This is a genomic window from Mesorhizobium sp. BHbdii (genome assembly GCF_053848045.1).
Map to the genome: position 1 here is coordinate 1 of NZ_JBSPKX010000001.1, position 229,217 is coordinate 229,217.

Annotated in this window: 198 protein-coding genes, 2 tRNA genes, 4 pseudogenes and 1 riboswitch (1 of these 205 running past the window's edge); of the genes and pseudogenes, 92 read left to right on the forward strand and 112 right to left on the reverse strand. The window is 62.5% G+C overall.

What is annotated here, in order from left to right; translation table 11 throughout:
* The first annotated feature begins 579 nt into the window (after positions 1–579).
* On the forward strand, positions 580–978 hold the full coding sequence (locus tag ACWTU8_RS00005; RefSeq protein ID WP_455846558.1) for a hypothetical protein: 399 nt from the start codon (positions 580–582) through the stop codon (positions 976–978).
* Between the two features lie 451 nt (positions 979–1,429).
* Positions 1,430–2,410: a hypothetical protein gene (locus ACWTU8_RS00010; protein ID WP_455846559.1), complete on the forward strand. Its 981-nt coding sequence runs from the start codon at positions 1,430–1,432 to the stop codon at positions 2,408–2,410.
* 380 nt (positions 2,411–2,790) lie between these two features.
* Here ACWTU8_RS00010 and ACWTU8_RS00015 read toward each other — a convergent pair whose 3' ends face one another.
* The 13 genes from ACWTU8_RS00015 to ACWTU8_RS00075 all read right to left on the reverse strand — a co-directional run bounded on the left by ACWTU8_RS00015 (position 2,791) and on the right by ACWTU8_RS00075 (position 18,132).
* A complete protein-coding gene (locus ACWTU8_RS00015) occupies positions 2,791–3,456 on the reverse strand; it encodes a hypothetical protein (RefSeq protein ID WP_455846560.1) in 666 nt (221 codons plus the stop codon).
* 274 nt (positions 3,457–3,730) lie between these two features.
* On the reverse strand, positions 3,731–5,704 hold the full coding sequence (locus ACWTU8_RS00020) for a UvrD-helicase domain-containing protein (RefSeq protein ID WP_455846561.1): 1,974 nt from the start codon (positions 5,702–5,704) through the stop codon (positions 3,731–3,733).
* The gene (locus tag ACWTU8_RS00025; RefSeq protein ID WP_455846562.1) at positions 5,704–7,758 is read right to left on the reverse strand and encodes an ATP-dependent nuclease; all 2,055 of its coding nucleotides are present in this window, start codon (positions 7,756–7,758) and stop codon (positions 5,704–5,706) included. Before ACWTU8_RS00025 ends, ACWTU8_RS00020 begins: the two co-directional genes overlap by 1 nt.
* 397 nt (positions 7,759–8,155) lie before the next feature.
* The gene (locus ACWTU8_RS00030; RefSeq protein WP_455846563.1) at positions 8,156–9,415 is read right to left on the reverse strand and encodes a TRAP transporter large permease; all 1,260 of its coding nucleotides are present in this window, start codon (positions 9,413–9,415) and stop codon (positions 8,156–8,158) included.
* Complete coding sequence (locus tag ACWTU8_RS00035; protein ID WP_455846564.1) at positions 9,412–9,951, reverse strand: TRAP transporter small permease; 540 nt, start codon at positions 9,949–9,951, stop codon at positions 9,412–9,414. The genes ACWTU8_RS00030 and ACWTU8_RS00035 overlap by 4 nt, the downstream gene beginning before the upstream one ends.
* Positions 9,952–9,958: 7 nt before the next feature.
* Positions 9,959–10,951, reverse strand: a complete 993-nt coding sequence (locus tag ACWTU8_RS00040) for a TRAP transporter substrate-binding protein (protein ID WP_036262271.1) — start codon at positions 10,949–10,951, stop codon at positions 9,959–9,961.
* 50 nt (positions 10,952–11,001) lie between these two features.
* Positions 11,002–12,024 (reverse strand): transketolase family protein, encoded by a 1,023-nt coding sequence (locus ACWTU8_RS00045; protein ID WP_455846565.1) that lies wholly within the window; start codon positions 12,022–12,024, stop codon positions 11,002–11,004.
* A complete protein-coding gene (locus tag ACWTU8_RS00050) occupies positions 12,021–12,860 on the reverse strand; it encodes a transketolase (RefSeq protein ID WP_455848340.1) in 840 nt (279 codons plus the stop codon). The genes ACWTU8_RS00045 and ACWTU8_RS00050 overlap by 4 nt, the downstream gene beginning before the upstream one ends.
* Positions 12,861–12,873: 13 nt before the next feature.
* Positions 12,874–13,623 carry an SDR family NAD(P)-dependent oxidoreductase gene (locus ACWTU8_RS00055; RefSeq protein ID WP_027153299.1) on the reverse strand — a complete coding sequence of 250 codons (750 nt, stop codon included), beginning with the start codon at positions 13,621–13,623 and terminating at the stop codon, positions 12,874–12,876.
* A 38-nt stretch (positions 13,624–13,661) separates the two neighbouring features.
* Positions 13,662–14,555: an amidohydrolase family protein gene (locus ACWTU8_RS00060; protein ID WP_455846566.1), complete on the reverse strand. Its 894-nt coding sequence runs from the start codon at positions 14,553–14,555 to the stop codon at positions 13,662–13,664.
* Positions 14,556–14,617: 62 nt separating this feature from the next.
* Positions 14,618–15,583 (reverse strand): substrate-binding domain-containing protein, encoded by a 966-nt coding sequence (locus tag ACWTU8_RS00065; protein ID WP_027153297.1) that lies wholly within the window; start codon positions 15,581–15,583, stop codon positions 14,618–14,620.
* Positions 15,584–15,607: 24 nt separating this feature from the next.
* A complete protein-coding gene (locus ACWTU8_RS00070; protein WP_455848341.1) occupies positions 15,608–16,591 on the reverse strand; it encodes an ABC transporter permease in 984 nt (327 codons plus the stop codon).
* A gap of 17 nt (positions 16,592–16,608) precedes the next feature.
* Complete coding sequence (locus ACWTU8_RS00075; RefSeq protein WP_455846567.1) at positions 16,609–18,132, reverse strand: ATP-binding cassette domain-containing protein; 1,524 nt, start codon at positions 18,130–18,132, stop codon at positions 16,609–16,611.
* 125 nt (positions 18,133–18,257) lie between these two features.
* On the opposite strand from ACWTU8_RS00075, the gene ACWTU8_RS00080 reads away from it, so the two are divergent.
* The 3 genes from ACWTU8_RS00080 (at position 18,258) to ACWTU8_RS00090 (ending at position 21,658) form a co-directional block, all read left to right on the forward strand.
* Positions 18,258–19,208 (forward strand): LysR substrate-binding domain-containing protein, encoded by a 951-nt coding sequence (locus ACWTU8_RS00080; RefSeq protein WP_455848342.1) that lies wholly within the window; start codon positions 18,258–18,260, stop codon positions 19,206–19,208.
* Positions 19,209–19,545: 337 nt separating this feature from the next.
* On the forward strand, positions 19,546–20,451 hold the full coding sequence (locus tag ACWTU8_RS00085; RefSeq protein ID WP_455846568.1) for a tyrosine-type recombinase/integrase: 906 nt from the start codon (positions 19,546–19,548) through the stop codon (positions 20,449–20,451).
* A 10-nt stretch (positions 20,452–20,461) separates the two neighbouring features.
* Positions 20,462–21,658 (forward strand): IS91 family transposase, encoded by a 1,197-nt coding sequence (locus ACWTU8_RS00090; RefSeq protein ID WP_027153292.1) that lies wholly within the window; start codon positions 20,462–20,464, stop codon positions 21,656–21,658.
* Positions 21,659–22,531: 873 nt separating this feature from the next.
* Here ACWTU8_RS00090 and ACWTU8_RS00095 read toward each other — a convergent pair.
* Positions 22,532–23,359 (reverse strand): MurR/RpiR family transcriptional regulator, encoded by an 828-nt coding sequence (locus ACWTU8_RS00095; protein WP_287115143.1) that lies wholly within the window; start codon positions 23,357–23,359, stop codon positions 22,532–22,534.
* Positions 23,360–23,507: 148 nt separating this feature from the next.
* Between ACWTU8_RS00095 and ACWTU8_RS00100 the strand changes: the two genes are divergently transcribed.
* The 9 genes from ACWTU8_RS00100 (at position 23,508) to ACWTU8_RS00140 (ending at position 34,195) form a co-directional block, all read left to right on the forward strand.
* Positions 23,508–24,329 carry an N-formylglutamate amidohydrolase gene (locus ACWTU8_RS00100; RefSeq protein ID WP_455846569.1) on the forward strand — a complete coding sequence of 274 codons (822 nt, stop codon included), beginning with the start codon at positions 23,508–23,510 and terminating at the stop codon, positions 24,327–24,329.
* A 21-nt stretch (positions 24,330–24,350) separates the two neighbouring features.
* Entirely contained in the window at positions 24,351–25,865 is a 1,515-nt protein-coding gene (locus ACWTU8_RS00105; protein ID WP_455846570.1) for an amino acid permease, read from the forward strand.
* A gap of 93 nt (positions 25,866–25,958) precedes the next feature.
* Positions 25,959–27,329, forward strand: a complete 1,371-nt coding sequence (locus ACWTU8_RS00110) for a glutamine synthetase family protein (protein ID WP_455846571.1) — start codon at positions 25,959–25,961, stop codon at positions 27,327–27,329.
* A gap of 88 nt (positions 27,330–27,417) precedes the next feature.
* Complete coding sequence (locus ACWTU8_RS00115) at positions 27,418–28,806, forward strand: aldehyde dehydrogenase family protein (RefSeq protein WP_455846572.1); 1,389 nt, start codon at positions 27,418–27,420, stop codon at positions 28,804–28,806.
* 16 nt (positions 28,807–28,822) lie between these two features.
* On the forward strand, positions 28,823–29,995 hold the full coding sequence (locus ACWTU8_RS00120; RefSeq protein ID WP_455846573.1) for an iron-containing alcohol dehydrogenase: 1,173 nt from the start codon (positions 28,823–28,825) through the stop codon (positions 29,993–29,995).
* Between the two features lie 243 nt (positions 29,996–30,238).
* Positions 30,239–31,345, forward strand: a complete 1,107-nt coding sequence (locus ACWTU8_RS00125; protein ID WP_455846574.1) for an ABC transporter substrate-binding protein — start codon at positions 30,239–30,241, stop codon at positions 31,343–31,345.
* A 72-nt stretch (positions 31,346–31,417) separates the two neighbouring features.
* Positions 31,418–32,311 (forward strand): ABC transporter permease, encoded by an 894-nt coding sequence (locus ACWTU8_RS00130; RefSeq protein WP_455846575.1) that lies wholly within the window; start codon positions 31,418–31,420, stop codon positions 32,309–32,311.
* Entirely contained in the window at positions 32,308–33,102 is a 795-nt protein-coding gene (locus ACWTU8_RS00135; protein WP_127209949.1) for an ABC transporter permease, read from the forward strand. Before ACWTU8_RS00130 ends, ACWTU8_RS00135 begins: the two co-directional genes overlap by 4 nt.
* A 28-nt stretch (positions 33,103–33,130) precedes the next feature.
* Complete coding sequence (locus ACWTU8_RS00140) at positions 33,131–34,195, forward strand: ABC transporter ATP-binding protein (RefSeq protein WP_287339518.1); 1,065 nt, start codon at positions 33,131–33,133, stop codon at positions 34,193–34,195.
* A gap of 31 nt (positions 34,196–34,226) precedes the next feature.
* Here ACWTU8_RS00140 and ACWTU8_RS00145 read toward each other — a convergent pair whose 3' ends face one another.
* A complete protein-coding gene (locus tag ACWTU8_RS00145; RefSeq protein WP_455846576.1) occupies positions 34,227–34,775 on the reverse strand; it encodes a hypothetical protein in 549 nt (182 codons plus the stop codon).
* Positions 34,776–34,857: 82 nt separating this feature from the next.
* Positions 34,858–35,484 (reverse strand): glutathione S-transferase family protein, encoded by a 627-nt coding sequence (locus tag ACWTU8_RS00150; RefSeq protein ID WP_455846577.1) that lies wholly within the window; start codon positions 35,482–35,484, stop codon positions 34,858–34,860.
* Between the two features lie 121 nt (positions 35,485–35,605).
* Between ACWTU8_RS00150 and ACWTU8_RS00155 the strand changes: the two genes are divergently transcribed.
* From ACWTU8_RS00155 to ACWTU8_RS00165, 3 genes are all read left to right on the forward strand, one after another.
* On the forward strand, positions 35,606–37,156 hold the full coding sequence (locus ACWTU8_RS00155) for a cation:proton antiporter (RefSeq protein ID WP_455846578.1): 1,551 nt from the start codon (positions 35,606–35,608) through the stop codon (positions 37,154–37,156).
* 94 nt (positions 37,157–37,250) lie between these two features.
* Positions 37,251–38,177, forward strand: coding sequence for an endonuclease/exonuclease/phosphatase family protein (locus tag ACWTU8_RS00160; protein WP_455846579.1), 927 nt, complete (start codon positions 37,251–37,253; stop codon positions 38,175–38,177).
* On the forward strand, positions 38,174–39,019 hold the full coding sequence (locus tag ACWTU8_RS00165) for an EamA family transporter (protein ID WP_455846580.1): 846 nt from the start codon (positions 38,174–38,176) through the stop codon (positions 39,017–39,019). The genes ACWTU8_RS00160 and ACWTU8_RS00165 overlap by 4 nt, the downstream gene beginning before the upstream one ends.
* A 9-nt stretch (positions 39,020–39,028) precedes the next feature.
* Here ACWTU8_RS00165 and ACWTU8_RS00170 read toward each other — a convergent pair.
* From ACWTU8_RS00170 to ACWTU8_RS00230, 13 genes and pseudogenes are all read right to left on the reverse strand, one after another.
* Positions 39,029–39,314: pseudogene (locus ACWTU8_RS00170) on the reverse strand (Dabb family protein); the annotation flags it as partial.
* 27 nt (positions 39,315–39,341) lie between these two features.
* Positions 39,342–40,970 (reverse strand): GMC family oxidoreductase, encoded by a 1,629-nt coding sequence (locus ACWTU8_RS00175; protein WP_455846581.1) that lies wholly within the window; start codon positions 40,968–40,970, stop codon positions 39,342–39,344.
* 12 nt (positions 40,971–40,982) lie between these two features.
* Positions 40,983–41,744, reverse strand: coding sequence for a 3-ketoacyl-ACP reductase (locus ACWTU8_RS00180; protein ID WP_455846582.1), 762 nt, complete (start codon positions 41,742–41,744; stop codon positions 40,983–40,985).
* A complete protein-coding gene (locus tag ACWTU8_RS00185; protein WP_455846583.1) occupies positions 41,741–43,243 on the reverse strand; it encodes a GMC oxidoreductase in 1,503 nt (500 codons plus the stop codon). The genes ACWTU8_RS00180 and ACWTU8_RS00185 overlap by 4 nt, the downstream gene beginning before the upstream one ends.
* Before the next feature lie 5 nt (positions 43,244–43,248).
* Positions 43,249–44,364 (reverse strand): ABC transporter ATP-binding protein, encoded by a 1,116-nt coding sequence (locus tag ACWTU8_RS00190; RefSeq protein ID WP_455846584.1) that lies wholly within the window; start codon positions 44,362–44,364, stop codon positions 43,249–43,251.
* A 4-nt stretch (positions 44,365–44,368) separates the two neighbouring features.
* Entirely contained in the window at positions 44,369–45,313 is a 945-nt protein-coding gene (locus ACWTU8_RS00195; protein ID WP_027153273.1) for a carbohydrate ABC transporter permease, read from the reverse strand.
* Positions 45,310–46,266 carry a carbohydrate ABC transporter permease gene (locus tag ACWTU8_RS00200; RefSeq protein WP_455846585.1) on the reverse strand — a complete coding sequence of 319 codons (957 nt, stop codon included), beginning with the start codon at positions 46,264–46,266 and terminating at the stop codon, positions 45,310–45,312. The genes ACWTU8_RS00195 and ACWTU8_RS00200 overlap by 4 nt, the downstream gene beginning before the upstream one ends.
* Positions 46,267–46,431: 165 nt before the next feature.
* Positions 46,432–47,685, reverse strand: coding sequence for an ABC transporter substrate-binding protein (locus ACWTU8_RS00205; RefSeq protein WP_036262246.1), 1,254 nt, complete (start codon positions 47,683–47,685; stop codon positions 46,432–46,434).
* Between the two features lie 59 nt (positions 47,686–47,744).
* Positions 47,745–49,256 carry an aldehyde dehydrogenase family protein gene (locus tag ACWTU8_RS00210; RefSeq protein WP_455846586.1) on the reverse strand — a complete coding sequence of 504 codons (1,512 nt, stop codon included), beginning with the start codon at positions 49,254–49,256 and terminating at the stop codon, positions 47,745–47,747.
* Between the two features lie 25 nt (positions 49,257–49,281).
* On the reverse strand, positions 49,282–50,058 hold the full coding sequence (locus ACWTU8_RS00215; RefSeq protein WP_455846587.1) for an enoyl-CoA hydratase/isomerase family protein: 777 nt from the start codon (positions 50,056–50,058) through the stop codon (positions 49,282–49,284).
* Positions 50,051–51,652, reverse strand: a complete 1,602-nt coding sequence (locus ACWTU8_RS00220) for an acyl CoA:acetate/3-ketoacid CoA transferase (RefSeq protein WP_455846588.1) — start codon at positions 51,650–51,652, stop codon at positions 50,051–50,053. Before ACWTU8_RS00220 ends, ACWTU8_RS00215 begins: the two co-directional genes overlap by 8 nt.
* The gene (locus ACWTU8_RS00225) at positions 51,649–52,665 is read right to left on the reverse strand and encodes a Gfo/Idh/MocA family protein (protein WP_455846589.1); all 1,017 of its coding nucleotides are present in this window, start codon (positions 52,663–52,665) and stop codon (positions 51,649–51,651) included. The genes ACWTU8_RS00220 and ACWTU8_RS00225 overlap by 4 nt, the downstream gene beginning before the upstream one ends.
* Positions 52,662–53,705, reverse strand: coding sequence for a LacI family DNA-binding transcriptional regulator (locus ACWTU8_RS00230; RefSeq protein WP_455846590.1), 1,044 nt, complete (start codon positions 53,703–53,705; stop codon positions 52,662–52,664). Before ACWTU8_RS00230 ends, ACWTU8_RS00225 begins: the two co-directional genes overlap by 4 nt.
* 237 nt (positions 53,706–53,942) lie before the next feature.
* Between ACWTU8_RS00230 and ACWTU8_RS00235 the strand changes: the two genes are divergently transcribed.
* Both ACWTU8_RS00235 and fcl read left to right on the forward strand, forming a co-directional pair.
* A complete protein-coding gene (locus ACWTU8_RS00235) occupies positions 53,943–55,097 on the forward strand; it encodes a dihydrodipicolinate synthase family protein (RefSeq protein WP_455846591.1) in 1,155 nt (384 codons plus the stop codon).
* A gap of 142 nt (positions 55,098–55,239) precedes the next feature.
* Complete coding sequence (gene fcl, locus ACWTU8_RS00240) at positions 55,240–56,202, forward strand: GDP-L-fucose synthase (protein ID WP_455846592.1); 963 nt, start codon at positions 55,240–55,242, stop codon at positions 56,200–56,202.
* A gap of 210 nt (positions 56,203–56,412) precedes the next feature.
* On the opposite strand, the gene ACWTU8_RS00245 is transcribed toward fcl, so the two are convergent.
* Positions 56,413–56,487, reverse strand: a tRNA-Val gene (locus ACWTU8_RS00245).
* Positions 56,488–56,605: 118 nt separating this feature from the next.
* Entirely contained in the window at positions 56,606–56,968 is a 363-nt protein-coding gene (cpdR, locus tag ACWTU8_RS00250) for a cell cycle two-component system response regulator CpdR (RefSeq protein WP_006199474.1), read from the reverse strand.
* Between the two features lie 146 nt (positions 56,969–57,114).
* Between cpdR and ACWTU8_RS00255 the strand changes: the two genes are divergently transcribed.
* From ACWTU8_RS00255 to ACWTU8_RS00270, 4 genes are all read left to right on the forward strand, one after another.
* Positions 57,115–58,071: an N-formylglutamate amidohydrolase gene (locus ACWTU8_RS00255; RefSeq protein ID WP_455846593.1), complete on the forward strand. Its 957-nt coding sequence runs from the start codon at positions 57,115–57,117 to the stop codon at positions 58,069–58,071.
* Positions 58,068–58,232 (forward strand): hypothetical protein, encoded by a 165-nt coding sequence (locus tag ACWTU8_RS00260; RefSeq protein ID WP_455840260.1) that lies wholly within the window; start codon positions 58,068–58,070, stop codon positions 58,230–58,232. The genes ACWTU8_RS00255 and ACWTU8_RS00260 overlap by 4 nt, the downstream gene beginning before the upstream one ends.
* 245 nt (positions 58,233–58,477) lie before the next feature.
* On the forward strand, positions 58,478–59,251 hold the full coding sequence (gene hisN, locus ACWTU8_RS00265; protein WP_455846594.1) for a histidinol-phosphatase: 774 nt from the start codon (positions 58,478–58,480) through the stop codon (positions 59,249–59,251).
* Between the two features lie 267 nt (positions 59,252–59,518).
* Entirely contained in the window at positions 59,519–59,872 is a 354-nt protein-coding gene (locus ACWTU8_RS00270) for a DUF1579 domain-containing protein (protein ID WP_455846595.1), read from the forward strand.
* A gap of 98 nt (positions 59,873–59,970) precedes the next feature.
* Here the strand turns inward: ACWTU8_RS00270 and ACWTU8_RS00275 are convergent, their stop codons facing one another.
* The gene (locus tag ACWTU8_RS00275; protein ID WP_455846596.1) at positions 59,971–60,945 is read right to left on the reverse strand and encodes an alpha/beta fold hydrolase; all 975 of its coding nucleotides are present in this window, start codon (positions 60,943–60,945) and stop codon (positions 59,971–59,973) included.
* A gap of 541 nt (positions 60,946–61,486) precedes the next feature.
* On the opposite strand from ACWTU8_RS00275, the gene ACWTU8_RS00280 reads away from it, so the two are divergent.
* A complete protein-coding gene (locus tag ACWTU8_RS00280) occupies positions 61,487–61,954 on the forward strand; it encodes an Hsp20 family protein (RefSeq protein WP_029349636.1) in 468 nt (155 codons plus the stop codon).
* A gap of 73 nt (positions 61,955–62,027) precedes the next feature.
* Here the strand turns inward: ACWTU8_RS00280 and ACWTU8_RS00285 are convergent, their stop codons facing one another.
* Positions 62,028–63,080 (reverse strand): threonine aldolase family protein, encoded by a 1,053-nt coding sequence (locus ACWTU8_RS00285; protein ID WP_455846597.1) that lies wholly within the window; start codon positions 63,078–63,080, stop codon positions 62,028–62,030.
* 468 nt (positions 63,081–63,548) lie between these two features.
* On the opposite strand from ACWTU8_RS00285, the gene gltB reads away from it, so the two are divergent.
* The gene (gene gltB, locus ACWTU8_RS00290; RefSeq protein ID WP_455846598.1) at positions 63,549–68,285 is read left to right on the forward strand and encodes a glutamate synthase large subunit; all 4,737 of its coding nucleotides are present in this window, start codon (positions 63,549–63,551) and stop codon (positions 68,283–68,285) included.
* A gap of 144 nt (positions 68,286–68,429) precedes the next feature.
* Positions 68,430–69,884: a glutamate synthase subunit beta gene (locus ACWTU8_RS00295; RefSeq protein WP_455846599.1), complete on the forward strand. Its 1,455-nt coding sequence runs from the start codon at positions 68,430–68,432 to the stop codon at positions 69,882–69,884.
* A 68-nt stretch (positions 69,885–69,952) separates the two neighbouring features.
* Here ACWTU8_RS00295 and ACWTU8_RS00300 read toward each other — a convergent pair whose 3' ends face one another.
* Both ACWTU8_RS00300 and ACWTU8_RS00305 read right to left on the reverse strand, forming a co-directional pair.
* Complete coding sequence (locus tag ACWTU8_RS00300) at positions 69,953–71,188, reverse strand: SGNH/GDSL hydrolase family protein (protein WP_455846600.1); 1,236 nt, start codon at positions 71,186–71,188, stop codon at positions 69,953–69,955.
* A 130-nt stretch (positions 71,189–71,318) separates the two neighbouring features.
* Positions 71,319–72,545 carry a lytic murein transglycosylase gene (locus tag ACWTU8_RS00305; protein WP_455840253.1) on the reverse strand — a complete coding sequence of 409 codons (1,227 nt, stop codon included), beginning with the start codon at positions 72,543–72,545 and terminating at the stop codon, positions 71,319–71,321.
* Positions 72,546–72,758: 213 nt separating this feature from the next.
* Here ACWTU8_RS00305 and galU point away from each other — a divergent pair, with 213 nt between their 5' ends.
* Positions 72,759–73,664, forward strand: a complete 906-nt coding sequence (gene galU / locus ACWTU8_RS00310) for a UTP--glucose-1-phosphate uridylyltransferase GalU (RefSeq protein ID WP_036267133.1) — start codon at positions 72,759–72,761, stop codon at positions 73,662–73,664.
* A 151-nt stretch (positions 73,665–73,815) separates the two neighbouring features.
* Here the strand turns inward: galU and ACWTU8_RS00315 are convergent, their stop codons facing one another.
* Positions 73,816–75,558: an outer membrane beta-barrel protein gene (locus ACWTU8_RS00315; RefSeq protein WP_455846601.1), complete on the reverse strand. Its 1,743-nt coding sequence runs from the start codon at positions 75,556–75,558 to the stop codon at positions 73,816–73,818.
* 151 nt (positions 75,559–75,709) lie between these two features.
* Between ACWTU8_RS00315 and ACWTU8_RS00320 the strand changes: the two genes are divergently transcribed.
* Positions 75,710–76,711, forward strand: a complete 1,002-nt coding sequence (locus ACWTU8_RS00320; protein WP_029349650.1) for a KpsF/GutQ family sugar-phosphate isomerase — start codon at positions 75,710–75,712, stop codon at positions 76,709–76,711.
* 51 nt (positions 76,712–76,762) lie between these two features.
* On the opposite strand, the gene ACWTU8_RS00325 is transcribed toward ACWTU8_RS00320, so the two are convergent.
* From ACWTU8_RS00325 to ACWTU8_RS00365, 9 genes are all read right to left on the reverse strand, one after another.
* Positions 76,763–77,227, reverse strand: a complete 465-nt coding sequence (locus ACWTU8_RS00325; protein WP_135934782.1) for an NfeD family protein — start codon at positions 77,225–77,227, stop codon at positions 76,763–76,765.
* 10 nt (positions 77,228–77,237) lie between these two features.
* Positions 77,238–78,188 carry an SPFH domain-containing protein gene (locus ACWTU8_RS00330; RefSeq protein ID WP_029349653.1) on the reverse strand — a complete coding sequence of 317 codons (951 nt, stop codon included), beginning with the start codon at positions 78,186–78,188 and terminating at the stop codon, positions 77,238–77,240.
* Positions 78,189–78,335: 147 nt separating this feature from the next.
* A complete protein-coding gene (gene hemH / locus ACWTU8_RS00335) occupies positions 78,336–79,400 on the reverse strand; it encodes a ferrochelatase (protein WP_455846602.1) in 1,065 nt (354 codons plus the stop codon).
* A gap of 144 nt (positions 79,401–79,544) precedes the next feature.
* Positions 79,545–81,635, reverse strand: a complete 2,091-nt coding sequence (locus ACWTU8_RS00340) for a 5'-nucleotidase C-terminal domain-containing protein (protein ID WP_455846603.1) — start codon at positions 81,633–81,635, stop codon at positions 79,545–79,547.
* 178 nt (positions 81,636–81,813) lie between these two features.
* Entirely contained in the window at positions 81,814–82,188 is a 375-nt protein-coding gene (locus tag ACWTU8_RS00345; RefSeq protein ID WP_455848343.1) for a hypothetical protein, read from the reverse strand.
* Between the two features lie 196 nt (positions 82,189–82,384).
* A complete protein-coding gene (locus ACWTU8_RS00350; protein WP_455846604.1) occupies positions 82,385–83,830 on the reverse strand; it encodes a homospermidine synthase in 1,446 nt (481 codons plus the stop codon).
* 345 nt (positions 83,831–84,175) lie between these two features.
* Positions 84,176–84,436, reverse strand: coding sequence for a nitrate reductase (locus ACWTU8_RS00355; RefSeq protein WP_455846605.1), 261 nt, complete (start codon positions 84,434–84,436; stop codon positions 84,176–84,178).
* 14 nt (positions 84,437–84,450) lie between these two features.
* The gene (locus ACWTU8_RS00360; RefSeq protein ID WP_455846606.1) at positions 84,451–85,455 is read right to left on the reverse strand and encodes a CobW family GTP-binding protein; all 1,005 of its coding nucleotides are present in this window, start codon (positions 85,453–85,455) and stop codon (positions 84,451–84,453) included.
* Positions 85,456–85,539: 84 nt separating this feature from the next.
* Positions 85,540–85,920 carry a Fur family transcriptional regulator gene (locus ACWTU8_RS00365; protein ID WP_455840247.1) on the reverse strand — a complete coding sequence of 127 codons (381 nt, stop codon included), beginning with the start codon at positions 85,918–85,920 and terminating at the stop codon, positions 85,540–85,542.
* 336 nt (positions 85,921–86,256) lie between these two features.
* Here ACWTU8_RS00365 and aztC point away from each other — a divergent pair, with 336 nt between their 5' ends.
* Positions 86,257–87,243 (forward strand): zinc ABC transporter substrate-binding protein AztC, encoded by a 987-nt coding sequence (aztC, locus tag ACWTU8_RS00370; protein WP_455846607.1) that lies wholly within the window; start codon positions 86,257–86,259, stop codon positions 87,241–87,243.
* A 68-nt stretch (positions 87,244–87,311) separates the two neighbouring features.
* Positions 87,312–88,523: a zinc metallochaperone AztD gene (aztD, locus tag ACWTU8_RS00375; RefSeq protein ID WP_455846608.1), complete on the forward strand. Its 1,212-nt coding sequence runs from the start codon at positions 87,312–87,314 to the stop codon at positions 88,521–88,523.
* Positions 88,524–88,656: 133 nt separating this feature from the next.
* Here the strand turns inward: aztD and ACWTU8_RS00380 are convergent, their stop codons facing one another.
* From ACWTU8_RS00380 to ACWTU8_RS00395, 4 genes are all read right to left on the reverse strand, one after another.
* Complete coding sequence (locus ACWTU8_RS00380) at positions 88,657–89,319, reverse strand: aminotransferase class IV family protein (protein ID WP_127211788.1); 663 nt, start codon at positions 89,317–89,319, stop codon at positions 88,657–88,659.
* A complete protein-coding gene (locus ACWTU8_RS00385) occupies positions 89,268–90,413 on the reverse strand; it encodes an aminodeoxychorismate synthase component I (RefSeq protein WP_455846609.1) in 1,146 nt (381 codons plus the stop codon). Before ACWTU8_RS00385 ends, ACWTU8_RS00380 begins: the two co-directional genes overlap by 52 nt.
* A gap of 173 nt (positions 90,414–90,586) precedes the next feature.
* A complete protein-coding gene (locus tag ACWTU8_RS00390) occupies positions 90,587–91,390 on the reverse strand; it encodes a proton-conducting membrane transporter (protein ID WP_455846610.1) in 804 nt (267 codons plus the stop codon).
* 377 nt (positions 91,391–91,767) lie between these two features.
* Positions 91,768–93,606 (reverse strand): M3 family oligoendopeptidase, encoded by a 1,839-nt coding sequence (locus tag ACWTU8_RS00395; RefSeq protein WP_455846611.1) that lies wholly within the window; start codon positions 93,604–93,606, stop codon positions 91,768–91,770.
* Positions 93,607–93,797: 191 nt separating this feature from the next.
* Here ACWTU8_RS00395 and ACWTU8_RS00400 point away from each other — a divergent pair, with 191 nt between their 5' ends.
* On the forward strand, positions 93,798–95,333 hold the full coding sequence (locus ACWTU8_RS00400) for a sigma-54-dependent transcriptional regulator (RefSeq protein WP_455846612.1): 1,536 nt from the start codon (positions 93,798–93,800) through the stop codon (positions 95,331–95,333).
* A 379-nt stretch (positions 95,334–95,712) separates the two neighbouring features.
* Positions 95,713–97,617, forward strand: a complete 1,905-nt coding sequence (locus ACWTU8_RS00405) for a DUF882 domain-containing protein (protein ID WP_455846613.1) — start codon at positions 95,713–95,715, stop codon at positions 97,615–97,617.
* Positions 97,618–97,724: 107 nt separating this feature from the next.
* On the opposite strand, the gene ACWTU8_RS00410 is transcribed toward ACWTU8_RS00405, so the two are convergent.
* Entirely contained in the window at positions 97,725–98,363 is a 639-nt protein-coding gene (locus tag ACWTU8_RS00410) for a 2-dehydro-3-deoxy-phosphogluconate aldolase (protein WP_455846614.1), read from the reverse strand.
* Between the two features lie 191 nt (positions 98,364–98,554).
* On the opposite strand from ACWTU8_RS00410, the gene trhO reads away from it, so the two are divergent.
* From trhO to ACWTU8_RS00425, 3 genes are all read left to right on the forward strand, one after another.
* Complete coding sequence (gene trhO, locus ACWTU8_RS00415) at positions 98,555–99,478, forward strand: oxygen-dependent tRNA uridine(34) hydroxylase TrhO (RefSeq protein WP_455846615.1); 924 nt, start codon at positions 98,555–98,557, stop codon at positions 99,476–99,478.
* A gap of 215 nt (positions 99,479–99,693) precedes the next feature.
* The gene (locus tag ACWTU8_RS00420) at positions 99,694–100,491 is read left to right on the forward strand and encodes a tellurite resistance TerB family protein (RefSeq protein WP_455846616.1); all 798 of its coding nucleotides are present in this window, start codon (positions 99,694–99,696) and stop codon (positions 100,489–100,491) included.
* Between the two features lie 281 nt (positions 100,492–100,772).
* Complete coding sequence (locus ACWTU8_RS00425; protein WP_455840234.1) at positions 100,773–101,528, forward strand: SDR family oxidoreductase; 756 nt, start codon at positions 100,773–100,775, stop codon at positions 101,526–101,528.
* Between the two features lie 24 nt (positions 101,529–101,552).
* Here the strand turns inward: ACWTU8_RS00425 and ACWTU8_RS00430 are convergent, their stop codons facing one another.
* Positions 101,553–101,933 carry a YciI family protein gene (locus tag ACWTU8_RS00430; RefSeq protein WP_455846617.1) on the reverse strand — a complete coding sequence of 127 codons (381 nt, stop codon included), beginning with the start codon at positions 101,931–101,933 and terminating at the stop codon, positions 101,553–101,555.
* Positions 101,934–102,058: 125 nt separating this feature from the next.
* Positions 102,059–103,243 (reverse strand): pyridoxal phosphate-dependent aminotransferase, encoded by a 1,185-nt coding sequence (locus tag ACWTU8_RS00435; RefSeq protein WP_287370723.1) that lies wholly within the window; start codon positions 103,241–103,243, stop codon positions 102,059–102,061.
* 83 nt (positions 103,244–103,326) lie between these two features.
* Here ACWTU8_RS00435 and ACWTU8_RS00440 point away from each other — a divergent pair, with 83 nt between their 5' ends.
* From ACWTU8_RS00440 to denD, 4 genes are all read left to right on the forward strand, one after another.
* A complete protein-coding gene (locus ACWTU8_RS00440; protein WP_095517269.1) occupies positions 103,327–104,013 on the forward strand; it encodes a GNAT family N-acetyltransferase in 687 nt (228 codons plus the stop codon).
* A 310-nt stretch (positions 104,014–104,323) separates the two neighbouring features.
* Positions 104,324–105,319 (forward strand): cation diffusion facilitator family transporter, encoded by a 996-nt coding sequence (locus tag ACWTU8_RS00445; protein ID WP_455846618.1) that lies wholly within the window; start codon positions 104,324–104,326, stop codon positions 105,317–105,319.
* A 63-nt stretch (positions 105,320–105,382) separates the two neighbouring features.
* Positions 105,383–105,589 carry a hypothetical protein gene (locus ACWTU8_RS00450; RefSeq protein WP_029349698.1) on the forward strand — a complete coding sequence of 69 codons (207 nt, stop codon included), beginning with the start codon at positions 105,383–105,385 and terminating at the stop codon, positions 105,587–105,589.
* Position 105,590: 1 nt separating this feature from the next.
* Positions 105,591–106,568: a D-erythronate dehydrogenase gene (gene denD, locus ACWTU8_RS00455; RefSeq protein WP_455846619.1), complete on the forward strand. Its 978-nt coding sequence runs from the start codon at positions 105,591–105,593 to the stop codon at positions 106,566–106,568.
* Between the two features lie 32 nt (positions 106,569–106,600).
* Here the strand turns inward: denD and ACWTU8_RS00460 are convergent, their stop codons facing one another.
* The 4 genes from ACWTU8_RS00460 to ACWTU8_RS00475 form a co-directional block, all read right to left on the reverse strand.
* A complete protein-coding gene (locus ACWTU8_RS00460) occupies positions 106,601–107,728 on the reverse strand; it encodes a nickel/cobalt transporter (protein ID WP_455846620.1) in 1,128 nt (375 codons plus the stop codon).
* A 4-nt stretch (positions 107,729–107,732) separates the two neighbouring features.
* Positions 107,733–108,401 carry a DUF1007 family protein gene (locus ACWTU8_RS00465; protein WP_029349704.1) on the reverse strand — a complete coding sequence of 223 codons (669 nt, stop codon included), beginning with the start codon at positions 108,399–108,401 and terminating at the stop codon, positions 107,733–107,735.
* Positions 108,402–108,487: 86 nt separating this feature from the next.
* Positions 108,488–109,387, reverse strand: a complete 900-nt coding sequence (locus tag ACWTU8_RS00470; RefSeq protein WP_455846621.1) for a LysR family transcriptional regulator — start codon at positions 109,385–109,387, stop codon at positions 108,488–108,490.
* A 1-nt stretch (position 109,388) separates the two neighbouring features.
* Positions 109,389–109,967 (reverse strand): amidase family protein, encoded by a 579-nt coding sequence (locus tag ACWTU8_RS00475; RefSeq protein ID WP_455846622.1) that lies wholly within the window; start codon positions 109,965–109,967, stop codon positions 109,389–109,391.
* 545 nt (positions 109,968–110,512) lie between these two features.
* On the opposite strand from ACWTU8_RS00475, the gene odc2 reads away from it, so the two are divergent.
* Both odc2 and ACWTU8_RS00485 read left to right on the forward strand, forming a co-directional pair.
* Entirely contained in the window at positions 110,513–111,646 is a 1,134-nt protein-coding gene (gene odc2 / locus ACWTU8_RS00480; RefSeq protein ID WP_455846623.1) for an ornithine/lysine decarboxylase, read from the forward strand.
* A 157-nt stretch (positions 111,647–111,803) separates the two neighbouring features.
* A complete protein-coding gene (locus ACWTU8_RS00485; RefSeq protein WP_455846624.1) occupies positions 111,804–112,475 on the forward strand; it encodes a GNAT family N-acetyltransferase in 672 nt (223 codons plus the stop codon).
* Between the two features lie 62 nt (positions 112,476–112,537).
* Here ACWTU8_RS00485 and ACWTU8_RS00490 read toward each other — a convergent pair whose 3' ends face one another.
* Entirely contained in the window at positions 112,538–112,822 is a 285-nt protein-coding gene (locus ACWTU8_RS00490; RefSeq protein ID WP_455846625.1) for an SCP2 sterol-binding domain-containing protein, read from the reverse strand.
* Between the two features lie 661 nt (positions 112,823–113,483).
* Here ACWTU8_RS00490 and ACWTU8_RS00495 point away from each other — a divergent pair.
* From ACWTU8_RS00495 to ACWTU8_RS00505, 3 genes are all read left to right on the forward strand, one after another.
* Complete coding sequence (locus ACWTU8_RS00495) at positions 113,484–113,831, forward strand: gamma-butyrobetaine hydroxylase-like domain-containing protein (RefSeq protein ID WP_455846626.1); 348 nt, start codon at positions 113,484–113,486, stop codon at positions 113,829–113,831.
* 71 nt (positions 113,832–113,902) lie between these two features.
* Positions 113,903–114,595, forward strand: a complete 693-nt coding sequence (locus ACWTU8_RS00500; protein WP_455848344.1) for a TauD/TfdA family dioxygenase — start codon at positions 113,903–113,905, stop codon at positions 114,593–114,595.
* Positions 114,596–114,930: 335 nt separating this feature from the next.
* Positions 114,931–116,352: a hypothetical protein gene (locus tag ACWTU8_RS00505; RefSeq protein ID WP_455846627.1), complete on the forward strand. Its 1,422-nt coding sequence runs from the start codon at positions 114,931–114,933 to the stop codon at positions 116,350–116,352.
* Positions 116,353–116,440: 88 nt separating this feature from the next.
* Here the strand turns inward: ACWTU8_RS00505 and ACWTU8_RS00510 are convergent, their stop codons facing one another.
* Entirely contained in the window at positions 116,441–118,084 is a 1,644-nt protein-coding gene (locus ACWTU8_RS00510; RefSeq protein ID WP_455846628.1) for an MFS transporter, read from the reverse strand.
* Positions 118,085–118,368: 284 nt separating this feature from the next.
* Complete coding sequence (locus ACWTU8_RS00515) at positions 118,369–119,400, reverse strand: histone deacetylase family protein (protein ID WP_455846629.1); 1,032 nt, start codon at positions 119,398–119,400, stop codon at positions 118,369–118,371.
* 169 nt (positions 119,401–119,569) lie between these two features.
* Between ACWTU8_RS00515 and ACWTU8_RS00520 the strand changes: the two genes are divergently transcribed.
* The 8 genes from ACWTU8_RS00520 (at position 119,570) to ACWTU8_RS00555 (ending at position 130,321) form a co-directional block, all read left to right on the forward strand.
* Positions 119,570–121,237 (forward strand): amidohydrolase, encoded by a 1,668-nt coding sequence (locus ACWTU8_RS00520; protein WP_455846630.1) that lies wholly within the window; start codon positions 119,570–119,572, stop codon positions 121,235–121,237.
* A 126-nt stretch (positions 121,238–121,363) separates the two neighbouring features.
* Entirely contained in the window at positions 121,364–122,458 is a 1,095-nt protein-coding gene (locus ACWTU8_RS00525; RefSeq protein WP_455846631.1) for an ABC transporter ATP-binding protein, read from the forward strand.
* Complete coding sequence (locus ACWTU8_RS00530; RefSeq protein ID WP_455846632.1) at positions 122,458–123,378, forward strand: ABC transporter permease; 921 nt, start codon at positions 122,458–122,460, stop codon at positions 123,376–123,378. Before ACWTU8_RS00525 ends, ACWTU8_RS00530 begins: the two co-directional genes overlap by 1 nt.
* On the forward strand, positions 123,371–124,174 hold the full coding sequence (locus ACWTU8_RS00535; protein ID WP_455846633.1) for an ABC transporter permease: 804 nt from the start codon (positions 123,371–123,373) through the stop codon (positions 124,172–124,174). Before ACWTU8_RS00530 ends, ACWTU8_RS00535 begins: the two co-directional genes overlap by 8 nt.
* 28 nt (positions 124,175–124,202) lie before the next feature.
* Positions 124,203–125,237, forward strand: a complete 1,035-nt coding sequence (locus tag ACWTU8_RS00540) for an ABC transporter substrate-binding protein (protein WP_455846634.1) — start codon at positions 124,203–124,205, stop codon at positions 125,235–125,237.
* A 237-nt stretch (positions 125,238–125,474) separates the two neighbouring features.
* Positions 125,475–126,671 (forward strand): serine hydrolase domain-containing protein, encoded by a 1,197-nt coding sequence (locus ACWTU8_RS00545; RefSeq protein WP_455846635.1) that lies wholly within the window; start codon positions 125,475–125,477, stop codon positions 126,669–126,671.
* A gap of 27 nt (positions 126,672–126,698) precedes the next feature.
* Positions 126,699–127,880 (forward strand): serine hydrolase domain-containing protein, encoded by a 1,182-nt coding sequence (locus tag ACWTU8_RS00550; protein ID WP_455846636.1) that lies wholly within the window; start codon positions 126,699–126,701, stop codon positions 127,878–127,880.
* Positions 127,881–128,008: 128 nt separating this feature from the next.
* Complete coding sequence (locus tag ACWTU8_RS00555) at positions 128,009–130,321, forward strand: Tex family protein (protein WP_455846637.1); 2,313 nt, start codon at positions 128,009–128,011, stop codon at positions 130,319–130,321.
* Here the strand turns inward: ACWTU8_RS00555 and ACWTU8_RS00560 are convergent, their stop codons facing one another.
* Positions 130,322–131,218, reverse strand: coding sequence for a LysR family transcriptional regulator (locus ACWTU8_RS00560; RefSeq protein ID WP_455846638.1), 897 nt, complete (start codon positions 131,216–131,218; stop codon positions 130,322–130,324). It abuts the gene before it with no gap.
* A gap of 102 nt (positions 131,219–131,320) precedes the next feature.
* Between ACWTU8_RS00560 and ACWTU8_RS00565 the strand changes: the two genes are divergently transcribed.
* The 9 genes and pseudogenes from ACWTU8_RS00565 (at position 131,321) to ACWTU8_RS00605 (ending at position 146,155) form a co-directional block, all read left to right on the forward strand.
* On the forward strand, positions 131,321–132,511 hold the full coding sequence (locus ACWTU8_RS00565; protein WP_455846639.1) for an acyl-CoA dehydrogenase: 1,191 nt from the start codon (positions 131,321–131,323) through the stop codon (positions 132,509–132,511).
* A gap of 363 nt (positions 132,512–132,874) precedes the next feature.
* On the forward strand, positions 132,875–136,270 hold the full coding sequence (locus ACWTU8_RS00570) for a transglutaminase family protein (RefSeq protein WP_455846640.1): 3,396 nt from the start codon (positions 132,875–132,877) through the stop codon (positions 136,268–136,270).
* Between the two features lie 6 nt (positions 136,271–136,276).
* A pseudogene (locus ACWTU8_RS00575) lies at positions 136,277–138,681 on the forward strand (circularly permuted type 2 ATP-grasp protein).
* 24 nt (positions 138,682–138,705) lie between these two features.
* Positions 138,706–139,590: a transglutaminase family protein gene (locus tag ACWTU8_RS00580; protein ID WP_455846641.1), complete on the forward strand. Its 885-nt coding sequence runs from the start codon at positions 138,706–138,708 to the stop codon at positions 139,588–139,590.
* 159 nt (positions 139,591–139,749) lie between these two features.
* Positions 139,750–140,856, forward strand: a complete 1,107-nt coding sequence (locus tag ACWTU8_RS00585) for a DNA topoisomerase IB (protein WP_455846642.1) — start codon at positions 139,750–139,752, stop codon at positions 140,854–140,856.
* 113 nt (positions 140,857–140,969) lie between these two features.
* The gene (locus ACWTU8_RS00590; RefSeq protein WP_029349747.1) at positions 140,970–141,344 is read left to right on the forward strand and encodes a YciI family protein; all 375 of its coding nucleotides are present in this window, start codon (positions 140,970–140,972) and stop codon (positions 141,342–141,344) included.
* Entirely contained in the window at positions 141,341–142,615 is a 1,275-nt protein-coding gene (locus tag ACWTU8_RS00595; protein WP_455846643.1) for an RNA polymerase sigma factor, read from the forward strand. The genes ACWTU8_RS00590 and ACWTU8_RS00595 overlap by 4 nt, the downstream gene beginning before the upstream one ends.
* A gap of 230 nt (positions 142,616–142,845) precedes the next feature.
* Positions 142,846–144,357 (forward strand): L-piperidine-6-carboxylate dehydrogenase, encoded by a 1,512-nt coding sequence (gene amaB / locus ACWTU8_RS00600; protein ID WP_455846644.1) that lies wholly within the window; start codon positions 142,846–142,848, stop codon positions 144,355–144,357.
* Positions 144,358–145,066: 709 nt separating this feature from the next.
* Positions 145,067–146,155, forward strand: a complete 1,089-nt coding sequence (locus tag ACWTU8_RS00605) for an AI-2E family transporter (protein ID WP_455846645.1) — start codon at positions 145,067–145,069, stop codon at positions 146,153–146,155.
* Positions 146,156–146,415: 260 nt separating this feature from the next.
* Here the strand turns inward: ACWTU8_RS00605 and ACWTU8_RS00610 are convergent, their stop codons facing one another.
* The 4 genes from ACWTU8_RS00610 to ACWTU8_RS00625 all read right to left on the reverse strand — a co-directional run bounded on the left by ACWTU8_RS00610 (position 146,416) and on the right by ACWTU8_RS00625 (position 149,196).
* Positions 146,416–147,429 (reverse strand): ABC transporter substrate-binding protein, encoded by a 1,014-nt coding sequence (locus tag ACWTU8_RS00610; RefSeq protein WP_455846646.1) that lies wholly within the window; start codon positions 147,427–147,429, stop codon positions 146,416–146,418.
* Complete coding sequence (locus ACWTU8_RS00615; protein ID WP_455846647.1) at positions 147,426–148,184, reverse strand: ABC transporter ATP-binding protein; 759 nt, start codon at positions 148,182–148,184, stop codon at positions 147,426–147,428. Before ACWTU8_RS00615 ends, ACWTU8_RS00610 begins: the two co-directional genes overlap by 4 nt.
* Positions 148,181–148,981, reverse strand: coding sequence for an ABC transporter permease (locus ACWTU8_RS00620; protein ID WP_455846648.1), 801 nt, complete (start codon positions 148,979–148,981; stop codon positions 148,181–148,183). Before ACWTU8_RS00620 ends, ACWTU8_RS00615 begins: the two co-directional genes overlap by 4 nt.
* A 23-nt stretch (positions 148,982–149,004) precedes the next feature.
* Positions 149,005–149,196: a hypothetical protein gene (locus ACWTU8_RS00625; protein ID WP_455846649.1), complete on the reverse strand. Its 192-nt coding sequence runs from the start codon at positions 149,194–149,196 to the stop codon at positions 149,005–149,007.
* A riboswitch (TPP riboswitch) is annotated at positions 149,187–149,299 on the reverse strand. Its footprint overlaps the gene before it by 10 nt.
* Before the next feature lie 265 nt (positions 149,300–149,564).
* Here ACWTU8_RS00625 and ACWTU8_RS00630 point away from each other — a divergent pair.
* The 5 genes and pseudogenes from ACWTU8_RS00630 (at position 149,565) to ACWTU8_RS00650 (ending at position 152,898) form a co-directional block, all read left to right on the forward strand.
* Positions 149,565–150,341 (forward strand): sulfite exporter TauE/SafE family protein, encoded by a 777-nt coding sequence (locus tag ACWTU8_RS00630; protein WP_455846650.1) that lies wholly within the window; start codon positions 149,565–149,567, stop codon positions 150,339–150,341.
* A gap of 132 nt (positions 150,342–150,473) precedes the next feature.
* Positions 150,474–150,983, forward strand: a complete 510-nt coding sequence (locus ACWTU8_RS00635) for a superoxide dismutase family protein (protein WP_455848345.1) — start codon at positions 150,474–150,476, stop codon at positions 150,981–150,983.
* Between the two features lie 232 nt (positions 150,984–151,215).
* A pseudogene (locus ACWTU8_RS00640) lies at positions 151,216–151,645 on the forward strand (ABC transporter ATP-binding protein); the annotation flags it as partial.
* A 9-nt stretch (positions 151,646–151,654) separates the two neighbouring features.
* Entirely contained in the window at positions 151,655–152,095 is a 441-nt protein-coding gene (locus ACWTU8_RS00645; protein ID WP_455848346.1) for an ATP-binding protein DrrA1-3 family domain-containing protein, read from the forward strand.
* A complete protein-coding gene (locus ACWTU8_RS00650; RefSeq protein WP_455846651.1) occupies positions 152,092–152,898 on the forward strand; it encodes an ABC transporter permease in 807 nt (268 codons plus the stop codon). The genes ACWTU8_RS00645 and ACWTU8_RS00650 overlap by 4 nt, the downstream gene beginning before the upstream one ends.
* A gap of 127 nt (positions 152,899–153,025) precedes the next feature.
* Here the strand turns inward: ACWTU8_RS00650 and ACWTU8_RS00655 are convergent, their stop codons facing one another.
* The gene (locus tag ACWTU8_RS00655) at positions 153,026–153,985 is read right to left on the reverse strand and encodes a DMT family transporter (RefSeq protein WP_455846652.1); all 960 of its coding nucleotides are present in this window, start codon (positions 153,983–153,985) and stop codon (positions 153,026–153,028) included.
* 394 nt (positions 153,986–154,379) lie between these two features.
* A tRNA-Met gene (locus ACWTU8_RS00660) sits at positions 154,380–154,456 on the reverse strand.
* Between the two features lie 347 nt (positions 154,457–154,803).
* On the opposite strand from ACWTU8_RS00660, the gene ACWTU8_RS00665 reads away from it, so the two are divergent.
* Positions 154,804–155,769, forward strand: a complete 966-nt coding sequence (locus tag ACWTU8_RS00665; RefSeq protein WP_455846653.1) for a Gfo/Idh/MocA family protein — start codon at positions 154,804–154,806, stop codon at positions 155,767–155,769.
* Positions 155,770–155,826: 57 nt separating this feature from the next.
* Here ACWTU8_RS00665 and mnmA read toward each other — a convergent pair whose 3' ends face one another.
* Positions 155,827–157,017, reverse strand: coding sequence for a tRNA 2-thiouridine(34) synthase MnmA (mnmA, locus tag ACWTU8_RS00670; protein WP_065012039.1), 1,191 nt, complete (start codon positions 157,015–157,017; stop codon positions 155,827–155,829).
* Positions 157,018–157,290: 273 nt separating this feature from the next.
* Between mnmA and sciP the strand changes: the two genes are divergently transcribed.
* A complete protein-coding gene (gene sciP / locus ACWTU8_RS00675; RefSeq protein ID WP_006203587.1) occupies positions 157,291–157,566 on the forward strand; it encodes a CtrA inhibitor SciP in 276 nt (91 codons plus the stop codon).
* On the forward strand, positions 157,517–157,831 hold the full coding sequence (locus ACWTU8_RS00680) for a hypothetical protein (RefSeq protein WP_455846654.1): 315 nt from the start codon (positions 157,517–157,519) through the stop codon (positions 157,829–157,831). The genes sciP and ACWTU8_RS00680 overlap by 50 nt, the downstream gene beginning before the upstream one ends.
* A 201-nt stretch (positions 157,832–158,032) precedes the next feature.
* Here ACWTU8_RS00680 and ACWTU8_RS00685 read toward each other — a convergent pair whose 3' ends face one another.
* Complete coding sequence (locus ACWTU8_RS00685; RefSeq protein WP_029349790.1) at positions 158,033–158,410, reverse strand: flagellar export protein FliJ; 378 nt, start codon at positions 158,408–158,410, stop codon at positions 158,033–158,035.
* Positions 158,411–158,860: 450 nt separating this feature from the next.
* Here ACWTU8_RS00685 and ctrA point away from each other — a divergent pair, with 450 nt between their 5' ends.
* On the forward strand, positions 158,861–159,556 hold the full coding sequence (ctrA, locus tag ACWTU8_RS00690; protein ID WP_006203583.1) for a response regulator transcription factor CtrA: 696 nt from the start codon (positions 158,861–158,863) through the stop codon (positions 159,554–159,556).
* A gap of 117 nt (positions 159,557–159,673) precedes the next feature.
* Here the strand turns inward: ctrA and ACWTU8_RS00695 are convergent, their stop codons facing one another.
* Entirely contained in the window at positions 159,674–160,042 is a 369-nt protein-coding gene (locus tag ACWTU8_RS00695) for a response regulator (RefSeq protein WP_455846655.1), read from the reverse strand.
* 244 nt (positions 160,043–160,286) lie between these two features.
* Positions 160,287–160,916 (reverse strand): histidine phosphotransferase ChpT, encoded by a 630-nt coding sequence (gene chpT, locus ACWTU8_RS00700; protein ID WP_127316798.1) that lies wholly within the window; start codon positions 160,914–160,916, stop codon positions 160,287–160,289.
* A gap of 357 nt (positions 160,917–161,273) precedes the next feature.
* Here chpT and ACWTU8_RS00705 point away from each other — a divergent pair, with 357 nt between their 5' ends.
* Together ACWTU8_RS00705 and ACWTU8_RS00710 are read left to right on the forward strand one after the other, a co-directional pair.
* Positions 161,274–161,858 (forward strand): DUF1134 domain-containing protein, encoded by a 585-nt coding sequence (locus ACWTU8_RS00705; protein WP_455846656.1) that lies wholly within the window; start codon positions 161,274–161,276, stop codon positions 161,856–161,858.
* Between the two features lie 138 nt (positions 161,859–161,996).
* On the forward strand, positions 161,997–163,166 hold the full coding sequence (locus ACWTU8_RS00710; RefSeq protein WP_455846657.1) for a hypothetical protein: 1,170 nt from the start codon (positions 161,997–161,999) through the stop codon (positions 163,164–163,166).
* Positions 163,167–163,195: 29 nt separating this feature from the next.
* On the opposite strand, the gene ACWTU8_RS00715 is transcribed toward ACWTU8_RS00710, so the two are convergent.
* From ACWTU8_RS00715 to ACWTU8_RS00740, 6 genes are all read right to left on the reverse strand, one after another.
* Positions 163,196–163,999: a TrmH family RNA methyltransferase gene (locus ACWTU8_RS00715; protein WP_455846658.1), complete on the reverse strand. Its 804-nt coding sequence runs from the start codon at positions 163,997–163,999 to the stop codon at positions 163,196–163,198.
* Positions 164,000–164,240: 241 nt separating this feature from the next.
* A complete protein-coding gene (locus tag ACWTU8_RS00720; protein WP_455846659.1) occupies positions 164,241–164,579 on the reverse strand; it encodes an ArsR/SmtB family transcription factor in 339 nt (112 codons plus the stop codon).
* A 173-nt stretch (positions 164,580–164,752) separates the two neighbouring features.
* The gene (locus ACWTU8_RS00725) at positions 164,753–165,514 is read right to left on the reverse strand and encodes a HugZ family pyridoxamine 5'-phosphate oxidase (RefSeq protein WP_455846660.1); all 762 of its coding nucleotides are present in this window, start codon (positions 165,512–165,514) and stop codon (positions 164,753–164,755) included.
* Between the two features lie 330 nt (positions 165,515–165,844).
* A complete protein-coding gene (locus ACWTU8_RS00730) occupies positions 165,845–166,672 on the reverse strand; it encodes a CaiB/BaiF CoA transferase family protein (RefSeq protein WP_455848347.1) in 828 nt (275 codons plus the stop codon).
* A 54-nt stretch (positions 166,673–166,726) separates the two neighbouring features.
* Complete coding sequence (locus ACWTU8_RS00735) at positions 166,727–167,488, reverse strand: 3-hydroxyacyl-CoA dehydrogenase (RefSeq protein WP_455846661.1); 762 nt, start codon at positions 167,486–167,488, stop codon at positions 166,727–166,729.
* Positions 167,489–167,678: 190 nt separating this feature from the next.
* Positions 167,679–168,215, reverse strand: a complete 537-nt coding sequence (locus ACWTU8_RS00740; RefSeq protein WP_065011894.1) for a GNAT family N-acetyltransferase — start codon at positions 168,213–168,215, stop codon at positions 167,679–167,681.
* A gap of 282 nt (positions 168,216–168,497) precedes the next feature.
* Between ACWTU8_RS00740 and ACWTU8_RS00745 the strand changes: the two genes are divergently transcribed.
* Entirely contained in the window at positions 168,498–169,487 is a 990-nt protein-coding gene (locus ACWTU8_RS00745; protein WP_455846662.1) for a glutathione S-transferase family protein, read from the forward strand.
* 1 nt (position 169,488) lies between these two features.
* Here ACWTU8_RS00745 and ACWTU8_RS00750 read toward each other — a convergent pair whose 3' ends face one another.
* Positions 169,489–169,989, reverse strand: a complete 501-nt coding sequence (locus ACWTU8_RS00750; protein WP_287092283.1) for an NUDIX domain-containing protein — start codon at positions 169,987–169,989, stop codon at positions 169,489–169,491.
* Positions 169,990–170,042: 53 nt separating this feature from the next.
* On the opposite strand from ACWTU8_RS00750, the gene ACWTU8_RS00755 reads away from it, so the two are divergent.
* Positions 170,043–170,957 carry a metallophosphoesterase family protein gene (locus ACWTU8_RS00755; RefSeq protein ID WP_029349821.1) on the forward strand — a complete coding sequence of 305 codons (915 nt, stop codon included), beginning with the start codon at positions 170,043–170,045 and terminating at the stop codon, positions 170,955–170,957.
* A gap of 109 nt (positions 170,958–171,066) precedes the next feature.
* Here ACWTU8_RS00755 and ACWTU8_RS00760 read toward each other — a convergent pair whose 3' ends face one another.
* From ACWTU8_RS00760 to ACWTU8_RS00795, 8 genes are all read right to left on the reverse strand, one after another.
* Positions 171,067–171,690 carry a hypothetical protein gene (locus tag ACWTU8_RS00760; protein WP_095519236.1) on the reverse strand — a complete coding sequence of 208 codons (624 nt, stop codon included), beginning with the start codon at positions 171,688–171,690 and terminating at the stop codon, positions 171,067–171,069.
* A 121-nt stretch (positions 171,691–171,811) separates the two neighbouring features.
* Positions 171,812–172,636: an alpha/beta fold hydrolase gene (locus tag ACWTU8_RS00765; RefSeq protein ID WP_455846663.1), complete on the reverse strand. Its 825-nt coding sequence runs from the start codon at positions 172,634–172,636 to the stop codon at positions 171,812–171,814.
* Between the two features lie 120 nt (positions 172,637–172,756).
* A complete protein-coding gene (locus ACWTU8_RS00770) occupies positions 172,757–174,535 on the reverse strand; it encodes a tetratricopeptide repeat protein (protein ID WP_455846664.1) in 1,779 nt (592 codons plus the stop codon).
* A 296-nt stretch (positions 174,536–174,831) separates the two neighbouring features.
* Entirely contained in the window at positions 174,832–176,571 is a 1,740-nt protein-coding gene (gene leuA, locus ACWTU8_RS00775; protein WP_455846665.1) for a 2-isopropylmalate synthase, read from the reverse strand.
* Between the two features lie 463 nt (positions 176,572–177,034).
* A complete protein-coding gene (locus tag ACWTU8_RS00780; RefSeq protein ID WP_065011902.1) occupies positions 177,035–178,123 on the reverse strand; it encodes an AbrB family transcriptional regulator in 1,089 nt (362 codons plus the stop codon).
* 57 nt (positions 178,124–178,180) lie between these two features.
* Entirely contained in the window at positions 178,181–178,489 is a 309-nt protein-coding gene (locus ACWTU8_RS00785; RefSeq protein WP_455846666.1) for a putative quinol monooxygenase, read from the reverse strand.
* Between the two features lie 46 nt (positions 178,490–178,535).
* Positions 178,536–179,336, reverse strand: a complete 801-nt coding sequence (locus tag ACWTU8_RS00790; RefSeq protein ID WP_455846667.1) for an SDR family NAD(P)-dependent oxidoreductase — start codon at positions 179,334–179,336, stop codon at positions 178,536–178,538.
* A gap of 66 nt (positions 179,337–179,402) precedes the next feature.
* Positions 179,403–179,840, reverse strand: coding sequence for a DsrE family protein (locus ACWTU8_RS00795; protein WP_455848348.1), 438 nt, complete (start codon positions 179,838–179,840; stop codon positions 179,403–179,405).
* 98 nt (positions 179,841–179,938) lie between these two features.
* Here ACWTU8_RS00795 and ACWTU8_RS00800 point away from each other — a divergent pair, with 98 nt between their 5' ends.
* Entirely contained in the window at positions 179,939–181,018 is a 1,080-nt protein-coding gene (locus ACWTU8_RS00800) for a hypothetical protein (RefSeq protein WP_455846668.1), read from the forward strand.
* 27 nt (positions 181,019–181,045) lie between these two features.
* Here the strand turns inward: ACWTU8_RS00800 and ACWTU8_RS00805 are convergent, their stop codons facing one another.
* The 5 genes from ACWTU8_RS00805 to ACWTU8_RS00825 form a co-directional block, all read right to left on the reverse strand.
* A complete protein-coding gene (locus ACWTU8_RS00805; protein ID WP_455846669.1) occupies positions 181,046–181,975 on the reverse strand; it encodes a cation diffusion facilitator family transporter in 930 nt (309 codons plus the stop codon).
* Between the two features lie 28 nt (positions 181,976–182,003).
* Positions 182,004–184,193 (reverse strand): anthranilate synthase, encoded by a 2,190-nt coding sequence (locus ACWTU8_RS00810; protein ID WP_455846670.1) that lies wholly within the window; start codon positions 184,191–184,193, stop codon positions 182,004–182,006.
* A 260-nt stretch (positions 184,194–184,453) separates the two neighbouring features.
* Positions 184,454–185,527, reverse strand: coding sequence for a peptidase M14 (locus ACWTU8_RS00815; RefSeq protein WP_455846671.1), 1,074 nt, complete (start codon positions 185,525–185,527; stop codon positions 184,454–184,456).
* Positions 185,528–185,676: 149 nt separating this feature from the next.
* Positions 185,677–187,053 carry an FAD-containing oxidoreductase gene (locus ACWTU8_RS00820; RefSeq protein ID WP_455846672.1) on the reverse strand — a complete coding sequence of 459 codons (1,377 nt, stop codon included), beginning with the start codon at positions 187,051–187,053 and terminating at the stop codon, positions 185,677–185,679.
* A complete protein-coding gene (locus tag ACWTU8_RS00825) occupies positions 187,050–187,511 on the reverse strand; it encodes a DUF4126 domain-containing protein (RefSeq protein WP_455846673.1) in 462 nt (153 codons plus the stop codon). The genes ACWTU8_RS00820 and ACWTU8_RS00825 overlap by 4 nt, the downstream gene beginning before the upstream one ends.
* A 164-nt stretch (positions 187,512–187,675) precedes the next feature.
* On the opposite strand from ACWTU8_RS00825, the gene ACWTU8_RS00830 reads away from it, so the two are divergent.
* On the forward strand, positions 187,676–188,233 hold the full coding sequence (locus ACWTU8_RS00830; protein WP_455846674.1) for a sugar O-acetyltransferase: 558 nt from the start codon (positions 187,676–187,678) through the stop codon (positions 188,231–188,233).
* A 9-nt stretch (positions 188,234–188,242) separates the two neighbouring features.
* Here the strand turns inward: ACWTU8_RS00830 and ACWTU8_RS00835 are convergent, their stop codons facing one another.
* Entirely contained in the window at positions 188,243–189,229 is a 987-nt protein-coding gene (locus ACWTU8_RS00835; RefSeq protein WP_455846675.1) for a helix-turn-helix domain-containing protein, read from the reverse strand.
* A gap of 128 nt (positions 189,230–189,357) precedes the next feature.
* Here ACWTU8_RS00835 and ACWTU8_RS00840 point away from each other — a divergent pair, with 128 nt between their 5' ends.
* On the forward strand, positions 189,358–190,005 hold the full coding sequence (locus ACWTU8_RS00840; RefSeq protein ID WP_455846676.1) for a cysteine hydrolase family protein: 648 nt from the start codon (positions 189,358–189,360) through the stop codon (positions 190,003–190,005).
* Positions 190,006–190,074: 69 nt separating this feature from the next.
* Here the strand turns inward: ACWTU8_RS00840 and ACWTU8_RS00845 are convergent, their stop codons facing one another.
* The 8 genes and pseudogenes from ACWTU8_RS00845 to ACWTU8_RS00880 all read right to left on the reverse strand — a co-directional run bounded on the left by ACWTU8_RS00845 (position 190,075) and on the right by ACWTU8_RS00880 (position 200,369).
* On the reverse strand, positions 190,075–191,754 hold the full coding sequence (locus tag ACWTU8_RS00845) for a formate--tetrahydrofolate ligase (RefSeq protein WP_455846677.1): 1,680 nt from the start codon (positions 191,752–191,754) through the stop codon (positions 190,075–190,077).
* A gap of 319 nt (positions 191,755–192,073) precedes the next feature.
* Positions 192,074–192,469, reverse strand: a complete 396-nt coding sequence (locus ACWTU8_RS00850) for an ester cyclase (protein WP_455846678.1) — start codon at positions 192,467–192,469, stop codon at positions 192,074–192,076.
* 159 nt (positions 192,470–192,628) lie between these two features.
* Positions 192,629–193,771 (reverse strand): DUF2333 family protein, encoded by a 1,143-nt coding sequence (locus ACWTU8_RS00855; protein ID WP_455837957.1) that lies wholly within the window; start codon positions 193,769–193,771, stop codon positions 192,629–192,631.
* A 34-nt stretch (positions 193,772–193,805) separates the two neighbouring features.
* Positions 193,806–195,110 carry a DUF6638 family protein gene (locus ACWTU8_RS00860; RefSeq protein WP_455846679.1) on the reverse strand — a complete coding sequence of 435 codons (1,305 nt, stop codon included), beginning with the start codon at positions 195,108–195,110 and terminating at the stop codon, positions 193,806–193,808.
* A gap of 141 nt (positions 195,111–195,251) precedes the next feature.
* The gene (locus ACWTU8_RS00865; protein ID WP_455846680.1) at positions 195,252–197,171 is read right to left on the reverse strand and encodes an ATP-binding protein; all 1,920 of its coding nucleotides are present in this window, start codon (positions 197,169–197,171) and stop codon (positions 195,252–195,254) included.
* A 24-nt stretch (positions 197,172–197,195) separates the two neighbouring features.
* Positions 197,196–198,341, reverse strand: coding sequence for a hypothetical protein (locus ACWTU8_RS00870; protein ID WP_029349869.1), 1,146 nt, complete (start codon positions 198,339–198,341; stop codon positions 197,196–197,198).
* A gap of 35 nt (positions 198,342–198,376) precedes the next feature.
* Positions 198,377–199,465, reverse strand: a complete 1,089-nt coding sequence (locus ACWTU8_RS00875; protein WP_065011917.1) for a hypothetical protein — start codon at positions 199,463–199,465, stop codon at positions 198,377–198,379.
* A gap of 295 nt (positions 199,466–199,760) precedes the next feature.
* Positions 199,761–200,369 (reverse strand): annotated as a pseudogene (locus tag ACWTU8_RS00880) (thymidine kinase).
* 216 nt (positions 200,370–200,585) lie between these two features.
* Between ACWTU8_RS00880 and ACWTU8_RS00885 the strand changes: the two are divergent.
* The 3 genes from ACWTU8_RS00885 to choV all read left to right on the forward strand — a co-directional run bounded on the left by ACWTU8_RS00885 (position 200,586) and on the right by choV (position 203,723).
* Complete coding sequence (locus ACWTU8_RS00885; protein WP_455846681.1) at positions 200,586–201,533, forward strand: choline ABC transporter substrate-binding protein; 948 nt, start codon at positions 200,586–200,588, stop codon at positions 201,531–201,533.
* A 157-nt stretch (positions 201,534–201,690) separates the two neighbouring features.
* Entirely contained in the window at positions 201,691–202,545 is an 855-nt protein-coding gene (gene choW, locus ACWTU8_RS00890) for a choline ABC transporter permease subunit (RefSeq protein WP_065011919.1), read from the forward strand.
* Positions 202,542–203,723, forward strand: a complete 1,182-nt coding sequence (gene choV, locus ACWTU8_RS00895) for a choline ABC transporter ATP-binding protein (protein ID WP_095519216.1) — start codon at positions 202,542–202,544, stop codon at positions 203,721–203,723. Before choW ends, choV begins: the two co-directional genes overlap by 4 nt.
* A 237-nt stretch (positions 203,724–203,960) precedes the next feature.
* On the opposite strand, the gene ACWTU8_RS00900 is transcribed toward choV, so the two are convergent.
* Positions 203,961–205,370: an ATP-binding protein gene (locus tag ACWTU8_RS00900; protein WP_455846682.1), complete on the reverse strand. Its 1,410-nt coding sequence runs from the start codon at positions 205,368–205,370 to the stop codon at positions 203,961–203,963.
* The gene (locus tag ACWTU8_RS00905; protein ID WP_455848349.1) at positions 205,367–206,083 is read right to left on the reverse strand and encodes a response regulator; all 717 of its coding nucleotides are present in this window, start codon (positions 206,081–206,083) and stop codon (positions 205,367–205,369) included. Before ACWTU8_RS00905 ends, ACWTU8_RS00900 begins: the two co-directional genes overlap by 4 nt.
* Before the next feature lie 237 nt (positions 206,084–206,320).
* On the opposite strand from ACWTU8_RS00905, the gene ACWTU8_RS00910 reads away from it, so the two are divergent.
* The 3 genes from ACWTU8_RS00910 to clpS all read left to right on the forward strand — a co-directional run bounded on the left by ACWTU8_RS00910 (position 206,321) and on the right by clpS (position 207,500).
* The gene (locus tag ACWTU8_RS00910) at positions 206,321–206,665 is read left to right on the forward strand and encodes a hypothetical protein (protein WP_455848350.1); all 345 of its coding nucleotides are present in this window, start codon (positions 206,321–206,323) and stop codon (positions 206,663–206,665) included.
* Positions 206,666–206,702: 37 nt separating this feature from the next.
* Complete coding sequence (locus ACWTU8_RS00915; RefSeq protein WP_455846683.1) at positions 206,703–206,921, forward strand: hypothetical protein; 219 nt, start codon at positions 206,703–206,705, stop codon at positions 206,919–206,921.
* Positions 206,922–207,194: 273 nt separating this feature from the next.
* Complete coding sequence (gene clpS / locus ACWTU8_RS00920) at positions 207,195–207,500, forward strand: ATP-dependent Clp protease adapter ClpS (RefSeq protein ID WP_455846684.1); 306 nt, start codon at positions 207,195–207,197, stop codon at positions 207,498–207,500.
* 180 nt (positions 207,501–207,680) lie between these two features.
* Here the strand turns inward: clpS and ACWTU8_RS00925 are convergent, their stop codons facing one another.
* From ACWTU8_RS00925 to ACWTU8_RS00940, 4 genes are read right to left on the reverse strand one after another with little or no spacing between them, the layout of a single operon-like run.
* Positions 207,681–209,768 (reverse strand): hypothetical protein, encoded by a 2,088-nt coding sequence (locus ACWTU8_RS00925; protein ID WP_455846685.1) that lies wholly within the window; start codon positions 209,766–209,768, stop codon positions 207,681–207,683.
* A gap of 3 nt (positions 209,769–209,771) precedes the next feature.
* A complete protein-coding gene (locus tag ACWTU8_RS00930) occupies positions 209,772–212,597 on the reverse strand; it encodes a DUF4159 domain-containing protein (protein ID WP_455846686.1) in 2,826 nt (941 codons plus the stop codon).
* Positions 212,594–213,508: a DUF58 domain-containing protein gene (locus tag ACWTU8_RS00935; RefSeq protein ID WP_455846687.1), complete on the reverse strand. Its 915-nt coding sequence runs from the start codon at positions 213,506–213,508 to the stop codon at positions 212,594–212,596. Before ACWTU8_RS00935 ends, ACWTU8_RS00930 begins: the two co-directional genes overlap by 4 nt.
* Positions 213,508–214,512, reverse strand: a complete 1,005-nt coding sequence (locus ACWTU8_RS00940) for an AAA family ATPase (protein WP_029349890.1) — start codon at positions 214,510–214,512, stop codon at positions 213,508–213,510. The genes ACWTU8_RS00935 and ACWTU8_RS00940 overlap by 1 nt, the downstream gene beginning before the upstream one ends.
* A gap of 146 nt (positions 214,513–214,658) precedes the next feature.
* On the opposite strand from ACWTU8_RS00940, the gene ACWTU8_RS00945 reads away from it, so the two are divergent.
* Genes ACWTU8_RS00945 through ACWTU8_RS00955 form a run of 3 tightly spaced genes read left to right on the forward strand, consistent with a single transcriptional unit; the run spans position 214,659 to position 217,215 of the window.
* Positions 214,659–215,288, forward strand: a complete 630-nt coding sequence (locus ACWTU8_RS00945) for a DUF1285 domain-containing protein (protein ID WP_455848351.1) — start codon at positions 214,659–214,661, stop codon at positions 215,286–215,288.
* Positions 215,289–215,317: 29 nt separating this feature from the next.
* Positions 215,318–215,950: a CoA pyrophosphatase gene (locus ACWTU8_RS00950; RefSeq protein ID WP_455848352.1), complete on the forward strand. Its 633-nt coding sequence runs from the start codon at positions 215,318–215,320 to the stop codon at positions 215,948–215,950.
* Positions 215,947–217,215, forward strand: a complete 1,269-nt coding sequence (locus ACWTU8_RS00955) for a CCA tRNA nucleotidyltransferase (RefSeq protein ID WP_455846688.1) — start codon at positions 215,947–215,949, stop codon at positions 217,213–217,215. Before ACWTU8_RS00950 ends, ACWTU8_RS00955 begins: the two co-directional genes overlap by 4 nt.
* 152 nt (positions 217,216–217,367) lie before the next feature.
* Here ACWTU8_RS00955 and ACWTU8_RS00960 read toward each other — a convergent pair whose 3' ends face one another.
* From ACWTU8_RS00960 to hemF, 3 genes are all read right to left on the reverse strand, one after another.
* Positions 217,368–217,553, reverse strand: coding sequence for a DUF1059 domain-containing protein (locus ACWTU8_RS00960; protein WP_029349897.1), 186 nt, complete (start codon positions 217,551–217,553; stop codon positions 217,368–217,370).
* 344 nt (positions 217,554–217,897) lie between these two features.
* Positions 217,898–218,158 carry a DUF1344 domain-containing protein gene (locus ACWTU8_RS00965; RefSeq protein ID WP_029349900.1) on the reverse strand — a complete coding sequence of 87 codons (261 nt, stop codon included), beginning with the start codon at positions 218,156–218,158 and terminating at the stop codon, positions 217,898–217,900.
* 247 nt (positions 218,159–218,405) lie between these two features.
* Entirely contained in the window at positions 218,406–219,320 is a 915-nt protein-coding gene (gene hemF, locus ACWTU8_RS00970; RefSeq protein WP_029349902.1) for an oxygen-dependent coproporphyrinogen oxidase, read from the reverse strand.
* A 107-nt stretch (positions 219,321–219,427) separates the two neighbouring features.
* On the opposite strand from hemF, the gene ACWTU8_RS00975 reads away from it, so the two are divergent.
* Positions 219,428–219,685 (forward strand): hypothetical protein, encoded by a 258-nt coding sequence (locus tag ACWTU8_RS00975; protein WP_006202578.1) that lies wholly within the window; start codon positions 219,428–219,430, stop codon positions 219,683–219,685.
* On the opposite strand, the gene soxR is transcribed toward ACWTU8_RS00975, so the two are convergent.
* Positions 219,682–220,125: a redox-sensitive transcriptional activator SoxR gene (gene soxR / locus ACWTU8_RS00980; protein ID WP_455846689.1), complete on the reverse strand. Its 444-nt coding sequence runs from the start codon at positions 220,123–220,125 to the stop codon at positions 219,682–219,684. The two genes, ACWTU8_RS00975 and soxR, sit on opposite strands and share 4 nt — an antisense overlap.
* Positions 220,126–220,294: 169 nt before the next feature.
* On the reverse strand, positions 220,295–220,753 hold the full coding sequence (locus ACWTU8_RS00985) for a tRNA (cytidine(34)-2'-O)-methyltransferase (protein WP_287336940.1): 459 nt from the start codon (positions 220,751–220,753) through the stop codon (positions 220,295–220,297).
* Positions 220,754–221,240: 487 nt separating this feature from the next.
* Here ACWTU8_RS00985 and ACWTU8_RS00990 point away from each other — a divergent pair, with 487 nt between their 5' ends.
* From ACWTU8_RS00990 to ACWTU8_RS01005, 4 genes are read left to right on the forward strand one after another with little or no spacing between them, the layout of a single operon-like run.
* On the forward strand, positions 221,241–221,642 hold the full coding sequence (locus tag ACWTU8_RS00990) for a hypothetical protein (protein ID WP_455846690.1): 402 nt from the start codon (positions 221,241–221,243) through the stop codon (positions 221,640–221,642).
* Positions 221,626–223,500: an ABC transporter ATP-binding protein gene (locus ACWTU8_RS00995; protein ID WP_455848353.1), complete on the forward strand. Its 1,875-nt coding sequence runs from the start codon at positions 221,626–221,628 to the stop codon at positions 223,498–223,500. Before ACWTU8_RS00990 ends, ACWTU8_RS00995 begins: the two co-directional genes overlap by 17 nt.
* Positions 223,501–223,538: 38 nt before the next feature.
* A complete protein-coding gene (locus ACWTU8_RS01000; RefSeq protein ID WP_455846691.1) occupies positions 223,539–225,422 on the forward strand; it encodes an ABC transporter ATP-binding protein in 1,884 nt (627 codons plus the stop codon).
* A 31-nt stretch (positions 225,423–225,453) separates the two neighbouring features.
* Positions 225,454–225,768 (forward strand): DUF6665 family protein, encoded by a 315-nt coding sequence (locus ACWTU8_RS01005; protein ID WP_455846692.1) that lies wholly within the window; start codon positions 225,454–225,456, stop codon positions 225,766–225,768.
* A gap of 229 nt (positions 225,769–225,997) precedes the next feature.
* Here ACWTU8_RS01005 and ACWTU8_RS01010 read toward each other — a convergent pair whose 3' ends face one another.
* Positions 225,998–227,674, reverse strand: a complete 1,677-nt coding sequence (locus ACWTU8_RS01010; RefSeq protein ID WP_455846693.1) for a winged helix-turn-helix domain-containing tetratricopeptide repeat protein — start codon at positions 227,672–227,674, stop codon at positions 225,998–226,000.
* Positions 227,675–227,763: 89 nt separating this feature from the next.
* Between ACWTU8_RS01010 and ACWTU8_RS01015 the strand changes: the two genes are divergently transcribed.
* Positions 227,764–228,117, forward strand: coding sequence for a hypothetical protein (locus ACWTU8_RS01015; protein ID WP_455846694.1), 354 nt, complete (start codon positions 227,764–227,766; stop codon positions 228,115–228,117).
* Between the two features lie 262 nt (positions 228,118–228,379).
* Here the strand turns inward: ACWTU8_RS01015 and ACWTU8_RS01020 are convergent, their stop codons facing one another.
* On the reverse strand, positions 228,380–229,217 hold the 3' portion of the coding sequence (locus tag ACWTU8_RS01020) for a winged helix-turn-helix domain-containing protein (RefSeq protein ID WP_455846695.1). The gene runs 794 nt beyond the window's last position; only the last 838 of its 1,632 coding nucleotides appear in the window; its start codon lies beyond the right edge, outside the window — the gene reads right to left on this strand; it ends in the stop codon at positions 228,380–228,382.

Sequence of the window (229,217 nt, forward strand, 5' to 3'; positions counted from 1 at the left end):
GAGGCCGTGCTCCTGCCTCCGGCCCTTCCATTTTCCCGATTTGCGCGCACAGCTCACTGGCAATAATCAAGAGCAGGAACGTGCCCTCAAATGCCGCCACAGCGTATCCGCCTTCTGCCATCGGCTTTAGAAGCCCGCCATTCCGGTTCCGGTCCCCTAAACGGCCTGTCAGCTTTGCGCCCTCATTTCAGCCGCTCGAACTGCCCAAGCCATTTCCTGAAAGCCGCCGTTCGGGGGAATCCGTCTGGATGTCGATGGCAAGGGTGGTAGACGGGCGGCTTCGCCACCAAGCAGGCCGCAACGGATTTCAGGATGTTATGGGTTAGGCGGTGACCCTCGGGCCACTCATGCAGCCATTCCTCGTGCTGTCGCGAATCATGTCGTTGACGGTGCAAGCATAGGCCGCCGAATTGCTCAGTCCGAGCGTGGCGAGCGCGCAACACTCGATCAGATATGGCAGTCGCTAGCACTATATGCATTTAGTGACAGCCCACCCGATTCGAGCGGACGAAGTCTTTACCAAGTGTTGTTTCTCGGCAAGGCTGATCGTTGAGGCGCTCACGCCGCGAGGATTGAAGAATGCTCAACCAGGCAGAAACACTCTACCCATCTCTGACCCCACTTGCGGTCCAGGTCCGCTGGAAGGTTCCAACCGAATTCCCGGCGTGCCCGGAGGAATTCACCGACGACGCCCTTCTTCTTTATGAATCGCGCCTCTCTTTCGGAAGTGTCTTCGCGCGCAACCATCTCTCCACGAGCCTCGTCGTCGACCGGAATCTCAAGGACGATGACCTGATCGTGCTCACTCGTTTTGCCGGCGACGCCATGAAGAGTTGGGCAGTGGCCCACATTTCAATTCATGACGGCCTTTTCCATCACCGAAGCGAATTCACCTTCTTCAGTCTCAAGGGCGCTCTGAAGCACTTCTGCGAACTAGCTGGGGAGGACCTTGGCGACTCGATCGATGACTATTGCTGATGACGTATCGGCTGATGTCGATGCAGAAATGGTGCTGCATATCGACGATCCCGGTTGAGCGTGGGTATCGGGCGTGCGCGATGACCTAGTGCTGCTGGTCAGGTTTGAAGTCATGGTGCCGAGCAGCATCAACAGGGATGTTGCCGGAGGGGGCCAAGATGAAACATGAGCACCTGCGAGTCGTCGGTGCTGGCTTCTCGCGTAACGCTGGGCTGCCCTGCAGGCAAGGTATAACCTCAGGGCTTGCCGTAATCGCCTCTGCAGCGCGACGCAGTTGGTCATTAGATAGTGGCATTGCGACTGCCAAAAAGCCGCCACCATTCAGGTTGGCGCTTTCGAAATGCGCACGCGCCAACCACGACGTTGTGAGATGCAGACCTGAATTACGTTGAGTTCCACGTAGACCTAAACTCGCTATAAGATGTCCATCATGCTTTGGAGTTCCACCTATATGCAGTTCAAGTCTCGTAATGTTCGTTCGCTGGCCGAGTGCGTCGTTGGCGATGCTGCCCACTTCCCGTACCGCTCAAGCAAATACATCACCGAATTCTTCGAAGATTGCGATCTGCCGTTCGTTCACGACGGCTCCACCCGCTGGGCTTGGACCACGGACCGCCTGACAGAACTCCTATCCGAACCATCGCCCCAGCCCCACGCGCTTCCTCCCCGTTTCGTCCATGTGTTCCGCACACTCATGGATAGGTCGGAAGCTGTCGACGATGACCTAGACCGATCAAAGGCATTAGAAATCCTCAACATCCCTCTGAAGAAAGAAGGCTACGAGGCGTACTTCGACGATGGGGGCTCGCTCCAGTTCCGGCACATTGCAACGAAGAAGGTGTCAGAGGCTTCGAACCCTCACCGGCCCTTGGCGCCTGAGGAAGTCAGGCGGCGGGAGCAACTCGCGACCTATCTCGACGCGTGCACCGAAGACGAACTAATCGAGGAAGTTCTCTTGCCAATGTTCCGTCAACTTGGCTTCCACCGCATCACCGCGGCGGGCCACTCCGACAAGCAGCTCGAATATGGCAAGGACATCTGGATGCGGTACACGCTCCCCACCATGCATGTCATCTACTTCGGCATCCAGGCCAAGAAGGGGAAGATCGATTCATCGGGCATGACTAAGCCCGGTAACGCCAACGTCGCCGAAATTCACAATCAGGTCGTCATGATGCTCGGCCACGAGATTTTTGATCCAGAGCTAAATCGTCGCGTGCTCGTAGATCACGCCTTCATCGTTGCCGGCGGCGAGATCACGAAGCAGGCTCGTAACTGGCTCGGTGGCAAGTTAGATCAGAGTAAGCGTGCCCAGGTCCTGTTTATGGACCGCGAGGATATCCTGAATCTCTTTGTCGTGACGAGTATCCCACTCCCTGCCGCGGCCGTTCGAGGGCGAGCAACTTGGGAATCCAATGACATTCCCTTTTAGGACGCCAGGCCGATCATATCGGGAGGGTAATGATTCGGGCTGTGCGCCACGTCGTGGCGGATGACTGCTTTCTAGCCATCGGTCCGAAACGCCGCCTGTCAGTTTGCGGCCCCCAGGCTGCCGGACCGCAATGCGCCCCCCTTTCGGTCTCTTAGGCAGCGTTTTCGATTTCTCAAAAGCCGCCATCGGCGGTAGTCCATATAAAACACGACATTAGGTTGGATAGCGGTCAGGCCGTTATTGGGACATGCGCTTTGGAACCGCACAGTTCCTCAGTGAGACAGATGACCGAAATTGCCACCTATCTTGTTTTTGCGTAGCTAAGCGATATAGGGGCGAGCTCATTCGATATACCTGCGGTCCAGCTACCGCGCTCCCGTTCATTCCAGCTTCAGGCGCTCCCATTCGCCAATCAGCGACCTGTACTTTGCAAGGAATATCGACTCTTCGTTGCCCTGCAGCGACGTCGTTTGCGGAGAGAAGAATGTCCGACGAAGGGGGTCGATAATACGCACGTCAGCTGGATCAGATTCTGTCAGGGCTTGCTGCATCACCCATAAGCCCAACCTTCCGCCCTCGTCTGGGAGCGCCGGTTCTTCGCTGAAGTACGGATACACCACGCGCGTGTATTCCCCCCTGACACGCGCGTGGAGCGCATCCCTTATACGAATTGTGCCACCTAGGTCTTCGACTCGCAGGTTGCCGTGCACGCTTAGAGGGACAATCTCGACCGGCTCATTTGACCAACGCAATTTTGCACTGAGCAGTTCGAGAACCCCGTCCTTCAGCAGTGGGTATAACCGCTTGAAATTTCTGTTTGACTTTATCCGATCATCGGTCATCTGCGTTAGGTCACCGTCTCCCGATATATGTTTTTTGACATCTGACCAGAGTGGTAGATAAAAATCGCCGCCTCGACTTCGAGTACCACCTGCTTCCTTTTTGCGGCCAAGCCGAATATCCTCTTTCAAAATGGACCGCCGTAGTGAATTGGGCGCATAGAACAATTGCAGCGCCTTTCGGAGAGGAATATCTAGAACAGACATATATGCCCCACTTCGTAGATGGAAGGACAAGCATCCCTTCAACTTTCAGTCGGCACAAGTAGAAAGTCGGTGTGTTCACTAAAAAAACGGACCGCGCCAAAAATTATTCATGGTCAGGCTATTGCGCTGAATTGGCCTCGTCGACCGAGCGCGCCATTGAGGCCGTTGCCGGGTGTTCCCAAGCTTCGTGAAAGCCGCCGTTTGATGAGGTCCGGGGACGGCCTACACGCTACGCCAAGATAGCAATGGGCGGTGCGAAATAGGTTTACGGCGATTACTGGCGAGACTTGACCCAATCTTCACTTGTCTGCGCCGGCACCTGTGCGTCATCGAGCAGTTTATAGATTTCCCCGATCTTTTTGGCTTGGTTTGCTCGGCAAAAAGCAAGGAACAATCTCTCCTTGGCGCGCGAGGCGGCCACAAAGAAATTTGAGTGACCTTCGGTTGGATTTCCGGCGAAGCTCCACCATTGCGTGTCGTCGAGACCGGGCAAGACTACCATCGTGTACTCAAGCCCCTTGCTTTTTGTGATCGTAAGAAGCGGAACCTGGTTCTCTCCCCGATACCACGCGAGCGCGCCCTTCCACGAACGGCTGCCATCGGCGCTCTCCAAAAGAAACGCCTTCGTCGCTCGCCTTATCTGTTGGAAATAGTCACCTTGTTGATAGTGCGGCGCCATGCTCGCGAGCCTGCCCAAACCGAAGAACGCCTCCGCCGTGTCGATCAGTTGCTCCATCTTCACTTTGTTCGCGACGGCCGACGCATCTCCAATGCCGTTGGCCTTCTTAAACTGATCAAGCGGGTCTAATACCCTCGCGACCTTTGCAGCGTCGTCCTCATCCAGCCCCTCTATCGTGAGGAGTTCATCCACGAGGCGAGCCCACACAACACCACCTCGCTTTAGGGTCAGGAATTCAACTGCATCGCTAATGGTCTGCGCATACGGTTCCGTCATCAGGTCTTGAATGCTGGCACCGCCTACATCCCGATCCTCGTTCCGAAGCCCAATTCCATTATTGGCAAACTGGGGTGCAAGGCGGCTCTCCCAATCGGTTGCCTTCTGGCGCACCAGCAATCCGATCTCACGTGGCGGCATACCTTGTTTGATTTCGTTCTCGACATAAGCCGCGATATCCCGATCCTCTGCTACCTGATCGGCTGAAACCACGATGCAGCATATTTGCTCGTTAGGGATAGCAGGCGCGGGACGCACGGCCTGAAAGTCCGGCTCGGCCGGAGCGAGTCTCGCCTTCAGAATGTTCAGGATTTCGACAATGCGCGCGTTGCTTCGGTAGTTGAATTTAAGTGTCTCGTGGGAACGTCCCAGCGCTGGGCCGCCCAATAGAAAATCGGCCGTGAATTCACCGAAACTGTCGTTTTGTGCGCCGGCCCATCCCATGATTTTCTGCTTGTCGTCTCCAACCGCCGTGACGATGGTATCGGAGCCGCCGAATATCGACCGCATGAGTTCATATTGAACGTATGTGGTATCCTGAAACTCATCCATGAAGAGGTGACTATAGGTGGCTCGTATTGCGTTCTTGATGGCCGGGTTATGATCGACGATGACTTGCATCAACCTACCAATCATCTGAAAGGTCAGCGGTATTGGGTTCTGATCCAACGCCCATAAAATTCGAACCAGCTGGACGAATGATGCTTCGCTGGTGACGCCGAATGGGCTCAGGCTGAGTGACTGTATGCCTTTGATGACGTCGTCATACGATAGTGCCATCACGGAATTGGGTTTGACGGGCGGCGCACCGGCGAGGGCGAGTGCCCTGCCTGTCGCCGAATTGGGGTTACCCAGATCCCCCGCCACAGTTCGCTGGAAGTTTGCGATCTCGTTTCGCGGCGGTGTAAAGGCGATCCTGTAAGGAACCTTTAGCGCGAAGGGCGGAGGAAGAGACCGCCAGAATCGGTCGAACAACTGCTTCGCGAATGCGTCAAATGTCATGGAATCGAGCCGTCTCGATAGTTCTTTCGAACAACGACGCTCAAATCGCTCGCGTAGATTGCGGGCCGCGTCCCGCTTGAAGCTGATCGCCAGTACGCGGCGTGGGTACGGGCACATGCCAGTCTGCATGAGGAACACGCCTCGCTGGCCAAGCAACTCGGTCTTTCCGGCCCCCGGTCCCGCAGTCACCAACGTGTTGTCTCGCGCTCTGACGGCTGCAAATGCACTATCTTCCAAACCATCAATGCCGACGGGCTTCCACGCCGACATAGGCACGAGGCCGCTACCCATTAGCCCTCCGACATTTCAAGCTGCTTTTGAACGCGCTCAAGCAGACGTTTGAGCACCGCAGGTGTTCCCTTGCTTAGGGCCGCGTCATCAAGCTGCGACAAGGCCGACAGGTGAATGGCGGGTTTGCCCCGGTTCCCCATGAACAGGTAGGAATACCAAGGAAACAGAGGCAGGATCGAATAATCGGAATAGGCATCGACGCCATACCCTCCCGATTTGAGCACTAAATTGGCCGCTTCAATCTGGCGTGCTGGATCGGTCGCGTTTTGAGGGCCCGTCGCTCCCGGGCGCAGGGCGGTGTACTCCTTGGTGAAAGCTTCCAGCATGACCATGTCCAAATCCAGTGGACTGGAAAAAAAGACATCCTGTGCTTCGAACCACGCGATCCAGCCGTCGATCAACACTCTGGTCCAACCGTCTGCTTTCCAGTCACTGACCCGTGCCATCGCGAGAGCGGCAGCAAGATTCTTTTGTAGCGTCGGGTCGGTCGGATTCTTAAAAGCAGAGATCGCCTCGGCAGCCGCCTTAAACTGCGCGAGATCGCCCGAGCTTCGACCCAGATCAAGGTCAAGCAAGGTCGTATGGGAAATTCCAAGCTGGGTTACCAAGCGCCAGAAGTGCTGCACATATCTGCCACCGATAGGAACTATGGCCACGAATGACCGATCTATGGGGAAGCCAAGCGCGCCCGCCATACGTGGCAGCACAATCTCTTCGGAAGCACCCTCGCCAAAAATCGCATGCCGAGCGAAGTAGATTTCCGGATGCGCTCGAACGGCCTCGCGCACAAACTTAGCCGCTTCGTCCGTGTCAGGTGGCAGAACCAACTTCGCCGCATGTGAAATGCCAGTCTTGCCGTTGCGTCGAAGGTGGCGCAATGCCTCTGGTTCCAAACGCCCAACAATCGCTGGCGAGTGGCTAGTGAGCAAACCTTGTACCCGCTGGGTCTTAGTTAGCTTTTGAAGCTCCGTGATCAGCTTCGAGAGAAAATACGGCGCGAGGTGATTTTCAGGTTCCTCGAATGCAAAGATCGTGAGCGCGGGAGCCTGCATGAAGCCGGCTGAAAATGGCGGCGTCTTGCCATCCGCCACCTCTTGTTCCAGGGACAACTTGATATCCAGCAACGCCTTGACGAGCGCGAAATGAAACAGGGATCGTTGTCCGTCGCTCAGTTGCTCAATGCTCATTGAGCGGCCCGTAGCGGACGGAGTCAAAACGATAGAAGCGGCCCGGACAACCTGCTGAAAATCGGGGGGCAAAACGTGTAGCTCTGCCTTCGTGGCCGTATCCGCCGCATTCAGTTCCGACCAACAACCTTCGATGAAACCGTTGACGCGCTTTAGTGCGTCTTCGCCGGTCAGCGCCTCACCCGCCTTCGCGATGAGCTCTCTAATCTCTTTCTCATGTTGCCACTGAACCGATTGCATCAGACTTCGTCCCAGGCTCCGTACCGTGAGCTTGGTAAGGCTAGTGATGTCCCGGCTCGCGGGAATGAATCGCACAGCGATCTGCCCGCGGTCCGCAGCCGACATTTTGCGTTTGATCGTCGGGTCGGGAACTTCGCCAAAGGGCACCGGGTCCGTTGTCAGCAGCCAATAGGCCGCTTCCTCAATGTCGCCATCTAGTGACCCGGTGCTTTGCCAATTGGCCTCCAGCCGAACGCGTGCAATGAGTTTCCCACCGGGGCCATCAACAACCATGTTCCTGAAGGCGGCTGGAACTGTCTTCTCCGCATCTTTTTGCACCGCATCCAGTTCGGGAAACCCAAACTCCGCTTCAATAAAGAATCTGCGCAGCGGAGAGCTATCCAACGTTTCGCCAGGTGGCACGAAAAAGTCCTCGGCCTGCACAGTGCGCTCTTCACGCGTCTCACCAAAAACGCGCACTAGTGCGGCGAGCAGCGCGGACTTTCCTGACCCGTTCCGGCCGATCATCGCAGTAACGCCGGGGTCCAGCGGAACAGAAAGGAAAGCAGGCGACGTGTCGCTGTCGGCCGCAGGGTCAGTCGGTCCGAAACATTGAAATCGCCAAACTCTCAGCTCGTTGATTTTCATCCGACGCCCCGCTCAAGTTCTCATGCATCCATGAACTGGACGACCCTATCAACGCGATTCTGCCTTGGAAATATGCAGCCTCCCGCAACGGCAGACAGTTTCCCGCTGATCGCATTCATGAATAGACACGTGGCGGGAACGACAACAGGAGCAACTGAACACTTTAGGCAGGAATGCCGCCCAAGCAAGCCATTCAACGCTTTGGATGTCGATTTCGAGAGCCGCCGTACTTCGGCTGATCGCGTTACAAGGGCATGGCCAGTTACATGTTTTGCGATATCGCCTTCCCCAAACCCGTAAGAAATGGAACGCGTCAGCAGCCCGACCAGATGTTCACTGGGGACTGGCAGCTATCTCAACTTCGGTGCATTAAATCTGCCGGTCTCCTTCCGGCCCCTCAGCGGACGGTCAGGGCGGGTATGTAGGCGAAACAGGCGAGGATGAGCAGCGCCATGAGGTAGAACGGCCAGAGCTGGGCAACCACTCGAACAATCGGCTGCTTGGCGATTGAAGCGGAAATGAAGAGCGTCGTGCCAACCGGCGGCGTGTAGAGACCGATCGCCAGTGAGAGAACCATGACCAGTCCCAATTGCACGAGGTCCAGCCCGATCTGGTTCGCCAAGGGGACGAAGATTGGCCCGAGCAGCAGGATCGCCGCGGGAAGGTCGATGAACATGCCGACGATGAGCATGATGATGATCATTGCGAGGATGATGAGCCAGGGCTCCTTGAAGGTCGCCACAGCCCAGACGGCAAAGCTCTGCGGGATCTGCGCATAAGTCAGCAGCCAGCCGATGACGGCGGAACCCATGATGACGATCATGACCACGCCGGTGGCGATGCCCGAGGAGATGACAGCGCGCTGGAGCTTTGCCAAATTCATGTCGCGATAGACAAAGCTGCTCACCAGCAGGGCATACAGCGTGGCGAGCACCGATACTTCCGTAGGCGTCGCAAGCCCGAAGCGCAGGAACAGGAGGATCATCAGCGGCATGGCTAGCGCCGGCGCGGCCTGCAGCGTGCTTTGGCCGATCTCGGTCCAGGCGGCGCGCTTCGGGTTGTAGGGGAAGCCCCTGAAGCGGGCTGAGAGATTGCAGACAAGAACGAACCCTGCGGTGATGACCAGGCCCGGTAGGACGCCGGCCAGGAAGAGCGCGCCAACGGAGACGCCCGAGACTAGGCCGTAGAGGATCATCGGGATCGAGGGAGGGATGAGCACGGCGATCATGGCCGATGCCGCGTTGTTGGCAGCGGCGAAGTCGAGCGGAAAACCCTCGCGCTTCTGCCAAGGAATGAGCATGGCACCGAGGGCGGTCGCGTCTGCGACGGCCGATCCGGAGACGCCACCGAAAGCCGCCGAGCCGACCACGGACGCCGAGAGAGGCCCGCCTCTGTAGCGCTGGACGAGCAGCGAGGCGAAGCGGATTAGATTGGCGCCGAGCCGGCCGCTCATCATCAAATTGCCAGCCAGGATGAAGAACGGCAGTGCCAGCATGGGAAAAGACTGCGTCTGGCCGAACATCTGCTGGACGATGATGTTGAGCGGCAGGAAATCGGTCATCAGGATGCCTGCGCCGGACGCAATCAGGATCACGTGCCCCACCGGGACGGCGAGAGCGAGCAGAAGGAAGAAGACTAACCCCAAGACCAGCATCATAGCGGGCTTTCCTCCGCCGAAAGACCCGCGACGGCACCGCGGCCGCCATGCGCGATGCGTAGAGCGACGACCAGGCTTGCGACGGTCACCCCGACCGACATGTAGACGAGAGCGTAGTAGCCCCAGCTTCGCGGTAGACGCAGCAGGGAAGACATCTCGATGGAAGCTATCTGCGCTACGCGCCACGCCACGACAGCCAGCACGACATAGGCCACCGCGATCAGAAGCTGGATCAGTACGGCCAGGATTCTGGCGGCCCGTTCCGAGATCACGTCCAACAGGATATCGACAGCGATGTGGGCGCCCTGGAGCGCGGCCAGCACGACTCCGGCCGCCACCATCCATGGGAACAAATGCTCCGGCAGCTCGCTCAACCAGGAGATGCCGCCCTGCTCGAATGCATAGCGCATCGCCACGTTTACTCCGAGCGCTGCGAGCAGGACCACCACCGTGATGACGACGATCGCCTCGCTCACGCGCCGCAATATACCGTCGACGGTGTCGACAACCGGAAGCATTCGTTCGATCAGTCGCATAGCCGCCTCAGTTGCCCGCGGCCTGGACCAGCGACGTCACGAAAGTGCCGAACTCCTTAGCCTTCCAGGCGTCGTAAACAGGGGCCGTGGCCGCGCGCAGCGCCTCGCGGTCGGGCTCATTCACGGTCACCTTCGAGTTCTTTTCGAATTCGGCACGCAGCTTCTGTTCTGCCTCGCCCATCATCCGCCGCTGCAGGTTCCCCGCTTCGACCGCCGCTTCTCTCAACGCCTTCAATTGCTCCGCTGACACCCGACCGGCAGCGATCTTCGACATCAGGAATGGCGTGCTCTCCCACTTGTGGGCAGACAGCGAAATGAATGGATTGACCTCGTAGAGCTTGCTCGAGGCGATGTTGGCGAGCGGGTTCTCCTGTCCGTCAACCACGCCCTGTTGAAGCGCAACATAGAGTTCGCTGAAGGAAATCTGCTCCGTCGCGGCGCCGAGCGCGCGGAAGATATCGACCGTCATCGGGTCGGCCGGCGTGCGAATCTTCAGTCCCTTGAGATCGTCGGGTTGGTTGATGGAGCGCTTGGCGTTGGTGATATGGCGGATACCGTTATCCCACCAGTCGAGCGTCACGATGCCGACGGCGTCGAACCTGGCCGACAGCTCCTCGCCGACAGGCCCCTTGAGGACATCGAACGCGTCCGCGGGATCGTCGAACAGGAAGGGCAGGCCGAGAGCGGCGAGTTCCGGCACAAGACCGGAAGCCGCGCCCTGGCTGTTGATCGTGAAATCCAGGCTCCCGGTGCGAAGACTGGTAAGCATGGCCACATCATTGCCCAGTTGCTCTGCGCCGGCGATCCTGATCGTGACTGTGCCTCCGGTCTTTTCCGCAACGAGCTCGGCGAATTTCTCCGCTGCAACGGAACGTGGGTTTCCCGGTGCGGCGCCGTGGCCGAGCGTGAGCACCGTCTGGGCCCAAGCTCCCGCGGGCAGGACAGTTGCCGCGGCAAGACACAAGAGCCCGGCCATATTTCTGCGTGTCAGTCTGAACATTCTTTCCTCCCTGTTGTCGGTGAAGTCTGCTTGCGAGGGCTCCCTCGCGTTCACGATACCCATTGCCGGATCGAGGCGGCGACCGCGTCGGACGAGATCCCGTAACGGTCGTGCAGCGTGGGCAGGGCGCCCGCGTCTAGGAATTCGTCGGGCAGCGCGATCTGTCGGAATGGCGGCGTCACGCCCTCGCGCAGCAGCAACGCCGCCACACCTTCGCCCAGGCCGCCGATGATCGTATGGTTCTCCGCCACGACGACGAGACGGCCGGGCACGCGGGCCGCGGCCAGGATCGCCTCCGTATCGAGCGGCTTGATGGTCGGCACGTGCAGGACGGCGCAGCCGATCCGGTCTGCCTCCAACGCCTTCGCCGCCTCCAGCGCGCGCATGGTCATCAGGCCGCTCGAGATGAAGAGCACGTCCGGGCCTTCGCGCAGCATGCGCGCCTTGCCGATCTCGAAACTGTAGTCGTATTCGTCGAGCACGACCGGCACCTTGCCGCGCAGGAGCCGCATGTAGACGGGGCCCTTGTGCTCCGCGATTGCCGCAGTCGCGAGTTCGGTATCGAGCGCGTCGCACGGATCGATGATCGTCAGGTTTGGCATCCCTCGAAAGATGGCGATGTCCTCGGTCGCCTGATGGCTCGGCCCATAACCAGTGGTGAGACCCGGCAGAGCGCAGACAATCTTGACGTTGAGGTTCTCCTCGGCGATCGCCATGCAGATGAAGTCGTAGGCACGGCGCGAAGCGAAGACCGCATAGGTGGTGGCGAACGGCGTGAAGCCCTCACGCGCGAGGCCAGCCGCCGCGCTCATCAAGAGCTGCTCGGCCATGCCCATCTGGTAGAACCTGTCGGGATGTTCCTGCGCGAAGACGTGTAGGTCCGTGTACTTCGCGAGGTCGGCGGTCAGCCCGACGATGTCGGTACGTTCGCGCGCGATCTGCGCCAGAGTATTGCCGAAGGGGGCGCTGCGCGTCGCCATGCCCTCGGGCGCCAGCGAGGCGATCATCGCCGAGGTGGTCTTGCGCTCTCCAGCCGACAGAGCGTGGCGCGGCTCGAACTTCGATTTCCTCATTGCGGGCGCCCCTCTTCCAGTGCCTCGAGGGCAAGCGCCCATTCGTGCGGTTCGACGCGGATGAAGTGTGTGATTTCGCGCTGTTCGAGGAAGGGCACGCCCTTGGCCATGCACGTGTCGCAGACGATCACGCGTGGCCGCGCGTCCTTGAGGTGGCGTGCGCGGTCGAACGCGTCCCTGACCGCGTCGATGTCGTTGCCGTCGACGCGCTGGGCGTGCCAGCCGAAAGCCTGGAACTTATCGGTGACCGGTTCGGAGGACAGCGTCCTGGTCGAGGGGCCATCCGCCTGCTGGTCGTTGAAGTCGACGATGGCAATCAAATTGTCGAGCCCGTGATGGGCGGCGGACATCGCCGCCTCCCAGGTCGAACCTTCGCCAAGCTCGCCGTCGGAAAGGAGATTGTATACGAAGCTGTCGCTCTTCTTGCGCTTCAGTCCCAGACACATGCCCACCGCAATGCCGAGGCCATGCCCGAGCGAGCCGCCGGTGATTTCCATGCCGGGCGTATAGGTCGCCATTCCCGACATCGGCATACGACTGTCGTCGGTGCCGTAGGTCTCTAGTTCCTCTTCAGGCAACACGCCCGCCTCGATCAGCGCGGCATAGAGCGCGATCGCGTAATGGCCGATGGAGAGCAAAAAGCGGTCACGGCCTTCCCAGAGGGTGTCCTCCGGCCGATAGCGCATTGCGTGGAAATAGGCGACCGCTAGCACGTCGGCGACGCCGAGGGCCTGTCCGACATAACCCTGCCCCTGTACCTCCCCCATGCGCAAGGCATGGCGGCGAATATGCCAGGCACGCACGGCGAGGCTGACATTGCTGCCGAAGCGGGGCATCTCCTTCGCTATCTCAGCCATGGATCAGCATCCCGCCATTTACATCGATCACAGCGCCAGTGATGTAGGCCGACAGGTCCGAGGCCAGGAACAGGTAGGCGCCTGCTACGTCCTTCGCCTCGCCGAGGCGCGAAAGCGGTATTCCTTTGATGATGTCGGTGCGCATCTGGTCTGTCAGCTTGCCCCCGGTGATATCGGTCTGGATCAGGCCGGGTGTCACGCAATTGACGCGGATGCCGTCGGGACCGAACTCGCGCGCCATCGCCTTGGCGAGGCCGAGCACGCCTGCCTTCGCAGCTGAGTAGTGCGGCCCGCCGAAAATGCCGCCGCCACGCTGTGCCGAGACGGAGGACATGCAGATGATCGAGCCGCCCCGCCCGCGCATGTGCGGGATGAAGGCCTGGCTGAGGTAGAGTACGCCGCGCAAATTGACGTCGAGGATGCGGTCCCAGTCCTTCGGACCAATCTCCAGCGTTTTCACCGGCTGGGTGATGCCGGCGTTGTTGCAGAGAATGTCGACTGTGCCGAACGCCTCGACCACTTGGGCGGCGGCAGAGCGGCATGCGTCGAGATCGGTCACGTCGCAGGCGATCCCGATGTGATCCGGCCCCAGCGAGGCGGCCGCCTCCGCCGCCTGGCCGGCGTCCAGATCCACGATCGCCACGCGCGCCCCGTGCTCGGCCATCAGCCCCGCCGTCGAGCGCCCGATTCCGCGCGGACTGGCGCCCCCGGAGATCACCACCGTCTTTCCTTCAAGCAACATGGAATTTCCTCGTATCTTCGTTCATTGCGTTGGTTTGCCTACAGCCGGTAGAAGCGCGCGGCGTTGTCGTGGAACAGCGCCAGCCGCTCGCTGTGGGAATATTCCCTCGTTATTTGCTTGAATGCGTTCAGGATGGCGTCGAAGCTCGAGAAGAGCTTGTCGACCGGGAAGTTGGTCGCAAACATCGATCGCTCGACGCCGAATGCGGCAATTGCTTCCTCGACATAGGGACGGATCGATTCCGTCGTCCACGTCCAGTCGCCCATGCCAAGGCCGGAGATCTTGCAGGCGACGTTAGGCGCCTGGGCGAGCAGGCGCATATTCTGCTTCCAGGCCTTGAAATGGTCGGGCCCGTCGACCTGCATGCCGGTGTGGTCGAGGATGATCTGCACGTCCGGGAAATCGCGGGCGAGATTGAGAAATTCCGGCATTTGCGGGTAATAAAGCTGCAGGTCGAAGCTGAGCCCGCGCTTCGCCAGTTCCTTGAAGCCCCCTCGCCATTCCGGCGTGCGGCTCACCTCCGGCCGCGACTGATAGGTCTTGGCCGGATCGGCATGAAAGTTCATGGATTGGCGGATGCCGCGGAAGTTCGGATACTGCATGTGCCGGTCGAGAAGCTCGCCGACGTCGGGCTTCGACAGGTCGGCATAGCCGACGATGCCATGCGGAAAGCCGCGTGTGTCCGCGATCTCCTGCAGCCACTTCGTTTCGCCAACCGGGTCCGTCGGGTCGAAGCCGACGTCGAGGTGCACGGATTTCACCAGGTTCTGGTTCCTGGCATCCTCAAGATAGTCGTCGAGCACGTAGCTCTTGCGGATGGCGCTGTAGTCGCCGAACGCAGCCGGCTTTACGCCGTCCGTCAGCCACGGATAGTAGTTGGTGTCGAGATCCCAGAGATGGTGATGCGGGTCGATGAAAGGCAGTTCGGCCACGATGCGCTCCTCATTGCTTGCCGCGCCCGCCGGAGCAGCCGGCGGGCGCATCTTGCGAGCGGTCAGTTGCTCGGGGGGAAGACGCGGGCGATGACCTTCTGCGCCTCGGGGCTGTCGACCTTGTCGGCGGTGACCAGCGGCATGACAAGCGCGAGGTTCTGGGTCACGGGCGCGCCGGTCAGCGCGTTGTAGACCTGCTGGGTGCCATCGATTCCCTGGCCGACCGCCTCCTGGAAGAAGATGCCCTGGATCGCGCCCTGCTTGAGGAGCCCGATGGTCGTCGGCGAACCGTCGGCGACGGTGACGCCGACCTTTCCGGTGAGGCCGCGGGTCTCCAGCACCTTGGCCGCGCCGGTGCCGGCCTCGTCATACATGCCGTAGATGGCCTTGATGTCGGGGTTGGCCGTCAGCAGGTCGTTGGCCTGCGTCACGGCCTCGTTGATGGTGAGGCCGCGCGTTTCCAGCATCTGTACGAGGTCGCAGCCTTCCGCTTCGAAGGCCTCCTTGGCGCCGGCCAGATATTTCTGCGCGTTCTCACGATCCTGCGGTAGCGAAAGCATGCCGACCTTGTTGCCGCCCCGCTCCTTGGCCAATTCGCAGGTGAACTTGGCCTGAGCCTTGCCGGTCTCGAAGTTGTTGGCCGTAACCGAGGAGGTGAAGTTGGTCAGCCCCGGCTGCGGGCCAATGCCGGCGAAGGCAATCGGAACACCTTCCTTCTCCAAGTAGTCGAGCAGTGGCGGGGTGGAGGTCGAGCTGACCGGCCCGATCACGATGGCGTCGACGCCCTTCGTCACCGCCGTGCGCGCATTGTCCATCTGCTTGGCGGGCGAATTCTCGGAGGTGAACTCGACATAGTCCATGCCGAGTTCCTCCGCCTTCTGCTTCACGCCATAGCCCACCCATTGCCAGTAGGAGATGTCGAGCGAGGGCGCGATATAGGCGACGGTCTTCTTGTCTTGCGCATATGCCGAGCCGGATATGGCGGCGGCCACAAGGGCTGCGAGTAGGACTGTGGTTCCGGTCTTCATCTTGGTTCCTCCCTTTGTGAAGATTTAGGTGCGCTTGCTATGGCTGAATCGGTCGATCAGCACCGCGAGCAGGATGGCCGTTCCAGTAACGGAGCCCTGCCAGAAGCTGTTGACGCCGATCAGGTTCACGCCGTTCTGGATGGCGGTGATCATCAGTGCGCCGAGCACGGCGCCGATGGCGCTGCCGGTTCCCCCGAAGAGGCTCGCGCCTCCGATCACGACGGCTGCGATTGCCTGGAGCATGAGGCTTGCGCCCGCCATCGCCTCGGCGTTGAGGATGTAGCTGACGGTGAGCAGCCCGGCGAAGGAGGCGAGCAGGCTGGACGCGACATAAGCTGCGAACTTGATGCGCAGGACCGGAATGCCCAGCAGCCGGGCGGCTGTCGCCGACGAGCCGACCGCATAAAACCAGCGGCCGACGACCACTTTGCGAAGCACATATTCCAGCGCGACCATCAGCACGATGCAGAAGAGCAGATGGTTGGGCACACCCGGGATGATTTCGCCCGAGTTCAGCAGCCAGAAATTCGGCGCGCCGATGGGCATCGAGCGCCCGTTGGTGACGATGAAGGCGAGGCTGCCGGCCACGGCATAGGTGATGAGGGTGACGACGAAGGGAGCGAGACCCACGATAGTCACCAAAAACCCGTTGATCGCGCCGAAGACGAGGCCGACCGAAAGCCCGGCGAGGCTCGCCGTAAAGGCATCGGCGCCGTTCGCCATGGCAAGCGCCGTAACCATTCCCGTCAGCGAGAACACGGAGCCGACCGATAGGTCGATGCCGCCGGTGACGACGACCAGAAAGACGCCAAGCGACATGATGATGAGCGGCGCCGCGGCCTGGATGATGTTGCGCATGTTGCCGGTGCTCAGCGCGGCGGGCACGTACATGCCGACCGCGAGCATCAGCACGACGATCGCGCCGGCGATGGCCAGTTCCGTGCGGTAGGATTTGACGATCCCTGGAGCCCGCATCCTCGGGCCGCGCCCCTCCTGAGTGGTTGCCATGTGATTTGTCGCTTCGGTCATGCAGCCATCCCCGTCAGTTCGGCGAGGCTTTCCTCGGTGAAACGGTCTTCGGGCAGGAATCCCCGCGGGCTCCCTTCGGTGTCGAAGGCAAAGATCGCGTCGCAAAGTTCGATGAGTTCGACGTTCTCGGTCGACCACCACACGATGATCGCGCCCGCGTCCGCCATCTGGCGGATCAGGGTGTAGATTTCACGTTTGGTGCCGACATCCACGCCGCGCGTCGGCTCCTCCAGCACCACCATGCGCAGCGGAAGGTTCAGCCAGCGCGCGACGAGCAGCTTTTGCTGGTTGCCGCCGGAGAGCGAGGACGGCATGTCCCAGATGGACCCGGCCTTCAGCTTGAGCGCCGACACCAGGTCCAGGCATTGCGGCCTCTCGGCCGCGCGCACCAGTTGGGTTCGTTGGCGGACCCGGCGTGCGGCCACCACATTGTCGATGATCGGCAGTTGCGAGAGTATCCCCTTGGTCGCCCGATCGCCCGAGATGAAGCCGACGCCGGCCCTGACCGCGTGGGCGGGCGACCGGAAGGCGCCCCGAAAGCCATCGCCGGAGATGCTCCAGCCGTCGCCGCTTCCCGCCCCGACGAGCGGCGCGATCAGCCCGGTAGGCCCCGCCGGTGCACCGGCAAGCCCTAGCACCGTGCCCGGCCGGACCTCGATGCGGGTGTCTTCCGGCCCCGCCAGCGTGAGTGCGCCGCCTGCCGCGGCGGCAGACGGCCTGCGCTCAGTCGCGGCGCGATGCGCTGGCTGCCCCATGTACTGCACGATTTCGCCGTCGCTCAATCCGGCGAGCGGGGCGGCGTTTAACACGCTTCTACCGTCCCTCAGGATGGTACACACGTCGCAGAGCTCGCGGATCTCCTTCATCCGGTGCGAGACGAAAACGATGCCGATGTCTTCTTCCTGCGCCAGCCGCTTGAGCACGCCGAAGAGCTTCGCCGACTCGGCCGCCGTGAGGTTGGCGGTCGGCTCGTCTAGCAGCAGCACCTCGGCACCGGTCGAGAGTGCACGTGTTATTTCCACAATCTGGCCCTCGTGCAGCGATAGTCTGCCCGCCGGCTCATCGACGATCTTTCCTGCCAGAGCCGGATCGATGAGGCCCAGCGCATCGAGCGCGAGTTGCCGCATCCGGCGCATGCTGCTTCGCGAGAAGCCGGATGCCGCGTGCACAATGCCGATGTTCTCGGCGACCGAGAGTTCGGGCAGCAGCGCAAGCTCCTGGTGGACGACCGCGATGATCGGGCTTTCACGCCCGCTGCGGCCGGAGGCGAAGCGGATCGTGCCTCCATCGCGCGATGCCAGCCCGGTGATGATGCGGATCAGCGTGCTTTTGCCGGCGCCGTTGCCACCCAGCAGTGCGTGGATTTCACCTGCCCTCACGCGGAAGGCCACACCACGCAGCACGCGGGTCGCGCCGTAGTTTTTCTCGATTTCTGCAGCATCGATCAGCGTGCGGGCCGGCAGTTCACTGCCAGCGATTCCTGCATCGCTGCCCGCCGCTTTGGCGGCATTCGCTCCCATCCGGCATCTCCTCCCGAGACGCGATCAAGATGAGACCAATTGACACTTCACTCAATTTTCGATTCTTAACGCTCTATGTAGCTGAGCTAAACTGACGACTGATGTCTGATCTCAATCTGAACTCGATGAGCCACTTCGAGGCGGTGGCGCGCCTGGGCGGCGTGGCCAAGGCCGCCGAGGAGCTAAAGGTCACCCCGTCGGCGGTCAGCCAGCAACTCAGGCTGCTTGAACATCAGCTCGGGGTACGACTTTTCCGCCGCGAGAAGCGTCACCTTTCGCTGACCATCGACGGCGAGCGGCTCTACCAGACGGCTACCCAGGCTTTCGAATCGCTGCGCGAAGTACGCAATGCGATCGTCAGGCAGCGGGAGAGCTTTCAACTCAGCATCCGCGTCAGCCCCTCATTTGGCGAGAAATGGCTGGCGCCGCGCCTGGCGGAATTCAGCGGCGAATATCCCACCTGGGAACTCAGGGTCGACGCGACGCCTAATTTTTCCGATTTCGAGACGGAGGTGATCGACCTCGACCTTCGTTACGGCGACGGCGGATGGGCCGGCCTCTACTCTGCCTGCGTGGTGAACGACCTCATCCTCCCGATGTGCTCGCCTTCATATCTGGCGCAACTGCGAGCGATCTCGTCCGATCCGCGCGAGCAGCTGCGCCACGCCCGGCTCATCGACAGCGTGAAGGCCTATTTCCGGTGGGACTACTGGCTGCCGCGCAACGGCATCCAGGGTGCGAACATGACCTATCCCTACCGCCTCGACCGATCATCGATGTCGATACAACTGGCCAAAGACGGAGTGGGCGTTGCGCTGGACAGCACGTCAATCGCATTCGACGATCTGGCGAGCGGCGCACTGGTTCCGCTGTCGGCCGAGTTCGACGTCATCGAATTCCCAGGCTATTGGCTGGTGTGCCCTTCAAGGCACATGAACAGACGGGCGGTCCGGTTGTTCTCCGAGTGGGTTTCCCGGATCGGCAATCGAGACACCACGCACGCACGAGGGTTTCTGACGGCCAGGGGATTCCAGATTACCTTCGAACACCGGCCTCATTTCCTGACACGCGACTGATCTGGGGCGGCAGCTCTGGACACTTCGTGCCTCTGGTGATGACGATCTCCGCTTCTCGGCCAAGATGTGCATCTCGATGAAGGCGGTGACCTTGGCCGGCCCGTGGCGGGCTGCGGGATAGACGGTAAATGGCGCCTGCCGGATTTCCGCTATCCAGCAAAAAAACGCTCAGGAAGGTCCGGAAGGGGTCATTGAACGAACCCGCTCGCGGGAGGGGCGCGGGGTTTGAGGCGTGCTTCGTTGGCAGCATCGGTGAGGCTTTAATCGATCAGGGGTGACGGACGGCCATCGGCCTCCGAGCATGAAGTGTCAACCTTCAGCTTGAGAGGAGCATCCGATGACCGTCCCTACGCATCCATCCGGCAGCGCACTTCGCGAGCGCATGATCGAAGACCTGTCCATGCGCGGCTTCACCGAGGATACACGCCGTGACTATATCCGTTGCGTGAAGGCGTTTGCAGCCTTCATCGGGCGGTCGCCTGATACCGCGACGGCTGAGGATCTGCGGCGTTTCCAACTGCACCAGACCGAGAGCGGCATGCGGCCGCCGGGGATCAACAGCTCGGTCTCGGCGCTTCGCTTCTTCTTCACCGTGACGCTCGACCGGCCCGATCTCTCGCGCCGTCTCACCATCATCCGCCAGCCGCGCAAGCTGCCGCTGGTGCTGAGCGTCGAGGAGGTGGCGCGGCTGCTCGAAGCCGCACCAGGTCCGAAGTACAAGGCCGCGCTCGGCACGGGCTACGGGGCGGGGTTGCGGGTGTCGGAGATCGTGGCGCTCAAGGTGAGTGACATCGACTCGACGCGCATGCTGATCCGCGTCGAGCAGGGCAAGGGGCGCAAGGACCGCCACGCCATGCTGTCGCCGCAACTGCTCGGGCTTCTGCGCGCCTGGTGGCGCCAGGGCAAACGCCGCGGCGTGATGCTGCCGCGGGGCTGGCTGTTCCCGGGCCGCAACCCGATCACGCCACTTTCCACGCGGCAGATGAACCGCGCCGTTCATACGGCGGCGGAGGCCGCCGAGATCAAGAAGCGGGTAACGCCGCACACCCTGAGGCATTCCTTCGCCACACATCTCCTGGAGCAGGACGTCGACATTCGCGTCATCCAGGTCCTGCTCGGCCATGCCCGGCTCAATACGACCGCGCTCTATGCCCATGTCGCCACCAAGACGATCCACACCGTGATGAGTCCGCTCGACCGGATCAGCCTGCTCACAGAGGGCGAGATACGACCGGACAGGTGACGCGGCGGCGGTGCGCCGCCCGTCCCTGGAGGTCGCCGACATCTTCCATCGCCATGGCGCCGCCTGGCGCGCGGCCCAGGCCGGCCATTTAAGCCTCGGCCAGCTAAAGGTGATGTCGGCGATCGAGACCTGCCGCACCGCGGCGCTTGGCGGTCACGTCGAGGCGTGCGAGGACTGCGGCCACCGTCGCATTGCCTATAACAGCTGCAAGAATAGACACTGTCCAAGGTGCCAAGGCGCGACGGCAAGGGAATGGCTCGCCGCACGCGAGGCCGATCTCTTGCCGGTCGGCTACTTCCACGTCGTCTTCACGCTGCCGGCCGAGATCGCCGGTATCGCCTATCCCAACAAGGCGGTGATCTACGACCTGTTGTTCCGCGCCGCCTCGGAAGCGATGCTTACCATCGCCGCCGATCCAAAACATCTCGGCGCCCGCATCGGCATCACCGCCGTGCTGCATAGCTGGGGCTCGGCGATGACCCATCATCCGCATGTCCACATGATCGTGCCCGGTGGCGGCATCTCGCTCGATGGTGAGCGTTGGGTGTCCTGCCGGCCCGGCTTCCTCCTGCCCGTGCGCGTGCTCTCAAAACTGTTCGGGCGGCTCTTGCTGGCGAAGCTTACTGATGCCCATGCCGCCGGCCGGCTGAGGTTCTTCGGCGACAATGCTGGCCTCGGCGACAAGCGCGCCTTTGCTGCCTTCCTGGCACCGCTCAAGAAGAAGAACTGGTTCGTCTACGCCAAGCCGCCCTTCGCCGGACCCGAGGCCGTGCTGGCCTACCTGTCGCGCTATACCCATCGCGTCGCCATCTCCAACAGCCGCCTGATCACGCTCGATGAGACCGGCGTGACGTTCCGCGTCAAGGACTACCGTCGCAACGGGAAGGAGCGCTTCCGGACCATGACGCTGGAAGCGGGCGAGTTCATCCGCCGCTTCCTGCTCCATGTCTTGCCCAAGGGCTTCCACCGCATCCGCCACTACGGACTGCTTGCCAGCGCCAACCGCAAGGCCAACATCGCGCGCGCTCGCGAACTTCTCGCCGCGCCGCAGCCCAAGGCCGAATGCAACGGAACGGGCGCCGATGCCGCCACGCCATCGGATTGGCGGCCGCCATGTCCATGCTGCGGCGGCAGGATGATCGTCATCGAGACCTTCGAACGCGGCGGCGACCGCGCCCGCGCGCCGCCATGGACGAGGGCGCCATGACCCCAAACCGCTCTTCATCGCTCTGCATGCCCGCCGAGGGCTCTGGTCGTCGGCGGACCGATGCGATCGGGCGTCTCCGGCCGGTCGCATGTCCTGCACCATCTGCAGCGCCGAAACCGCCCGCTCTTCAAGGGCCGCATCGCTATGCGCACCGCCATCGCCAGCCCGTCGAGCTACGCCTGCCCACCCACCAAGCCCGTCGGTGCGGTCACAACGGACCAAGCCGAACCGTCAAATCCCCATAGACTCGAAACCGAGATCTCCACCCCGCGGGTTCCTTCCCTGGAGGCTTCCGGACGCCGGCATCGGAGCCACGCCATCTCAGTAGAGGGCCGGCATCCGAAACCCATCACACGTCACGACGATACTCGTACCGACCTGAAGGTCCGCAAATTGGAGGTTTGAGGTCCAAAGCTGCCATTCCGCTTGCGGCCCCATTGCGGCCTTCGAGAACTGTAGACGAACGATTGCCTATGGCCGTTGGAAGCTTTCATCGAACAGCCAAAGCTGCCGTTAGAAGGCCTCGCTTTGGGAAGCTTCGCCATGCTTCCCTGCAGGGTAAGAATGGCTACAGAGTGGACCTCAAGGAGTAGGTCTCTATGTACCGCCTGAATAGCGTAACGATCCCAGCCCACGAAAAAGCCTCTCTCAATCAAGAGTTGAATACGTCCTCCGGGCCTCGAACCCTAGAGGGATTTTCGACTATCATCGATGCACAAGCCGTTGTCATATCGGCGTGGTTACCAAATGTCGGCATCGGTGGTTGCGTGTCCCCGCAACCAAATAACCAAAACGGCCCGCCTCAGTGCGGGCCGTTTTGCGTTTGCGGCCTGCCGCGCTCGGGTTTGGCATCTACGGCATCGACGGCGCCCGCTACCGCAGGCTTTCCAGCTCGCGGATTCGTTTGGCGCCGTCGGCCTCGAGCTGCCGGGTGACGGCACCGATCAGCGTTTCGGCAACGACGAAAAGGGCCGCCGAAGAGTCCCAAGCCGAGGGCACGGCGGTGCGCCCGGCGATGACATGGCGGGCGAAGCGAGCGATCGGCGACAGCCATTGGTCGGTGAACAGCACGATCTGCACGCCGCGCTGATGCGCCGTCTCGGCGAAACGGACCAAGCTGTCCTGGTAGCGCCTGATGTCGAAGATCACCAGCACGTCCCGCTTTCCCATGTCGATCAGCCGGTCGCGCCAGACGCTTTCCTGTCCGGCGAGGTGAAAGACATTGGGCTGGATGATGGCGAGGTGGGCGGCCATGTAGCGCGCCAGTGGATCGGTGAAGCGGCCACCGATCAGGAAGGTCTTGCCGCGCCGGTCGGCAAGCTTTGCGACGATGTCGGCAAGCTGTTTGTCGGACAGGTGCCTGAACGTCTCGCGCATGTTATCGAGCGTCGCCTCCAGCATCGGCGACACTGCGCCGCCGTTCGGCGATGGCGGGTTGAGCGTCCGGGACGCCGGCGACTGCAGTTGCGCCGCCAGCTCGTCCTGCAGCGCCGACTGAAATTCCGGGTAGTTCTGCAAGCCGAGCCGGGCGACGAAACGCAGGATGGTCGGCGAGGAAACGCCGGCGGCAGCTGAGAACTCGGCGACCGTCTTCAGGCCGATCAGCGGGTAATTGGCGATCAGCGTTTGCGCCGCGCGGCGCTCGCCCGCCGGCATCGTGCCGATGCGGTCCGAGATCAGTTCGGCAATGCTCGAAATCATCTTTTCCCACCCTGGCCGTTTTGCCGAAATCGCATTTGACCCGAAATCGCGTTTGACAAAGCCGGATAAACTGTATGAAATCATCCACAGGGACGCAATGAGACAAAATACGTAATATACGATACAGCGCTCCCCGGGGACTGAAAAAATGGAGACAGCACGGCCCGCCAGCCTTGCATCGCCTGAAACCGTGAGGGTGACGAACCTTGGCGGATCGAGCCCTTTCGTGCTGACCTGCGATCACGCCTCCAACTTCCTGCCGCCGGAATTCGGAACGCTCGGCCTTGCTGCCGGAGAGCTTTCCCGCCACATCGCCTGGGACCCCGGCGCGCTCCCGGTCGCCCGCCGCATGGCCGAGGCGCTTGACGCCACACTGGTCGAGACCCGCATTTCGCGCCTTGTCATCGACTGCAACCGGCCACTGGACGCGCCCGACCTGGTGCCGCCGGTCAGCGAGACCACGGCCATTCCGGGCAATACCGGCCTGTCGGAAAAGCAGCGCGCCGCGCGCATCGCTCTGTCCTGGCAACCCTTCCATGATGCGGTCGCGAGTATCATCGACAAAAGGCTGGCGCGCGGGTTCGAGACGCGGCTGGTTTCAATCCATTCCTTCACCCCGGTCTACAAAGGTATGAGCCGGCCCTGGCACATCGGCATCATCCATGACGAGGATCGCCGGCTGGCAGCGCCGCTTGTCGTCGCGCTGCAGCGGCTCGCCGGCGTCACGGTCGGCATCAACGAACCCTATTCGCCGGCCGATCGCGTCTATTTCACGCTGGAACGGCACGCGCGTCCGCGGGGGCTACCCTGCGCGATGATCGAAATCCGCAACGACGAAATATCCGACGAAGCCGGGCAGCGAAAATGGGCGGATCTGCTCACGGGGATTTTGTCCGATCTCGAGCCGTCATCCGGATCCCAGGGATCTGGCCGGCGCGGGCTCGGCCATCCGGTGGAACCGGTCAACTGACAAGAAGAAGGGGACTTTCAAATGGCAGGCGGTAATACGAAGCAAGTCGGCAGCGTCGCATACGCGAAGCGCGACAAATCTTATTTCGAGAACCGGCAACTGGTGCGTCACGCCAATGTCTGGCATCTGTGGGCGCTCGGCGTCGGTGCCGTCATATCGGGACATTTTTCGGGCTGGAATTTCGGATTCGGGACGGGCGGCTGGGGCGGCATGCTGGTGGCCGGCATCATCATCGCCATCATGTATATCGGCCTCGTCTTCTCGATCGCCGAGATGAGCCCGGCTTTGCCGCACACCGGCGCTGCATACTCCTTCGCCCGGACGGCGATGGGGCCATGGGGCGGCTTCATCACCGGACTTTGCGAAAACGTCGAGTATGTTGTGACGCCCGCCGTCATCGCCTTCTTCATTGGCTCCTACATGGGAGGTATCTGGTCGGTCGCCTTTCCCGACTCCAGCGTCTGGCCACCACTTTGGTGGCTGGTGACCTATGCCGTGTTCCTGGCGCTGAATATTTTCGGCGTCGCGCTGTCCTTCCGCGTCACCCTGGTCGTGACGCTGCTGTCGCTCGCCGTGCTGATCGTATTCTGGATCAGCGCCATTCCGAGCATGGACTTTTCGCGCTGGGCGCTGAACATCGGTGTCGGCCCGGACGGAGCGGCGGTGGAGCTTCCCGAAGGCAATGGCTCGATGTTCCCGTTCGGCTTCTCGGGCGTGCTGGCGACGCTGCCCTTCGCGGTGTGGTTGTTCCTAGCGATCGAGCAGCTTCCACTGGCGGCCGAAGAGTCGGTCGACCCCAAGCGCGATATGCCGCGCGGCATTATCGCCGGCATGCTGACGCTGATCGTCTCGGCCTTCATGATCGTGCTGCTCAACCCGTCGGTCGTCGGAGTCGGTTCCTTCAAACTCGCCACTTCCGGCGAGCCTTTGCTTGACGGGTTCCGGGCGATTTATGGCGACTCGGGCGCAGTGCTGCTTGGCCTCATCGCGCTGATTGGGTTGATCGCAAGCTTCCACACCATCATCTTCGCCATGGGCCGCCAGGTCTATTCGCTTAGCCGCGCGGGCTATTTCCCGTCGGCGCTGTCGGTGACCCACAAATCCTACAAGACTCCCTATGTGGCGATGTTTGCGGGCGCCATCGTCGGCTTTGGCATCATGCTGATCATGTGGTTCGCGCTTGGCGGCGATACTGCCGGTTCGCTCATCGGCTCGGTGTTGCTGAACATGGCGGTGTTCGGCGCCATGTTCTCTTACATCCTGCAGGCGGTGTCCTTCATCTTGCTGCGTCAGAACCAGCCGAACATGGAGCGTCCTTATCGCAGCCCGCTCGGCGTCCCGGGCGCCGTGCTGACGATCGTCATCGGCGTGGTCACCCTGCTCTACCAGATTCAGGACGCGAACTTCACCAAGGGCGTGGTGTGGGTGGCGCTGTGGTTCGCCATCGCGATCGTCTATTTCGGGCTGGTCGGCCGTCACAAGCTGATCCTGTCGCCGGAAGAAGAGTTCGCGCTGGAGCACGCGCAGAAAGCCTGACCTGTCTCGAACCCAAAAACACCCGGCCGCTTCTCGCGGCCGGGTCCAGATTTGAACTCTCGAAGCGCCACAAAGGCGGCGGAGCTTGCAAGAATGGCCGGAAATTTTTCGTTCGATCAGTTGAAGAAGGCGGTCTCCAGCGGGGAGGTCGACACGGTGCTCGCCTGCATCGTCGACATGCAGGGGCGGCTGGCGGGAAAGCGGTTCCTGGCCCAGTATTTCGTCGATTCCGCCCATGATGAGACGCATGGCTGCAACTATCTCTTGGCCGCCGACATCGATATGGAGCCGGTGCCCGGCTACAAGGCGGCGAGCTGGTCGAAGGGTTACGGCGACTTCGTCATGAAGCCCGATCTGTCGACGCTGCGGCGCATTCCATGGCTGGAAAAGACGGCGCTGGTGATCTGCGACGTGCTCGACCACCACACCCATGATGACCTGCCGCATTCGCCGCGCGCCATCCTGAAGAAGCAGGTCAAACGGCTGAGCGAGCGCGGCTATATCGGCTATTTCGCCTCCGAGCTCGAATTCTATCTGTTCAGCGAAACGTACGATTCCGCTCGCAAGAAGCACTGGCAAGGCCTCGACACAGCCTCGCCCTATATCGGCGACTACCAGATCGGCATCACCACCAAGGAAGAAGGCGTCATGCGCCGGCTGCGCAACGAGATGGAAGCGGCCGGCATACCGATCGAGAACTCCAAGGGCGAGTGGGGTCCGGGCCAGGAAGAAATCAACGTCCGCTATGCCGAGGCGCTGGACATGGCCGACCGCCACGTCATCCTGAAGAACGGCGCCAAGGAGATCGCCGAGTCTGAAGGCAAGGCGATTTCGTTCATGGCCAAGTACAATTACGGGCTGGCCGGCAATTCCAGCCACATCCATAATTCGCTGTGGAGCGCCGACGGCAAGACGCCGCTTTTTTATGACAAGAATGCCGAATGGACGCTGTCTACGCTCGGCCAGCAATGGGCGGCGGGCCAGCTCAAATACGCCAAGGAATTCACCTGGTTCCTGGCGCCCTACATCAACTCCTACAAGCGCTTCCAGGCCGGCACTTTCGCGCCGACCAAGATCATGTGGAGCGAGGACAACCGCACCGCCGGTTTCCGCCTGTGCGGCGAGGGCACCAAGGGCATCCGCATGGAATGCCGCATCGGCGGCGCCGATCTGAACCCCTATCTCGCCTTCGCCGCGCTGATCGCGGCCGGCCTTGCCGGCATCGACGAAAAGCTTGACCTGCAAAAACCCTTCGTCGGCGATGCCTATCAAGCCTCGCAGCTGCCGGAAATTCCGAAGACCCTGCGTGATGCCACCGAGACGCTGGCGAAATCGGAGATGCTGAAGCAGGCGCTCGGCGACGGCGTGCTCGAGCATTATGTCCATACGGCACACTGGGAGCAGTTCGAATACGACCGCCGCATTACCGATTGGGAACTGCACAGGGGGTTCGAGCGGTACTAAACTACGCCAGTGCTGTCCTTTCGGCCTTTGGTGCCGGACGGACGGGCGCCCAAACCGAGATTGTCATTAACCGTGAGGACTCAAAGGAATGACCGAAACGGTCAAGATAAAATCTCCCGTCGATGGTTCGATCTATGCCGAGCGGCCTGTGGCCACGGACCAAGCGATCAATGCGGCGGTCGAGCGTGCCAAGGCGGCGCAGGAGAAATGGGCTGAGACACCGATCGTCGAGCGCGGCAAATACATGCTTGCCATGTTGGAAGCGTTGGTCGCCATGACCGACGAGATCGTGCCGGAGATCGCCTGGCAGATGGGTCGTCCGGTGCGCTATGGCGGCGAGTTCGGCGGCGTAAGGGAACGTACCAGCTACATGGTCGAGATCGCCGAAGCGGCACTCAAGCCGGTCCTCGCCTCCAATCCGAAGGACGGGTTTCGCCGCTATGTGAAGAAGGTGCCGCTCGGCGTGGTCATGGTGATTGCGCCGTGGAACTATCCCTATCTCACCGCCGTCAACACCATCGTGCCGGCGCTGATGGCCGGCAGTGCCGTCATCCTTAAGCATGCGGCGCAGACGCTGCTGGTCGGCGAACGTTTTCAACAGGCGTTTGACAAAGCAGGCCTGCCCAAGGGTCTGTTCCAGAACCTTGTCATGAACCATGTGCAGACCGAAAAACTGCTCGGCTCGGGCAAGATCGACCATGTCAATTTCACCGGCTCGGTTGGCGGTGGCCGCGCCATCGAAAAGGCCGCGGCAGGCACCTTCATGACGCTCGGCCTCGAACTCGGCGGCAAGGACCCGGCCTATGTCCTGGCCGACGCCAAGATGGATCATGCCGTCGCCAACCTGGTGGACGGGGCCTTCTACAATTCCGGCCAGTGCTGCTGCGGCATCGAGCGCGTCTATGTCCATGAGAAGGTCTATGACGAATTCATCGAAGGCTTTATCGCCGAAACCAAGAACTACGTCGTTGGCAACCCACTCGACCAGGCGACGACGATGGGGCCGATGGCACAGGCGCGCTTCGCCGACCTGATCCGCGCGCAGAAGGCCGAGGCGCTGCGCAAGGGCGCCAAGGCCCACATCAACATGAAGGTTGCCAATGACGATCAAGGCTCGCCCTATCTGGCGCCGGAAGTGCTGACCGGGGTCGATCATCAGATGAGCGTCATGCGCGAGGAAAGTTTTGGGCCGATCGTCGGCATAATGAAGGTGCGCAACGACGAAGAGGCGATCGCGCTGATGAACGACAGCCCCTACGGGCTGACAGCCTCGATCTGGACGCCCGACACCGAGCATGCGGCGGCGATCGGCGATCGCATCGAGACCGGCACCGTGTTCATGAACCGCTGCGACTATCTCGATCCGGCGCTGGTCTGGACCGGTGTCAAGGACACCGGCAAGGGCGCCGCACTGTCGGCCATCGGCTACGACAATCTGACCAGGCCGAAATCATACCATCTACGTGAAGCCATCTGATTTTCGAAAGATCAAAATGACAAAATTGATTTCCAAATGGAACTATCCGACAACCGTGCGCTTCGGCGCGGGGCGCATCAAGGAATTGCCTGATGTGCTTGATGCCACCGGCATCAAGCGGCCGCTCTTCGTTACCGATCCGGGGCTAGCCAAGCTGCCGGTGGTCGCCTCGACGCTGAAGATCCTCGACGACGCCAAGGTACCCTATGGCGTGTTTTCCGAGGTCAAGCCGAACCCGGTCGACTCCAACCTGACCGCCGGCATTGCCGTGTTCCAGAAGGGCAAGCATGACGGCGTCATAGCCTTCGGCGGCGGCTCGGCGCTCGACCTCGGCAAGCTGATCGCCTTCCAGGCCGGCCAGGCGCGGCCGGTCTGGGATTTCGAAGATATCGGTGACTGGTGGACGCGCGCCAACTCCGATGCGATCGCACCGATCATCGCCGTGCCGACCACCGCCGGCACCGGCTCGGAGGTCGGCCGCGCCGGCGTCATCACCAATGAAGCGACCCACACCAAGAAGGTCATCTTCCATCCGAAACTTTTGCCGGCCATCGTCATCGCCGATCCGGAGTTGTCGGTCGGCATGCCGGGCTTCATCACCGCCGGCACAGGCATGGACGCGCTTGCTCACTGCCTCGAGGCCTATTGCGCGCCGGGCTATCATCCGATGGCCGACGGCATCGCTGTCGAAGGCGTGCGGCTCGTCTTCGAGAACCTGCCGAAGGCCTATGCCAATGGTAAGGATCTCGTCGCCCGCGCCCACATGATGAGTGCGGCCGCCATGGGCGCCGCCGCTTTCCAGAAGGGGCTGGGTGCCATCCACTCGCTGTCGCATCCGATCGGCGCGCTCTACGACACCCATCACGGCATGACCAACGCCGTGTTCATGCCTTATGTGCTGGCTTTCAACCGCGACGCCATCGAGGTGCGCATCGCCCGGCTCGCAGCTTATTGCGGCATCAAGGGCGGCTTCGACGGCTTCGCCAAGGCCGTCCTCAAGCTTCGCAAGGAATTGAAGGTGCCGCACGCGCTGCCGGGCCTGATCAAGGGGCTCGACATGGACAAGAAGCGCAAGGGCCTGATCGCCGACATGGCGGTGGTCGATCCGACCGCCGGCGGCAACCCGGTCAAGCTGACCAGGAAGGCGGCGCTGACGCTGCTCGACAATGCCATTGCCGGCACCGTCTGAGACGGTTTTGCGTGCCGAAAGTTGATCTGGGAAATTGAGGGCAAAGAAAGGGGAAAGATGAAAGGTAAGACAGAAATTCGTTAGCCGGAAAAATAATCGCGGAGTGATTGCTACAGCCGGTTAAAAAGAGTTTACTTTTTCGTACTGCAGGGCATCGCTTTCACAAAGCTTTCATCGGGCTGTCACACGAAAACGATACCGCATCGCAGGCGTCCAACGGCGTCAGTTCAACGGAGAGAACACATGTTCAAATTCACGGGAAAAGTGCTTTCCCTTACGGCCGTCGCCCTGATGGCGACCTCTGCCATCTCGTCGGCGCAGTCCATGGATGAACTGGTCGCCGCCGCCAAGGCGGAAGGCCAGCTTACCACCATCGCGCTGCCGCACAGCTGGTGCGGCTACGGCGACGTCATCGCCGGCTTCAAGGCGAAGTATCCGGAAATCACCATCAACGAGCTCAATCCCGATGCCGGCTCCGGCGATGAGATCGAGGCGATCAAGGCCAACAAGGACAATAAGGGCCCGCAGGCGCCTGATGTCATCGACGTCGGCCTGTCGTTTGGCCCGTCCGCCAAGGCAGACGGCCTGATCCAGCCCTACAAGGTGTCGACCTGGGATTCGATCCCTGAGAGCGCCAAGGACGCCGACGGCTACTGGTACGGCGACTACTACGGCGTGCTCGCCTTCGGCGTGAACAAGGCCGTCGTGCAGAACGCACCACAGGACTGGGCTGACCTGCTGAAGCCGGAATATGCCAACTCGGTGGCGCTCGCCGGTGACCCGCGCACCTCGAACAACGCCGTCATGTCGGTCTACGCTTCGGGCCTCGCGGCTGGCGGTACCGGCGGCCAGGACGCCGCCGCCAAGGGTCTGCAGTTCTTCAAGCAGCTCAACGATGCCGGCAACTTCGTGCCGGTCGACGGTGAAGCGGCAGCTGTCGCCCAGGGCACGACGCCGATCGTGATGAACTGGGACTACAACTTGCTCGCCATGCGCGACAAGATGGCCGGCAATCCGGAAATCGAAATCGTCGTGCCAAAGGGAGCAGTGGTCGCAGGCGTCTACGTACAGGCGATCAGCGCCTATGCGCCGCATCCGAATGCCGCCAAGCTGTGGATGGAGTATCTCTACTCGGACGAAGGCCAGCTGGGCTGGCTGAAGGGCTACTGCCACCCGATCCGCTTCAATGATCTCGCCAAGAAGGGCGTGATCCCGAAGGAGATGCTGGACAAGCTGCCGGCCGCCGAGAACTACGAAAAAGCGATCTTTCCAACCTTGGAGGAACAGAACGCCGCCAAGAAGGAAATCAGCACGAACTGGGATGCCATCGTTGGCGCCGTCGTGAAGTAATTCATAGGGCGCCGGCCGTTCGCCGGCCGGCGCCCTATGCCAGACTTCGGGAATTCCATGGCAGACTCCACAATGTCCCAGACAGCCCGCGTCAGTCCTGGCGCGCCGGAGATCAGCCGCCTTCGGCTGCCACTGCATTGGTTAGGCGTAACTCCGTTCTTCGTTTTCGCGCTGGTCTTTCTGATCCTGCCCACTGTAGGGCTGATCGCGGGCGCGTTCAAAAATGCAGCCGGTGACTATACGTTCGACAACATCATAGCGTTGTCGCAACCCAAGCTCGCCGCAGCCTATTGGGTATCCATTCAGATCAGCTTTGTCTCTGCGGTCCTTGGCGCCTTGATCGGCCTGGCCATGGCGGTGGCAGTGGTTCGCGGAGGCTTGCCGCCGTGGTTACGCTCGGGAACCTTGACCTTCTCGGGCGTCGCCTCGAATTTCGCGGGCGTACCGCTGGCATTCTCGTTCATTGCAACGCTAGGTCGGCTCGGAGTGGCGACGATCCTGTTGCGTGACGTTTTCGGCATCAACATCTATTCGCTCGGCTTCAGTATCTTTTCGTTTTGGGGCCTGATTCTCACCTATCTCTATTTCCAGATTCCATTGATGATCGTCATCATCACGCCGGCGGTCGATGGGTTGAAGAAGGAATGGGGCGAAGCTGCCGCCACGCTCGGGGCAACCAATTGGCAATATTGGCGCATGGTGGTCATACCGGTGTTATGGCCGAGCTTTCTCGGTACGACGGTCCTCCTCTTTGCCAATGCCTTCGGGGCGGTCGCAACGGCCTATGCACTGACGGGGCCGTCACTCAACATCGTGCCAATCCAGCTGTTCGCGCAGATTCGCGGCGACGTGCTGTACAATCCGAATCTAGGCTACGCGCTTGCGTTCGGCATGATCGTCATCACCGGCCTGGCCAACCTATTCTATATCTTGTTCCAACGGCGAGCCGAACGGTGGCTGAAATGAAGCAAGGCAGCCGCTTTTGGGCTTGGCTCGTTTTTGGCGTCGGAACCACTTATTTTGTCCTGCCGCTTTTGGCGACCTTTGAATTCTCTTTGCGTAAGCGGCGAGGGGAATACTCCTTTGACGCCTACCGCTCAGTCTTCGGAGATCCGAATTTCCAGACTACATTTACCTATTCCGTCGTTGTGGCGATCTTCACCATCCTTTTGGGCGTGCTGCTCGTTGTCCCGACGGCCTACTGGATACGGCTGCGGCTACCGAATCTGCGGCCGGTCGTAGAGTTCATAACCCTGCTGCCGCTGGTTATCCCCGCTATCGTCATCGTCTTCGGCTACATCAGAATGTTCGGTTCGAATTCAACGCTGCCTTTTTTGGCGACAGCGCGCGGCACCGATGCTCTGCTGGTCATCGGCTATGCAGTGCTGGCGCTGCCTTATATGTACCGGGCGGTCGATACCGGTCTCAGGACCATCGACGTCAGAACGCTCACCGAAGCCGCACAAATCCTCGGCGCCGGCTGGACCACCATCATCGCCCGCATCATCCTGCCGAATGTACTGATCGCTGTCTTATCCGGCGCGTTCCTGAGTTTTGCCATCGTCATCGGCGAGTTCACCATGGCCTCGCTGTTGAATCGCCCAGCCTTTGGCCCCTATCTGCAGAACATCGGCGCCAACAGTGCCTATGAGCCGTCGGCACTGGCGCTCATTTCGTTCGCCATCACCTGGGGCTGCATGTCGCTGATCCAGATCCTGTCGCGTTTTGCGCCGCGATCGGCGAACCGGCCAAACTGATCGAAAAGTACTGACCGAAAGAAAAGCCATGGCTGAGCCATTCCTCTCCATCCAGCAGGTGCGAAAAGCCTTCGGCGCCACCACCGTCGTGCAGGACTTCAATCTCGACGTCGAGCCGGGCGAATTTGTCTCCTTCCTCGGGCCATCGGGCTGCGGCAAGACGACGGTGCTGCGCATGGTCGCCGGCTTCGAGGAGCCGAGCGCCGGCAAGATCGTGGTGGCCGGCAAGGACATCACCCGGCTCAAGCCCAACCAGCGCAATGTTGGCATGGTGTTCCAAGCCTATGCGCTGTTTCCGAACCTGACGGTGGCGCAGAACATCGGCTTCGGGCTGAAGGTCGCGGGCATGCCAAAGGCCGATGCCGACAGGCGCGTTGCCGAGATGCTCGACCTCATCAAGCTGCCGCAGATGGGTGACCGCTATCCCTATCAGCTCTCCGGCGGCCAGCAGCAGCGTATCGCGCTGGCGCGGGCCATCGCGCCGAAGCCGAAGCTCCTGCTGCTCGACGAGCCGCTGTCGGCGCTCGACGCCAAGGTGCGCGTGTCGCTGCGCGAGGAAATCCGCTCGATCCAGAAGAAGCTCGGCATCACCACCGTCTTCGTCACCCACGACCAGGAAGAGGCGCTGTCGATCTCCGACCGCATCGCCGTCATGTATGGCGGCAAGGCCGAGCAGGTCGGCACGCCGTTCGAGATCTACAACCGGCCGGCGACCAAGTTCGTTGCCAATTTCGTCGGCACGCTGAACGTGCTCGAAGGCACCGTCACCGACGCGGCGTCGGGCAAGGTGCGCGTCAACGCGCAAGAGATCTCGCTGCAGGGGAAGCTCAACGGCTCCAAGTCCGGCGACACGCTGTCGCTGGCACTGCGGCCCGAGGCGATTTCGCTCGGTCGCCATCCCGGCCGTGACGCCAGTCTTTCGGGCGAGATCACCGAAGTGCATTTCCTCGGTTCGGTCATCCGGGTTCGCGTCGGCATCGGCGGCAGCACGGTATCGCTCGACACGTTCAATAGTCCGGCCACCCCGCCGCCCGCCGTCGGCGAAAAGGCCGAGATTTCCTTCTCGTCGGGCGACATGCTGGTGCTGCATTAGAAGCGGCAGACACCGGGATTGGATCGCCGATCTATTCGGCGGGGCAACGGCCCCAAATGAACGGCATTCCGAGGTCGAAATCGACCTCAAGCAGGGTATTGGGTGTCATCATCAGCAATGCACTCGTCCCATTGGCATTTCTCAGAATTTGTTTGCCGTTTCCCCCTAACGTCCCGAGGACTTCCATTTGCTGTTGGATGTTCCATCGGTAGTTGTAGGACATTCCCGTTTTGAAAATATACTCTTTGTGGATCGCCTGCTTCGCCCGAGGAACGATAGGCGCGATGATTTCGAAGGAATAATCGGTCAATTTGTTGAAAGACTCTCCATACTTAAGACAGTATTTCTTCATACTGTCTTCGCTGGTCAGATCGGAATATCCAAGATCAACCCATTTCCCTTCTATGATGGAGAGCAATCTCTCATTCGTCTGCTGCGCCCAGAGTCCCATCCCTGGGTCCGGTCTCGAAGTTCCCAAAAGTTTGATCTTTGCCGCCAGCAATTCGTCGTATAGCGCGGAAGCCTTGGCGGCAGGTGAACAGAGAATCAACGCGCACAATGCTATGAATAGTCTTGGCACTGGGAGCTCCTCGCGCGGCTAAAAACCGGGATAAAGATTTGAATTCGGTGTCTGGTAGTAAACGACTGGTGTCATCGACAGGTCAAGCCGGCGGGATGAAAGGCTGCGAGATCGCCTGAAAGACAGGCAGTGCTTCCATCCGTTCGGCATGGGCCCCGAGCGCCGGGAAGGCGGCGAGCGAAGCCAGTCCGGGATGCGCCTCGCCAAGGAAGCGCAGCACGGCGGCAACCGCGATGTCGGCGTGACCGATGCGATCGCCGAACCAGTAGGTTTCAGGCTTTGTGCTGCGATCGGCTTCCAGTACAGCCATCACGCCTTCTATTTGCTTGCGGCAGCGCTTGACCCAGAGGTCCGAGACCGGCTGGTGCAGTAGCTTCTCGTAGAACAGGCTGACCGCCTTGTCGCCCAGCCCTGTGGCCAGACCAGCGATCTTGAGCGCCTGGTGGCGCGCTGGCTCGCTGGTTGGAAACATCCTTCGCTCGGCTGCGACGAGGCCGTCCAGATAGTCCAGCATGAGGTGGCTCTCGATCAGCACCTCGCCATTGTCCAGCACTAGGGTCGGGACCCGCGTCAGCGGATTGTAGGGCCGGATCTTGTCCGCATCGCTGAAAGTCGACCAGGGGCGATGCTCATACGGCAGGCCGTACAGGGTGAGCGCGATGCCGACGCGACGAACGAAGGGCGAGTCATATTGGCCGATGAGGATCATAACCGGAGCTTATATGTCGAAACCGGATCCGGACATACTGCCGGCATCTGAGCGGCGCCAATTAACAGCATCTTGCTGCTTTGCCACTGCCAACAGCCGGACTTCGCCGCTACGATAAGGCATGGCGCTTTTCGAGCTGACCCTTATTCTTCTGCTGATCGCCGTCGCGCTGACGGCGCTGTCGCGGCGTCTCCAGGTTCCCTATCCTTCGTTGCTGGCGTTGGCGGGCGCCGGCATCGCATTCCTGCCGTTTGCGCCGACCATCGAGATTGATCCCGAACTGGCGCTCGCTTTGTTCATCGCGCCGGTGCTTCTCGATGCTGCCTACGACACGTCGCTGCGCGATCTCAATCGCTACAGACTGCCACTTGCCTTGCTGGCGCTTGGCGCCGTCGTTTTCACTACTGCTGCCGTGGCGCTTGTCGGATGGACAATGGCAGGCTTGCCGATCGCCGCGGCAATCGCCCTCGGCGCGATCGTGGCGCCGCCCGATGCCGTCGCAGCGTCGGCCGTGCTTGGACAGTTCAAGGTGCCGCATCGCGTCACCGCGATCCTGCAAGGAGAAAGCCTGCTCAACGACGCCACGGCACTCCTGATCTACCGCATGGCGATTTCCGCTGCTGCCGGCTCCATCCTGCTGAGCAGCGCGGTTCCGATGATCTTGCTGTCGACGGTCGGCAGCCTTGCCGCTGGTTATGTGCTCGGACGGCTGTCTCTCGTCACCCTCAGTCGCATCAGCGATCCGGCAAGTGGCACGGTGGTGCAATTTGCCGGGACTTTCGGCGTCTGGATCCTGGCCGACAAGATCGGGCTCTCCGCCATCATTACGATCGTCGTCTATGCCATGACCATCGCACGCACCGCGCCGCGCCGCATGCCGGCCAGAAATCGCGTCAGCTCCTACTCGGTTTGGGAGACGGCTGTCTTCGTGCTGAACGTTCTGGCCTTCGTCCTGATGGGACTTCAGGCACGATTGATCGTCGGCCGCCTGGCCGAGCAGGGGCAGGTCGAAGCGTTCGTCTTCGCCGCAGCCGTGCTGGCTGTCGTCATCGTCTCGCGCCTTGTTTGGGTTCTGGGATGCGGCGCGATCATCAGGTGGCTTGCCGCCTTCGGTGACGCGGAACGGCAGGCTGAAGCCCCGTCGTTCCGCGGCGGCGTGCTGATCGGCTGGTGTGGCATGCGTGGTCTGGTCACCCTTGCGGCAGCGTTTGCCTTGCCGACCGACTTTCCGGGGCGCGACCCGATCGTGCTCGCCGCCTTCTCGGTCGTTCTCGGCACATTGGTGCTGCAAGGCATGAGCCTGAAGCCGCTCCTGCGCTTGCTGCGGCTCGATCCGGACGAAACTGTCGACCGCGAGGTCGCGCAGGCACGCGTCGCCATCATGCAGGCAGCGCTGGACGTGTTGAGCGGCAAGACATCGAATGCCGCGGCCGTGGTCCGCGAGCAATTTACCGCGCAGCGCGTGATCGCCGAAAATCCTGACGACGCCCAGGCCGCGACCGAGTACGACAGGTTGCGCCTCTATGCCATCAAGAGCCAGCGTGACGCTCTGGAACAACTGCGTATCGACGGGACGATCGGCGACGAAGCATATCATCGCCTGGAGGAGGAAATCGACTGGTCGGAACTGGCCGCCTCTCCGCCGGGACGATTCCAGCCGCTGACGACTTAGAGCGCTGCGTGGCCCAAGCTCTGTCCATCCGGCTGCACATTGCAGCCGATCAGCCCAACGGCTACTGCTTTCAGGAAATTGAGCCGGATAAGCAATGAAGCTGGTCAGCTACAACATCCAGTACGGGTTCGGCGGCGACGACCGCTATGATCTCGCGCGGGCGGCGCGTGTCGTGGCGGGCGCCGACATCATCGCCTTGCAGGAGGTGGAGCGGCACTGGCTGCGCAGCAACGAAGATGACCAGCCGGAAATCCTTTCCCGGCTACTGCCGGAATACCATTGGGTTTATGGGCCGGCCTTCGACATGGACGCCAGCGAGCGACATGACGGTCGCATCGTCAACCGGCGGCGGCAATTCGGCACCATGATCTTGTCCAAGCTGCCGATCGTCTGGTCGCGCCTGCACACGTTGCCGCTGCGCCGCACGGTGCGTCCCCTCAACACCCGCAACGCGGCGCTTGAATGCATGATCCGCACCCCTGCCGGTCCGGTGCGGGTGCTGTCGCTGCATCTCGCGCATATCGCCGTCGAAGAGCGGCTGGAGCAGATCGACTACCTGCTCGCCGAGCATCGTCGTGCACCGTCCGACGGCGGCCCGTGGAGCGGCGCCGATGACGAACCCGAGCGCAATTGGAGCAATGGCGAGCCGGAGCCGGAAAACCCGCTGGCGGCGATCTGGATGGGCGATTTCAACATGGAGCCGGGCAGCGCCGAGTGCCGGCGCATAGTCGGCAGCACGCCGTACCATCGCGGTGCTGCCTATCTCGACGGTTTTGTCGATGCCGCCGCTGTCGCCAGCGAACCGACGGCGGATTTCCATACCCATGTGAAGACCATCGACGGCAGGCTGGCAAAGCGCCGGCTCGACCATTGCTTCGTCGGCGGGATGTTGGCGGGCCGCGTGCGCTCGGTCAGTGCCGATATCGACGAAATGGCCTCGGACCATTTTCCGCTGCGGGTCGACATCGACCTGGAAACGCCGTTCACAACGGGGGCTGGAGGCGGGATGACCCGCCGATGAGCTTGTTCGTCTTCTTCGCGGTGCTTGCCGCCGCCGCCATGCACGCGATCTGGAACGCGCTGGTCAAGGTCCATCTCGACCGCTTCCTGTCGATCACGCTGATGACGCTCGGCATGGGCGCCGTTGCGCTTCTGGCTCTGCCATTTGTCGAGGTGCCGAAGTCGGAAGTGTGGCCCTATATCATCGCCTCGGTGGTCTTCCACATGGGTTACAGAACGTTTCTGATCGGCGCCTACAAGGCCGGTGATTTCGCGCAGACCTATCCGCTGGCGCGCGGCACCGCACCGCTGCTTGCAGCACTTGGCGGCATGGTGGTTGTCGCTGAAGTTCCGACACCGCTGGCCATCGTCGGGATCGTTCTTTTGTCGGCCGGGACGCTGGTGCTGTCGTTTCGCGGCGGCGCGCATCTGGAAAGGCTGAACCCGCGTGCCGTCGGCTTTGCGCTGGGCACATCGATCTTCATCGCCAGCTATACGCTTTCAGACGGCAGCGGCGCGCGGCTGGCCGCAAGTGCATCGAGCTATGCGGCATGGCTGTTCGTCTGTGATGCGGCATGGGCGCTGGTGCTGTGCCTGATCTTTCGCGGACCAAAGGCGCTGCCAGTGCTGGCGCGCGACTGGAAGGCGGGCGTGTACACCGGCGTGCTCAGCGGCGCCGCCTATTGGATCGTGATGTGGGCGATGACCAAGGCGCCGATCGCCTCGGTCGCGGCGCTGCGCGAAACCTCGATCCTGTTCGCCATGATGATTTCGGTGTTTGCGCTCGGCGAGAAGATGACGGGATGGCGCGGTGCCGCCGTGCTCAGCATTGTTGCCGGGGTGGTCGCGCTGAGGCTCGGGTAAGCTAAGCGCTTAATCCAGATCGAACACCATCAGTCCATCCGTGCCGCCTTCAAGCGCCGCGACCAGCCGGGCGCCGGCTCGGCTGTGAGCCTCATGCATCAGATAGGCGTCGCGTGCTGCGGCATCGCGGAAGTCGATGGTGAAGCCGTGCGTGAAGCCGCGCGAACGGTTCTGGGCTGGTGTTGGCGCTGAATTCGACCTTGCCCATGCCGTCGATCAGCCGTCGCAATGCTTCGAGAGCGGCATTGATTGCCGCTCGCTCGTCGTCGGTGACGTCATTGCGGAATCGAGCGAAGACACAGTGCCTGTCATTCTTGGGATCTCATGCCGCTTGGTTGGTGGAAAACACGGCCGGCGGCAGCGGTTCGCGGCCAAGGATCAGATCGGCGCCTTTTTCGCCGACCATGATCGTCGGTGCATTGGTGTTGGAGGAGGGGATGCGCGGCATCACCGAGGCGTCGCAGACGCGCAGACCCTCGATGCCGCGCAGTCTGAGGTCGGGCGTTACCACGCTCATCGCGTCATAGCCCATGCGGCAGGTGCCGACAGGGTGGTGGTCGGTCTTGGAACTGCGGCAGGCATAGTCGAACAGCTCGTCGTCGCTGGTGAGTGTCCGTCCCGGCAGCACCTCGCGCAGCACGTAAGGGGCAAGCGCCTTCTGCCGCATGATCTCGCGCGCCAGCCTGAGCCCCTTGATCGACATGTCGCGATCGTGGGGATCAGCCCAGTAATTCGGATCGATCAGCGGGCGGTCGGCCGGGTCGGCACTGTTCAGCCGTACCGTGCCGCGTGAACGCGGGCGCAGGAAGGCCGAGTTCAGCGTCACGCCCGGATTTTTCAGTTTCTCGACGCCGGCCTCGATGCCGGAGCCGAGGCCGAGATGGAGCTGGATATCGGGCGAGGCGGCGGTCGGATCGGCGTACCAGAAGCCGCCGGTTTCGAACAGGCTGGAGGCAACCGGTCCCTTCTTGAGCAGCAGATACTGCAGGCCGGCCCACACCGTCCGGTGCAGCTTGGCGTAGTTGTCGTAGGTGTGGTCGCCAGTGCATTCGGCAATGACGAACAGGTCGAGATGGTCCTGCAGGTTGGAACCGACACCGGGCAGGTCGTGGGCCGGCGTCACGCCGACCGACTTCAGATGGTCGGCCGGGCCGATGCCCGACTGCATCAGCAGCTTCGGCGAGCCGATGGCGCCGGACGAGACGATCACTTCGCGCTCGGCGCGCAGGATCGTCGGCTGACCGCCCGGCCTGTCGATGATCTCGACCCCGACGGCGCGGCCTTTGTCGATGACGATGCGCGTCACCAGCACATTGGTCCTGACGGTCAGGTTCTTGCGCTCGCGGATCGGCCTGAGATAGGCAACCGAGGCGGAGGAGCGCCTCGCGTCCTTCTGCGTCAATTGATAGTAGCCGACGCCTTCTTGGGCTACCCCGTTGAAGTCCGGATTGAACGGAATGCCTATCTCCTGTCCGGCGCGGAAATAGGCTTCGCAGATCGGCAGCGGCGCAATCGGGTTCGAGACGCCGAGCGGGCCCTGATCGCCGTGAAAATCGTTGGCGTAGCGCTGGTTGTTCTCCGCCCGCTTGAAATAGGGCAGCACGTCGCGATAGCCCCAGCCGACAAGGCCTTCTTCCTTCTCCCAGGAGTCGTAATCGCGGGCATTGCCGCGCGTGTAGATCTGAGCGTTGATAGAGGAGCCGCCGCCGATCACTTTGGCCTGCGTATATCGAAAGACGCGGTTCTTCATGTGCCTCTGCGGCACGGTCGACCAGCCCCAGGCGGCAATGCCCTTGGTCATCTTGGCGAAGCCGGCCGGCATATGGATCAGCGGATGCCAGTCCTTGCCGCCGGCCTCGAGCAGCAGCACCTGATGCGAGGGATCTTCGCTCAGCCGATTGGCGAGGACGCAACCGGCCGGGCCGGCGCCGACGATGATGTAGTCGGTCATGGCGTCACCTGTTCACAGCCTCGGCACCGACAGTGCGCCGTCGACATTGATGATCGAGCCGGTCGAAAAGCCGAGCTTGCCGCCGGCGAGTGCCGCGACCGCGGCGCCGACATCGGCGGCTTCGCCCCAGCGCTTCGCCGGCACCAGCCCGCCGTCGATCAACGCGTCGTATTTGGCGGTTACGCCTAATGTCATGTCGGTGCGGATGATGCCCGGCCGCACCTCGAACACACCGATATTTTCGGCGGCGAGCCGCAGCGCGAGGGTCTTTACCCACATCGAAAGCCCAGCTTTGGAGATGCAGTAGTCGGCACGTTCGGGCGAGGCCATTTCGGCGCTGACCGAGGTGATGGTGATGATCGATCGGCGGTAATCACCCGGCGTTGCAAGCATCGCCCTCGCAACGGCCTGGCTGAGGAAGACGGTGCCGCGCAGATTGATCCCGAGGATCCGGTCGAAATTGTCCGGTTTCAAATCCAGAAGGTCGCCGCGTATGACGGCGCCGATGCCGGCATTGTTGACCAGGCAGTCGATGCGGCCGAAGGCGCTTGTCGCGGCATCGACCAGTGCTGCATGGCGGTCGAGATCGGCGATGTCGCCGCAATGGTAGGCGAATTTCGCGCCGTGGGCGGTGATGTCAGCGGCAAGTCCGTCGGCGACTTTTTCGGCAAGGTCCACGACAAAGAGGTCGAAGCCCGCATCGGCCAGCGCCGCGGCGCAAGCGAGGCCGATGCCGCGTGCGCCGCCGGTGACGATGGCTGCCGGGCGGGTCATGCGACAAGCTCCGTCTTGCGGATGTGGTCGGCGACGCGCAGTGCTTGTGCTGCGATCGACAGCGCCGGATTGACCGCCGCCGAGTTCGGCAGGAAGCTAGCGTCGACGACAAACAGGTTCCGGTGGTCGAACGATCGGCAGAACGGGTCGAGCGGCGAGGTCGCCGGATCATCGCCCATCTTGACCGTTCCGCACTGATGCGACGGCGTGCGCTTGTCGAAAGGCCGCGACAGGACGATCGGATAGCCGCAGGCACGGAAATTCTCGCGCATCACCTTGGTCAGCCCGTCGAGCGACTGCATGTTGGAGCGCCGCCACTGCATGACGATATCCTTGCCGTCGACCATGATGCGGCTTTCGGGATCGGGCAGGTCCTCGCACATCAGGTACCAGTCGACGGCGTGGCCGGCCATGAAGTCCAGCGCGAATTTGGGTGCAAGCCTGACGTTGGCCCTCAGGATATGGCCGTCGATCTTGCCGAGAAGCTGGACGTTGCCGAGCGGCTTGCCGCCTTTGCCGTCGGACAGATAGTAGTCGTTGAGCATCAGCGTCTTCTGGTAGACGGATGTGTTCCTGCGGCGCGGGTCGATCGCCAGCATAGCGCTCGAATTGTGGTTCATGAAGTTGCGGCCGACCTGGTCGGAACGGTTGGCGAGGCCCTTGCCGTCAGGAGAGGGCGAGCGCAGCAGGATGACCGCCGAATTGACCGCGCCGGCCGAGAGAATCACCAACTTCGGCGTCACTTTCTTCAGCGTGCCATTCTGGCGATAGTGAACGGCGGCGATCGTTCTGACATCCGATGACGCTTCGAGATATTCGACATGGGCACCGGTCTCGAGCTCGATGTTCCGATCGGCAAGTGCCGCCGCCAGCGGCCCCGTTTGGGCGTCGACCTTGCCGGCTCCGGTGTTGGGAAACGCGTCCCAGCCTGTCTTGCCGTCCTTTAGCCAGGCATCGATGTCGACACCGAGCGGCAGCGATGCCGGGTGCAGGCCGAGGCCCTTGAGTTCGGCTCGGGCGCGGGCGATGGGCGGCTCGTCCGGCACCGGCCCGAAGGCATAGGGGATGGAGTGGAACGGCTCGGTCGGGTCTTCGCCGAGTGCGCCGCGCACGCGAAAAAGCTGCTCGGCTTTGGAGTACCATGGCTCGAACTCCTCATAGGAGAACGGCCAGGCCGGCGAGATGCCGCCATAGTGCTCCATGGCGGAAAAGTCTTGCCTGCGGTAGCGGATCAGCACTGCGCCATAGAATTTCGAATTGCCGCCGACATAATAGTAGTTGCCGGGATTGAACGCAGCACCCCCGGCCTCGCGCCACATTTCCTTCGGCCGGTAGTGGCCGTCGACGAAGATGGCGCGCGTGTCGCGCGTGTGCGGCGTCGTCGGCAGCTTCTCGCCGCGCTCCAGCATCAGGATCGAGGCGCCGCTGCCGGCAAGGCCGGAAGCGATCGTGGCGCCGCCGATGCCGGAGCCGATGATGACGATGTCCGGGTTTGTCATGGCTGTCAGAGGATACGTTTCTCGGTCGCCGGATCGAAGAACACCGCCTTGGTCAGGTTGAAGGCGAGTGGCGTGCTGGTGCCCGGCTGGATGTTGGCGTCGGCGCGCAGACGCGCCACCACAGCCTTGCCTCCCAGGTTGGTGACGGCGAAAGTGTCGGAGCCGGCCGGTTCCACGACCTCGATGTGACAGTCGGCGGTGGCGATGTTCGATGCGTTGCGTTCGGCCCCTTCGGGATCGGTCAGCGCCTCTGGGCGAACGCCGAAGATGATCGGCCTGTCGTGGAATGCCGACAGACCCGTCGGCGCATCGGCCAGCGGCAGCGCGATCGGCTCGCGCGCCTCGCGCTGCAGCACCACGGAAAGCGCATTGCCATTGCCGCCGATCGTCGCCGGAATCAGGTTCATGGCCGGCGAGCCCATGAAGTCGGCAACGAACAGATTGGTCGGATTGTTGTAGATTTCGGCAGGCGTGCCGAACTGCTGCACCTCGCCGTCGCGCATCACCGCGATCTTGGTGGCCAGCGTCATCGCCTCGATCTGGTCGTGAGTGACGTAGACGATTGTCGTGCCGGTGGTTGCATGCAGGCGCTTGATTTCGATGCGCATATCGACGCGCAGCTTGGCGTCGAGATTGGAGAGCGGCTCGTCGAAGAGAAAGAGCTTGGGGTCGCGCACCAGCGCCCGGCCCATGGCTACGCGCTGGCGCTGGCCGCCGGAAAGCTGGCTCGGCTTGCGCTGCAAGAGGTGGCCGATCTGCAGCACTTTCGCCACCTTGTCGATCGCCTTCTGGCGCTCCTGAGCCGGAACGCCGCGCATTTCCATGCCGAAGGCAATGTTTCCCGCGACCGTCATGTTTGGATAGAGCGCGTAGCTCTGGAACACCATGGCGATGTCGCGCTTCGAGGGGTGGAGATTGTTGATCGTCCGCCCGTCGACACGGATTTCGCCTTCGGTGATGGTTTCCAGGCCGGCGATGGTGTTGAGCAAGGTCGACTTGCCGCAGCCGGACGGGCCGACCAGCACGAGGAAGCCGCCCTTTTCGAGATCGAGGTCGATGCCCTTCAGGATCTCGACCGATCCGAACCGCTTCCTCAGCCCATTAATTTCGAGAAAAGCCATTCGATTATCCTTTGACGGCGCCGGCCATCAGGCCGCGCACGAAATAGCGGCCAGCGACCACGTAGACGAGAAGGGTCGGCAGTGCGGCGATCATCGCCGCCGCCATGTTGACGTTGTATTCGACGACACCGGTCGAGGTATTGACGACGTTGTTCAGCGCCACGGTCATCGGCATCGCGTCACCAGTGCCGGCATATGCCGAGGCGAACAGGAAGTCGTTCCAGATGTTGGTGAACTGGTAGATGACGGTGACGACGAAGATCGGCATCGAATTCGGCAGCATGATGCGCCGGAAAATCTGGAAGAAGCTGGCGCCGTCGACCTGTGCCGCCTTGACCAGTTCGGTCGGGAAGGCCTCGTAATAGTTGCGGAAGAACAAGGTGGTGAAGCCGAGCCCATAGACGACGTGGACAAAGACCAGGTTGACCGTCGGATTGCCCAAGCCGAATGAAAATCCCGTGGCGTTTCGCAGCGTCACGCCGAAGCGGCCGAGGCTGCCGAGGATCGTCGCCATCGGCAATAGCACCGACTGGAACGGGATGAAGCAGGCAAACAGCATCAGCCCGAAAACCAGCGTGTGGCCGCGGAAGCGCCATTTGGTCAGGACATAGCCGTTGAGGGCGCCGAGCAATGTCGAGATCAGCACCGCCGGAACCACCATCTTGATGGAGTTCCAGAAATAGCCCTTGATGCCGGCGCAGGTCAGGCCGACGCAGGTCTCGCCCCACGCCTTTAGCCACGGCTCGAAGGTCGGCGCCTGCGGCAGTGCCAGCATGTTGCCGTTCTGGATCTCGTCCATCGTCTTGAACGAAGTCACCAGCATGACGAACAGCGGCATCAGGTAGAACAGTGCGAACAGCGCCAGCAGGCCGTAGATGACGATGCGGTTGACGGTCCTGGCGCTGATGCCGCCAGTGCTCTGGCGAGCGGGCGTGGCAATGACGCTCATCGGGGCCGCTCCCTGAGCTCGGAATAGAGGTAAGGCACGATGATCGCGGTGATGGTCATCAGCATGATTACGGCGCTGGCCGAGCCGACGGCCATTTCGTTGCGCTTGAAGGTGTACTCATACATGAAGTTCGAAGGCAGCCAGGCCGAGCCGCCCGGCCCGCCGCTGGTCAGCGCTACGACCAGATCGTAGGACTTGATGGCGAGGTGGGCGAGCACGATGAAGGCCGAGAGGAACACCGGCCGCAGCAGCGGGATGACGATCCGGCGATAGAGCTGGAAAGTGGTGGCGCCGTCGATCTGCGCCGCCTTCATGATCTCACCGTCGATGCCGCGCAGGCCGGCGAGGAACATTGCCATGATGAAGCCGGACGCCTGCCAGACGCCGGCGATCACCACAGTGTAGATGACGAAATCCTTGTTCTTGATCCAGTCGAAATGGAAGCTCGTCCAGCCCCACTGGTGCAGCGTCTGCTCGAGGCCGAGGCCTGGATCGAGGAACCATTTCCAGGCGACGCCGGTGACGATGAAGGATAGCGCCATCGGGTAGAGGTAGATCGGCCGCAACATGCCTTCGCCGCGGATCTTCTGGTCGAGCAGCATGGCCAGGAAAAGGCCGAGCGCCAGGCAGATGAAGATGTAGAGAAAGCCGAAAATGCCCATATTGGTGATCGACGTGTACCAGCTCGACGGCGGGTCGCTCTCGAAAGTCCAGCGCCACAGCCGCTGATAGGCGCGCGGCCCTGATATGGCATAGGACGGGAAGGTCTTGGAGTTGGTGAAGGACAGATAGACCGTCCACAGGATGAAGCCGTAGACGAAGACGATGGTGATCGCAAAGCTTGGCGCCAGTACGATCTTCGGCAGCGCGTCCTGCAGGCGCGAACGCACCGAGGCGCGCGGGCGCGCATTATGCTCAGGCGTCAGCTTGATCTGGGTCGCGACCGTTGTCATGGGCTCCTCCCTCTCGGGTTCCCTTCACCGCCAGGCGGGGAAGGATAGCCCCGTCGAGACGGGGCGTGTTGGTGGATCGCCGGCGCCATTCCGACCAGAGGCCGACCATCCTGGCTTGGTGGAACCTTCCCCACCGGAGCGGGGAAGGTCCTTTCATGCCGGTTCTTATTTGGCGTCTTCGATTGCGTTAACCAGCTGGGTCACGGCCTCGTCCGAGGTCTTGATCTGGCCGTGGACGAATTTCGAGACGACGTCCTTATAGGCATTGGCGACGGCCGGCGGCGCGCCATAGCCTTGCGCCAGCGAACCGAACAGCGTGCCGCCTTCGTTGGCGGCCTTCAGGTCGGCCATGCCCTTCTTGCCGCAAGCGTCGAAGTCGGTGTCGGGCACGTCGGTGCGGGCCGGGACGGAGCCCTTGACGACGTTGAAAGCCGACTGGAAGCTCTTCGACAAAGTGGCGGTGGCTAACGCAACCTGGGCGGCCTTGCGGTCCTCCGGAACGTCGAACATGCCGAACATGTCGGAGTTGTAGACCACGCTGCCGTCGGTGCCCGGGAAGCGGTAACACAGGAAGTCGGTGCCCGGGGTCTTCTTGGCGGCGTTGAATTCGCCCTTGGCCCAGTCGCCCATGACCTGCACCAGCGCATCGCCCTTGATGACCATGGCGGTGGCAAGGTTCCAGTCGCGGCCGGAGAAGTTCGGGTCGACATAGGTGACGAGCTTGGCAAGGTTGTCGAACGACTTCTTCATCGTGTCGGACTTGAGCTGCTCCTCGTCGAGGTCGTTGAAGGCCTTCTTGTAGAACTCAGGTCCGCCGGTCGACAGCACGACCGAATCGAACATGGTGGCTTCCTGCCAGTTCTGGCCGCCGAGCGCGAGCGGGATGACGCCCGCCGCCTTGGCCTTGTCGAGCAGCGCGATGAATTCGTCGAAGGTCTTGGGCTCGGTGCCGCCGATCTTGTCCATCACCGCCTTGTTGATCCACAGCCAGTTGACGGAGTGGACGTTGACCGGAGCCGCGACCCACTTGCCGTCATAGACCGAGAATTTCTGCAGGGCGGCCGGAACGGATTTGTCCCAGCCTTCCTTTACCGCCGTCTCGGTCAGGTCGCCCATCACGCCGGCCGCGGCATAATCGAGCACGGTATAGCCGAGCATCTGGGAGGCGGTTGGGTAGTTGCCGGCCGCGACCATCGCCTTCAGCGCGGTCATGGCGGCGTCGCCGCCGCCGCCGGCCACAGGCACGTCTTTCCAGGCAAAACCTTGCTTGGCCAGATCCTCCTTGAGCACGTTCAAAGCAGCCGCTTCGCCGCCAGACGTCCACCAATGCAGCATCTCGACTTCCTTGACGTCCTGAGCGTGAGCCGCGAACGCAAGACCCGAGCCGAGAGCCGTTCCGATAAGCAATTTGCGCAACATGTACTTCCTCCCTTGTTGCAGCTACACGACCGGCGGTTGTCCGCCGGGTTCTTCCCAACTCAGCCGACCCACCATCCGGTGCGCTGGCCGCGATGAAACTGGATCGTCTTTTCCTCGGTATAGTCCTCGACGGCGCGCTTGCCGAGTTCGCGTCCGAGACCGGACTGCTTGTAGCCTCCGAAAGGCAGCTCGGGATAACCTTCCATGAACGTGTTCACCCAAACGGTTCCCGAACGCACATTCCGCGCCACCGACATGCAGGTGTCGATGCTGGCGCTCCACACACCCGCCGATAAACCATAGGGCGTGTTGTTGGCGATGCGCAACGCCTCATCAATCGATTCAAACGTCAGTACCGAGAGCACCGGGCCGAACACTTCTTCACGTGCTATGGCCATGTCTTCGGTGACGCCGCGAAGGATGGTCGGGTCGAGATACTGACCGGCACTGGAGGCGATCTGCTTGCCGCCGCTATAGACGCTGCTGCCGTCGTTTGCCGCCGCCGCCACATAGCCGGTCACCTTGGCCAGGTGCTCGGAAGAGATCATCGCGCCGACCTTGGTGCTGATATCGAGCGGATCGCCGACGGTGACCCTTGCGGTGAGCGCCTTCACTGCGCCGAGGAAGTCGTCGGCGATCGCCTCGTGGACGATCAGCCGGCTGCCGGCGTTGCAGCATTCGCCGGCGTTGAAAAAGCCGCCGAACACCGCCGCGTCGGCCGCCGCTTCGAGGTCGGCGTCTGGAAAGACGATCTGCCCGTTCTTGCCGCCGAGCTCCATCGAGACTTTCTTCAGAGAGTTCGCAGCCGACGCCATGGTCATCTTGCCGACCCGGGTGGAGCCGGTGAACGACACCATCTCGACCAGTGGATGGCTGACCATCGGCGCGCCGACATCCGCGCCCAGGCCAGCGAGGATGTTGACGACGCCATCCGGCAAGCCGGCCTGCATCAGGATGTCGCCGAGCACGAAGGTCGAGGCCGAGGTCATCTCGCTCGGCTTGACCACCGCCGTGCAGCCGGCGGCGAGCGCGAACGGCAGTTTCTGGCTGACGATGAGGAAGGGAAAATTCCACGGCGTGATGATCGAGACGACGCCGATCGGTTCGCGCAGCACGACGCCCAGCATGGCGTCGCTGAGATTGGCGTAGGTTTCGCCATGGAGTGTGCGGGCAAGCGCCGCGGCATAGCGCCAGATGTCGACGGCGCCGCCGATTTCGCCGCGCGCCTGGGTGATCGGCTTGCCGGATTCCAGCGCGTCGAGCCGGGCAATCTCCTCGAGCCGCGCCTCGATCAGGTCCGCCGCCTTGAGCAGGATCGCGGCCCGCTCGCCGGCCTTCATGCGCGGCCACGGGCCGGTCTCGAAGGCTTTGTGCGCGGCCTGTACCGCCGCCTCGACTTCGGCCGCGCCGGCTTGTGCATAGCGCGAAACGGTGAAGCCGTGGCCGGGGCTGTTGCGCTCCAGTGTGCGGCCGTCGCGGGCATCGACGAACTTGCCGTCGATCAGTAGCCGGTAGGTCTTCGGTGCTGCGGATGCCTCGGCGGGCATGGCGATGGTGAGGGGCAAGTTCATGTGATTTCCAGGTTCCGCATGCTTTTTAGGATCTTGAAAACGCTGGTTTCTGCTTAGTCTTGAAAGCGTCGATGCCGGCCTTGAGGTCGCCGGTCAGCGCGATGAAGCCGCTGGCCAGCGCCTCTGTCGCGGCAGCACTTTCCTCGCCCTCGGCGACCGCGATCATCAGCTTGGCGGCCTCGGTTGCCAGCGGGCCGCGCTCGGCGATCTTGCCGGCCCAGACCTTGGCCTCGGTGAACGCCTTGCCTGTGTCGATCACCCGGTCGACGATGCCCAGAGCGAGTGCTTCGGCCGCCACGAACGTCTCGCCGCCGATTGCCATGCGCCGCACCGTCTGCGCGCCGAAACGGCGTACCGCGCGCTGCGTGCCGGACCAGCCGGGCACTACGCCGATTGAGGTTTCCGGAAAACCTAATTTCACCTGCGTCTCGGCGACGCGGAAGTCGCAGGCGACCGCCAGTTCAAGCCCGCCGCCCAGCGCATGGCCGGAGAGAACGGCGATGGTCGGCTGCCGTAGCCGCGCCAGCCGATCGAAGACGCGGTGGCCGTAGCGCACCCATTGCACCTGAAAATCGGCGGCACTCATTTGCGACCACGCTTCGACATCGCCACCCGAACAAAAGCCCTTGCCTTCGCCGCATAGCAGCACGACGCGGACACCGTCCGCGGCCTCGGCCGTATCGAGCGCGGCTTCCAGCGCGCGCAGCATCGGGATATCGAGCGCGTTGAATTTCTCCGGCCGGCGCAGCGTGACGATGCCGAGGTCGCCGTCGGTTTCAAAGGTGACGAGACGCTCAGCCATGCGCGCCTCCAAGCGAGGCGCCGCCATTGAGCGACAGTCCGATCGGCCGGTCACGATAGAGCGCGTCCGGTGTCACTTTCAGGTCGTTGGCGACGCCAAGCGGAACCTCGGCCTGCGCCAGCACGTCGCGCTTAAGGTCGATGCCGGGTGCCAGCTCAGTCACCATCAGCCCGTCCGGCGTCAGCTTCATGACGCAGCGTTCGGTGACATAGGTGATGTCCTGCCCTTGCGCGACGGCGCGCTTGCCCGAGAAGGAGATATGCTCAACCTCGCCGACCACCTTCTTGACCTTGCCTTCCCCGTCGATGCGGATGCCGCCATCGGCCAGCGACAGCTTGGCCCCAGCAGTGAAGAAACCGGAAAACACGATCTTCTTCGCCCGCGCGGTGATATCGACGAAGCCGCCGGCGCCGGCGGTGACGTGCGGCCTCGCTGAAAGCTTCGACACGTTGACCGAGCCGTGGCGGTCGATCTGCAGGAAGGACAACAGCGACGCGTCGAAACCGCCGGCCTGGAAGTAGATGAACTGGTGTGGCGAAGGCATGAAGGCGTCGGCGTTCGACGAGCAGCCGAACTTGAAGTCGAGCAGCGGCACGCCACCGACCGCGCCCTGTTCGATCACCCAGGTGACCTTGCCGTGCTGGCCTTCCTCGAGAAGGATGCGCGGCACATTGGCCGAGATGCCGAAGCCGATGTTGACCGCCATGCCGTCGGCAAGCTCCATGGCAACGCGGCGGGCAATGACCTTCTGGACATTCATTTCGGCGTTGCGGAAGCTTGACAGCGGTCGGAAGATCTCGCCCGAGATGGCCGGGTCGTAGGGTGTCAGTGTCGTCTGCAACTGATCGGCCGCGACCACGATGTAGTCGACCAGCACACCGGGCACGCGCACGTCATGCGGTTTCAGCGTGCCGTTCTCGACGACGCGCTTGACCTGCGCGATGACAATGCCGCCGTTGTTACGGGCGGCGAGCGCCTGTTCCAGCCCGCCGAGATAGGCGCCCTCATGCTCATAGGTGAGGTTGCCGCGCTCATCGGCCGTCGTCGCCCGGATGATCGAGACGTTAGGCACGATCGAGCGGAAATAGAGCCATTCCTCGCCGTCGAACTGCTGCACCGAAACGATCGGCTCGCTCGCGGCCGCATTCATGGCGCAGCCCTGGTGACGCGGGTCGGCGAACGTGTCGAGGCCGACCTTGGTCAGCACGCCGGGGCGCTTGGCGGCGGCCTCGCGATGCATGTCGAACAATATGCCTGAGGGCACGTTGTAGGCGGCGACCGAATTGTCGCCGATCATCTTCCAGATCTGCGGCGGCTCCGAAGATGACGGGCCGGAGGGATAGGAGCCGCACAGCGTCCGCCTCAACAGGCCAGGCTTGGCCAGATGGTCGATGCCCTTGATGCCGTACATGTCGCCGGCGGCAATCGGGTGCAGCGTCGTGATGTTCTTCGGATGGCCTTCTGCCTCGAAACGCTCGCCGATGGCGGCAAGGACCGCATCCGGGCAGCCGAGACCGCTCGACGACGACACGGAAACGACCATGCCGTCCCTGATCAGGCTGGCGGCTTGCGCTGCGGAGACGAGCTTGCTCACCCTGCGCCCCCGAGTTTCGGATCGATCGCGGCTGATTTGCCGGACTTGGCGGATTGCAACGCCGCTTCGGCTGATGTCAGCGACCAGACGCCGTCCTCGCCGGTGGCCGACGGCTGGCCTTCGCCACGGATCGCCGCATGGAACTGGCGCAGGGAACGGACATAGAGATCTTCGCGGTCGAAGCTCAATTCCTCCTCGCCCTTTGCCGTGCGCAGCAGCACGGAGCCGATCGGCTTCTGCGTCATCACATCCTTCGCGATCAGGGAGCCTTCGCTGCCATGCACCTCGAAGCCGGTGCCGGCGAATTTGGTAGTGAAACCCTCATGCGATTGGGCGATGACGCGCGATTTGAAGCGCCAGATGCACATGGCGCCGTCCTCCAGGCCGCCGGCGGCCATGCCTGCGGCCTGGGTGAGCGCCGAAACCTCGAGCGGATCGTCGCCGAGCACGAAGCGCAGCGTATCGGCGTCGTGCACCGTAATGTCGAGCACCACGCCGCCGCCGGCTTCCGGCCTGGTGATACGCCAGCCCTGCAGATTCTCAGGCAGATAGACGGAGTGGAAGACGCGCGCGGCAATCGGTCTGCCGATGCGGCCGGCGGCGATGGCTTCGCGCATCGCCCGGTGCGAGCCGGCATTGCGCAGATGGTGGTTGGTGCCGAGCACGATGCCGGCAGCTTTGGCGGCGGCGACCATTGCGCGCGCATCGGCGCCGGTCAGCGCCAACGGCTTTTCGCACAGCACATGTTTTCCCGCCCTGATGGCGGCTAGTGCCTGTTCGAGATGCAGTTCGTTGGTGGTCGAGATGTAGACGGCGTCGATGTCGGAGCCGAGCAATTCATCGAGCGTCGAGACGGCAAGCGGAATGCCGTTCTCCTTGGCATAGGAAGTGGCGCGCTCCGGGCTGGAACTCATCACCGCCGCGATCTCGCTGTTCGGTTGTGCGCGGATGGCGTTGATCATGAATTGCCTGGCGATCGTGCTTGCGCCGATCAGTCCCCATTTGACGGTCATGCCGCGTCTCCCATTCCAGCACGGCGATCAGGACCGCAACTGTCCCTGATGACAAGGTTGACGGCGCCGATATGATCCTCGGCGCGCGTGGTGCGCGACTGGATCATCTTCAGCATGACGTGGGCGGCGCGCTCGCCCAGGCCTGCCGAATCCACCGCGACGCTGGTCAGCGCCGGCATGTAATGCTGGGCTTCGATCACGTCGTCGAAGCCGACGACGGCGAAATCCGCACCGGGCTCGAGGCCGCGCTTGCGCAGCGCCAGCATGACGCCGAAGGCGACCGCATCGTTGAAGCACAGCGCCGCGGTCGGCGGCTGGGCCATCGCGAGAGCTGTTTCCAGGCAGGCAATGCCGCCCTTGCGGCTGGTTTCGCCTTCGACGACCAGTGTATCGCGCTTGGCGATGCCGAGCGCCTCGCAGGCCTCGCGAAATCCGCCCAGCCGCTCATGATAGACCACTAGGTCCGATGAGCCGCCGAAGAACGCCAGCCGGCGATGCCCTTTGCGGATCAGATGGGCGGTGGCGAGCCAGGCGCCGCGATGATTGTCGGGCGCGATCACCGGAATGCGGCTTTCAGGAAGGCGGCGCATGGTGAAGACGATCGGAAGGCCCGCCATTTCGATGCGGCGGAACGCACCGGGAGTCGTGCCGCGCGCCGGCGACACGATCAGCCCGGCGACACCTTGCTCCATCAGCGATTTCAGCACTTCTTCCTGGCGCACCGGGTTCTCCGCCGTGTTGGCGATGAACGGCACGACGCCCGCCGACTGGAAGACACGCTCCATGCCGACCGCCATTTCGGCGAAAAACGGGTTAGTGAGATCGTTGATGACCATGCCGATGACGTTGGAATGGGCCTTGCGCAGATTGGCGGCACCGCGGTTGTAGACATAGCCGACATCCTCGATCGCCTTGCGGACCTTCAGCGCGGTTTCAGGCCGGATCAGATCGCTGCCCTGCAGCACGAGCGACACCGTCGACTTGGACACGCCCGCCTCGCGGGCAATGTCGAGTATCGTCGCCTTGGGCCTGCTGGCCATCCAGATCCGTCCTCCCGGTATTTTCTGGTCAGATTATTGGAACGTTCTAATTCCGGGCTGGATTTGAGTCAATCAGGATTTTCCCGAATTCAGAAAAACGAGTTCTCAGCAGTTAATGGCCCCACTTTGAGGGCCTTTCTCGCTGCGTGCAGCATTTTGGCGCCGTGGACTGAGAAATCATAGAAGGTTGATTTATTGGAACGTTCCATTTATAGGGTGCGATCAAGGGAGAGATCGATGGACATTGCCTTGCCCGAGGACGGCGGTCGCGGCACTCGCTACCGCCTTGTCGGCCAGCCGGCACAGCCGGTGATCGGCGCGCGGTTTTCCCGCATCGCCTATGCCGCCGCCCATGTCGTTGCCGACCCCCTCGCGATGACCGATCCGTGGTCTCATCCAGCGGTCGACTGGGAGCGCACGATGGCGTTCCGCCATCATCTGTGGCGGCTCGGCTTTCGTATCGCCGAGGCGATGGATACCGCACAGCGTGGCATGGGTTTCGACTGGACAAACGCCATGGAATTGATCCGCCGCTCGACCGCCGAGGCTCGAACCGTCGACGGCGCCGATCTCGCCTCAGGTGCCGGAACAGACCATCTGGCGCCAGGCACCGTCAGGACGCTCGACGATGTCATCGCGGCCTATGAAGAGCAGTTCGGTTTCATCGAAGGCCTGGGCGGCAAGGCCATCATGATGGCCAGCCGCGCGCTAGCGGCTGTCGCCAAGGGTCCCGACGATTATATCAGCGTCTATGACCGCATCCTGTCTCAATCGTCAGGCAAGGTGATCCTGCACTGGCTGGGCGACATGTTCGATCCGGCGCTGAAGGGTTATTGGGGCAGCCCTGATTTCGACACCGCGCTCGACACGGTGATCGCCGTCATCGAAAGCCACGCCGGCAGGGTCGAGGGGATCAAGATATCGCTGCTCGATGCCGGCAAAGAGGTTGCCCTGCGCAACCGGCTGCCTGAAGGGGTCGTCATGTTCACCGGCGACGATTTCAACTACCCCGAGCTGATTGCCGGCGATGGCGAAAGACATTCGCACGCGCTGCTCGGGATTTTCGACGCCATCGCGCCGGTCGCCAATGCCGCGCTGGCGAAACTGGCCGACGGCGACCGCGCCGGCTATGACGCGCTGATGGCGCCGACGGTCCCTCTGTCGCGGAAAATCTTCGAGGCGCCGACCGAGTACTACAAGGCCGGTATCGTCTTTATGGCGTGGCTGAACGGCCACCAGGACCATTTTTCGATGGTCGGCGGCATGCAATCGGCGCGCGGTATTTGCCACTACGCCGATGTGTTCCGCCTTGCCGACCAGGCCGGGTTGCTGGGCGACCCGGAGCTTGCCGTCGCAAGAATGAAGAGCCTGTGCGCCGTGGCGGGTGTCTGACCGCCATACCACAAGAAGAGTTCGTCCAAGTCTCCGATTTGCCTTGTCCGGGCAAATCTGTATGCGGTATGCGTCCGAGGCAGGCCATCCGGCGCGCCGACGCCAGATGGTCACAGCAGCCGTTCTGCATAGGGATACGCCAATGGATTTCGACCTTCACGGCAAGCGCGTTTTCGTGGCAGGGCATCGCGGCATGGTCGGCTCGGCCATCCTGCGCAGGCTGGCGGACGAGGACTGCGAGGTCCTGACCGCATCCCGCGATGAACTCGATCTCATGGATCAGGCCGGCGTTCGGCGCTGGATGGCTGGCCACAGGCCGGATGCGGTGGTGATGGCAGCGGCCAAGGTCGGCGGTATCCTGGCAAACAACAGCTTGCCGGTCGATTTTCTGCAGGACAATCTCATCATGCAGACCAATGTCATCGAGAGCGCCTTTCGCAACGAGGTGCAGAAATTACTGTTCCTCGGTTCGTCCTGCATCTATCCGAAATTTGCGGCGCAGCCGATCTCCGAGGACGCCTTGCTGACCGGTCCGCTGGAACCCACCAACGAATGGTATGCGATCGCCAAGATCGCCGGGCTGAAGCTGTGCCAGGCCTATCGGCGCCAATATGGTGTCGAGTACATCTCGGCGATGCCAACCAACCTCTATGGCCCCGGCGACAATTTCGACCTCTCCACCAGCCATGTCGTACCAGCCCTTATGCGCAAGGCGCACAAGGCCAAGCGCGCCGGCGACAAAACCCTGGAGGTCTGGGGATCGGGCACGCCGATGCGCGAGTTCCTGCATGTCGACGACGCCGCCGACGCTCTGGTCTGGCTGCTGAAAAACTATTCCGGCGACAGCCACGTCAATGTCGGCTCGGGCGAAGACATCACCATCGCCGAGCTGGCCCGCACCATGCTGTCCGTCGTCGGCGCCGAGGCGGTGCTCACATTCGATGCGACGAAGCCGGACGGCACACCGCGCAAGCTGATGGACGTGTCGCGCCTGTTTGCCACGGGCTGGCGCCCGCGATACTCGCTTCAGAGCGGATTGGAGCAGACCTATGCCTGGTTTCTCCGGCATATTGAGACGGGCGATCTCCGCCTCGGCGCGGCCTGATCTCAATCGACGCTGGTTGCTGCTACCAGACATGACGGTTTGGGCGGTCTGTTGGCCATGGCCGTTGCAAAATCGCTCGCCGAAGGCTGGGCTAAAAGATCAAGGCGTCCGATTTTGGCATTCTCGAAAATGCGGCACACGCCGCCCAGCCTAGAAACGCCCGCAAGACGAGGAAATCTGCGGGGCACGAGAGACGGCGTATTGTCTGGATGGTGGGCGTGACAGGGATTGAACCTGTGACCCCTGCAATGTCAATGCAGTGCTCTCCCGCTGAGCTACACGCCCATCCGAAGCCGCGCATACACCATTTTTGCCACGGCGCGTCAATAGGAGGAAAAGGGAAAGAACGGTTCGCCTTGCCGCGCCGTTGGAGACGCGCCGAAAGCCGGCAGCGGAAAGCGCGTCAGGCCGCTTGCAGCATCTTTTCGACCTCGTTGACGAGGTCGCGCAGATGGAACGGCTTCGACAGCACCTTGGCGTCTTTCGGCGCCTTGGAATCCGGATTGAGCGCAACGGCGGCGAAGCCGGTGATAAACATGACCTTGAGGTCGGGATCGATCTCGGTGGCGCGGCGGGCGAGTTCTATGCCGTCCATCTCCGGCATGACGATATCGGTCAAGAGCAGCGAAAAAGGCTCTTCGCGCAACCGCTCATAGGCGCTGGCGCCATTGTCGAAATCGCTGACCTGATAGCCGGCACGCTCCAGCGCCTTGACGAGGAACCGGCGCATGTCATCGTCGTCTTCCGCCAGTAGAATGCGTGCCATCTTATCCCGCTCGAATCACCCGTCCGAGACTGCCGTGGGGCAGCCCGTTAACCATCCTGTATATGAGGAGGTGACGGTAAACATCAAGTGAAGATAAAGGCCCGATCGGCCTTTAACAAAGCGGTCCGGACGCCGAAACGCTGGACATGCGGCCGGCGAGGTGGCACCTTTCCAACCATGATGCATTGGTGTTTCCGGATTCGTTCAAATTGAAAACGGCAGCCGAGGATTTTTCGGTCGTTCCTCCCTTCGAAATCCGGTCGGGCGCCGAACAGCGCGTCCCCTTCCTCTTCAACTCGCCGCATAGCGGCCGTCACTATCCGGACCGGTTCCTGGCCATGGCAAGGCTGGACCGAAACGCCATCCGCCGCTCCGAAGATTGCTATGTCGACGAATTGTTCGGTGGCGCTGTCGCGCTCGGCGCGCCGATGCTGGCGGCAAACTTCCCGCGCGCTTATCTTGACGTCAACCGGGAACCCTGGGAACTCGATCCGCGCATGTTCGCCGAACCCGTGCCGTCCTTCTGCAACATCCGCTCGGCGCGCGTGGCCGGCGGGCTTGGCACTGTGCCCAAGCTGGTGGGAGAAGGGCTCGACATCTATGCCGGCCGCTTGCCGCTGGCGGAAGCCGTCGCGCGTATCGAGGCCGTCTACAAGCCTTATCATGAGACGCTGAAGCGGCTTTTGACCAGGACCCATGCGCGGTTCGGCTTTGCCGTGCTGATCGATTGCCACTCGATGCCGGCGAGCATCAGGGTCGGCGACAGCGGTGTCAGGCCCGACTTCATCGTCGGCGACCGTTTCGGCATGTCCGCCTCGGCAGCGTTGACCGAGACGGCGATCGGCCTGCTGATCGGCATGGGCTACACCGTCGCCCATAACAAGCCTTACGCCGGAGGCTTCATCACCGAGCACTATGGTCGCCCCGTCCGCCATCTCCATGCACTGCAGATCGAGGTCAATCGCGGGCTTTACATGAACGAGCGGACGTTCCAGAAATCCCCCGGCTTCGATGCACTCGCCGACGATCTGGCACAATTCTCGGCCGACCTGATGGCGATGCCCGATCACGATTTTATCGATCTGCCGCTTGCCGCCGAATGATGCCAAAAATCGGAATCGATTTTTACATGGGAATTCTGGGCCAAATAACAGGTCTTGCGCCAGATAAAGGCATCGGTGTGCGGGTCGGAAAGGCGCGCGATGCGCTGGATGCGGCGCCGAAAAAAAGACCGCATCGTTTGCACGACACGGTCGAAGTCTAGGGAGGAAACGCCCAAGGAGGGCATGGACAGGAACGCCTGTCCGAGAACAAATCTATTGTGCGATGCACAAATGTCAAGCCGTCGACCGGCGTTTTTAGTTCACCGTTATGTTGAAACTGGATTCGAGGGGCTAGCGTTGCATTCGAGCAACAGTTGACGATGCGCAAAAGTTCCGCACGCCCTTGTTTTGGCGGAAAACCACAGGCAAACGACGGTTCCAGCACGCTACAACGCGGGAGAATCAGTTGGACATCAGCATCGATTTCATGCGGCGCATTGCGCATGCCGCCGCAGCCGAAACCTTGCCGCGCTTCCGCAGCCAAGGCGCGGTCGCCAACAAGGAGCAAGGCAGCTTCGACCCGGTCACCGAGGCCGACCGCGAGGCCGAGCGGGTCATCCGGGCGCTTATATCAGCGGAATATCCCGATCACGGCATCCTCGGCGAGGAGCATGGCAGCGAGAACATATCCAGCAGGCATGTCTGGGTGATCGATCCGATCGACGGCACGCGCGCCTTCATTTCCGGCCTGCCGGTGTGGGGAACATTGGTCGGGCTGACGGTCGACGGCGATGCCGTCGCCGGCATGATGTCGCAGCCCTTCACTGGCGAGCTTTTCTACGCCAACGCTTCCGGTGCCCATTATGAAGGCCCGGGCGGGCCACGAAGGCTGACCACGCGCAAGACGACAAGCCTTGCCGACGCGACGCTGTTCACCACCACGCCGGCACTGTTCCAGGGAGACGCGCGTCTGCGCTACGACCTGTTCGAGCGGCAGGTCCAGCTCGCCCGCTACGGCACCGACTGCTATGCCTTCGCCATGGTCGCGGCAGGAAGCGTCGACATCGTCGCCGACCCCGGTTTGAAACCCTACGATATCGTCGCGCTGATCCCGATCATCGAGAACGCCGGTGGCGTCGTCACCACCTTCGAAGGCGGACCGGCGGAAAGGGGTGGCGACATCCTGGCTGCGGCAACGCCGGAGCTTCATGCCGCCGCGATGGCGGCGCTGCGTGGCTGAGCGTGGAAAGCGTTCGAGCGGTGATTCCCCGACCCTCCTGACAGGAGGATGTCAGCAGCTCTCTGCTATGGAAGTGATGTCCCGGAGGGATTCACATGCCGACGCAGTCAACAACCAACCATTCCGAAGATGCGTCGGCAGAAAACGCTCCAGCAGACGGGCGGGCCGATTTCGATTTCTTCTTTGGCCGCTGGAACGTCAGCCATCGGAGGTTGCAGAAGCGCCTGCAAGACGACACGAACTGGGGTGTTTGGCGGGACATGCGAAGTGCGCCCGATCCTTGGCGGCCTCGGCAATGTCGATGACAATGTGATTGAATTGCCCGTCGAGGCCTATCGCGCCGCCACGTTGCGGACGTTCGATCCGGCGACGAGCCAATGGTCGATCTGGTGGATCGACGGCCGCAACCCGGCGACCATCGATGTTCCGATGCGCGGCACCTTCGAAGCAGGCGTCGGCACGTTCCTGTGCGAAGACGTCTTCGACGGACGCAATATCTACGTTCGCTTCCTGTGGTCGCGGATCACTGAAAAATCGGCGCGCTGGGAGCAGGCTTTTTCACCGGATGTCGGCAAGACCTGGGAGACCAATTGGATCATGCATTTCGCCCGGCAAGTGTAGGCGGGCCGATCGACTTGGAAGGCATTTTTTCAAGCCGAGGCATGGATTTCAATGATTTGAAGCGCTCTTTGCGCGTCCGGAGGGAGTGCGGTACTCAATCAGCCCGTGTCGTCGCTTCCCGGGATGAAGGCATCGAAGGCGGCAAAGAACTGCTCGCGATAGAAGTCGGCTTCCTGCAATATTTCATGGCGTGCACCATCGATCACCAGCAGCGAACCGAGGCGCAGACGCCTGGTGTAGGTTTCCACCGCCTTGGTCGAGACGACCTGGTCGGCGCCGGCGGCGATCACCAGCAAGGATACCTGGATCCTGGCCATGAAGTCGGGGTCGCTGATGGCGTCGGACGCCTCCGCCGCCGCTTTCAGCCAGCGTATCGTCGGGCCGCCGAGTGCCAGTTGCGGGTAGGTTTCATAGATCAGCGTGTTGCGCCGATACCGCTCCGGATCCGATGTCACCATGTTAGCGGCAAACGGAATGGTTCTTCTGGGCCGCGGACCCCAGGCGGCATAAAGCTTGCCAAGGCCCAGCAGACAGAACAGCGAGCAGAGGCGGCGAACGGTGGTTGTCGAGACCGGCAGGTCGGGCACGGCCAGGAATGGCGCGATCAGCACCATGCGCCGTACGCGGTTCACCATCGACGGCGCAGCAAGCAGCGTAATCACCGCACCAGCCGAATGGGCCAATATGTAATATGGCCCCCGGCAGTCGGGCAGCACGATCTCCTTGAAGAACTGTTCCAGGTCGCCCGTGTAGTCGAAGAAGCTCCGGACATAGCCGCGCTCGCGGTCGCTGATCAGCCGATCGGAACCGCCCTGGCCGCGCCAGTCGAGGGTGGCAACGCCAAAGCCGCGATCGGCAAGGTTGCGGATGGTCTCGAAATACTTTTCAATGCACTCGTTGCGGCCGGTCAGCACGACCACGGTGCCCTTCATCGGGCGGGCAACGGCGGGAAAGAGGCCATAACGGATCTTCTTGCCGTCGCGCGTGGTGAAGAAACCACCGGCCGCATTTTCCGGTAGCGGATTGCCCGGAACTTCGCGGAAGAGGGGAATTTCGTTAAGAAGGTCCGTCATTCGGCGCTGCGTTTGTGTGTCGCTGCCTGCATTGCGCAAGCTTTGGTAGGCATAGACGTCCATGCAGCAAAAGCAAAGGAATTCCGGCCGCGTTGGAGAGGCTGAACGAGGCAGCCAGCAAGTGAGGCCGAAAGCAGCTTGCGGCATGCTTCCGGCCCCCGTCGATCCGGGAGGAAGGGACGTTACACCCGGTCGGCCCCGTTGCGGTATCTCGCGCATAACCCCGAAAATCGCACCCGATTTTCGCTGTGAATCATGCGCAATCAAAGTGTTACAGCGTCCTTTGCGTGTCCGAGAGGACGCGCGACGCCGTAACCGCCGCCTTTGCCTTGATCCTGGAACCAGTCTAGCGCGACTTAGCTGAACGCCCGCCGAAGCCGCGGTTCATCTGCCGTTCATCGAGAAATCTTGAAATGCTTTCACGTGTTCCCCAAATGTCTGTTGCGGCCGCCAATGTCGGGGCCGCTGGCCTATCCGGAACGCCGTCACGGGTTTCGCACCGGCCATACGCAAACCTTGTTGCTCAACAGGAGAACACACTATGCGTCACGTTGATTTTTCCCCGCTCTATCGTTCGACCGTCGGTTTCGACCGGCTGTTCACCATGCTCGATTCGCTTGCGCAGCCTGAAAGTGCGCAGACCTATCCGCCCTACAACATCGAGCGCACCGGCGAGGATTCCTATCGCATCTCGATGGCGGTCGCCGGCTTCTCGGACGACGAGCTCTCGATCGAGGCTCACCGCAACGTCCTGACTGTCACGGGTGAGCGCAAGGAAGAGGGCAATGGCGAAGGCTCCGAACTGCTCTATCGCGGTATCGCCGGCAGGGCCTTTGAGCGCCGCTTCCAGCTTGCCGACCACGTTGACGTCGTCGGCGCCTCGCTGAAGAACGGCCTGCTCTTCGTCGACCTCAAGCGCAATATTCCCGAGGAGCTGAAGCCCCGCAAGATCGCCATCACCGCGTCTTCGGCGAAGGCCAAGCAGATCGAGGCTAACACCGCCGCGTAAGCCGCGTCACAAGACGACCTCAGGGACGAAGGGCGGCGCCTGGCGCCGCCCTTTGTTGGTGGATAAGGTGCCGCTATCGAGCAACTAGCTGGCCAAAGCGGTCGACCTCTTCGGCCGTGGTCGCAAAGCTGGTGACGAAACGGTAGAGCGCCTCGTCCTCGCCGGTATGGCCGTCGAAGCCATGCGGCTTGTGCCAGTCGTAGAAGGCGGCACCGGCCAATTGCACCCGTTCAGCCTCGGCCTTTTTCATCACCGCGAACACTTCGTTCGCTTGCGGCAGCCAGGCCAGGCGAGCCGACGGGGAATCCTCGATCAGTGCAGCAAGGCGTGCTGCCGTAACGTTGGCGTGCCGGGCCGTGTCAAGCCACAGGTCGTCCTTGAAATAGGCTTCGAACTGCGCGGCGACGAAGCGCGATTTCGAGAACAATTGCGCCGCGCGTTTGCGCAGGAAGGCCAGTTCCCTGGCGCGGTCGAGATCGAATAGCACGATAGCCTCGGCGCACCAGCAGCCGTTCTTGGTACCGCCGAAAGAGAGGATGTCGACGCCGCGCTTCCAGGTCATCTCCGCCGGCGTCGTCTCTAGCGCGACCAGCGCATTGGCGAAGCGGGCGCCATCCATGTGCAGTGGCAGTTTGTGATGCTTGGCGATCGCCGAAATCCGGGCAATTTCGTTCAGTGTGTAGATGGTGCCGACTTCGGTCGACTGGGTGATCGACACCGCCATCGGGCGCCCGGAATGGACGATTTCAGGCGCGAATCTGCCCACCGCCCTGTCCAGGTTGTTCGGATCGATCTTGCCCAGCGCACCGTCGACGGGATAGAGCCGCGAGCCGCCGGTAAAGTATTCCGGCGCGCCGCATTCATCCTCAATGACATGCGACTCTCGATGGCAGAAGGAAATGCCGCCTGATTTGTTATAGGCGGTCAGCGACAGCGAATTGGCGGCGGTGCCGGTCGCCACGAAAAACACCGCGACCTCGCGCTCGAAAATTTCGTTGAAGCTCTGGTAGACAGCCTGGTCGAGGGCGCCGTCGCCATAGGCGGTGGAGAAGCCGCCGGCGTGGGCGGACAGGCCCGCGGCGATGCTGGGATGGGCGCCTGCCCAATTGTCGGAAGCGAAATTCATACGTTTGCCTGTGCTAGAAAAATCGGTGCAACCTTGGCCGCTTTCGCATGCCGCTCGCAAGTGCCAAGCACCGGATAGGCGGTAACGCCAGCGAGAGCGGAAAACAGGGAATACGGGCGAAGGTTGCGTTTTGGCGTGGCCGCGCGTAATTTTCTGTCGCGGACAGCCCAAGATTGTTGTGAATCGGTCTTGTGCGCATACGTGATTTCTGTCATAAAAATTTAGGACAGTAGTGCTGTCTTATTTTGTCGCACAAAACAGGCTGGATTGGCGTATCATTAGGCCTCTCCGGCCGCTGCCGCGAGCGACAGATAGACGGCCGGCTCTGGCCTGTACGATTACCGGATGCGAACCAGGCCGCCTGGTTCGGCAAGGATTTCGCAAGACGTGCCGTAAGGGTGAGAGGGAAGCTCATGCGCTTCCCAACGGAAACCAGCGCCCTAAGGGCTGGGGATGGAGGACAGGACGATGACGGAAGTGACGCCATCTGCGACGAACGGCCCGGCCGCGCAGACGAAAGCGCCAGCCGTCAAAAATCGGTCCCGAACCAAAATTGAGCGAACCGACACCGGCTTCGCCGCGCACGGCCTGTACGATCCGCGCAACGAGCACGATGCCTGCGGCGTCGGCTTTATCGTCAACATGAAGGGCGTGAAGTCGCATCAGATCGTCAAGGACGGCCTTGCGGTGCTCGAAAACCTGACGCATCGCGGCGCCGTCGGCGCTGATCCGCTGATGGGCGACGGTGCCGGCGTGCTGGTGCAGCTTCCCGACCGCTTCTTCCGCGAGGAAATGGCCAGCCAGGGCGTCGAATTGCCCAAGCCCGGCCACTATGCCGTCGGCCATGTGTTCATGCCGCGCGATCCGGAGCTTCAGGCGCATATCGAAGGCATCATCGCCGAGGTGGCGCAGCTCGAGGGCCAGCCGCTGCTCGGCTTTCGCGATGTGCCGGTCGATAATTCATCGCTGTCCAAGGCGCCTGATATCGCGGCTTCCGAACCGGTCCAGCGGCAGGTGTTCCTGGGCCGTGGCGCCGAGATCGAGAGCGACGACGATTACGAGCGGCGGCTCTACATCCTGCGCAAGGTCATTTCCGGTCGTATCCACGAGGAGACCAAGGGCGTCGACAATGGCTTCTACGTCGTGTCGATGTCATCGCGGACCATCGTTTACAAGGGCATGTTCCTGGCTTATCAGGTCGGCGCCTATTACAAGGATCTGACCGATCCGCGTTTCGAGACGGCGCTGATCCTGGTCCACCAGCGTTTCTCGACCAACACCTTCCCGTCGTGGAAGCTAGCGCATCCCTATCGGATGGTCGCCCACAATGGCGAGATCAACACGCTGCGCGGCAACGTCAACTGGATGGCGGCGCGGCAGGCTTCGGTCGATTCCGAACTGTTCGGCAACGACATCTCCAAGCTGTGGCCGATCTCCTATGAGGGGCAGTCGGACACCGCATGTTTCGACAATGCGCTCGAATTCCTGACGCAGGGCGGCTACTCGCTCGCTCACGCGATGATGATGCTGATCCCGGAAGCCTGGGCCGGCAACAAGTTGATGGATCATGATCGCAAGGCCTTTTACGAATACCACGCCGCCCTGATGGAGCCGTGGGATGGGCCGGCGGCGGTGGCCTTCACCGATGGCCGCCAGATCGGCGCCACGCTCGACCGCAACGGGCTGCGCCCGGCGCGCTACATCGTCACCGACGACGATCGCGTCATCATGGCCTCGGAAGCCGGCGTGCTGCCGGTGCCGGAGGAAAGGATCGTCAAGAAGTGGCGGCTGCAGCCCGGCCGCATGCTGTTGATCGACCTGGAAAAGGGCCGCATCGTTTCCGACGAGGAGATCAAGTCGGAGATCGCGACCAGGCATCCCTACAAGAACTGGCTCGCCAACACCCAACTTATTCTGGAAGACCTGAAGCCGGTCGAGCCACGCGCATTGCGCAGGGACGTCAGCCTGCTCGATCGCCAGCAGGCGTTCGGCTACACCCAGGAAGACACCAAGCTGTTGATGTCGCCGATGGCGACCACTGGCCAGGAAGCGGTCGGCTCGATGGGCACCGACACGCCGATCTCGGCGATGTCGGACAGATCGAAGCTGCTCTATACCTATTTCAAGCAGAACTTCGCCCAGGTCACCAACCCGCCGATCGACCCGATCCGCGAGGAGTTGGTTATGAGCCTGGTATCCTTCATCGGACCGAGGCCGAACATCTTCGACCTCGTCGGCAATTCGCGTCGCAAGCGGCTCGAAGTGCGCCAGCCGATCTTGACCAATGGCGATCTCGAGAAGATCCGCTCCATCGGTCATACCGAGGACCGTTTCGACACCAAGACGATCGACATCACCTATGCTTCGAACGAAGGCGCAGCCGGCATGCAGGGCGCCATCGACCGGCTGTGCGAGCGCGCCGAGGCGGCGGTCGCCGGCGGCTACAACATCATCATCCTGTCTGACCGTCAGCTCGGGCCGGACCGCATCGCCATCCCCGCATTGCTGGCGACAGCGGCGGTCCACCATCATCTGATCCGCAAGGGCTTGCGCACCTCGGTGGGGCTCGTTGTCGAGTCCGGCGAACCACGGGAGGTGCATCATTTCTGCTGCCTTGCCGGCTATGGCGCCGAGGCGATCAATCCCTATCTCGCCTTCGACACGCTGCTCGACATGCATAAGCGCGGCGAGCTGCCGGCCGAGGTCGACGCCTATGAGGTTGTGTCCCGCTACATCAAGTCGATCGGCAAGGGCATTCTCAAGGTGATGTCGAAGATGGGCATCTCGACCTACCAGTCCTATTGCGGCGCGCAGATCTTCGACGCCATCGGGCTGAAGACCGATTTCGTGCAGAAGTATTTCACCGGCACCGCGACGCTGATCGAAGGCGTCGGGCTGGAAGAGATCGCGGCCGAGACGGTTAGCCGCCACGCCGACGGCTTCGGCAACGACCCGGTGCTACGCAACAGCCTCGAGGTCGGCGGCGAATACATGTTCCGCATGCGCGGCGAAGCACATATCTGGTCGCCCGATGCGGTGGCCACCCTGCAGCACGCTGTGCGCCAGGGGTCGTGGGAGACGTTCAAGGACTATTCCGCTCAAATTGACAGCGAGACGGCGCGGGCGCAGAGCATTCGCGGCCTGTTCAAGATCAGGCTCGCCGAAGAAACCGGGCGCAAGAAGGTCGCGCTCGACGAGGTCATGTCGGCGGCCGATATTGTCAAGCGGTTCTCGACCGGAGCGATGTCCTTCGGCTCGATCTCCAGGGAAGCGCACACCACGCTGGCGCGCGCCATGAACACCATCGGCGGCAAGTCGAACACCGGCGAGGGCGGCGAAGAGGCCGACCGCTACCTGCCGCTGCCGGGCGGCGGCAAGAACCCCGAGCGTTCGGCGATCAAGCAGGTTGCCTCCGGCCGGTTCGGCGTGACGGCGGAATATCTGGTGAATTCCGATGTGATGCAGATCAAAGTCGCGCAAGGCGCGAAGCCCGGCGAGGGCGGTCAGCTGCCCGGTCACAAGGTCGATGCCACCATTGCCAAGGTCAGGCATTCGACGCCCGGCGTCGGCCTGATCTCGCCGCCGCCGCATCACGACATCTACTCGATCGAGGATCTGGCGCAGCTGATCTACGATCTCAAGAACGTCAATCCGGCGGCTGATGTCTCGGTCAAGCTGGTGTCCGAAGTCGGTGTCGGCACGGTTGCGGCCGGCGTCGCCAAGGCGCGCGCCGATCACATCACCATTTCCGGCTACGACGGCGGCACCGGCGCATCGCCGCTGACCTCGCTCAAGCACGCCGGCAGCCCGTGGGAAATGGGCCTTGCCGAGACGCACCAGACGCTGGTGCTCAACGGCCTCAGGTCGCGCGTCGCGCTGCAGGTCGATGGCGGCCTGCGCACCGGCCGCGACGTCGTCATTGGCGCGCTGCTTGGCGCCGACGAATTCGGCTTCTCGACCGCGCCGCTGATCGCGGCCGGCTGCATCATGATGCGCAAGTGCCATCTCAACACCTGCCCTGTCGGCGTCGCGACGCAGGATCCGGTCTTGCGCAAGCGCTTCAAGGGTACGCCGGAACATGTCATCAACTTCTTCTTCTATGTGGCTGAAGAGGTCCGGGCGTTGCTCGCCGAGATGGGTTACACCCATCTCGACCAGATCATCGGCGACACCGATCTCTTGGAAAAGCGGGCGCTGATCCAGCACTGGAAGGCGCGCGGGCTCGATTTCGGCAAGATGTTCTTCAAGCCGGATGCCCCGCATGAGGCGGTGCACTGGACTGAGCGGCAGAAGCATCCGATCGACGACGTGCTCGACCGCAAGCTGATCGAGTTGGCCAAGCCGGCGCTGGAAGCCAGGCAGCCGGTCAGCATCGAGCTGCCGATCCGAAATGTCGACCGTTCGACCGGCGCCATGCTGTCTGGTGAAGTGGCAAAGCGCTTCAAGCACAAGGGCCTGCGCGAGGACACGATCGCGGTGAAGCTCACCGGTACCGCCGGCCAGTCGTTCGGCGCCTTCCTGGCGCGTGGGGTTTCGTTCGAGCTGGTCGGTGCGGCCAATGACTATGTCGGCAAAGGCCTGTCGGGCGGCCGCATCGTCATCCGCCCGCCGGAGAACACCAAGATCGTCGCAGCGGAGTCGATCATCGTCGGCAACACGGTGCTCTACGGCGCGACCGAAGGCGAGGCCTATTTCAGCGGCGTCGCCGGCGAGCGTTTTGCGGTTCGCAATTCGGGCGTGGCCGCCGTCGTCGAAGGCGTTGGCGACCATGGCTGCGAGTACATGACCGGCGGCATTGTCGTCGTCATCGGCCAGACCGGCCGCAACTTTGCCGCCGGCATGTCGGGCGGCGTCGCCTATGTGCTCGACGAGGAAGGTGATTTCGCCGAGCGCTGCAACATGGCGATGGTCGAACTGGAACCCGTTCCCGAAGAAGACGACCTGATGGAGAAACTGCTCCATCATGGCGGCGACCTCGACCACAAAGGCCGCGTCGACGTGTCGGGCGACATGACCAGCCATGACGAGGAGCGGCTCTATCAGCTGATCTCGAACCACGTCCATTATACGGGTTCGGTGCGCGGCCGCGAGATCCTCGACAACTGGGCGACTTTCCGGCCGAAATTCCGGAAGATCATGCCGGTCGAATACCGTCGCGCGCTGATCGAAATGGAGCGCATGCGCATGGGCGTGGCGGCGGAATAGGCTTTGGGAGTTGCCGGGAAGCCAGGCTTCCCTGTCGACGCCTTCATCAACAATCCTAGCCTCGGACTGAAGGTTGCCATGGCTGCCTTATGAGGTTAACGGGTGCGTCTTCGAGCGCGCCATCTGGACAGCAGGGACTGGACTATGGGCAAGGTAACAGGGTTTCTCGAGATCGACCGGCAGGTGCACAAGTACCAGCCGGCTTCCGACCGCATCCGGCATTTTCGCGAGTTCACGCTGCCGATGTCGGACAAGGAGGTCGAGAAACAGGCCGCGCGCTGTATGGATTGCGGCATCCCGTACTGCCACGGGCCGACCGGCTGCCCGGTCCACAACCAGATCCCGGACTGGAACGACCTCGTCTACAATGGCGACTGGGACAATGCGATCCGCAACCTGCACTCGACCAACAATTTCCCGGAATTCACCGGCCGCATCTGTCCGGCGCCTTGCGAGGAAGCCTGCACGCTCAACCTCGAGGACATTCCGGTCGCCATCAAGACGATCGAGCAGGCGATCGCCGACAAGGCCTATGAAACCGGTCATATCCGGCCCTATCCGCCGGAAAAGAAGACCGGCAAGCGCGTCGCAGTCATTGGCTCCGGGCCGGCCGGCATGGCGGCCGCCCAGCAGCTTGGCCGCGCCGGCCACGACGTTCACGTCTATGAGCGCGAGAGCCGGCCGGGTGGGCTGATGCGCTACGGCATCCCCGACTTCAAGATCGAGAAGCACTATATCGACCGGCGCATCGAGCAGATGCAGGGCGAGGGCGTGAGCTTCCATTGCGGCGTCAATGTCGGCGTCGACAAACCGGTGGCGGAGCTGCTCGCCGAATACGATGCTGTGCTCTATTGCGGTGGTTCGGAAACACCGCGCCCGGCCAACATTCCCGGCGACGATCTCGACGGCGTGCATGATGCGATGCCCTATCTGGTGCAGCAGAACAAGCGCATCGGCGGCGAGCCGATCCAGTCGGTGGCGTGGCCCTCGCGGCCGATCGTCGCCGGCGGCCAGCATGTTGTCGTCGTCGGTGGCGGCGACACCGCATCCGACTGCGTCGGTACCGCCTTCCGCCAAGGCGCCGTTCGTGTCACCCAGCTCGACATCCGGCCGCAGCCGCCGGAAAAGGAGGACAAGCTTTCGGTCTGGCCCTACTGGGCGACGAAGATGCGCACCTCGTCCTCGCAGGCCGAAGGCGCCGAGCGCGAGTTCCAGGTGGCGACGCTCGAATTCATCGGCGAGGACGGCGCGTTGACCGGCGTCAAATGCTGCGAGGTCGATGAAAAGCGCAAGCCGATCGCCGGCACGGAATTCGTCATCCGCGCGGATCTCGCCTTCATCGCCATCGGCTTTGCCGGGCCGGCGGCCGTCGGACCGGTGTCGGAGCTGGCTGGCCAGATGAAGATCGTCATCGACAGCCGCCGCTCGAACAACGTCGAGGCCAATGACCGCGACTACAAGACCAGCGTCGAAAAGCTCTATGCGGCGGGCGACGTGCGCCGCGGTCAATCGCTGGTCGTCTGGGCGATCCGCGAGGGCCGGCAGGCGGCTCGTTCGATCGACGAGGCGCTGATGGGATCGAGCGTGCTGCCGCGCTGAGGCTGTCTCGAGACCCTACTTGCGCGCCCTCTGAAGACACTTTCTGCTATTCCGGTGCCGGGGCAGGTTTATGGAGTGGTCGCCGTGGTCGTTTCGGTTGCGGCGGCCGCAGGCTGTCCCCTGGGCGGCCAGGAAAAATCGTCGGCGCGGCCGGGCGAAGCAGCGGGCGCCTTGCCCTCGACGAGGAGCTTTTCGCCAGACCCGTCGGCCTTTGCCGGCGCTGCGGCGCCGAGAAGTTCAGAACCGCCATCGAGCGCCGGATCGTTGAGCAGCATCGGCACGGTGCGATCGACGGCCATGGGTGCCGGTGCCGGCGCCCCGACGGGAGCGCCCGCTGGCGCGTAAGCTGCCGGTGTGCCCGTGGGCGCGGTCATTCCAAGGATCTTCATCAAGGGTTTTTCGGCATAGAAGGCGAGCTTGCGTTTGCCGGCTTTCGACACATAGATGCCGTCGTCGGTGCGCAGGCGCACCGGCTGGCCGTTGATATCAGGTCCGCTGGTGACAAAGGCGCCGTCCTCGTCGACGAAACCGTCCCAGATGTCGACGAATTCGCCGCCATGGCTTTCGGCCGTCGAGCGGTAAATGTCGTTGAAAGCCAGCATGTCTGAGGTCATCTTCGGCGCCTTGAATGCCGGCATGCCGACCCATAGATACGGCACCTTGGCCGCTGCAATGGCCTTACCGAACGCTTCGGTCCGGCGTTCGTATTCCTTGGTCCAGGCCTCGGACCGCGGCTGTTCGCGTTCACCGTTCACGCGCATTTGCTGCCGATCGTTGGAGCCCAGCATGACGATTACGGCCGCGGGCTTGTCGGTCTCGATCAGCGACTTGATCTGTTCGGGCCAGTTGTAGAAATCGTCACGCACGAAACCGGACGAACCGTTGCTGCGGACGACGATCCTGACGTTGGTGTTTTCGGCAAAGGCGGTATCGAGACCTTCGCCGAGGCCGCTCGCCATGAAATCGCCGACCACCAGAACGGTGCGGGCATCCGACGCCTTCTCGACAATCGGGGTTGCCGGCTCAGCCGGCCGGCGCGGCGCGGCGCGGGGCTTTCTTGCTTTTAGCTTCCGTGGCCCGGCCCTCTGGATCTGTCGCGGTGGCTCCATCCACTCGGTTCGGCCCACCCGCTCGCTTCGGCGCAGAAACAACAAGTCGCGCAGCGACCAGCCACGCCTTTGTTCTTCCTGCGCCACGGCCGGCGTGTGAAAGACGGCGGCAGTGCTGACGGCCAGAACGGCAATAGCCAGAATCAGGATCGGCACGCGACGAAGGATCACCCGGATACGCCCAGCCGAAACCAATTACCCTCTCCATCCCTTAAGAGCGCCGGACCCTCAAATCCAACCCGGCCGCCGCTCTATCTTAGTCTGAGCATCGGATTTCCCAAAAACCGGTTGGGTCCGAGCCTCTAGGTCGTCTCCCTATGCGAGGCTAGTTCTGCCTGAGCCATTTGAGCACTTCCATGCTCGGATGTCCGTCCTGGGTCAAGCCAGCCTTTGCCTGGAAGGCCATGATGGCGGCTTTCGATCCCTCGCCGATCTTGCCGTCGAACTTGCCGTCATAGTAGCCGTACTGGGAAAGCCGCTGCTGAAGCTCTTGCCTCTCCTCGAAGGAGAGCTTCGTGAAAGGCCGCTTCCAGTCCTGCACCAGCCCACCATGGCCGGCGATTTCGTCGGCAAGAAGGCCAACGGCAACCGCGTATTTGTCGGCATTGTTGTAGCGCTTGATGACCGAAAAATTCTTGATCATCAGGAAAGCCGGGCCGCCGCGGCCGCCTGGCACCTTCAGCGTGGCCTTCTCCGCGCTATTCTTGAACGGCTTGCCGTTGACACGCGTGACACCCAGCGCTTGCCATTGCGACAGTGACTTCGATCCAGCCGGGAACTTCTTTCCGTCGGGAAGGCTGACTTCATAGCCCCAGGTCTTGCCGGCCTGCCAGCCGTTCTTCTTGAGCAGATTGGCGGCCGTTGCCAATGCATCGGGAATGGAATTCCAGATGTCGCGCTTGCCATCGCCGTCCATATCGACCGCATAGGCCTGATAGCTGGTGGGAATGAACTGGGTATGGCCCATGGCGCCGGCCCATGAGCCGCTGAGGTGGCTTTTGTCGATGTCGCCCCTTTGCAGGATTTTCAGCGCCGCGATCAACTGGGTGCGGGCAAATTTCGATCGTCTCGAGTCGGCATAGCCAAGCGTTGCCAGCGAACGCACGACATTGCGCATGACATCGTCGCGCTTGAGGATTTCGCCGTAATTCGATTCCATAGACCAAATTGCCAGCAGGATATGACGGTCGACGCCGTATTTTGCCTCGATCCTGTCCAGCCACGGCTTCCACTTCCTGGCCATCTGCTGGCCGACAGCGACCGACTGGTCATGGACGCGGTTGTCGAAATAGTCCCAGGCGGGCGCGGTGAATTCGGGTTGATAACGCGCTTTTTCCAGCACGACCGGGTCGGCATCGCTGATGCCCTCGAATGCCCGGTCGTAAACGGCGCCGGAAACACCGCTCCGCACCGCGGTGGCGCGGAAGCTGGCCACCCATTGCCGGAAACCGGCGTCGGCAAAAGCCGATCCGGTGGGCATCAGCAAGGCAAGCGACAGGCTGGCGGCCGCAACGATGCTTGTGAAGCGCTTTGCGGCGTTGCGAACGGACATCTTTTCCTCCTTCTTCATCACAGGAAGACTATTCATCGCCGAACCCGGTTAGCATTTAGTTTACCATAGGTGCCGTTGGGAACGAAAAGGCGGGTTGGTGCTTTACAGACTACGAATTTCTTCTGACCAGCCGTTCCATAATCCTCGATTCCGGCACGAAAATGTCTTGAAGCGGGATTGCCGAACAGGCTTAGAAGCGGATAATTTGACAGCATGAAGAGAGTTCGCAAGGCAGTTTTCCCGGTCGCCGGTCTCGGCACGCGTTTTCTCCCGGCCACCAAGGCCATACCCAAGGAAATGCTGACCGTCGTCGACAGGCCAGTCATCCAGTATGTGGTCGACGAGGCACGCGAAGCCGGGATCGAGCATTTCATCTTCGTGACCGGCCGCAACAAGGCGGTCATCGAGGACCATTTCGACGTCCAGTTCGAACTCTATGACACGCTCGCCCAGCGCGGCAAGGACGACGAGCTCGCCCGCCTGCAGCGGCTGCAACCCTCGCCTGGGCAGACCAGCTTCACGCGCCAGCAGGTGCCGCTCGGCCTTGGCCATGCCGTCTGGTGTGCCCGGGAACTGGTCGGCGACGAGCCCTTCGCGCTGCTTTTGCCTGACATGATCATGCAGTCGGAAAAAAGCTGCATGAAAGAGATGGTCGAGCTTTATGCGGAGACCGGCAACAACATCGTCGCGGTTCAGGAATGCGACCCCGCCGAGGCCCATAAATACGGCATCGTCGGCCGTGGCGAGGATACACATCACGGTTTCCGTATCACCGGTATGGTGGAGAAGCCGAAGACCGGCACGGCACCCTCCAATCTATACATCAACGGGCGCTACATCCTGCAGCCGGAGATATTTGGGATTCTCGAGGGCCAGGAGAAGGGCGCCGGCAACGAGATACAACTCACCGATGCGATGCTGAAGCTGGAGAAGCAACAGCCCTTTTATGGGTGCCACTACCAGGGGCGCACCTTCGATTGCGGATCGCCGGAAGGCTTTGTCGAGGCCAATGTCGCCTTCGCGCTGTGGCGCAGCGACATAAACGGACGCATGGCGGGCGTTATCCGCCAGCTTCTCGACGAGATGAAACCCTCAGAGCAGCGGGGCGCGGCGTTCTAGGTATGTCGCCCAAAAGCATGCCCTCGGGCTTGAACCGATGGTGCGCAACGGTTTTGGGACAACGACAAGCATAAGAACAAGGTTCTCGAAACCACCGTTCTCGCCACGGCCTGACTTGAATCTCGACATGCCCCAACCTTCAACGGTTGCTTTACGGCTGCAGTGTCACCCCGACGAAGATGCTGTGGGCGGTGTAGTCGCGGCCCTCCAGATTGCTGGTCTGTTTTTCAGTTCTGGCGCGGGTGGTCAGTCCGGCATACCGGTTCAGCCACCATGTCAGTCCGGCCTCGGCGCTCAGCGTCAGATCATGGCCGTCCGACCCGATGTAGTCGCGCCAGTCCACGCCGAGAGCTGCGTTCCCGATCAGGTTGGCACGGATTTCCCGCTCGCCGGTGAGGCGGCCGGAGTAAAGGATGTCGCCGCTTTCGTTGGCGGTCGTCGTGCCCTCGACGATCGTCTGCCCGGTGAGGCCGATCGTGGTGCCGCGTTCCGGCGACCATCTGAGGTCGGCGTTCACCGTGGCACCCGAAATTGCCGGCAGGCGGTCGTCGTCGATCGCCTCCCGCAGCCAGCCGGCCGAGAATTCGCCGGCAAGCTTCTCGCCAAGATCGACCTCGGCGCCGGCCCGAACGCCGAGCCGCGTCGAGGATCGTTCGAAACCATTGGTGTCGACGCGCAAATCATAGACCCGGCGGCCGATTTCGACCTCGGCGAAAGGGGTGATGGCGGGAGAAATCTCATAGCCGGTGCGCAAGGTGGCGGTATAAAGCGTCGAGTCGCGGTCTTTCTGCGACAGCGTTCCGCCCGTCGAAAGCTTCGCGTCGCCGTAAATGTCGTGTTCGACAGCGCCGGTCAGGGCGAAGCGCATCTTGCCGGCATCCTTCTCGAGCGCAAGGCTGCCGTCAATGGTCTGGCGCACCGGCTGCTCGACGGTGCCTTCGATGACGACTGGCGACGAAGCCGATTCCGGCGCCGACTCGTAACCGAGCTTGGCGATAGCGCGCAGATCGTTGTCGAGGTCGACATTGAGCGTGCCATCGACACGGCCCCGTGCCTCCTGAACCTCGTCGCCCGATATAGTCTTGAGAAAGGTGCCGTAGCCGTCGATGACAGCCGAATTCTCCCGCCAGTCGGAGATGGCAGTGAAGCGCAGCGTCGTTTCCGACAGCAGGGCCGGCTTGCCTTCGCTGCTTGAATCGGCATTTGATGACGCCGTCAGGCCTTGCTCGAGCGTTGGCCTGATCACGAAGGAGCCGAGTTTGATGCCGGTGGCGGCGAACGGGTCGTCCTCGGCCCTCTTATCCCGGCCTTCGATGGCTTCGGCGCGCTCAGCGCCCGGATCGAGCTGCTGCCTGTCGGCGGAATCAACGGTCATGGCACGGCGATTGGTGGCGTCCTGGTCAGTTTCGCCGGTGTCCGTGTCATCCGTCGTGGCTGCAGTCGCGGCGGTGGCTTGTGTCTCGGCGGCTTCGTCTTGATCGGCCGCCCCTTGCGTTGCGCTCGATGGCCGGCGCGGCGGGACGGGAGCGTGGGTGTCCGCAAACGCATCGTCGGTGGCCTCCGGCGGATCAAAAATGCTGCCAGTCGCGGGTGCCGTGTCGTCGTCCTGTACGGCGCCGGGGCTGGCCGGCTGATAGGTGGGCGCCGGCGCAGTGCTCTGGGTGGTTGCGCCGGCCTGCGCCGTCTGATCCTCGGCGCTGGCCATGCTCAATTGCCTGGTCTTGCGCTGCTGGTCGTCCAGAATTGCCGATTCTGAAACCTCGCCGCGCAGCTCGGTTACCTGGGCATAGGGCTGCGCAGGCCGCAGCAAGGCGAAGACGCTGGTCGCCAGCAGCAAGGCGCAGACCGCTTTGCCGTTTCGTCTTCTTTTCTTTTCAGGCTGGGCCCCGGACATCGCCACCACTGCTTGCGCGGCGCACGCGCGCCATACTTACCGAACCGTAAATGGGGATGGTTAACGGAGGGTTGAGGCAGCGGTGGATCAGGCCTCGCTGGATGGCAATTCCGTTGGACAGGCGCGCGGCAAAGCGCTAATCGCATCAGCCATGCATGCGAGATCCCCAGACAAGAAGCGGCTCGATGGGCAAGCTTCGATCGCCTCGGCGCTTAGAACGGTAGCGACTGAGCAGGCCGGTGTCGCGGCGCTGGCGGCCGCGCTCGAAAACGGATTGACCGAACCGTTCGCGCACGCCGTCGACATGGTGTCGCAAATCGAGGGCCGCGTCATCGTCACCGGCGTCGGCAAGAGCGGCCACATCGGCTCAAAGATCGCCGCAACGCTCGCCTCGACCGGCACGCCGGCTTTCTTCGTCCATCCTGCCGAAGCCAATCATGGCGACCTCGGCATGATCGCCAAGGACGATGCCATCATCGCCATGTCGTGGTCGGGCGAGAGTCGCGAGCTCAAGGGCATCATCGCGTATTCCAGGCGCTTCTCGATTCCGCTGATCGCGGTCACCGCCGGAGAGCGATCGGCGCTGGCGCGTGCGGCCGATGTGGTGCTCCTGCTGCCGCGTGCGCCGGAAGCCTGCCCGCACGGCCTGGCACCGACGACATCGACGCTGCTGCAACTGGTGATCGGCGATGCGCTGGCCATCGCGTTGCTCGAAGCGCGCGGCTTCACGCCGGATCATTTCCGCACCTTCCATCCCGGCGGGCAACTTGGCGCCAATCTGACGCAGATCCGCGACATCATGCATGTCGGCGACAGGCTGCCGCTGGTGCCTTCGGGCACCGGAATGCGCGAAGCGATCCTCGAATTGTCGCGCAAGGGGTTCGGCTGCGTGGCGATAACCGCCGCGGATGGTGCGCTGATCGGCATCGTCACCGATGGCGATATCAGGCGCCACATCGGCAGCAATCTTCTGGCGATGAGTGTCGATCAGGTCATGACCAAGAAGCCGAAGACCGCCGGGCCGGATACGTTGGTGGCGACGGCGCTGCAGACGATCAACAATTCGGCCATCTCCAGCCTGATGGTTGTCGAGGGCGGACGGCCGGTCGGACTTGTCCATCTGCACGACCTGCTGCGCATCGGCGCGGCCTGACAGACCTCAGGCCTGTTTGAAAGTCGCCCGCCGAGATGGGTGGGATCGGTCCTAAACCGCCTCGACCGTCAGCTCCAGATCGGTGTCGGCCGCGCCCGTCACGCGCACCTGCGTGCCGGCCGGCAGATCGGGGCCTGAGACGCGCCATAGCGTGTCGCCCAGTTTTATGCGGCCGCGCCCGTCCTTGATCGGCTCGGCAAGTGTCGCCATTCTGCCGATCATTTGTTCGCCGCGGCGATTGAGCAGCGGCTGGTCGGTCGGGTCATGGCGTCCGCCCACCAGTCTCTTGCCGACATAGGCGGAGATCAGCGACAAAGCGAGGAAGGCGAGAACCTGGATCTGCCAGGTCCAGAATCCTGCGTCCCAGATGAGCAGGGAGACTGCACCGATCAGCAGCGCGGCGATGCCGATCCATAGCATGAAGATGCCCGGTGCGATGACCTCCATTACGAGGAGAACAAAGCCGAGAACCATCCAATTCCAGGGACCGAGTTCCGAAATGATGCGGTCGAACATCGGATCGGCCTCAGCTTTCGCTCGGGCGAACTACCGGCGGACGTGAAGCTTGCCGCGGCGGGCCGGCATTGCCCTCGCTCCCGAAGACTTCCTTGGCGATCGCGCCGATGCCGCCGAGCGTGCCGATCAATGATGAAGCTTCCATCGGCATCAGCACGACCTTGCTGTTTGTGGCGGAGCCGATCCTGGTCAGCGCTTCGGTGTATTTCAGCGCAACGAAGTAGTTGAGCGCCTGCACGTCGCCCTTGGCGATCGCTTCCGACACCACCTGCGTGGCGCGGGCCTCGGCCTCGGCCGAGCGTTCGCGCGCCTCGGCGTCGCGGAAGGCGGCTTCCTTGCGGCCCTCGGCTTCCAGGATCTGCGACTGCTTGAGGCCTTCGGCGTCGAGGATCTGCGCGCGCTTGTTGCGTTCGGCCATCATCTGGCGACCCATCGATTCGACGAGATTGGCCGGTGGGTTGATGTCCTTGATCTCGACGCGGGTGATCTTGATGCCCCAAGGATGCGCCGCCTCGTCGACGACGCGCAGCAGGCGTTCGTTGATGGCGTCGCGGTTCGATAAAAGCTCGTCAAGGTCCATCGAGCCCATCACGGTACGGATGTTGGTCATCGTCAGGTTGAGGATGGCGTTCTCCAGCCCGGCGACCTGGTAGGCGGCCTGCGCGGCGTTGAGCACCTGGTAGAAGGCCACGCCGTCGACGGCGACGGTGGCGTTGTCGCGGGTGATGATCTCCTGGGTCGGGACGTCGAGCACCTGCTCCATCATGTTCAACTTGGCGCCGATGCGGTCGACGAACGGCACGATGAGGTTGAGGCCGGGGCTCAATGTCTTGGTATAGCGGCCAAAGCGTTCGACGGTATAATTATAGCCTTGCGGGATTGTCCGGATGCCTTTGAAAAGCACGAGCACGACAAGAGCGACAAGAACAAGAAGCGCGATATCGAAACCACTGAAATCCATTTGGCCCTCCCTCGGATGCCGGCCACGGAAGTGTTTCACGCGGCCGACTTCACCAAACACTTAAGTGTGTTTCAGGAACGTTACAATCAGGTGATAGTGGATTACGGTGCATAGAAAGCGGGTTAGCGGCGCTCGATTGTATCCGCTTCAGATCCAGCCCGACAGTTCGCGCCGCACCATCGCCTCGATCACCGCCATGCCCTCGGCACTGTCATTGAGGCAAGGGATGTGCGCGAACTTCTCGCCGCCGGCATGATGGAAAGTCTCGGCCGCCTCCCTGCCGATCTCGTCCAGCGTCTCGATGCAGTCGACGGAAAAGCCCGGATTGACGATGGCGATCGATTTCACGCCTTCTCCGGGCAATTTCTCGACCGTCTTGTCGGTGTAAGGCTGCAGCCACTCCTGCGCACCGAAGCGCGACTGGAACGTGGTGATCAGCTTCTTCTCATCCCAGCCGAGCTTTTCCCGCAGCAGCCGGGTCGTCTCAAGGCAATGGGCCTGATAGGGGTCTCCCTTGTCGGAATAGGGTTTCGGAATGCCGTGATAGGAGGCGATGACCACCTCCGGCTCGAAAGCGAGGGTCGCCAGATGACGCTCGATCGAACGGGCAAGCGCCTCGATATAAACCGGTTCGGCATAGTAGGGCGGCACGCTGCGGATCGCCGGGGCGCGGCGCATCTTCATCAGCGCGCGAAACAGCTGGTCGTTGGCGGTCGCGGTGGTGGTCGCGGAATATTGCGGATAAAGGGGAAAAGAGAGAATGCGGTCGCAGCCCTGCGCGACCAGCCCTTTGGCGACGCTCTCGGTGGAAGGATTGCCGTAACGCATCGCCCAGTCGACGGTGACGCCGGGCAGGTCGCGCAGCGCCTCGGTCAGCTTTTCGCTCTGAGCGCGGGTGTAGGTGCGCAGCGGCGACTCGTTACGCTGCCGGTTCCAGATCCTGGCATAGTTGGCGCCCGACTTCTTCGGCCGCGTGGTGAGAACCAGCCCGTAGAGGATAGGGTACCAGATCGCCTTGTTGAGCTCGATGACGCGCGGATCGGACAGGAATTCCCTGAGATAGCGCCACATCGGCTTGAATTCTGTGCCGTCGGGCGTGCCGAGATTAACCAGCATGACGCCGATCCTGCCCGCCCCGACCGGCGGCTGTCCTGCCGGCGGCGGGCCGAGGACCTTCGCAGCCTTGGGACCGACAGGGTTGGAAAGCGTCATAAGGGATCTCCGGACACCGCGCGAAACTAGCGATGCCGCGCCGGTTTGCAATGCAGCGTCTGGCCGCACCTTATCTTACCTCAGGCGGAAAGCAGAAAACCCGCCCGGTTACCCGGACGGGTTTTCCAACAATGGCGGAAGAATTTAGTTTGCGGCCGGGATGGTCAAGGTCACGCCGACGGGAAGGCGGCGCGGCTCATAGTCCTTGTTGGCGTCGGAGATCGTTTTCCACTTGGCGCCATCGCCATAGGCTTTTTCCGCCAGATCCCAGTAGGTGTCGCCGGCAACGATCACATGGCTGCTTTCGGCCGGCTTTGCCGGCTCGGCAGGCGCAGCTTCGGCTGGCTTGGCTGGTTCCTGGGCCGGTTCCGCCGCAGGAGCCGGTGCCGCGGGCGCCGTCTCGGCTGGCTTTGCCGGCTCGGCAGGTGCCGGCAAAGCCGGGGCGGGTTCCGCCGGCACGGCTGGCGGCGTCGTGGCGATATCGTCCGAACCGGCCGGCGGTTCGGGCATCGCTGGCTCCGCAGTCGCGGCTGGTGCCGTTTCTGCCGGTTTTGCGGGCTCGGCCGGAGCGGGCGCAGCCTCGGCCGGCTTCGCCGGTTCCTTGGCCGGTTCCGCCGCGGCGGCGGCCGTGATCTCGGTGATGCGGCCATCGAGCTTCGGCGTATAGGGCCGATGTGCACTGAGATAATCGGCGACCACCTGTTCGAGGCCCGGTCCGTAATCATAGGCGTTCTTGGCCTTGTCGGCGAACACCTTGTAGCCGTCGCCGCCCTGGCGCACATAGTTGTTGGTGGCGACCAGGTAATCCTTGTCCGGATTGATCGGGGTCCACGCGCCGCCTTGCATGACTTCGACCGACTTGACGCGCCCGGCATTCGGGGCAGCCGATTTGTCGAATGAGTACTTCAGGCCGGCAACCTGCGGGAAGCGTCCGGCGCCGTCCTCGATCTGGCTGAGACCGTTCTCGAGCCCGGCAATCAGATCCTTGCCGGAAATCTGGAAGGTCGCCAATGTGTTCTGGAACGGCAGCACGTTCAGCACTTCGCCCATGGTGACGGTGCCCTGGTCGATCGAAGCGCGCAGACCGCCGCCATTCGTGATGACGATCTCCACACCCTGGTCCTTGACGCGGTCAAGGACGGCATCGGAGACGAGATTGCCCATCTCGCACTCGCGGGTGCGGCAGTTCTCACGGCTGCCGTCGATCGCTTTGGTGGTTTCGGCGACCTCCTGGTTCTTCAACGCCTCGATCGGCGCGCCGAGCTCCTTGATGCGGTCAAGCACCGCGGGATCTGACGTGATCGACTTGTCGAGGTAGATCGGGTCGCCGCTGGCTTGCTTGACGACGCCGTTGTCGTCAAAGACGACCTTGAACTCGCCGAGATATTTCGAATAGGACGCCGCCTGGACGACCGGCACTTTGTAGCCGTCCGGATTGTCGACCATCGTCGGGTAGGGGCCTTCAGCCTTGGGGTCGGTGTTGGACAGCAACGAATGGCTGTGGCCGCCGACCACCACGTCGACACCCGGGATCTTGGCGATGACGTCGCGCTCGCGCTTGTAACCGATATGGGTGACCGCGATGATCTTGTTGACGCCTTCTCCCTTCAGCTTCTCGACCTCTGACGTGATCGACTTGACGTCGTCCTCGATCGTGACGTTAGGGCCTGGCGAAGCGAGCTCCGGCGTGTCGTTGGTGACCGCGCCGACGACGCCGATCTTCTGGCCGCCGACCTCGATCACGATCGACGGTTTCACGCGGTCAGCCAGCTTGGATTGCGCGTTGGCCTTCACATTGGCGCCGAGCACCGGAAATTTGATCATATCCAGGAACGGCGCCAGCGCCGCCTCGCCGTCGTCGAACTCGTGATTGCCGACCGCCATGGCGTCGAATTTCATCTGGTTGAGGAATTCGCCTTCGGTCTTTCCCTTGTAGGTGGTGTAGAAGAGCGAACCCTGGAAATTGTCGCCGGCGCTGAGCAGCAGCACGTTCTGACCTTCCAGCTTCTTGCGCTCCTGGCCGATCGCCGTGATCAGCCGCGCCGCGCCGCCGGTGCACTCGCCCTTGGCCTCCTCTTCGGCAGAGCAGGTCGATTCATATTTGTTGTTGCTTTCGATGCGGCTATGCCAGTCGTTGATGTGCAGGATGTTCAGCGTGTAGTCGGCAAAGGACACGCCGGCTGACAGGCCAAGCGTAGACGCCGACAGGGCGGCAATGGCGGCGATCTTCTTCATCTTCGTCTCCCGGATGACCTGTTTAACGCGCTTGCTCGACTGGAACATAACAGCCAGCGTTTCGCCCATGTTCACATCGCGTTTTAGGTGATGCAAGCGGAATTGGGGCCAGCTTTGCCGGCGCAAAAAGGACGGCGTGCTCAAGCCGCCGTCCTTTGCAAAGCAGTTCAGTATGGGCTCAGGTGCGTCGCGTCAGCACAAAGTTCTGCCCGCTCGCGCTGGTGCAATTAAGCTGCGAGGTGGAGATCAACAAGCAGTTGAAGCTTATCGGCGTCTGGCGGATCAGCGAAGTGCCATTGATCGCGACCGAAGTACCGCCGGTCATGGTGTAGCTGCCGTCGGCAAGTTTCTGGCCGGTATCGGTCGCGACGGTATTGAAGCTGCCGGCGGCGAAGGTCGACAGGCCGGTGCCTTGCGCGTCGATCCATGAGCCTTCGACCGCGTTGCGCGTGGCCAATGACGGCCCGCCCGGGCCGGCGGTGGTGCACGCCGCCAAGGCGACGGCAGCGGCCGCGACAATGCCGGCCGAAAGCTGTTTGCGCCCAATCGTCATCATCAAAATCCTCTCCTCTCGCATCGGCCGGAAAATCGATCCGATTTTTCGGAAAGCACGATGCGTACATTCAAAGCGCTATACTTTGTGCGTCCAAATGGACGCACGTCGCTCCAGGCCCCACCTTTCCTTCAATCGCCCGATTTCCAGGCGATTGCAAGGCAGTGAAACATTGCTATCGAACGAGGATGTTGCACTATCGAACGAGGATGTTGCGGAATTGCCATGGGTCGTTTTTGTCGAGGTCTTCCGGGAACAGACCAGGGCGGTTATCGAGCGGCGTCCAATCCGTGTAGTAGCCCTTGATCGGCCCCAGATAGGGGGACTGCAATTCCAGGCAGCGCCTGTAGTCCATCTCGTCGGCCTCGACGATGCCGGCCTCGGGATTTTCCAGCGCCCAGACCATGCCCGCCAGCACTGCAGACGTGACCTGCATGCCCGTGGCGTTCTGATAAGGCGCCAGCTTGCGCGCTTCCGCCAGCGACAGTTGCGAACCGTACCAATAGGCGTTCTTGTCGTGGCCATAGAGCAGCACGCCGAGCTCGTCGACACCGTCGACCAGTTCGTTTTCATCGAGCACGTGATGCACGGATTGCGCCTTGCCGGCGGCACCGAACATCTCGTGCAGCGACAGCACGGCGTCGTTGCAGGGGTGGTAGGCGTAGTGGCAGGTCGGACGATATTGAACCTTGCCCTTCCTGCCGCGCAAGGTGAAAAAGTCGGCGATCGAAATCGACTCGTTGTGCGTCACCAGGAAACCGTATTGCGGACCGGGCGTCGGGCACCAGCTGCGCACACGCGTGTTGGCGCCCGGCTGCTCCAGATAGATCGCGGCCTTCGAGCCATGCTTGTGCTTCTTGGCATTCTTCGGCATCCACGTCTCATGCGTGCCCCAGCCGAGTTCGGCCGGTTGAAGCCCTTCCGAGATGAAGCCTTCGACCGACCAGGTGTTCCAGAACACGTTCATCGGCTTCGGCTTCTTGGTGCGCTGTGTGTCGCGCTCGGCGATGTGGATACCCTTGACGCCGGCCTTCTTCATCAGCCTGGCCCAACTTTCGCGATCGTGCTGCGCGGGCTCCGAGAACTCGAGGCCAAGATCGGTGGCGAGGTTGACCAGAGCCTGCTTGACGAACCACGAGACCATGCCTGGATTGGCGCCGCAGGTGGAGATTGCCGTCGCCCCGCCGGGATGTGCGTGCTTTTCTTCGATCATGGATTCACGCAGCGCGTAGTTGCTGCGACTGGCATTGTCGGCCTTGGTATCGAAATAGAAGCCGAGCCACGGCTCTACGACGGTGTCGATGTAAAGCACACCCAGCTTGCGACAGAGCCGCATCAAATCCACTGAGCCGGTGTCGACCGAGAGGTTGACGCAAAAGCCCTGGCCACCGCCTTTGGTCAGCAAAGGCGTCAGCAGCTTCTTGTAGTTCTTCTTGGTCACCGCATCCTGCACGAAGGTGATGTCGCGCTCGTCGAGCAGCTTGCGATCGGTATCGCGTGGGTCGATGACGGTCATGCGGGACTTGTCGAACTTGAAATGGCGCTCGATCAGCGGCAGCGTTCCCCGCCCGATCGAGCCGAAGCCGATCATCACGACAGGGCCGGTGATCTCGCCGTAAACGGGCCAGTTTTCATTCGCCATTTTATCGATTACTCCCTCAGACACGCTGAAAAGCCGGGGCGTTCTTTGCCGGACGGCCAAGCGCTACAACCACAGATCATTGTCATAAACCAGCGAAAAACCGCTAGCTACGCCGCATTCGCCACGTGGTTAAGGAGGACGACCAGCCGATCGTGGCCGTCAGAACCTTGTAGTCGCGTTGGGCAAAGTCGAGCGCCAGCAAATTGCGCGGCGAAAGATGCGGCGAGCATTAGCTCTCGTCGACGGTTCCCGATCCGGGTCGCAGCACGATGCCTCGGCGACTCTTCCGCAAGCGCTCACAGCTTTGGCCTACAGGCCAAACATTGTGCGGATACGCCAATCTATTCACCCTTGCGGCAGATCGCGCGAGGTCACATCGGCGATTGACTTGTGAATCCGGATCGTCTCGATTTTCTTGCCGGGACGCATTATGCCGATCACCGTTTCGATGTCGGGACAGCCATCTTTGCGGCATACGAGCTCCGTGACGGACACCACGACGTCGCCATCGAGCCCGCGGGCCCTGCGAACCCAGACCTTGATCTGGCTGGTCTTCTCCGGCAGGGCAAGCCCGCGCGGGGCGAGTGGGTGCGCGAGGCGATTCATAGACAATCCTGTCCCTACGCACTCAGAGCCTCTACAGAGTCCACGTCGACACAGCATTTGAGGAAGCCGTCTTCAATCATGCCCTTGGGCAGGTTGCGGCCGATAAACACCAGCCGGCTCACGCGCTTCTCCCCCTCTTTCCAGGGGCGCTCGTGGTCGCCTTCGAGCAGCATGTGGACGGCCTGGACGACAAAGCGGTCGTCATCGCCCTTGAATGCCAGGATGCCCTTCATGCGCAGCATGTCGATACCGAATTTCTGTGTGATCATCTGGATCCACGGCAAGAACTTGCTCGGATCGATCGAAGTTTCTGTGACGAGAGAAAAGCTGGTGACGTGATCGTCATGCTCATGCTCGTGTTCTGCGTCGAGAAAGTCCGGCTCGACTTCGAGGACACGGTTCAGATCGAACGCGCCGCGATCCAGAACCTCGTCGAGTGGAACATTGCAACGCGTGGAATGCTTGATTGCAGCCGTCGGGTTGATCCTGCGAACGCGCGCCTCCACTGCCTTGAGTTCGGTCGGCGTTACCAGGTCGGTCTTGTTGAGTATGACGATATCGGCGAAAGCGAGTTGCTCCTGCGCCTCGTGCGCATGATCCAACTCGCCGAGGAGATGCTTCGCATCGGCGACCGTGACGATCGCGTCGAGTTTCGTCTTCTGCCTCATATCGTTGTCGACAAAGAAGGTCTGGGCGACGGGCGCGGGATCGGCAAGGCCGGTCGTCTCGATCAGGATGGCGTCGAAACGATCCCTGCGCCGCATCAAGCTCTCGATAATACGGATCAGGTCGCCGCGCACCGTGCAGCAGATGCAGCCGTTGTTCGTCTCGAAGACTTCTTCGTCAGTATCGACGATAAGGTCGTTGTCGATGCCGACCTCGCCGAACTCGTTGACGATCACGGCGTATCGCTTGCCGTGCTGTTCGGTCAGGATGCGGTTGAGCAGCGTCGTCTTGCCGGCGCCGAGGTAACCGGTAAGAACCGTGACGGGCATTTGCTGGGAGGCTTCGAGAGGCATAGTCGTCTCCAAATGTTCGATTGCGGATTTCAGCTGGGTCATGCACAAGCCAATTGGATCGCCCCCGGACGGAAGGCCGGTGTCTCATCCATGCGCGCAAGCCTCGCACACACCCGAGAGCTCCACCGTGGCCGATTTGGTTCGGAAGCCCTGCCGTCGGGCAATCCGGCGTAGCACCCGCTCCAATGCCGGGTCGTGAACCTCACTTGCCCGCCCGCAATTCGCGCAGATTGCAAAGGCGGCGCGCCCATGGGTGCATTCGCTGTGGACGCAAAGCGCGAACGCGCTCAGGCTCTCGATCCTGTGAACCAGGCCCTCCTCGATGAGCCGATCCAGCGCGCGATAGATCTGTAGCGGTGAGCGGAGCCCTTCCTGGCGAAGGAGTTCAAGCAGTTCGTAGGCCCCCATCGGCCGCTCGGAGCGCGCGAGCGCACCGAGAACCAACTGCTGATTACGTCTAGGCATCCGTTGTTCCTTAGTGTTCCACGCAGTTTCGAGCACAACGGTTACTGTGAGTTATAACATAACGTTTTCGATTGACGAACGTGATAACATAACATAACGGATCGTCAAGAGCGGGGCTGACTTTGATGCTTTCCGTGGAGATGGAGCAAATGGCGGTCGGTGTGACCTTTCAAGACCTCACGCTGGGCTACAACAGCCATCCCGACGGAATGGTCCGGCCCGGCGGTCATCCGGTCGGCGGGCGTACATTCTTCCATCTTTGCCGGCGCGCAGCGTGCTCGGCACGCGTCCGGCATATGTCCCCACAGAGCCACTTGAACAGAAGGAGTTGATCGAATGTCCTGGACGCTGAAGCTTGCCGCCGTGGTGGGCGTCATAACATCATTGCCAATCATCCCGTCGGTGGCCGCGGCCGAGAACCTCAAGGTTGTCGCGAGCTTCTCGATCATCGCCGATTTCGCCAAGAATGTCGGCGGCGACCGTGTCGACATCATCACGCTGGTCGGCCCGAATGGTGACGCCCATGTCTACGAACCGAAGCCGGCCGACGCGGCCACCGTCGGTTCTGCCGACGTGGTGCTGGTCAACGGCCTTCAGTTCGAGGGCTTCCTTCAGCGTCTCGTCGAGGCGAGCGCGACGAAGGCGCCGGTCGTGGAGTTGACCAAAGGCAGCGAGGTGTTGCGCAACACCGAGGAAGAAGGTCACCACGATCAGGATAAGGCCGCCAAGGGTGAGGAAGGGCACGCCGCGGAGGCGGAAGAGGGCCATGAGGAAGGGCACCATCATCACGGCGAGTCCGATCCTCATGCATGGCAGTCGGTGCACAATGCCGAACTCTATGTGAAGAACATCGCCGATGCCTTCTGTGCCGCCGACGCAGCCGGCTGTGACACCTATCGGGCCAATGCCCAATCATACGGCCGGCAGCTCGAGGGACTGGAAGCGGAGATCAAAGCTGCTGTAGCTGAGATCCCCGAGGACAAGCGCACGATCATCACCTCCCACGACGCCTATGGGTATTTTGAGCACGAATATGGCATAAAATTCCTCGCACCGGAGGGCGTCTCCACCGAATCTGAGGCTTCGGCCTCCGACGTCGGGGCCCTCATCAAACAGATCAGGCAAGACAAGGCTTCGGCAATCTTCGTGGAAAACGTCACCAATCCCCGCCTGATCGAACAGATCGCCAGCGAGACGGGCCTGAAAGTCGGCGGTGAACTCTACTCCGACGCCCTGTCGGATAAGAACGGCCCGGCTGCGACCTATCTCGAGATGATGCGGCACAACATCACGACGATCAAAGGCGCGATCCTCGGAAGCTGACCGCCACGGAGGAATCCGCCTCTTCGTCGACCACAATCAGTTATGTGATAACATTCAAGGAGAATACCGTGAGGACAAATGGGGCGTCAGCCACGGCCATCGCGCTGTTTCTGTCTCTATCAACAAGTGCTGCCCATGCCGAGGAGGTGACCGCCTGGCGCCTCTTCATCTCAGATCACGCGGACCCGAAGGTGACCGTAATCGATGCAGTCGATGGCGAAAAGCTCGACACGTTCCATCTCAAAGGGCCGGCATCGCTCCATCGGAGCGAAAGCGGCCGGACCGTGTTCGCCGTGCAGGGCGCGGCCGGCGTCGTTACCGGGATCGCGAGCGGCATTTCCTTCGAGGACCACGGCGAACATGGCGACATCGACGTCGAAGCGCCGAAGCTTGCCGGCATCGAGATCGCAGGCAAGAAGCCGTCGCATTTCGTCGAGCATGACGGAGACCTCGCCGCTTTTTTCGACGGCGAAGGTGTCGCCCGCATCATCTCCGAGAAGGCCGTTCTGGAAGGCAGATCGGATTTCAGGGAAGTGAAGACGGACGCGCCGCAGCACGGCGTCGCAGTCGCCTATGGCTCCCATGTTCTCCTGTCGGAGCCGAACAGGGAAAAGCCGGACGAACTCCCGGTCGGCATCAGGGTCGCTGACGAAGCCGGCGCGCCGATCGGCGGCATCCACGCCTGCCCCGACCTCCACGGGGAGGCGTCTTCCGGCAATATCCTGGCTTTCGCCTGCGCGACCGGTCTGCTTGTTGTCACCGATGGCGACGGCACCCCGGCGATCCGTCACCTACCCTATGCCGATAGCCTGCCGGACGGCAAAACGACGACGCTGATCGGCGGCAGAGGCCTGCAATATTTCCTCGGCAACTACGGCGCCGACAAGGTGGTGCTGATCGATCCGACGGTCGAGAGCGACGCATTCCGGCTGATCAGCCTTCCGACGCGCCGCGTGCATTTCGCGGTCGATCCCGTTCGTGCGAGGTTCGCCTACGTCTTTACCGAGGACGGCCAGCTTCACCAACTCGACGTGGTGAAGGGGGAGATCGCAAACTCGCTCAAGCTGACCGATCCCTATTCGATGGACGGTCACTGGAGCGAGCCGAGGCCGCGCGTCGCGGTCGCCGGCGACAGGATCGTGGTCACGGATCCTTTGAAGGGCGTGCTGCGTCTCGTTGATGCGACGTCGTTCGAGAAAACCGGCGACATGGCTGTCGAAGGCAAACCCTTCAACATCGTTTCCGTCGGCGGCTCCGGTCAGACCCACGAAGGCGAATAGTCGCTCCTCCCAAGCGGCTGCCGCGCGTCCGGCCCATTCTTGCCGGGCCGGACGCATCTTCCCAACTCGCAAAGGAAAACCATGCTCGAGACAAAGTCATGGGCGTGTTGTCTGGTGCCTTTTCGCTGCGTTTTCAGCCCAGCCGCGCCGGGATCAATCCGCGCAGGGAATTGCCGACGAACAGCGCTTTGGCCGATTTCAGATCATCCAAGGTGTAGATTGCTTCGCGGGCGCGGCCTTCGTCCAGCAATTCGCCTCGCAATACGCCAGGCAGCAGGCCGCAATCGAGCCGCGGCGTTGCCAGCGCGCCGTCGCCGAAATCGGCGAAGAGATTGGTGATCGTGCCCTCACAGATTTCGCCACGCTCGTTGGCCAGCAGCACCTCGTCGGCCCGGCTGATCAGATATTCGGCTCGCGCCCGCTGATAGGTGTCCCGGCGACTCGTCTTGTGGCGCAGCAGCGTGTCGCTTGAATCGAGCCGCACCCGCGCCAGTTGCAGCCTCCACACCTTGTCGGCTGCATGCGGCTCGTAAGGCAGCGCCGAGACCGTCACCTTGCCGCTGCGCGACAGGACGAGGCGTGTGCGCAAGGCCATGTCCGGCCGGTCGACGGCGTTCCTGAGCATCTCGCCGACCTTCTGCGGATCGCAGGCAAAACCCAGTTCGGCTGCCGAGCCATAAAGGCGGGCCAAATGGCGGTCGAAACGGAGGAAGCCTTGGCCCGGCTGCCAGCGCATGGTTTCGATCAGCTCGAAATCGGCGGTGTTCCCGTCGCGTAGCGCGCTTTCAGCAGGCACTCCTGATACTCCTCCTCGGCGGTCGAATCGAAGACGACGCCACCACCGATATTGTAGACGGCTTCGCCACTGGAAAAGAGCGATATGGTGCGGATCGCCACCGAAAAGCGCATCCTGCCGCCGGGCGCGATCCAGCCGATGGCGCCGCAATAGACATCGCGCGGCGTGGCTTCCAGGTCGTGCAGGATTTCCATGGCGCGGATTTTTGGAGCGCCGGTGATCGATCCGCATGGAAACAGCGCAGCGAAGATCTGGCGGATGGTGAGGTCGGGCAAGAGCCTGGCCCGCACCCGGCTCACCATCTGATGGACGGTCGGGTAGCTCTCGATGCGGAAAAGCTCCGGCACCTCCAGCGTGCCGACCTCGCTGATCAGCGAGATGTCGTTGCGCAGGAGATCGACGATCATCCGGTTCTCAGCCTGGTTCTTCTCGTCATTGCGCAAGAACGCCTTCAGCCGCTTGTCCTCCGCCTTGGTCGCGCCGCGCGGGGCGGTGCCCTTCATCGGATGCGTCTCGATCATGCCTTCGGCGTCGACCTCGAAGAACAGTTCCGGCGAACGCGACAAGACGACCGGATCGCCGAGCGCGATCAGCGCGCCGTATTTCACCGGCTGGCGTTCCGTCAGCGCGTCGAAGGCGGCCAGCGGATCGCCCGACCACTGCGCACGAACTGGAAAGGTCAGATTGCCCTGATAGCAATCGCCCTTGCGAATGTGATTGTGGAGCCGCGCAAAGCGTTTTGCGTAGTCTTCTGAAGACCAGGCAGCCCTTGCATCGAAGATCGGACCGTTGGTCGCCGACGAGTTGCTGGGCACGACCGCCTGTTCGACAGGCGCGTCGAAGATCCCCAGGCAGACAAGCGGGGCGCGGCGTCCGCCCGGCAGCAGCGGAACGAGCTTCGGTTCGAGCAGGTAGCCGGCCTCGTAGGAGAAATATCCGGCCAGCCATTTGCCGGCGTCATGCGCGGCCTGCGCGATTTCCAGCGCCGGCAGGAAATCCTCCGCCTCATGCGCCACGATGATGTCGGCCGGACGGTCGAAAACGAGCTGATGCGCGCGCTCGTCATTTCTGAAAATTGCAGAGAGCAGGGGCATGGGACTCGGATGCTGCGATCGATGACGCCAGCTATCGCTCTATATGGGGGCTCGAACGCGCGCAATCGAGAGAGCGGCGTCTCAAGACGCAAAGGCAGCCTTGGTGCAAAAGCAAACCGGCGGCACCTCCAAGGCACCGCCGGTCTGTTATGTGCTCGATACCGGCAGGCAATTCAGGTGTTGCTCGCGGTTCCCCCGGTCGGGAAGCGACGCGCGAATTCCTCCTCATCGCCGGCGGCAAGCAGTTTCGCCTGCTCGATCCAGCGCTCACGCTCGATGCGGCCGTCGAAGTTCAACGTCTCCTCGATTCGCTTGACGTCGGCGGCCGTCCAGGCGGCGATTTGCGCATAGGTTGTGACTCCGAGCCCGTTGAGCAGTCGCTCGTTGGCCGGGCCGATGCCGATCAGGCGGCGCAGATTGCTGGCTTTGCCAGCCGCCGCCTTTGTTGTCGCGGCTTTCTTTGCCGCTGGCGCAGCGCTCTTCGGTGCAGAACCCGTTTTCGATGCGGGAAGTTTTGGTGCACTTGCCTGCGACGCGCTCGCTTTGGACGCACTGGCCTTCGGCGCGGCTGCAGCCTTCGCGGCCGCCGCTTTCTTGGACGTGGTCGTGGCTGGCGCGGTCTTTGCTGGCCCGTTCTTGGACGCGGTCTTTGCCGGCGTCGACTTGGCCGGCGCGGTCTTGGCCGGCGCGGATGTCGCCATCAATGCCGACGGTGCCGGGATTGCTGCCTTTGTCGCAGCGGTCTTGGTGCCTTGTGCCTCGCCCAACTGGCGCTCCAGGTCGGCGCGGGCGCCGCGGCATACTTCCAGCTCACCGGTCAGGCGGTCGGCGTCGGCGCGCAGCCTGTCGCGCTCGCTGCGCGTGCGGTCCATGTCACCGCGCAGGCTGTCGAACTCGCCACGCAGGCGTCCCCAGATGAACCAGCCAACCAACACACCTACCAGGAACGCCAGGAGCATGTAGAAAAAAGTGCCCATTGTCTTTCTCTCCAGTCCGATCCATCTGCCGTGGCCTGGAGTGGTGACCTTGGCACAAGGACCATTCAATGGTGGCTCCGCTGTTCGCGGAACAGCCGGCTTAGATCGAGCTGTCGGCGACCGGCTTTTCCTGCCATGGCCAACGGCCGCTGTCGCATTTGCCGAAGCGCCGTGGCCGGACCGAAGATTTTTTCCTGGCCTGAGCCCCGCGCCCGACTGAGCTTGAGGCGGGACGCTATCATACAGCTTCCGGAAAGCTAACGGAAAAATTCCACGGAGAGTTATTTAAGAACAGATATTTAGGGGCAACAATAGAATGGTCTCAATATGCATTGCGGCTAAACTGTTCTGTCAGCCCGGATGTTCAGCGCTGTGCGTCAATTGTCCAAAGCTTCGAGCTCGTCGATCAGCCCGCCGATCACGCCAAGTCCGATCTGCCAAAAGGCAGGGTCTGTGGCGTCAAGGCCGAAGGGTGCCAGGAGCTCGGAATGATGCTTGGTGCCGCCGGCGCGCAGCATGGCAAAATATTTCTCCTGAAAGCCACGCTCGGCATTCTGATAGACCGCATAGAGCGAATTCACCAGGCAGTCGCCGAAAGCATAGGCGTAGACGTAGAAGGGCGAATGGATGAAGTGTGGAATATAGGTCCAGAAGACCTCGTAACCGTCGCGCAGCTTGATCGCCGGCCCGAGGCTTTCCGCCTGCACTTCCAGCCAGAACTGGCCGAGCCTGTCGGATGTCAGTTCGCCGTTCTTGCGCTCGGCATGCACCTTGCGTTCGAATTCGTAGAAAGCGATCTGGCGCACGACCGTGTTGATCATGTCCTCGACCTTCTGGGCGAGCATGGCCTTGCGCTCGCGTTTGTCCGTGGTCTGGTCCAGCAGCGAACGGAAGGTCAGCATCTCGCCGAAGACGGATGCGGTCTCGGCCAGCGTCAGCGGCGTCGAGGCCATCAGCGCGCCCTGGCCTGCAGCCAGCACCTGATGCACGCCGTGACCAAGCTCATGCGCCAGCGTCATCACGTCGCGCGGCTTGCCCATGTAGTTGAGCAGAACATAGGGATGCGCCGACGGCACGGTCGGATGCGCGAAGGCGCCCGGCGACTTGCCAGGCCTTACCGGCGCGTCGATCCAGTTGCGGTCGAAGAAAACCCGGGCGATCTCCGCCATGTCAGGTGAAAAGCGCTGATAGGCGGAAAGCACCGTGTTCTTAGCCTCGTCCCAGCCGATGATCGCTTGCGGGGTCTCCGGCAACGGCGCGTTGCGGTCCCAGTGATTCATCACTTCCATGCCGAGCCAGCGCGCCTTCATCTGGTAGTAGCGGTGCGACAGACGCGGATAGGCGTCGCGAACGGCTGAGGCCAGCGCATCCACCACGCTGCGCTCGACGCGGTTGGCGAGATGGCGAGAATCGGCGATGTCCTCGAAGCCGCGCCAGCGGTCGGAAATCTCCTTGTCCTTGGCCAGCGTGTTGGTGACCAGCGTGAACGTGCGCAGATTCTTGCGGAAGGTTGCGGCCAGCGCTTCAGAGGCCCGGCGGCGCACCTCGCCATCGGCGTGCTGGAGGCGGTTCAGCGCCGGCTCCAGGGTAAGCTCCTCGCCATCGATGTCGAAGCGCAGATCGGTCATCGTTTCGTCGAACAAGCGGTTCCAGGCGCCGCGTCCGGTAATCGACTTCTCATGGAAAAGCTGCTCGACGCGATCTTCCAGCTGGTAGGGTTTGTCCATGCGCAGATCGAGCACCCACGGCCGGTAGTGAGCGAATGCGGGATCGGCAGCAAGCGCGGTTTCGATCGCGGCGTCGTCGATGAGATTCAGTTCGAGCGCGAAAAACAGAAGATGCGCGCTGGCGTCGGTCATCTTCTCCTGAATGTCGCCATAGAGCTTGGCGCGCTGCGGATCCGCGGTGTTGCCGGCATAGATCAGTCCGGCATAGGAGACGATCCGGCCGATCAGTTCCTCCAGCGCCTCGTATTCGGCAAGTGCCTCGCCCAGCCTGCCGCTGTCGGCACGCTCCGCCTCAGCTGCGAGCGTGCCTTTCCAGCGGCTCTCGAAGCTGATGGCATCGGCCGCCGCCCTGGCGATGTCCCGCTTCAGCTCGGGGGCGTCCATCCCCGAATAGAGATCTGCGAGATCCCATTCCGGCAGGTCGCCAAGCTCCGCCGCGCCCTGACCGGACGCTGCCGCCGCAAGCTGCCGACCAAAAACCATGCGCATTGCCGATACTTTCCAGATTGCAGGACCCAAGCGGTCAGACTCAAAGATTCAAATGGGTGAGAAAGCCGGTCAAATCCTAAGGAATTCGTTCACCGGGTTTTTTGAAACCTTATTTAGAACCCTGTGCCAAGATGATCCATAGGGTGGATTCCCTTGGGTGGGCATATTGGGCGAGCATCGTTGAACCAGTCATGACAGGTTCCATACTCATAGTCGATGATGATCCCGTGCAGCGCAGGCTGCTCGAGGCGGCCGTGACGAAATTCGGCCACAGCGCGATCATCACGGATGGCGGCGAGGCCGGTCTCGACGCGCTCGACGGGCCCAACGCGCGCGACGTGTCGGTGGTCATCCTCGACCTCGTCATGCCGGGCCTCGACGGCATCGGCGTGCTGAAGGCGATGCGTGAGCGCGGCATCCAAGTTCCGGTCATCGTACAAACCGCCCAGGGTGGCATCGAGACCGTCGTTTCGGCCATGCGTCATGGTGCTTTCGATTTCGTCGTCAAGCCGGCATCTCCCGACAGGCTGCAGGCATCGATCGGCAATGCGCTCAAGGTCGAGGCGGTCGAGGGCGAAGTGAAGCGCACGTCGCGGCGGCGCGGCGGCCATCTGACCTTCAAGGACATGATCACGCACAGCCCGGCGATGGACCGGGTGATCCGTCTCGGCCAGAAGGCGGCCGCGTCCAACATCCCGATCCTTATCGAGGGCGAATCCGGTGTCGGCAAGGAACTGGTGGCGCGCGCCATCCAGGGCAGCGGCGATCGCCGCTCAAAACCCTTCGTTACCGTCAATTGCGGCGCCATCCCCGATAATCTGGTCGAATCGATCCTGTTCGGCCACGAGAAGGGCTCGTTCACCGGCGCCACCGAAAAACACACCGGGAAGTTCGTCGAAGCGCATTCGGGCACGCTATTTCTCGACGAGATCGGCGACCTGCCGCTCGACGTGCAGGTCAAGCTGTTGCGCGCCGTGCAGGACGGTGAGGTCGATCCGGTCGGTGGGCGTTCGACCGTCAGGGTCGACATCAGGCTGATCTCGGCGACACACCGCAATCTTCTGCAGCAGGTCAAAGACGGCAAATTCCGCGAGGATCTGTTCTATCGCCTGAACGTCTATCCGATCTTCGTGCCGCCGCTGCGCGATCGTCGCGACGACATCCCGTATCTGGTCGAGCACTTCCTGGAGAAGGTTGCGCCCACCGATCCACGTCACCGCCTGCACGGCATTTCGGCTGCGGCTCTCGCCATGCTGCAGGCCTACGACTGGCCAGGAAACATCCGGCAGCTGGAAAACGCCGTCTTCCGGGCCTCGGTGCTTTGCGAAGGCGATGTGCTGACCGAAGAGGAGTTTCCGCAGATCCGGGCGCAGGTCGAGGGCACCGTCAACCTCGATGCGGATGGCGCGTTGCACGCGTCGCCTTTGGTCATCGAGCCGCCTGGCGAGGACGTGCCGGCCGATAACGGCATCGCTGCAACCGAGCTCGATCCGCCGGCCAGGCCGCAGCCCCGATTCGGCACGCTGCGGGCACTCGACGAACGCGGCAATGTGCGCGCGCTGGCCGACGTCGAACTCGAAATGATCAAGCTCGCGATCGACCATTACAACGGCCAGATGAGCGAAGTTGCCCGCCGCCTCGGCATCGGCCGCTCCACGCTCTACAGGAAGCTCAAGGAGTACGGCATCGATCCGGAAACAGGCCGTATCGACCGGCTTGCTTCCTGACCAAGCAAGTCCGGACCAGCTTGTAAGCCTGGCACCAGGACAATCGACAGTCATCGACCGGGCGTGACGCGCGTCGGGGTGACGCGCTTGCCGGCAGTGTTCACGCATTGAGGCAGCCGGTAACAGATCGTGTTCAGCAAAGGCCGAAACATGATCTAAACCAGCAGTTTACCAAGAAACCCCGCGCAATATTTTTGACGGGATATTGCCACGGTGTTACCGCATTTCGGCTTCAATAAGCGATGATTAACCATTAGGATCGATATTCGGCTGCGAACAACCACCGCATCCGTTGGTCAAATCCGGGGACAAACGGCAGCCTGCAAGGCCTTTTGATTTGAACAAAGTCGAACGACACACAAACGGGCGGCATTATCACATGAGCGTCTGGCCGAGATGGCTGGCAGCAGTGATTCTCGCCTTTGGCTTCCTTACAGCGGCTGCGACCGGCGCCAGCGCCCAGACACGTTCGCTGAAACTCTATAACCTCCACACCAAAGAGAAGGCGGAGATCGTCTTCAAGCGCGGCGGTCGCTACGACCAGGCGGGTCTGAAAAAGATCAACATCATCCTGCGCGACTGGCGCCGCAACGAGCCGACCAAGATGGATCCGCGCCTGCTGGACCTGGTCTGGGAGGCTTACCGGCAGAGCGGTGCCACCGACTATATCCAGGTCGTTTGCGGTTATCGTTCGTCGTCCACCAACTCGATGCTGCGCAGCCGCAGCAGGGGCGTCGCCAAGAAAAGCCAGCATATGCTCGGCAAGGCCATGGACTTCTACATTCCCGGCGTGCCGCTGAAGAAACTGCGCGACATCGGTCTGCGGATGCAGGGCGGCGGCGTCGGCTATTATCCGAGGTCCGGCTCGCCCTTTGTCCACATGGATGTTGGCAATGTGCGCCACTGGCCGGGCATCAGCCGCCAGGAACTGGCGCGTGTGTTCCCCAATGGCAAGACGCTGCATGTGCCGAGCGACGGCAAGCCGCTGCCCGGCTATTCACAGGCGCTCGCCTCCTACAAGGCGCGCAAGGGCGCCGGCGCTCCCGCCATCGAACTGGCCAGCGCAGGTGGCGGTTTCAAAAAGTCCGGTGGTCTGCTGGCGGCTTTCTTCGGCGGCGGTGAAGACGAGGCCGATGACAGCGCCGATGTGGCAGCCGCGCCAGCGCCGAAGTCAAAGAGCGTGAAGCTGGCGACCGCGAAGCCGGCGCCGGCCGCCAAGAACAGCAAGCTTCCGGGCATTGCCATCGTGTCGCCTCAGGATGCGAAGCGCGCCGAGATTCCGCAAATCGCCGATGCGCCTGCTCCGGAACCGGAGGAGGACACGCCGGAAACGATCATCGCGGCGCTGCCGGCGCGCAGTGTGCCGCTGCCTGATTTCGCCCCGCGTCCGAAGACCGATGTCGGCGCTCAGCCGCCCGAAAACGTTCCGTTCGGCGTGGCGGATGCCACTGCCACCACTGAACAGGCGGTGGCGACCGCGCAAGCGCCGGCAAGCGCTCCCTTCGGCATGGCCGAGCCGTCCGCTGTCGCCGATGCGGCGCAGGTTGCGGCCAACAACATTCCGTTGCCGACTTGGCGTCCCGATCACTCGCTGCCGGCCGACCTTGCAGCGGCCGACCTTGCGCCGCAGGACAAGGATGTGCTTCTGGCGCTGGCGGATACGGCCGGGCACGGCAAGACCGCTACCGATGCGTTCCCGGTGCTGCCGTCGGCTCGGCCCGATCTGGCGCAGCCTGACTTGGCCCAGCCTGATTTGGCCCAGCCCGACTTGGAGCGGCCCGATTTGGCCCAGACGGACCAGGTTCAATCCGATGCGGTCAAGGCCGTCCTCGAGCGGGTCAGCGCAACCGACGAATACCGGGTCGCTTCGCTCTCCCAGCCGAGCTCGATTCTCAGCGATCCGGCGAACGGCAATGCCGCATCGCCGCGCGAGGCTGTCTTTACCCGTCCGGCCGGCTCGGATCCGGCCGCGGCGATCGGTGCGGGTGTGAAGACCACCCGCAAGGCAGCCAGGGCAACCGCCCGTGACCTGAAGCCTGGTCCCAAATCCGTGGTGGTCGCCGCCGAGCCGAAGGCCGCGCGCTGGGCATTGAACAGCGGCGAGAATGTCGCCACCGTCTCCAGCGCGACGACGGCGCCGCGCTATGCCTACAATATCGTGCACACCCCGCCGACCGAGGTCTACACCGCGGGCTTCCAGCCGAACGATCAGCTGGCCGACGCCAACCGGTTCACCGGCAATGCCGTCAAGTTCATGTCGGTAGCCCGCTTCCAGACCAAGTAGCGGATCGACCAAGCAAAACAAAGCCGCGCCGGACAACCCGCGCGGCTTTTTGCTGTTCGCAAACAAACGCCGCGATGCAGCCAGTCCGCTTGGGGATAAGAGTTTCTCTACCGCCCGAGCTTGCTCGCCGCGCGCGCCAACGCCTCGATTTCGTCCCACCTGCCGGCCGTGACCAAATCGTCCGGCGCCACCCAGGAGCCGCCGACGCAGATGACGTTGGGCAAGCTCAGATAGTCGGCGGCGTTCTTGCCGGTGATGCCGCCGGTCGGGCAGAATTGCACATCGGCTAGCGGCGAGGCGAATGCCTTGAGCGACGCGATGCCGCCCGACTGTTCCGCCGGGAAGAATTTCAGGAAACGCAAGCCTGCCTCGCGGGCGGCCATGATCTCACCCGGCGTGATGGCACCGGGCAGCAACGGAACGTCGCTGTCCTTCGCCGCCGCCAGAAGCTCGCGGGTGATGCCGGGGCTGACGATGAACTTGGAGCCGACTGCTGCCGCCTCGCCGAACTGGCGGGCGTCCAGAATGGTGCCGGCGCCGACGATGGCGTCCTCGACTTCGCTTGCCACAAGCCGGATCGCCTCCAGCGCGTCAGCTGTCCGCAGCGTGATCTCGATCGCCGGCAGCCCGCCGCGCGCCAGGGCACGCGCCAGCGGCACGGCATCGGCGACGTTGGCGATCTTCAGCACCGGGATTACCGGTTGGCGGTTGAGGAGCGACAGGAGCTTTTCGGTCTTGCTGGGCATTGTCGTCTCTCCGGTATTGATCCGTTCAACCGGTTAGCAGAAGGCCGTTTTTCTGTCCACGAAACGAAGCGTGTCGCGATGTCACGCACTGCTGGCAATGCCGTCAGCACCGGCCGTCAAAGCCACCAGGGAGAGGCTGATCCACGCGTCAGCCTTGAATCGGCTTTCATGAGCGTTTAGTGGCTTCGGCGATGACACTGCCCAATCAACCTTTCCGCGTTGCCGCGCTCTACAGGTTTGTCCGGCTCGACGGCTTCGAGGCGTTGCGCGCACCACTCGCCGCCTTTTGCTGCGGACGCAGTATCAAGGGCACGCTGCTTCTGGCGCATGAGGGCATCAACGGCACGGTCGCCGGCAGCGAAGCTGACATCGCCGCGCTCATCGATCATCTCCAATCCATCGAAGGTCTCGCCGGTCTCGAGGTCAAGTACAGCAGCGCCGCGCAGACGCCGTTCCACCGCATGAAGGTGCGGCTGAAGCGCGAGATCGTCACCATGGGCGTTAGGGATATCGATCCGGCGGCAAGCGCCGGCACCTATGTGGCACCGGCCGATTGGAACGCACTGATCTCGGATGCGGGCACGATCGTCATCGACACGCGCAATGCCTACGAGGTATCGATCGGCACCTTCAAGGGCGCGGTCGATCCCGCCACGACGAGCTTTCGCGAATTCCCGGCCTGGGTCGAGCAGCACCGGGCCGAGCTCGTCGGCCGGACGGTGGCCATGTTCTGCACCGGCGGCATACGCTGCGAAAAGGCAACGGCCTATGTGAAGTCGCTCGGCTTCGAGGATGTGTTCCATCTCAAGGGCGGTATCCTGAAATATCTCGAAGAGGTGCCCGCCGAACAGAGCCTCTGGCAGGGCGAGTGCTTCGTCTTCGACGAGCGCGTCTCGGTGTCGCACGGGCTGGTCGAGGGTGAAGCGGAACTGTGTCGCGCCTGCCGGCATCCGCTGATCGGGCAGGACCTGTTATCGCCGAAATACGCCGCCGGCATCTCATGCCCGCATTGCTTCCATGCCCGTTCCGACGAGGATCGCGCGCGCTACGCCGAGCGTCAGCGCCAGGTCGAGCTTGCAGTAGCGCAAGACAGGGCTCCGCACATCGGACGTTAGAGCGACGTGCGTCCGCTGGGCGCACAAATTACGCTGTAACACATTGCATTTCGGGCCGATGCGTTAGGAGACGGCAGATCCTGACATCATCTCGTTTCCGCCATCATTGGCAAAGCGCTCATCGGTCATTGTAATGTCAATATGCGGGGCCTACCTCTTCAACGTCCGAAAACCCGCCCGTCCACGTTCGGCCCGGGCCAATTCTGGAGGCATTGATGTTCGATCCCAAGAAGCTCCTCGACGATCTGCTCGGCTCGCAAATTCCCGGAACGGGGTCGACCGTCCGCGACAAAGGGGGTCAGGCGGTGCAGATGGCCAAGGACAATCCGCTGGCGGCCGGCGCACTGGCCGCGGTGCTGCTCGGAACCGGCGCTGGCCGTCAGGTCACCGGCACTGCGGTGAAGCTCGGCGGCCTGGCCATGATCGGCGGTCTCGCCTACAAGGCCTACCAGAACTACAAGAACGGCAAGGCGCCTGCGGAAACGGCCGCAGCCGGCTCGCCGGAATTGTTGCCGCCGCCCGCCGACACCAGCTTCCATCCCTCGCAAGCGCCGCAAGGCGAGGACGAATTCACGCTGACGCTGGTGCGGGCGATGATTTCGGCGGCGAAGGCCGACGGCCATATTGACGACGACGAACGGCAAAAGATCGCCGGCAAGCTCAGCCTCTCGGGCATCGGCTCCGACGCGGAGAAGTTCCTGATGTCGGAGCTGGAAACGCCGCTCGACCTGGATACGCTGGTCGCCGGCGCCCAAACCGACGCGCAGAAGCTCGAACTCTACACCGCCTCGCGCCTCACCATCGATCCGGATACGCGTTCCGAACGCGGCTATCTCGATCTGCTCGCCGGCCGCCTTGGGTTGCCGGACGCACTGGTCGACCATGTCGAGGCGACGGTGTCAGCGGCAAAGGTGCCGGAGTCAAAGGTGCCGGAGTCAGGGGTGCCGGAGTCAGGGGTGCCGGAGTCAGGGGCGCCGGAGTCGGACAAGGCAACCGCCAGCTCGCGCTGGTAGGCTTCAGGGCCGCGGAGGGCGGCAATCCGGGCGCCGCTCTCGCGTTAATGTCTCGTTTACCTAGGAAGCGCATAACTTTAGGTAGTCGGATCGGCTTTCCTCCTCCCAAGTCCGGTTCAGATCAGGGCGGCCGCCAATGGCCGCCCTTTTGTTGAAGCCGGCTGGCGCATAACCCGAAATCGGAATCGATTTTTGGAAGCGATCATGCGCAAAAATCAAATTGCTCGAAATCAAGCTGCTATAGCGTCCTTGCGGACACGCGGCGCTGTAGGAGGACAGTTATGACAAACTACAAAACGGCCATCGTCACCGGCGCCGGCACGGGCATCGGCAAAGCCGTCGCTACGGCGCTGCTCAGGTCCGGCTGGAACACGGTGTTCTGCGGACGCCGCAAGCCGGTGCTGAACAAGGCGATCGCCGACGCCGGATCGACACAAGCCAAGGCGCTGGCGGTCGCCTGCGACATCAGCAAGGCCGATCAGGTCGACGAGATGTTCGAGACCGTGGCGGCGGCTTTCGGTCGTGTCGACCTGCTCTTCAACAATGCCGGCACAAGCTACAAGTCGACATTGATCGACGAGATCCCCGTCGAGGTGTGGAACGAAGTCGTCGGGGTCAATCTCACCGGCTCGTTCCTGTGCGCCCGCGCCGCCTTCGGCGCCATGCGCAGGCAGCAGCCGATGGGCGGCCGCATCATCAACAACGGCTCGGTGTCGGCTTACGCACCGCGGCCGGGCTCAGTGCCCTATACCGCGACCAAGCACGCCATTACCGGGCTGACCAAGACGCTGGCGCTGGACGGCCGGCCTTATGACATCGCCTGCGGCCAGATCGACATCGGCAACGCCTTGACCGACATGGCGCAGGCGATGACGGTCGGGGTGCCGCAAGCCAATGGCTCCATCGCCGCCGAAGCGGTGATGGATGTACAGCAGGTGGCCAATGCCGTCGTCCATATGGCCAGCCTGCCGCTCGACGCCAATGTGCTGTTCATGACCGTGATGGCGACGAAGATGCCGTATGTCGGGCGAGGGTAGTCGCTCGAAGACTCGACGGGCGGTCTAAGACTGAGTAGCCGCAAGCGGCACGCCGGGAAGATACAGCGAAATGGGGCGGATTTCGTAGACGGCGGTTGGATTGACGCGGCGTAGGTCGCGCGCAATCGCGATCGCGGCATCACGCGTGGCGCAATCGACGACGTAAAGTCCCAACAATTGCTCCTTGGTCTCGGCGAAAGGCCCGTCAATGACCATTCCGGCGCCCGGCCCGCGCAAGGTACACGCGTCTTGTGTCGCCCCGAGCCGCGCTGCCGGGCCAAGGGAGCCTTCGCGGTATAGCCGTTCGTTGATCTGGAGCAGGTCGGTCATCAGCGCCGCATCCTCCTCCGGCGTCAGCGCCGCGACCACTTCTTCGACGTGATAGGCGAGGATGGCATAAAACATCTGACGTCACCTTTCTTCGGTCGTGAATTCTTTCGCCGGACGCGCAATGAGCGCTGTAGCACTTTAATTTGCGCATGATCCCCAGCGAAAATCGATTTCGATTTTCGCGGTCATACGTTTTGCCCTCACTTGCCCAGAAACGCCTCGATCCGCTCCAGCGCGCGCAGGATGTTCTCTTCGGAATTGGCGTAGGACAGCCTGATATAGCCTTCGCCGAGAATGCCGAAATCAGGTCCGCCAATCAGCGCCACGCCGGCATCCTCAAGCAAGGCAGACGCCAGCTTCTTGGCCTTCCAGCCAGTTTTTGAGACATTGGGGAAGGCATAGAACGCGCCCTTGGGTGTGATGCAGGAAACACCTGATAAGGCGTTCAGCCCTTCGACCACGACCTTCCTGCGGCGGTCGAAGGCGCGCATCATCTTGTCGACGTCGTCCTGCGGACCGTCGATGGCGGCGATGCCGGCATATTGGCTCGGGGCATTGACGCAGGACCAGCAATTGACTGCCAGCTTGCGCACCTTGTCGTAGAGGTGGGCGCCCTTGTCGCCGTTCGGCCAGATCGACCAGCCCATGCGCCAGCCGGTCATCGCCCAGGTCTTCGACCAGCCGTTGAGCACGATCAGCCGGTCGCGGATTTCAGGGAAATTCAGCAGGGAGCAATGCGTCTCGCCGTCATAGGTCATCACGTCGTAGATCTCGTCCGAAAGGATGGCGATGTCCGGGTGTGCTTCCAGTCCTTTGACCAGCTTCTCGATCTCGGCGCGAGGGGTAACCCCGCCGGTCGGGTTGGCCGGCGAGTTTAGGATCAGCAGCCTGGTCTTCGGCGTGATCAGCGCCAGCGTCTCCTGCGCCGAGAAGGCAAAGCCATTCTCCTCGCGCATCGGCACCGGCACCGGAGCAGCACCGGTGAACTCGATCATCGAGCGATAAATGGGAAAGCCGGGATCGGGATAGAGAATCTCGGCGCCCGGTTCGCCGAACATCAGGATGGCGGCGAACATGGTCGGCTTGCCGCCGGGCAGGATCATCACCGCCTCGGGCGAAACCTCGACCCCGGTGGTGGTCAGCGTGCGCCGCACCACCGCTTCGCGTGTCGCCAGCAGGCCGTTGGCCGGCGTATAACCGTGGTGGCCGTCACGCAGCGCCTTGATCGCCGCCTCGACGATGTGCTGCGGCGTCTTGAAGTCGGGCTGACCGATGCCAAGATTGACGATATCGCGGCCCTGATGGGCGAGCGCGGTGGCACGAGCCAGCACCGCGAAGGCGTTTTCCTCGCCGAGACGATCGAAGGCCGAAATCGTGTGGAGCATTTTTCCCGTCCGTGTGGTTCTTTCACCGAGCGAGCGTTTTTGTGAGCGTCCGCTCACAAAAGTCAAACGGATTGGAGCTTTGGGTGTCGGAAAATCTCAAGAATTGGCAACCGCGCCCGCGGCCCGAACGCAAAGTCCTGGAGGGGCGCACTGTCAGGCTGGAACCGCTCAACGCCGAAAAGCACGGCGACGGCCTGTTCGATGCCTCGTCGGTGCCCGATATCGATGGCCGCTTCGCCTGGCTGTTCGACTATCCACCGCAGACCCGCGCCGCCTTCCAGCCATGGCTGGACAAGGCCGAAGCCAGCGAGGACCCGCTCTTCTTCGCGGTCATCGACAAGGCCAGCGGCAAGGTCGCCGGACGCCAGACGCTGATGCGCATCGATCCGGCCTATGGCGTGATCGAGATCGGCAACATCTATTGGGGGCCGCTGATCTCGCGCAAGCCGGCGGCGACGGAAGCGCAGTTTCTGTTCATGAAATACATCTTCGACGAGCTTGGCTATCGCCGCTACGAATGGAAATGCAACAACCGCAACGAGCCGTCGAAGCGCGCGGCGGAACGTTTCGGCTTCAAGTTCGAGGGCATTTTCCGCCAGCATCTTGTGGTCAAGGGCGAAAACCGCGATACCGCGTGGTACTCGATCATCGACAAGGAGTGGCCGGCCCTACGCAGAGCCTATGAGGCATGGCTCGATCCGGCCAATTTCGATGGCGACGGCCGCCAGAAGCGACGGCTCGAGGATTTCCGCGCCGAGTTCGGCGCCTGACCATGATCCCGAAAAGTGGGAGCCGGGTTTCGGGCAAGATCATGGTCAAACAAGAAGGACCATGATCTCGAAAAGTGGAAGCCGGTTTTCGGGGAAGATCATGGTCAAACAAGAAGGACCATGATCCCGAAAAGTGGGAGCCGGGTTTCGGGCAAGATCATGGTCAAACAAGAAGGACCATGATCCCGAAAGTGGAAGCCGGTTTTTGCTGCGCTGACCTTCGGTTCGGGCAAGATCATGGTCAAACAGGAAGATAAAGCCTCCATCCCGATTCTGCCGGGATGGATCAGGCTCTAACAGGAGTTCGCAGATGGCGCACACCCATGACCATGGTTCGCAAGGGCATGACCACAGCCACGGCGCCGGTCCTGTGCACGGCTCGACCGACAAGAAACGGGTGCTGATCGCAGCCTGCCTGACCGCCGGCTTCATGGTCGTGGAAGCGCTCGGCGGTCTGTTCACCGGATCACTCGCTCTGCTGGCGGATGCCGGCCACATGCTCGCCGATTGTATCGCGCTCGGCCTTGCCTGGTATGCTTTTCATCTGGCCGGCCGGCCGGCCACCGTTCGCCTCACCTATGGATTCGGCCGGGTCAAAACGCTGGTCGCCTATACCAACGGCATCGCCATCTTCGCCATTGCGCTGTGGATCATCTATGAGGCTTGGGAACGCCTGCTGACACCTGCGCCCGTGCTCGGCGGGCCGATGCTGGTCGTCGCGATCGCTGGTCTGCTGGTCAATATCGGCTCCTTCTTCGTGCTGCATGGCGGCGACCGCGACAGCCTGAACATGCGCGGTGCCATCCTGCACGTGCTCGGCGACCTGCTTGGCTCGGCGGCGGCGATCATAGCTGCGCTGATCATCCTGGCAACGGGCTGGACGCCTATCGATCCGATCCTGTCCGTCCTTGTCTCGCTGCTGATCCTGTCCACGGCCTGGTCGCTGATGCGCGAAGCAGCCCATGTCCTGCTCGAGGGCGTGCCGGCGAGCCTCGATCGCGACCTGATCGCAAGGGACATAGAGGGGACGGTCAAGGGCGTGCGCGAGGTGCATCACATGCATGTCTGGTCGCTCGACGGGTCGAGCAACATGGCGACCTTGCATGCCTGCCTCAACGATGGCGTCGATGCTCACAAAGCGGTCAGCGCCATCAAGAAGCGGCTTGCCGCCGAGCATGGCATTGCCCACGCCACCGTAGAACCGGAATTCGGCCATTGCGCCGACAGCCACGATGGGCACGATGGGCACGATGGCGAGCACGACCATGCGCACGATGCGGCTCCGCATCATGGCCACTGTCACTGACACCGGGAGTTACATAGCATTGGTAACGAACTTGATGAATTCCCGCCGCGTCAGGGTCACGTGATGGATCGCGACACGCGCAACGCGGCGATAGGCGCCCTCTGGGTGCTGCTGCTGTTCGGCATCGCCGCCTACTATTTGCCAACCGTGATGCTGGCGGTCGGCCGAGTCTCGACCATTCTTGCCGCTGTTATTGCCGCTGTCTTCATGGTGGCCATTTTCGTCGTGTTTTGGCTGCGTGGCCGCAGCCAGCGCAAAAAGGATCATTGATATGCGCATTTTGATTACCGGCGCGGCAGGCATGGTCGGCCGCAAGCTCATCGCCCGGCTGGCAAAGGACGGAACGCTCAGCGGCCGGAGGATCGCCGCGCTCGACCTTCACGATATCGTGCCGCCGCAGGCGCCGGCACTGGAAGGCGTCGGTGTCACTATCCATACAGGCGATCTCGCCGCGGCGAGCGCGATGGAACGGCTGGTCGCGTCGCGCCCCGACGTGGTCTTCCATCTCGCCGGCGTCGTGTCAGGCGAGGCGGAAGCCAATTTCGATCTCGGTTATCGCGTCAATCTCGACGGCACAAGGGCGCTGTTCGATGCCATAAGGCTGGCGGGGTTTGCGCCACGCGTCGTCTTCACCTCGTCGATCGCCGTGTTCGGCGCACCCTTCCCGGACATCATCCCCGACGAATTCCACCCGACGCCATTGACCTCCTACGGCACGCAGAAGCTGATGGGCGAAGCATTGCTCGCCGATTATACGCGGCGCGGCTTCTTCGACGGCATCGGTATCAGGCTACCGACCATCTGCGTCAGGCCCGGCAAGCCCAACAAGGCCGCGTCAGGGTTCTTCTCCGGCATCATCCGCGAGCCGTTGAGCGGCCAGGAAGCGATATTGCCGGTGCCGCGCTCTGTCGTGCACACCCACGCCAGCCCGCGCTCCGCGGTGAATTTTTTGATCCACGCAGCAGGGATCGACGGCAGCGCCGTCGGGCCACGCCGCAATCTGACGATGCCCGGTGTCGCCGTCACGGTGGGCGAGCAGATCGAGGCCTTGGAACGCATTGCCGGCGCCGAGGCGGTGAAACTGATCCGCGAGGAGCCCGACGATACGATCTGGGCGATCGTCAAGGGCTGGCCGACACGGTTCGAAGCGCGGCGGTCGAGGGAGCTTGGCTTTGCCGCCGAAACCAGCTTCGACGATATCATCCGCGTCCACATCGAGGACGAGCTGGACGGCAAAATTGCCGGTTAGCTGACGCGCGTTCGATCGGACGGGCGAAGGCGTCATCCGCCAGCGGTCAGGCTGGCCGAAAGCAGCAGCAGCCCGAACAGGAAGACGAAGGCTGCGCCGCCGATCTCGACGATCGAGTGTATGCGGTTGCCCATGCGGCCGTCACCGGCGAAATAGACCGCCCAGTTCTTGGCCGTCACCGCCAGCGTCGCCAAGATCGAGACCGTGATCGCGGTGCCGAGTGCCATCGCCAGCACCGACAGGATGCCGCCGAACCACAACCCGTTGAGCATCGCAAAGCTCAGCACGATCAGCGCGCCCGAGCAGGGCCGGATACCGACCGCAGCCACCGCCGACCAGGCGGTGCGCCAGTCGAAGCGGTCGCCGGAAAGCAGCGTCGGGTCGGGCGCGTGTGAATGCCCGCACGTCTCGCAGACTTCGCCCGCCGCATGGTGATGGTGATCGTGCCCGCCATGGTCATGGTGATGGTCGCGTGCGCCGTGATGATGGTCGTGACCGTCATGGCCATGTGCGTGAAGCGCATGCACTGAATGCGTATGTGAGTGGCCTGCATGTGAGTGGCCGGCATGGGCCGCCGACAGGCTGTAGGGAGGGTTGGCGCCGAACAGGCGAAGGATAGCGGGGCCGGCCTTGCGCCACAAAAGCCAGGCGCCGAACAGGGTGACGAAGACAAAGCTCGTGACTTCGAGGAACCATGCCGCATCGGTCATCGATATGGTGGTGCCGCGCAGGACGAAGTAGGCGAGCATCATCACGAGGATCGCCGTCAGCGCCTGCAGCAGGGCCGAGACAAAGGACAGCATGATGCCGCGCTTGAGCGCGACTTCGTTCGCGACCATGTAGGACGAGATCACGGCCTTGCCGTGCCCGGGGCCGGCAGCATGGAAAACGCCATAGGCGAAGGACAGGCCGATAAGCAGCCACAGCTTGTTGCCGTCCTCGCGCATCGCCTTCATTGCGCCGGCAAGCGCGCGGTAGAATTCCTGCTGGCGCAGGTTGATCCACATCAGGATGTGGGCGAATGGGCCGGTGGTGGGAGCCATCCCGTCATTGGTGCCGATGCCGAGCGAGCTCTGGGCGTGGGCGGCGCCGAGGAAGTGCGTCGTCACAAGGGCGACGGCGAAAAGGCCGAAGGCCAAACGCAGAGACGGTTTCGTCACCGGATTATCCTTCTGGCTGACAGTTCAGTTCAAGCTTGGTCGCAAAGATCTTGCTCATATCGGTGCCTGTCGGATCGTTGAAGAAGGCGTCCGTCAGGGTCTTCTGGTTCTCGGCGAGCGCCTCGTCGGGGTTCGGACGAACGACTTTGCTCGCGCATGTCGACGGCATGCCATCGACCTGCAGATTGGCATCCTCGGTGAAATCGATCGCCGTGTAGAAGGTCGGGTCGTAGACGCCGATATCGATCTTGCCGGCCAACTTCATGGGTGCCTTCGGTTCGGATTCGAACAGGATGATGAGTTGGTCGTTCTCGAAATTGGCCATCAGCTGCGGCGGCGGGTTCATCGCCTCGTCCTTGCCGTCGACGGTGACGAGCTGGAAGTAATTGAACTCCGCCAGCGAAGCATGGACGGTGTCGGCGACTTCCTTCAACTCCTTGTCGTCGAGCTTCAGGTCGGAATTCTTGTCGAATTCCATCATAACCGTACTCGAAAACAAATCGTCGAAGCGCCAGAGATGGCGCAAAGCCTTCACAGTTTGGTGATCCGGACTGAGGACCACTTCGAGGCGAGCCTCGGCGAAGACGTGCGGATGCACCTCGGCTGGCCCGACCGTGGCAAATGTCGCCGCTATGGCCGAAGCCATGATGATTGCTTGCCGTTTCAGGTGCATTCTCGGTCGCGATTCCATCAGCTTGGGTAAAATATCGAGAGTTACCAGAAAGGGGGCGAAAATGGGACCGCAAGGCGGCTGAAAGCTCAGGCGTTGTCAATCGTCTTGAACCACTGCACCAGGAAATCGACAAAGACGCGAACCTTCGCAGGCAAATAGCGCCGGTGCGGATAGACGGCGAAGATGCCGCCACCCGGTAGGATGCGGTCATCCAGCGCGGCCACCAGCCGGCCACTTTCGATGTCGGGCGCGGCGATGAAATCCGGCAGGATGGAAAATCCCAATCCCGCCACGGCGGCGGCCCTTGCCGCCATCGGACTGTTGACCTCGATCGGACCGGAGACCGAAACGGTTACCGTATCGCCGCTGTCGCCCTTGAACGGCCAGTTGGTCAGCCAGCGGCCATTGGTGTCTATGATGCAGGGCACGCGGCCAAGGTCCTGCGGGCGCACCGGCATGCCGTGCCTCGCGATCAGTTCGGGAGATGCGCAGAGCCGCACCGAAAACGGCGCCAGGCGCCTCGCGATCAGCGAGGAGTTTTCCAGCCGCGAAATGCGCACGGCGAGATCGAAACCTTCCTCGACCAGATCGACGAAGCGGTCGTCGAGATGAATGTCGAGCACGATGTCGGGATGCTGCTTGGCGAAGTCGATCAGCGACTGGCCGATCGGTGCGTCAGCAAAAGTGCGCGGCGCCGACAGCTTGATCCTGCCGCGAACGTCGCCGGAGGATTCACGCACCGCATCGGCCAGGCTGTCGACCTCGCGGACGATTTCCGAGGCGCGGCGGTAATAGGTGTGGCCGGCCTCGGTCAGCGAGAACTGCCTGGTGGTGCGGTTGAGCAGCAACGCGCCGAGCTCGTCCTCAAGCTCGCGCACATATTTCGACAGCAGCGCCTTGGAGCGGCCGATCTTGCGCGCCGCTGCCGAAAAACCTTCGGCCTCGACCACGTCGATAAAGGCGCGCATGCGGGTCAGCGTGTCCATGTCATGCGCTCCCTTGGTGAGCTGAAAGGATACGCGCGGCAAGCGTCAGCAGCTGCCGGTCGCTGTTCTCAGGTCCAAGCAGCGAGAGGCCGAATGGCGCACCGTCGGCCTTGCCCAGCGGCAGGGTGATCTGCGGAAAGCCGGACAGGCCGGAAAGGCACAGCAGCCTTAGCGCGCGCTCGCGATAGGTCTGCAAATCGTCGAATGAGGCGGCCTTGAGCGGGGCGGCACCTGGAGCGGTCGGCAGCACAAGAACACCGTCCTTGCCAAGCAGGTCGCCGACCGGCGACGAAAAATGCGCGTTCAGCCCCATCAGGGAGAAGGCCAGCTCGTCGGTCTGCGTCCTGCCGACAAAGCGCGCGCCCGAATCAAGCAGCGCCTGGACGGCCGGCGCTGTCGCCGAGGCGGGTGAAGCCTTCCGGTGTTTCTGCGGATTGCCGCAGCCGGTGCGGTAGCCGGCGACGTCGTAAATATCCTTGACGGCCAGCCGCAGGCCGGCAAGCGGGCCGGATTGCGCATTGGACACGCGGATATCGTCAAGGTCGAGAAAAGCGTTCAGAGGGCCGCAAGTGCCTGTCATGCATTCGATATCCGGATACAGTTGTTGCAACATTGTTCGGCGCCAGGAATTTTACAACCTGGCGTACGATTTTTATTGATTGTGAAATCCTTCGACCTTATATCGCGCTTGCCCAAAGTCGCACGTGCCTGTGGGTGTCCGCCGATCCTCAAAATGGTGAGGGATATCGGTAAGGTAACTGGAGCTAACCCCTCCAGTCGGTTTAGCGGCCAACCGCCAGACCGAGGACACCTTGAAGCAACGACGGTGCGGGCCTTTCTGGTGTTCTGCCGGTCGTCCAAAGACCGGGGTTACTGAAGAGGCACACCTTCATTGCCGGCAGTGCGGAACGGGTTCTCCCAATCCAAGCCAAGGCAGACAAAGCGAACCGAGGCCGGGCAAGGCCAAGGTTCACCGCCGCGAGACGGCGCTTCATGGTTCCGGGGTCTCCACCGGCTGGTTCCATGGATTTGACGTCCCGCCTTTGTCCACCGCGTGTTCGCGAGTCGATGACCCGCGTCCCGCAGCCTTTGTGCGCGCCGAAAGGCGCTGATGGAGAGACCCCGATGGCTACCCAGCGCATCCTTGACTTCCTCGCCACCCGACGTCCGAACGGCCCCTGCCTCGTCGTCGATCTCGATGTCGTGCGCGACAATTTCCGTGCTTTCGAGAAGGCGCTTCCCGATTCGAAAATCTACTATGCGGTGAAAGCAAATCCGGCGCCGGAAATCCTGCGCCTCCTTGCTGCGATGGGCTCGTCCTTCGACACCGCTTCCGTTGCCGAAGTCGAGATGGCGATGGACGCCGGTGCGCCGGCGGACCGCATCTCCTTCGGCAACACCATCAAGAAGGAGCGCGACATCCAGCGCGCCTATCAGCTTGGTATCCGGCTGTTCGCGGTGGACTGCGTCGAGGAGGTCGAGAAGATCGCCCGCGTTGCACCCGGCGCCCGTGTGTTCTGCCGCGTGCTGACCGACGGCGAAGGCGCCGAATGGCCGCTGTCGCGCAAGTTCGGCTGCGTGCCGGCGATGGCGGTCGACGTGCTGCGCCATGCCAGGGCGCTCGGCCTCGACGCCTACGGCGTGTCGTTCCATGTCGGCTCGCAGCAGACCGATCTGACCGCTTGGGACCGCGCGCTCGGCGACGCTAAAAAGGTATTCGTCGCGCTCGCTGAGGAAGGCATCGTCCTGAAGATGGTCAATATGGGCGGCGGTTTTCCGACCCGTTACCTCAGGGATGTGCCGGTGGCGCAAGCCTATGGCCAGGCGATCTTCTCGGCGCTGCGCAAGCATTTCGGCAACGCGATTCCCGAGACGATCATCGAACCGGGCCGCGGCATGGTCGGCAATGCCGGCGTCATCAAGTCCGAAGTCGTGCTGATCTCGAAGAAGGCCGACAATGACAATGTGCGCTGGGTGTTCCTCGACATCGGCAAGTTCGGCGGTCTCGCCGAGACGATGGACGAGGCGATCCGCTACCCGATCATGACCGCGCATGACGGCACCGAAACCTCGCCGTGCGTGCTCGCCGGCCCGACCTGCGATTCGGCCGACGTGATGTACGAGAAGACGCCGTATCCGCTGCCCCTGTCGCTGACCATCGGCGACGAGGTGCTGATCGAGGGCACCGGCGCCTACACGACGACCTACGCCTCGGTCGCCTTCAACGGCTTCGAGCCTCTGCGATCCTACGTGATCTGACGGCTTCGGCCCTCAGATCACCCGGTGCGGGCGACGAGATCGCCCGCTTCGGTTCGCCTGTGGAACAATCCGCTCGTGAAGGATCGCGGAAATGGAAATTGGGGATTTCATTGTTGAAGGCGCTGTGGGCCGGCAAATCTCCCCCCTTGAGGGGGAGATGGCCGCAAAGCTGCCAGAGGGGGTCGCCTCAGCTGTCGCGACCTCTCTTGGACTGTGTGGGGCCGGCGCTTCAGGCGCGGCGACCCCCTCTGTCGCCCTCGGCGACATCTCCCCCTCGAGGGGGGAGATTGCTGGCGCCTTCGTCATCACCGCCGAAACCGCTGCCGACGTTTCGGCGCGCGAGGCTTTGCTCGATCGCGCCATGGGGCCGAAGCGCCGGAAAAAATCGTCGGAAAAGCTGCGGCGCGGCCGCCGGCCTTCGGAAGGCCTGGCCTTTGTCGCGCGCGATGCATCGGGCGCTGTCACAGGTACCGTGCGGCTCTGGGATGTCGTGCTGGGTGAGGGCGGTCGGGCAGCCCTTCTGCTTGGCCCGCTCGCCGTCGATCCGACAATCAAGAATGCCGGCATCGGCTCGGCGCTGATGCGCCATGCAATGGCTGAAGCCGCCCGCCTCGGCCATGCGGCGATTCTGCTGGTCGGCGATGCGCCCTATTACGAGCGCTTTGGGTTTTCGGCCGAAAAAACCGGCTCGCTGGCCATGCCTGGACCTTATGAGCGGCACCGCCTGCTGGCGCTGGAACTGGTGGAAGGCGCGCTCGCCGAGGCGCGGGGCACGCTGAAGGCGGCAGGGCGCAAGCTGAAGGCACAACGGCTGCCGCTCGCTGCCTGACGGATCGGAAACAAGCCGCCGTTCATCGGGCGGCGGCTTGTTTTCATCCCGAATTGGTTGGATCAGCCGATCAGCTGGCTCAGTGCCATGGCGACGCTCATGTCGCCTTCGACCTTTATCTTGCCGGACATGAACGCCATGGTCGGGTTGAGATCGCCTGCTATCAGCGACTCCAGATCGTCGAGCGAAAGCTTTATGGTGCAGTCGGCCGGCCCGTCGGTGGTCGAGACATCAGCGCCGTCGATGACGATGACACCGTCGCTGCCGGTGTCGAATTTCACGGAACGATCGAACCCGGCACTCGCCACGCGCGCGCTGATCTTGTCGGAAATTTCCTGAACGCCCATCGCCGTTCTCCTCGTCTCGTTGCGTTTGTCGCAGAATGGCACTTCGATCTGGCCGAAGTCGCCGTCTTGCGCATTTCGCGATCACGGTCGCTGGCGCATATAGCTCTGGGTTGACGTTTACGTCAACGCGGTTCCCCGAGATGAGGATGGGTTTAATCGCCGCAGCGAAGCTGCGCTGTCCATACTGCCTGTGCGGCCGGCATCGTGGTTGCCATATCGACGCTTCTGCGACGTTTGCGGCATTCCGCGGGCTGCTGACCGAAGGCCATCTGATGCGGCGATATGCCGAGGCGCTCGACAAGTCGAGGCGAGATCAGTCGGGCGAGGGTAAGCCAGGCGGTCCGACCGACTCCCGACTGCCGACGCCGCCACGCCCCGGCCAGAATAGATCGGTCACGGATGGGTTGCGTTGGGCAGGTGACGGAGATCCCATTGCATTCTAGCTAAACACTGCCGGCAAATGACCGCTACCATCGCCATGTCGCTTTGAATCAGGTTTCACCTGAAGATCGAGTGCTCGAAGAACCGAACAGAAATCCCGTATCCCATCGTTATGGGAAGCCGAGTTTGTGGTGGCCACCACCGCTGGGTTGATGGCCTGCGGGCCTGATCCAAGCTGAAAATTCAATTTCGTGTTCAGAGAGACACCGTCATCAATACCATGCTTTCCGTGGAAGCTCGGGAGACCGCGCTTGCCGTGACTTTCTCGTCAGGCGATACCGTTTGCTATCCCTGGCTTTGGCTAAAGGATAATGCACCATCGGCGTTTCACCCACAGACCGAAGAGCGAATATTCGACCTGACGAGCGTAGACGCCTCACTCAGACCCCTCAGCGTGAGGGACAGAGGCGGCGCTGTGAGCATTGTCTGGCCGAACGACCAGGCTGAGGAGGAAATCACGGGCCATTTCTTTGAATCCTGCCGTCTGGGCAGAAAGCGGGACGATCCGGCCGAGATCGCTCCGAAACTCTGGGACGGCTCGATCGATCTTGAAACCATACCGCGTTAACCAGCCGAAGATCTCTTTCAAACCGATGCCGATCTGGTTGCCTGGCTGAAGCGGCTACATACGGGGTCTCCATCGTCGATGGGCTTGGCGATGATCCCGACGCCGGGCGGCGTGCGGCCGACCGGATAGGTTTCCTGCGCCAGACAAATTTCGGCACCATATTCGAAGTCGTGTCGATGCCGAACCCGAACAACTTGGCCTACACCCCGGTCGCCCTGCCGTTACACACCGATCTTGCCAACCAGGAGATGCCGCCCGGCTATCAATTCCTGCATTGTATCGCGAATGAAGCTGAGGGCGGTGGATCGGTCTTTGCCGACGGGTTTGCGGTCTTGGCCACATTACAGGCGGAAGATCCCGAAGCCTACCGTCTCTTGTGCGAGGTCGAGATACCCTATCGTTTTCACGACGAAAACTACGATCTGCGCGGTCGGTTTCCTGTGATCGTAACTCGGCGCAATGGGGAAGTGACAGAGTTGCGGTTCAACGCTCATCTCGTCGATGTCATCGACCTTCCCTCCGACATATGCGCGCCCTTTTATGCGGCTTATCGCAAGCTGATGATGATGATCCGCAGCTCGCGTTTTCAAATAGCCTACCGCCTTGAGGCGGGGGAAATGGCGGTCTTCGACAATCGCCGGGTGCTTCACGGCCGTCAATCGTTCAACCCGAACACCGGCGGCGACATTTGCGCGGATGCTATGTCGATCGGGGTGATTTTCAGAGCCGCATTCGCGTCCTCTCCCGATAGCTGCACGACATAGCGGCACGACGATCATCGCGGATGTGCGGTCAGCGGCGGTCGGTACCCAAGTCTGGAACTCTGACGGACGCTCCCCCGGTTGTTTGCCCGAAAGCGGGCGACAATCAGGGCAGTTACACGGTTTGCCTCATTCAAACAGACGAGGACAGTGGCCAAGCCTGTCCCTAGCGTGGACTCGGCCTCATGCGCTCAGGGTGGTGTAAACGGGACCATGACAGCAGATTCAAGAGCGGTCATCTCACGCGGCGACCGCGTCAGGGGAGGTAGGATGAACCCGTATCTGGCAGGCGAGAATCAAGACCCCATGATGGCGCTACAAGAGGGGGATGTTCAGTCATGAGAATCAAAAGTCTGATCAAGCGTGCCGAGAAGGTGGACAGAGCGTTCAAGGAGCTCGAAGCCGATTTGGCGGATGCGTTCGATGAGTGTCTCAAGCTAGACGACCAATCGCCATTGAATGACGTCCCGGATGAGAATCTCGCGGCAAAGAATGACAACTCTCAGCCTGAGGACGATGCGGACACTCCCGAGATCGCATTACGGCTGACTTCCCACGCACAAACCCGACTGGCTGCGTTAAATGCCGTTGAAGGGCTCTTTGACGATGCGCGGGAGTATCTGGAGGAGATCAACACGAAACTGTCGGAGATCGCGACCTCGCATCATCTGACAGGCGAATTCCTGAAGCTGCTTCACGGGGACATTCTTCGCGCCAACGAACTGGAACTGGCAAATGTCAGCCTGACCACGCAGCAAAGAGTGCTGTCGGAGCAGCTCCACGACGCGACCAAAAAGCAGCGCGAGCGTCAAAGTGCTGTCGAGGCCCTGCAGCAGCGCGAGACAAGCCTGGTCGAGGACAAGGAGGCACTTCGCGGTGCGCTGGCTGCAGCAAGGCTTGAACTCGTTGTGGCAGGCAATGCGAGCGCAGAACGCGAAGCGGAGTTCGGCGATCTCGTCAAAACGCTTTCGGCCAGAACGGCCGAGGCCAACAGATGCGCACGCGAGAACGACATACTACGGGAAAAGCATGTCAGCCTGTCAATCGATCTCGACAAGGCGCTGAAACGGGAAGCTGAGGCGCGGCACAGGCTGGATGAACTCTCGACAATTCATGCCAGTGATGCGACGCGAGTTTCGGAACTGCTGGCTGCGCTTGGCAAGAGCGAGAAAGAGGAGATGCAGCTGCAGAAATCGCTCGATATCGCGCAAGCGAAGCTGTCGGAAATGACGGAAGCGGCCCGTATCATGGAAAGTGACAGGGAAGCCGAGCGTGCGCGTAGTTTCACGGAGATCGGCGGCCTGCGTTCTGAAATTCGCAACCTCCAATCACGATTGGAAATTGCCTCGAACGAGAACAGTCAAGCCGCCAGCGAGATCGCCAATCTCAAGGCCCAATGGAGCGACGCTGTGGCCGAAAAGCAAATTGCGGAGGAAAGGTTGTCCGCTCTCAGAAAGGAGAACGAAAACGACAAGATACACCTTTCGACGGTGAGCGCGAATTTTTCGCAGCTTTCCCTGCAGCAGGCATCCGAACAGATACAGCTCAATGTCCAGAGGCAGGAATGCGAAGATCTGCGAGCCGAAGTCGCGTTGCTCGATGCTCGGGTCAAGGAACTGTTGCCCTATGAGCGTCTCCACAAGGTCACAAACGCCAGACCGCATGAGAACGGCGTGGTCGAGATCACCGGTGTCGTGGCGGAGAAGGCCCGCGCCACAAGCAGGCGGCGCGTCCGTACGAGCCTGCGCGCTGCATCCTAAGGCGCGGGTGGGCCGCGCCGATTAGGGTACGTGTGAGCCATCAGCTTAGAGCGTCATGTGCTCATCCAACTGGACACACCGGCACGGCCTAATGCTCGATCGGTCCTTTCGGCATGACGATCGCCGTGCCGGCGGCTGTCGGGCGCTCGATCATGCGGCGGACGCGCGGCGGCTCGTCGCCGCTGTGCAGTGCCCGTACGCGCTCGCCGACAACGGCGTCGGCATGGGTGGCCCGCTTGTTGTGGCGGATATATTCGAGCCATGTCGGCGTGTGGTAGTGCTCGATCCATATTGCGGGATTTTCGAGATCGCGCGCCAGCGTCCAGTTGCGGGCGCCGTCACGGCGGCGGATGCGGCCGCGTTCGGCCATGGTGGCCAGGAATTCCGGCACGTCCTCCTCGCGGATGATGTATTCGATCATGATGGCGATGGGGCCGCTGCGCAGTTTTAGGTCGAGCGCAAGATGCGGCTCCTTGAAACGGTTGGTAGGATCGAGGTTGAGTACTGCCTGCTGCGGCAAAGGCAGCAAGAGGCCGATCGCGCCGCCCGCCAGCATCGCGACGGCAGCCGCGATCAGCGCGAATTCGGCGCCATGCGCATCGGCGACGACACCCCAAATCCAGCTGCCGAGCGCGATGCCGCCGAAGGTCGCCGTCTGATAGACCGAGAGCACCCGGCCGACCACCCAGCGCGGCGTCGACATCTGCACCGTGACGTTGAAATGCGACAGCGCGATCACCCAGCAGGCGCCGCCGATGAGCAGCCCGAGCGACGTCTGCCAGGCGTGGTCGCTGACGGCGGCGTTGAAGGCGCAAAGCGCGAAGCCGGCGAATGCCATGCGCACCATCGTCTCGCTGGACAGGATCTGCCTCAGCCGGACGCTGATCAGCGCGCCGCCGACGGCACCGATACCGAACGCACCGAGCATGATGCCGTAGGTCAAGGCATCGCCCTTGACGACATCGCGCGCTACCAGCGGCAGCAGCGCCAGAACCGCGCCGGCGCTGAAGCCGAAAGCCGCACCCCTGACCAGCACCTTGCCGATATTGGGCGACATGGCGACGTAGCGCAGGCCGGCGCCCATCGCCGCCCCCAGCGTCTCGCGCGGCAGTGTCGAGGCTGGCAGGTCCGGCTTCCAGCGGGCAAGCACGATGAGGAGCCCGACATAGCTCAAAGCGTTGGCGGCAAAAGCCGCTGCAGCACCTGCGGCGGCAACGATGATGCCGCCGATCGCCGGGCCGACGCTGCGCGTCAAGTTGAAGCCCAAGGAGTTGAGCGCGACGGCAGCCGGCAGCTTGGCGCGCGGCACCATATCGCCGACAGAAGCCTGCCATGAGGGGTTGTAAAGCGCCGTGCCGCTGTTGATCAGGAAGGCGAAGGCGAGCAGCGTCCACGGCGTTATCAAGCCAAGAAAGGTGAACACGGTCAGCAGAACCGAGACGACCAGCATGAAGATCTGGGCAATCAGCATGACCTTGCGCCGGTTAAAGCTGTCGGCGATGGCACCGGCAACGAGCGCAAACAGCATGATCGGCAAGGTGGTCGAGGCCTGGACCAGCGCGACCTGATAGGACGAGGTGGCGATCGTGGTCATCATCCAGGCGGCGCCGACGCCCTGAATCAAGCCACCGAAATTCGAAACCAGACTGGCGGACCATACGGCGCGGAAAATGCCGTGCCGGAACGGCGCCAGCGCCGAGACGCGTTCGCTGTCCGGCTCGTCGTCGATCATCGATGCTTCCCCGACTTCAAATGCTGCTTTCTTCCAGAATCGATCCCCTCATTCCGTTCCTTCAAGGTAGAGCATGACTTCGCAAAGGGCGAAGGCCTTTTCAAAGGAGATCATGGTCCAACAACAGGATAGCGTTACGCTGGAACAAGTCAGCGGTCACCGTTGCAGGCGGCGTGAAGCGCTTCGGTGAGGGCGGCCTGCTAAATTTTTACGAATGTCGTTATCTCAAACCGCTGCGCACCCTCGGATCAAAACGCCCGAGGGGCAGGCTATGGGCGAAAGCATTACCGATCTTCGAATCCGGTCAGCACGCCGACGGCGTTGATGCCGATTTCCTCGACGGCATAGCCGCCTTCCATGACGAACAGCGTCGGCAGGCCGAGCTTGGCGATGCGACGGCCAATCTTGGGATAGTCGCCGCTTTTCAGCTTGAACTTGCTGATCGGGTCCTTCTCGAACGTGTCGACGCCAAGCGAGACGACAACGACATCGGGAGCGTAAGCCGCAAGTTTCGCGCAGGCGTCCTCCAGCGAAGCATTCCAGGCGTCCCATGCGGTGCCGAACGGCATGGGGTAGTTGACATTGAAGCCTTCGCCGGGCCCTGAGCCGCGCTCGTCGGCATGGCCAAGGAAAAACGGATATTCGGTCATCGGGTCGCCATGCAGGTTCAGCACCTGCACGTCGCCGCGGCAGTAGAAGATCTCCTGCGTGCCGTTGCCGTGATGGTAGTCGACATCGAGGATCGAGACGCGCTTGGCGCCCTGGTCGCGGAACCATTGCGCGGCAACCGCGGCGTTGTTGATGTAGCAATAGCCGCCCATGAAGGCAGCACCGGCATGATGGCCGGGCGGGCGGCAGAGCGCGAAGGCTGATATCTCGCCGTCCTTGACCAGGGCGCCGGCAGTCAGCGCCACGTCATAGGACGACTTGATCGCCTCCCAGGTGCCTTTGACGAAGGTGGCGCCGCCGTCGAAGGAGTAAAAGCCAAGCAGCGCATCGATGGTGCTGGGTGGTACATCGCCCCGCAAGCCGCGCGTCGGCCAGGTGAAGGGGATGGCCGAACCTGTCCGGCCCGACGCTTCCCAGAGCGGCCATATGGTCGGCAGGAAATCGATGTAGTCGCTGGTGTGCACTCTCCTGGCGGCGGCGAGGTCGTGGGTCTCGGGTGGCAGGATCGGGCCGAGCTTTTCGCTCTCCACCCTCGCCTTGATGAACTCGGCGCGCGAGGGCTTCTCGAAGGCCGGCACGAGGGCGCCTGAAATGAGTTCGAAATTGCCGGCATGGCCGGCGTGGAGAGGGGAGAAAACAGTCTTCATTTTGGCGGCCGGTTCGCTCTTCGAGTTGCGTATCTGTCGTTGACGGACTGCTTTGTGGCAGAGAGTTTCAGCGCCGCCAAGAGCATTTCGGAACCGCTGTTGCGAGTGGCAGCGGACGGCTTGCCAGGCGCCAATACTCTGCTAGCCTAAGCTCAAACGGGAGAAAATTATGCCGCTATCGGCCGATCTGATCGTCGAGAACGCCAGTATATTGACGATGGATCCCGATACTCCCCGCGCCGAAACCATAGCTATCAGGGACGGCGAAATCATTGCGATCGCAGATCGCGCGACCGTACTGGAGCACAAGGGACCCGGCACGCGCGTTATCGACGCCGAGCGCGGCTCGGTCGTCCCCGGCTTCATCGAAGCGCATATGCATCTTTTCGCCGGCGCGGCCGAGCTCGATCACCTCCAGCTGATGGGCATCCACGGTTTCGATGCGCTTTGCGATGCTGTTCGCCATTATGCAGCAAAGCGGCCGGATCTATCCGTCCTGCAGGCGCAAGGCGCCGACTATACCATCCTGTCGGCGACTGAGCGGGTCAGCCGCCATCACCTCGACCGCATCCTGCCGGACCGTCCCTTCGTCATGGCGGCGCCCGACCACCACACAATGTGGGCGAACACCAAGGCGCTGGAATTGGCCGGCCTGCTTAGAGGCAAGCGGCTTGGTCCCGGCAATGAGATCGTCATGGGCGACGACGGGCTGGCCAGTGGCGAATTGCGTGAGGGCGAGGCATTCGGGCCGCTGATCGCGCTGGCCGGCGAGGATCGCGTACGGCTCGGCCTGGCCACCGGCGGCGAGCCGGACCCGAAGCCGACGCCGGCGGAGCAGGCCTCCGACCGGGCTATCATGCGCCGCGGTTTGGAATGGTGTGCCAGGCACGGTATCACGTCGATCCAGAACATGGACGGCAATTTGCACCAGCTCGAACTCCTGTCCGAGATCGAGGCCGAAGGCGGCTTGCTGTGCCGCGTGCAGGTGCCGTTCCACTATAAGAATTTCATGACCCTCGACATGCTCGACAAAGCCTCAGTGATGGCTGAGCGCTACCAAGGCGAATGGCTGTCATCGGGCATGGTCAAGGTGTTCTACGACGGCGTGCTCGATTCGTGGACGGCGGTGATGGTCGAGCCCTATGCGGACCGTCCGGATTGGGTAGGCGAGCCGCTTTTCACGCCGCAGCAATTCATCGATCTTGCCGTGGCCGTCGACAGGCGCGGGCTGCAGATGGCGGTGCACTCGATTGGCGACGGCGCCGTGCGCGCCGTGCTCGACGGCTACGAGGCAGCGCAAAAGGCGAATGGCAGGCGCGACAGCCGGCATCGGGTCGAGCATATGGAGGTGGTCACCGCCGCCGACGTACCGCGTTTCGCAAAGCTTGGAGTCATTGCCTCGATGCAGCCACCGCATCCGCCGGGCAGCATGGGCGTGCCGCTGGAACCAACGGTGTCGCGCATCGGGCCTGCCCGCTGGCCTCTGAGCTATGCGTGGCGGACGCTGAAGAATGCCGGCGCGCGCGTCGTCTTCGCCTCCGATTGGCCGGTCTCGCCGATCGATCCGATTCTGGGCATTCAGGCGGCAGTGCTGCGCAAACCATGGGCAGACAGCGATCCCGACCAGAGTTTCTCGCTGCATGAATCGCTTACGAGCTATACAGTGGAAGGCGCCTATGCCGAGTTCATGGAGCATCGCAAGGGCCGCCTGAAGTCAGGCTTTCTGGCTGATCTCGTGGTGCTCTCAGGCGATATCGAGGCGACCGCGCCGGAAGCGATGCATACGGTGCGGCCGATGACGACGATCTGCGGCGGCAAGGTCACTTATCAGGCCTGACGGTGGCACGGGAATTGCGTTCTGAATCGACATTCAGATGTATGCTTGCCAAGCCATGCGCCGTGTGCTGACAATCGAGTGGGAACTGGATCCGCCCTGAAGAGCGGACACAAGAATGGGGTAATCGTGCCGGAACAACCGGGTAAAAGTGCAATTGAAGTTCGTGGCGTCCGCAAGGTATTCGGTACCGGGGAGTCACAGGTCGCTGCCCTCGACACGGTTTCGGTGTCGATCCGCGAGAATGAGTTCTTCACGCTGCTTGGTCCGTCCGGCTGCGGGAAGACAACGCTTCTGCGGCTGATCGCCGGCTTCGATTTCCCGAGCGCCGGCGAGATCCTGCTGCATGGCCGGGACATCGCACCGCTGCCGCCGTTCAAGCGGCCGGTCAACACCGTGTTCCAGAACTATGCGCTGTTCCCGCATATGACGGTGGCCGAGAACATCGGCTTCGGCCTCGAAATGCTCGGGAAGCACAAAGCCGAAGTGAAGGCGCGGGTTGCCGAGATGCTGAAGCTGGTCAAAATGGAAGCGCTCAGCGGCCGCCGCACCAGCCAGATATCGGGCGGCCAGCAGCAGCGCGTGGCACTGGCGCGGGCGCTGGCGCCGCAGCCGAAAGTGCTGCTGCTCGACGAGCCGTTGTCGGCGCTCGACTTCAAGCTGCGCAAGGACATGCAGATCGAGCTGAAGCGGCTGCAGCACGAGACCGGCATCACCTTCATCTTCGTCACCCACGACCAGGAAGAAGCGCTGACCATGTCGGACCGCATCGCGGTGATGTCGTCGGGCAAGATCCTGCAGGTCGGAACGCCTTGGGATATCTATGACAAGCCGGCGGAGCGCTTCGTCGCGGACTTCATCGGCGAGACCAATTTCCTGACCGCGGCCATATCAGGCATGGCCAACGGCAAGGCACGAGCAACGCTCAAATCCGGCGCGACGATCGACGCGACCGTGGCTGAGGACTTTCAGCCGAAGGACAATGCCACCGTGGTGGTCAGGCCGGAACATGCCAAGCTGACCAGCGGCAAGGGCGACCTGTCGGGCACGGTCGAAAACATCGTCTATTTCGGCACCGACACGCACATCCATGTTCGCCTGGACAGCAGCGAGGCCTTCACGGTGCGCCAGCAGAACACGCGCAGCGCCGGCTGCGGTTTCGAGCGGGGAGACAAGGTCGGCATTTCGATCGGCAACGACGCCGCACAAGTGCTGAGGGACTGATGGCGAGCGCGGAAGAAGTCGCCAAGGAAGCCGAACGCAGAGATATCCGCGATCGCTGGCTGCTGTCAGCGCCGGCACTGATCATCATCTTTCTGGCGGCGACCGGCCCGCTGCTGATCGTCGTGATCTATTCGTTCCTGACGCCGGGCCCTTATGGCGACGTGGTGTGGAAATTCTCCACCGACGGCTGGCTATCGGTGGTGATGCAGCGCGACATCTTCGACGACACGCTGGCTTTCGCCGACGCGCATTTGTCGATCTTCTGGCGTTCGATAAGCCTGTCGTTCTACACCACCGTGCTGACGTTGCTCTTCGGCTTCCCCACAGCCTATTTCATCGCCACGCGACCGCCGAAGACGCGCGAGGTCTGGGTTTTCCTCGTCACCATTCCGTTCTGGACGAATCTCCTGATCCGCACCTTCGCCATGCAGCAGGTGATCCGCAACGAAGGGCTGGTCAACACGGCGCTGATGGCGCTCGGCATCATCAAGCAACCGCTGCAGATCATGAATACCGACGCCGCCATCTTGCTCGGCATGATCTATATCTACCTGCCTCTGATGGTGCTGCCGATCTACGCCTCGATGGAGAAGCTCGACTTCCGGCTGGTCGAGGCCGGATATGACCTCTACGCCGGTCGCTGGCAGGTTCTGCGCCGCATCATCTTCCCGTTGATCAAGCCCGGCGTCATAGCCGGCTCGATACTGGTCTTCATTCCCTCGCTTGGCGCCTATGTCATTCCGCGGGTGCTGGGCGGCGGCAAGAACATGATGCTCGGCAACCTGATCGAACTGCAGTTCGGCGCGGGCCGTAACTGGCCGCTGGGCGCGGCCATCTCAATTACGCTCATGGTGCTGGTGATGATCGCGCTCCTGTTCTACGTGCGCAACGCATCCGGGTCGAAGGGCGCCCATGGCTAAGCGTCCGTTCGACATCCAGGCGCAGCCCGGCTTCGGGTTCATGGCGCTTCTGACCTTCTTCGCGCTCTATCTGCCGATCGCGGCGCTCGTCACCTATTCGTTCAACACGGCGGATTCGCTTTCGCGCTGGGATGGCGTCTCACTGCGCTGGTTTATTTCGGCCTGGCACAATTCGGCCGTGCAGGACGCCTCCGTCCGCTCGCTCGTGCTGGCGGTCTCGGCCGCCGCGCTGTCGACGATCGCCGCCACCATGGCTGCGCTGGCCATGACCCGCACGCGGCCCTATCCCGGCCTTACCTTCAAATACGCCTTCATCAACCAGCCGCTGATGGTGCCGGAGATAGTCACCGGCGTCGCACTCCTGATCGTGTTCTCGCGCATCAAGGTCTGGACCGGTTACTCAGGACTCGGTTACCTGATCGCCGCGCACACCGCCTTCTGCATCCCGTTCGCTTACCTGCCGATCCGGGCGCGGCTGGAGAGCATGGACCTGACGCTGGAGCGCGCAGCCGCTGACCTATACGCCACGCCCTGGAAAGCCTTCCGTTTCGTGACGCTGCCGCTCTTGAGGCCGGCCATCATCGCGGGCTTCATGCTCGCCTTCGTCATTTCGCTCGACGATGTGGTCATCACCGAATTCGTCAAGTCCGGCGGGCAGGATACGCTGCCCACCTACATGCTCGGCCAGTTGCGGCGCGAAACGAGCCCGGAAATCAATGCGATCGCCACGGTATTCCTGGCGCTGTCGGTGGTGCTCGTAACCGCGTTCTACTTCGTCAATCGGCGCAAGCCATGACCAATGATTGCCAAACGGGAGAATAGAAATGAAATGGAAGACCACGGCTGCCACGGCGGTACTCGCATTGTTTGCCTTTGCGGGCAGCGCGTATGCGGAAGGCGAACTCAACATCTTTAATTGGGGCGACTACACCAGCCCCGAGATGATCAAGAAGTTCGAGGATACCTATAAGGTCAAGGTGACGATCACCGACTACGACTCCAACGACACCGCGCTAGCAAAGGTACGCGCCGGTGGTCATGGCTTCGACATTGTGGTGCCGTCGGCCAACTACGTGCCGATCTGGGTGAAGGAAGGGCTTCTGCTTGAGGCCCGGCCCGACCAGATGGAGAACTTCAAGAATGTCGACGAGCGCTGGGTGAACGTTCCCTGGGATCCGGGCCGTCAATATACGGTTCCGTGGCAGTGGGGCCTGACCGGTATCGGCGTCAACACAAAGGTCTATGACGGCGACATCAACACCTCGGCCATCTTCCTCGATCCGCCGAAGGAACTGGTTGGCAAGATCAATGTCGCGCCGGAAATGAACGACGTGCTGTTCGCCACCATCAAGTATCTGGGCGGCGACTGGTGCACGGACGACAAGGAACTGCTCAAGAAAGTGCGCGACAAGCTGGTGGAGGCCAAGCCGAAATGGCTGGCCATGGATTATAGCGTGACCGAGAAGCTACCGGCCGGCGACTATTCGGCCGTCTACTACTGGAACGGCGCCATCATGCGCTCGCGCATCAAGAACCCCGACGTCAAGTTCGGCTACCCGAAGGAGGGCTTCCCCTTTTTCATGGACAGTGTTGCCATCCTCAAGGATGCCAAGAATGTCGACAACGCCAAGCTGTTCATGAACTTCATCATGGATCCCGAGAACGCCGCCATGATCTCCGCCTTCGCCAAATATGCCAATGGCATCAAGGGCTCGAAGGCATTCATGCCAGCCGACATGAAGGATGCGCCCGAACTGCTGGTACCGCCAGAACTGGAGAAAGCGGGCGAGTTCCTCACTCCTTGCTCGCCCGAGGTGCAGCAACTCTACACGCGCATCTGGACGGACGTTCAGAAATAGCGGCACTCCGCCTTCTTCCGCGCGAGCGGGAAGAAGGCGGGTCAAGGGCCGGATGAGGGGTAGCGCTGAATTCGCAGCGTTCGCGCCGCCCCTCACCTGGCCTGCCGGCACTGCCCTTCGCCATGGCGTCGGTCGTTCGTCACTCGAAAGGCCCATTCGGGGGCTTTTCGTCCGCTGTGCAGACCGCTCCTCATCCAAGTGAACGGAAGAGCGGCATGCGGCGGCAGGGAAATTCTCATGCAGTCTTACCGCAACTCCGATCCGCGGCCGCCGATCATGCAGGGGTCGCCGCCCAAGATGGTGCCGCCGAAGCTCGACTGGGATAGAGGACCCTGGAACCGGTGGGCGTTCCAGCACATCCGCGAAATTCTGCCGACCGTCGAAGTCTGGCGCGGCAATGGCCATCGCCGCCGGTTCGAGCGAGCCGAAGTCGATCTCGATGCGCTGCCGGTGAACGACAGCACGGGCGCACCCACGACGCTGGCCGGGCTGCTCGACGAAACCTATACGGACGGGTTGCTCGTGCTCAAGGACGGCAAAATCGCCTATGAGCGCTATTTCAACGGCATGGCCGAGCGCACGCTGCATCTGTCGCAGTCGATGGCGAAGTCGGTCACCGCTTCGGTGTTCGGCATACTGGTCGGGCGCGGCCTGATCGACCCGGCCAGGCCGGTGACGGCCTATCTGCCGGAGCTTGGTGCGACCGGCTGGGCGGGCGCCAGCGTGCAGCACGTGCTCGACATGACGACAGGCGTGCGTTTTTCCGAGGAATACACCGACCGCTATTCCGATATCGGCCAGGTCGATGTGGCCAGCGGCTGGAAACCGGTGCCGCCGGACAGCGATCCGGCCTTCGAGTGGCCGTCGCATATGTTTGAATTGATCCTACGGCTCAAGGAGACAAGCCGGCCGCATGGCGCTGCCTTCGAATACCGTTCGATCGAGACCGACGTGCTCGCCTTTATCATGGAGCGGGTGACCGGCAAGCGGCTGGCGCATCTGGTTTCGGAGGAACTCTGGCAAAAGCTCGGGGCGGATGAAAGCGCCTGTTTCACCGTCGACAGCGCCGGCTACGCCTTGGCCGATGGCGGCTTCAACGCCACGCTGCGCGACTATGGCCGCTTCGGCCAGCTGATCCTCGACAATGGCGGCGGCGTGGTGCCGGCCGACTGGGTCGAGGCGACGCGCAATGGCAGGCATGGGCCGGATTTCAATCCCAGCCTGCCGGAAGGCAGCTACCGCAACCAGTTCTGGATCGAGGATCCGCGCTCACGCGCGCTGATGTGCCGGGGCGTGTTCGGGCAGCTGATTCATATCGACTGGAGCACGAGAATGGTCGTGGTGAAGCTTTCGAGCTACCCGGATTTCACCGACATCGCCTATTCGGTGGCGACGATAAAAGCCGTGCACGCGATCGCCGCCGCACTGGCCTAAGTTCCAAAAAAAACCGGAAGGAAACGCATGACCGGCAAGACCGCGTTCGAGACCAGATATGGCTTTGGCCGCAACCAAGTTCTGCTCGGCAACTGGCGCGAAAGCCCGTTCAGCCGGTGGTCGTTCCAGAATGTCGGCGAGTTGGTGCCGAGCGCTCGTGTCGCTGCAGCGTCAAGCGGCAGTGAGGCGCCGGCACAGGATCTTGACGGGCTGCTTGGCGAAAAGGTCGCGCTGGCGGGCGGTCAGGAGACCCTGGCCGCCTTTCTCACGCGTTCCGATACCGACGCGCTGACGATCATGAAAGGCGGCAAATTCGTCGGCGACTGGTTCGCACCGCATATGCAGTTCGGTGCGCGCCACATCATCTTCTCGATCAGCAAGTCGCTGACCGCCATCCTGGCCGGCATACTGGAAGGCGAAGGGATCTTTGATCCGCAGGCGCCGGTGACCCGCTATCTGCCGGAAGCTGCCGGCTCGGCCTATGGCGACGCCAGCGTGCGGCATGTGCTCGACATGACCATCAGCCTCGACTTCGAAGAAGCCTATCTCGATCCGGAGAGCGCCTTTGCCCGCTATCGCCGTGCGACGCTGTGGAATCCGGGTGGCGGCACCGAAAGCCTAGTCGATTTCATCCTGACGCTGCAGCGCCTTGCCGAGCCGCATGGCCGGACGTTCCGCTACCGCTCGCCCAATTCCGACCTGCTCGGCATCCTGCTCGAACGCGCATCCGGCCAGCGCTTCGCCGAGCTGATGCACGAGAAATTGTGGCTGCCGCTCGGTGCAACGAGCGAAGCGTCGGTGACGGTAGACAGCGAGGGCACCGCCCGCACGGCCGGCGGCATTTCAGTCACGCCGCGCGATCTGGCGCAGGTCGGCGAGATGATGCGGCAAGGCGGCACGGCCAATGGCCGCCGCATCGTGCCGGAAGCCTGGGTGCGCGACACTGTCAGCACAGGCGGAGACAGCGAGGCCTGGCAGCGTGGCACGATGGCGTTCCTCTTTCCGCAAGGCCGTTACCGCAACAAATGGTACCAGACGGGCGCGGCAAGCGGCGCCTTCTGCGGCATCGGCATCCACGGCCAGTGGCTCTATGTCAATCCGAAGGCCGAGGTCGTCATCGCAAAGATGTCGTCGCAGCCGGAGCCGGTCGACGAGCCGCTCGATGTCGATATGGTCGCCTTCTTCGAAGCGCTGAGCCGGATGGTCTGATTCGATCCAGGCCGACCGCCATCGCAGCTTTCCTGTGGACCTATTGGGCGGTTGAAAACGCCGCGGTTGGCGGAGCGACGCTCTGCGCTTATGGTCGCCGCTCCTTTCGACAAGACAGCAGGAACGACATGGCATCCGACATCAAGCGCATCGCAGCCATCATAGCAGCCGAGATCGCTGCCCGGCCCGAACAGGCCGCCGCGGCGATCGGCCTGCTGGACGAAGGCGCGACGGTGCCGTTCGTGGCGCGCTACCGTAAGGAGGTCACCGGCGGTCTGGACGACACACAGCTGCGCCTGCTTGCCGAGCGGCTCGCCTATCTGCGCGAACTCGATGCGCGCCGCGACACCATCCTTGGTTCGATCCGCGACCAGGGCAAGCTGACCGAAGAGCTTGAGGCCAAGATCGCAGCGGCCGCCACCAAGGCGGAACTCGAAGATATTTATCTGCCCTACAAGCCGAAGCGCCGGACCAAGGCCGAGATCGCCCGCGAGCGCGGGCTCGGACCGCTGGCCGAGGCCATCCTTGCCGACCGCGCGGCGGTGCCCGCCGAACTGGCGCTGGCCTACATCGGCGAAGGGGTGGCCGACGCCAAGGCGGCGCTCGAGGGCACGCGCGATATCCTGTCCGAGCAGTTCGCCGAGAATGCCGATCTGGTTGGCAAACTGCGGACCTACATGAAGGAACGCGCCTTCATGCGGTCGCGCGTCGTCGACGGCAAGCAGGAGGCCGGCGCGAAGTTCTCCGACTATTTCGACCATGTCGAGCGCTGGGCCAACGTGCCGAGCCATCGCGCGCTGGCGATGCTGCGCGGCCGCAACGAAGAGGTGCTGTCCCTCGACATCGAGATCGATGCCGACGACGCGTCACCGGTGAAGCCGGTCGAACGGATGATTGCCGAAGCCTACGCCATCGGCCGCCATTTGCCGGGCGATCGCTGGCTGATGGAGGTGGCCGGCTGGACCTGGCGCATAAAGCTGTCGCTGCACCTGACGCTCGATTTGATGCGAGATCTGCGCGAGCGGGCCGAGGAGGAGGCGATCCATGTCTTCGCCCGCAATCTGAAGGATTTGCTGCTCGCCGCCCCGGCCGGCTCGCGCGCCACTATGGGCCTCGATCCCGGCATCCGCACCGGCGTCAAGGTGGCGGTGGTGGACGGCACAGGTAAGCTGTTGGCGACGACGACGGTCTATCCGTTTCCGCCAAGGAATGATGTGCGCGGCACGCGAGCCGAACTCGCAAAGCTCATCCGCCTGCACAAGGTCGAGCTGATTTCCATCGGCAACGGCACCGGCAGCCGCGAGACGGAAAGGCTGGTGGCCGACATGCTGTCCGATATGCCTGCCGAGTCCGGGCCGAAGCCGCTCAAGGTGATCGTCAGCGAGGCGGGTGCCTCGGTCTATTCCGCCTCGGCAACGGCGGCGGCGGAATTTCCCGGCCTCGACGTGTCGCTGCGCGGCGCGGTGTCGATCGCGCGGCGGCTGCAGGATCCGCTCGCCGAACTGGTCAAGATCGAGCCAAAGTCGATAGGCGTCGGCCAGTATCAGCACGATGTCGACCAGTACCGGCTCGGCCGCTCCCTGGAAGCGGTGGTTGAGGACGCGGTCAATGCCGTGGGCGTCGACCTCAACACCGCCTCGGCGCCGCTTCTGGCGCGGGTGTCGGGTCTTGGCACATCGCTGGCCGAGGCCATCATCGCTCACCGTGATGCGGCCGGCCCCTTCGCCAGCCGTCGTGACCTGTTGAAGGTGGCGCGGCTCGGACCGCGGGCCTTCGAGCAATGCGCCGGCTTCCTGCGCATTCCCAACGGCACCGAACCGCTCGATGCCTCGGCCGTGCATCCGGAGGCCTATGGCGTGGCGAAAAAGATCGTCGCCGCCTGCGGACGCGACGTCCGCTCGCTGATGGGCGACAGTGCCGCTCTCAAGGCGCTCGATCCGCGGGTCTTCGTCGATGAGCGGTTCGGCTTGCCGACAGTGCGTGATATCCTGGCGGAACTGGAAAAGCCCGGCCGCGATCCGCGCCCCGGCTTCAAGACCGCGACCTTTGCCGACGGCGTCGACGACATCAAGGATTTGAAGCCCGGCATGCTGCTGGAAGGCACTGTCACCAATGTCGCGGCGTTCGGCGCTTTCATCGATATCGGCGTGCATCAGGACGGCTTGGTGCATGTCTCGCAACTGGCCGACCGTTTCGTCAAGGACGCGCATGAGGTGGTGAAAGCCGGCGACGTGGTCAAGGTGCGTGTCGTCGAGGTCGACATCAAGCGCAAGCGCATCGGCCTTTCGATGCGTCGGGATGGTGACGGCGGTACACCGAAGCCGCGCGACAATGGCAACAGACCGGTGCCGCGCGCGCCGGCGCCGGAGCGTCAGCCGGAGCGGTCCGCGCAGCAAGGCACGTTCGGCGCCGCATTGGCCGATGCGTTGAAGCGGAAGTAATCACCCTACCACTGTTACGCGACTGAGCAGCCAGTCGCGAAAGCTGGCGACCGGCGGATGGCCGCGCTTGTCGTGCGGCACAACCAGGTAATAGGCGCTGCGGCTTTGCATCGGCCGGCCCGGCGCCGGCACGAGTTGGCCGCGCTGCAATTCGCCTGAGATGAGGACCTGCGGCAGCAGCGCCACGCCGAGCCCGGCCATGCAGGCCTGGGCGGCGGTGCCGAATTGCTCGAACTGCATGCCCGGCCCGGTCGGCGCGCTCAAACCCTGATGCTCGAACCACTCGGTCCATGCGCCGGGCCGTGTCGCCATATGCAGCAGCGGCAGGCGACCGATATCGGCGGGTGTGGCAATGGCGCGGCCGGCCAGAAATTCGGGCGACACGACAGGCGCAACCTCTTCGCGGACCAGCAGCGTCGAGTCGGCGTCCGGCCAGTCGGGCAAGCCAAAATGGATTGCGGCGTCGAGCCTTTCGCGAGCGAAGTCGAAGCGGCCGATGCGGGTGACGAAATTGATGGTAATGTCGGGGTTGTTTTCGACGAAATCCGGGATGAGCGGCATCAGCCAGCGTGTGCCGAAGGTCGGCAGGATGGCGAGGTTCAAGATGCCACTATGCCGATTGCTCATCAATCCAAGGGCTGCGTCGCGCAATTGACCCAGCGCGGCGCGCACCGCTTCGGCATAGATCTCGCCTGCCACTGACAGCCTGACATTGCGGCTGTCGCGTTCGAACAGCCGCCGGCCGAACTGGTCTTCCAGCAGCCTGATCTGCCGGCTGACGGCGCCCTGGGTCAAATCGAGTTCCTGCGCGGCGGCGGTAAAGCTGCCCAGCCGGGCCACCGCCTCGAAGGCGGCAAGGGCGCTGATACCAGGCAAAAGGCGGCGCTGAACGTTCATGATCCATTACTAACGCTCATTGATCGGTGAAGCAATTTCGTTTGATTTTTTCGAACTGGAAGCCGATAAGCCCGGGCATCCCCGCATTTGGAGACCGAGGCCATGGCAGCCGACAAGAACGCATTCGTCTGGAATGATCCTTTCCTGATCGAGGACCAACTTTCGGAAGACGAGCGGATGGTGCGTGATGGCGCCGCGGCATTCGCCGCCGACAAGCTCGCCCCTCGGATCGAGGATGCCTATCTCGAGGAAAAGACCGATGCCGGGATATTTCGCGAGATGGGCGAGGCCGGGCTGCTCGGCATAACCATTCCGGAAGAATATGGCGGACTCGGCGCCAACTACGTCACCTATGGGCTGGTGGCGCGGGAAGTCGAGCGCATCGACTCGGGCTATCGATCGATGATGAGCGTGCAGTCGTCGCTGGTGATGTATCCGATCCACGCCTATGGCTCGGAGGCGCAGCGCAAGAAATACCTGCCGAAGCTCGCCAGCGGCGAGTGGATCGGCTGCTTCGGCCTGACCGAGCCGGATGCCGGTTCCGACCCGGGCGGCATGAAGACGCGAGCCGAGAAGACGGCGGACGGCTACAAGGTCTCCGGCTCGAAAATGTGGATTTCCAACGCGCCAATCGCCGATGTGTTTGTCGTCTGGGCGAAATCGGCCGCGCATGACAACGAGATTCGCGGCTTCGTGCTGGAAAAGGGCATGACAGGCCTCTCGGCGCCGAAGATCGGCGGCAAGCTGTCGCTTCGCGCATCGATTACCGGCGAAGTGGTGATGGAAGGCGTCGAGGTCGGCGAAGATGCGCTGCTGCCCAATGTCTCAGGCCTGAAGGGTCCGTTCGGCTGCCTCAACCGGGCGCGCTACGGCATCTCCTGGGGTGCGATGGGCGCGGCGGAAGATTGCTGGTACCGGGCCCGCCAATACGGCCTCGACCGCAAGCAGTTCGGCAAGCCGCTGGCCGGCACGCAGCTTTTCCAGAAGAAGCTCGCCGACATGCAGACCGAGATCGCGCTCGGCCTGCAGGGCAGCTTACGGGTCGGGCGGCTGATGGACGAAGGCAAAATGGCGCCGGAGATGATCTCGATCGTCAAGCGCAACAATTGCGGCAAGGCGCTCGACATTGCCCGCCAGGCCCGCGACATGCATGGCGGCAACGGCATCCAGATCGGCTACCATGTCATGCGCCACGCGCAGAACCTCGAAACCGTCAACACCTATGAGGGCACGCATGACGTGCATGCGCTGATCCTCGGACGGGCACAGACCGGGTTGCAGGCGTTTTTCTAAACGGCCATGCCCTTCGCTTCGTCATCCTCGGGCTTGACCCGAAGATAGGCGCCGCTGCGGTGCAGGATCTTTCAGGGCAGGGTCACGACAGTGGTTCGTACTGCACTGCTGCATTCTTCGGTTAGCGTCACGGCATGGATGCTGGGGTCTGCGCTTCGCTCCTTGCTCCGCCCCAGGACGACGAAGACCCGAGGCCTTCCCCAATCGCAGATGCTGGAGGCCAGCGGTGGCCAGTCGTATTAAGCGGAGTTGCGTTCAATAGCCGCTTAAATTAGGTGCACCGCAACATCTCTGCTTGGAGAATGGCCAGCATTTGTGTCAGGGTTCGGCGAATTCGTTTGAAACGCCGACTTTCGGGGCCCCATGGCAATTCTGGCAGCCGTCTACCACCTGACCCATTACAAATATGACCGGCCGGTCGTTCTCGGCCCGCAGGTCATCAGGCTGCAGCCGGCGCCGCATTCCCGCACCAAGGTGCTCAGCCATTCCTTGAAGGTCGGGCCGGCGAACCATTTCGTCAATCTGCAGCAGGACCCCTACGGCAACTTCCTTGCGCGTTTCGTGTTTCCGGAACCTGTGACGGAGCTGAAGATCGAGGTCGACCTCGTTGCCGACATGACGGTTTATAACCCATTCGATTTCTTCGTCGAGCCGTCGGGCGAAACGTTTCCCTTCGAGTATCCGGAAGAGATCAGCGACGATCTCGCCATCTACCGGACGCCGGAGCCGGCCGGGCCGCTGCTGTCGGCGTTCCTGCAGACCATCGATCGCAGTCCTACCAACACCGTCAATTTCGTCGTCGACCTCAATGCGCGCCTGCAACGCGAGATCGCCTATATCGTGCGCATGGAAACCGGCGTCTTCTCACCCGAGGAAACGCTGGCCGCCAAGAAAGGCTCGTGCCGCGACACGAGCTGGCTGCTGGTGCAGATCCTGAGGAACCTCGGCATCGCCGCGCGCTTCGTCTCCGGCTATCTGATCCAGCTGAAACCCGACCTCGTCGCGCTTGACGGGCCGCCCGGCACCGCCGTCGACTTCACCGATCTTCATGCATGGTGCGAAGTTTATCTGCCAGGCGCCGGCTGGATCGGCTTCGACCCGACCTCCGGACTGCTCACCGGCGAAAGCCATGTGCCGCTCGCCGCGACGCCGCATTTCCGCAACGCCGCGCCTATTTCCGGCGTGGCCAGCTTCGCCAATGTCGAGTTCGGCTTCGACATGCGGGTCGACCGCATCGCCGAGCATCCACGCATCACCAAGCCGTTCTCCGACGAAAGCTGGCAGGCGCTCGACGCGTTGGGCAACCAGGTCGATGCCGCGCTCGAGGCCGGGGACGTGCGGCTGACCATGGGTGGGGAGCCGACCTTCGTGTCGATCGACGATTTCGAGGCGGAGGAGTGGAACACCGCCGCCGTCGGCCCGACAAAACGCGAAAAAGCCGATGCGCTGATCCGCCGGCTGCGTGAGGGTTTCGCGCCCGGTGGCTTCCTGCACTACGGGCAGGGCAAGTGGTATCCGGGCGAAAGCCTGCCGCGCTGGACCTTCTCGCTGTACTGGCGCGCCGACGGCGAGCCGGTGTGGAGTGATCCATCGCTGATCGCACGGGAAAACAGCGAAGCAGTTGAAGCAGGCGAAGCAGATGTCGGGCCGAAGCAGGCTGAAGGCCTGCTGACGGCGATTGCCGATGAACTCGGCATCGACAAGGCCATGGTCAGCGAAGCCTATGAGGACCCGGCCGAGTGGCTGCTCAAGGAAGGCAAGCTGCCGGAAAATGTCGATCCGTCCAATTCGAAGCTGGACGACCCCGAGGAGCGCAGCCGCATGGCGCGGGTGTTCGAACGCGGCCTGACCAAGCCATCGGGCTATGTGCTGCCTGTCCAGCGCTGGAACAGCCAAGCGTCCGGACCGCGCTGGCGTTCGGAGAAGTGGAAGACGCGGCGCGGCAAGCTGTTCCTGGTGCCGGGAGATTCACCGGTCGGCTACCGCCTGCCGCTCGGCACGCTGCCCCATGTGCCGCCGGCGCAGTTCCCGTATATCGTGCCGGTCGATCCTTCCCTGCCGCGCGGACCATTGCCGGCACGCGAGACTATTTTGCCTGGAGCCGCTCCTTTACCGGAGGCTGCCCCGGCCGAATTGGAAGGCGCCGACGAAATGGTGCGACGCCAGCAGGCGGCGTCCTTCACCGCCGCGACCGGCCAGCAGGACCGTGTCGAACAGGAAATCACCGAGATCGGCGGCGCGGTGCGCACCGCACTGTCGGTCGAGCCGCGCGACGGGCGGCTTTGTGTATTCATGCCGCCGGTCGAGGCGCTGGAAGACTATCTCGAACTGGTCGCAGCGGCCGAGAACGCGGCAAAGGTTGTCGGCCTGCCGGTGCATGTCGAGGGCTACGGTCCGCCTCACGATCCGCGACTCAACGTCATCCGCGTGGCTCCGGATCCCGGCGTCATCGAGGTGAACATCCATCCGGCTGCGAACTGGCAGGACTGCGTGGCGACGACCACAGCGATCTACGAGGAGGCGCGGCAGACGCGGCTCGGCGCCGACAAGTTCATGATCGACGGCCGCCACACCGGCACAGGCGGCGGCAACCATGTCGTCGTCGGCGGCGCAACACCCAACGACAGCCCGTTCCTGCGCCGCCCCGACCTGCTGAAGAGCCTTGTCCTGCAATGGCAGCGGCACCCGTCGCTGTCCTATCTATTCTCCGGCCTGTTCATCGGCCCGACCAGCCAGGCGCCGCGTTTCGATGAGGCGCGCCACGATTCGCTCTACGAGCTCGAGATCGCGATGGCGCAGGTGCCGCATCCGGACAGTGGCAGCGCGCCGTTGCCGTGGCTGGTCGACCGGCTGTTCCGCAACCTTCTGACCGACGTGACGGGGAACACGCATCGGTCGGAAATCTGCATCGACAAGCTGTTTTCGCCTGACGGGCCGACCGGCCGGCTGGGGCTGGTCGAGTTCCGCGGCTTCGAGATGCCGCCCAATGCGCGCATGAGTCTGGCGCAGCAATTGCTGGTGCGCGCCATCATCGCCCGCGCCTGGAAGAATCCGCTCGATGGCCGCTTCGTGCGCTGGGGCACGTCGCTGCATGACCGTTTCATGCTGCCGCACTATGTCTGGGCGGATTTTCTCGACGTGCTGGACGACCTCAAGCTGAACGGCTTTGAATTCCGTCCCGAATGGTTCGACGCGCAGCTCGAATTCCGCTTCCCGTTCTGCGGCGAGGTCCAGCATGCCGGCATCAAGCTGGAACTGCGGCAAGCGCTGGAGCCGTGGCATGTCATGGGCGAGCAGGGCGCCATCGGCGGAACCGTGCGCTTCGTCGATTCCTCGGTCGAGCGGCTGCAGGTGAAGACCGAAGGGCTTAACCCGGAGCGTCACGCGGTCGTCTGCAACGGCCGCATCGTGCCGATGAAGGTGACCGACACCAGAGAGATCGCGGTGGCGGGCGTCCGCTTCAAGGCCTGGCAGCCGGCATCGGGCCTGCATCCCGCGCTGCCGGTCAATACGCCGCTGGTCTTCGACATCTACGATCGGTGGTCGGGCCGGGCGATCGGCGGTTGCGTCTACCATGTCGCACATCCCGGCGGGCGCAGCTACGACACCTTCCCGGTCAACGGCAATGAAGCGGAGGCGCGACGGCTCGCCCGCTTCGAGCCGCGTGGCCATACGCCGTCCGGCTACGTGCTGCGCGACGAACAAGCCTCTGAGGATTTCCCGATGACCCTTGACCTCAGGCGATCTGCAAGACTCTGATCAGCCATGGCAAAGGGGAATCACAAGAAAATACGCGGCAGATCGCTTAACCTGCTGGAGCATTATCAGCCGATCGACGGTGTCGTCGACGAGATGGTCGATGCATCAGGCAATCCCCGCCCGGTCTGAAGGACTTCATCGAGGCACTGGAGGAACTGGGCCCCGAAAAGCTCGCCCAGCGCTTCGCTCGCGCCGACCAGTATCTGCGCGACGCCGGGGTCTATTACCGCGTCTACGACAAGGCCGGCGCCAATGAGCGCGAATGGCCGCTGGCGCATGTGCCGCTGCTGATCGAGGACCAGGAATGGGCCGCGATCAGCGCCGGGCTGGTCCAGCGGGCCGAGCTGTTCGAGGAAACGATCGCCGATATCTACGGGCCGAACCGCCTGGTCGAGAAGGGCATCTTGCCGCCGGGGCTGATCGCAGCCAGCCCGGAATATTTGCGGCCGGTCGTCGGCACCAGACCGGCCAGCGGCCATTTCCTGCATTTCTGCGCCTTCGAGCTCGGCCGTGGACCGGACGGCCGCTGGTGGGTGCTGGGTGACCGCACGCAGGCGCCGTCGGGTGCCGGCTTTGCGCTGGAAAACCGCGTCGCAACCACGCGTGCGCTGTCCGACATCTATGGCGAGATGCACGTGCATCGCCTTGCCGGCTTCTTCCGCCGCTTTCGCGACGCGCTGAACGGCATGGCCAAGGTATCAGGCGGCCGTGTCGCCATCCTGACGCCGGGGCCGCTCAACGAAACTTATTACGAACATGCCTATATCGCCCGCTATCTCGGCATCATGTTGCTTGAAGGCGAGGATCTGACCGTCTCCGGCGGCCGGCTTATGGTGCGCACCGTTTCGGGGCTTATGCCGGTCAGCGTGCTGTGGCGACGGCTCGACGCCGCTTTCGCCGATCCGCTGGAGTTGCGGCCGGAGTCGCAGATCGGCACGCCAGGGCTGGTCGAGGCGATCCGCCGGGGAGCCGTCTCAGCCGTCAACGCGCTCGGCTCCGGGCTGATGGAAACGCGGGCGATGTTCGCCTTCCTGCCGAAGATTTCGCGCGAATTGCGCAACGAGGGGCTTCTGCTGCCGAGTGTCGCGACGTGGTGGTGCGGGCGGGACGCGGACCGTGACCATGTGCTGGCTAACCTCGACCGCATGGTGATCGGTCCGGCGCTGTCGACGCGGCTTGCCTTCGAGGATGACGATTCCACGAGGCTGGGCTCGGCGCTGGTTGCCGGGCAGCGGGCCGAACTGATAGCCCGGATCGAAAGGGACGGCGGCGACTTCGTCGGACAGGAAGCGGTGACGCTTTCGACCACGCCGGTCTATGTCGGCGGCTGGCTGGAGCCGCGACCAGCAGCCCTGCGCGTCTATCTGGCGCGAACCGCGGAAGGCTGGACGGTGATGCCCGGTGGTTTTGCCCGCGTCGGCTTTTCGCTCGACCCGACGGCAATCGCCATGCAGCGCGGCGGCCAGGCGGCGGATGTGTGGGTGGTCAGCGACAGACCGGTGGAGCGCGAGACGCTGCTGCCGCAGGAGCACGACACCTTCACCCGCACCTTGCCGGGCAGCCTGCCCAGCCGCGCGGCGGAAAACCTGACATGGCTCGGCCGCTATATCGAGCGATCGGAAGACACGGTGCGCATCCTGCGCGCCTATCACGTGCGGCTGGCTGAGGCATCCGACCCGGACATGCCGCTGCTTGCCGATATCAGAGATTATCTCGAACCGTTCGGCATCGACGTCGAAACCGCGATCCCGCCGGGGCTGATCGGCACACTGGACAGCGCCGTCTACAGCGCCGGACAAATCCGCGACCGCTTCTCGCCCGATGGCTGGCTGGCGCTGAAGGATCTGTCGAAGACCATTCATCAATTCGCCACAACGGTGGCGCCGGGCGATGATGCGACGCGGGCCATGACGGTCATCCTGCGCAAGCTCGCCGGGTTTTCCGGCCTGCTGCATGAGAATATGTACCGCTTCACCGGCTGGCGCTTCCTGGAGATCGGCCGGCGGTTGGAACGCGGCATCCAGATTGCCCGCACGCTCGCCAGGCTGACCAGGGCTGCGGCGCCGGACGGCGCGCTCGACATGATGCTGGAGATCGGCGACAGCGTCATGACCCACCGGCGGCAGTATCCGGTGCAGGCCGGCCGGCGCACTGTGATCGACCTCCTGGTGCTCGATCCGCTCAACCCGCGCTCCATCCTGTTCCAGCTCGAGCGGCTGAAGGCCGAAATCGCGCTGTTGCCTGCTGTCGGCGGCGAGGGGCACATGTCGCCGGCGGCGAAAGAGATCCTGCAGCTCAACACGGCGATCGCCATCAAGGAGCCATCGGACATGACGGCGCCGGCCCTGGCCGATCTCGCCAACGAGATCGGCGGCCTCTACAACAGCCTCGCCAAATCCTATTTCGGGTAGGGACGGGTTCGGATAAAGGCGGGCATGCTATACGACATCAGGCTCAATCTGCGTTACGATTACGATGCTGCGGCCGGCGGCGGCCGCCATCAGGTGCGCGTGCTGCCGCCGACGATATCGGGCGTGCAGCGCGTGATCGCCGCTTCGCTGTCCTTCGCACCGGCGCCGAGCGAACGCTCGGATTTTTCCGATTTCTTTGGCAACAATGTCACGTCGATCGCCTTTCGCGACGTTCACGATGCGCTCGACATCAGGATGAGCGCACGCGTCGCGGTTTCGCGGCCGGAACCTGGGCTTGACGTGTCGCCCGACATTCGCCGGCTGAGGGAGGAACTCGATGCGGTGCGGTCGCTGTCGCCTGATACACCGCATCACTTTCTGGCCGCCAGCGACCATGCCGGCATTGATGCGGCGATCACGGCCTACGCGCGGAGCAGTGCCGGCAACTCCGCTATCAGCACGGCCATGGACCTGTGCAACCGTATCTACCGCGATTTCACCTATGATGGCGAGGCAACTACGGTGCAGACCCGGGCAAGCGATGCCTTCGACCTGAAGCGGGGCGTCTGCCAGGACTTTTCGCATATCATGATCGCCGGCCTGCGCGGCCTGGGTGTCCCCGCCGGCTATGTCAGCGGGTTCCTGCGCACCATTCCGCCGCGCGGAAAACCGCGGCTGGAAGGGGCCGACGCCATGCATGCCTGGGTCAAGGTGTGGTGCGGGCGCGACACCGGTTGGCAGGAGTTCGATCCGACCAATGGCATGCGGGCAAGCAACGACCACATCACCGTCGGCCATGGCCGGGACTATTCGGATGTAGCGCCGATCGTCGGCGTCCTGAAAACAACCGGAGGGCAGGTCGGCGAGCAAGCGGTCGACGTCATTCCAGTCGTGCTGGAAAAGGCATAACGGCAAGCGAGGCCGCACTCGATTTGTAGGCGCCGAACGTAGACAGAGGACGGCTCCTCGAACGCACACGCGGTGAGCCTGACATCATTCTGAAAGCCATTCGCGGAACCAGCGGCGGGTCCGGCGCTTATCTACGGGAAAATTTCTCGCGGAGAGGACATGTTGGACAAATCCGGGTCGCCATCCGGCCGATCGGCTGGCAAGGAGGTTGCACCAAAAGACGGGGCGCCGACAAATGGGTCGCAAGCCTCTGCCGATCGAGCCTCGCTTACCTACCTCACCGACGCCGAGCCCGGTATCCGGCGTCTCAGGGCTGGCAAGGGATTCTCATATAAAGGGCCTGACGGGCAGGGTGTCGACGACGACACTATGGCCCGCATCAGGGCGCTTGCCGTTCCACCGGCGTGGACGGATGTGTGGATCTCGCCGGATGCTGACGGTCACATCCAGGCGACAGGCCGTGATCAGCGCGGACGCAAGCAATATCGGTATCATGCGCTATGGGCGGAGGAGCGTGACGGCGTCAAATATTCGAGCCTGGTTGCCTTTGCAGAAAGCCTGCCTGAGCTGCGACGCCAGATCGATGCCGATCTGCGCCGTCACGGCCTGCCGCTGGAACGCGTTGTCGCCGCTGTGGTCTGGCTGCTCGACAACACGATGATCCGCGTCGGCAATGCCGCCTACGCTCGCGACAACAACAGCTTTGGGCTGACCACGCTGCGCGACCGCCATGTCGACATCAATGGCTCGAGCCTGCGTTTCGCTTTCAAAGGCAAGTCCGGCAAGGAATGGAAGCTGAAGCTCGTCGATCGCCGGATCGCCAGGATCGTGCGCGGGGCGCAGGATCTGCCGGGCCAGAAGCTGTTCCAGTATCTCGACGACGACGGAAGCAGGCGACCGATCCGATCCGACGACGTCAACCGCTACATCAGGGAGACGGCAGGGGCGGATTTCAGCTCCAAGCACTTCCGAACCTGGGGCGGCACTATCCATGCTGCGTCACTGTTTGCGCAAACCGAACGACCGGAAAGCCGGGCACAACAGAAGCGGGTGATGAACGGCCTCATCGACAAGGTCGCCGAGCGGCTGGGCAACACCCGCGCCATCTGCCGCAGATGTTACATCCACCCGCAAGTTTTCGATGCCTGGTCCGAAGGACGGCTGCTCAGCGAAATAGCGGATGCGAACAAGCGGAAACGATCGATACCCGGTCTTGACGACGAAGAGGCTCTCGTACTGAGATGGCTGGAGGCGCAGGGGAGCTGAACCGAACGGAGCCGCCGCAGGCTTTCGTGATCCGTGCAGGACGTAATTTTTTGTCGACGTCATGTCGGGATAGGCCCTAGTGTTTCGTCCTTTGACAGAGAAAAGGACGACCCATGCTTTACGCGATCCTCTGCTATGCCTCCGAAGACGTCGTCTGCTCCTGGAGCAAGGAGCAAGATGACGCTGTCATGAAAAAACTCCTGGGCGTGCAGGAAAAATACGCTCAGGCGGGCCGGCTCGGCCCGGTCGCGCGGCTGCTGCCGACAACCGCTGCGACAACCCTAAGAAAGGTCAAAGGCGAAGCGGTCGTCATCGACGGACCATTTGCCGAAACCAAGGAACAGTTCCTCGGCTTCTACACGCTCGAATGCGCCGATCTCGAGGAGGCCGTCGACTTTGCGCGTGAACTTTCCGAGGTCAACCCGAGCGGCGGCTCCTACGAGATACGGCCGGTTTCGCTCTTCAATCCCGCCAAGGTTTCCGCATGACCGACCTTACCTGGATCAGCACGGCGATCAGCACTGCCCGCCCCCAGGCGATGGGCGCGCTGCTGCGCTACTTCCGCGATCTCGATGCGGCGGAGGAAGCCTTCCAGGACGCTTGCCTGCGAGCTCTCAAGAACTGGCCGACAAACGGCCCGCCGCGCGATCCGGCAGCCTGGCTGATCTTCGTCGGCCGCAACAGCGGCATCGACGCGGTGCGCAAACGTGCCAAGCAGGCGCCGCTGCCGGAAGAGGACCAGATCTCCGACCTGGAAGATGCTGAGACCGACATCGCCGAACGGCTGGACGGCGCGCACTACCGCGATGACATATTGCGGCTGCTGTTCATCTGCTGCCATCCCGACCTGCCGGCGACGCAGCAGATCGCCGTGGCGTTGCGCATCGTTTCGGGCCTGACCGTGAAGCAGATTGCCCGCGCCTTCCTCGTCGGTGAAAGCGCCATGGAGCAGCGCATCACCCGTGCCAAGGCGCGCATCGCCGATGCCGGCGTGCCGTTCGAGACGCCGGGTGCGGTTGAGCGGTCCGAACGACTGGCCGCCGTCGCTGCCATGGTCTACCTGATCTTCAACGAAGGCTATTCGATCAACAGCGGCGAGGCACCGGCCCGCGCGCCCCTCTGCGAAGAAGCAATCCGGCTGGCCAGGCTGCTGCTTAGGCTGTTCCAGACCGAGCCGGAGATCATGGGCCTGACGGCGCTTTTGCTTCTCCAGCATGCGCGTGCGCCGGCGCGTTTCGACGAGAATGGCGAGATCGTGCTCCTCGAAGACCAGGATCGCAGCCTGTGGAGCCGCAAGATGATCGACGAGGGGCTGGCGCTGGTCGACAAGGCGCTGCGCCACCAGAAGCCGGGTCCCTACCAGGTGCAGGCCGCGATCGCGGCCCTGCATGCGCGGGCGGCGAAGCCCGAGGATACTGACTGGAACGAGATCGACCTGCTCTACAGCTTGCTCGAGCAGATGCAGCCGTCGCCGGTGGTGACGCTCAATCGCGCCGTCGCGGTCGCCAAGGTGCGCGGGCCGGAAGCGGCACTTGCCATGATCGAGCCATTGGAGCAAAGGCTTTCCGGCTATTTCCATTTCTTCGGCCTCAAAGGCGGCCTGCTGATGCAGCTTGGTCGTGGCGAGGAGGCGCGCATCGCCTTCGACCGTGCCATCGCTCTTGCCAACACGGCAGCCGAGGCCGCCCATATCCGCATGCATATCGACCGCCTGATGAAGGAAGGCGCCGCGCGGGGAACCGCGCAGACAGCGCGCTGAACGAGTCACTGGTTCAACGGTCTGACCTTGGCTTAGACCATGCCGGGGTGGCCATTTTTCCCTGAAACGAGTAATGCCACGCCATGACAGCGCCTGATGTGCCGATCGGTACAGGGACGGCATGGCACAAGGCTTTGGCAAGTTTGTTTTATGCATGTCGTTGTCCCAAAACCGCTGCGCACTTTTGGGCGACATGCATTATGAGCGACGGGATCTGAAAGGGAAAGAAAATGACGATTGCGAAGGAAACAGCCGGGTTACTGGCGAAACTGGGTGTCGCTGAGGACGCGCTTTCGGGCGGCGATCTTATCGTGCGCAGCCCGGTGACAGGCGAGCAGATCGCCGCGCTGAAGACGATCTCGCCGGCCGGTGCGGCAAAGACCATCGATGCCGCCCACAAGGCCTTCCAGGCCTGGCGTCTGGTGCCGGCACCGAAGCGCGGCGAGCTGGTGCGGCTGCTTGGCGAGGAACTGCGCGCGCACAAGGCCGAGCTTGGCCGGCTGGTGTCGATCGAGGTCGGCAAGATTCCGTCCGAAGGGCTCGGCGAAGTGCAGGAAATGATCGACATCTGTGATTTCGCCGTCGGCCTGTCGCGCCAGCTCTACGGCCTGACCATCGCCACCGAGCGGCCCGGTCATCGCATGATGGAAACCTGGCACCCGCTGGGCGTCATCGGCGTGATTTCGGCCTTCAACTTCCCGGTCGCGGTGTGGTCGTGGAACGCGGCGCTTGCGCTGGTCTGCGGCGACGCTGTGGTGTGGAAGCCCTCGGAAAAGACGCCGCTGACGGCGCTCGCCTGCGAGGCGATCTTCAAGCGTGCGGCGGAGCGTTTCGGCGATGCTCCGGAAGGTTTAACGTCGGTGCTGATCGGCGATCGCGCCGTCGGCGAAATTCTGGTCGACCATCCCAAGGTGCCGCTGGTCTCGGCCACCGGCTCGACCCGCATGGGCAGGGATGTCGGTCCGCGGCTGGCAAAACGCTTTGCGCGCGCTGTGCTGGAGCTCGGCGGCAATAATGCCGGCATCGTCTGCCCGACGGCCGATCTCGACATGGCCTTGCGCGCCATTGCGTTCGGCGCCATGGGCACGGCCGGGCAGCGCTGCACGACGCTGCGGCGCCTGTTCGTGCATGAGAGCATCTATGATGCCTTTGTTCCGCGCCTCAAGAAGGCCTATGAAAGCGTCTCGGTCGGCAATCCGCTGGAGACATCCGCGCTGGTCGGACCGTTGATCGACAAGGCAGCCTTCGACAGCATGCAGAACGCGTTGAAGGAAGCCGCCGCTCACGACGGCAAGGTGACCGGCGGCACGCGGGTCGACAATGGCCATCCCGACGCCTATTACGTTCGTCCGGCGCTGGTCGAGATGCCCACGCAGGTCTCGCCGGTGACGGAAGAGACCTTCGCGCCGATCCTCTATGTGATGAAGTACTCGGATTTCGACGCCGTGCTCGACGAGCACAACGCGGTCGGAGCGGGGCTGTCGTCGTCGATCTTCACCCGCGACCTGCAGGAATCCGAGCGCTTCCTCGGCGTCGACGGGTCCGACTGCGGCATCGCCAACGTCAACATAGGCACATCGGGGGCCGAGATCGGTGGTGCCTTCGGTGGCGAGAAGGAGACCGGCGGCGGCCGCGAGTCGGGCTCCGACGCCTGGAAGGCTTACATGCGGCGCGCCACCAACACGGTGAACTATTCCAAGGCGCTGCCGCTGGCCCAAGGCGTATCCTTCGACATCGACTAGGCTGGTGAGACCCTTGTCGTGGCGGCTACGCCAATAGCTGCCACGATTTATCTCGGTCGCCGTTCAGCGGCTTCCGGGAGATCCAAAACAGTCTGCGAAAGCCGCATCAAGGATGGCGAGCTACGCCGGCCTTTCCCGTGCCCTCGCCATCTGGCGGAATCTGTAGAGCGCCGGTAGCGAGGTCGCGCGGCATGCGCGCCTGTTCGTCAGCGGCAATCGAAGCTGCTGCAGACCGTGACGATGAATCTTCGGATGTGGCTCTATGGAGCGGCTGATGTGGCCCACCACATCTCGTTGAAACGTCACCCGAGGCGACCCATATGCGCACTGCGTCGGATGTTTTCCTCCCATTGCGTCCGGCGCGTTCCCCTCTGGAGGTTTTTAAACCTTCATGCCTGGCCGGACTTTAACAGTCCGGCCTTTTTTCTATTGGTCCTGTGAAGCTGCGAGTTCGCGAGCGAGCTGTAGAACCGCCGTAGGTCAGAGCATCCACGACCGGGCAGGCCGCGGTGCTGGCATCGGGCACGGGTGCCCAGTCGGCATAATCAGCCCAATGAGCGAGAAAATGTCCGTGCCATTGTCGTCATATTCCACAGCGGCCTAGCCGTAGGGGTGCGGCACCGGGAGCTGCCATTTTGTCGGGAAATCCACTAGGCTCGCTTGGTTTGCGAGACGGCGAGAGGTGCCCGACCTGAAACAGATGCCCGATATGAAACAAATGAGATTGCTCGGCATCGTGGCCGCGACGGCGATCGGTCTGTATGTCTGCTATCTCTTGGCGTTGCCTTTTTTGCCCGCATTGACGTGGGCGCTGGTGTTGGCAATCGTCCTGTATCCGGCTCATCGACGGGTCGAGGAAAGGCTCAGGAACCAAAACCTGGCTGCACTGATGTCAGTCAGCATCGCGGCGGTTGCAGTCGGCCTGCCGCTCATCTTCGTGGCACAGCAGCTTGTTCGCGAGGCGGTAAACGGCGCCACTTATCTGGAGGAGGTCATCCGGGGTTGGAACACAGATGCCTTCGTGTCGGGCTATCCCAGGCTTTCGGCGGTTGCCCAGTGGGTTGAGAACCAACTCGATCCGGCCGGCACGGTCGCCGCATTTGTACAATGGCTGACGGGACAAAGCACATCGCTATTGCGCGGCTCGATCAATCAGGCCGTGATGTTCGTGCTGACATTCTATCTGCTGTTCTATTTTCTGCGGGACCGTGAATCCGCCCTGCGGGGGATCGAGCGTCTCTCGCCCCTGCGTGCACCGGAGACGGCATACATGCTGTCGCGCTTTGCCGAGACGGTACATGCGATCCTGATAGGCACCGTTTTTGTCGCCGCTGTGCAGGGAACGCTGGGCGGCCTGATGTTCTGGTGGCTCGGCCTGCCGACGCCGGTCTTCTGGGGCCTGGTAATGGGACTTCTTGCCATCGTGCCAGTGCTCGGCGCATTCGTGATCTGGGTGCCGGCAGCGATCTATCTCGCACTGGAAGGGTCTTGGGCAAGCGCAGCGATCCTGACCATCTGGGGCGGCGGCGTCGTCGCCGGCATCGACAATCTGCTCTATCCGATGCTTGTCGGGAGCCGGTTGCGGCTCCACACAGTGATGGCCTTTATCGGCGCGGTCGGTGGCATCGTCCTCTTTGGAGCATCCGGACTCGTCCTCGGCCCTGCGGTGATCGCGGTCACCATCAGCCTCATTGACATTCTCAAGAAACGGTTGAACGGCCAACCCGGGGCGGAACTGACGCCAAAGCGCTACACGAAGCCATCACGTCAGTCCGGAGCCGGGCCTAGTCGTGAGTAAGCACCGCCACGCGCCCCTGTTCGATTCTAGACCTAAAGACTTGGCAGGCCGTATCGCTCGCGAAGGGTGCGCTCACCCCTAGCGTCGAAAACTTCCGAACGCTCCAGCAAAGGCATCACGTCGTCGATGATGCTTTGCTGGTCGACCCAATAGTCGAGGCAAGTCGAGGCAAGCGGGTCGCTTTTCGGGTATGCGCCAACCGGCCTCGTGACTGCCGAGGCTAAAGATCACGGCATTCAGATATATGCACAGCGGCGGGCTCATTTTTCGCCGGCTATATAGGCGTTGCTGTAATAGGCCGCGAAATCGAGGCGTTCGCCGATCAGGTTTCCATCGCTGTCGCGCAGGGCGCCGGCCTTGAACAGGTAGTCGCCAATCGCCTCCATCTTTGCTGGATCGATTGTGCCGATCGCGCCGGTGGGGCTTTGCAGATAGTGGCCGTCGACCAGCGCTTTCAGCGATGCTTCGATCAGCGGACGGTCGGTCAGCACGTCGCTGTTTGCTGCGATCAGGATATCAGCCGCTTCTTGCGGATGTTCGACGGCGAAGGCATAGCCGCGCCTGGTCGCGGCGATGAACCCAGTTGCCGTGTCCTTGTTCTTTTCGAGGTAGGCCCGGCTCGAGCCAATGAAATTGGTGTGTTGGTCGGGCACGCCGTAATCGGCGTAGCGGAAGGCGCGTTGGGCCTTGCCGTCAAGTTCCGCTTTGATCCCCTCCCAAGTATAGACTTCGAGCGTAAAATCGACTGCGCCATTGGCCAAGGCCTCATAGGCGGAGGTGCCCAGCGTCACCGTTTCGAATTTGCCCTCGCCGCCATCATGGCGGATGATGGTGCCGATCAGCGCATTCTCCCATGCGCTGCCGAAACCGCCATAGGTTAGGCCGTCCAGGTCCCTTGGGGACTGTATATCGGCGCGGTCGGCATTGAACACCAGCCTGCCGGTTTCTGTCTGCATGATGGCGTAGGTGGCGACGAGGTCGGCGCCGGCGGTGCGTTGGGTGAACAATCCTATGGATCCCAATATACCGAAATCAGCCACGCGGTTGGCGATCAGCGTACCGGCCGCAGTGTCGCTGTAGGGCAGGATCTGCACGTCGAGCCCGGCCTCGGCGTAGAAGCCTTTCGCCTGGGCGACATAGAGCCCGACATGGTTTGTGTTCGGCGTCCAGTCTAGTGCGACGGTGACAGTCTGCTGGGCGCGGACGGACGTGACGGGTCCGAGCCCGGAGATCAATGCGGCAGCGATGAAGAGGCGTCTGGAAAGCATGGTCATGTCCTTTGGGCGGGCTGTGGATCGAGCAGGGTATCGAGGATGTCGGCTTCGATGGCGCTGGCTTCCGGCGAGACAAGATCCGTGCGCGGGCGCGGAAGAGGTATGGCGATTTCGCGCAGCACGCGGGCGGGGCGGCTGCTCAGCACATAGATGCGGTCGGACAGGAAGACTGCCTCGCGCACGTCGTGGGTGATCAGCAGGACGGTCCAGCGGTGTCGGTCCCACATCATCGCAAGCCAGCGCTGCATGCCGGTGCGCGTGAGGGCGTCGAGTGCGCCGAACGGTTCGTCAAGCAACAGCATGGCGCGGTCCTGCACAACGGTACGCAACAGCGCGGCGCGCTGGCGCATTCCGCCCGAGAGCTGCGCCGGATACCTTTGCTCGAAGCCCGCAAGGCCGAATTCGCCGAAGAGCGGCGCCACCTTGTCGCGCGCCGCCTTGCGGGACATGCCTTGCACTTCCAAACCGAGCGCGGTGTTGTCGATAACCGTGCGCCAGGGCATCAGGACATCGTGCTGCGGCATGAAGGCAAACGGTCGGCGCGCGTCGGCCAATGGCCGCCCGTCGAAGTCGACACCGCGGCCGTAGCCTTCGAGACCGCCCGTCAGCAATCTGAAGATCGTGGATTTGCCGGCTCCGGAGGGGCCGAGGATTGAAACGAATTCGCCCGGCTCGACATGCAGGGTGATGCCGGCAAGCACGTCAATGTCGCCAAAACGCTTGCTGACTTGGCGCAGCTCCAGCCGTCTGCTCATGATTTTCGTGCGGCATCGAGCCGCTCCCATGGCATGGCGGCGCGCTGGATCAGCACCGTGGCGGCAAACAGGGCTAGCGTGAGCAAGGCGCTGATCAGCACGGCTGCGAGCACGAGATCGGGCCGGAAATTGTTCTTGGCGTTGAGCATGTAGATGCCGAGCCCTTTGGCCGCGCCGGCATATTCCGCGAAGATGGCGCCCACCACGGCGTAGGTGATCGAGATACGCAGTCCGGCGAAGAAATAGGGCAGCGAGGAGGGCAGGCGGGCCAGCAGGAAAATGCGCATGCGGGAAGCGCCCATCGAACTCAGAAGCGCCGAGATGTCCCGATCCGTCGATTCGTAACCCTGCACCAGCGCGACCAGCATGGGAAAGAAAGTCACGAGAGCGACCAGCATGATCTTCGGCGTCAGCCCGAAGCCGAACCAGAGAACGACCAGGGGGGCGATCGCCACCAGCGGCAGCGTCTGGCTAATGATGAAGACCGGGAACAGGGCGCGGCGCAACGGTTTGAAGAAATCGATCAGCACCGAAAGAAGGAAGGCAACGGCCAGCGAGCAGGCGAAGCCCACCAATGTGGCACTGATGGTCGGCACGGTGTTGTCGAACAGCGCCTGGCGCTGCTGGATGGCCTGGGCGAGAATGCGTGACGGCGCGGGTAGCGTGGTGGGCGAGATGCCCGAGATGCGCGCATAGAGCTCCCAAGCCAAAACCAGCGTGCCGACAGATAGCAAGGGCGGTCCGATCTTGGCGAACAAGGCTGCGATTCGGGGCGCGGGGGAGAAAGATTGGGACATGCGAGACCTGTCTGGCGAAAAGATCAGCGCGGGGCCGGGCTGTTGGCCGAAACCGTAAGCTCGATCGTGACATGGCCGACCGGCAGCGTCGAAATATCGCCTGTGCCCATGCGCAACCGATCGCGACAAGGGTCGAGCGCATCGAGCGCGGAGATCTCGACACGGACGAAATCGCCGGTCCTCGGATAAACAGCAATCTGTACGTCAGAAAACATCGCCCGCCTCGCTCCGCTGGTATTATCCAGATCAGCTCTAGGGTTTACGGGCTTGCAGCCCATCTCTCAGCCCCGACGATACGGAGCACCCCTGTGGATGGCGGCAATTAAACAGATATGGGGTGGAGCTGCAAGTCCGCGCCCGACCCGTATCCGACCCGTGAAACCTCAGGTCAGAGGAGGTGCGGCTACCCGAACATCCAATTCGAGAGATCGCTCTCGATATCCTAAGAGGCTGAATGACTGAAGGTACAGGAAAGGCGTCGATCGAGTGGACAATTTCCCGTTCGTGGTCACCATTGTCGATGCGAGGCGTTTGGTGAATTGTCTGTTCGGCAAATACGACCCGCGCTTTGTTGGAGAGCCAAATGCAAGAGTTCATTCTTTTTGCGCTCGTAGGGTTTGTAGCTCAAGCTGTGGACGGGGCTCTCGGCATGGCGTACGGCGTGATTTGCTCGACAACATTACTGGGGTTTGGCGTGTCTCCTGCACACGCTTCGGCTTCAGTTCACGCGGCTGAGCTGTTTACCACTGCGGCCTCGGGTTCGGCTCACCTCTATCACCGCAATATCGACTGGAAGCTTTTCTGGCGCCTGATGCCGTTTGGCGTTCTCGGCGGCGTTCTCGGCGCTTTTGTGCTCACCTCGTTTGAGGGAGCGATCATGAAGCCATATGTGACCACATACCTTGCGCTCGTCGGAGCTTGGCTCCTGTTCCGTTCCTTCCGGCGGATCCCAAGCAATCCGGTCCCTGCAAGCTCGGTACCTCCCCTTGGACTTGGTGGTGGATTTCTCGACGCGGCAGGGGGTGGCGGATGGGGACCTATCGTAACGACGGGCCTTCTCGGTTTTGGCGGGACGCCCCGCTACATTATTGGTACGGTAAATGCCAGCGAGTTCCTCATCACGCTCTCGGTGTCTCTGACCTTCTTGTTTGCGGTGCTAACGGGCCACTGGGAGGAGGCAGGAGAGCTAACGGAAAATCTACTCTCTGTCGCCGGCTTGATCCTTGGCGGCGTAGTCGCAGCGCCGATTGCGGGATGGGCAGTGAAGTCAATCGCAGAAAAGACGCTTCTCAGGCTCGTTGGCATTCTCATCATACTGCTGGCGGGCTGGCAAACCGCGCAACTCTTCGAATGGGTGTAAACTGAGGTACATCGAAAAAGTTGTCGGCGTCGCTTTCCTGGCGGCCGTGCCGGAGACGAAAACTCAATTCCCAAATGGAACGAAGAGACCCCTTTGATGTTTGGCTTCCTTGGACAACCGGAGGACGAGTTGATGAAAAAATTGGTTGCAACAGCAGGGTTGGCGCTGGCGGTCGCGATGCCTGCAGCGGCTCAGGACACCGCGACCGCGAAAGCCGAATTCGTCAACATGGCTGGCGAGAAGAACGGAACGGCCACGCTGACCGAGACGGCGCACGGCGTGCTGATAGCGTTGGAGGTAACAGGACTGCCGGCGGGTGAATGGGTCGCATACCATATTCACGAAACCGGGAAGTGCGACCATCAGACCGGCCATGCCTCGGCCGGTGGGCACTTCAATCCGACGAATGCCGAACATGGATACCTCACCGGGAAAGGCCCGCACGCGGGCGATATGCCAAATCAGCGGGTCGGCCCCGACGGCGTTTTGCGTTCCCAGGCTTTCAACAGCATGGTCAAGCTGGATGGTGGAGATACGGCCATACGAGGCAAGGCATTGATGATCCACGGCGGACAGGACGACTACAAAAGCCAGCCTGCAGGTGATGCCGGAAATCGTCAGGCCTGCGCCGTGATCGAGTGAAAACCCCGAAATGAGTAGAGACCTGTCCGACATGTGATCTGACCGGCTCTTCAGCCTCGGCGGCCAGGTAGATGGTCGGAGCCTCTAGCGTGATGATTGCATGAACGATACTTCTCCTAAGGGTGTGCCTTCTATGGGCCTTGCCCAGTCAGCCATTTCCGCTCGCGGCCTGGTCAAGACATTCGGCAAGCTGCGCGCGGTCGATGGTATCAATCTCGATGTGCCGCGCGGCATGATTTTCGCCATCTTGGGCCCGAACGGCGCCGGCAAGACAACGCTGATGCGGATGCTCGCGACGCTGTCGCGCCCCGACGCCGGCTCCGCGACCGTGATGGGGCACGATCTCGTGCAGGCCCCGCATGAGGTCCGTGCGGCAATTGCGATGACCGGGCAGTTCGCTTCGCTCGACGAGGACTTGACGGGTCGGGAGAACCTTCGTCCTGCTCGCCCGACTCTGGGGTTTTCGCGGTCGCGCCGCGAAAGCTCGTGCGGACGATTTGCTCGCGGCTTTCGGCTTGTCCGAAGCGGCGACGAAGCAGGTAAGGGATTATTCAGGTGGCATGCGAAGGCGGCTCGACATAGCCGCCTCGCTGGTCGTCACGCCGGGCGTGCTGTTCCTTGACGAGCCGACCACAGGCCTCGATCCGAACGCCCGCAAGGATGTCTGGGGCATGATCCGCGGCCTCGCCGAGGCCGGCGTCACCATCCTGCTCACCACCCAATATCTCGAAGAGGCCGATCAACTTGCAGCGCGCATCGCCGTCATCGACCACGGCAGGAAGATCGCCGAGGGTACCAGCCGCGAACTGAAGGCGGCCACCGGCTCCGGCTTTCTCCATGTCGCGCTCGCCGATGTTGCTCGGCTGGGCGAAGCGGCGACCATTCTGGAACGCCGGCTGGAGCACCCTGTCCAACGCAGTGCCGAAGGCGCGGAGCTCTCCGTCCTTGCCCGCACAGCGAAGACCGCCAACGAGGCGCTGGCCGAGCTGGTCGCCGCCGGCATCGAGCTGTCGCATTTCTCCATGGGCCAGCCCAGCCTCGAGGAGGTCTTCTTCGCGCTGACGGGCCAGCCGGGCCTGAGTGAAAGCCGCAAGGAAGGCGACAAGCCATGATCGACACGACATCCCTGCAGCGGCTGCAAAGCGTCGCCCGACCTAGAACCCCATCAGCCCTTTCCAACGCGCTCGTCTTCGGATGGCGCGCTGTGCTGAAGTTCAAGCATGTGCCGGAGCAGCTCTTCGATCTGGTGATGACTCCGATCATGTTCACGCTGCTCTTCACCTTCGTCTTCGGCGGTGCGCTCGCCGGTTCGCCTGGCGAATACCTGCAGTTCTTCCTACCCGGCATCCTGGTTCAGACCGTGGTGTTTAACGCAGTCTATTCGGGCATGGGATTGTCGACCGATCTCGGCAAGGGCTTGTTCGACCGCTTCCGATCGCTGCCGATCTGGTCGCTGTCTCCGTTCGCCGGCCTGATGGTGGGCGACATCCTGCGCCATTTGATTGCCGCCTCGATCATTCTCGCCATCGGGCTGATCCTTGGCTACCGGCCTGAGGCAGGCATCCCCGGCGTGCTTGCCGCCTTCGCCATGCTGATCGCCATCGGGTTCGGCATGGGCTGGGTATTCATCGTGCTCGGCCTGCTGATCCGCACGCCAACCACGGTGATGACGCTCGGCTTTACTTTCCTGTTCCCTCTCGTCTTCGCCTCCAACATCATGGTCGACCCCGGAACCATGCCCGACTGGCTGCGGGCTTTCGTCGAAGTCAATCCAGTGTCGCTGATGACGACGGCGCTGCGCGGGCTGATGGGTGGCGGGGCGACACTCAATCAGGTCGTCCTCGCCCTGATCGCGCCGGTAGCGCTGACCGCGATCCTGGCGCCGACGACCCTATGGCTGTATCTCAGAAGGTGATTGGTTCTGCGCATGCCGCAGAAGGACCGCCGATCCAAGCGAAACCGTCGAACGTTATCTGGCGTGATGTGCGCCTCGGCTCTTGATCGCTAAGCGCCGTCTTGGGTTCGGCTGTGCGGATGTTCCCCTACGCGACATGCACCGTGCGCTGCCTTGGCTTGATCGCGGTGGCGAGCAGCAGGCCGGCGACGATAAAGGCAGCGCCGGCGAGGTCGTAGTCGTGCAAGCTTTCCCCAAGGAAAAGATAAGCGAGCACGGCGACGAAGACAGTCTGCAGATAGAGCAGCATGCTGGCGCGCCCGGCACCAAGCGTCTCGACGCTGCGGTTGTAGAGGTAATACATCAGAGCGCCGCCCGGACCAGCGACATAGGCGAGTGCCAGAAGGCCGTTCGCATGCAGCGCCGAACGCTCGCCGGAAAACAGCTCCCAGAGATAAAGGGGCAGTGCGACCAGCGCGCCGGCTCCTAGCAGCAGGACCACCATCGGCAGAAGCTCGATAGCGAATTTGGAGCGACGCAGCAGCACGGTGTAGAGGCCCCAGCAAAACGCGCTGCCGACGATCCACAACTCGCCGGGATTGAACTGGAGCCGCATCAGCGCGGTAAGGTCGCCGCGCGCTACGATCACCACCATCCCGACCAGAGCGAGCAGCGCGCCAAGAGCCTTCCAGACGCCGAGGGGCTCGCCGAGCACGTAGCGGGCAAGCACCATGGTCATGATCGGCGACAGCGCCATGATGATGCCGGCGGTCGTCGCGTCGGTGTAACTGAGGCCCGTGTAGATCATGCCCTGACAGAGGGTCAGCCCGATCGCGCCGATGGCCAGCACCTCGATCGCCCGGGACTGGATCAGCACGAGCATCGCCCCGTGATGACGATGGACGATAGGCAGCAGGATCGCGCAGGCGAGCGCCAGCCGCCAGAAGCAGAGCGCCCAAGGCGGCATTTCGGGGGCAACCCACTTGGCTGCGATGTAGACGCCGGCGGACAGGAGCCAGCAGAGCGTCGCGGTGGAATAGGCGAGAGGAAGCGATACGCCGGCAGTCGCCTTGGCTACGCTTGGATCGGCTATCGGCAGCGATTGCATGTCCCTCTCCTCCCACTGCGGATCTTAGCAAGATTGCTGCGACTTGCCGAGCAGCAACGCCACCTATTTCACCGATCCTTTGTGCGGCGGTTTTTTGTTTTCCGTGTGGAACACAGGCCAGCGACGAAAGTTCGGCTTCTGCAGCCGCAGACAAATGCTGCCAGATCGGATCCTCCCCGCCGATCACAGCCCGCGTCCTTCTCCCAGGGGCGCGGGCTTTCTGGATCAGTCCCTTTGATCCCAACAGACCGTTGCCCGCGACCTCTGCCGGAGGCGCGGGCTTTTCAATCGCGTCCGCCTCGCCGGCAGAACGGGCGAAGCGCAAGCAGACGAATGCTGCTTAGTGTTCCCGCCGCTAAGCGGATCAAAATTATTGAGCGATTTGAAAGAGTTGTGGTAGCGGGAGAGGGACTTGAACCCCCGACCCCAGGATTATGATTCCCGTGCTCTAACCAACTGAGCTACCCCGCCAGGGCGGCGAAGGTCCGAAATCCTCCTTAAATCAGAAGGCATGTCGAAGCGTTCGCCAAGGTCGGGCGGATATAAGGTTGGGACGCCAAGCCTGTCAAGCATCGATGCAGCCGGCATGCCGGCACGTTCTATCGCATCGTGCTTCCGAAAACCGGAATCGATTTTCGGAAAGCGCGATGCGAAGGTTTACGGTCTTGAGACGCGTACTTGTGCGTCCCAATCGGACACGCGTCGCTCTGATGGCCGAAAAGCTTTGCCGGGCAGATAATTGCGCACAGAAATGCCGGGGTTGAGTTCGGCGGGGCCCGCCGCTATGTCTCGGCCACGAAATTCTAGAGTTGGAATTGATGAAACCGCGCATTGCAGTCCTCGGTTGCGGATACTGGGGCAGCAACCACATCCGCACCCTCAAGGCGCTCGGCGCGCTGCACGCGGTCTCGGACGTCAACCCTGCCCGCGCCGAAGGCTTCGCCAGTGAGCAGGATTGCCTGGCGATCGAGCCGGAGGCGCTGTTTGTCCGCAGCGACGTCGATGCCATCGTAATGGCGCTGCCGCCGCAGTTCCACGCCGATATGGCGATGCGCGCAGTCCGGGGCGGCAAGGACGTGCTGGTGGAAAAGCCGATCGCGCTGACGGTGGCGGATGCCGAGCGCTCGGTGAAGGCGGCGGCCGACAATGGCCGCGTCTTCATGGTCGGCCATGTGCTGCGCTTTCATCCAGCCTTCGAGACGTTGAAGGCGCTGATCGACAGTGGCGAACTCGGCGAGGTCCGCTATATCCATTCGCACCGCCTCGGGCTCGGCAAGTTTCATACCGAGAACGATGCGCTGTGGGACCTTGCGCCGCACGATCTGTCGATGATCCTGGCCATCACCGGCACGGAACCGATCGAGGTGCGTGGTGAGGGGGCAGCGCTCCTCGACAATCTCAGCGATTTCGCGCATTTGCACATGCGCTTTCCCAATGGTCTGCGCAGCCATCTCTTCGCGTCGCGGCTCAACCCTTACCGCGAGCGGCGGCTGACCGTGGTCGGCACCAAGGCGATGGCGGTGTTCGACGATGTCGAGCCGTGGGAGCGCAAGCTCGCCGTCTACCGCCATGCGGTGTGGCAAGACAGCGGCCAATGGGCCTTCACCACCAACGAGCCGTCCTATGTGGCGGTGGGCGAAGGCATGCCGCTGACGCGAGAGCTCGAGCATTTCCTCCAGTGCATCGAGACGCGGGCAGAACCGCGTACCAGCGGCGAGGAAGCCATCAGGGTGCTGCGTATCCTGACCGCTGGCACGGTTATCCACACCGGATCGTCTTCCTGAGAGAAAAATGCGGCTGTATCAGAGCCTGATCCATCCCGATAAAATCGGGATCTTCGTCTATTCGGCGGGAATCTGCGCCGGGCGGGCTGCCAGCCGCGTCAGCATCGCCTCGGCCTCGGCGCCACGCTCGGAACGCTCGATGAAGCCGCCGCCGAACACGCGGGCTTCGTTGCCGTCGTCGGAATAGAGCACGCAGGCCTGGCCGGGCGCGATGCCGGACTCGCCGTCGACCAGTTCAACCGAAGTGATCCCGGCGTTGTGATGCAGCACGGCCGGGCGCGGCGGGCGTGTCGAGCGGACCTTGGCGAAAAGCTCCAGCCCAGCCGTCGGGATATCTGACAGTGCAGCGTCGCCCAGCCAGTTCATGTCGCGCAAATAGATCTTATGCGTCTCCAGCGCCTCGCGCGGACCAACGACGACGCGGGCCCGGTCGGCGTCGAGATGGACGACGTAGAGCGGCTCGCCCGACGCGATGCCGATGCCGCGGCGCTGACCGATCGTGTAGCGCAAAATGCCTTCATGGCGGCCGAGCACGCGGCCGTCGATATGGACGATGTCGCCCGGATTGGCAGCAGTCGGCTTCAGCTTGGCTATGATGTCGGAATATTTGCCCTGCGGGACGAAGCAGATGTCCTGGCTGTCCTGCTTGGCGGCGACCGTTAGCCCCATTTCCTCGGCGATGGCGCGAACCTGCGGCTTCGACAGGCCGCCGAGCGGAAAGCGCAGATAGTCGATCTGCGCCTGCGTGGTGGCGAAAAGGAAATAGCTCTGGTCGCGGTCCGCGTCGACAGGCCGGTACAGTGCGCGATGGGCGCCGTTGGCTCCAGAGCGGATGTAATGGCCGGTGGCCAGCGCGTCGGCACCGAGCTCCTTGGCGGTCGCCAGAAGGTCGGCGAATTTCACCGTCTGGTTGCAGGAAACGCAAGGGATCGGCGTTTCGCCGGCCACATAACTCTCGGCGAAGGGGTCGATCACCGCCTTGCGGAAGCGCTCCTCGTAATTGAGCACATAGTGCGGAATGCCGAGCGTCTCGGAGACGCGACGAGCATCGTCGATATCCTGGCCCGCGCAGCATGAGCCGGCCCGGTGCGTTGCCGCGCCGTGGTCGTAGAGCTGCAGCGTGACGCCGACGACGTCATAGCCTTCATGCTTCAATAGGCCGGCAACGACCGACGAATCGACGCCACCCGACATGGCAACAACGATGCGGGTATCTTCGGGGCGTCCGGGAAGGTCGAGGCTGTTCATGGTTCTTTCGTTCTGCACGGCGCCCTGGATGACGGTGCTTGAATGCCAATGGCCGGAATATAGGTCAAGCTTTCCGGGTGCGCCAGCTTCGCGAGCCGGCCGATTTTTTCTAATGGATACGGCGCTTGCGGGCAGATGCCTCAAATGCCGACGAAAAGACTAACGCGCCGTTCATGATCCTTACCTACCTATTAGGGTTCGCTTAGGCAATTTTTAAAGCTGTGGCGGTAATGTGGTGGGGATTGGGTCTTTGAGTTTTTAGTAGAGAGTACGATGACCGATCTTGTTAGACCGCGCGTCAAATATGTTATCGGGCCCGACGGCAGCCCCCTTACGATTGCCGATCTGCCGCCGACGAACACACGTCGCTGGGTTATCCGGCGCAAGGCCGAAGTGGTGGCGGCGGTGCGCGGCGGGCTTCTGAGCCTCGAAGAGGCATGCCAGCGCTATAAGCTGACCACCGAGGAATTCCTGTCCTGGCAAGCGTCGATAGACGAATATGGCCTTGCCGGGCTGCGCACGACGCGCATCCAGCAATATCGGCATTAGGGCTGGTCCAAGTAAGTCAAAAGGCGCGACAATCCGCGCCCTTATTTGCTTTGCCGCAACGGCTCTCTCTGCTTCAGACCGTCAGCACAATATTGCCGATCGGCATGGCGGCGGGAAAGACATGGATTGCGCCTGCGCCATCGAGCAGGTCTTTGCCAGATTAGGCCGCAAGCTCTTTCGCATCGACCTTGCCAAGTTCCATAAGGCCTGCGCGGTCGGGCCCGCCGGACATCCGCTCGACGCGCCGAACTCGGCCAGAACCTGATGGGCTGCTCAATCAGATATGGTCCTGGTCGGAACCGCATACGCCCGACATTAGGGATGCCCGGATGCGGCCGGTCGCGGAATATGAAGGGGATTTGGTAGGATAGGCCTGAAACTGGCGGCTGCTCGACCGATGAGCGGCGACGTTCCAGGTGAGCAACGCCCTGATCGCTGGGTGTTGACTGGCCTTAAAGCCTTGTTTTCAGCCGATCATGGCGCTGCGGCCGCCGGTCTCGGCGTCGCGAATCTTGGTGTCGCGTGATTCGAGCATTTCCGCTTTGGAAAGCTCCGCTTCGGCTTCGCCGAGCAGTGATTCGGCAACGCTTCGCTGCTGGGCGAGGTCGCTTTGCGAATTTCTGAGATTGTCGCGGCGCAGGCGCGCTGCCTTGGCGAAGGTCGGATAGGCAAAATGGTTGATGTCGGTGATGCCGGCTTTCTTTTCTTCGGCAGTGATCTGAAGCTCGAGTTCGACAGCCATGCGCTCGAATTCGGCGATCATCATGTCGAGTTGCAGCAATTGCCGCCGCTTCTCATTCACCTGAAACTGCTTCAGCCGAACGAGGTTTTCACGTGACTTCATGATTCGGTACTCCTGGAAACGCACACCTGCACATATCGTCCAATCCACCTGGCAAACTCAGGCTTCACCCGTCTCCACCGACTTTACCGGAACTATGGGAAACAAATTCCTAAAGTTTTTTGCCGGCGGTAACCATTCGTTTACGGGCATTGTTAATCATACGGCTCAGGACTTAAGGCCGGGTAAAAATTCCGGCTCTCGATGCGGAAGCACGGCCAGCGAGTCTCTGGAGTCACTTAGCCTGACTCATTAATGTTTTGCATTAGCGTTTTGGTTCTGTGATTCACTATTAGATTCAACAAGGTGTAGAAAGGGGTTAAAAAATCTGATACCGTCAGCGGCACGGAATTAGGTTTTGTTAACCATTCGATGGCAGCCTCTGCTCAGGCAATCACTGCTCCGGTCCTGGACGGGTCGTGAAATGGTCCGGCAGCAGAAAAGGGGAATGAAATGCGTGTTCTGCTGATAGAAGATGACAGTGCGACCGCACAAAGCATCGAGCTGATGCTGAAATCGGAAAGTTTCAATGTCTACACGACCGATCTTGGCGAAGAAGGTGTCGATCTAGGCAAGCTCTACGACTACGACATCATCCTTCTCGATCTCAATCTGCCCGACATGTCGGGATACGAGGTCTTGAGGACACTTCGCCTTTCCAAGGTGAAGACCCCGATCCTTATCCTCTCCGGCATGGCCGGCATCGAGGACAAGGTACGTGGCCTCGGCTTCGGCGCAGACGACTATATGACCAAGCCGTTCCACAAGGACGAACTGGTTGCCCGCATCCACGCCATCGTGCGGCGTTCCAAGGGCCATGCCCAGTCGGTGATCACCACCGGCGACCTGGTGGTCAATCTCGATGCCAAGACCGTTGAGGTAGGTGGCCAGCGCGTGCATCTGACCGGCAAGGAATACCAGATGCTGGAACTGCTCTCGCTGCGCAAGGGCACTACGCTCACGAAGGAAATGTTCCTCAACCACCTTTACGGCGGCATGGACGAACCGGAACTGAAGATCATCGACGTCTTCATCTGCAAGCTGCGCAAGAAGCTCGACGCCGCTTCCGGCGGCCAGAACTACATCGAGACGGTTTGGGGTCGCGGCTATGTGCTGCGCGAGCCGGAAGATATCCGCGTCAGCGCCTGAGCTGACGACGCCGATGCGATCGATTTTCGACAAAAATCCGGCTTCGGCCGGACTTTTGCGATTGTAGCGCAGACATTAGAGCGCCGACCTCCTGGGCCATGTGCCAGGGTCGGCGAATCAGGCTGCAATTCTCAGGGTGCGGAAGCACTCGAGAAGTTGCGGCCGATTGAACGGCTTCAGCAGATAGCCTTGAGCGCCGGCGCGCTTTGCCCGCATGATCGAAGCGACGTCGACCTCAACCAGCGAAATCAGGATCTGGGGCCGTATCGGACTTTCGATGGCGCATACGCGGCGAATGACGTCCTCCGCCTGCATGTCCGGTAAGGCGCCGTCGACGACGATGATATCCGGCATGTCAGCAGTGCACATCTCGACCGCGTCAAAACCGCGCGCAGCTTCGATGACCAGCATGTCGGAACCACCCAGGATGCGCTTTGCGACCTTCCTGATGACGCTCGAATCGTCGATGAACATGCAGCGTTTCATTTCCGGGCCCTCTGTGCCATGCGGCAATCCGGCAGCGTCGCGGTACTGAAAGGCACGGTAGGATCAATCCGGTAAAGAAGCTGAAAAGCCAATAGATAAAATTTTTGCAAGACCAGCTTTTACGGAAACTTCTTGACGATGCTTCGGTCGAACTAGCCGGGAGGGTTCATTTCATTCATCCGTGAAGGCGTAGTAAACACTGTCTAAAAATAGTTGTCTATTCTTGTCACTCACCTTAGTAACGTCAAGCGGCCGATAGCACGATTTCTTCTGCGGTTGCGTGTATCGATATCGTCATGTTCGCCTCGCGCGCCAGAAGCAGCGTGTAGTAGGGCTGCACCGAATGCGCGTCGATCGGTTCTTCAGGCTTGTTGCCGGAATGGAGTTCCAGGAATTTGGGCGGCACGCGCAGCATCGGACCGCTCGCGGCGAGCGCAAAGCGTGGTTCTGTGTCGAGGTTTTCAAGCGTAACCGTAAGCTTACCGCCACGCGGAATGGCGGCGTTGGCGACGAGAATTAGGTTGAGCAGGAGCTTCACCTTGTTCTTGGGCAGCAGCGCACGGGTTCCGTTCCAGACCAGTTCCGGCTTTTCGTTCTTCAAAAAGGCGATCGCAACGGCCTCGGCGTCCCCGGTGTCGATCATCATGCCGGCAGAACCGGCTGCGCCGAAGGCGATGCGGGCGAATTGCAGGCGGGCCGAAGCGTTTCTGGCGCTCTGGCGAATCAATTTCATGGCGTCTTCGTCGGCGCCGCCTTCGTCGAGCAGCTCAAGCCCGTTGTTTATGGCGCCGACCGGCGAAATGATGTCGTGGCAGACTCGGCTGCACAAAAGCGCTGCGAGATCGGGTGCGGAAAGGGTGAAAAGCTCGGCCATCGGCGAAAGTCCCTGCAAAATTCCACTAAAAATGGCCGGGCGATCAATGGTCACGCCTGTCCACGCGAATCACGCTCTCTCCCAAGGCCTACTGAATACACAGCGCCTGAGCGTGCAGCAACAAATCCGGAATTGCCGTTATCGAAAATGGTGTGTTCACGCAGGGGTGCGGATACTGCGCGGGCGACGCGAAACCGGCTCGAAACCAGCCTTCTAACCGCCATCTTCATGTGAAAGCTTAATGGTTGAAAAAGGATTACGGCATAGTTTGCCCATAACAGTCATCCTTAGCGGCCGCCAAAGAGCCGCACGGATGCGAGGCGTCGGCGAAAGTGCTCCCTGACGGAGATTGGAAGCATGTTTTCCCGATACTACGACCGGAGCTTTTTCCGTGTCACCTCAATGGCGATAGCTCTGATGGGCCTTGTCGTCGTCTTTTCAACCTCGCCTTCGCGGGCCCAGGAATACACCGCTCAGGAGATCGTCGATTCCGGGCATAAATTCTTCGGCGCAACATCGGGCGGGCTCGCCACCGTCGTCGAGAAGATTTTCGCCTCCTACGGCCTGCCTAATGGCTATTTGCTTGGCGAGGAGGGCTCGGGCGCACTGATCGGTGGCCTGACCTATGGCGAAGGCACGCTCTACACCAAGAATGCCGGCGATCACAAAGTGTTCTGGCAGGGCCCGTCGCTCGGCTGGGATTTTGGCGGCGAGGGCTCGCGGGTGATGATGCTGGTCTACAATCTCGACGATGTGAACAGCCTCTACAATCGTTTCGGCGGCGTTGCCGGCTCCGCCTATCTCGTGGCTGGCGTCGGCTTCAACGTGATGAAGAACAACAATGTGCTGCTGGTGCCGATCCGTACCGGCGTCGGCGCCCGGCTTGGCGTCAATCTCGGTTATCTCAAGCTTACCCAGCGTGCCACCTGGAATCCGTTCTGAGCAGGCGGTTGCCTCGTCATCCCGATTGGTTCCAGGATCGAAGACTTGAACATTGCTGCGGCAGACCCTTGCCGCAGCACTGGAATTCCGTCATGCGAACGTGGCACAGTCCCTAACGGTCCATAACGGATAGTCACCTTGGTTCAGTCGGTCCTGTTCTTTGTCCTCGGCTTTCTCTGCGCCGGCTTTGTGGCGCTGATGATTGCCCCGGCCATCTGGCGGCGGGCCGTGATGCTGACGCGCAAACGCGTCGAGGGCTCAATGCCGCTGACGCTGGCCGAGATTCAGGCGGAGAAGGATCGCATCCGCGCCGAGTTCGCCATGTCGACGCGCCGGCTCGAAATGAGCGTCAAGTCGTTGCGCGAAAAGGCGGCCGAACAGCTTGTCGAGATCAGCCGCGGCCGCGAGGCCCTGAAGGAGTTGGCGCTCGAGCGGAAGGACAAGAAACAGGCCCTTTCCGAACTCGAGGCCAAGGGTGAAGACCTTCGACAGCGCGAAGACCAGCTGCAGCTTTTGTCGGATCGGCTTGCTCAAACCGAACATGCCCTGGAAAAGCGTGTGCTCGAGCTGAAAAAACTGGAGCATATGTATGACGACGCCAGCTTTTCTTCCAGCAGCCGTCAGATCCAACTTGTGGCGCGCGAGTCCGAACTGCAAAAGCTGGCCGACGACATGTCGGTGCTGCGTGGCCAGCGCAAGGAGGCGGACAGGCGCCAACAGGAGAGCGCGGCCGAGAGCAAGGCCGCACGAGACGCATTGAAGGCCGAGAAGAAACGGACCGGCGAACTGGACAAGAAGGTCGAGCGCCTGCTCGCCACGCTTGCCGATCGCGAGGACAAGCTTGACCGCCGCGAAAAGGAAATCGCGCGGCTTCGCCAAAAGTCGAAAGGCGAAAGCGTGGAAAACGCCTCGGCGGTGCGTCTCGTCGGAGTGCAAGGTAGTCAGGGCGATGCGGCCGTCAAGGACGACGACGAGATCCAAAACGCCATCGCCAAGCTCGACAGCGACCGAGAGCGGTTGGAGGCGAGGCTGACGGAACTGGCCCGCGAGAACAAGAAACTGAAAACGGAGCTTGCCGCCTTCGAGGCATCCAAATCCGAAGACGGCGACGATGCGCGCCGCGCCAGCGCTGCATTGCGTGAGCAGATGAGCGACCTGGCGGCGCAAGTCGTCGCCCTGACGGCGAAGCTCGACGGGCCGGAGTCGCCGATCACAAAGGTTCTTGCGGCACCCAACCAAACGGGAAGCGGCGAACGCAGCCTTGCCGATCGCGTGCGGGCGCTGCAGAAGGCCGAATCGACGCATTGAACCCGGGCAGTGATGCTGTCTTCTGCGGCTCAGGTGCTGCTTGCCGAAAAATGATGTAAGGCGATGGCTGACGCGGCGGCGACATTCAGGCTGTCGAAGCCTTCTGCCATATCGATCCGCACCGTCCGCAGACGGGCGAGCAGGCTTTCGGGCAGGCCTTCGCCTTCGGTGCCGAGATAGAGCGCCAGCCGTTCAGTCCTTTTCGTATCGCGGATGCCGGTTCGCCCGCGCGGCGACAAAGCGAACTGGCCGAAGCCCAGCCGGTCGAGCGCTGTAGTGAAGCCGATGGTCTCAGTGAAGGAGGCGAAGGGGACTTTCAGCGCAGCGCCGACCGAAACGCGGATCGCCTTGCGGTACAGCGGATCGCAGCAGGTCGAGTCTAGAAACACGGCATCGGCGCGGAAGGCGGCGGCGTTGCGAAAGATCGAGCCCATATTGTCATGGTTGGCGATGCCGACCAGCACGACGATCAACGCCCGGGCGGGCAGGGTATCCAGCAAGGCCTCTGCAGACTGCGCCGCGCCTTTGCGGCCAATCGCCAATATGCCGCGATGCATGTGAAAGCCGGCAATCCTGTCCATGACCTCGCTGGCAGCCACATAGACCGGAAGGTCCAAGGGTGCTTTGCGCAGGATTCCGTCGAGGCCTGCCAGCCGATTTTCGAGTACCAGCACCGATTCGGCCGCAAAGCGTTTGGCCCCGAGCAGCATTTCGAGCACCACCTTTCCTTCGGCAACGAAACGGCCCTGCCGCCCGGCAAGATCGCGCTCGCGGATCTCGAGATAAGCGGCGACGCGCGGGTCTTGCGGGTCGTCGATACGAATGGGGCGCATGCTTGCCTCAGCTGACTCGCATCGGCCCGATCGTGGTGAGTTTTCCGACAGCACGACGCGTGGATCCAAAGTGTTAGAGCGTACTTTCTGCGTCCAACTGGACGCAAGTCCCTCTTAGAATCGTTAGCGAGGTAAGGGTGCCCGGGCCAGTTCTTGCATTTATAGATATCGTTATCCCAAAACCGCTTCGCACCCTCGGTCAAGCCCAAGGGCAGGCTTTTGGGCGACATGCATTGGCCGGTTACGTCCCGGAGCGACGCGGGCGGTATGCCATCTGCGATAGCTCACCCTCGCCGAAAATCCCGTCCAGCGTGTTGAGAAGTTCGCGCACGGCATCGGATTTACAGGAATAGTAGATCATCTGCCGGTCGCGCCGGGTCTCGACGAGATCGAGCCCCCGCAGTTTGGCCAGATGCTGTGACAGGGCGGATTGGCTGAGCAGAACCTTCTCGGCGATAGCGCCGACCGACATTTCACCGTCGGCCAGATAGTTCATGATCAACAGTCGTTTCTCGTTGCCCATCAGCGTCAGAAATGCAGCCGCTGATTCGGCATTGGCAATTAGCTTTTTCGAGACCATCGATCCCCCATGCCTTCCTGCTCATCCGGCGCTATGGGGGCAATAGCGTCTGATTCCATAGGCTCACTCGCGAATGTGCGCTGGCGATTCAACGCTACCGGGAAAGCGTAGAACATCTCGCTCAAACCTCAAGACTTGCTTTCGGCCCGACGCGATTAACTGTCGGACTGTGTTTAATCCGCCACTCGGCCGGTTTTTGCCATGTCGACCAGAACATGCCTGAGCTCGCGCGCCGTCCTCAATGGCTCGGGAAAGAACACCCGGCAGACATCGTCGCCCAGCGCCAGGTCCATGCCGTCGGCGTCGAAGCCGGTGACGACCCAGCCGTCGCCCACCGCCTTGGCGAAGTGGCGCGCGTAGACGGCGATTGCGTCGCTATGGTCGGCATTCATGTGGTCGAGGGCGGATTGTTCGCCAGCGGCAAGCTCTTCGACGATCGGTCCGGTCGTGACCAGATCGGCGCGTTCGAGCAGGTAGGCCTTGCCAAAGCCGCCGTTGAGACTGGCGCGCTCTGGCTCGAGGCGGAAGATCGAGAAGTCGCCAAGACCGGCATAGAGCTTCGCCTTGGGGTTGCGGTTGAGATAGCGCCGGTCGGCGCGGGCGTGCTCGCTGGATCCACGCTCAAGCCGTGCTGCCCGACAGACGAGCGTCAACCGCGGGTGCGCCAGCGGGTCGCCCTTGCCGGGCTCGCCGACAAGCAGCGAACAGCGCGGGTCGGCAAGGATCGCGCCGGTATGGGCGGACAGCATCGATACAAGGATCAGCGGCGTGCCGTCGAGATCGGTGGCGACGCCAACCCTGCTGGCCAGCGGCGAACCGGTCCCGGGTTCGATCACCGCCAGCGCGCCGAAACGGGCACTGCGGATCAGCGTCTTTGCCAGCCTGATCGCTTCGGCGTCGGTCTCGCGGATCACGTCCTTCCTTCGGTCGGCCAAAATCCACACCGTCTTAAGCTGATGTTTAGTCTCTGGTTATCAACCTATCACACCGGATTTGACAAGGGCTTCAGTTTCGATTTCGGGAAGGCAGAAGCGTGCCAGCACGGTCGCCGCCTGACAATCGTGATCGGCCGGCATAGCGGCAAGCGTCGGCCGGGAGCGCGAAAAAACGCGGGCCGGGGCGGGGCGCTCAAGCGCACCAGACGTCACAAAGGCGTTGCGGGCGCGATTGTGGGGACGATCCCTGGCTTCCCGCAGCGACAGAACCGGTGCAACACAAGCATCGGTCGCAGCACGGTCCCAGTCGTCCCGTGTCTTCTGCCCGATTCAATCGACAATGGCGGCGCGCATCTGCGGCCACAATGTCGTGTCGTATTGGGCGCGTACAAAACGTTCGTCGAGCGGCAGGAGTCTTGCGAATTCGGCGAAGAACCGGGGTTCAAGGCAGCCGACGGCGACGTGGCGTGCGTCCGCCGTCTCATAGGTATCGTAGAAGGGCGCGCCGGAATCGAGCAGGTTCGCGCCGCGCATGTCACTCCACACGCCCGCTCCCATCAAGGCGTGCACAGGTGTCGTCAGCATCGAAGCGCCCTCGGTCATCGCGGCGTCGATCACCTGGCCCCTGCCGGAGCGCGAACGCTCAAACAGGGCGGCCAGTGCGCCGGCAACCAGCATCACGGCGCCGCCGCCATAGTCGGCGACGACGTTGAGCGGTGGGACTGGCCGGCCTCCTTCCTGGCCGATGGCGTGCAGCACACCCGAATAGGCGAGGTAGGTGATGTCGTGGCCGGCACGATCCGATAGCGGTCCGTTATGGCCGAATCCCGTCGTGCGGCCGTAGATCAGCGCCGAGTTGCGTGCCAGTACCGCGTCCGGCCCAAGACCAAGCCGCTCCATGACATCGGGACGAAACCCTTCGCTCAGCATGTCGGCCTTTTCGGCAAGGCGCAGCACCAGTTCGGCGCCTTCCCAGCGCTTCAGATCAATCCGCAGGTTGGAGCGGCCGTGACGGTCGATGCCGTATTCATCCGGTAGCGTCAGGAACGGCCGGGTCGACCCAGCCCGCTCGATGCGCAGCACCTCGGCTCCCATCTCCGACAGCATCAGGCCGGCTAACGGCACCGGTCCAATCCCGGCCATCTCGATCACCGTCAGGCCGGCGAGCGGGCCGGTCTTCGCCTGCGGGGCGACTTAGGCACTCATGGTCGGCTACTTCGGCGCCATGCGGATGGCGCCATCGAGGCGGATGGTCTCGCCGTTGAGCATCTGGTTTTCGATGATGTGCAGCACAAGGGCTGCATATTCGGAAGGCTCGCCGAGACGGGACGGGAAGGGTACCGCAGCGCCAAGCGAATCCTGCACCTCTTGCGGCATGCCGGCCATCATCGGTGTCTTGAAGATGCCGGGCGCGATGGTGCAGACGCGAATGCCCGATCGGGCAAGGTCGCGCGCCACCGGCAGCGTCATGCCGACGACGCCGCCCTTGGAGGCTGAGTAGGCCGCCTGGCCAATTTGACCGTCATAGGCGGCGACCGATGCCGTGTTGACGATGACGCCGCGCTCGCCGCCCTCCAGCGGCTCAAGTTTCGCGGCCCGGTCGGCGACGAGGCGGATCATGTTGAAGGTGCCGATCAAATTGACCTCGATCACCTTGCGGTACTGCTCGAGCGGGTGCGGGCCGTCCTTGCCGATCGTTTTCATGCCGATGGCGATGCCGGCGCAATTGACCAGGATACGGGGTTCGCCGAACTTTTTTACCACTTCCGCCACTGAAGCAGCACCGCCGTCGGCGCTGCTTACGTCGCATTGGATGGCGATGCCGCCGATATCGGCCGCAATCTTCGCCGCACGCTCGATGCCGAGGTCGAGGATGGCAACGTCCGCGCCCTTCGCGGCCAGTGCACGTGCCGTCGCTTCGCCAAGGCCGGATCCGCCGCCGGTGACGATCGCAATCTGGCCGTTCGGGTTCATGTCGGCGTCCCCACCTAAAGCGCTCGCGTTATCTAAAGCGCGTCGCGTTGAAACGGATTCAATAAACGCGCTTTAAATCTCTGTTTTTATGCATGTCGTTACCCCAAAACCGCTGCGCACTTTTGGGCGACATTCACCATCGGCCACATGCTACGAAGCCCGACAGGACGGCGCAACCGCATCCGGACGGTCACGCCATCGCGGCGACGTTCGCGGCAATCCGTGCCTGATCGGCGTGGCAAACCTCCCCCACCAGCCTTGCCACCGCGCCCGGCACGATCTCGTGCGACAAAAGCCGGTCGAGATCGACCGGGCGCGGCATGGAGATTTGCCCACGCGGGATTCTCTTGAAGCCGAGCGGGCCGTAATAGGGCTCGTCGCCGACAAGCATCACGGCCGGCGTGCCGGCCTTGGCGGCGGCCTCCAGCGCGATTGCCACCAGCCGGCGGCCGATACCGAGATTCTTGAAGGCCGGCCGCACGGCAAGCGGTCCGAGCATCAGCGCGCGACCGGAGCCGGCCGCGATGCGCGTCATGCGCACCGAAGCGACAACGATATCGCCATCGACGGCCACGAAGGACAGGGCGCGTTCGTGCGGGCCGCCCTCACGGATCTTGTAGGCGCCCAGCACGAAACGGCCCGGCCCGAAGGCTTCGTCGTTTATGGCTTCGATTTCGGGGTCATGCGCCGGATTTTCCGGCAGGTATTTCACGTCGGCAAGGCTCATGGTCTTTGCGTTCCGGTATACGGGAAAAGGTTTGCTGCAAACGGCAGCGTTCGCCAGTCAGCGCTTCATCAAGCGCGGGCGCCCTTTCGTCGTCGGTCGAACCGGATCAAAGCGAAGTCGAACATGCGGATGTCCGCTAGCACCAATCTTCAGCCACTGCAATCGGCCGTTTGCTTGCCGCCCTTCGGTTGCCGCCCTGGCGATTGACGAACTGTTCAACGCCTGGCGATTTCCGCATCGTTGGTTTGTGCCTACATCCCTACAAAGACGAAAGGACATCGCATGGGATTGCTGGTCGGCGGCAAATGGCAGGACAGCGGGTACGACACCAAGGGCAGCGACGGCGAGTTTGTGCGGGCGCAGTCGCAATGGCGCGACTGGGTCACGGTTGACGGTACGCCGGCCGAAGGCCGCAAGCGCGGCTTCAAGGCCGAGCCGGGCCGCTACCACCTCTATGTCTCGCTTGCCTGTCCCTGGGCGCACCGGACGCTGATCATTCGAGCACTGAAGAAACTCGAGGACGTGATTTCCGTCTCGGTCGTCCATCATTTCATGGGCGCTAACGGCTGGACCTTCCTGGCCGAGGACGGCGCCACCGGCGACACGCTCTACGGTTTCGATTTCCTGCATCAGATCTACACCAAGGCCGATCACGCCTATTCCGGCCGCGTGACGGTCCCGGTTCTGTGGGACAGGCGAGAACAAACAATCGTCTCCAATGAGTCCTCAGAGATCATCCGGATGCTCAATTCAGTCTTCGACAAATGGGGCGATGCCAGCCTCGATTTCTATCCGAAAGCACTGCGCGGCGAAATCGACGCGGTCAATGCGCTGGTCTATCCCTCAGTCAACAACGGCGTCTATCGCGCCGGCTTCGCCACCACGCAAACGGCCTATGAAAAAGCGTGTGGCGAACTGTTCTCGGCGCTCGATCAACTCGAGGATCGCCTATCCCGCCGGCGTTATCTCGTCGGTGACCGCATCACCGAGGCCGATTGGCGGCTGTTCACCACGCTGGTCCGCTTCGATCCGGTCTATGTCGGCCATTTCAAGTGCAACCTGCGCCGCATCGCCGACTATCCGAACCTGTCGAACTATCTGCGCGACCTCTATCAGGTCCCAGGGGTCGCAGGCACGGTGAGCTTGCACCACATCAAGGCGCACTATTACGGCAGCCATGAAACGATCAACCCGACGCACATCGTGCCGGTCGGGCCGGAACTGGACTACGCGGCGCCGCATGATCGCAATCGGTTCAGGAAGGCGGCGTGACCTACCAGTAGGGCGACGCCGCCGCGCCGCCAAAAATCTCGGCAACCCGTCGCAGTGTGGCCGGCGTCGTTGCCTCCGGCAGGCGGTCGAGAGGAAAGAAACCGGCTGCGGCGATCTCGCGGTCCGGCAGCTTCGGCGCCGTCTGATTGAACTGCTCGACCAAATAGAGCCCGACATGGTCGCGGCGGCTGGCCCGACGGTTGAAATGCATCGATTTCAGCACCGGCGGCGCGGTCAATGCAATATTGCCCTCCTCGGAGAGCTCGCGCGCCAGCGCCTCGATCATCGTCTCGCCCAGCTCGACGCCACCGCCGGGAAGCTGCCAGCCCGGTACATAGGTGTGGCGAATGAGGAACACGGAATTGGACGTGCGGTCGTGGATCAAGCCGCGCACCCCGAGCGTCATCGGCCGCCGCAGCACGAAATACAGATGAAACAGCCTTGCCCTGAGACCCGGCCAGCCGGCCTGGCGGAAAACTTGTTCCAGATCGGGCTGCGTCATCACCCACGAAACCGTGGGTGGAAAGCAGCGCGCGCGTCGCTTATGAAGAGGGGATGTTCAGGCTCGCGCATATTTCCGATATCCATCTGGGACCGCTTCCCGGTGTAACCTATCGCGATCTCGCCTCCAAGCGGGTGGTCGGTTACGTCAACTGGCAGCGCAATCGCCGCCGCCACATGCGCGATGCCGTCATCGACACGATCGTCGCCGATATCAAGGCAAGCGCACCGGATCACCTTGCTGTCACCGGTGATCTGGTCAATCTGGCGCTCGACGGCGAGATCGAGATGGGCAAGCACTGGCTGGAGACGCTGGGTTCTCCCGATGATGTGTCGGTTGTTCCAGGAAACCACGACGCCTATGTGCCTGGCGCCTTCGACAAGGCCTGCCGGTCGTGGACGGCATGGATGACCGGCGACGGCATCAATACGCCGATCGATCGCGACGCCTTTCCGTATCTGCGCGTGCGTCGCAACGTCGCGCTGATCGGTGTGACGACGGCGCGGGCCACGGCTCCGTTCATGGCCAACGGCTTCTTTCTGGAAGACCAGGCGGAAAGGCTGCGCGAAGTGCTCGATGCCACGGCCAAGCTCGGACTGTTCCGGGTGATCATGATCCACCATCCGCCAGTGCGCGGCGCCGTTTCGCAGCCCAAGCGGCTGTTCGGCATTGCCCGCTTCCACAAGGTCGTTCAGCGGCACGGGGCCGAGCTTGTGCTGCACGGCCATTCGCACGAGCCGACGCTGTTCTCCATCAAAGGGCGCGGCGCCAAAATTCCGGTGGTCGGCGTCGCCGCCGCAGGGCAGGCGCCAGGCGGCAGGCGTCCGGCGGCGCAATATAATCTGTTGGAGATCGATGGCGATAAGGACAATTGGCGGATCAGGCTGACGCGACGTGGCCTGACCGGCCCGGCCATCCCGCCTTCCGATCTGGAGATTCTGGAGCTTGGCGCGGACGCTATGGCCTAGAGCCTATTCCATCCCGATGGAATCGGGATGGGGCTCTATCTTCTTGTTTGACCATGACCTTTTCCGGAAACCGGATTCCACTATGGCTACGCGGACCTTCGGTTCAGGGTCATGGTCTAAAAACCAGTCCCATCGCAACAAGGCGGTCCCAGAACAACACGATCGATACAGCCAGCCCGACCAGGGCGCCGGCGGCGATCAGGCCAAGACCGGAGAGAAACGCCGACCAACCCTTGCCGCGCCGCACGGATCGCAGTGGCGGCTCGGCTTCCGGGACCAAGGCACGTTTCAGGCTGGCGACAGCCTGCTCGACCCCGCCTTCCATCATTCGCTGGCGTTCGACGACGCGCTCCGCGACGTAGCGCGTCACCTGATCGGCAACCGGTTTCATCTCGGTTGATTCGGCGAGCACCACCCGGCCGATGCGCGTGTCCTTGAGGAAGCGATAGGTGCGGCGGTCGCGCCCCATGGCGACATGGCTGACGGCGTCGATCCATAGGCGCGGCTGCAGCCCGGACGAGACGGCGAAGTCGAAATTGTCCATGTCGGCGGGCACGTCGGCGAAGATGGGCGCGAGTTCGGCAGCAAGCAAATCGAGCCGCATGCGATGCGCCTCGCGCATGTCGACTACGACGTCGTCGCGGTCGGCGAAGGCGTTTTTCACGTCGCGTATGGCGTCGGACAGTTTTCGCGACTGATCGATCTGGGTGATGTTCTCGCCTGCATCCTTCATCGGCGTTGCCTCGCGGGTTTGGTTAACACCGAATTAACACAGCCGTTGGCAAAATGCACTTGCGAGATCGACAGGCCTTTAAGCGGCTTACCAGACCAAAAGCCAGCCCGAAGCCGCACCATCAGTCTTTGGCAGGCAGGGATCGATCCGCCGCGGCGGCGGATTTTGGACGACGCGGCCTGCTGCGGCGTTTCATGTTGCGGCGGACGATCTCGGCGATAAGACCGGGCGCTTCCTCGACCAGCATATGGCCGGCCTCCAACACGTGGTGCAGGTGGAAATGCGCCGGCAGACTATCGGCCTGTGTGAAGGGCAGCACCGCGTCATCTATCCCCCAAACCACCATCACCGGCATATCAAGTGTTTCGAGCCGTTCGCGCGAGATGACGCCCTGCCGATCACCCCTGGTCATAGAGGCCGCGATCTCGACAAGTTTCTGCAACTGGCCGAGACGTGCACGCATTTCGCCAAGCATATCCACGATGCGCTCCGAGGGCAGGCTTTGCGGTCCGGACATGGCGGCCAGGCAGGCGCGAATTTCACTCTTGCCGGCAGCGGCGGCGTAACGGCGCAACAGCGGCCCGTTGATCTCAGTCCCAAAACCGCCCGGCGCCAGAAGCGTCAGCGAGGCTATCCTTTCGGGCTCGGCCAATGCCATCAGCACTGCCGCCGCACCGCCCATCGAATGGCCGACAAGATGCACCCTCCTAATTCTGCGTGCGGCGAGGTCTGCAAGAACGGCCCGAGCGGCCGCCTTGGCCGGGCCACCACCCGGGAAATCGAGGGATAGCCCATGGCCCGGAAGATCATAGGCCAGCGTCCGTGAACCAAGTGCCAGTGTCGAAATCACCTCCTGCCAGTCGCCGTGACAACCGCCGAAGCCATGCAGGAAGACAACCGTCTTCGGGCCGGCGCCCCGTTCGGCAGCGTAAAGGGATGAAATCATGAATTTTATGGTTTTATTGCAAAATCAAACAGGACGCGAGATTCCAGATTGTGGCTCGACTGCGCCTTGTCCAAGCCGATGGCCAGTAAGATTTCCGCGATCAGCCGTGCGTTAGAAGCGCTAGCTGGCATTGCCGAGCCCGGCGGCACGCAACGCCTCGACCAGCCGGTCGATCAGATCGGCGGGGTATCTCCGCTCGACAAAGGTTGCGCGCGGATCTGCAGCGAATTTCGGGAATTTGACAGTCATCTCGTCCGCGAGTTCGTGCGCCAGTTGATTGCGGCCGGTTGCCTTCGCGCCGATCAGCCGCGCAGCCAGATAGTGCGATTTCGTGGGCGTCGCTTGCAACGCATCACTGGCAAGCGCGGCCTTATTCATATCGCCCGCCATGAACTGCCCGACGAAAAGCCCGTAGTCCCACCAGGTCGGATGGGCGCTGGAAGTTTCGGCGGCGTGAGCTAGGATAGGTGTTCCCTCCCTATACCTGCCGGCAAAAATCAGCCCATAGGCGTAAGCTGCCGCCATGCTGAGGTCGTAAGGGTTAAGTTCGTAGGCCTTGTGCATCCAGCGGATCGATTCCTCCGAATTGCCGAGGCGGGAATTGAGATAGCCATAGGCACGGTGGGCATAGGGACTGGTCGGCCCCATCTGCACGGCGCGACGGGCAAGCGACATCGCCTGTTCGATCGTTGCGCCGGCCGGATAGGCGTAGTGATCTGTGGCCGCCTCGAGATGCAGGGTCGCGAGCTCCGAATAGACGAGTGACGATTTCGCATCCCGGTTGATCAGGTTTTCGAGACAGCGATAGGCAGCCTCATGGGTTTTGGCGCCCTGGTCGAGATAGTACTTGTCGTTGAGCAGCAGACATTCCGTCAGGCCGGTCTGAAGGCCGCTCTGTTCGATGTAGTTGTAGATCGTGCCAGAGGCGGGAACGGCCGAACTCAAAATGCCGGCGACACTATCCTCGACGGTGGAGGGTGTGCTGTCGGCGGCAGTCAAGTTGCGTGACAGCAGGACCCGTCCGGTCGCCACGCTTTGAAGCTCCAGAGTGACATCGCCGGCCGTTGGTCCCGGCAAGACGTCGAATACGAAGCTGATTGCATCGGTGACCGGATCGGGCGGGCCGTCGGCGTCCCGACCGATGAAGTTGACCGTGTCGAAGCCGCTGAGGCCGGCGCGCAGCGATGCCGCGACGCGGGCAGCCTCGGCGCTGCTGGTTTTCACCGCAATGTAGACGAGCGGAAGGCTTTCAATCGGAGCCCATGGCGCAATGCTGCCGGTTGCCACCGCGTTTTCGATCGTCGAAGCGGCATCGCTTCCCGCCAGCAATGCGCCGCTTCCCTGGCGAAGGATCAGCACGCCCAGCATGGCGATGACCAGAGCGATCGCCAACCAGAAGAACTGGAGATGGCGCAGCAGCGACGGCGCCGGCTCGCGAACGACAGGGGACATCAACGATACGGCAGGTGCGGCCATGCGGGGCTCTTCGAGCGACCCCGACAAGGTGGCAGCCGCCTCGGTGTGTTTCTTCGGCGCCGGCTCGGCCGGCAGGCGGATCGCGTTGAGTTCATAGGATGGAACATAGCCGCCACGCGGAATGGCGATGCGGATCGGCTCGGCAACGCCCTCATTGGCGAAGTAATGCTGCAGAAGCTCGCGCAGCCTGCCCGCCTGCACCCGGACCACGGCGTCGGTCGACGGATCGAAATCGCCGTCCTTGCCGAAAACATCCATCGCGATGGAAAAGCCCTTGAGCTTGTCGGCTTCGCCTGCCTGCTCGCGCTCGACCAGATAGCGAAGCAGCTTACGCGCTCGTTCGGATCTCCCGAACGTTTCGCTGGCTAGCAATCGCTCCAACGTCTCGCGCACTGCGGGGGCGGCAGGCGTGGCATGCTGCAAGTGTCGATCCTTTCGAAGTCGGCACAGGTTGAGACGCAATCATATAGAGCCTGCACTGCCAGACAAGCATGCATCCATTATGCGATCGCGTACCCCACCGGATAATTTTCCGGTGGTTAATGGCGCGAAAGGCCAGAGCAAGAAGATACCTTGTGGGTTCATCTTGCTCCAGCGCTGTTAGCTTTCGACAGCTTGTCTAGAGCGGTTCATCTTTGGTAGAACCGACGAACGGCTCTAAGTATTTGTTTTTACGCAATTCGGACGGAAAACCGCTACACACTTTTCCTGGGATTGCTCTACTCGACCTTTCGGCCGACAATGCGATTGGCGGCGGAAACCACGGCTTCCAGCGAAGCGGCCACGATGTTGGTGTTGATGCCGGCGCCGAACAGCTTGCCGCCGGGATGCTCCATCTCGACATAGGAGATGGCCGAGGCATTCGAGCCGCGCTGCATGGAGTGCTCCGAATAGTCGAGCACCGACATCGGCACGCCGACATGGCGCGACAGCGCGTCGACAAAGCCGTCGATCGGGCCGGTTCCGGAGCCTGAAATCGTCACCTCCTTGCCCCTGTCGAGGATGATCGCCTCCACCGCACGCCGGCCCTTGGTCTCAAGGTCCGGATAGGTGTGGTGGTCGAGGAACTTCAGCCGCGCGCCGGGCTGATCGACATAGGTGTCGAGAAAGCGCTCATAGATGCGCTTGGCCGGCACCTCCTTGCCTTCGGCGTCGGTGATCGCCTGGATCGCTTGACTGAACTCGATCTGCAGGTTGCGCGGCAGGTTGAGGCCGTAGTCCGCCTGCAGCACATAGGCGATGCCGCCCTTGCCGGACTGCGAGTTGATGCGGATGATCGCCTCGTAATTGCGCCCGACATCGGCGGGATCGATCGGCAGATAAGGCACTTCCCAGTAGGGCGTGTTGGCCTTGCGCAACGCCTTCATGCCCTTGTTGATGGCATCCTGGTGCGAGCCGGAAAAGGCCGTATAGACGAGCTCGCCGACATAGGGATGGCGCTCGGGGATCTTCAACTGGTTCGAATATTCATAGACGTCCTTCATCCGATTGATGTCGGAGCAGTCGAGCTCGGGATCGACGCCTTGCGTGTACATGTTGAGCGCCAGCGTGACGATGTCGACATTGCCGGTGCGCTCGCCATTGCCGAACAGCGTGCCTTCGACGCGGTCCGCGCCCGCCATCAGACCGAGTTCGGTGGTGGCAACGCCGGTGCCGCGGTCGTTGTGCGGATGCAACGAAATGAGCAGGTTCTCGCGGTTGTCGAGATTGCGGCACATCCATTCGATGCGATCGGCATAGATGTTGGGTGTCGACATCTCGACCGTGGACGGCAGGTTGATGATCAGCTTGTTTTTCGCCGTCGGCTTCACGATTTCGGTGACGGCGTTGCAGATTTCCAGCGCCACTTCGAGCTCGGTGCCGGTAAAGCTCTCCGGCGAATATTCAAAACGATAACCGCCGCCGGCCTTCGCCGCCATGTCGGTGATCATCTTGGCCGCATCGGTGGCGATCCGCCTGATGCCAGCAACGTCCTTCTCGAAGACGACGCGGCGCTGCAATTCGCTGGTCGAATTATAGAAATGCACGATCGGGTTGGTGGCGCCCTGCAGCGCCTCGAAGGTGCGGGTGATCAGTTCCGGCCGGCACTGCACCAGTACCTGCAGCGAGACATCGGCTGAGACATTGCCCTCTTCGATGCACCAGCGGGCAAAATCGAAATCGGTCTGCGAGGCCGACGGGAAGCCGATCTCGATCTCTTTGAAGCCCATGTCGAGGAGCAGGGCGAACATGCGCGCCTTGCGCTCGTGGCCCATCGGGTCGATCAGCGCCTGGTTGCCGTCGCGCAGGTCGACCGAGCACCAGATCGGCGCCTTGTCGATGACCTTCGAAGGCCAAATTCGGTCGGTGAGACCGACCGTCGGGTAGGGTTGGTATTTCCGGGCTGCCTCCGGCATGCCCCGCGCTGCATCCTTGCCCATCTCCCCGCTGTCTGCGCGGATCTCTTCTCGTGCGTTCATTGTCGTCTCTCCCGGCGGCTCGCGGGATCCGCCTTCAGGCGGATTTGGTGCCGAGCGGCGCCTTTACCAGATGTTCATTCACTTGATGTGACTTGCCAATTTTGAGACTGGCCAAGGAGCATGCGCGTGAGCGGCGGTTCGACCGCCGGGCGCTCCTTCAGCGAACCCGGCGATCGCCGATAAGGCCGAGAAGCAGCAGAGCGGAAGCAAGCGCGCGCACGGTCTCGCCAGCAAAGCCAGTCTGACGGGAAGCGACGGAGGTGGCGCGGTTGATCATGGCGGTTTTCATACAGGAGCAGCCAAAGAGAGGCAAGTGGGGCCGAACGACTGGCGTTTCCTATACCTACCCGACGCAGTCCTGTGCGACTTGGGCTGGTCCTTCAGCGGCCGCGAGCAGATTGCGTGGCGCCTGATCCATTTAGGTGACAGCGCCGCAGGTCTTTCTGGAGCCGCAAATTACCCTCTATTCCCTCAGACTTCGCGCCACCAGCCGCGCCACGCTCGGTCCGACCAGCAGCACGACGAGGAAGCGGGCCGATTGCAGCGCCATGACGAAGGAGATGTCGACGTGCTGTGCGGCGGCGGCGATGATGGCGACGCTGTCCATGCCGCCGGGGCTGGTCGCCAGATAGGCGGTCAGCGGATCGATGCCGAGCACATGACTGATCATGAAGCCGAGACCGCCGCAGAAGGCGATGAGGATGATGATCGAACCGACGATCTGCGGCAGCGCACGCGTCGCGTGCTGCAGAATTGCCCTGGTGAAATTCAGGCCGATGGTCCAGCCGATCATCGTATAGCCGAGGGCAAGCAGCCAAGGCGGCAACTGCATCGGCACGCCTAGTCCGAGATGCACAGCAGTGCCGAAAATGAAGGTGCCGAGGAAGAAGGGTGACGGCAGCCTGAGCAGCTTTCCGATGAGGCTGCCGACGAGCGCCACGCCAAGTGTCCCGGCAAAGGCTGTTGGATCGATCGGCGGGAACCAGATGACGGCCGGGACCTCGATGCCTGATGTGTCGACCCACATCTTTGCAACAAGTGCGGCAGTCACCGAGACGAAGATGACGCGCAGATATTGCATGAAGGCGACGAGGCGCTGATCGGCGCCGAAGGCGCCTGCCATCAGCACCATGGCGGTGGCCGCGCCCGGCGATGAGCCCCAGACGGCGGTGGTGCCGGGCAGGATGCGCCAGCGGCTGATCAGCCAGCCGAGCAGGCTGGACGCCGCAACGGTTGCCACCACGGTGCCGAGGAACAGTGGCCATTCCTTGTAGAAGACCGGGAAGATGTCAGGGGAGATCGAAGCGGCGACAAGGCAGCCAACGATCGCCTGGGCGGCGCCGAACAAAGGGCGCGGCACGCGCACCGTGGCGCCGTTGGTGCCGGCCAGGATCGCCGCCAGCATCGGTCCGATCAGCAGCGCTGCCGGCAAGGCGCCGAATTCAAGCGCGCCGGCAAACAGGATCGAGAAGATCAGCAGTGCCAGCCACTGCCAGACTTTGGGCACCCGCGCCATGCGTTCGACGGTCGGCTGGTCTGGCAGGGAATCCATTTTTCGGTCTTAGCCCCGAAGCGGGGAGATGCGAACCCCCGCGGCGGTGAAAATGCGTTAGCCGGTTTTGACGGCCGGCAGGCCGAAGCCGCCTACGGGCCGGGTCTCGACCTGGAATTCGAAGCCGGCGATGATCGCCCGCGCCTTGGCAATCGCCGCTTGGACTTCCGGCAGTTGCAGCGAAGCCTTGTGGCTTGCCTGGTCGGTCCACACTTCGGTCACCCAGATCGCGTCGGCATCCGCCGGATCGGTGGCGATGATGTAGCTCAGGCAGCCAGGCATGGCGCCGGTGCTGGCAAGCAGGACATCCATCATTGCGTCGCGCTGGCCGCGTGTCGCCCGCATCTTGCCGATCAGACCGTACATTGCCGTTTTCTCCGTTGGCTTCCGCGGTAAGTATGCAGGTCGCCGCTCACGGCATCAACTGGCCACCATTCACCTCGATCACCTGGCCGGTGATGTAACCGCTCAACAGAGCGGACGAGAGGAACAGATAGGCGCCGACGCAGTCCTCGGGCGTGCCGGCGCGGCCCTGCGGAATGGTAGCAACCATGCCCTTCATCTGCTCCTCGGTCGAATAGCGCTCATGGAAAGGCGTAGCGATGGTGCCCGGCGCCACCGCGTTGACGCGGATGTTGAAGCCGATCAGTTCCTTGGCCATGCCGCGGGTCACATTGGAGACGAAGGCCTTGGCCGAGCCATAAAGGCCGGCGCCGCCGCCGGCGCCATTGCGCGCCGCAATCGACGAGGTGTTGACGATGAAGCCGCCCTGGCGCTTCAGCCATGGCATCGCCTTGCGCGAGGCGGTCAGCACGGAGCGGGCGTTGAGGTCCATCACCGCGTCGTAATGCGCCTCGGTCTGCTCGGCATAGGGTACGCGCCCAAGCATGCCGCCGGCATTGTTGACCAGGCCATCGAGCCGGCCGAAGTGTTGCGCGCTGTCCTCGACGACGCGCTCGACATCGGCGGAGATCGAGAAATCGCCCTGGATCAGGAATACCTCGCCGCCTCCGTTGCGGATGGTCCCGGCCAGGTTTTCGGCAGCTGCCCGACTGGAATTGTAATGCAGTGCGACGCGGCATTTCTGCGCGGCGTAGGCCAGTGCAAGTGCCGCCCCGATGCCGGTCGAAGCGCCGGTGATCAGCACCGCCTTGCCGGCGAGGTCGGGGATGACCAGGGTGGGGGTGACAATGGCGGTTATGGTGGATTGCACGTCTATCCCTCCGGGACTCCCCCCTTCGTAGGGCCTCGCCGCCCTCATGTTCAAGTCAGTAGCGGTTCAGGGCCGCAAATAGGCGTAGCCCTGGCGCTGCAATTCGGCGAGCTTGACGACACCGCCGGTCTCGGCGGCATGAAAGCCGTCGAGCAGATCGGTGAGCGCAACATCCATGCCATGCATGGTGTTGGCGCAGGCATGTGAGGTCAGCCCGTCGCGGACCAGGCCGGAAAAACGGCTGGAAATGGCAGCTGATGCGCTCTTCGACTTGAAAGCGGCGAGTGCCGGGCCATGCACGACCAGCACGATGTCGACCTTGCCGCCGGTGCCCTCATAATGGTTCTTGATATTGCCCAAAACGAACCCGACCTTGTCGAGGTCGCTGAGGTGATAGGCGACCTTCTGCCTTTCCTCTTCTACGGCCGCTGCCTTGACGGGGCGCAGCCCGAAAAGGCCGGCGGATCCGGCAAGGCTCAAGCGGAAAATATCGCGGCGTCGCATCATGTCGTTCTCCAGAATGCCGTCCTCGCAAATTGCGTGGCTTCGGCCTCGATCCTAGCATAAATTGAAGTCACGTCCTGTCGGGCGAGGAGGGGCAGATGACATCGAATACCATTGTGGGCGCCGGACTTGGTGTCGCCTTGCTTGCCGCTGTTGCCGGCACCGCCCTTGCCGAGGATACGCCTAAGCTCACCGAACTCAGCCCGGACGGCAAGGATGCCTGTTTCGGGCGTGTCTATGATGCCGCGCATCTCAAGGTACATCCGAACCAGAAGGTGGGACGGATTTTCTTCTACTACGGCAGCGATCCGGTCAGCCATCCCAACGAGGAGCCGAGCAGCGGTCCGTCCGGCTACAACGGCTTCATGGCGACGACGGTGCGCGGCGCCAAGAAACCCGAGTGGGTTGGCGGTTGGTGCGGCAAGGATGATCCGCAGTCGAGCGAGCTTCATTGCGGTATGGAATGCGACCGCACCATGGCCTTACTGAACGTTGATGAAAAAGGCCGGCTGATCGTCTCCGGCGTGCATCGCAACCTTTATCTCGATGCTGGCGCCGAGGATGAGCTGGGTGAAAAGGAATACGCCAAGCAGGCACTCGGCACAGAAGACGACGGCTTTCGGCTCGACCGTATGCCGACGCAGACCTGCAAGGCCGAATTCGCGCGCATCGATCCGGTCGATCCGGCGCTGGGAGCACCGCTGCGTGAGCGGCTGAAACCGGACCAGCCGTTCTGCTACGGGCGCGACTACGATGCCGCGCATCTCGACTCGCATCCCGATCAGCTTACCCACACCATCAGGGTTTTCCGGGGCCCGATCGAGCTGGCCTCCTTCGCCAAGGGCGGCGATCCGGCAAGCTGGCCAAGCGGCGCCGACATAGCTGTTTCCGTAACCACGCGTCGGAACGCCGCCGAGGTCACGCAGAACTACAGTTGTGACGGCGAAGCGGACCAGTGGCGCTGTGTCGCGAGCGGAAAGACGAGCGACTTTTCCTGCGACATCGCAGCCAGGGAGATTTATCTGCGCCGCGGCGCCAACGGCACGATGATGCTGGCCAATCCCAACAGCAGCCTGCCGATCATCGACCTATGCTCGAAGACGGCCGAAGGCGAGACCGCATCCGACGACAAGGTCTACCGGCTGGAGCCGATGCCGCAATCCGCCTGCACGCCTTGAGAAGTTTTGAGGGCCTACAGAACCGCCTCACGCGAACGGCACGGCCGTCGTGCCCTTGGGCAGCTTTGCCTCGTCGTCGGGCTCGACATGAATGGTGACGCGCACCGAGGGGATCTCGGCCTTCAGCGCATCCTCGATGCGGTCGCAAATGACGTGGCTGGCGCCCACCGACATATCGGCATCGACGACCAGGTGGAACTCGATGAAGGTGGCGCGGCCGGCAATCCGCGTCTTCAGATCGTGGACTTCCATTGCGCCCTTGCAATTGGCCGAAATGACGTCGCGGATGTGCATGTGCTCCTGTGTATCGACGGCGCGGTCCATGAGCCCGTTCATCGACGAGCCGATGACGTGCCAGCCCTGCCACAGGATGTTCAGCGCGACGATGACGGCAAGAGCGGGATCGAGGACTTGCCAACCGGTGAGCACGGCACCGACCAGAGCAATGAACACGCCGACGGAGGTCGCCACGTCGGTCATGATGTGCCTGCCGTCGGCAACCAGTGCCGGCGACTTCTCGGCACGGCCGGCACGGATCAGCGTTAAGGCCCAGAAGGCGTTGATCACTGTCGCGACACCGTTGATGGCGAGGCCGGTCCAGGGCTGTTCGAGTGGGGCGGGATGCCGCAAGGACCACCACACTTCGTTGAGGATCAGCAGGGCTGCCAGAACGATCAGCACGCCTTCCAGCACGGCCGAGAAATACTCGGCCTTGTGATGGCCGAATGGATGATCCTGGTCGGCCGGCTTGTAGCTGACATGGATCGCCCAGTAGGCTGCGGCCGAGGCAATGACGTTGACGATCGATTCCAGCGCGTCCGAATACAGCGCGACGGAACCGGTGACGTGCCAGGCCGCCAGCTTCAGGCCGAGCACGACGAAAGCGACGACTATCGACCAGAAGGCGAGGCTGGCGACCTTGCGCTTGGCGGCGGTTTTCGGATCGATAGCGGTCATTGATTGCTTCCGGCCGCCGAAACCGGAGCTAAGCCGCCTTTTCCTTGGCCTTGCGCGGCAGATGCGCAACGATGTTCTCGATGATGCGCATGCCGGCATTGTGTCCGAGAGTCATGATCGATTCCGGGTGGAACTGCACCGCAGCGATCGGCTCCTTGCTGTGCTCGAAGGCCATGATGACGCCTTCTTCCGTTTCGGCCGTGACGACGAAACCATCGGGCAACCGCACCGGATCGGCGAAGATCGAGTGATAGCGGCCGACCGTCACCTCCTTGGGCAGGCCGGAAAAGATGATGCCCGGCTTCGACACGCGGATGCGCGACGGTTTGCCATGCATTGGCACGTGCAGCTGCCGCAGCTCTCCGCCATAGGCCTCGGCCAGCGCCTGCAGGCCGAGGCAGACGCCGAAGATCGGCAGGTCGCGCGCGCGGGCCCGTTTGATGGTGGCGGCGCAGTCGAAGTCCTTCGGCGTGCCGGGACCGGGCGACAGCACGACCAGGTTGGGTTTCAGCCGGTCGAAGACCTCGTCCGGCACAGGTGTGCGCACGGTCGAGACATTGGCGCCGGTCTGGCGAAAATAGTTGGCCAGCGTGTGGACGAAGGAGTCCTCGTGGTCGACCAGCAGGATGTTGACGCCGTCGCCGACGCGCGCGGTGGCGCGTTCGGTGTCGGCGGCATTGCCTGACTTGGCGTCGCGGATGGCGGAGATCATGGCAGATGCCTTCAGTTCGGTTTCGGCTTCTTCTTCCTCGGGAATGCTGTCGAAGAGCAGCGTGGCGCCGGCGCGCACCTCGGCGATGCCATCCTTGATGCGGATGGTGCGAAGCGTCATGCCGGTGTTCATGTCACCGTTGAAATTGACCATGCCGATCGCCCCGCCATACCAGGCGCGCGGGCTCTTCTCGTTCTGCTCGATGAAGCGCATCGCCCATAATTTCGGCGCGCCGGTGACGGTGACCGCCCAGGCATGCGACAAGAACGCGTCGAAGGCGTCCATGCCTTCGCGCAGCCGCCCCTCGATGTGATCGACGGTGTGGATCAGCCGCGAATACATTTCGATCTGGCGGCGGCCGATGACGCGCACCGAGCCTGGGTCGCAAACCCGCGACTTATCGTTGCGGTCGACGTCCGAGCACATGGTCAGCTCGGATTCGTCCTTCTTCGAATTGAGCAATTTCAGGATCTGCTCCGAATCGGAAATGGCGTCGTCGCCGCGCTTGATCGTGCCGGAGATCGGGCAGGTCTCGACACGGCGGCCGTTGACGCGCACGAACATTTCGGGCGAGGCGCCGATCAGGTATTCGCCTTCGCCGAGATTGATGAAGAAGGAATAGGGCGACGGGTTGATGGTCTTCAGCTTGCGTGAAATGTCGGAAGGCGGTGTCTCGCAGCGCTCGTAGAACATCTGGCCGGGCACCACCTCGAACAGGTCGCCGCGTTTGAAGCTCTCCATCGCCTTGCGCACCAGATTGGCATATTCGCCCGGCTCATGGTCGCCGCGCGGCGGGATGCGGTCGGCGGTCTTGAACGGCTCGACGATTTCGTCGCGCGGCATTCCCTCCGTTGAAAACCCGTCCGCCGAATAGTCGTAGCGGTCGGTCCAGGCCTTGGTCGAATAGTGATCGACGACCAGGATCTCGTCGGGCAGGAACAGCATAAGGTCGCGCTGGCTTTGCTGGCGCTCGAGCTTGTACTCGACCGGATCGAACTGGAAGGCGAGATCGTAGCCGAAGGCGCCGTAGAGGCCGAGATTGGCGTCTTCCTCCGTCTTGAACAGAGCGGTGATGGCGCGCAACACGGTGAAGACGGAGGGAACGCGGCTGCGTTCTTCTTCAGTGAAGACACGGCCGGGCTTGGCTACATCAAGGCGGATCAGTTTTTTCGAGGTCTCGGCGATCGTCACGTCGTCAAGCCCGCCGAGTGCCTTGCCGATCACCGGCAGAAGCACCTCGCCACGGCTGTTCAGCGCCTCGATGCGCATGGCGCGGCCGCGCGCCGAGATCACCAGCGGCGGGTCGATGATGGCGGTGTCCCAGCGCGTATAGCGGCCGGGGTATTCGTAATTGGAGGAAAACACGGCGCCACGGCGTGAATTCAGCCCGTCGATATAGGCGTCGATCGCGCCTTCATAAGGCCGGTCATGGCGCTCGCGGGTAATCGTCACGCCACCCGCCGTGACGAAGCGCTCCGCCCCGTTCTCCAGAATTTTCGTCGTCATTGCCGTCTCCATCAGCGTCTTGGGTATATCAGCGTCTTGGGGCAACGGACCCGGGGCATGGCTTGAAAAAACAAATGGCCGCCCGGACATTCCGTTGCGGCCACCTTCTATTTTCACGCGCACGCGTTCGAACAGGCCGCTGTCAGCGAGCCCACCACCAAACGGTCTTGATCGAGCGCATGTTCATGGCAATTCCAATAGCGGCGATTGAACGGCCACGCAACTGGATTCAATGAAGCGCTTGGCGAAGGGCATAGGCCTCAGTCCTCCAGCGTCCCCGACCTTGCGTCGGCGCTCTTCCTGTCGCCGACCAGCTTCAGCAGGTCTTCGCCGGCACGGATGATGCGCCGGGAACGCCGTGTCAGGATGATGCCCGACTGCGGTGCGAACACTTGCGTGCGGCCGTCGGGCTCACCTGGCGCATGGACGATGGTGGCAAGCAGTGCGCCTTTTGCCACATGGTCGCCGGGCTTCACCTCGTAAAGGACCGCGCCCGCTCGGGGCGCCGGCATCATGTCGATGTTTTCGAGCGGTGCGACAATGCCGGTGCAAAAATTAGGGCCGGCAAGGCTGCCGGGCGCGGGCAGGGTCTGATCCACGATCACGCCGCGTGCCACCAGCAGCCGATAGAGCCCTTCGGCATCTGAGGCGGCCAGAGCGCCATCGACATCGAGTATGCCGCGATATTCGACCGTGGTGGCGACGCGCCGGTCGAGGCGCGCGACGTCGGCGGGAACGTTCTGGTACGGCATGATCAAGGCGCCCTCGAAGGTGCCGTCGGTGTCCTCATCCCACAGCACCACCGCGTCGACGCCCATGGCGGCCGCGCAATCCGCCATCGCCGGCCACAGGCTGGTGTGGACATAGAGGTAGGCGAGGCCCTCGTCGTCGCAATGCAGGTCGAGCACAATGTCGTGGCCGATGGAAACCTGCAGCAGCCGGATCTTCAGCCGCTGGTCGACGGTGCCACGGGTCGTGTCCGGCAGGAGTGAGATGTCGGGCGCGGCCAGCAGCGGAAAGCCGCGGTTGAAGTTGGTGCGGGTGCCCAGATGGAAGCGGCCCTGATGCTCGCCGAAATGATACTGGGCGCGGCCGATCGGATTGGCTTGCGGTACGACGGTGATATTGCCCTTGATGCGGCCCTCCGCTTCGGCTTTTCCGAGCATCGGCATCAGCGCGTCGATGGCGACGACGCCCGGCAGTTCGCCGGCGTGCAGCGCTGCCTGCAGATAGGCCGAAGATGCCGATTTGTCCGCTCCCTCGAAGCGGAACACCGGGAATTCATAGGAAACGCCCTCGCTGTCGCCGGCGATGCGCTCGATCGATTTTTGCATGATATTCCTCCAAGAAAGAGGCCGAACACATGCCCTTTCGCCGATACCCTGTCGATTGGTCCAGCTTTTCGCGCTATGGGCGCAAGACTCTCTCGGCCGGCTCCCGAAGGGGTGCGGTGGACACTACTGGTTCCAAACGCCTGCCCGGCCTATGCCAGCGGCTTTAATTCCTGGGCAATGGTGGGCAGAAGTTCCGAGACATTGGGGTGGATATGGGTTGCCCGCGCGAGCGTGCTGACCGGCGCCTTGGCGTACATCAGATCGAGCACGCAGTGTATCGCCTCGTCGCCCCCGGGGCCGAGCACCGAACAGCCGAGGATTTCCTTGGTGCCGGCGTCGACCAGGATCCTCATGAAACCTTGCGTCTCGCCTTTCTCGACGGCGCGGCCGACGCGGGTCATCGGCCGCTGGCCGACCAGCGCGCGACGCCCGGACTTTCTTACCGCTGTCTCCGTCATGCCGCAGCGGCCGAGCGGCGGATCGGTATAGAGCGCATAGGCCTCGATGCGGTCGCTCACCTTGCGCGGATCGTTGTCGAGCAGATTGGCGGCGACGATCTCGTAGTCATTGTAGGAGGTATGGGTGAAGGCGCCTTTGCCGTTGCAGTCACCCATCGCCCAAATGCCGGGCACGCTGGTGCGCAACTGGTCGTCAACGACAATGAAGCCGCGTTTGTCGACCTCGACGCCGGCTCTGTCGAGGCCGAGATCGTCGGTGTTGGGCGTTCGGCCCAGCGCCAGCAGCACATGCGAGCCGACCGCCGGCGCCTTGTCGGCGGAGAAGGTCACGGCAACTTCGTTGCCCTTTCTGGCGAAGCCGATGTCATCGGCGCCGAGATGGACCGTGATGTCTTCGTTTTCGAAGATGGACAGGATGGCGGCTGAGACATCCTCATCCTCGCGGCCGATCAACCGCGGGCTCTTTTCGATCACCGTGACCTCTGATCCGAATCGGCGGAACATCTGCGCGAATTCGAGCGAGACGTAGCTGCCGCCGACGACGACGAGATGGCGCGGCAACTCGTCGAGATCCATCATCGACGAATTGGTCAGGTACGAAATGTCGTTGACACCGGGCAGGTCGGGCACCGAGGCGCGGCCGCCGGTGTTGAGGAATATCTTCTCGGCGCTCAGCAGGTCGTCGCCGACACGCACGGAATTGGCCGATTCGAAGCGCGCATGGCCGCGATAAAGCGTGCATTTGTCCATGCCGGCGATCCAGCTTTCGAGGTTGCCGCGGGCGTCGTTCGACACCTTGTCCTTGCGCGCCTTGATCGCCTTGTAGTCGACGCCGACCGGGCCGGAGAGCGTCACGCCGTAGTCGGCGGCGCGGCGGGCAAGATGCGCAGCATAGGCGCTTGCCACCATGGCCTTGGTCGGCATGCAGCCGGTATTGACGCAGGTGCCGCCAACCAGTTTTCGCTCGATCAGCGCCACGCTCATGCCGGCCGCCGTCAGCCGGCCGGCGAGCGACGGGCCGGCCTGTCCGGCGCCGATGATGATGGCGTCGAATGTCTTTGCCGTCATGCCACCGCCGCCACGATCAGCAGGCCACCGATGATCGCCACCGCGTCCTCGATAAGGGCGGCTGGCAGGTCCTTGCCGAAAGCGATCGCCAGGCGTTTGCGCAGCTCGGCGCCGCCCAGCGTGCCGATCACCGCGCCGATGGCGCCGGCGATCAGGCCGCCGATCGTGACGCCGCCGATCGCGCCGATCACTGCGCCGGTGAAGGCGCCCATGACGATGCGTGCGCCGAACTGCTGTGGGACCTTGCGGCTCGGCGTCGACGGCAGCTGGTCGGTGACGAGCTCGGCGACGGCCAGGATGGTGAAGATGCCGACGGTGATCCAATGGCCCATGAAACCAGCCCAGGTTACGGCGACCGGCAGCCAGCCGAGATAAGCGCCCCAGGCGACGGCGGCGGGCGCGGTCATGGCGCGAAGGCCGGCAACGACGCCGATCAGAAGTGCAAGGATGTACAGCATGATTGATCCCCCCTCGATCACACGGCCTGGGATGGCCCAGCCGGGGCAGGCTAGCATAGGATCGGCATTTGACCAGAGGCCTGCGATCTCTGCGTTACCCGATTTTTATGGACTGTGCTTTGACACCACGTTGAAACAGCAGGGTAAGACAGGAGGGCATCGCCTTGAACGGAAGCGAGCGCATAAAAATGGCCGCGGGCGAGTGGTATACTTGCCTCGACCCAGAGCTGGAGGCGCTGCGCATCCTCGCTCGCGACGCGGTGTTCGAACACAACAGCTTGCCGCCCCGGCAACGTGGCGACGTCGGACCTGCCTTGAAGTCGCTGCTCGGCGCTGCGGGCGAGCGCGCCCGGATCGAAGCGCCGTTCCACTGCGCCTACGGCTTCAACATCTTTCTCGGCGACGGCGTCTTTCTCAATGCCGGCTGCATCATCCTCGATACGGCGCCAATCCGCATCGGGAAGGGAACGCTACTCGGCCCCAACGTGCAGATCTACTGCGCCGAGCATCACAAAGAGGCAGCGGGGCGACAGGCCGGGCTGGAGATCGCCAAGCCGGTCGAGATCGGCGACAATGCCTGGATCGGCGGCAGTGCGGTCATCCTCGCTGGGATCAGCATCGGCGCAGGCGCTATTGTCGGAGCGGGTGCTGTGGTGACGCGCAATGTGCCGCCAAACACCACGGTTGTGGGCAACCCGGCGCGGCCGGTCAGGCGCGGCTGAGCATCCGGATCAACGCGAGGCGGCGTGCGCGTCCTGATCAGCGTTCTTCGAGAATTCGCGCCGGTACTGCGCGGGCGAGGTCCTGAGCCGTGCCGCGAAGTGCTGGCGCAGCGACGTGGCGCTACCGAACCCGGCCTCGAAGGCAACCGTGTCCATCGATTTTTCCGTTGCTTCCAGCAGCCGCTGCGCCAGCGCGACGCGCTGATCGATCAGCCAGTCGCCGAAACTGGTGCCGATCGTTTTCTGGAAACGGCGCGTGAACGTCCGGCGGGTGAGACCGGCGGCGTCGGCGACGCTGTCCAGACTGTGCAGATCGCCAAGCGTTTTGCGCACCGTGTCGAGGGCCTGTGTGAAGCGATCCGCGTTGCCGGTCCTGGCGATGGGGCGTTCTATGAACTGCGCCTGCCCACCTTGCCGATGGGGAGAAAGCACGATCTGCCGGGCAAGTCGAAGAGCCGCCTCGGCGCCGTAGCGGGCTCGCACGATGTGGAGACAGCAGTCAAGCCCGGCGGCGACGCCGGCAGATGTCATGACATCGCCATTGTCGATGTAGAGCACGTCCGGATCGACGATCATGTCGGGATAAAGCGCCTGCAGCTGCTCGGTATAGGCCCAGTGCGTCGCGGCTCGCCGCCCCGAAAGCAGTCCGGTCGCCGCAACAGCGAAGGTGCCGAGGCACAGTCCGACAATCAATGCGCCGTTGCGGTGCGCTCGCAGCAGCGCCTCTACCAGAACCGCAGGTGGCGGATTTTCGAGATCTCGCCAGCTTGGGACGATGACGATGTCCGCGCCATCGAGGCTGCCAAGCCCTTGCGGCGCAGTCACGGTCAATCCTGCTTCGGTATGGATAGGCCCGCTTTCGATCGCACAGATGCGGAAGTCGAAGCGCGGCAGGCCGAGCGCGGCGCGGTCTTCGCCGAATACAAGGCACGGCACGGAAAGGTGGAACGGACTGATGCCATCGAAGGCGATGGCGGCAACGATCGGATCGGCCATGCTGAGCACCAATAAGGGTTAGATCCGAATTGTCCCAATCCTTTTGAATAATGTCAATTGGGACACTTTTGTAATCCGGCAGCAGGCCTATCCTCGACCAATCAAGGCAAACGGGAAAGGAAAGCTCAGTGTCTGAACCAGTCAAAGGCAAGGCGCCACGCCGCGCCCTCATCGTCGTCGACATCCAGAACGACTATGATGGCGGCAACCTGGCCATCCAATATCCGCCGTTTCGCGACAGCGTCGTCAACGCAGCACGAGCGATGGACGCAGCCGCCGAGGCAGGCGTCAAGGTCGTGGTCATCAAGCAACTGGCGCCCGAAACGTCGCCGATTTTCGCCAAAGGCAGCCACGGCGCCGAATTGCATCCCGAGATATCAAGGCGAAGCCGCGATCATTACGTCGAAAAGACCTTGCCGAGCGCCTTCACCGGTACGGATCTCGAGGACTGGTTGCGCGCCAACGCCATCGATACGATCACCGTCGTTGGCTACATGACGCATAATTGCGATCTCTCGACCGTCATCCACGCAGTCCATATGGGTTTTGCGGTGGAGTTCCTGTCCGACGCCACCGGCTCGGTGCCCTATGCCAACAGCGCCGGCTATGCTTCGGCCGAGGACATCCACCGCGTGGTGACTATTATACTGCAGTCGCGCTTCGCTGCCGTTCTCAAGACCGCCGAATGGATCGACTGTCTGAAGACCGGCACGCTGCCCGAACGCGACACGATCCACGCTTCCAACCAGCGCGCGCTGGCACGGAACGCCGCTTAGAAGTCTGTCGTGGATAAGCAAAAGGCGCCGCAGCGATGCGGCGCCTTTATCATTCCGGCCTTCAAAATCTCAGAACAGACCTTCGATCTGGCCCATTTCGTTCAGGAAGATCTTCTCCGAGGACGGCGCCTTGGGCAAGCCGGGCATGGTCATGACCTCGCCGCAGATGACGACGATGAAGCCGGCGCCGGCAGACAGCCTGACCTCGCGCACCGGCACGGTGTGGCCGGTCGGCGCGCCGCGCAGGTTCGGGTCGGTCGAGAACGAGTACTGCGTCTTGGCCATGCAGACCGGCAGGTGGCCGTAGCCGGCGTGCTCCCAGGCGTGGAGCTGGTCGCGCACCGACTTGTCGGCGATCGCTTCGGAACCGCGATAGATGCGCTGGACGATGGTGTTGATCTTCTCGAACAGCGGCATCGCGTCGGGATAGAGCGGCGCAAACTGCGAGGAGCCGGATTCGGCCAGCGCCACCACCTTGTTGGCGAGTTCCTCGATGCCGGCCGAGCCGTGGGCCCAGTGCTTGCACAGGATCGCCTCTTCGCCCATCGAGGCGACGTAGTCCTTCATCGCCCTGATTTCAGCGTCGGTGTCGGAATAGAAATGGTTGATGGCGACCACGGCCGGCACGCCGAACTGCCTGATATTCTCGATGTGACGGCCGAGATTGGCGCAGCCCTTCTTGACCGCCTCGACGTTTTCCTTGCCGAGGTCTTCCTTCTTGACGCCGCCGTTCATCTTCATGGCGCGCACGGTGGCGACGATAACCGTGGCCGCCGGCTTCAGGCCGGCCTTGCGGCACTTGATGTCGAAGAACTTTTCCGCACCGAGATCGGCGCCAAAACCGGCTTCGGTGACGACATAATCGGCGAGCTTCAGCGCCGTCGTGGTGGCGACGACCGAGTTGCAGCCATGCGCGATGTTGGCGAAGGGGCCGCCATGGACGAAGGCCGGGTTGTTCTCCAACGTCTGCACGAGGTTGGGCTGCATGGCGTCCTTGAGCAACACGGCCATGGCGCCGTCGGCCTTGAGGTCGCGGGCGTAGACGGCCGACTTGTCTCGGCGATAGGCGATGATGATGTCGCCGAGGCGCTTTTCCAGGTCTTTCAGGTCGGTGGCAAGGCACAGGATCGCCATGACTTCCGAGGCGACGGTGATGTCGAAGCCCCCCTCGCGCGGAAAGCCGTTGGCGACGCCGCCGAGCGAGCAGATGATCTCGCGCAGTGCGCGGTCGTTCATATCCATGACGCGGCGCCAGACGACGCGGCGGATGTCGATGCCGAGCTCGTTGCCCCAGTAGATATGGTTGTCGATCAGCGCCGAAAGCAGATTATGCGCCGTGGTGATGGCATGGAAATCGCCGGTGAAGTGGAGGTTCATATCCTCCATCGGCACGACCTGCGCATAGCCACCGCCGGCAGCACCGCCCTTGACGCCGAAATTCGGCCCGAGCGAGGCCTCTCGGATACAGACGATGGCCTTCTTGCCAATGCGGTTGAGACCGTCACCGAGGCCCACCGTCGTCGTCGTCTTGCCTTCGCCGGCCGGCGTTGGGTTGATGGCGGTAACGAGGATGAGCCTGCCGTCCTTGTTTGTCTTCACCGACTTGATGAACTCGGCCGAGATCTTCGCCTTGTCGTGGCCGTAAGGCAAAAGGTGCTCGCTTGGAATGCTGATCTTCTGGCCGATGGCCTGGATCTGCTTCTTGTCGGCGGCGCGCGCGATCTCGATGTCGGACTTCACTTCGGCCATGGCGGCTTTCCTCTGGATTGGACGGTGGAGGGGACGGGTTTGATCAGTGTGGTCGCAAGCCTGTTCGAAACAGCCTTGGCACTTCAGGCGAGGGCACGTTCTAACCCTGTCGCTGCCGTGGCGTCAACTTGCATGCAACTATGTTTCCTATGAAGAAAGGCAGCTCTCTGTTTCCCGGTCGACCTGTCCCGGATCTTCGCGCCCGGTTGTCGCGCCGTATAAAAGCCAGAGCACGCGCCGTCCTGCCGTCTCAAAACAGCCGCGGAATGCACGGAATGCGACAGGGTTCGAGCCCCGGTCGGCGCTTCGAACGGCCGCGTTAGAATGCGCCGATCTGGTGCATCAGCCCCAAGCCATCAAGCTGGCCGAAATGTTCGACTACGATGCCGTTCTCAACGCGATCGATGTGAATCACACCAACCGATACGCATTTTCCGCTCGGTTCGACACCATGGAAGACGCCAGTGTGCGTGCCCTGAAAGCGGCCGCGCGTGACCACCTTGTCGGCGTCGCTGACACAGTCGTCGACGACGTGATGTCCGTCCGGAAATCCAACAAAGAACTCGGTCAGCGATTTGCGCCAGTCATCGAAGCCGATCGGGTTGGCACTGCCGAGATGAACGGCGAGATCCGGAGAGACCAGATTGGCCAGTTTGTCCCAGTCTTGCCTGTCGACCGTGGCGTAGAAATTTCGAGCAACTTCCTGGATATCCATCTCGTGTCCTCGCTGGCCGCCGCCCAGCGGTCGAACGACGACGAGGCAGTCAGGTTCCGCTCTCCGCGACATGCGGCCGAGCTATTGCCTCGACAAGTTGCCGATTTCGACCAGGGACAGCGGTGATTTCAAGCCAGGACGTCTTTCACTATTGGCCCTTCACCGATCCAGAACGGACCTGACCTCGACGAGGTTCGATCGCACCCTAAGCACATAGAAACCCATCGTGGTGAGGTGGGTGGGCATGATCCAGCCATCCTCGCGGCCGTTCGAGATTATCAAAGGCTGGATGGCGAGCGCCGCCTTGAGCTGGCCTTCCACGCTGTTCCAAAGTGGTGTGAGGCCGCGATTGTCGAGGATCTGCTGGAAGTCGTGATGCGCCGCCGTCAGGATGCCGTAATAGCCGTAGAGCTGGCCGTAGGCGAACCAGAAGCGGTCGTCAGCCCGCGTGTCGAACCAGCCGCTGTTGAAATTCTGCGAACGGTCGCGGATCAGGTCCGACGTCGAGCCTATGTCACTTGCGATCCGGTCGACGAACTGCAACAGATTGTCGGCGCGCGCGTTGAAGACAACCTCGCATTTCATGAGCCGGTCGTTGAAGGCGCGAAGGCTGCTCGCCGCCGTGCGATAGAAACTCGGCGTCGGGGTTTTCGGACCAAAGGGCCTGAGGCCGAAATACCAGGTTTCCTCGTCGAAGGTGATCGCGCCGCGCGCATCCTGCAGGTTCTGATCTATCTGGCTGGTGCCGCGGACGCGGCCCAGCGTGTCGACAAGCTCGACAGCGGTGCGCCGGATGGCCTGATTGACCCCGCGCTGGAAGGAGGCCTTGTTGTCGAGAAACGGCGTGCGGTCCCAGTCCATGCCGAAGAACCCGAGCTTGTAGAGTATCATCGACGAGATCCAGGCGTTCTCGTTGACGTTGAAATCGATGAGATCGGCCGCGACCTGGACAATGGCTGAGTTGGTGCAGGTCTTGACCTCTCCCTCGACACCGGCGGTTTCCCCGGTGGCGGAAGGAGCGGGCTGCGCCGGGGCGGTTCCGGCCGGCTGCGTGAAATTATATGCCTCCGCATACGCGGGATTGAAATTGCTCCAGACCTGCGTGTTCCAGATGAAGTAGCCGTAGAGGCCGATCAGCATGAGCAGAGCGAGGCCGAGCACCGCCTTCAGGATCCAGCCGCGCTGCGTATACCAGTGCCCGGCCCAGATGAACGGCCACAGGATCACGCCGACGGCGAAGCCGATGCCGCGGCCGATCCACTGGAAAATCCGTGTGAAGAAATTCACGATCGGATCAAGCATGGCGATGTCACCCCCTCGTCAGTCAGCCGGTCTCTCAATCGGTAAGGCCGTAGAGGCGTGTGCGAAACGCCACTTTGTCTTTCAGATATGTGGTTTTCAGAACGTCCACAACATGTGATCTCCAGGCGTCGCTGAAGCCGTCATAGTCCCTGTAGAATCCCGGTTTGTTGAAGACGTAGCGAGAGACGAAGTCCTGCGGCACGAAATCCGAGATCAGCTGGTTGGTCAGCCAGGCGTCGGGATGGCCGGGCTTGGCCCGGATCACCAGGAAGCGCTGGTGCGGGAACACGTCTTCGATTTTTAGATAGCCAAGGTGAGCGATCTCGCGCTTGGCGGCGTTGAGGAAGGGAAAATTGCCGTCCCTGGTGATTAGGTCGGCATGGCCGTGGATCCAGGTCTGCAGCCAGACTTTGTCGACATCGGTCAGATTACGGTCGGGCTCGGCATCGCGGATCAGCGCGCGCACCACCATTTCGGCGCGATGTTCGAGATAGCCTGATGTTTCGATCCATGAGGCACGCGGCAGTTCGATACGGCCGGTCGCGGCGAGGAACTTGAACACCCGGTCGGCATCATTGATCGAGAGGTAGCTCACTTGCCACGGTCGCGAGCGACGGAAGCCTGGGGCTGCCGGGTCGCTGATCACCGTCGTCATGTCCGGGTCGATGAACACATAGAGGCCGCCGAAATGGCTGGTCCAATAGGCGCTGTGACGAAAGATCACCTGATCCGGCACCAGCGCGTTCTCGCGGATGTCGCCGCAGATCTTGGCCAGTTCCACCATGTGGGTGAGCATGGCGTTGTCGCGCCAGGCGTCCGGCTCCTGCTTCAGCTGGTCGACGAGCTTGCCGAGTTTGGCGGCCTTGCCGAGCACGTCTTCCGCCGACAGCACCTTGAACTCGACCTGGTTGATCGACAGCAGATCCTCGATGTCGTCGACCTTGGGGACCGAATCCTCGATCTCCCCGTAGATGACATCCTTGATGGTCAGCGCGTCGATGGCGCGCTGGTTCGTCGACATGAACTCGAACATCAGTTGGGAGGTATTGGAAAAGGCGGTGTGGACCACCGGCAGGTCGATCTGCGACGGCGTCAGAATGATGAAACGGCGGTTGATCTCGTTGGGATCTAGGTAGTGGTAGTCGCCGCATTCCTCGGCCACCTGCGGCGAGAAGCCGGTGCGGTCGATCTCGAAACTCTTCAGCTTCGTCGGTTTCAGGCCGAAGGCGACCAATGCCTTGTTGTAGCGCTGGATGAGATGCGGCTCGTCGATGGTCAGCAGCCGGCCATAGATCAGCTCGTTGTCGCGCAGCAGATCGGATTTCCTGGCGGGGCTCATCTATCCCTTCTCCCCTTGTGGGAGAAGGTGGCCGAGCGAAGCTCGGCCGGATGAGGGGTGTTCCAGCTTGACGAATACCCCTCATCCGTCGCATTCGGCGACACCTTCTCCCACAGGGGGAGAAGGGAGCGTCGGCGCATCTCAAGCATTCCACAGGCCCTTCTTCTTCAATTCCTCGATCTCGCGCACCGCGCGGTCGCGCAGGCGGGTGTCGCGGATCAACTTGGTCACCGCCGCGTCGTCGGACTTGTCGGAATAGCGGAACTCCGAGTCGGCGTAGCGGTTGACCTCCTGCATGACCATATCCATCGAGAAGGGGCCGCGCAGTTCCTCGATCATCGCCTTCTTGTCGTCGTAGCCCTTGTGCATGAAGACTTCCGGCTTCTCGAACCATTCGTCCGGCAGCTCGATATCCATGGCGCGCATCTTGATCGCATCGGTGACGTTCTTGATGGCCCGGCCGGTGAAGCGCGGCTCGGCCTCCTTGATCATGTGCAGATAGGTGCCGATGTCGGCCATCGATTTCGGTGCGCCGTTCTCCTTCATGTAGCGCTGATAGACCTTCAACAACCCGTCTTCCTTGGGCTTTTCATGCTCTTCATAGGCTTCCATCACCGCGCGCTGGATTTCCTGGGCGGCATAGAGCTTGTGGTCGCCGAGCGGGATCTTGTGGTTCTTGCCGGCGAGCAGCACGAAAATGTCGATGTAGTCGTCGCGCGTTTGTGGCCCATCGACCAGCCAGCGGGCGCCGGCGCGCTGGCGCAGCGCGTCGTCGACGTTTTCGGGATAGTTGGAGAACATGCCGAAGGAGCAGTTGCCGCGCACCACGGTGCCGGCACCGGCAAACGCGTCCATCAGGACACCGGTGATTTCCTGCTGGCCTGCCGAGGCGCGATCGTCGGAGCGGCGTGCCGCCACCTGATCGATATCGTCGATGGTGCCGAAGCCGATGACGCGCGGGTTCAGCACATTGTTGATGAACTGGCGGCAGTTCTGGCCCGACTTGCCCTGGTAGGAGGAGATCTGGTCGACGCCGAAATTCTCGTAGGCGAAGGGATAGCCGGCGACCTGACAGTAGCCGTTGACGAGACCGGCGATCATCTGGATCAGCGTCGTTTTGCCGGTGCCGGGCGCGCCGTCGCCGATGAAGGTGAACAGGAAGCCGCCGAGCTCGACGAACGGGTTCAGCTCGCGCTCGAAATCGTAAGCCATCAGCATCTTGGCGAGCTTCACCGACTGGTACTTGGCGATGTGGTTGCCGACGACCTCTTCCGGCTTCTTGAAGGTCATCACCAGCGGCTTAGACCGCTTGCCCGGTGCGACGTCGAAGCCGTCAAGGGTGAAGTCGTCGATGTCGATGCGGATATGCGCGTTCTCGAATGGGCCGATGCCGTCGAAGCGGCCCTTTCGCGCCAAAAGCCCGTCGATGGCGACACGGGCAAAGGCGCGCGCCCGGGTCATCAGATCGGCGTCGTCCTTCGCGCCTGATATCGCCCTGTCGAGGCCGGCCACGATCGACTTCACCGCATCCTGCGGCGTGTCGAACAAGAAGTCCGGCTCGGGCGTGTCGTTCGGCGCCTCGCCGTCGCTGTCGATCAGCTGGAACAGATACGAGGCGAGGCTGAAGGCCGAAATATAGGCCGAGGCCGACAGCAGCTTCTTGAAGGTGGCGGCCTCGTCGCCTTCGAGCGGCGCGCGGGCGTTTTTCGCCTGTAGGCTTTCGAGGTCGGAGCCTTCGGCGAAGACGTCTGAAATGGCCAGTGCGATCGCCAGCCCGCGCCGGGTGCGAAACAGCAGCATGTGCTGCGCAATGCTCAGCAGCTGGTCGCCGGGATGGACGGCGGCGACGGTCTTGGAAAGCTCGACCTCGCGCGTGCGGCGAACCGAGCCGACCGAGACGGTCGAGACGGTCGAGACGAAGCGGCGGTTGGTGCCGGCCAGCGCGGTCCCGGCTTCCCGCGACGGGTCCTCGAGCACGACGATGCGGGTGATGAAGCTCTGCGCGGTGGCGCGGTGCTTTTCGATTGCCGCTTCCGAGATCGTGGTCAGGCCGGTGTCCATGAAGGATGCTCCGCGGTTTGACGGTCAGACGTCACTGATGACCTGTCCTTTGGACAGGATGTGGACCTTGTAGCCGGAAAAGATCTTCTGCGCCTCGCCGGCGGCGTAGAGCGCCTGATAGGCCTCATGCGGGATCAGCGCATGCTTCTCGTAGCTCGACACGCCCTGCCGCGCGGCCTCGAGATCGTCGGTGTCGATGAAGAATTCCTGCGTCGTCTTCTCGCTCGAAAACAACCCCTTGCGGCCGGGCTTTTCGGCCTTGGAGTAGACCTCCTGGATGGTCCAGGTCAGCAGCCAGGCGTTTTCCGGTTTGCGCACCTTGTCCAGAACGTCGCTGACCGTCGAATTGTTGTCGGTAATCCCGGCGGAATAGAACGGGCCGAGCACGACGCGGCGCAGTTGCTTGGGGTGGAGTTGCTCGAAATCCTTGTCGAGGTTGACGGCGATCGTCGCCGGCGACAGCGTATAGGCGGAATTCTTCTCGGTGAAGTCGTCGAAGCGGTGGGCTAGCTCGGGATTGAGCAGGCCTTCGACGGGGAGCGGAATGTCGACCTTGTCGTTGAGCTTGCCGTTGCGGTCGACAAGCTGCCCGATCATCTCTTCGGAGGAATCCTCGACCGTCACCATGTAGACCAGCGGCAGGTTGGCGCTGCCGTCGAAGGCGGCCCAGTGGACGAGGTAGTAGGGCCGCCCGGTCTTCGGATTGACCGAGACTTTTGCCGTCTGCGCCAAGGTGAACGGCCCGAAGGTCGTCTCGCTCCTGACACCCTCCAGATAGAGCCGCTCGGCCATCGACTTCTGCAGCGCTTCGGGGAATTCCTTGTGGCGCAGGATGAAGTCGGCCATTTCCTCGCGCAACTCGTCGGCCAGCGGTATGTTGGCGAGACGCGTATCGGCCTGGCGGCGATCGTTCTCCAGCTCGAGCACGTTCTGGAAGACCGGAAAGCCGCTTTCGGCGCGCGAAATTCGGAACGTCTCCATGAAGCCCAGCCGGTTGCGCCAGCAGGAAAAGGAGTTGTCGAGCCGCGCAATATATTCGGCGACGATCTTGGCGACAATGCCGTGCCGGTAGAGCGGCGAGCGATCGTCGCGCATGAACACTTCGAGGCCGCTGAGTGCCGCCGTGATCGCCGAGAAATAGCGCGTTGCCGCTTCGTTTTCGGGGGTCATGCAGCCAGCCCTTCGGAGCGATGCGAGTGCAGCAATTATGACTGCACGTAGTTTGCCGCATTGTGCTTCTTCAGCACGTCGTCGAAGCGGCGGGCAAAGGCATCGTCGGCCAGCTTCTTGCGGCGCTGGATGTCGGCGGTCGCCACCATGTTCTTCTCGTGCATTTCGAGGAGATCGCCGATGTGCTTCTGCGAGGCCGCGCCGATGCCGGCCATGGTCTCCTCGGCGGTGTTGTCGACCTGGCTGCCCAGCGTGTTGATCTTGTGGGCGACGTCCTGCTGGGCGGCGGTCTTCAGCGAATCTTCCAGCGCCTTGTAGAGCACGATGCGCTGCTCGGTATCGATGGTCAGCTTGTTGATCAGCGTCGACTGCGCCGCGATCTGGTTGTTGAGCGAATCGACGAAGGTCTGGAACATCGACGTGTAGCGCTCCAGCGTCTGGCTTTCGGCCAGCAGTTCCTGCTCCTTGGCCTGCTTTTCATTGTACTCCGTGGCCAGTTTCGAACGTTCGCCTTCGAGCTCCGTGCGCTCCTTCTGGCTGGTCGAGGCGGCGATCTTGTTCTCGATGTCGAGCAGCATCGGATTGAGCTCCTCGATGCGCTTCTGCACGGTCTCCAGATTGGACATGGTTGCCTTGCGGCGCTCGATCACCTGCGACAGGCTGGCCTCGGAGGTCTTGTAACGCTGGTCGAGGATCTGCTTCTGCGCCTTGAGGATGCCGACAATGGTGTCGGATTTCGCCAGCAGCTCCTGCAGATTGCCGGCCAGCGACATGTTGCGGACGCGGTCGGTGCGCATGCGCTGCTTGCTCTGGTCGGAAAATATACCTACAAAGCTTTCCCAGCCGGTGTAGTTCTTCATGCTCTCGAATTCGGCGCCGAAGACGTTGGTGGCGTCCTCCAGCCCGATGATCAGGTCGGCGATGTTGCCTTCCATCACCTTCTGCTGCTTCAGCACATCCTCGATGCGGGCGTTCTCGAGGTCGAAATTGGCGTCGCCGATCTTCTTGTCGGTCTTGGCGAGCGTGTCGAGCACCGTGCCGGACTGCTCGATTTTGGTGCGCATGTCCTGCACGACCTGCTTCGTCTTGGCAATTTCGGCATCGAAATTCTGCAATGTCGCCATTGGGGCCTCCCGCTTCGGCATTTGTTCGTGTCGCGAACCGCCGGAATATATGTGCGGCATAGGGGGAAGGGAAGGCGGAAGATTAGGAGTTTGCAAAGGATAGCGCCGAAACCCGAAACAAAAAACCCGCCTCGGCGGCGGGTCGTTGGCACGGTCAGCACCATACTCAAACCAATAGCATAACTGCCGTCGCAAAGTAACGAAGCTCACCGCTCGCAGTTTTTCTTGCCGCAGTTCTTCCCCCTCTGTCCTGGCACCGTTCGATCCATGCGCACGCAACGCGGAATAGCGCTGGTCAGACTTTGGTGAAGCCGATGAAATCGTCGGGCGCGACGCGGCCCATTTCTTCTTCACAATGGCGGCGGCAGAGCGAGACATAGACATCCTTACCGATCGCCACCTGTTCGCCCTGTCTCGCCACCTTGCCGTCCGCGCCCAGGGCGCACGACCATCGTCGCCTTGCGGCCGCAGCGGCAGATGGTGCGCACCTCGCGCAGATCGTCGGATATCGCCAGAAGCGCGCGCGAGCCGGAAAACAGCTTGCCCTGGAAATCCGTGCGCAGGCCGTAGCACATCACCGGAATGTTCAGCCGGTCGGCAATGCGGGCAAGCTGCCACGCCTGCTCCTCGAGGAACTGCGCTTCGTCGACGAAGACGCAATGCACGGTCGTGTGGTCGTGCTGCTCGGCGAGCCGGGCGAACAGATCGTCGCCGTCGCGGAACATCTCGGCCTCCGTCTCCAGGCCGATGCGCGACGAGATCAGCCCGGTATCGCCCTTGCGGTAGTGGCCGGCGACGAACACATCGTGGTCATGCCGCGCTCGCGGTAATTGTACGAGGCCTGCAGCAGCATCGTCGTCTTGCCGGCATTCATCGTCGCGTAGTGGAAGTACAGCTTGGCCATGCCGCCCTTTTAAGCCAAGTTGTCCCGGCGCGGGGAGGGGCGTCCCACATTCCAGCGGAAAAGCGGCGAACGTGTCGCTGATCGGCCAGCCCGCGCCGTTGACCGCGATTGTCTTATCGCTTGAAACCGCACCAGAATGATGTTTGGCTGACGAAACAAGGCGGAGACAAAACCGCAACTTCGCTTCGCCGATAGATCACAATGGGAGAATACATAATGTCGCGTATGAAACTATTCGCCGCCGGCTTCGGTCTGGCGGCATTTCTTTCCGCGGGCGGCGCACTCGCCGCCGAGCCGGAAAGCTGCAAGCCGGTGCGTTTTGCCGATGTCGGCTGGACCGACATTACCGCCACCACCGCTACCGCCAGCGTCATCCTCGAAGCGCTCGGCTACGAACCCGACGTGCAGGTGCTGTCGGTTCCGGTCACCTACACCTCGCTGAAGAACAAGGACGTCGACGTCTTTCTCGGCAATTGGATGCCGACCATGGAAGCCGACATAAAGCCCTATCTCGAAGACAAGTCGGTCGAGACGGTCGTGACCAACCTCGAAGGCGCAAAGTATACGCTTGCCGTGCCGCAGCACACCTATGACGCCGGTCTCAAGGATTTCGCTGATATCGCCAAGTTCAAGGACAAGCTCGACAACAAGATTTACGGCATCGAAGCCGGCAATGACGGCAACCGCCTGATCCTCGACATGATCGCCGCCGACAAGTTCGGCCTGAAGGATTTCGAGCTCGTCGAAAGCTCGGAGGCCGGCATGCTGTCGGCGGTGCAGAAGGCTGCCGCATCGGGCGAAGACGTGGTCTTCCTCGGCTGGGAGCCGCATCCGATGAACGCCAACATCAAGATGGCCTATCTGTCGGGTGGCGACGAGGTGTTCGGCCCGAATTTCGGCGGCGCGACCGTCGCCACCAATGTCCGGGCCGGCTACACCACCGAATGCCCGAACGTCGGCGCGCTGCTCAAGAACATGGTGTTCTCGCTCAAGATGGAAAACGAGATCATGGGTGCGATCCTCAATGATGGCGCCGACCCGAAGGCCGCGGCTACCGAATGGCTCAAGGCCAATCCGGACGCGATTACCCCATGGCTCGCCGGTGTGACGACCTTCGACGGCGGCGACGCCGCGGCCGCCGTGAAAACTGCGCTGGGTTCGTAGCAGATTTACACCCTCCCCCTTGCCTGGAGGGTCGGCGCGGCACGCGCCGCGGTGGGGTTAGTGCAGAACGGAGCATAACCGTGACCACCCCACTCCGCTGCGCGGTTCGACCCACTCCGCCAGGGGGAGGGCGAAGTAGAATGAGGGGACATTTGCCATGGATCCGGTTTCGCAACTGATTTCGAGCTTCAAGATCCCGATCGGGCGGTGGGGCAAGACCTTCTTCGACTTTCTGACCACCAATTTCGAATGGTTTTTCGACAGTATCGCCGACGGGCTCACCGTCGTTCTCGACGGGTTGGTCGATCTTTTGCTGCTCGTCCCGCCGGTTCTCCTGGTTGCCGCCATAGCCGGGCTTGCCTGGTACCTGCAGAAATCATGGAAGCTGGCGCTTGCCGTCGCGCTCGGCCTCCTCTTCATCGTCAACCAGGATCTCTGGCAGGAAACCGTCGAGACGCTGGTGTTGGTCGTGGCCGCCGCTGCGGCCTCCATGGCTATCGGCGTGCCGATCGGCATCTGGGCGGCGCATAACGAGCGTGGCTACCGCTATCTGCAGCCAATCCTCGACCTGATGCAGACTATGCCGACCTTCGTCTACCTGATCCCGGTGCTCATTCTCTTCGGCCTCGGCATCGCTCCCGGCCTCATCGTCACCGTCATCTTCGCCGCTCCCGCGCCGATCCGCCTGACCCATCTCGGCATCACCTCGGTGCCGAAACCGATGATCGAGGCCGGCGAGGCCTTCGGCGCGACAAAACGCCAGCTCCTGTGGAAAGTAGAGCTGCCGGCGGCGCTGCCGACCATCATGGCGGGGCTGACGCAGTGCATCATGCTCTGCCTCTCCATGGTCGTGATCGCTGCGCTCATCGGCGCCAACGGCCTTGGCAAGCCGGTGGTGCGCGCGCTGAACTCGGTCAACATCCCGCTCGGGCTCGAGGCCGGCCTCGCCATCGTCGTGCTCGCCATCATCCTCGACCGCATCAGCCGCATCGGCACGGGAGCCGCCAAATGAGCGCCGCGGTCGATTTCAAGAATGTCGACATCATCTTCGGCGCGGCGCGCAAGGAAGCGCTGGCGCTCGTAGACAGCGGCGCGACGCGTCAGGAAATCCTGGAGAAGACCGGCGCCGTGCTCGGCTGCGCCGGCGCCAATTTGACCGTCAACGAGGGCGAGATTTCCGTCCTGATGGGCCTCTCCGGCTCCGGCAAATCGACGCTGCTCCGCGCCGTCAACTTGCTCAACGTGCCGGCGCGGGGCAATGTCATGGTCAAGGACGGCGACCGCATGGTCGATGTCGCGGCCTGCGACGCCGCCACGCTGCGCAACATCCGACAGACGCGGGTCGCCATGGTGTTCCAGCAGTTCGGCCTTCTGCCCTGGCGCACCGTCGCTGAAAATGTCGGCTTCGGCCTCGAGCTGTCCGGCGTGCCCGACGCCGAGCGCAAGGCGCGCGTCGAGCGCCAGTTGAAGCTCGTCGGCCTCGACCAGTGGGCGTCGAAATACGCCCACGAACTTTCCGGCGGCATGCAGCAGCGCGTCGGGCTGGCGCGTGCGTTTGCCACCGAAGCGCCGATCCTGCTGATGGACGAGCCGTTCTCGGCGCTCGACCCGCTGATCCGGACCAAGCTGCAGGACGAGTTGCTGCAGCTTCAGGCAGAACTGAAAAAGACCATCATCTTCGTCAGCCACGACCTCGAGGAGGCGCTGAAGATCGGCAGTCACATCACCATCATGGAAGGCGGGCGCATTGTGCAGACCGGCGCGCCCGAAGACATCGTGCTGCGCCCCGCCAACGACTATGTCCGCGACTTCATCGCCAATGTGAATCCGCTCTCGGTGCTGACCGCCTGGAACGTGATGCGCGACCGCCGCGACCTCGAGCACGGCGAGGACGGCTGGGTGTGGCTCGACCGCCGCAAGACGACGCGTTTCAAGATCGACGAGCACGGGCTGGTGGCGGCTGCCGAGCGCGACGGCAAGCCGGCGTTCTGGGTGTCCTGCGCCGATGTCGAGGCGCAGCCGGAGGAGACGGCGCAGGTGTTCTGGGCCAATCCCGGCACCTCGCTGAAGACCGTGATGCTGGCCATGCACCGCTCGCAGACCGCACCCGTGGCGCTGTTCGACGACCAGTCGCGCTTCGTCGGCGCCATCGGCATCAGGGACGTGCTGAGCGCGGTGTTGAGAAGGTAGCTATTTTTCTCTCCTTGAATCAACGCTCTCGCCGGACCGCTGATGCTCTTGGTTTGCTGTACTTTGTGCCTACTTCAAAGGATACCTTGTCAGAAATTCGAAATTGCGAATTACCTGAAAATTCAGCCAATTTGAAATAATACTCGATATGCTTCTCACGAACCCCCCTCACGGTTACCGCAAATTTTTCTCCGAGTCGTAGATTGCTGCAAATTGCGATTAATCGCAAATCCCGATTCATTCCGCCAGCGGCAACTTCAGCTCCGTCAGAAGGCCGCCGCCGGGGTGATTGGACAAGCTGACCTCGCCGCCGGCGCCGCGGGCGATGTTGCGGGCGATGGTCAGGCCAAGGCCGAGGCCGCCGGTCTGGCGGTTGCGCGATTGTTCCAGGCGCACGAACGAGCCGAACACGGCGTCGAGGTCGGCCTGCGATATGCCCGGTCCCTCGTCGCGGATGGCCAGAGTGATGACCTTTTCCGATCGGTGCAGGCTTAGATGCGCCTTCTTGCCGTAGGTCACGGCATTCTGGACGAGGTTGGTGACGCAGCGCCGGAGCGCGACCGGCCGCGCAACGCAGATTAGGCCGCGCGAGCGCGTATCCTCATTGTCGAACGAGACCTCCTCGTAGCCGTCGGCGACCGATTCCACGAGCGACCAGAAATCGATCCTTTCGCTCTTCTCCTCGGTCACCTCGAAGGTGGCGAAATCGATAACCGAGCTGGCGATGTCTTCGATGTCTGCGAGGTCGTGCGCGAGTGCGGCGCGGACCGTCGATTTCCGCAGCAGCTCGAGCCGCAGCCGCATCCTCGTCAGTGGCGTGCGAAGGTCGTGGGCGAGTGCTGCCGCAAGATGTTCGCGGTCCTCGACATAGTCGCGCAGCCTGGCCTGCATGGCATTGACCGCCTTCGCGGCGGTGCGGATCTCGCGGCTGCCGGTCTCGGCGATCGGCGGGCTCTTCAGATCGTTGCCGATCCGCTTCACGGCGGTTTCCATCATCCGATAGGGCGCGGTCAGCCGGCGCAGCGACCATATCGACGTGGCCACCACCAGCCCGGCGATCAAGGCATAGAGCGGCAAGCTGTCGAAGCTCAATATGGGTCCCATCGGCGTGTTCGGCTCGGTGAAGTTCAGCCATTGGCCGTCGGCGAAGCGCAGCGATGCGGTCAGCTTGTCGCTCTGGGCGAAGTCGGCGGCCAGCACCAGCAGGTCGCGCTCGACCTGGCCGACATCGCGACCCTCGATCGCGCCCCTGGCATCGTCGGCTTCCCGTGTCGCCGGATCGCGCCGGACCCGTGCCTCGGTAATGCCGAATTTCGACAGTCGCCCGACCAGTATGTCCTCCAGTTCGGCCAGTTCGTCGTCGCCCGCTATCGACGACGTGACGGCGGGCGTGTCCGAAACTGTAAGCGCGTAGGTCGCGTTGGATAGGCCGGATGCGGTGGCCTTGCGTCCCTCCTGCGGGGCGGCATGCATCAGCTGCACCAGCGAGAAGGCACGGTCATTGAGCCTGTAAAGATCGACCACGTCGTTGGCGGCGGCACGGTCGCGCGAGACGATGTAAAGCGTCGTGATCTGGCTGATCAGCAGGCCGGCGATGACGATGAGCAGCACCCAGACGGGCAGGGTTTGGGGCAGGATGCGTCTCATTCGGACGTTGTCTCGGGCAGAAACTGGTAGCCGCCGCTGCGCACGGTCAGGATCAGTTTCGGCGTTTTCGGATCGTCCTCCATCTTGCGACGCAGCCGGCTGACCAGAATGTCAACGCTGCGGTCGAAGCTGTAGCCGCTGTCGCCGCCGGACAGTTCGATGAGCTGGTCGCGGCTCAGCACGCGTTGCGCGCTCTTGACGAAAGTCTGCAGCAGGTTGAACTCCGCCATGGTCAGCTCGACCCTGACATCGCCGGGCGCCATCAGCCGGCGGCGCGAACAGTCCATCGTCCAGCCGGCGAAATGGTAGATTTGCCGCGAGGCGGGCCGCCGCGGCTCGGCAGCGCCGTTGCGCCTCAGCACGGCGCGTATCCGCGCCAGCAGCTCGCGCGGATCGAAGGGTTTTGGCACATAATCGTCGGCGCCCATCTCCAGTCCCACCACGCGGTCGGTCGTCTCGGTGACCGCGGTCAGCATGATGATCGGCGTCGCATAGTTGGCGCGGATGTCGCGGCAAAGCTCCAGCCCGCTTTTGCCGGGCAGCATGACGTCCAGAACGACAAGGTCCACCTTGGCGCGGCGCAGGATGGCCTCCATCTCGATACCGTCGGCGGCGACGGACGTGTGCAGCCCCCGTTTCTGGAAGAATTCCTGAAGCAGGTCGCGAATGCCCTTGTCGTCGTCGACGATCAGTATGTGCGCGTCGGATTTCACCGGGAGCCCTGCCGTCATTGGTGGCCGAAACCGTCTTTCAGTCATCACCCACACGATAGAATTCAGGCCAGATGTTGGCCGGTGGCGATAAGCGAACCTGAATGGGTTGCTCAGAAACAATCCAGAAACAAAATTCTACAGTTCGGAAAAACTCCCGAAAAATGTCAAGGGCATAAGTGGTGCCGTGGCGGTCAGGTCATCGGCTGCGACGTGCGTTACGGGATCACGGACAAACCAATGCAAAGGTTCTCGATCAGCTTGATGGGTGCGTTGCTCGGCATTTCGCTCGTCACCGCCGCGGTCGAACAATCCGATGCAAAGGTGGCCGATGCAAAGGTGGCCAATGCAAAGGTGGCCGACGCAAAAGTAGCGATCACCCGGAGCGAGCGTTGCAGCGATCTGAGCCGTCAATTCGACGAAGCCCTCGAAACCCATGCCGCGGCAACGCAGGTCACCGCGGCGAAGGCGCTTCAAAGAAAGGGAAACCGGTTCTGCGCCAACAAGAAACAGGCACAGGGAATCCGGATGCTCGCCAACGCTTTGAAGCTGCTTGGAGTGACACCGATCGACCCCGTTCAGTGACGCTCAATCCGATCTGCACAAAAAAGGAAACGAAGCCATGAAAAAGTCCCTCCTCTCCGCGCTCGGTCTCGCCATCGCGCTTGCCTTCTCGATGCCGGTTCTCGGCACCAGCAGCGCCAACGCCGCTGCCACGACCGCGGCTGCGTCGACGACCGCTGCGCCGGCCAAGACCGTCGTGAAGAAAGTCGCCGCAAAGAAGACCGTCAAGAAGCACAAGAGGCATGCTTCGCAGGCCAAGGCAGCTCCGAAGACCTGATCTGGCGACATCTTGTCCAGTTGGAGGACCGCTCCAGTTGCGATTTGCCTGGAGCGGTCGTCTTGCGCGCAAGACAGACGTAAGCCACGTCGGCTCGAATTTCGGATTCGCCGCATCATGCCGTTGAACGGCAGGCGGCGGTTGCCACATAGGCACAGACTTGTGAATGGCCGCAGCCGCCAGGAGGGCGGTTTGTGCGCGGGTCAAAATGGACGACCGCTTTCTTCCATGTCAGAATAAAAGCGAAATTCTTGAGCGTAGTTGCCGGTTCCGATGCCTGAGATCGTCACCAAACCTCGCACTAAAACGAAGCCGCAGATCGAACGGCCGAAGCTCTACAAGGTCGTCCTCCTCAATGACGATTTCACGCCACGCGAGTTCGTGGTGACGGTGCTCAAGGGCGAATTCAAGCTGAGCGAAGACCAGGCGCGGCGGGTGATGATCACCGCGCACCAGCGTGGCGTCTGCGTCGTCGCCGTCTTCACCAGGGACGTCGCCGAAACCAAGGCGACGCGGGCGACCGATGCCGGCAAGGCCAAGGGCTATCCGCTGATGTTCACGACGGAGCCGGAGGAGTAGCGGTTCGCTTCTTCCTTCTCCCCTTGTTGTGGGAGAAAGTGACCGAGCGAAAGCTCGGTCGGATGAGGGGTGTTCCAAGCTTGGCAAAGACAGCGCTTCGTCCAGGACCCCTCAACCGTCTTGGCGCTGCGCGCCAATCCACCTTCTCCCACAACAAGGGGAGAAGGATAAACCGCTGCGCTACCGCCCCTCGCGGTACCACATCGAGCCCAATGCCAGAAGCAGCAGGCCGAGACCGAGGAACCCGCCGAACAGCGGCACGCGCGAGACGGCCTTCAGCACGCTGTCGTCGGTGGTGCGCAGGCCGATCCAGTCGTTGCCGGCGGCCGCGCCCGTGGAGCGGACCGGGACGACCGACGGCAGCGTCACGCCGCCGGTGAGGTTGCCAAGGGCCGACGATTGCGCCAGCCGGCGCACGCTGCCGCCGGTGGCCTCGGCCGGCGCTTTCAGCCGGTTCTCGGTGGAGACGACGTCGGTGAATTCCGGCGCATTGACCGGGCCGACATGGGCAAGCGCCTTCAGATCGCCATTTCCGACCTGGTAGAGGCCGATCTCGCTGGTCTCGATGCTGCCCAGGAAGACGCCGGGTTCGGCTCTCTCTAGCTTGACGGTCATCGCCTTGCCGGACGGGGTGATGATCTGCGCCGGGCCGGGATCGTCGCTCATCGTCTGGCGGCGGATTTCCAGCATCATGCCGCGGCCGTCGGCGGTCAGCCGCTCCTCCTCGAGTTCAGGCTCCTTCATCAGCCAGTGGGCGATGCGGCGATAGAGCTGGACATGCGGGCCGCCGCCCTCGAAGCCGCGCGCCCATAACCAGCCCTGGTCGGACAGAAACATGCCGACGCGGCCTTCGCCCTTGCGGTCGAGCAGGAGCAGCGGACGGTTGTCGGCGCCCTTCATCACCGCCTCGCCCTCGGGGTTCTCGACGCCGATGGTGCGGAACCAGCGGCTCCAGTGCGGCGGCTCGGTGGCGGAACCGTCGAGCCCGCGCGTCACCGGATGGCGCTGGCCGAGCTCGGTGAGGCGCGGATAGAAGGCCTTGTCGACGACTTCTCCGGTCGGCATCGCCGGCAGCGCCGACATCAAAGGCGTGCGGGCGATGGAACTTTCGCCGGCATATTCGGGGCCTGCCGCGATCAGCAGCGCGCCGCCCTTTTCGACATATTCGGCGATGTAGTCGTAATAGAGGATCGGCAGCACGTCGCGGTGCTGATAGCGGTCGAAGATGATCAGGTCGAAATCCTTGATCTTCTCGACGAACAGCTCGCGCGTCGGGAAGGCGATCAGCGACAGTTCGTTGATCGGCGTGCCGTCCTGCTTCTCCGGCGGCCGCAGAATGGTGAAGTGGACCAGATCGACCGAGGCGTCGGATTTCAGAAGGTTGCGCCAGGTGCGCTCGCCGGCATGCGGCTCGCCGGAGACCAGCAGCACGCGCAAATTCTCGCGGATGCCGTCGATCAGCGCGATAGCGCGGTTGTTGGTGTCGGTGAGTTCGTCGGGCTCGGGATCGATAGCGAGTTCGACGATGTTGCGGCCGGCGCCGGGAATGGTCACCTGCAGCGGCATGGCCTGGCCGATGGTGGCGCGCTCGACCGAAACCTGCTCCCCATTGACCGACACGCGCACGTCGACCGAGCCGGCCTCGTTGTTGGCGCCGAGGACGCGATAGGTCATTTCGAGCGGCTTGCCGACCAGACCGAAGCGCGGCGCATTCTCGAAGCGGATGCGGCGATCCTTTTCCTGGTCGTTGCCGGTGATCAGCGCGTGCAGCGGGGCGTTGAAGTCGGGTGTGCCGCCAGGGGCGTCATGCACCTCGCCATCGGTGATCATGATGGCGCCGCCGATGCGCGAAGGCGGCACGTCGCGGAAAGCGCTTTCAAGCGCGCCGAAAAGCCGCGTTTCGGTGCGCTCCTCGGCGGCTTCCGACTTGCCGGCCTCGACAACGCGGACATCGAACTGCTTGAAGCGGCCAAGGCGCTGCTGAAGCCCGGCCAGCGCCTCGTCGGTCTGCTTGGTGCGCTCGCCAATGTCCTGGCTCTGGCTGCGGTCGACGACGACGGCGACGACGCTTTTCAGCGCCTCGCGCTCTTCGTCGAGGAACACCGGGTTGAGCAGGGCCGCGCCCAGCGCGAGCAGGCCGGCGAGACGGAAGACCGCGCCGCGCTGGCGAAACCACAGACCGACCAATGCCAGCAGCAACAGCGGCATCAGTACCAAGCCGAGCAGCGGCCAGGAGATGAGCGGTTCGAAGGCGAGCGACCAGTTCATGGCTTACTGCCCCAGCCGTTCGAGCAGCACCGGCACATGCACCTGATCGGATTTGTAGTTGCCGGTCAGCATGTACATCATGATGTTGACGCCGGCGCGTAGCGCATAAATGCGCTGCATCGGGTCTGACGGCACGGTCGGCAAAAGCGGGTCGCCATTCTCGTCGACCGCCCAGGCGCCGGCGAAATCATTGGCGGTGATCATGATCGGCGAGACGCCGTCGCCCGTGCGCACCGGGCGGTTCTCGGTGTTGGTGGCTTCGAGCGACGCCGCGACCCAGAGCGGGCCGCCGGCGAAACGTCCGGGAAACTCAGGCAGGATATAGAAGGATTTCGTCAGTACATGATCCGACGGCACCGGTTCCAACGGCGGCACGTTGAGATTGCCGAGGATGTCGCGCAGCCGCTCGGTCGCCGGACTAGCCGAATCCGCGCCGATGCCGGTGGCGAACTGGTCGCGCGTGTCGAACAGCACCGTGCCGCCCTGCTGCATATAGGCGTCGACGCGGCCGATCGCGGCCTGGCTCGGCATCGGTGCGGCAGGGTCGATCGGCCAGTAAATCAGGGGATAGAAGGACAGCTGGTCCTTCGAGATATCGACGCTCGCCGGCGCCCCCGGCTCGAGCGCGGTCTTCTCGATCAGGAAGCGGGTCAGGCCCTCCAGCCCGGCTTGGCTGATCGAATCGACGCTCCGTTCGCCGGTCTGCACATAGGCGATCCGGGTCTTCGAAATGTCCTCGATCGCCCGCTCGTCGCCAGGTTTGGAATCGTCGGCGCGGGCGATGTCGGTGTGGCCGACCAGCGCGCCGAGCGCAATCAGCAGAGCGGCTGTGGTTGCAGCAGCCGTGCCGGCGCGGCGCGGCCGGCGCGAGAACAGGCCGCCCATCCAGAACACGGCCAGCGTGTCGAGCACCATCAGCAAAAGGGCTGTCGCCACCAGCGGGCCCTTCAAATTGTGCGATTCGTCGAAGGCGTACTGGATGGTGGTGATCGGCACGGTGATCTGAGGACGGACCAGTGGTGCGAATCTGCTTTCAGCATTGAGCAGATTGTGGGCGAGGACGCCGGTTTCGGAGCCGTAGAGACCAGGCGGGTTCTCGAACGTCACCGGCAGCGGGCCGGCGCCCGGCACCAGCGGCCGTGCATCCGGCGTCGGCGGCACCAGCGTGCCGTCGGCTGATATCATGCGGTAGGGCGCCAGCGAGGTGGCGGCGGCTTCGGCATTGGCGACCGCTGCACCCTGATTGCGTGACAGTTGCACGATGCGGCGCAGCATCTCGACGAAGCTGCCGGAGATCGGCAGGTTCGACCAGGTCGCCTCCGGCGTGACATGGAACAGGACGAGCGTGCCCTTGCCCTTCTTCATCCCGGTCACCAGCGGCGTGCCGTCGGCAAGCGTGGCCCAGGTGCGCTCGACGATGTCGGGCGTCGGCTCGGCCAGCACCTGCCTGGTGACGGTGACTTCGGCGGGCGGAGCGAGGTCGGAGAAGGGACCGGTCTTCGGGAAGTCGGTGACCGGCTGCGGCGTCGTCCATGACAGCGCGCCGCCGAGCGAACGCTCGCCGGTACGCAGCCTGACCGGCAGCAGGTCGTCGTCATTGCCGGCGGCCACCAGCCGCGAGCCGGCGAACCGCACCAGCGTGCCGCCATTGTCGACCCAGTCGACCAGCCTCTGCCGCACCTGCTCCGGAATGGTGCCGACATCGGCCATGACAATCATCGCCGGCTTCTGGTCGAGGAGCTGCGGGATGGCGTCGGCAAGGTCGGCGCTCGACGGCTCAGTCAGATCGGCGAAGGGCTGCAGCGCGCGGCGGATGTAGTACAGCGGCGACAAAAGCGGCTGCGCCTGGTCGGCTTCGGCCTGCGACAGCAGTCCGACGCGACGGCGCTTGGAATTCTCATCGAGCACGCGGACGGCGCCGGCCTGCCGCTGGCCGTCGAGCGCGATCGAGGCGAAGTCGTTGCGCAGTTCGAACGGCACCGCCATCATGCCGGTGGCGGTGGATTCGCCCGGCGAGAAGGTCAGCGTGGCGTCGGCGATGCGGCGGCCCTTGTCGTCGAAGGCGCCGGCGGTCACCTGAGCCGGGGTCGGATCGCTCAGCGCGCGGATGGCGGTCAGCTCGAAGCCGTCCACCTGGTTGTCGGCGCCGGTCAGGCCGATCAAGCTAGGCCGGTCGGAGGCGGCCCAGACGACACGGGCGGCGTTCTTCGACAAAAGCGTGTTGAAGGCGGCCTCGTCGCCTTCCGCCGCCAGACCGTCGGCGAGCACCGCGACACTGGCGCCCGGCAAGGTCTCCAGGGTTGCCGCGACGCGGGCGTAGACAGCAGGGCGGTCGGTCGGGATCGGCCGCGGCTTTGCCGCGCGCAACCGGTCGAGCGCGGTGGCGGCGTCGAAGGGACCGATCTCGGCGTTCGGCTTCTCAGCGGTGAAGGCGATGATAACGGGCACGTCGTTGGAGCTGGCATCGGTGATCAGCCGTTCGGCAGTGGCGACGCGCTGGCCCCAGTCGGCGGCACTTGCCCAGTCATTGTCGATGACCAGCGCAAGAGCGGCACCCTCGGCCGGCAGTCTTTCACGCGGGTTGAAGACGGGTTCGGCCAGCGCCGTAACGATAAGAGCCGCCATCAGCAGCCTGAGCAGCGTCAGCCACCACGGGCTCTGTTGCGGCGTCTCCTCGCGCTTCAGAACCCGGGCCAGGATCTTCAGCGGCGGGAAGACCTCGGTCTGCGGTTTGGGCGGGGTGAACCGCAAAAGCCACCAGATCACGGGCAGTGCCAGAAGGCCCCACAGCACCATCGGCGCCCCGAAGGAGAGCGGCAACCAACTCATGCGCGGATCCTCCCGGCTGAGCTGCCATCGACGGTCATCGCCATGTGGACACGCACCAGCGCATCGGAGGCGAGACGGTCGGTGTGGTTGACGGTGAAGCTCCAGCCGAGCCGCTTGCACCAGTCGGTCAGCTCCTGGCGGCGGGCGATGTAAAGCAGTCGGTAATCATCGCCCAGCGTTTCGGCGCGGCCGGCGGTCAGCTTGTCGCCGGTCTCGGGATCGGTGAACTCGGTGCGGCCGGCATAGGGGAATCTCTCCTCGGCGGGGTCGGCGACCTCGATCAGATGGGCACGCACGCCGTGGCGGGCGAGCACGTCGAGCCAGGCGATGGTGTCCTCGACCGGATCGAGGAAGTCGCTAACGATGACGATGTCGCAGAAGCGGCGGATGACGGACAGATCGGGCTTTGCCGGCAATTCGCCGGCATGGGTGAGTTGTGCTGCGATGCGCTCGGCGCCGTTGCGGGCGGTGAACGGATCGGTCAGCCCGGGCCAGGCGATGCGTTCGCCGCTGCGCGACAGAAGCTCTGCCATGGCCAGCGCCAGCACCAGCGCGCGGGATTCCTTCGAGACGGTGGCGCCGGTCGATTTGTAGAGCATGGAAGGCGAGGGGTCTGCCCACAGCCACACCGTATGGGCGGCCTCCCATTCGCGGTCGCGCACATAGATGTGGTCGTCGCGGGCCGAGCGGCGCCAGTCGACGCGCGAGGAATCGCCTTCGACATAGGGCCGGAACTGCCAGAAATTCTCGCCGATGCCCCGCTTGCGGCGGCCGTGCCAGCCGGCGATCACGGTGTTGACGATGCGGCGTGCTTCGACCAGCAGGTCCGGCACCAGCGACGCCCGCAACCGACCGCGGGCGAGCGCGTCACGCGTCGCCGCCGGTGCCTGGGCCTCGCCTATACGCGCCATCAGATGCCTTTTGCCAGTTTCGCCACCACGTCGCGCACGGTCGTGCCCTCGGCACGGGCGGCAAAGGTCAGCGCCATGCGGTGCTGCAGCACAGGCTCGGCCAGCGCTCTGATATCGTCGATCGACGGCGCCAGCCGTCCGTCATAGAGGGCGCGGGCGCGGGCGCACAGTGTCAACGCCTGACTGGCGCGCGGGCCTGGCCCCCAGGCGACGTGCTTGTCGGTCTCGGCATTGCCCTGGCCGGGGCGCGCCGAGCGCACCAGTTGGAGGATCGCCTCGACAACGCTTTCCGGCACCGGCATGCGGCGAATGAGAGTCTGGATCTCCTTCAGTCGCGCCGGCTGCAGTACGTTCTGCGCCTTGGCGTCCTCGATGCCTGTGGTTTCCAGAAGAATGCGGCGCTCCGCCTCGATTTCCGGATAGAGGATGTCGACCTGCATGAGGAAGCGGTCAAGCTGTGCCTCGGGCAGCGGATAGGTGCCTTCCTGCTCCAACGGGTTCTGCGTCGCCAGTACGTGGAAGGGCGCCGGCAGGTCGTGGCGGACACCGGCAATGGTGACGTGGTATTCCTGCATCGACTGCAGCAGCGCCGACTGGGTGCGGGGTGAGGCGCGGTTGATCTCGTCGGCCATCAGCAGTTGCGCGAAGATCGGCCCGGAGATGAAGCGGAAGGAACGCTTGCCGAATTCGTCCTGCTCCATCACCTCGGAGCCGAGAATGTCGGACGGCATCAGGTCAGGCGTGAACTGGATGCGGCGGGAATCGAGGCCGAGCACGATGCCCAGCGTCTCGACCAGCTTGGTCTTGGCGAGGCCGGGCACGCCGACCAGCAGCGCATGGCCGCCGGCGAGCAGCGCCACAAGCGTGCGTTCGACGACGCTTTCCTGGCCGAAAATGACGCGGCCGACGCCATCGCGAACCCTGGAAATGTCGGCCAGCGCCGTCTCGGCCTGGGCGATCATGTCCTTTTCGCTGATCGGGCTTTCCTTGATCATCACGCTCATGCAGCATCGATCCTTCTCGTTGGAGATACCGGCTTGCACCTTCGACGCTGCAGAGTGCCGCGATTCGGCCTCCCATGGCGCCTGTCTTTGAACTTAAATCACTGGCTTAGGCTGACAAGCGGAACAACAGTGACTATTTCGTGACCATGACAGAACGCGCCGACGATCGTGAAGAGAGCCTGACGGCCGCCGCCGAGGCGTGCGGACTGGAGGCACTGATCTCGCGTGCCGCCCGCGCGGGCAAGGGGCCGGCGCCGGTTGAGCGCTGGAATCCGGCCTTTTGCGGCGATCTCGACATGGAGATCAGAGAGGACGGCACCTGGTTCTACCAGGGCACGCCGATCGGCCGCATGCCGTTGGTGCAGCTGTTTTCCTCCGTGCTGCGCAAGGACGAAGACGGCAAGACCTATCTTGTAACACCGGTGGAAAGGGTCGGCATCCGCGTCGTCGACGCGCCCTTCATCGCCGTCGAGATGGACGTTTCCGGCACCGGCGATGGCCAAGTCATCACTTTCCGCACCAATGTCGGCGACGTGGTCGAGGCCGGACCGGACCATCCGCTACGCTTCGTCGATGAAGACGCGACCGGTGGCCTGAAACCCTATGTGCTGGTGCGCGGACGGCTGGAAGCGCTGGTGGCGCGGCCGGTGATGTACGAACTGGTCGAGCATGGCGAAGAGATCGATGTCGCCGGCAGAAGGATGTTTGCCGTCCGCTCGAAGGGCGCGGTCTATCCGATAATGCCCGCGGAAAAACTGCAGCGGCTGAGTGCATGATCGGCAGCGATGGTGGACCAGGTGACGCTATGGACCAAGTGACGCGGGCGCCGTTTTCGGCCGAGGATTTTCGCGCCCGCGTCGCGGCGCAGCCGCTGGCGCATGCCGCCGACGATTATGGCGACCATCGCTTCAACCCCGGCCATCCGCGTTTGAAGCTCGCAAAGGCGCTGCGCGATGCCGCCGTGCTGATCCCGGTGATCGATCACGGTCGCGATGCCACGGTTCTGCTGACCAAACGGGCTGAAAAGCTGCGAAACCATTCGGGGCAGGTGGCCTTTCCGGGCGGCACGATCGATCCAACCGATCCGAGCCCGGAGGCGGCGGCATTGCGCGAGACATTCGAGGAGATCGGGCTCGGCCAGGACCGGGTCGAGATCATCGGCCGCATGCCTGATTACGTCTCCGGCAGCGGCTACCGCATCGCCCCGGTGCTGGGAATAGTGCGGCCGGATTTTTCACTGACGCTGAATTCCGAGGAGGTCGACGCCGCCTTCGAAGTGCCGCTGCGCTTCCTGATGGACCCGGCCAACCACGGCCGCGAAAGCCGCATGTGGAACGACCTCGAATGGGTCTTTTACGAGATGCCCTATGACGGACAACGCATCTGGGGCGTCACCGCCGGCATCATCCGCACGCTCTATGAAAGGCTCTATACGTGAGCGGGCGGGTGTCGCTCGCGGGCAAAGCCGACTGGCTCGGCGAAAAGCACCTGCAGCGCCTGCTGGCGGCGCTGGCGGATGGCGGCGAGGAGGCGCGTGTCGCCGGCGGCGCGGTACGCAATGCGCTCATTGGCCAGCCGGTCGCCGACGTCGATATTGCCACCACGACCGTGCCTGATGAAACCATCCGCCGCGCCGAGGCGGCGGGCTTCAAGGCCGTGCCGACCGGCATCGAGCACGGCACCATCACGATTGTCGCCGGCGGGAAGCCGTTCGAGGTGACTACGCTGCGCGCCGACATCGAGACCGACGGACGGAGGGCCAAGGTGTCGTTCGGACGCGACTGGAAGGCCGACGCGGAACGGCGCGATTTCACCATCAACGCGCTCTATGCCGAGGCCGACGGGACGATCGTTGACCTGGTCGGCGGCGTCGCCGACATCGAGGCGCGCCGGCTGCGTTTCATCGGCGATCCGGAGGCGCGCATCCGCGAGGATTATCTACGCATCCTGCGCTTTTTCCGCTTCTTCGCCTGGTATGGCGACGGCCGGCCGGATGCCGAAGGGCTGAAGGCCTGCGCCCGGCTCAAGGAGGGGCTTGGCCAACTCTCGGTCGAGCGCGTCTGGTCCGAGCTGAAGAAGCTGCTGTCGGCCCCCGATCCATCGCGCGCCTTGCTGTGGATGCGCCAGGCCAGCGTGCTCACCAGCGTTCTGCCGGAAACCGAGAAATGGGGCATCGATGCGATCCATGCGCTGACCAGGGCCGAGAATGATCTAGGCTGGACGCCGGACCCGCTGCTCAGGCTGGAAGCGATCGTGCCGCCGGACGCCGCGCGGCTGAAGACGCTCGCCGAGCGGCTGAGATTCTCCGTCAGCGATGCCGGCCGTCTCAGGCAGTGGGCGCTGACAGCGCCTGTCGAGCCGAAGACGACCGAAGCGGAACTCGCAAAACGGCTCTATCGTGGCGATCATCAGGGCCTTGTCGATCGCTTGCGGCTGTCGCTCGCTTCCGCTAGAGGCCGCGCCGTCGAGGACAATGACGCGCTGCTCGAAGCCGGCGGCTTCTCGCGCCTGCTCGCCTTCGCCGGAAAATGGAAAAAGCCTGACTTTCCGCTCAAGGGCGCCGATCTGACGACGCTAGGCGCGTCGCCCGGACCGAAACTCGGCGCAACCTTGAAGAACCTCGAAAACGAGTGGGTCGAGTCCGGCTTTGCGCTGGATCGCGGCGCACTTCTCGAGCGCGCCGCAGAAGCACTCGAAAGTTAGAAAACGTTTGGAAACTCTACTCTGGCGGCCATCTGATGGCGTTTTCTGCGCTTCCGGTACTCACGGACCCAAATGTCCGCTGCGCTCCGGTTCTCGAAACCACCACCATATGACTCGCCAGAGCAAATTTCGAAACAGTCTCTTAGGCATTGTCAGGCCGCGTCGCGGGGCTTTTCGATGCGCGAACGGATGGCTTCGATCATCGTCTCGCGGATGATCGTCTCGCCATGCGTCTCACGCATGTGCTCGACCGCACGACGCATGATCTCGGCTTCCTCGTCGGCGCGCGTATGCCAGTCACAACCCGGAACGAGCGAGCCGCAGTGGAATTCCTTCATCGGATTCTCCCTTTTTCCTCCTCGGAGCGCCGCATCTGCTCTGACACGGAAGCTCCACACCTTGATCGACGCATGATCCCTGGCGAACCGGAATCGGCATTCGGGTCATGCGCTGGCCGAGCCAGCATAACACGATCGAATGGTTTTGGTTGCGTTAGAGCGCCGCGCTTCCGGTGGACGCGTAAAGGACGCTCCAACGTTTTGTCATCTGCGCATGATCCTTCCGAAAACCGGAAGCAGCTTTCGGGGTCATGCGCGAGAAACCGAAAGGGCGAAGCAGCGCTGCTCCGCCCTCTTACGCTACCCCGGAGGCAAGACCTCGTCTTGCTCCAGCGAGCAGGCGATCACTTCACGATCCTGACTGCCTCGGCAATTTTGTGCTTGCCGCTCATGTCCCACGAAACGCGGACCTTTTCGCCGGCCTTCAGGCCAGGGTTCTTGAAGGCCTTGGGCAGCGTAAAGGCAGATCCGTCATCCAGAACAAGGCTCATGGTTGTTCCATCGTAAGTTTTGACCGTGCCCGTGGTGTGCTTGACCGCTGCGAAGGCAGCGCCACCAGAGGCAAGAACGGCAGCAGCCGCAACCGACATAATAAGCTTGCGCATGGCATGCTCTCCTGGAAAATGAGGGCACCATTTTGGGAAGGTGCCCCACTCAATAATGGGCCGTCCGGTCGCGTCGGGTCGCGGTTCTAGGGGAGGATGAACCGCCGGCGTTTCCCGGCCCGGAACGAAAAATAATCTTGCTTTTTCAATTGCATATTAGACGAAAAAGATATTCTGCGCGCCACATTCGCCGCCAAAATCAAACGATTTGGACCTGATTGCGGCTCACGTCCAACTCACCGAGATTTTACGGCCATTTCACTTCCGGTGGCAGGCTGGACAGGATCGAGGCCACGTTGCCGCCAGTCTTCAGTCCGAAGATAGTGCCGCGATCGTGAAGCAAGTTGAATTCGACATAGCGGCCGCGGCGAATGAGCTGTTCTTCACGGTCGCCGTCGGTCCAGTTATCGTTGAAATTGGCCCGCACCAGATGTCCGTAGACGACGAGAAAAGATCGCCCGACATCCCGGACGAAGTTGAAATCGGCGTTCCAGCCGCCTTTGTCCTCACCCGAATGCAGCCAATCGAAGAAGATGCCGCCGGTGCCGCGCGGTTCGTCGCGATGCGGCAGATAGAAATACTCGTCGCACCAGGCCTTGAATTTTGCATGGTCGGCGACGCCAGCGTGCTTCTCGCAGGCGAATCGCATGGCCCTGTGGAAGGCAACCGTGTCCGGGTCGTCCTGGGTGCGGCGACGGTCGAGCACCGGCGTCAGGTCGGCGCCGCCGCCGAACCACTGGCGCGAGGTGACGACCATGCGCGTGTTCATGTGCACCGCCGGCACGTTCGGGTTCCACGGATGAGCGATCAGCGAAATGCCACTCGCCCAGAAGCCCGGGTCTTCCTCGGCGCCCGGCATCTGCTTCCTGAACTCCGGCGAGAACTCGCCATAGACGGTGGAGGTGTGGACGCCGACCTTCTCGAAAACGCGGCCACGCATCATCGACATGGTGCCGCCGCCGCCCTTGCCGGCGTCGCGCTCCCACGGCGTCCTTTCGAAGCGGCCGGGCGACCATGAGGCCTGCGGCCCCTGCAGGTCCTGCTCGATCTGCTCGAAGGCGGCGCAGATGCGCTCGCGCAACGTCTCGAACCACAGCCGCGCCTTCATCTTCTTCTGTTCGATGTCGGCCGGCAGCCCCGCCGGTATTTCGGGTCGTTGCAAATGCTGTCTCCGGCTGTGGGGCGCGTACCCCGACAAATGACTCGTCTTTTCCGGTCGCGATCCCTAATCTCTTAGGTGCAAGGGTCAAGTGTGAATGGAGTTCTTTCGTGCGCACCCCGGCAAGACCGCCGCTGGATGGCCTGAAGAAGAGGCTCGACCGTTCGCGCGCCGAGCGCGAGCGCATGCCACGCGACGGGTTCCTGCGCGAGACCTTCGTCCTGCCGCGCTCCGATGCGCGGCTTAAGGCGAAGGAGTGGTTCGAGCGCTTTCCCAAGCAGGCCTACTGGACCGAGATCGAAAGCTGGTTCGAGCGGCCGGGCGACGTCATCGAGTTCACCATCAGGCGATTGCCGGCGGCAGATTAACGAGTGACCAACAACCGCCTTGCTCCTGGGCCTTGGGCGCTCAATCGGTCTTCCTTGTTCCGCAGCGGGCACTTGTCGATCGACATGCAGCCGCAGCCGATGCAGTCGGTCAGCCCGTCGCGCAGCTTCTTCAGCTGGGCAATCTTCTGATCGAGCTGGTCGCGCCAGGCCGTTGAAAGCAGGTTCCAGTCCTCGCGCGTCGGTGTGCGGCCCTCAGGCAGCGATTCAAGTGCAGCACCGATCTCGGCCAGCGAGATGCCGACCTCCTGCGCGATCCTGATGATCGCCACACGCCTCAGCACGTCGCGGCCGTAGCGCCGCTGGTTGCCTGATGTGCGGTGGCTGCGGATCAGTCCGCGCGCCTCGTAGAAATGCAGCGCCGATACCGCCACCCCGCTTCGCGTCGCCACCTGGCCGACCGTCAGTTCCGTCACCGCCATTCGAATTTTCCGCTTGACCTCAAGTTAAGTTGAGCTTGTAACGAAGAAACCCTGGACATGCAAACCGCAGGAGAAGGCGATGTGCGCCTGGGTGAGAATGACAAGAGAGCGTGCGCTCGTCGGCCAGAAAGCGGCCGTGTTCGCTGCGCCCACCGAGGGTCTGCGAATGCTATCCGAGCTGCCGGTTCGCCTCACCGGCCACCATGGCGACGGACAGCGCGACGTTGATGCTGCGCGCGCCCGGCTGCATCGGGATGATCAGTCGCGCATCCGCCGCCTCGTGGACAGGATCCGGCACGCCTGCGGATTCGCGGCCGAACAAAAGAATGTCGGCGTCGGCGAAGGCGAAATCGGTGTAGGCGTTCGCGGCTCTGGTCGACAGCAGCACCAGCCGCCGCGCTTCGCCTCTGCGCCAGTTCTCGAAGGCGTGCCAGTCGACATGCCGGGTCAGAGCCGCCAGTTCGAGATAGTCCATGCCGGCCCGTTTCAGCGCCCGGTCGGAGAGCAGGAAGCCGGCCGGTTCGATGATGTCGACGCCGAGGCCGAGGCAAGCGGCGAAGCGCAGGATTGTTCCGGTGTTGCCGGCGATATCCGGCTGGTAGAGCGCGATGCGGAGACGGTTGTTCATTTCCGCATCCTTCTAATAAGTGGCAGATCGGCCACAGCAGGCTCGCGGTTTTGGAAATTGCTGGACTGGCGGGTGGTCATTTTCTGCGAAGTCGGCTATACGCCGGGCATTGTCAACCCGAACCGATGGAGGGGTAGTTCATGATGATCATGTACATCCAGCGCCCCTCTTGCGGGCTTACCAGCCTGCCGGCGGTTTCGGTACGACGATTCTCCTGACCTTTTAGACTTCGATCGCACCGATTCTTAGCCGAAACCCTTTTTCGGCCTTCGAAGGAATCCTGCGATGTTTTTCAAGCTGTCGAAGGGGCTGAACGCCCCGCCTGAACACGCCTCTGTTCAATCCCTGCCTTTCGCCGGCCATTGGCCCGCGAACGGGCCGGACTTTTTTCTGTATTTTTCACATGGAGGACGGACCGATGTTCGATCCCTGCAAAATTCCCGGTTCAAGAAGCCTGCACGAGCGCAGGATGGCGACATGGGCGCTTTTGATCGGCGAAACCTATTCGTCTGCGGCTCACGCCGAGACCCGCCGGCGCCCGCATCGCGGCATGCTGCCGGACGTCGATTTCTCGCGCGCGGTTCCCGACCGCAGCCGGCCGTCGCTGGTGGGCCGGATCATCGGGCTGATCCGGCCCGGCGCAAAAACCGGCGCGAAACTCCGGGTCGTCGACACAGCACTGTCAGGATCGTCAAGCGAGCCTGTCGGCGAAAAGCCCGCGACATCCTATATTGCGCGAAGCAGGACCGGCGGCCCGAGTGATTCCGGGATGCCGGCCCTTGCCGCCACGCGATCCCATGGCGCTACGCGCCCCAAGGATGCCACGCGCTCCGCGCCGTGTGAGCGAAAACAAGCATGTGAGTGCCAAGACAATGTTCCGCTGGTTTGAAACAAGGCTCGATCCGTTCCCTGCCGAGGAGCCGGTCGAGCCGCCGAAGACGCTGATCGCCTTCTGCGTGCACTATACGCGCGGCGCCTGGCCCTACATCGCTGTCGATGCGACGCTGGTGACGGCTATCGCCCTTGCCGAGGTGTGGATGTTCGGCTTCATGGGCCGGATCGTCGACTGGCTGTCGGCGCAGAATCGCGAGACATTTCTGCAGACCGAAGGCTGGAAGCTCGCCGGCATGGCTTTCATCGTGGTTTTCGCGCTGCCGGCGACGGTCTGGTTCCATGCGCTCCTCAATCAGCAGACGCTGATGGGCAACTATCCGATGCGTATCCGCTGGCAGGTGCATCGCTACCTGCTCAAGCAGTCGATGGCCTTCTATCAGGACGAGTTCGCCGGACGCATCGCGACCAAGCTGATGCAAACGGCGCTCGCCGTGCGCGAATGCGTCATCAAGCTCATCGACGTGCTCAACTATGTCGTGGTCTATTTCCTCGGCATGCTGTTCATTGTCGGCTCGGCCGACTGGCGGCTGGCGGCACCGCTTGCCGTCTGGCTTGTCGGCTATATCCTGCTGTTGCGCTATTTCATTCCGCGATTGGGCAAGGTCGGCGAGGAGCAGGCCAATGCGCGCTCGACCATGACCGGCCGCGTCGTCGACAGCTACTCCAACATCCAGACGGTCAAGCTGTTCTCGCATGCGCGGCGCGAGGCGTCCTTCGCGCGGGAAGGCATGGCCGGCTTTCTCGATACCGTTTACCGGTCGATGCGGCTGGTGACGCAGCTCTACGGCCTCCTCTACATCCTGAATTCGCTGCTGTTGTTTTCGGTCACCGCGATCTCGCTGTGGCTGTGGCTCGGCCAGGCGGTGACGATCGGCGCCGTCGCCCTGGTCATCGGCCTCGTGCTTCGGCTGTGGGGCATGTCGCAATGGATCATGTGGGAAATGTCCACCCTGTTCGAGAATATCGGCACGGTGCAGGACGGCATCAGTTCGATCTCGCTGCCGCGCCTCGTCGAAGACAGGCCTGGGGCCAAGGATACTGCCGTGACCAAGGGCGAGATCCGTTTCGAGGACATCCGCTTCCACTACGGCAAACAGAAGGGCGTGATCGAAAGCCTGTCGCTGACGGTGAAGCCGGGCGAAAAGGTCGGCATCGTCGGCCGCTCGGGCGCCGGCAAGTCGACGCTGGTCAACCTTCTCTTGCGTTTCTACGATCTTGAGAGCGGCAAGATCCTGATCGACGGCCAGGAAATCGCGGCGGTGACGCAGGATTCGCTGCGCGCCCAGATCGGCATGGTCACGCAGGATACCTCGCTGCTCCATCGTTCGGTGCGCGAGAACATCCTTTATGGCCGACCGGACGCCAGCGACGAGATGCTGGTCGAGGCAGCTCGCCGCGCCGAGGCACTTGATTTCATATCAAGGCTTTCGGACGCCAGTGGCCGCACGGGTTTCGATGCGCATGTCGGCGATCGCGGCGTCAAATTGTCCGGCGGCCAGCGGCAACGCATTGCCATTGCTCGCGTTATGCTGAAGGACGCGCCGATCCTCATCCTCGACGAGGCGACGTCTGCGCTCGATTCGGAGGCCGAAGCGGCGATCCAGGAGAACCTCTACAAGCTCATGCAAGGCAAGACCGTCATCGCCATCGCGCACCGGCTCTCGACCATCGCGGCGATGGACCGGCTCGTCGTCATGGATAAGGGCCGCGTCATCGAGGAAGGTTCGCATGAGGAACTCGTCGCCAGGGGCGGGCTTTATGCGCAGCTTTGGCAGCGCCAGTCGGGCGGCTTCCTGCTCGACGACGGTGCTTCCGCCAACGATGCCATCATCAAGGGTCAAGCAGCAGAATGATGGCAGCAGAATGAGAGCAGCAGAATGATGGCCGCCGAATGATGATTGCCGTCTATCGCTGGTTCGAGAACTGGGTCTATCCATTCAGGGAGCCCGCGGGCCTTCGGCCACCGGTCAGCGTCAGGGGATTCCTCTGGCACTATGTCGGCCAGGCGAAGGTCGCCTTCTTCGCCATGCTGATCATCGGCGGCATCGCGCCGCTGGTCGAGGCTGGACTGTTCTACTTCGTCGGCAGGCTGGTCGACATTCTCGACCAGCTCACCGGCGAGCGCAGCTGGGGAGCGCTGTGGACTGCCGCCGGTCCCGAACTCGTCTTCATGGCCGCCGTGGTGCTGGTCATCCGCACCATCGTCGTCGGCCTGGCGGCATTGGTCGACGAGCAGACGATCACCCCCGGCTTCTACAATCTGGTGCGCTGGCAGGCGCACCGCCATGTCTCGCGCCAATCCTACGCCTTTTTCCAGAACGATTTCGCCGGCCGCATCGCCACAAAGGTCTGGCAGGCAGGGCAGGCGACCGGCGATTTGATGGAAAGCTTCATTGAGGTCGTCTGGTTCATGGTCGTCTACACGGTGACGACGCTGGTGCTGGTCGCCGGCCTCGATTTGCGGCTGGCGGTGCTGGTGGTGATCTGGATCACCGCCTTCGGCTGGCTGGCCAAGCGCTATCTGCCGGCGATCCGCAAGCATGCCGAGGAAACCGCCGAGGCCGGTTCGATGATCACCGGCCGCTTCGTCGATTCCTATTCGAACGTGCAGACGCTGAAGCTGTTCTCGGCCGATGGCGACGACCGTTACATCAGGAGCGGCTTCGATATCTATCTCGAGGCGCTGCGGCCGTTCACCCGCCGGCTGACCGGCGTGCGCATGGCGCTGACGACGCTGTCGGGGATCATGATCACCGCGATCGCCTGTTTTGCGGTCTATCTCTGGATCGAAGGCTCGATCACAGTCGGCGCCGTCGCCTTCACGCTATCGCTGGTGTTGCGGCTCAACATGCTGCTCGGCCGGCTGATGATGCAGCTCAATGGCATCCTGCGGAATCTCGGCGTGCTGGAAAACTCCAAGGCGCTGATCTCGCAGCCACTCGGCCTGACCGACGCGCCCGACGCCAGGGAGCTTGTCGTGGTCGGCGGCCGCATCGACGTGAAAAAAGTCGAGTTCCACTACGGCAAGGGGTTCGGCGTGCTCAACGGCATCGACCTTGTCGTGCGGCCGGGTGAGAAGGTCGGACTGGTCGGGCCATCCGGCGCCGGCAAGACGACGCTCGCCAATCTGATCCTGCGCCTCTACGACCTCGAGCGCGGAAAGATCACCATCGACGGGCAGGATGTTGCCAAAGTCACGCAGAATTCGCTGCGCGCCAATATCGGCGTCGTCAGCCAGGATACCGCGCTTTTCCACCGCTCGCTTCGCGACAACATCAAGCTCGGCATGCCGCAAGCAACCGACGCCGAGGTGGTCGCGGCCGCGAAGAAAGCCGAGGCGCACGACTTCATCCTCGACTTGCGCGACAATCGTGATCGCCAGGGCTACGAGGCCTTTGTCGGCGAGCGCGGCGTGAAATTGTCTGGCGGCCAGCGCCAGCGCGTCGCGATCGCCCGCGTCTTCCTCAAGGACGCGCCGATCCTGATACTCGACGAAGCGACGTCGGCGCTCGATTCCGACATTGAGGCGGCCATCCAGGAAAATCTGGCGAGGCTGATGGAGAACAAGACGGTCATCGCCATCGCGCATCGGCTGTCGACCATCGCCGCACTCGATCGCCTGGTGGTGCTCGACGGCGGCCGCATCGTCGAACAAGGCACGCATGACGAACTGGTCGCGCTCGACGGGCTCTATGCGCGGCTGTGGAAGCGGCAGTCCGGCGGCTTCCTGTACAACGAGGAGAGCGTGCTGGAGGAGACGCGGCCGGCGGAGTAGGGCCAGATTTCAGCAAAAACCGGAGTGGATCATGTCGTTGCGAATGCCATCGAATTTCGGACGGTCGGGAGCGCAGGAGAGCGCGCTCGACCTGCTCGGCCATGAAATCCTCGGCGAAAAGGCAGCGGCGCTCGGCCGCGCCGGCCGGCGCGTGGATGAAACGCTGGCGAGGTTGCGTGAACATGGCGACGATGGCGAACATCGTGCCCGGCTGCTCAAGGATGCCGCGGACGCGGTCCACGGCTATTTCATCCAGCGCGAATTGTGCGGCTTGCACAAGCACGACGCAATGATCCGGGAATACAGCATCCCCAAGGCCGTGCTGGCCAGGCTCGGCGCCAAATAGATACCAGTGTTGAAATCTAACGCTTGGTACCGAAGACGAAATACCGATTTCGACCCGTTCCAGAAGTTCGGGTGCGAGCGCATTATGGCGCAAGTCGGCCCGATTGCCGACTTTCCCGCACTCAATCTTCCTTGCGAAGGATGATCCTACATTGCGGGCAATCAGCCTAAGACTTCAAAGGTTTAGCGGCCAATCGGTCATCTGCCGGGTGGTCGCATACGGTCAGCCGTCACTCCGGCAACCCCGCGATCCGCATGTGTTTGATCCAGCGGTCGAGGCTCCCGGGGGCGGTCCACAACTTCTCCCATTCCTTGCGTTCTTTGCGGATGGATTCGCCGGGCGAGTCTTTGAGGACAACCGCGAGCGCTTCTTTTGCCTCCCGCTCGTTTCCCAGACAGGCGTGGATCCCCGCAAGCATTCGGTGCGCGCCGCTCGGGATTCTGGACATTTTCCGCATCGCCGCCAGAGCGCCCCCGCAATCGTTCTTTTCCCAGAGCGCCCAGCCCATCTGCCAGTTGAACAAGTCAGGGTAGAAAGGATCGATGCCCATGGCCTGCTTGATCCGATCGATCGCTTCGTCGGTGCGGCCAACATAGAGCAACAGATCCGTACTGCGGACCAGGATATCCGAGTTGCTGGGGTTTAGGGCGATTGCCTGATCGTACCGGGCAAGGGCCTGCTCGCTCTCTCCGGCTTCCGTGTGGATGCTGGCGCGGATGTTATGAGCTTCAGCGTCATCAGGAGCGAGCAGGATGGCCTTGTCGGCGTATTCGGCGGCGCGCTCCAACGCCTCGTCATGGTTATGTTCCTGCTCGTGCCAGCCGAACATCGCATCATTGCGATAGGACCAGGCCAGCCCGATATAGCCGAACTGGGAGTTCGGATCCGCTTCGATCGCCTTAAGGTTCAGCTGCCGAAACAGCTGGTTCTTCGCGGCAGAGAAATCCTCATGGAGTTCGGCAATTGCCATCAGGTGATAGTGGAGCGCGCTGACTCGGGCGGCGTCGCTCATTGGCAGGGGGCGTTCGATTCTATGCCCGACCCGATCCGCAAGCGTACGGATGATCACCTCCTGGACGACGAAAAGATCGCCAATCTCCCGGTCATAACTGTTGGCCCAGAGATTCGATCCGTCATGCGCATTTAGCAATTGGGCGGTCACTTTCAGTCGGTCTCCGATCTTCTGCTGGCTGCCTTCGAGCAGGTAGTCGACGCCGAGTTCATCTCCGATCTGCCTGGTCTCGACCGGCTGGTCGCGGTACCTGAAGCTCGAGTTCCGGGCGATGACGGCATAAGTCTTGCTCCGCGATAGCGCGGTGATGATCCCCTCGGCGACGGCGTCGCTGAGATATCCCTTGTCCTCACCGGTACTGAAGTCGTCGAAGGGAAGGATCGCAATCCTCGGCATGTCGCTCGAACGAACCGGAGCGACTCGCCATGTTTCCGCGCCGTAGTATGCGCCGATCGCTGCCGCAACGAGAACGATTGCAGCAAGAATGAAGCCGCGCTGCGAGAATCGTGTCTTGGCACGTTCCGTGACGGCTGCGGCGCTTGGGTCCGCCGCGTCCGACAGATCGGCATTCAGTCGGTAGCCTCTCCTTGGGACGGTTTCCACGATCACGTGCGCGTCGTCCGCCAACGCGCGGCGAATATCGGCAATACATTGCGTGAGGCTGTCATCGGTCACGAAGGTATCGGGCCAAACCGCCTGCATCAGCGCATCCTTCGACACGATTTCGCCCGGTCGCGCCGCGAGCACCGAGAGCACCTCGGCGGACTGGCTGCGAAGACTGACCGCTTTGCCTTCGACGGTTCGGAGTTCTTTGCTTTTCGTCAGGAAGACAAAACCGCGAAACGTGATCGTTTCAGCAGATTTCGGGTCAATTTCAGGGGCCGTTCGGGACATTTCACCTTCCTGGCGCGCTTTTTAGTTTAGCCCATTCGGCCTTCGCCTCCAAGGCGATCCCAGCAGCACCGGATGAGACGGAGGAAGACATGAAACGCACCAGGCTCATCGTCGCTCTCGCTCTTTTCTCGGCAGCGCCATCAGCTGCAAAAGCGGATTCCTGCATCGCGAGATTCTGTGGCCCCGACCATGCCAACGAGGTTGCCCTAGACAACGTCCGTTCTCTCGCCAGCCTCAAGTCGATGGATGACAGCGCCAATTTAACCGCCATCGCTGTCACAATTCATCTGACCAACCAGGGGAAGCTAATCAGGCTCCCCCACGTGAAACCTATGACCTCCATGGCCGAGTGCAGAGCTTGGACCCATCAACAGGAGTTCATGCGCGTACTCCCGGGCTATCTCGCCACCTTCCATTACTGCGACCACGCATCAGAACCATGATTTTGCAAGGTCTGGCTGTTCACGCTCGGACCGCAACCTGGCCTCAAGCGATAACGCCCGAGCTGCGATGAGTTTAACGAGGAAGGCAGGCGGAGACAGGAAGGGCTGCATGAAAGTGAATTCTTCACTTGCGCGGATCCCGCATGTTTGTCGGATCGAACCGAAGCCGCATTGGCACGGCGGCTGGTGTCATGTGCATTCGCCGTCCGCGTGGCGCATAGAGAGCGCCGTTGCCAACTCGCCAACGTCCGAACCACGACCATCAGTTTGCAAGGCACTCGGGAAGACGCACCGGTTTGTCGATCTTCGCCAGTAGCTCGGGGCTGGCGCAGGGCGGGAAACCGGCAAGGCGCATGGTTTCCATGAGACGCTTGCGGTCCGCATCCGTGTTGACAAGAGGTTCGTTCACCCTTCCCTCGATAGTCAGGTCGGGGAACCGTTTAAGGGCCTCGCTGATCAGGGTTTTCGCCTCCTCGGTACGCCCAACTGCCGCCAGCGCGGCGGGGCGATATGTCCATCCCCAGATCCCATAATTCTCCGGCGCCAACTGGTCCATCATTAGCAGCGCGTCGTCGTAGCGACCGATCATAAAATAGGCGTGGGCAAAACACCTGGTGCTCCACAACGGGTAGTTCGGATTAAGGTGGATCGCCCGATCAGCCATTTCGGCGCCCCTCTCGGGCTCGCCAAAAGTCGAAGCCCAAGGCACATAAAAAGTCATTATCTCGAACTGATTTGGAGCCATTCGCAGGGCCGCGTCGAATTCCGCCTTGGCGCGCGCGAGATGGCCCTTTACGATCTGGCTCCCGGCGAGAACGGCATGCGCTTCGGCATCGGCCGGATCGAGCGCGACTGCACGTTTAGCGGCTTCGGCGGCGATACGTCGATTCTTTGCGGGTTCGACGTCGAAACTGGCCAGCACGGAATGCGAATGGTGCAGTTCCACCCAGGCGCGGGCCAGCGTAGGGTCCAGCTCGATAGCGCGGCTGAGAAGTCTGATGGCTTCCTCGACGTCGGCGCGATTGATTTGTTCCAGCTTCTCGGTACCGAGGAGGTAGAGTTCGTAGGCGTTGAGGTTGCCGGGAGGTTTGCGGTGCGCC

What these genes read in the sequence shown, in the direction of transcription:
- ACWTU8_RS00005 (WP_455846558.1), top strand. Translation starts at nt 580, where the DNA reads ATGCTCAACCAGGCAGAAACACTCTACCCATCTCTGACCCCACTTGCG.
- ACWTU8_RS00010 (WP_455846559.1), top strand. Translation starts at nt 1,430, where the DNA reads ATGCAGTTCAAGTCTCGTAATGTTCGTTCGCTGGCCGAGTGCGTCGTT.
- ACWTU8_RS00015 (WP_455846560.1), bottom strand. Translation starts at nt 3,456, where the DNA reads ATGTCTGTTCTAGATATTCCTCTCCGAAAGGCGCTGCAATTGTTCTAT.
- ACWTU8_RS00020 (WP_455846561.1), bottom strand. Translation starts at nt 5,704, where the DNA reads ATGGGTAGCGGCCTCGTGCCTATGTCGGCGTGGAAGCCCGTCGGCATT.
- ACWTU8_RS00025 (WP_455846562.1), bottom strand. Translation starts at nt 7,758, where the DNA reads ATGAAAATCAACGAGCTGAGAGTTTGGCGATTTCAATGTTTCGGACCG.
- ACWTU8_RS00030 (WP_455846563.1), bottom strand. Translation starts at nt 9,415, where the DNA reads ATGATGCTGGTCTTGGGGTTAGTCTTCTTCCTTCTGCTCGCTCTCGCC.
- ACWTU8_RS00035 (WP_455846564.1), bottom strand. Translation starts at nt 9,951, where the DNA reads ATGCGACTGATCGAACGAATGCTTCCGGTTGTCGACACCGTCGACGGT.
- ACWTU8_RS00040 (WP_036262271.1), bottom strand. Translation starts at nt 10,951, where the DNA reads ATGTTCAGACTGACACGCAGAAATATGGCCGGGCTCTTGTGTCTTGCC.
- ACWTU8_RS00045 (WP_455846565.1), bottom strand. Translation starts at nt 12,024, where the DNA reads ATGAGGAAATCGAAGTTCGAGCCGCGCCACGCTCTGTCGGCTGGAGAG.
- ACWTU8_RS00050 (WP_455848340.1), bottom strand. Translation starts at nt 12,860, where the DNA reads ATGCCCCGCTTCGGCAGCAATGTCAGCCTCGCCGTGCGTGCCTGGCAT.
- ACWTU8_RS00055 (WP_027153299.1), bottom strand. Translation starts at nt 13,623, where the DNA reads ATGTTGCTTGAAGGAAAGACGGTGGTGATCTCCGGGGGCGCCAGTCCG.
- ACWTU8_RS00065 (WP_027153297.1), bottom strand. Translation starts at nt 15,583, where the DNA reads ATGAAGACCGGAACCACAGTCCTACTCGCAGCCCTTGTGGCCGCCGCC.
- ACWTU8_RS00070 (WP_455848341.1), bottom strand. Translation starts at nt 16,591, where the DNA reads ATGGCAACCACTCAGGAGGGGCGCGGCCCGAGGATGCGGGCTCCAGGG.
- ACWTU8_RS00075 (WP_455846567.1), bottom strand. Translation starts at nt 18,132, where the DNA reads ATGGGAGCGAATGCCGCCAAAGCGGCGGGCAGCGATGCAGGAATCGCT.
- ACWTU8_RS00080 (WP_455848342.1), top strand. Translation starts at nt 18,258, where the DNA reads ATGAGCCACTTCGAGGCGGTGGCGCGCCTGGGCGGCGTGGCCAAGGCC.
- ACWTU8_RS00085 (WP_455846568.1), top strand. Translation starts at nt 19,546, where the DNA reads ATGACCGTCCCTACGCATCCATCCGGCAGCGCACTTCGCGAGCGCATG.
- ACWTU8_RS00095 (WP_287115143.1), bottom strand. Translation starts at nt 23,359, where the DNA reads ATGATTTCGAGCATTGCCGAACTGATCTCGGACCGCATCGGCACGATG.
- ACWTU8_RS00100 (WP_455846569.1), top strand. Translation starts at nt 23,508, where the DNA reads ATGGAGACAGCACGGCCCGCCAGCCTTGCATCGCCTGAAACCGTGAGG.
- ACWTU8_RS00105 (WP_455846570.1), top strand. Translation starts at nt 24,351, where the DNA reads ATGGCAGGCGGTAATACGAAGCAAGTCGGCAGCGTCGCATACGCGAAG.
- ACWTU8_RS00110 (WP_455846571.1), top strand. Translation starts at nt 25,959, where the DNA reads ATGGCCGGAAATTTTTCGTTCGATCAGTTGAAGAAGGCGGTCTCCAGC.
- ACWTU8_RS00115 (WP_455846572.1), top strand. Translation starts at nt 27,418, where the DNA reads ATGACCGAAACGGTCAAGATAAAATCTCCCGTCGATGGTTCGATCTAT.
- ACWTU8_RS00120 (WP_455846573.1), top strand. Translation starts at nt 28,823, where the DNA reads ATGACAAAATTGATTTCCAAATGGAACTATCCGACAACCGTGCGCTTC.
- ACWTU8_RS00125 (WP_455846574.1), top strand. Translation starts at nt 30,239, where the DNA reads ATGTTCAAATTCACGGGAAAAGTGCTTTCCCTTACGGCCGTCGCCCTG.
- ACWTU8_RS00130 (WP_455846575.1), top strand. Translation starts at nt 31,418, where the DNA reads ATGTCCCAGACAGCCCGCGTCAGTCCTGGCGCGCCGGAGATCAGCCGC.
- ACWTU8_RS00135 (WP_127209949.1), top strand. Translation starts at nt 32,308, where the DNA reads ATGAAGCAAGGCAGCCGCTTTTGGGCTTGGCTCGTTTTTGGCGTCGGA.
- ACWTU8_RS00140 (WP_287339518.1), top strand. Translation starts at nt 33,131, where the DNA reads ATGGCTGAGCCATTCCTCTCCATCCAGCAGGTGCGAAAAGCCTTCGGC.
- ACWTU8_RS00150 (WP_455846577.1), bottom strand. Translation starts at nt 35,484, where the DNA reads ATGATCCTCATCGGCCAATATGACTCGCCCTTCGTTCGTCGCGTCGGC.
- ACWTU8_RS00155 (WP_455846578.1), top strand. Translation starts at nt 35,606, where the DNA reads ATGGCGCTTTTCGAGCTGACCCTTATTCTTCTGCTGATCGCCGTCGCG.
- ACWTU8_RS00160 (WP_455846579.1), top strand. Translation starts at nt 37,251, where the DNA reads ATGAAGCTGGTCAGCTACAACATCCAGTACGGGTTCGGCGGCGACGAC.
- ACWTU8_RS00165 (WP_455846580.1), top strand. Translation starts at nt 38,174, where the DNA reads ATGAGCTTGTTCGTCTTCTTCGCGGTGCTTGCCGCCGCCGCCATGCAC.
- ACWTU8_RS00175 (WP_455846581.1), bottom strand. Translation starts at nt 40,970, where the DNA reads ATGACCGACTACATCATCGTCGGCGCCGGCCCGGCCGGTTGCGTCCTC.
- ACWTU8_RS00180 (WP_455846582.1), bottom strand. Translation starts at nt 41,744, where the DNA reads ATGACCCGCCCGGCAGCCATCGTCACCGGCGGCGCACGCGGCATCGGC.
- ACWTU8_RS00185 (WP_455846583.1), bottom strand. Translation starts at nt 43,243, where the DNA reads ATGACAAACCCGGACATCGTCATCATCGGCTCCGGCATCGGCGGCGCC.
- ACWTU8_RS00190 (WP_455846584.1), bottom strand. Translation starts at nt 44,364, where the DNA reads ATGGCTTTTCTCGAAATTAATGGGCTGAGGAAGCGGTTCGGATCGGTC.
- ACWTU8_RS00195 (WP_027153273.1), bottom strand. Translation starts at nt 45,313, where the DNA reads ATGAGCGTCATTGCCACGCCCGCTCGCCAGAGCACTGGCGGCATCAGC.
- ACWTU8_RS00200 (WP_455846585.1), bottom strand. Translation starts at nt 46,266, where the DNA reads ATGACAACGGTCGCGACCCAGATCAAGCTGACGCCTGAGCATAATGCG.
- ACWTU8_RS00205 (WP_036262246.1), bottom strand. Translation starts at nt 47,685, where the DNA reads ATGTTGCGCAAATTGCTTATCGGAACGGCTCTCGGCTCGGGTCTTGCG.
- ACWTU8_RS00210 (WP_455846586.1), bottom strand. Translation starts at nt 49,256, where the DNA reads ATGAACTTGCCCCTCACCATCGCCATGCCCGCCGAGGCATCCGCAGCA.
- ACWTU8_RS00215 (WP_455846587.1), bottom strand. Translation starts at nt 50,058, where the DNA reads ATGGCTGAGCGTCTCGTCACCTTTGAAACCGACGGCGACCTCGGCATC.
- ACWTU8_RS00225 (WP_455846589.1), bottom strand. Translation starts at nt 52,665, where the DNA reads ATGACCGTCAAATGGGGACTGATCGGCGCAAGCACGATCGCCAGGCAA.
- ACWTU8_RS00230 (WP_455846590.1), bottom strand. Translation starts at nt 53,705, where the DNA reads ATGGCCAGCAGGCCCAAGGCGACGATACTCGACATTGCCCGCGAGGCG.
- ACWTU8_RS00235 (WP_455846591.1), top strand. Translation starts at nt 53,943, where the DNA reads ATGGACATTGCCTTGCCCGAGGACGGCGGTCGCGGCACTCGCTACCGC.
- fcl (WP_455846592.1), top strand. Translation starts at nt 55,240, where the DNA reads ATGGATTTCGACCTTCACGGCAAGCGCGTTTTCGTGGCAGGGCATCGC.
- cpdR (WP_006199474.1), bottom strand. Translation starts at nt 56,968, where the DNA reads ATGGCACGCATTCTACTGGCGGAAGACGACGATGACATGCGCCGGTTC.
- ACWTU8_RS00255 (WP_455846593.1), top strand. Translation starts at nt 57,115, where the DNA reads ATGCGGCCGGCGAGGTGGCACCTTTCCAACCATGATGCATTGGTGTTT.
- ACWTU8_RS00260 (WP_455840260.1), top strand. Translation starts at nt 58,068, where the DNA reads ATGATGCCAAAAATCGGAATCGATTTTTACATGGGAATTCTGGGCCAA.
- ACWTU8_RS00275 (WP_455846596.1), bottom strand. Translation starts at nt 60,945, where the DNA reads ATGACGGACCTTCTTAACGAAATTCCCCTCTTCCGCGAAGTTCCGGGC.
- ACWTU8_RS00280 (WP_029349636.1), top strand. Translation starts at nt 61,487, where the DNA reads ATGCGTCACGTTGATTTTTCCCCGCTCTATCGTTCGACCGTCGGTTTC.
- ACWTU8_RS00285 (WP_455846597.1), bottom strand. Translation starts at nt 63,080, where the DNA reads ATGAATTTCGCTTCCGACAATTGGGCAGGCGCCCATCCCAGCATCGCC.
- gltB (WP_455846598.1), top strand. Translation starts at nt 63,549, where the DNA reads ATGACGGAAGTGACGCCATCTGCGACGAACGGCCCGGCCGCGCAGACG.
- ACWTU8_RS00295 (WP_455846599.1), top strand. Translation starts at nt 68,430, where the DNA reads ATGGGCAAGGTAACAGGGTTTCTCGAGATCGACCGGCAGGTGCACAAG.
- ACWTU8_RS00305 (WP_455840253.1), bottom strand. Translation starts at nt 72,545, where the DNA reads ATGTCCGTTCGCAACGCCGCAAAGCGCTTCACAAGCATCGTTGCGGCC.
- galU (WP_036267133.1), top strand. Translation starts at nt 72,759, where the DNA reads ATGAAGAGAGTTCGCAAGGCAGTTTTCCCGGTCGCCGGTCTCGGCACG.
- ACWTU8_RS00315 (WP_455846601.1), bottom strand. Translation starts at nt 75,558, where the DNA reads ATGTCCGGGGCCCAGCCTGAAAAGAAAAGAAGACGAAACGGCAAAGCG.
- ACWTU8_RS00320 (WP_029349650.1), top strand. Translation starts at nt 75,710, where the DNA reads ATGCATGCGAGATCCCCAGACAAGAAGCGGCTCGATGGGCAAGCTTCG.
- ACWTU8_RS00325 (WP_135934782.1), bottom strand. Translation starts at nt 77,227, where the DNA reads ATGTTCGACCGCATCATTTCGGAACTCGGTCCCTGGAATTGGATGGTT.
- ACWTU8_RS00330 (WP_029349653.1), bottom strand. Translation starts at nt 78,188, where the DNA reads ATGGATTTCAGTGGTTTCGATATCGCGCTTCTTGTTCTTGTCGCTCTT.
- hemH (WP_455846602.1), bottom strand. Translation starts at nt 79,400, where the DNA reads ATGACGCTTTCCAACCCTGTCGGTCCCAAGGCTGCGAAGGTCCTCGGC.
- ACWTU8_RS00340 (WP_455846603.1), bottom strand. Translation starts at nt 81,635, where the DNA reads ATGAAGAAGATCGCCGCCATTGCCGCCCTGTCGGCGTCTACGCTTGGC.
- ACWTU8_RS00345 (WP_455848343.1), bottom strand. Translation starts at nt 82,188, where the DNA reads ATGACGATTGGGCGCAAACAGCTTTCGGCCGGCATTGTCGCGGCCGCT.
- ACWTU8_RS00350 (WP_455846604.1), bottom strand. Translation starts at nt 83,830, where the DNA reads ATGGCGAATGAAAACTGGCCCGTTTACGGCGAGATCACCGGCCCTGTC.
- ACWTU8_RS00355 (WP_455846605.1), bottom strand. Translation starts at nt 84,436, where the DNA reads ATGAATCGCCTCGCGCACCCACTCGCCCCGCGCGGGCTTGCCCTGCCG.
- ACWTU8_RS00360 (WP_455846606.1), bottom strand. Translation starts at nt 85,455, where the DNA reads ATGCCTCTCGAAGCCTCCCAGCAAATGCCCGTCACGGTTCTTACCGGT.
- ACWTU8_RS00365 (WP_455840247.1), bottom strand. Translation starts at nt 85,920, where the DNA reads ATGCCTAGACGTAATCAGCAGTTGGTTCTCGGTGCGCTCGCGCGCTCC.
- aztC (WP_455846607.1), top strand. Translation starts at nt 86,257, where the DNA reads ATGTCCTGGACGCTGAAGCTTGCCGCCGTGGTGGGCGTCATAACATCA.
- ACWTU8_RS00385 (WP_455846609.1), bottom strand. Translation starts at nt 90,413, where the DNA reads ATGCCCCTGCTCTCTGCAATTTTCAGAAATGACGAGCGCGCGCATCAG.
- ACWTU8_RS00390 (WP_455846610.1), bottom strand. Translation starts at nt 91,390, where the DNA reads ATGGGCACTTTTTTCTACATGCTCCTGGCGTTCCTGGTAGGTGTGTTG.
- ACWTU8_RS00395 (WP_455846611.1), bottom strand. Translation starts at nt 93,606, where the DNA reads ATGCGCATGGTTTTTGGTCGGCAGCTTGCGGCGGCAGCGTCCGGTCAG.
- ACWTU8_RS00400 (WP_455846612.1), top strand. Translation starts at nt 93,798, where the DNA reads ATGACAGGTTCCATACTCATAGTCGATGATGATCCCGTGCAGCGCAGG.
- ACWTU8_RS00405 (WP_455846613.1), top strand. Translation starts at nt 95,713, where the DNA reads ATGAGCGTCTGGCCGAGATGGCTGGCAGCAGTGATTCTCGCCTTTGGC.
- ACWTU8_RS00410 (WP_455846614.1), bottom strand. Translation starts at nt 98,363, where the DNA reads ATGCCCAGCAAGACCGAAAAGCTCCTGTCGCTCCTCAACCGCCAACCG.
- trhO (WP_455846615.1), top strand. Translation starts at nt 98,555, where the DNA reads ATGACACTGCCCAATCAACCTTTCCGCGTTGCCGCGCTCTACAGGTTT.
- ACWTU8_RS00420 (WP_455846616.1), top strand. Translation starts at nt 99,694, where the DNA reads ATGTTCGATCCCAAGAAGCTCCTCGACGATCTGCTCGGCTCGCAAATT.
- ACWTU8_RS00425 (WP_455840234.1), top strand. Translation starts at nt 100,773, where the DNA reads ATGACAAACTACAAAACGGCCATCGTCACCGGCGCCGGCACGGGCATC.
- ACWTU8_RS00430 (WP_455846617.1), bottom strand. Translation starts at nt 101,933, where the DNA reads ATGTTTTATGCCATCCTCGCCTATCACGTCGAAGAAGTGGTCGCGGCG.
- ACWTU8_RS00435 (WP_287370723.1), bottom strand. Translation starts at nt 103,243, where the DNA reads ATGCTCCACACGATTTCGGCCTTCGATCGTCTCGGCGAGGAAAACGCC.
- ACWTU8_RS00445 (WP_455846618.1), top strand. Translation starts at nt 104,324, where the DNA reads ATGGCGCACACCCATGACCATGGTTCGCAAGGGCATGACCACAGCCAC.
- ACWTU8_RS00450 (WP_029349698.1), top strand. Translation starts at nt 105,383, where the DNA reads ATGGATCGCGACACGCGCAACGCGGCGATAGGCGCCCTCTGGGTGCTG.
- denD (WP_455846619.1), top strand. Translation starts at nt 105,591, where the DNA reads ATGCGCATTTTGATTACCGGCGCGGCAGGCATGGTCGGCCGCAAGCTC.
- ACWTU8_RS00465 (WP_029349704.1), bottom strand. Translation starts at nt 108,401, where the DNA reads ATGCACCTGAAACGGCAAGCAATCATCATGGCTTCGGCCATAGCGGCG.
- ACWTU8_RS00470 (WP_455846621.1), bottom strand. Translation starts at nt 109,387, where the DNA reads ATGGACACGCTGACCCGCATGCGCGCCTTTATCGACGTGGTCGAGGCC.
- ACWTU8_RS00475 (WP_455846622.1), bottom strand. Translation starts at nt 109,967, where the DNA reads ATGACAGGCACTTGCGGCCCTCTGAACGCTTTTCTCGACCTTGACGAT.
- odc2 (WP_455846623.1), top strand. Translation starts at nt 110,513, where the DNA reads ATGGCTACCCAGCGCATCCTTGACTTCCTCGCCACCCGACGTCCGAAC.
- ACWTU8_RS00485 (WP_455846624.1), top strand. Translation starts at nt 111,804, where the DNA reads ATGGCCGCAAAGCTGCCAGAGGGGGTCGCCTCAGCTGTCGCGACCTCT.
- ACWTU8_RS00490 (WP_455846625.1), bottom strand. Translation starts at nt 112,822, where the DNA reads ATGGGCGTTCAGGAAATTTCCGACAAGATCAGCGCGCGCGTGGCGAGT.
- ACWTU8_RS00495 (WP_455846626.1), top strand. Translation starts at nt 113,484, where the DNA reads ATGCTTTCCGTGGAAGCTCGGGAGACCGCGCTTGCCGTGACTTTCTCG.
- ACWTU8_RS00505 (WP_455846627.1), top strand. Translation starts at nt 114,931, where the DNA reads ATGAGAATCAAAAGTCTGATCAAGCGTGCCGAGAAGGTGGACAGAGCG.
- ACWTU8_RS00510 (WP_455846628.1), bottom strand. Translation starts at nt 118,084, where the DNA reads ATGATCGACGACGAGCCGGACAGCGAACGCGTCTCGGCGCTGGCGCCG.
- ACWTU8_RS00515 (WP_455846629.1), bottom strand. Translation starts at nt 119,400, where the DNA reads ATGAAGACTGTTTTCTCCCCTCTCCACGCCGGCCATGCCGGCAATTTC.
- ACWTU8_RS00520 (WP_455846630.1), top strand. Translation starts at nt 119,570, where the DNA reads ATGCCGCTATCGGCCGATCTGATCGTCGAGAACGCCAGTATATTGACG.
- ACWTU8_RS00530 (WP_455846632.1), top strand. Translation starts at nt 122,458, where the DNA reads ATGGCGAGCGCGGAAGAAGTCGCCAAGGAAGCCGAACGCAGAGATATC.
- ACWTU8_RS00535 (WP_455846633.1), top strand. Translation starts at nt 123,371, where the DNA reads ATGGCTAAGCGTCCGTTCGACATCCAGGCGCAGCCCGGCTTCGGGTTC.
- ACWTU8_RS00540 (WP_455846634.1), top strand. Translation starts at nt 124,203, where the DNA reads ATGAAATGGAAGACCACGGCTGCCACGGCGGTACTCGCATTGTTTGCC.
- ACWTU8_RS00545 (WP_455846635.1), top strand. Translation starts at nt 125,475, where the DNA reads ATGCAGTCTTACCGCAACTCCGATCCGCGGCCGCCGATCATGCAGGGG.
- ACWTU8_RS00550 (WP_455846636.1), top strand. Translation starts at nt 126,699, where the DNA reads ATGACCGGCAAGACCGCGTTCGAGACCAGATATGGCTTTGGCCGCAAC.
- ACWTU8_RS00555 (WP_455846637.1), top strand. Translation starts at nt 128,009, where the DNA reads ATGGCATCCGACATCAAGCGCATCGCAGCCATCATAGCAGCCGAGATC.
- ACWTU8_RS00560 (WP_455846638.1), bottom strand. Translation starts at nt 131,218, where the DNA reads ATGAACGTTCAGCGCCGCCTTTTGCCTGGTATCAGCGCCCTTGCCGCC.
- ACWTU8_RS00565 (WP_455846639.1), top strand. Translation starts at nt 131,321, where the DNA reads ATGGCAGCCGACAAGAACGCATTCGTCTGGAATGATCCTTTCCTGATC.
- ACWTU8_RS00570 (WP_455846640.1), top strand. Translation starts at nt 132,875, where the DNA reads ATGGCAATTCTGGCAGCCGTCTACCACCTGACCCATTACAAATATGAC.
- ACWTU8_RS00580 (WP_455846641.1), top strand. Translation starts at nt 138,706, where the DNA reads ATGCTATACGACATCAGGCTCAATCTGCGTTACGATTACGATGCTGCG.
- ACWTU8_RS00585 (WP_455846642.1), top strand. Translation starts at nt 139,750, where the DNA reads ATGTTGGACAAATCCGGGTCGCCATCCGGCCGATCGGCTGGCAAGGAG.
- ACWTU8_RS00590 (WP_029349747.1), top strand. Translation starts at nt 140,970, where the DNA reads ATGCTTTACGCGATCCTCTGCTATGCCTCCGAAGACGTCGTCTGCTCC.
- ACWTU8_RS00595 (WP_455846643.1), top strand. Translation starts at nt 141,341, where the DNA reads ATGACCGACCTTACCTGGATCAGCACGGCGATCAGCACTGCCCGCCCC.
- amaB (WP_455846644.1), top strand. Translation starts at nt 142,846, where the DNA reads ATGACGATTGCGAAGGAAACAGCCGGGTTACTGGCGAAACTGGGTGTC.
- ACWTU8_RS00605 (WP_455846645.1), top strand. Translation starts at nt 145,067, where the DNA reads ATGAAACAAATGAGATTGCTCGGCATCGTGGCCGCGACGGCGATCGGT.
- ACWTU8_RS00610 (WP_455846646.1), bottom strand. Translation starts at nt 147,429, where the DNA reads ATGACCATGCTTTCCAGACGCCTCTTCATCGCTGCCGCATTGATCTCC.
- ACWTU8_RS00615 (WP_455846647.1), bottom strand. Translation starts at nt 148,184, where the DNA reads ATGAGCAGACGGCTGGAGCTGCGCCAAGTCAGCAAGCGTTTTGGCGAC.
- ACWTU8_RS00620 (WP_455846648.1), bottom strand. Translation starts at nt 148,981, where the DNA reads ATGTCCCAATCTTTCTCCCCCGCGCCCCGAATCGCAGCCTTGTTCGCC.
- ACWTU8_RS00625 (WP_455846649.1), bottom strand. Translation starts at nt 149,196, where the DNA reads ATGTTTTCTGACGTACAGATTGCTGTTTATCCGAGGACCGGCGATTTC.
- ACWTU8_RS00630 (WP_455846650.1), top strand. Translation starts at nt 149,565, where the DNA reads ATGCAAGAGTTCATTCTTTTTGCGCTCGTAGGGTTTGTAGCTCAAGCT.
- ACWTU8_RS00635 (WP_455848345.1), top strand. Translation starts at nt 150,474, where the DNA reads ATGAAAAAATTGGTTGCAACAGCAGGGTTGGCGCTGGCGGTCGCGATG.
- ACWTU8_RS00645 (WP_455848346.1), top strand. Translation starts at nt 151,655, where the DNA reads ATGATCCGCGGCCTCGCCGAGGCCGGCGTCACCATCCTGCTCACCACC.
- ACWTU8_RS00650 (WP_455846651.1), top strand. Translation starts at nt 152,092, where the DNA reads ATGATCGACACGACATCCCTGCAGCGGCTGCAAAGCGTCGCCCGACCT.
- ACWTU8_RS00655 (WP_455846652.1), bottom strand. Translation starts at nt 153,985, where the DNA reads ATGCAATCGCTGCCGATAGCCGATCCAAGCGTAGCCAAGGCGACTGCC.
- ACWTU8_RS00665 (WP_455846653.1), top strand. Translation starts at nt 154,804, where the DNA reads ATGAAACCGCGCATTGCAGTCCTCGGTTGCGGATACTGGGGCAGCAAC.
- mnmA (WP_065012039.1), bottom strand. Translation starts at nt 157,017, where the DNA reads ATGAACAGCCTCGACCTTCCCGGACGCCCCGAAGATACCCGCATCGTT.
- sciP (WP_006203587.1), top strand. Translation starts at nt 157,291, where the DNA reads ATGACCGATCTTGTTAGACCGCGCGTCAAATATGTTATCGGGCCCGAC.
- ACWTU8_RS00680 (WP_455846654.1), top strand. Translation starts at nt 157,517, where the DNA reads ATGGCCTTGCCGGGCTGCGCACGACGCGCATCCAGCAATATCGGCATT.
- ACWTU8_RS00685 (WP_029349790.1), bottom strand. Translation starts at nt 158,410, where the DNA reads ATGAAGTCACGTGAAAACCTCGTTCGGCTGAAGCAGTTTCAGGTGAAT.
- ctrA (WP_006203583.1), top strand. Translation starts at nt 158,861, where the DNA reads ATGCGTGTTCTGCTGATAGAAGATGACAGTGCGACCGCACAAAGCATC.
- ACWTU8_RS00695 (WP_455846655.1), bottom strand. Translation starts at nt 160,042, where the DNA reads ATGAAACGCTGCATGTTCATCGACGATTCGAGCGTCATCAGGAAGGTC.
- chpT (WP_127316798.1), bottom strand. Translation starts at nt 160,916, where the DNA reads ATGGCCGAGCTTTTCACCCTTTCCGCACCCGATCTCGCAGCGCTTTTG.
- ACWTU8_RS00705 (WP_455846656.1), top strand. Translation starts at nt 161,274, where the DNA reads ATGTTTTCCCGATACTACGACCGGAGCTTTTTCCGTGTCACCTCAATG.
- ACWTU8_RS00715 (WP_455846658.1), bottom strand. Translation starts at nt 163,999, where the DNA reads ATGCGCCCCATTCGTATCGACGACCCGCAAGACCCGCGCGTCGCCGCT.
- ACWTU8_RS00720 (WP_455846659.1), bottom strand. Translation starts at nt 164,579, where the DNA reads ATGGTCTCGAAAAAGCTAATTGCCAATGCCGAATCAGCGGCTGCATTT.
- ACWTU8_RS00735 (WP_455846661.1), bottom strand. Translation starts at nt 167,488, where the DNA reads ATGAACCCGAACGGCCAGATTGCGATCGTCACCGGCGGCGGATCCGGC.
- ACWTU8_RS00740 (WP_065011894.1), bottom strand. Translation starts at nt 168,215, where the DNA reads ATGAGCCTTGCCGACGTGAAATACCTGCCGGAAAATCCGGCGCATGAC.
- ACWTU8_RS00745 (WP_455846662.1), top strand. Translation starts at nt 168,498, where the DNA reads ATGGGATTGCTGGTCGGCGGCAAATGGCAGGACAGCGGGTACGACACC.
- ACWTU8_RS00750 (WP_287092283.1), bottom strand. Translation starts at nt 169,989, where the DNA reads ATGACGCAGCCCGATCTGGAACAAGTTTTCCGCCAGGCCGGCTGGCCG.
- ACWTU8_RS00755 (WP_029349821.1), top strand. Translation starts at nt 170,043, where the DNA reads ATGTTCAGGCTCGCGCATATTTCCGATATCCATCTGGGACCGCTTCCC.
- ACWTU8_RS00760 (WP_095519236.1), bottom strand. Translation starts at nt 171,690, where the DNA reads ATGAAGGATGCAGGCGAGAACATCACCCAGATCGATCAGTCGCGAAAA.
- ACWTU8_RS00765 (WP_455846663.1), bottom strand. Translation starts at nt 172,636, where the DNA reads ATGATTTCATCCCTTTACGCTGCCGAACGGGGCGCCGGCCCGAAGACG.
- leuA (WP_455846665.1), bottom strand. Translation starts at nt 176,571, where the DNA reads ATGAACGCACGAGAAGAGATCCGCGCAGACAGCGGGGAGATGGGCAAG.
- ACWTU8_RS00780 (WP_065011902.1), bottom strand. Translation starts at nt 178,123, where the DNA reads ATGGATTCCCTGCCAGACCAGCCGACCGTCGAACGCATGGCGCGGGTG.
- ACWTU8_RS00785 (WP_455846666.1), bottom strand. Translation starts at nt 178,489, where the DNA reads ATGTACGGTCTGATCGGCAAGATGCGGGCGACACGCGGCCAGCGCGAC.
- ACWTU8_RS00795 (WP_455848348.1), bottom strand. Translation starts at nt 179,840, where the DNA reads ATGCGACGCCGCGATATTTTCCGCTTGAGCCTTGCCGGATCCGCCGGC.
- ACWTU8_RS00800 (WP_455846668.1), top strand. Translation starts at nt 179,939, where the DNA reads ATGACATCGAATACCATTGTGGGCGCCGGACTTGGTGTCGCCTTGCTT.
- ACWTU8_RS00805 (WP_455846669.1), bottom strand. Translation starts at nt 181,975, where the DNA reads ATGACCGCTATCGATCCGAAAACCGCCGCCAAGCGCAAGGTCGCCAGC.
- ACWTU8_RS00810 (WP_455846670.1), bottom strand. Translation starts at nt 184,193, where the DNA reads ATGACGACGAAAATTCTGGAGAACGGGGCGGAGCGCTTCGTCACGGCG.
- ACWTU8_RS00815 (WP_455846671.1), bottom strand. Translation starts at nt 185,527, where the DNA reads ATGCAAAAATCGATCGAGCGCATCGCCGGCGACAGCGAGGGCGTTTCC.
- ACWTU8_RS00820 (WP_455846672.1), bottom strand. Translation starts at nt 187,053, where the DNA reads ATGACGGCAAAGACATTCGACGCCATCATCATCGGCGCCGGACAGGCC.
- ACWTU8_RS00825 (WP_455846673.1), bottom strand. Translation starts at nt 187,511, where the DNA reads ATGCTGTACATCCTTGCACTTCTGATCGGCGTCGTTGCCGGCCTTCGC.
- ACWTU8_RS00835 (WP_455846675.1), bottom strand. Translation starts at nt 189,229, where the DNA reads ATGGCCGATCCGATCGTTGCCGCCATCGCCTTCGATGGCATCAGTCCG.
- ACWTU8_RS00845 (WP_455846677.1), bottom strand. Translation starts at nt 191,754, where the DNA reads ATGGCCGAAGTGAAGTCCGACATCGAGATCGCGCGCGCCGCCGACAAG.
- ACWTU8_RS00850 (WP_455846678.1), bottom strand. Translation starts at nt 192,469, where the DNA reads ATGGATATCCAGGAAGTTGCTCGAAATTTCTACGCCACGGTCGACAGG.
- ACWTU8_RS00855 (WP_455837957.1), bottom strand. Translation starts at nt 193,771, where the DNA reads ATGCTTGATCCGATCGTGAATTTCTTCACACGGATTTTCCAGTGGATC.
- ACWTU8_RS00860 (WP_455846679.1), bottom strand. Translation starts at nt 195,110, where the DNA reads ATGAGCCCCGCCAGGAAATCCGATCTGCTGCGCGACAACGAGCTGATC.
- ACWTU8_RS00865 (WP_455846680.1), bottom strand. Translation starts at nt 197,171, where the DNA reads ATGGACACCGGCCTGACCACGATCTCGGAAGCGGCAATCGAAAAGCAC.
- ACWTU8_RS00870 (WP_029349869.1), bottom strand. Translation starts at nt 198,341, where the DNA reads ATGACCCCCGAAAACGAAGCGGCAACGCGCTATTTCTCGGCGATCACG.
- ACWTU8_RS00875 (WP_065011917.1), bottom strand. Translation starts at nt 199,465, where the DNA reads ATGGCGACATTGCAGAATTTCGATGCCGAAATTGCCAAGACGAAGCAG.
- ACWTU8_RS00885 (WP_455846681.1), top strand. Translation starts at nt 200,586, where the DNA reads ATGTCGCGTATGAAACTATTCGCCGCCGGCTTCGGTCTGGCGGCATTT.
- choW (WP_065011919.1), top strand. Translation starts at nt 201,691, where the DNA reads ATGGATCCGGTTTCGCAACTGATTTCGAGCTTCAAGATCCCGATCGGG.
- choV (WP_095519216.1), top strand. Translation starts at nt 202,542, where the DNA reads ATGAGCGCCGCGGTCGATTTCAAGAATGTCGACATCATCTTCGGCGCG.
- ACWTU8_RS00900 (WP_455846682.1), bottom strand. Translation starts at nt 205,370, where the DNA reads ATGAGACGCATCCTGCCCCAAACCCTGCCCGTCTGGGTGCTGCTCATC.
- ACWTU8_RS00910 (WP_455848350.1), top strand. Translation starts at nt 206,321, where the DNA reads ATGCAAAGGTTCTCGATCAGCTTGATGGGTGCGTTGCTCGGCATTTCG.
- ACWTU8_RS00915 (WP_455846683.1), top strand. Translation starts at nt 206,703, where the DNA reads ATGAAAAAGTCCCTCCTCTCCGCGCTCGGTCTCGCCATCGCGCTTGCC.
- clpS (WP_455846684.1), top strand. Translation starts at nt 207,195, where the DNA reads ATGCCTGAGATCGTCACCAAACCTCGCACTAAAACGAAGCCGCAGATC.
- ACWTU8_RS00925 (WP_455846685.1), bottom strand. Translation starts at nt 209,768, where the DNA reads ATGAACTGGTCGCTCGCCTTCGAACCGCTCATCTCCTGGCCGCTGCTC.
- ACWTU8_RS00930 (WP_455846686.1), bottom strand. Translation starts at nt 212,597, where the DNA reads ATGAGTTGGTTGCCGCTCTCCTTCGGGGCGCCGATGGTGCTGTGGGGC.
- ACWTU8_RS00935 (WP_455846687.1), bottom strand. Translation starts at nt 213,508, where the DNA reads ATGGCGCGTATAGGCGAGGCCCAGGCACCGGCGGCGACGCGTGACGCG.
- ACWTU8_RS00940 (WP_029349890.1), bottom strand. Translation starts at nt 214,512, where the DNA reads ATGAGCGTGATGATCAAGGAAAGCCCGATCAGCGAAAAGGACATGATC.
- ACWTU8_RS00945 (WP_455848351.1), top strand. Translation starts at nt 214,659, where the DNA reads ATGACAGAACGCGCCGACGATCGTGAAGAGAGCCTGACGGCCGCCGCC.
- ACWTU8_RS00950 (WP_455848352.1), top strand. Translation starts at nt 215,318, where the DNA reads ATGGACCAAGTGACGCGGGCGCCGTTTTCGGCCGAGGATTTTCGCGCC.
- ACWTU8_RS00960 (WP_029349897.1), bottom strand. Translation starts at nt 217,553, where the DNA reads ATGAAGGAATTCCACTGCGGCTCGCTCGTTCCGGGTTGTGACTGGCAT.
- ACWTU8_RS00965 (WP_029349900.1), bottom strand. Translation starts at nt 218,158, where the DNA reads ATGCGCAAGCTTATTATGTCGGTTGCGGCTGCTGCCGTTCTTGCCTCT.
- soxR (WP_455846689.1), bottom strand. Translation starts at nt 220,125, where the DNA reads ATGGCGGTGACGGAACTGACGGTCGGCCAGGTGGCGACGCGAAGCGGG.
- ACWTU8_RS00985 (WP_287336940.1), bottom strand. Translation starts at nt 220,753, where the DNA reads ATGAACAACCGTCTCCGCATCGCGCTCTACCAGCCGGATATCGCCGGC.
- ACWTU8_RS00995 (WP_455848353.1), top strand. Translation starts at nt 221,626, where the DNA reads ATGTTCCGCTGGTTTGAAACAAGGCTCGATCCGTTCCCTGCCGAGGAG.
- ACWTU8_RS01000 (WP_455846691.1), top strand. Translation starts at nt 223,539, where the DNA reads ATGATGATTGCCGTCTATCGCTGGTTCGAGAACTGGGTCTATCCATTC.
- ACWTU8_RS01005 (WP_455846692.1), top strand. Translation starts at nt 225,454, where the DNA reads ATGTCGTTGCGAATGCCATCGAATTTCGGACGGTCGGGAGCGCAGGAG.
- ACWTU8_RS01010 (WP_455846693.1), bottom strand. Translation starts at nt 227,674, where the DNA reads ATGTCCCGAACGGCCCCTGAAATTGACCCGAAATCTGCTGAAACGATC.
- ACWTU8_RS01015 (WP_455846694.1), top strand. Translation starts at nt 227,764, where the DNA reads ATGAAACGCACCAGGCTCATCGTCGCTCTCGCTCTTTTCTCGGCAGCG.